This is a genomic window from Archangium sp. Cb G35, assembly GCF_001896145.1.
Classification (GTDB): Bacteria; Myxococcota; Myxococcia; order Myxococcales; family Myxococcaceae; genus Archangium; species Archangium violaceum.
Window position 1 is genome coordinate 1 of the sequence record NZ_MPOI01000022.1, and the last position, 172,493, is coordinate 172,493.

156 protein-coding genes and 1 pseudogene are annotated in these 172,493 nt (G+C 69.4%); 61 read left to right on the forward strand and 96 right to left on the reverse strand.

Annotated features, from left to right (window positions below; genetic code table 11):
- Nucleotides 1-184 precede the first annotated feature (184 nt).
- The 5 genes from BO221_RS47725 to BO221_RS47745 form a co-directional block, all read right to left on the reverse strand.
- On the reverse strand, nt 185-478 hold the full coding sequence (locus BO221_RS47725; RefSeq protein WP_073567620.1) for a transposase DNA-binding-containing protein: 294 nt from the start codon (nt 476-478) through the stop codon (nt 185-187).
- Nucleotides 479-596: 118 nt separating this feature from the next.
- Entirely contained in the window at nt 597-2,375 is a 1,779-nt protein-coding gene (locus BO221_RS47730) for a hypothetical protein (protein ID WP_073567621.1), read from the reverse strand.
- 69 nt (nt 2,376-2,444) lie between these two features.
- A complete protein-coding gene (locus BO221_RS47735) occupies nt 2,445-4,514 on the reverse strand; it encodes a cation:proton antiporter (protein ID WP_073567622.1) in 2,070 nt (689 codons plus the stop codon).
- A gap of 39 nt (nt 4,515-4,553) precedes the next feature.
- Nucleotides 4,554-5,888 carry a hypothetical protein gene (locus tag BO221_RS47740; RefSeq protein ID WP_073567623.1) on the reverse strand — a complete coding sequence of 445 codons (1,335 nt, stop codon included), beginning with the start codon at nt 5,886-5,888 and terminating at the stop codon, nt 4,554-4,556.
- A gap of 216 nt (nt 5,889-6,104) precedes the next feature.
- A complete protein-coding gene (locus BO221_RS47745) occupies nt 6,105-6,344 on the reverse strand; it encodes a hypothetical protein (RefSeq protein ID WP_073567624.1) in 240 nt (79 codons plus the stop codon).
- 394 nt (nt 6,345-6,738) lie between these two features.
- Between BO221_RS47745 and BO221_RS47750 the strand changes: the two genes are divergently transcribed.
- Nucleotides 6,739-7,281 carry a hypothetical protein gene (locus BO221_RS47750; protein ID WP_073567625.1) on the forward strand — a complete coding sequence of 181 codons (543 nt, stop codon included), beginning with the start codon at nt 6,739-6,741 and terminating at the stop codon, nt 7,279-7,281.
- 6 nt (nt 7,282-7,287) lie between these two features.
- Here BO221_RS47750 and BO221_RS47755 read toward each other — a convergent pair whose 3' ends face one another.
- The 3 genes from BO221_RS47755 to BO221_RS47765 all read right to left on the reverse strand — a co-directional run bounded on the left by BO221_RS47755 (nt 7,288) and on the right by BO221_RS47765 (nt 9,074).
- Nucleotides 7,288-7,746 carry a hypothetical protein gene (locus BO221_RS47755; RefSeq protein ID WP_073567626.1) on the reverse strand — a complete coding sequence of 153 codons (459 nt, stop codon included), beginning with the start codon at nt 7,744-7,746 and terminating at the stop codon, nt 7,288-7,290.
- The gene (locus tag BO221_RS47760; protein WP_073567627.1) at nt 7,743-8,387 is read right to left on the reverse strand and encodes an anti-sigma factor; all 645 of its coding nucleotides are present in this window, start codon (nt 8,385-8,387) and stop codon (nt 7,743-7,745) included. The genes BO221_RS47755 and BO221_RS47760 overlap by 4 nt, the downstream gene beginning before the upstream one ends.
- A 69-nt stretch (nt 8,388-8,456) precedes the next feature.
- On the reverse strand, nt 8,457-9,074 hold the full coding sequence (locus BO221_RS47765; RefSeq protein WP_073567628.1) for an RNA polymerase sigma factor: 618 nt from the start codon (nt 9,072-9,074) through the stop codon (nt 8,457-8,459).
- Between the two features lie 264 nt (nt 9,075-9,338).
- Here BO221_RS47765 and BO221_RS47770 point away from each other — a divergent pair, with 264 nt between their 5' ends.
- Nucleotides 9,339-9,671 carry a multidrug efflux SMR transporter gene (locus BO221_RS47770; protein ID WP_043412745.1) on the forward strand — a complete coding sequence of 111 codons (333 nt, stop codon included), beginning with the start codon at nt 9,339-9,341 and terminating at the stop codon, nt 9,669-9,671.
- Nucleotides 9,672-9,706: 35 nt separating this feature from the next.
- Here the strand turns inward: BO221_RS47770 and BO221_RS47775 are convergent, their stop codons facing one another.
- The 4 genes from BO221_RS47775 to BO221_RS47790 all read right to left on the reverse strand — a co-directional run bounded on the left by BO221_RS47775 (nt 9,707) and on the right by BO221_RS47790 (nt 12,379).
- Nucleotides 9,707-10,210 carry a hypothetical protein gene (locus tag BO221_RS47775; protein ID WP_073567629.1) on the reverse strand — a complete coding sequence of 168 codons (504 nt, stop codon included), beginning with the start codon at nt 10,208-10,210 and terminating at the stop codon, nt 9,707-9,709.
- 14 nt (nt 10,211-10,224) lie between these two features.
- Nucleotides 10,225-11,127, reverse strand: a complete 903-nt coding sequence (gene hemF / locus BO221_RS47780) for an oxygen-dependent coproporphyrinogen oxidase (protein ID WP_073567630.1) — start codon at nt 11,125-11,127, stop codon at nt 10,225-10,227.
- On the reverse strand, nt 11,124-11,879 hold the full coding sequence (locus BO221_RS47785) for a hypothetical protein (RefSeq protein WP_233166590.1): 756 nt from the start codon (nt 11,877-11,879) through the stop codon (nt 11,124-11,126). Before BO221_RS47785 ends, hemF begins: the two co-directional genes overlap by 4 nt.
- Nucleotides 11,880-12,094: 215 nt before the next feature.
- Nucleotides 12,095-12,379 (reverse strand): DUF3467 domain-containing protein, encoded by a 285-nt coding sequence (locus BO221_RS47790; RefSeq protein ID WP_073567631.1) that lies wholly within the window; start codon nt 12,377-12,379, stop codon nt 12,095-12,097.
- A 64-nt stretch (nt 12,380-12,443) separates the two neighbouring features.
- Here BO221_RS47790 and BO221_RS47795 point away from each other — a divergent pair, with 64 nt between their 5' ends.
- On the forward strand, nt 12,444-13,244 hold the full coding sequence (locus BO221_RS47795; RefSeq protein WP_073567632.1) for a carboxylesterase: 801 nt from the start codon (nt 12,444-12,446) through the stop codon (nt 13,242-13,244).
- On the opposite strand, the gene BO221_RS47800 is transcribed toward BO221_RS47795, so the two are convergent.
- The 3 genes from BO221_RS47800 to BO221_RS47810 form a co-directional block, all read right to left on the reverse strand.
- Nucleotides 13,210-14,580: an MEDS domain-containing protein gene (locus BO221_RS47800; RefSeq protein WP_073567633.1), complete on the reverse strand. Its 1,371-nt coding sequence runs from the start codon at nt 14,578-14,580 to the stop codon at nt 13,210-13,212. The two genes, BO221_RS47795 and BO221_RS47800, sit on opposite strands and share 35 nt — an antisense overlap.
- Nucleotides 14,581-14,779: 199 nt before the next feature.
- Nucleotides 14,780-15,112 (reverse strand): type II toxin-antitoxin system RelE/ParE family toxin, encoded by a 333-nt coding sequence (locus BO221_RS47805; RefSeq protein WP_073567634.1) that lies wholly within the window; start codon nt 15,110-15,112, stop codon nt 14,780-14,782.
- 2 nt (nt 15,113-15,114) lie between these two features.
- Nucleotides 15,115-15,393 carry a type II toxin-antitoxin system Phd/YefM family antitoxin gene (locus tag BO221_RS47810; protein ID WP_073567635.1) on the reverse strand — a complete coding sequence of 93 codons (279 nt, stop codon included), beginning with the start codon at nt 15,391-15,393 and terminating at the stop codon, nt 15,115-15,117.
- A gap of 140 nt (nt 15,394-15,533) precedes the next feature.
- On the opposite strand from BO221_RS47810, the gene BO221_RS47815 reads away from it, so the two are divergent.
- From BO221_RS47815 to BO221_RS47835, 5 genes are read left to right on the forward strand one after another with little or no spacing between them, the layout of a single operon-like run.
- Entirely contained in the window at nt 15,534-16,232 is a 699-nt protein-coding gene (locus BO221_RS47815) for an ABC transporter ATP-binding protein (RefSeq protein ID WP_073567636.1), read from the forward strand.
- The gene (locus tag BO221_RS47820) at nt 16,229-18,781 is read left to right on the forward strand and encodes an FtsX-like permease family protein (RefSeq protein ID WP_073567637.1); all 2,553 of its coding nucleotides are present in this window, start codon (nt 16,229-16,231) and stop codon (nt 18,779-18,781) included. The genes BO221_RS47815 and BO221_RS47820 overlap by 4 nt, the downstream gene beginning before the upstream one ends.
- Before the next feature lie 4 nt (nt 18,782-18,785).
- Nucleotides 18,786-19,964: a lipocalin-like domain-containing protein gene (locus tag BO221_RS47825; protein WP_073567638.1), complete on the forward strand. Its 1,179-nt coding sequence runs from the start codon at nt 18,786-18,788 to the stop codon at nt 19,962-19,964.
- Between the two features lie 44 nt (nt 19,965-20,008).
- Nucleotides 20,009-20,464 carry a hypothetical protein gene (locus tag BO221_RS47830; protein ID WP_073567639.1) on the forward strand — a complete coding sequence of 152 codons (456 nt, stop codon included), beginning with the start codon at nt 20,009-20,011 and terminating at the stop codon, nt 20,462-20,464.
- A gap of 29 nt (nt 20,465-20,493) precedes the next feature.
- The gene (locus BO221_RS47835; RefSeq protein ID WP_073567640.1) at nt 20,494-20,910 is read left to right on the forward strand and encodes a hypothetical protein; all 417 of its coding nucleotides are present in this window, start codon (nt 20,494-20,496) and stop codon (nt 20,908-20,910) included.
- Here the strand turns inward: BO221_RS47835 and BO221_RS47840 are convergent.
- A complete protein-coding gene (locus BO221_RS47840) occupies nt 20,907-21,614 on the reverse strand; it encodes an MBL fold metallo-hydrolase (RefSeq protein ID WP_073567641.1) in 708 nt (235 codons plus the stop codon). The two genes, BO221_RS47835 and BO221_RS47840, sit on opposite strands and share 4 nt — an antisense overlap.
- 277 nt (nt 21,615-21,891) lie before the next feature.
- On the opposite strand from BO221_RS47840, the gene BO221_RS47845 reads away from it, so the two are divergent.
- Nucleotides 21,892-22,101 carry a hypothetical protein gene (locus BO221_RS47845; RefSeq protein ID WP_073567642.1) on the forward strand — a complete coding sequence of 70 codons (210 nt, stop codon included), beginning with the start codon at nt 21,892-21,894 and terminating at the stop codon, nt 22,099-22,101.
- Nucleotides 22,102-22,108: 7 nt separating this feature from the next.
- On the opposite strand, the gene BO221_RS47850 is transcribed toward BO221_RS47845, so the two are convergent.
- Complete coding sequence (locus tag BO221_RS47850; RefSeq protein WP_073567643.1) at nt 22,109-22,639, reverse strand: FHA domain-containing protein; 531 nt, start codon at nt 22,637-22,639, stop codon at nt 22,109-22,111.
- 98 nt (nt 22,640-22,737) lie between these two features.
- Here BO221_RS47850 and glpK point away from each other — a divergent pair, with 98 nt between their 5' ends.
- The 4 genes from glpK to BO221_RS47870 all read left to right on the forward strand — a co-directional run bounded on the left by glpK (nt 22,738) and on the right by BO221_RS47870 (nt 26,791).
- On the forward strand, nt 22,738-24,222 hold the full coding sequence (gene glpK / locus BO221_RS47855; protein ID WP_073567644.1) for a glycerol kinase GlpK: 1,485 nt from the start codon (nt 22,738-22,740) through the stop codon (nt 24,220-24,222).
- A gap of 36 nt (nt 24,223-24,258) precedes the next feature.
- Nucleotides 24,259-24,570, forward strand: coding sequence for a 4a-hydroxytetrahydrobiopterin dehydratase (locus BO221_RS47860; protein ID WP_073567645.1), 312 nt, complete (start codon nt 24,259-24,261; stop codon nt 24,568-24,570).
- Nucleotides 24,570-25,805 (forward strand): hypothetical protein, encoded by a 1,236-nt coding sequence (locus BO221_RS47865; protein WP_073567646.1) that lies wholly within the window; start codon nt 24,570-24,572, stop codon nt 25,803-25,805. Before BO221_RS47860 ends, BO221_RS47865 begins: the two co-directional genes overlap by 1 nt.
- 113 nt (nt 25,806-25,918) lie before the next feature.
- On the forward strand, nt 25,919-26,791 hold the full coding sequence (locus tag BO221_RS47870; RefSeq protein ID WP_073567647.1) for a DMT family transporter: 873 nt from the start codon (nt 25,919-25,921) through the stop codon (nt 26,789-26,791).
- Nucleotides 26,792-26,806: 15 nt separating this feature from the next.
- On the opposite strand, the gene BO221_RS47875 is transcribed toward BO221_RS47870, so the two are convergent.
- The 8 genes and pseudogenes from BO221_RS47875 to BO221_RS55725 all read right to left on the reverse strand — a co-directional run.
- Nucleotides 26,807-27,085, reverse strand: coding sequence for a hypothetical protein (locus tag BO221_RS47875; protein WP_143196119.1), 279 nt, complete (start codon nt 27,083-27,085; stop codon nt 26,807-26,809).
- 73 nt (nt 27,086-27,158) lie between these two features.
- A complete protein-coding gene (locus tag BO221_RS47880) occupies nt 27,159-27,764 on the reverse strand; it encodes a type II toxin-antitoxin system VapC family toxin (RefSeq protein WP_073567649.1) in 606 nt (201 codons plus the stop codon).
- Nucleotides 27,751-28,980, reverse strand: a complete 1,230-nt coding sequence (locus BO221_RS53215) for an ATP-binding protein (RefSeq protein ID WP_158080048.1) — start codon at nt 28,978-28,980, stop codon at nt 27,751-27,753. Before BO221_RS53215 ends, BO221_RS47880 begins: the two co-directional genes overlap by 14 nt.
- 192 nt (nt 28,981-29,172) lie before the next feature.
- Nucleotides 29,173-30,249 (reverse strand): succinyl-diaminopimelate desuccinylase, encoded by a 1,077-nt coding sequence (gene dapE, locus BO221_RS47890; protein WP_073567651.1) that lies wholly within the window; start codon nt 30,247-30,249, stop codon nt 29,173-29,175.
- The gene (locus tag BO221_RS47895) at nt 30,246-31,337 is read right to left on the reverse strand and encodes a class I SAM-dependent methyltransferase (protein WP_073567652.1); all 1,092 of its coding nucleotides are present in this window, start codon (nt 31,335-31,337) and stop codon (nt 30,246-30,248) included. The genes dapE and BO221_RS47895 overlap by 4 nt, the downstream gene beginning before the upstream one ends.
- A 9-nt stretch (nt 31,338-31,346) precedes the next feature.
- Nucleotides 31,347-32,171 (reverse strand): 2,3,4,5-tetrahydropyridine-2,6-dicarboxylate N-succinyltransferase, encoded by an 825-nt coding sequence (locus tag BO221_RS47900; protein WP_073567653.1) that lies wholly within the window; start codon nt 32,169-32,171, stop codon nt 31,347-31,349.
- Nucleotides 32,172-32,213: 42 nt separating this feature from the next.
- Entirely contained in the window at nt 32,214-32,546 is a 333-nt protein-coding gene (locus BO221_RS55215) for a hypothetical protein (protein WP_073567654.1), read from the reverse strand.
- Nucleotides 32,547-32,637: 91 nt separating this feature from the next.
- Nucleotides 32,638-32,835 (reverse strand): annotated as a pseudogene (locus BO221_RS55725) (selenocysteine-containing); the annotation flags it as partial.
- Between the two features lie 155 nt (nt 32,836-32,990).
- Between BO221_RS55725 and BO221_RS47910 the strand changes: the two are divergent.
- From BO221_RS47910 to BO221_RS47945, 8 genes are all read left to right on the forward strand, one after another.
- Nucleotides 32,991-34,427 (forward strand): aminotransferase class V-fold PLP-dependent enzyme, encoded by a 1,437-nt coding sequence (locus BO221_RS47910; RefSeq protein ID WP_073567655.1) that lies wholly within the window; start codon nt 32,991-32,993, stop codon nt 34,425-34,427.
- Between the two features lie 134 nt (nt 34,428-34,561).
- Nucleotides 34,562-35,338 carry a hypothetical protein gene (locus BO221_RS47915; RefSeq protein WP_073567656.1) on the forward strand — a complete coding sequence of 259 codons (777 nt, stop codon included), beginning with the start codon at nt 34,562-34,564 and terminating at the stop codon, nt 35,336-35,338.
- 110 nt (nt 35,339-35,448) lie between these two features.
- Nucleotides 35,449-36,168: a glycosyltransferase family 2 protein gene (locus BO221_RS47920; protein WP_073567657.1), complete on the forward strand. Its 720-nt coding sequence runs from the start codon at nt 35,449-35,451 to the stop codon at nt 36,166-36,168.
- 142 nt (nt 36,169-36,310) lie between these two features.
- On the forward strand, nt 36,311-36,874 hold the full coding sequence (locus tag BO221_RS47925; RefSeq protein ID WP_073567658.1) for a hypothetical protein: 564 nt from the start codon (nt 36,311-36,313) through the stop codon (nt 36,872-36,874).
- Between the two features lie 242 nt (nt 36,875-37,116).
- Nucleotides 37,117-38,151, forward strand: a complete 1,035-nt coding sequence (locus BO221_RS47930) for a rod shape-determining protein (protein ID WP_043412497.1) — start codon at nt 37,117-37,119, stop codon at nt 38,149-38,151.
- Nucleotides 38,152-38,451: 300 nt separating this feature from the next.
- Nucleotides 38,452-39,273: a hypothetical protein gene (locus tag BO221_RS47935; protein WP_143196120.1), complete on the forward strand. Its 822-nt coding sequence runs from the start codon at nt 38,452-38,454 to the stop codon at nt 39,271-39,273.
- 8 nt (nt 39,274-39,281) lie between these two features.
- Nucleotides 39,282-40,799, forward strand: coding sequence for an RCC1 domain-containing protein (locus tag BO221_RS47940; protein ID WP_083682631.1), 1,518 nt, complete (start codon nt 39,282-39,284; stop codon nt 40,797-40,799).
- Between the two features lie 132 nt (nt 40,800-40,931).
- Entirely contained in the window at nt 40,932-42,713 is a 1,782-nt protein-coding gene (locus BO221_RS47945) for a hypothetical protein (protein WP_073567661.1), read from the forward strand.
- Between the two features lie 14 nt (nt 42,714-42,727).
- Here BO221_RS47945 and BO221_RS47950 read toward each other — a convergent pair whose 3' ends face one another.
- The 4 genes from BO221_RS47950 to BO221_RS47965 are packed head-to-tail and all read right to left on the reverse strand — an operon-like array spanning nt 42,728 to nt 46,946.
- Nucleotides 42,728-43,885 (reverse strand): ABC transporter permease, encoded by a 1,158-nt coding sequence (locus BO221_RS47950; protein WP_073567662.1) that lies wholly within the window; start codon nt 43,883-43,885, stop codon nt 42,728-42,730.
- A gap of 3 nt (nt 43,886-43,888) precedes the next feature.
- On the reverse strand, nt 43,889-45,049 hold the full coding sequence (locus BO221_RS47955) for an ABC transporter permease (protein WP_073567663.1): 1,161 nt from the start codon (nt 45,047-45,049) through the stop codon (nt 43,889-43,891).
- A complete protein-coding gene (locus tag BO221_RS47960; RefSeq protein ID WP_073567664.1) occupies nt 45,046-45,720 on the reverse strand; it encodes an ABC transporter ATP-binding protein in 675 nt (224 codons plus the stop codon). Before BO221_RS47960 ends, BO221_RS47955 begins: the two co-directional genes overlap by 4 nt.
- Entirely contained in the window at nt 45,717-46,946 is a 1,230-nt protein-coding gene (locus tag BO221_RS47965) for an efflux RND transporter periplasmic adaptor subunit (RefSeq protein ID WP_073567665.1), read from the reverse strand. The genes BO221_RS47960 and BO221_RS47965 overlap by 4 nt, the downstream gene beginning before the upstream one ends.
- Before the next feature lie 212 nt (nt 46,947-47,158).
- On the opposite strand from BO221_RS47965, the gene BO221_RS47970 reads away from it, so the two are divergent.
- The gene (locus BO221_RS47970) at nt 47,159-47,377 is read left to right on the forward strand and encodes a DUF2171 domain-containing protein (protein WP_073567666.1); all 219 of its coding nucleotides are present in this window, start codon (nt 47,159-47,161) and stop codon (nt 47,375-47,377) included.
- A gap of 24 nt (nt 47,378-47,401) precedes the next feature.
- Here BO221_RS47970 and BO221_RS47975 read toward each other — a convergent pair whose 3' ends face one another.
- The 3 genes from BO221_RS47975 to BO221_RS47985 are packed head-to-tail and all read right to left on the reverse strand — an operon-like array spanning nt 47,402 to nt 51,181.
- The gene (locus BO221_RS47975) at nt 47,402-48,754 is read right to left on the reverse strand and encodes a DUF2156 domain-containing protein (RefSeq protein ID WP_233166591.1); all 1,353 of its coding nucleotides are present in this window, start codon (nt 48,752-48,754) and stop codon (nt 47,402-47,404) included.
- Between the two features lie 8 nt (nt 48,755-48,762).
- A complete protein-coding gene (locus BO221_RS47980) occupies nt 48,763-50,646 on the reverse strand; it encodes a chloride channel protein (protein ID WP_073567668.1) in 1,884 nt (627 codons plus the stop codon).
- Nucleotides 50,633-51,181 (reverse strand): MarR family winged helix-turn-helix transcriptional regulator, encoded by a 549-nt coding sequence (locus BO221_RS47985; protein ID WP_233166592.1) that lies wholly within the window; start codon nt 51,179-51,181, stop codon nt 50,633-50,635. The genes BO221_RS47980 and BO221_RS47985 overlap by 14 nt, the downstream gene beginning before the upstream one ends.
- 177 nt (nt 51,182-51,358) lie before the next feature.
- On the opposite strand from BO221_RS47985, the gene BO221_RS47990 reads away from it, so the two are divergent.
- From BO221_RS47990 to BO221_RS48000, 3 genes are all read left to right on the forward strand, one after another.
- The gene (locus BO221_RS47990) at nt 51,359-52,081 is read left to right on the forward strand and encodes a hypothetical protein (RefSeq protein ID WP_369866233.1); all 723 of its coding nucleotides are present in this window, start codon (nt 51,359-51,361) and stop codon (nt 52,079-52,081) included.
- A complete protein-coding gene (locus BO221_RS47995) occupies nt 52,078-52,659 on the forward strand; it encodes a hypothetical protein (protein WP_073567670.1) in 582 nt (193 codons plus the stop codon). The genes BO221_RS47990 and BO221_RS47995 overlap by 4 nt, the downstream gene beginning before the upstream one ends.
- Nucleotides 52,660-52,811: 152 nt before the next feature.
- Nucleotides 52,812-53,576 carry a hypothetical protein gene (locus BO221_RS48000; protein ID WP_073567671.1) on the forward strand — a complete coding sequence of 255 codons (765 nt, stop codon included), beginning with the start codon at nt 52,812-52,814 and terminating at the stop codon, nt 53,574-53,576.
- On the opposite strand, the gene BO221_RS48005 is transcribed toward BO221_RS48000, so the two are convergent.
- The 9 genes from BO221_RS48005 to cglB all read right to left on the reverse strand — a co-directional run bounded on the left by BO221_RS48005 (nt 53,551) and on the right by cglB (nt 62,263).
- The gene (locus BO221_RS48005; protein ID WP_073567672.1) at nt 53,551-54,234 is read right to left on the reverse strand and encodes a hypothetical protein; all 684 of its coding nucleotides are present in this window, start codon (nt 54,232-54,234) and stop codon (nt 53,551-53,553) included. The two genes, BO221_RS48000 and BO221_RS48005, sit on opposite strands and share 26 nt — an antisense overlap.
- A gap of 29 nt (nt 54,235-54,263) precedes the next feature.
- Nucleotides 54,264-54,623, reverse strand: a complete 360-nt coding sequence (locus BO221_RS48010; protein WP_073567673.1) for a hypothetical protein — start codon at nt 54,621-54,623, stop codon at nt 54,264-54,266.
- A gap of 240 nt (nt 54,624-54,863) precedes the next feature.
- Nucleotides 54,864-56,147 (reverse strand): MFS transporter, encoded by a 1,284-nt coding sequence (locus BO221_RS48015; RefSeq protein WP_073567674.1) that lies wholly within the window; start codon nt 56,145-56,147, stop codon nt 54,864-54,866.
- A gap of 81 nt (nt 56,148-56,228) precedes the next feature.
- Nucleotides 56,229-56,810, reverse strand: a complete 582-nt coding sequence (locus BO221_RS48020; RefSeq protein WP_073567675.1) for a HutD family protein — start codon at nt 56,808-56,810, stop codon at nt 56,229-56,231.
- 76 nt (nt 56,811-56,886) lie between these two features.
- The gene (locus BO221_RS48025) at nt 56,887-57,669 is read right to left on the reverse strand and encodes a hypothetical protein (RefSeq protein ID WP_073567676.1); all 783 of its coding nucleotides are present in this window, start codon (nt 57,667-57,669) and stop codon (nt 56,887-56,889) included.
- A gap of 314 nt (nt 57,670-57,983) precedes the next feature.
- A complete protein-coding gene (locus tag BO221_RS54545) occupies nt 57,984-58,814 on the reverse strand; it encodes a hypothetical protein (RefSeq protein ID WP_143196121.1) in 831 nt (276 codons plus the stop codon).
- A complete protein-coding gene (gene dgt / locus BO221_RS48030; protein ID WP_198956332.1) occupies nt 58,795-60,198 on the reverse strand; it encodes a dGTP triphosphohydrolase in 1,404 nt (467 codons plus the stop codon). Before dgt ends, BO221_RS54545 begins: the two co-directional genes overlap by 20 nt.
- Nucleotides 60,199-60,670: 472 nt before the next feature.
- Nucleotides 60,671-60,943 (reverse strand): HutD family protein, encoded by a 273-nt coding sequence (locus BO221_RS48035; protein ID WP_083682599.1) that lies wholly within the window; start codon nt 60,941-60,943, stop codon nt 60,671-60,673.
- Between the two features lie 18 nt (nt 60,944-60,961).
- Nucleotides 60,962-62,263 carry an adventurous gliding motility lipoprotein CglB gene (cglB, locus tag BO221_RS48040; RefSeq protein ID WP_073567679.1) on the reverse strand — a complete coding sequence of 434 codons (1,302 nt, stop codon included), beginning with the start codon at nt 62,261-62,263 and terminating at the stop codon, nt 60,962-60,964.
- Between the two features lie 302 nt (nt 62,264-62,565).
- On the opposite strand from cglB, the gene BO221_RS48045 reads away from it, so the two are divergent.
- Complete coding sequence (locus BO221_RS48045) at nt 62,566-65,121, forward strand: M1 family metallopeptidase (RefSeq protein ID WP_073567680.1); 2,556 nt, start codon at nt 62,566-62,568, stop codon at nt 65,119-65,121.
- 104 nt (nt 65,122-65,225) lie between these two features.
- Here BO221_RS48045 and BO221_RS48050 read toward each other — a convergent pair whose 3' ends face one another.
- The 3 genes from BO221_RS48050 to BO221_RS48060 all read right to left on the reverse strand — a co-directional run bounded on the left by BO221_RS48050 (nt 65,226) and on the right by BO221_RS48060 (nt 69,196).
- Complete coding sequence (locus BO221_RS48050) at nt 65,226-66,335, reverse strand: hypothetical protein (RefSeq protein ID WP_073567681.1); 1,110 nt, start codon at nt 66,333-66,335, stop codon at nt 65,226-65,228.
- A gap of 137 nt (nt 66,336-66,472) precedes the next feature.
- Nucleotides 66,473-68,113, reverse strand: coding sequence for a serine/threonine-protein kinase (locus tag BO221_RS57530; protein ID WP_073567682.1), 1,641 nt, complete (start codon nt 68,111-68,113; stop codon nt 66,473-66,475).
- A gap of 15 nt (nt 68,114-68,128) precedes the next feature.
- Nucleotides 68,129-69,196 (reverse strand): DUF2804 domain-containing protein, encoded by a 1,068-nt coding sequence (locus BO221_RS48060; RefSeq protein WP_073567683.1) that lies wholly within the window; start codon nt 69,194-69,196, stop codon nt 68,129-68,131.
- Between the two features lie 355 nt (nt 69,197-69,551).
- Here BO221_RS48060 and BO221_RS48065 point away from each other — a divergent pair, with 355 nt between their 5' ends.
- Nucleotides 69,552-71,126: an SDR family NAD(P)-dependent oxidoreductase gene (locus BO221_RS48065; RefSeq protein WP_073567684.1), complete on the forward strand. Its 1,575-nt coding sequence runs from the start codon at nt 69,552-69,554 to the stop codon at nt 71,124-71,126.
- A 34-nt stretch (nt 71,127-71,160) separates the two neighbouring features.
- Here BO221_RS48065 and BO221_RS48070 read toward each other — a convergent pair whose 3' ends face one another.
- Nucleotides 71,161-71,985 (reverse strand): helix-turn-helix domain-containing protein, encoded by an 825-nt coding sequence (locus BO221_RS48070; RefSeq protein WP_073567685.1) that lies wholly within the window; start codon nt 71,983-71,985, stop codon nt 71,161-71,163.
- A gap of 119 nt (nt 71,986-72,104) precedes the next feature.
- Between BO221_RS48070 and BO221_RS48075 the strand changes: the two genes are divergently transcribed.
- Nucleotides 72,105-72,509, forward strand: a complete 405-nt coding sequence (locus tag BO221_RS48075; RefSeq protein ID WP_073567686.1) for a hypothetical protein — start codon at nt 72,105-72,107, stop codon at nt 72,507-72,509.
- 3 nt (nt 72,510-72,512) lie between these two features.
- Here the strand turns inward: BO221_RS48075 and BO221_RS48080 are convergent, their stop codons facing one another.
- From BO221_RS48080 to BO221_RS48095, 4 genes are all read right to left on the reverse strand, one after another.
- A complete protein-coding gene (locus BO221_RS48080) occupies nt 72,513-74,333 on the reverse strand; it encodes a long-chain fatty acid--CoA ligase (RefSeq protein WP_073567687.1) in 1,821 nt (606 codons plus the stop codon).
- 74 nt (nt 74,334-74,407) lie between these two features.
- Complete coding sequence (locus tag BO221_RS48085; RefSeq protein WP_073567688.1) at nt 74,408-76,534, reverse strand: ABC transporter ATP-binding protein; 2,127 nt, start codon at nt 76,532-76,534, stop codon at nt 74,408-74,410.
- Complete coding sequence (locus tag BO221_RS48090) at nt 76,524-79,220, reverse strand: ATP-binding cassette domain-containing protein (RefSeq protein ID WP_073567689.1); 2,697 nt, start codon at nt 79,218-79,220, stop codon at nt 76,524-76,526. Before BO221_RS48090 ends, BO221_RS48085 begins: the two co-directional genes overlap by 11 nt.
- 3 nt (nt 79,221-79,223) lie before the next feature.
- Nucleotides 79,224-80,402 carry an HlyD family secretion protein gene (locus BO221_RS48095; protein ID WP_158080049.1) on the reverse strand — a complete coding sequence of 393 codons (1,179 nt, stop codon included), beginning with the start codon at nt 80,400-80,402 and terminating at the stop codon, nt 79,224-79,226.
- Nucleotides 80,403-80,635: 233 nt separating this feature from the next.
- Here BO221_RS48095 and BO221_RS48100 point away from each other — a divergent pair, with 233 nt between their 5' ends.
- Nucleotides 80,636-82,468, forward strand: a complete 1,833-nt coding sequence (locus BO221_RS48100; protein ID WP_073567691.1) for a hypothetical protein — start codon at nt 80,636-80,638, stop codon at nt 82,466-82,468.
- 61 nt (nt 82,469-82,529) lie between these two features.
- Nucleotides 82,530-82,658 carry a hypothetical protein gene (locus BO221_RS57195; RefSeq protein WP_255408549.1) on the forward strand — a complete coding sequence of 43 codons (129 nt, stop codon included), beginning with the start codon at nt 82,530-82,532 and terminating at the stop codon, nt 82,656-82,658.
- 86 nt (nt 82,659-82,744) lie between these two features.
- Here the strand turns inward: BO221_RS57195 and BO221_RS48105 are convergent, their stop codons facing one another.
- The 3 genes from BO221_RS48105 to BO221_RS48115 are packed head-to-tail and all read right to left on the reverse strand — an operon-like array spanning nt 82,745 to nt 86,128.
- On the reverse strand, nt 82,745-83,917 hold the full coding sequence (locus BO221_RS48105; RefSeq protein WP_073567692.1) for an ABC transporter permease: 1,173 nt from the start codon (nt 83,915-83,917) through the stop codon (nt 82,745-82,747).
- A complete protein-coding gene (locus BO221_RS48110) occupies nt 83,914-84,648 on the reverse strand; it encodes an ATP-binding cassette domain-containing protein (protein ID WP_073567693.1) in 735 nt (244 codons plus the stop codon). The genes BO221_RS48105 and BO221_RS48110 overlap by 4 nt, the downstream gene beginning before the upstream one ends.
- Nucleotide 84,649: 1 nt before the next feature.
- Nucleotides 84,650-86,128 (reverse strand): alpha/beta hydrolase, encoded by a 1,479-nt coding sequence (locus BO221_RS48115; protein ID WP_198956333.1) that lies wholly within the window; start codon nt 86,126-86,128, stop codon nt 84,650-84,652.
- 125 nt (nt 86,129-86,253) lie between these two features.
- Here BO221_RS48115 and BO221_RS48120 point away from each other — a divergent pair, with 125 nt between their 5' ends.
- The 5 genes from BO221_RS48120 to BO221_RS48140 all read left to right on the forward strand — a co-directional run bounded on the left by BO221_RS48120 (nt 86,254) and on the right by BO221_RS48140 (nt 89,285).
- Entirely contained in the window at nt 86,254-87,096 is an 843-nt protein-coding gene (locus BO221_RS48120) for an LEA type 2 family protein (RefSeq protein ID WP_073567753.1), read from the forward strand.
- Between the two features lie 98 nt (nt 87,097-87,194).
- A complete protein-coding gene (panD, locus tag BO221_RS48125) occupies nt 87,195-87,587 on the forward strand; it encodes an aspartate 1-decarboxylase (protein ID WP_073567754.1) in 393 nt (130 codons plus the stop codon).
- 107 nt (nt 87,588-87,694) lie between these two features.
- The gene (locus BO221_RS48130) at nt 87,695-88,138 is read left to right on the forward strand and encodes a hypothetical protein (protein ID WP_073567695.1); all 444 of its coding nucleotides are present in this window, start codon (nt 87,695-87,697) and stop codon (nt 88,136-88,138) included.
- A 16-nt stretch (nt 88,139-88,154) separates the two neighbouring features.
- Entirely contained in the window at nt 88,155-88,772 is a 618-nt protein-coding gene (locus BO221_RS48135) for an EcsC family protein (RefSeq protein WP_073567696.1), read from the forward strand.
- Between the two features lie 12 nt (nt 88,773-88,784).
- Nucleotides 88,785-89,285, forward strand: a complete 501-nt coding sequence (locus tag BO221_RS48140; protein WP_073567697.1) for a GGDEF domain-containing protein — start codon at nt 88,785-88,787, stop codon at nt 89,283-89,285.
- 186 nt (nt 89,286-89,471) lie between these two features.
- On the opposite strand, the gene BO221_RS48145 is transcribed toward BO221_RS48140, so the two are convergent.
- Nucleotides 89,472-91,064, reverse strand: a complete 1,593-nt coding sequence (locus tag BO221_RS48145) for a sigma 54-interacting transcriptional regulator (protein ID WP_083682603.1) — start codon at nt 91,062-91,064, stop codon at nt 89,472-89,474.
- 183 nt (nt 91,065-91,247) lie between these two features.
- Between BO221_RS48145 and BO221_RS48150 the strand changes: the two genes are divergently transcribed.
- Nucleotides 91,248-91,712: an FHA domain-containing protein gene (locus tag BO221_RS48150; RefSeq protein WP_073567698.1), complete on the forward strand. Its 465-nt coding sequence runs from the start codon at nt 91,248-91,250 to the stop codon at nt 91,710-91,712.
- Here the strand turns inward: BO221_RS48150 and BO221_RS48155 are convergent.
- The gene (locus BO221_RS48155; RefSeq protein WP_233166593.1) at nt 91,669-93,249 is read right to left on the reverse strand and encodes a sigma 54-interacting transcriptional regulator; all 1,581 of its coding nucleotides are present in this window, start codon (nt 93,247-93,249) and stop codon (nt 91,669-91,671) included. The genes BO221_RS48150 and BO221_RS48155 overlap by 44 nt on opposite strands.
- Nucleotides 93,250-93,467: 218 nt before the next feature.
- On the opposite strand from BO221_RS48155, the gene BO221_RS48160 reads away from it, so the two are divergent.
- Nucleotides 93,468-94,865, forward strand: a complete 1,398-nt coding sequence (locus BO221_RS48160; protein ID WP_073567699.1) for an FHA domain-containing protein — start codon at nt 93,468-93,470, stop codon at nt 94,863-94,865.
- A 7-nt stretch (nt 94,866-94,872) separates the two neighbouring features.
- Here the strand turns inward: BO221_RS48160 and BO221_RS48165 are convergent, their stop codons facing one another.
- From BO221_RS48165 to BO221_RS55220, 3 genes are all read right to left on the reverse strand, one after another.
- A complete protein-coding gene (locus BO221_RS48165; RefSeq protein ID WP_143196124.1) occupies nt 94,873-97,068 on the reverse strand; it encodes a patatin-like phospholipase family protein in 2,196 nt (731 codons plus the stop codon).
- Nucleotides 97,069-97,125: 57 nt separating this feature from the next.
- Nucleotides 97,126-97,707: a Uma2 family endonuclease gene (locus tag BO221_RS48170; RefSeq protein WP_073567701.1), complete on the reverse strand. Its 582-nt coding sequence runs from the start codon at nt 97,705-97,707 to the stop codon at nt 97,126-97,128.
- Between the two features lie 121 nt (nt 97,708-97,828).
- The gene (locus BO221_RS55220; protein ID WP_073567702.1) at nt 97,829-99,478 is read right to left on the reverse strand and encodes a glycosyltransferase family 39 protein; all 1,650 of its coding nucleotides are present in this window, start codon (nt 99,476-99,478) and stop codon (nt 97,829-97,831) included.
- Between the two features lie 60 nt (nt 99,479-99,538).
- Here BO221_RS55220 and BO221_RS48180 point away from each other — a divergent pair, with 60 nt between their 5' ends.
- From BO221_RS48180 to BO221_RS48190, 3 genes are all read left to right on the forward strand, one after another.
- A complete protein-coding gene (locus tag BO221_RS48180; RefSeq protein WP_073567703.1) occupies nt 99,539-101,950 on the forward strand; it encodes a YfhO family protein in 2,412 nt (803 codons plus the stop codon).
- 253 nt (nt 101,951-102,203) lie between these two features.
- The gene (locus tag BO221_RS48185) at nt 102,204-103,688 is read left to right on the forward strand and encodes a sorbosone dehydrogenase family protein (RefSeq protein WP_143196126.1); all 1,485 of its coding nucleotides are present in this window, start codon (nt 102,204-102,206) and stop codon (nt 103,686-103,688) included.
- Entirely contained in the window at nt 103,685-104,038 is a 354-nt protein-coding gene (locus BO221_RS48190) for a cytochrome c (protein WP_073567704.1), read from the forward strand. The genes BO221_RS48185 and BO221_RS48190 overlap by 4 nt, the downstream gene beginning before the upstream one ends.
- Here BO221_RS48190 and BO221_RS48195 read toward each other — a convergent pair.
- The 6 genes from BO221_RS48195 to BO221_RS48220 all read right to left on the reverse strand — a co-directional run bounded on the left by BO221_RS48195 (nt 104,004) and on the right by BO221_RS48220 (nt 109,345).
- Complete coding sequence (locus BO221_RS48195; RefSeq protein WP_233166594.1) at nt 104,004-104,639, reverse strand: HAD family hydrolase; 636 nt, start codon at nt 104,637-104,639, stop codon at nt 104,004-104,006. The genes BO221_RS48190 and BO221_RS48195 overlap by 35 nt on opposite strands.
- Nucleotide 104,640: 1 nt before the next feature.
- Nucleotides 104,641-105,021: a thioredoxin gene (gene trxA, locus BO221_RS48200; RefSeq protein ID WP_043412418.1), complete on the reverse strand. Its 381-nt coding sequence runs from the start codon at nt 105,019-105,021 to the stop codon at nt 104,641-104,643.
- A gap of 9 nt (nt 105,022-105,030) precedes the next feature.
- Nucleotides 105,031-105,354, reverse strand: a complete 324-nt coding sequence (locus BO221_RS48205) for an FKBP-type peptidyl-prolyl cis-trans isomerase (protein ID WP_043412416.1) — start codon at nt 105,352-105,354, stop codon at nt 105,031-105,033.
- Nucleotides 105,355-105,493: 139 nt separating this feature from the next.
- Nucleotides 105,494-106,552 carry a hypothetical protein gene (locus BO221_RS56865; RefSeq protein WP_233166595.1) on the reverse strand — a complete coding sequence of 353 codons (1,059 nt, stop codon included), beginning with the start codon at nt 106,550-106,552 and terminating at the stop codon, nt 105,494-105,496.
- A 171-nt stretch (nt 106,553-106,723) separates the two neighbouring features.
- Nucleotides 106,724-108,613: an NAD(+) synthase gene (gene nadE / locus BO221_RS48215; RefSeq protein ID WP_073567705.1), complete on the reverse strand. Its 1,890-nt coding sequence runs from the start codon at nt 108,611-108,613 to the stop codon at nt 106,724-106,726.
- 69 nt (nt 108,614-108,682) lie between these two features.
- Nucleotides 108,683-109,345 (reverse strand): LON peptidase substrate-binding domain-containing protein, encoded by a 663-nt coding sequence (locus BO221_RS48220; protein WP_073567706.1) that lies wholly within the window; start codon nt 109,343-109,345, stop codon nt 108,683-108,685.
- 128 nt (nt 109,346-109,473) lie between these two features.
- Between BO221_RS48220 and BO221_RS48225 the strand changes: the two genes are divergently transcribed.
- Nucleotides 109,474-110,043 (forward strand): YqaA family protein, encoded by a 570-nt coding sequence (locus BO221_RS48225; RefSeq protein ID WP_073567707.1) that lies wholly within the window; start codon nt 109,474-109,476, stop codon nt 110,041-110,043.
- Nucleotide 110,044: 1 nt separating this feature from the next.
- On the opposite strand, the gene BO221_RS48230 is transcribed toward BO221_RS48225, so the two are convergent.
- Nucleotides 110,045-112,423, reverse strand: a complete 2,379-nt coding sequence (locus tag BO221_RS48230) for an MASE1 domain-containing protein (protein ID WP_073567708.1) — start codon at nt 112,421-112,423, stop codon at nt 110,045-110,047.
- Between the two features lie 272 nt (nt 112,424-112,695).
- Here BO221_RS48230 and BO221_RS48235 point away from each other — a divergent pair, with 272 nt between their 5' ends.
- Entirely contained in the window at nt 112,696-112,941 is a 246-nt protein-coding gene (locus tag BO221_RS48235; protein ID WP_073567709.1) for a hypothetical protein, read from the forward strand.
- Here BO221_RS48235 and BO221_RS48240 read toward each other — a convergent pair.
- The 4 genes from BO221_RS48240 to BO221_RS48255 form a co-directional block, all read right to left on the reverse strand.
- Nucleotides 112,928-113,602 carry an HAD family hydrolase gene (locus tag BO221_RS48240; RefSeq protein WP_073567710.1) on the reverse strand — a complete coding sequence of 225 codons (675 nt, stop codon included), beginning with the start codon at nt 113,600-113,602 and terminating at the stop codon, nt 112,928-112,930. The genes BO221_RS48235 and BO221_RS48240 overlap by 14 nt on opposite strands.
- A gap of 89 nt (nt 113,603-113,691) precedes the next feature.
- The gene (locus BO221_RS48245; protein ID WP_073567711.1) at nt 113,692-114,273 is read right to left on the reverse strand and encodes a biopolymer transporter ExbD; all 582 of its coding nucleotides are present in this window, start codon (nt 114,271-114,273) and stop codon (nt 113,692-113,694) included.
- A gap of 14 nt (nt 114,274-114,287) precedes the next feature.
- On the reverse strand, nt 114,288-114,773 hold the full coding sequence (locus tag BO221_RS48250) for a biopolymer transporter ExbD (protein ID WP_073567712.1): 486 nt from the start codon (nt 114,771-114,773) through the stop codon (nt 114,288-114,290).
- A 100-nt stretch (nt 114,774-114,873) separates the two neighbouring features.
- Entirely contained in the window at nt 114,874-115,620 is a 747-nt protein-coding gene (locus BO221_RS48255; protein WP_083682613.1) for a MotA/TolQ/ExbB proton channel family protein, read from the reverse strand.
- Between the two features lie 296 nt (nt 115,621-115,916).
- On the opposite strand from BO221_RS48255, the gene BO221_RS48260 reads away from it, so the two are divergent.
- Nucleotides 115,917-116,741: a general secretion pathway protein GspE gene (locus tag BO221_RS48260; protein ID WP_073567713.1), complete on the forward strand. Its 825-nt coding sequence runs from the start codon at nt 115,917-115,919 to the stop codon at nt 116,739-116,741.
- Between the two features lie 12 nt (nt 116,742-116,753).
- On the opposite strand, the gene BO221_RS48265 is transcribed toward BO221_RS48260, so the two are convergent.
- From BO221_RS48265 to BO221_RS48290, 6 genes are all read right to left on the reverse strand, one after another.
- Complete coding sequence (locus BO221_RS48265) at nt 116,754-118,673, reverse strand: ATP-binding protein (RefSeq protein WP_073567714.1); 1,920 nt, start codon at nt 118,671-118,673, stop codon at nt 116,754-116,756.
- Nucleotides 118,663-120,645: a PAS domain S-box protein gene (locus tag BO221_RS48270; protein ID WP_083682615.1), complete on the reverse strand. Its 1,983-nt coding sequence runs from the start codon at nt 120,643-120,645 to the stop codon at nt 118,663-118,665. Before BO221_RS48270 ends, BO221_RS48265 begins: the two co-directional genes overlap by 11 nt.
- A gap of 118 nt (nt 120,646-120,763) precedes the next feature.
- The gene (locus BO221_RS48275) at nt 120,764-121,174 is read right to left on the reverse strand and encodes a hypothetical protein (RefSeq protein WP_073567715.1); all 411 of its coding nucleotides are present in this window, start codon (nt 121,172-121,174) and stop codon (nt 120,764-120,766) included.
- Nucleotides 121,175-121,275: 101 nt separating this feature from the next.
- Complete coding sequence (locus BO221_RS48280; RefSeq protein WP_073567716.1) at nt 121,276-122,217, reverse strand: MBL fold metallo-hydrolase; 942 nt, start codon at nt 122,215-122,217, stop codon at nt 121,276-121,278.
- Between the two features lie 84 nt (nt 122,218-122,301).
- A complete protein-coding gene (locus BO221_RS48285) occupies nt 122,302-124,839 on the reverse strand; it encodes a putative metal-binding motif-containing protein (protein WP_073567717.1) in 2,538 nt (845 codons plus the stop codon).
- Between the two features lie 16 nt (nt 124,840-124,855).
- On the reverse strand, nt 124,856-125,272 hold the full coding sequence (locus BO221_RS48290; RefSeq protein WP_073567718.1) for a hypothetical protein: 417 nt from the start codon (nt 125,270-125,272) through the stop codon (nt 124,856-124,858).
- Between the two features lie 200 nt (nt 125,273-125,472).
- On the opposite strand from BO221_RS48290, the gene BO221_RS48295 reads away from it, so the two are divergent.
- From BO221_RS48295 to BO221_RS48310, 4 genes are all read left to right on the forward strand, one after another.
- Nucleotides 125,473-126,021 carry a hypothetical protein gene (locus tag BO221_RS48295; RefSeq protein WP_073567719.1) on the forward strand — a complete coding sequence of 183 codons (549 nt, stop codon included), beginning with the start codon at nt 125,473-125,475 and terminating at the stop codon, nt 126,019-126,021.
- Between the two features lie 210 nt (nt 126,022-126,231).
- The gene (locus BO221_RS48300) at nt 126,232-127,323 is read left to right on the forward strand and encodes a helix-turn-helix transcriptional regulator (protein WP_233166596.1); all 1,092 of its coding nucleotides are present in this window, start codon (nt 126,232-126,234) and stop codon (nt 127,321-127,323) included.
- Nucleotides 127,324-127,373: 50 nt separating this feature from the next.
- Nucleotides 127,374-128,552: a metallophosphoesterase gene (locus BO221_RS48305; protein ID WP_073567721.1), complete on the forward strand. Its 1,179-nt coding sequence runs from the start codon at nt 127,374-127,376 to the stop codon at nt 128,550-128,552.
- Entirely contained in the window at nt 128,549-129,925 is a 1,377-nt protein-coding gene (locus BO221_RS48310; protein ID WP_143196127.1) for a DUF1444 family protein, read from the forward strand. Before BO221_RS48305 ends, BO221_RS48310 begins: the two co-directional genes overlap by 4 nt.
- Before the next feature lie 16 nt (nt 129,926-129,941).
- Here BO221_RS48310 and BO221_RS48315 read toward each other — a convergent pair whose 3' ends face one another.
- Nucleotides 129,942-131,078 carry a tetratricopeptide repeat protein gene (locus BO221_RS48315; RefSeq protein WP_083682617.1) on the reverse strand — a complete coding sequence of 379 codons (1,137 nt, stop codon included), beginning with the start codon at nt 131,076-131,078 and terminating at the stop codon, nt 129,942-129,944.
- 15 nt (nt 131,079-131,093) lie between these two features.
- Complete coding sequence (locus BO221_RS56870; protein ID WP_083682619.1) at nt 131,094-131,291, reverse strand: hypothetical protein; 198 nt, start codon at nt 131,289-131,291, stop codon at nt 131,094-131,096.
- An 82-nt stretch (nt 131,292-131,373) separates the two neighbouring features.
- Between BO221_RS56870 and BO221_RS48320 the strand changes: the two genes are divergently transcribed.
- From BO221_RS48320 to BO221_RS48350, 7 genes are all read left to right on the forward strand, one after another.
- Nucleotides 131,374-132,738 carry a sigma-54 dependent transcriptional regulator gene (locus BO221_RS48320; RefSeq protein WP_073567723.1) on the forward strand — a complete coding sequence of 455 codons (1,365 nt, stop codon included), beginning with the start codon at nt 131,374-131,376 and terminating at the stop codon, nt 132,736-132,738.
- Nucleotides 132,739-132,741: 3 nt separating this feature from the next.
- Nucleotides 132,742-134,043 (forward strand): serine/threonine-protein kinase, encoded by a 1,302-nt coding sequence (locus BO221_RS48325; RefSeq protein WP_073567724.1) that lies wholly within the window; start codon nt 132,742-132,744, stop codon nt 134,041-134,043.
- A 147-nt stretch (nt 134,044-134,190) separates the two neighbouring features.
- On the forward strand, nt 134,191-134,403 hold the full coding sequence (locus tag BO221_RS48330; RefSeq protein WP_073567725.1) for a hypothetical protein: 213 nt from the start codon (nt 134,191-134,193) through the stop codon (nt 134,401-134,403).
- A 97-nt stretch (nt 134,404-134,500) separates the two neighbouring features.
- Nucleotides 134,501-136,243: a GTPase gene (locus BO221_RS48335; RefSeq protein ID WP_073567726.1), complete on the forward strand. Its 1,743-nt coding sequence runs from the start codon at nt 134,501-134,503 to the stop codon at nt 136,241-136,243.
- 272 nt (nt 136,244-136,515) lie between these two features.
- The gene (locus tag BO221_RS48340; RefSeq protein ID WP_043412376.1) at nt 136,516-136,878 is read left to right on the forward strand and encodes a helix-turn-helix domain-containing protein; all 363 of its coding nucleotides are present in this window, start codon (nt 136,516-136,518) and stop codon (nt 136,876-136,878) included.
- Nucleotides 136,879-137,018: 140 nt separating this feature from the next.
- Nucleotides 137,019-139,025, forward strand: coding sequence for an outer membrane exchange protein TraA (gene traA / locus BO221_RS48345; protein ID WP_073567727.1), 2,007 nt, complete (start codon nt 137,019-137,021; stop codon nt 139,023-139,025).
- Nucleotides 139,022-140,713 carry an OmpA family protein gene (locus BO221_RS48350; protein ID WP_233166597.1) on the forward strand — a complete coding sequence of 564 codons (1,692 nt, stop codon included), beginning with the start codon at nt 139,022-139,024 and terminating at the stop codon, nt 140,711-140,713. Before traA ends, BO221_RS48350 begins: the two co-directional genes overlap by 4 nt.
- A 52-nt stretch (nt 140,714-140,765) precedes the next feature.
- Here the strand turns inward: BO221_RS48350 and BO221_RS48355 are convergent, their stop codons facing one another.
- Complete coding sequence (locus tag BO221_RS48355) at nt 140,766-141,614, reverse strand: Ig-like domain-containing protein (RefSeq protein WP_073567728.1); 849 nt, start codon at nt 141,612-141,614, stop codon at nt 140,766-140,768.
- 190 nt (nt 141,615-141,804) lie between these two features.
- On the opposite strand from BO221_RS48355, the gene BO221_RS48360 reads away from it, so the two are divergent.
- Nucleotides 141,805-142,575 carry a 1-acyl-sn-glycerol-3-phosphate acyltransferase gene (locus BO221_RS48360; RefSeq protein WP_073567729.1) on the forward strand — a complete coding sequence of 257 codons (771 nt, stop codon included), beginning with the start codon at nt 141,805-141,807 and terminating at the stop codon, nt 142,573-142,575.
- Nucleotides 142,576-142,579: 4 nt separating this feature from the next.
- Here the strand turns inward: BO221_RS48360 and BO221_RS48365 are convergent, their stop codons facing one another.
- Nucleotides 142,580-144,187, reverse strand: coding sequence for a lipase maturation factor family protein (locus BO221_RS48365; RefSeq protein ID WP_073567730.1), 1,608 nt, complete (start codon nt 144,185-144,187; stop codon nt 142,580-142,582).
- A 135-nt stretch (nt 144,188-144,322) separates the two neighbouring features.
- On the opposite strand from BO221_RS48365, the gene BO221_RS48370 reads away from it, so the two are divergent.
- Complete coding sequence (locus BO221_RS48370; protein ID WP_073567731.1) at nt 144,323-144,976, forward strand: MBL fold metallo-hydrolase; 654 nt, start codon at nt 144,323-144,325, stop codon at nt 144,974-144,976.
- Between the two features lie 7 nt (nt 144,977-144,983).
- Here the strand turns inward: BO221_RS48370 and BO221_RS48375 are convergent, their stop codons facing one another.
- Nucleotides 144,984-145,709 (reverse strand): hypothetical protein, encoded by a 726-nt coding sequence (locus BO221_RS48375; RefSeq protein ID WP_073567732.1) that lies wholly within the window; start codon nt 145,707-145,709, stop codon nt 144,984-144,986.
- A gap of 61 nt (nt 145,710-145,770) precedes the next feature.
- Here BO221_RS48375 and BO221_RS48380 point away from each other — a divergent pair, with 61 nt between their 5' ends.
- Nucleotides 145,771-146,433 (forward strand): hypothetical protein, encoded by a 663-nt coding sequence (locus tag BO221_RS48380; RefSeq protein ID WP_073567733.1) that lies wholly within the window; start codon nt 145,771-145,773, stop codon nt 146,431-146,433.
- Here BO221_RS48380 and BO221_RS48385 read toward each other — a convergent pair.
- From BO221_RS48385 to BO221_RS48430, 10 genes are all read right to left on the reverse strand, one after another.
- Complete coding sequence (locus tag BO221_RS48385; RefSeq protein WP_073567734.1) at nt 146,427-147,260, reverse strand: hypothetical protein; 834 nt, start codon at nt 147,258-147,260, stop codon at nt 146,427-146,429. The two genes, BO221_RS48380 and BO221_RS48385, sit on opposite strands and share 7 nt — an antisense overlap.
- A 99-nt stretch (nt 147,261-147,359) precedes the next feature.
- Entirely contained in the window at nt 147,360-150,182 is a 2,823-nt protein-coding gene (locus BO221_RS48390; protein ID WP_073567735.1) for a serine/threonine-protein kinase, read from the reverse strand.
- A gap of 147 nt (nt 150,183-150,329) precedes the next feature.
- Nucleotides 150,330-151,733 carry a sensor histidine kinase KdpD gene (locus tag BO221_RS48395; RefSeq protein ID WP_073567736.1) on the reverse strand — a complete coding sequence of 468 codons (1,404 nt, stop codon included), beginning with the start codon at nt 151,731-151,733 and terminating at the stop codon, nt 150,330-150,332.
- Nucleotides 151,730-152,413: a response regulator transcription factor gene (locus tag BO221_RS48400; protein WP_073567737.1), complete on the reverse strand. Its 684-nt coding sequence runs from the start codon at nt 152,411-152,413 to the stop codon at nt 151,730-151,732. The genes BO221_RS48395 and BO221_RS48400 overlap by 4 nt, the downstream gene beginning before the upstream one ends.
- 102 nt (nt 152,414-152,515) lie before the next feature.
- A complete protein-coding gene (locus BO221_RS48405) occupies nt 152,516-153,364 on the reverse strand; it encodes a hypothetical protein (protein WP_073567738.1) in 849 nt (282 codons plus the stop codon).
- Nucleotides 153,365-153,474: 110 nt separating this feature from the next.
- Nucleotides 153,475-156,282, reverse strand: coding sequence for a serine/threonine-protein kinase (locus BO221_RS48410; RefSeq protein WP_073567739.1), 2,808 nt, complete (start codon nt 156,280-156,282; stop codon nt 153,475-153,477).
- Nucleotides 156,283-156,478: 196 nt separating this feature from the next.
- A complete protein-coding gene (locus BO221_RS48415; RefSeq protein WP_073567740.1) occupies nt 156,479-159,604 on the reverse strand; it encodes an efflux RND transporter permease subunit in 3,126 nt (1,041 codons plus the stop codon).
- A complete protein-coding gene (locus BO221_RS48420; protein ID WP_073567741.1) occupies nt 159,604-160,674 on the reverse strand; it encodes an efflux RND transporter periplasmic adaptor subunit in 1,071 nt (356 codons plus the stop codon). Before BO221_RS48420 ends, BO221_RS48415 begins: the two co-directional genes overlap by 1 nt.
- A complete protein-coding gene (locus BO221_RS48425) occupies nt 160,671-161,894 on the reverse strand; it encodes a TolC family protein (RefSeq protein ID WP_073567742.1) in 1,224 nt (407 codons plus the stop codon). Before BO221_RS48425 ends, BO221_RS48420 begins: the two co-directional genes overlap by 4 nt.
- A gap of 147 nt (nt 161,895-162,041) precedes the next feature.
- The gene (locus tag BO221_RS48430) at nt 162,042-163,316 is read right to left on the reverse strand and encodes a hypothetical protein (protein WP_143196128.1); all 1,275 of its coding nucleotides are present in this window, start codon (nt 163,314-163,316) and stop codon (nt 162,042-162,044) included.
- Nucleotides 163,317-163,583: 267 nt separating this feature from the next.
- Between BO221_RS48430 and BO221_RS48435 the strand changes: the two genes are divergently transcribed.
- From BO221_RS48435 to BO221_RS48450, 4 genes are read left to right on the forward strand one after another with little or no spacing between them, the layout of a single operon-like run.
- Nucleotides 163,584-164,678, forward strand: a complete 1,095-nt coding sequence (locus tag BO221_RS48435; RefSeq protein WP_073567744.1) for a PAS domain-containing sensor histidine kinase — start codon at nt 163,584-163,586, stop codon at nt 164,676-164,678.
- Nucleotides 164,675-165,091 carry a response regulator transcription factor gene (locus tag BO221_RS48440; RefSeq protein ID WP_073567745.1) on the forward strand — a complete coding sequence of 139 codons (417 nt, stop codon included), beginning with the start codon at nt 164,675-164,677 and terminating at the stop codon, nt 165,089-165,091. The genes BO221_RS48435 and BO221_RS48440 overlap by 4 nt, the downstream gene beginning before the upstream one ends.
- Nucleotides 165,092-165,137: 46 nt before the next feature.
- Complete coding sequence (locus tag BO221_RS48445; protein ID WP_073567746.1) at nt 165,138-165,380, forward strand: peroxidase; 243 nt, start codon at nt 165,138-165,140, stop codon at nt 165,378-165,380.
- A 30-nt stretch (nt 165,381-165,410) separates the two neighbouring features.
- The gene (locus BO221_RS48450; protein WP_073567747.1) at nt 165,411-165,755 is read left to right on the forward strand and encodes a carboxymuconolactone decarboxylase family protein; all 345 of its coding nucleotides are present in this window, start codon (nt 165,411-165,413) and stop codon (nt 165,753-165,755) included.
- 202 nt (nt 165,756-165,957) lie between these two features.
- Here the strand turns inward: BO221_RS48450 and BO221_RS48455 are convergent, their stop codons facing one another.
- From BO221_RS48455 to BO221_RS48480, 7 genes are all read right to left on the reverse strand, one after another.
- Nucleotides 165,958-167,037: a chemotaxis response regulator protein-glutamate methylesterase gene (locus tag BO221_RS48455; RefSeq protein ID WP_073567748.1), complete on the reverse strand. Its 1,080-nt coding sequence runs from the start codon at nt 167,035-167,037 to the stop codon at nt 165,958-165,960.
- A gap of 3 nt (nt 167,038-167,040) precedes the next feature.
- The gene (locus tag BO221_RS55730; protein ID WP_083682627.1) at nt 167,041-167,946 is read right to left on the reverse strand and encodes a protein-glutamate O-methyltransferase CheR; all 906 of its coding nucleotides are present in this window, start codon (nt 167,944-167,946) and stop codon (nt 167,041-167,043) included.
- The gene (locus tag BO221_RS48465; RefSeq protein WP_083682629.1) at nt 167,943-169,526 is read right to left on the reverse strand and encodes a methyl-accepting chemotaxis protein; all 1,584 of its coding nucleotides are present in this window, start codon (nt 169,524-169,526) and stop codon (nt 167,943-167,945) included. Before BO221_RS48465 ends, BO221_RS55730 begins: the two co-directional genes overlap by 4 nt.
- Nucleotides 169,523-170,029 carry a chemotaxis protein CheW gene (locus BO221_RS48470; RefSeq protein WP_073567749.1) on the reverse strand — a complete coding sequence of 169 codons (507 nt, stop codon included), beginning with the start codon at nt 170,027-170,029 and terminating at the stop codon, nt 169,523-169,525. The genes BO221_RS48465 and BO221_RS48470 overlap by 4 nt, the downstream gene beginning before the upstream one ends.
- Nucleotides 170,030-170,041: 12 nt before the next feature.
- On the reverse strand, nt 170,042-170,164 hold the full coding sequence (locus BO221_RS57200) for a hypothetical protein (protein WP_255408555.1): 123 nt from the start codon (nt 170,162-170,164) through the stop codon (nt 170,042-170,044).
- Nucleotides 170,165-170,188: 24 nt separating this feature from the next.
- Nucleotides 170,189-171,841, reverse strand: coding sequence for a chemotaxis protein CheA (locus tag BO221_RS48475; protein ID WP_073567750.1), 1,653 nt, complete (start codon nt 171,839-171,841; stop codon nt 170,189-170,191).
- A gap of 246 nt (nt 171,842-172,087) precedes the next feature.
- A partial coding sequence (locus BO221_RS48480; RefSeq protein ID WP_083682639.1) for a chemotaxis protein CheW occupies nt 172,088-172,493 on the reverse strand: 406 nt, incomplete at its 5' end.

A 172,493-nucleotide genomic window follows, 5' to 3' on the forward strand; every position in this document is an offset into this window, starting at 1 on the left:
GGGCGGGGTGGACCCCAAGCGCTACCTGCGAGAGGCCGCGCTGGCGGCCCTGCGCGGGGAAGCGATTCCCCTGCCCAACCAGCTCGCGCAGTCCGCTGCGGGCTGACTCGCCACGGCACTCATTCCCACCTGTCTTGAGCTGACCGGGCGCCGCGCTGGCTGTCGCACCGCGGTGAGCGCTCCCTCATGCCCCGCGCTCGTCGTCAAGCTCCTCGACCACGGGGCTCGGCGAGCATTTACGGTGCGCCGCGCTCGCCATGTCCCTCGCCACTACCGCCTCATTCTCCACCAGCCGATACGCCCCCTCCCTCTCGGCTCCCTCCTCCCATACCTGCGTCAGCTTGCCTGCTGGCCTCAGCGCCACATGCGCCGCCATCTCCACCAGCCGCTGCGTGCGCCTGTCATCCCCTATCTGCGCCCTACCGAACTCCTGCTGGGCCCATACCCGGGCTACTGCCGCCGTCACTTCCGTTTCCATTACTTCTCAAGTCATGGAATGCGGCGCCACATTCCTCCAGTTGGAGAAATGTGGCTAATGATCAGCTCCCAGAGGGAGAGGGGATGGAGGGTCCATTGCACACTCCAGGAGCCGGGGTTCACGCCGAGGGAGCGCGTCTGCCTGTGAAGGCCAGGAGCCAGGAGCTCCACCGGCGTGAGGCGAGAAGGAGCACCCCGCCCAGCGCCGCCATGCCCAGCGCCGCGCCCCACCATCCGGCGGGCGTCGTCCCGGGCTCCACCGTGAAGGAGTACTGACCGGGTTGCAGCCGCACCCCGAGCAGGCCCTGCTCGGAGAAGGTCTCCAGGGTCCGCTCGCCGTCCCCCGTGGCGCGATAGAAGTCATAGGCCACCACGGGCAGCACGAGCGGACCGCCCTGGGGCGCATCGACCCGCACACTCCACCGCGAACCGTCCCGCTCCGCCCCGAGCACCTGGATGCCCCCGCCAGGCACTGGTGAAGCGGACACACGCTCCACCCACTGCTCCACGGGGTGGAGGCGTGGCAGGTACTCGCCGTTCGGCGTGTACCCGCTGAAGCCATTGCGCCGCAGCGTCCACGAGTTGATCGCCGCGTCATCCCAATCCGACACCAGGCTGTTGGTGCGCTGGAAGGGCGGCGTGGACAGGGCGAGCACCACCGTCGCACCGGCGATGACGGCGCCCAGGCGGGGGCTGATGGGGGCGCGGGCCAGGAAGAGCCCGGCGGCGGCGAGAGAGAGGAACGCCGTCACGCCCAGCAGGCGCCAGGGGAACTGGATGGCGCTGAACGCCGTGGGCAGCACGCTCACGAAGGGCAGCGGGGCCACCATGAAGAGGAGACAGCCGGCCCACAGCACGGCCAGGCCCTTCGCGAGCACGCTCAGCCGCGCGTCTCCCACCGCCAGGCCGCGCCTCGCCACCACGGCATAGGCCCCGGCCGCCAGCGCGAGCACCACCCACTGGCCCGCCCCCAGGGAGAAACACATGCTGTCGAATTGGAAGGCGGAGATGCCGTTCCACCGGTTGGGGTGCTCGTCGAACCACTGCCACGGCTCGACGCGGTGGCCGTGGACGAAGTCGGGCAGGCTCCGCATCACCTCCGGCACGCCCGCCCACACGTCCACCAGGGCGAGCCGCGCGGGGAGGAAATGCCAGAGCGTCAGGGCCACGCCCAGGAGCCCTCCCGCGGCCACGCGCCCCACTTCTCGCCAGCCGAGCCGGAAGCCGGCGGCGCCCAGCCCGAGCGCGCACAAGGCGAGGAAGTACAGGCCCATCACCGCGTGGGTGAGCAGCAGCGCCGCCACCGAGAAGGGAAGGAGCCAGGACAACCGCTGGCGCGTCAGCGTCCACCACGCCCCGGTGAGCACGAGCGGGTACCAGACGAACGTCCAGGACTCCTCGAGCGCCCCGATGACGAACACGCTCACGAAGCGGTACGGCAGGGAGATGTAGAGGAGCGCTCCCATGAGGGCGAGCCACCTTCTGCCGGAGAGGGCCATGCCCATGCCGTACATGGCCCACGCGGAGAGCAGCACCGACAGCACGAACGACACGTTGACGCCCACCACCATGTCGCCGAGGGACAGGCCCAGGACGGCGGACAGCCAGTACGCGAGCGGTGGGTGGAAGAACGGGAAGGCCGAGCCTCCACCCGCCACGGCGTCCGGGAACACCCGGGGAGGGAAGTGCCCGGCGGCGAGCTCCACGGCGTATTGCTGAACGCGCAGATACAGCCAGAAGGTCTCCCAGCTCTGGAAGGCCAGGTCCGAGAGCACCTCGAAGAAGAGGTAGAGCACCACCAGGAGGATCAACGCGGCGGCGCCCCCATGCGCGGCGAGGACCCGCCAGCGCGTGTGCGGAGTGGGGGCCGCCGGAGGGGTCGTCGTCGGAATGCTCATCCAGCGTCCATCTTTTCAATGGAGCCGGGCCCGGGTCCAGCAGGCGGGCAAGCGCCCACGGTCCGTCCATCAGGACGCGTGGACCGACGGCCGCGGGGGCTCCACCGGAGGCGGCGGCCTGGGATCGATCTCCAGGGCGTCCACGTAGCACCAGCCCCAGTGCTCGCCGGGCTCGAGGGAGCGCATGAGCGGGTGCCCCGTGGCCTCGTAGTGCTTCATGGCGTGCCGGCCGAAGGACGCATCGCAACAGCCCACGTGGCCGCACGTCAGGCACATCCGCAGGTTGTGCCAGCGCAGGTGCAGCGCCAGGCAGGCCTCGCAGCCCGACGTCCGGGGCCGCGCGTCGTGGTGGATCTGCTCCAGGTGCGAACACGAGGTGGCCGTGCCCCGCCGCAGTCCTCCCATCGTCCCCAGCATGCGCCGCGGCCCGGAGACGGGGCCGTGCTCGGGGACGCCCTCGTGGCGCAGCCCGGCCAGCAGCGTGTTCATGGACTCCTCCGCCACGCCGCCCGCGTGCAGCACCCGCGTCACCGCCTCCAGGGCCGTCTCGAACTCGCCGGCCACGATGTCGTTCGCCCCTCGCTCGTGCAGGTCTCCGATGTCCCTCAGCCGGGGCACCTTCACCAGGATGGGCACGTCCGGGGACAGCCTCCGCGCCGCCGACACCGCCCGCTGCGAGCCCTCGGGGTCGCTGATGAGCAGCACCAGCGCCCGCGCCCGGTGGATGCCCGCGCGCTCCAATATCTCCGGGCTGGTGATGTCGCCGTAGTACATGACCTCGCCACGCCGCCGCGCCTCGGCCACCACGTGCGGGTCCAACTCGATGATCACATGGGGCAGGTTGCTGGCGCGCAGGGCCCGCACCACCATGCGTCCGGCGGTGCCCAGCCCCGCGACGATGAAGTGCGCGGAGAGCTCCTCGTGCTCGGGCTCCAGCCGGTGCGGCCCATGCGCGCCGAAGAGCACCTCCAGGGGCCGGAGGTGCGCCACGCCCGCCGCCAACCGGGGCGCGAAGCTCAGCGCCACCGGTGTCACCGCCATGGTGAGGACGCTCATGCACACGAAGAGGCTCCGCTCCTCCGCGCTGAGCAGCCCCACCTGGAGCCCCGCGTTGGCCAGCACGAAGGAGAACTCGCCAATCTGCGCCAGCCCCACGCCCGCCAGCACCGCCACCCGCGGGGGAAAGCGCATCACCAGGGCTCCCACTCCGGCGAGCACCGACTTGCCCACCACCACGCCCACCAGCAGCGCCGCCACCAGCAGCGGGTGCTCCACCACGACGCGCACGTCGAAGAGCATGCCGATGGAGATGAAGAAGAGGCTGGCGAACGTCTCGCGCAGCGGCAGCATGTCCGCCAGCGCCTGGTAGCCGTAGTCGCTGTCCGCCAGCGCCACCCCGGCCATGAAGGCCCCCAGCGCCAGCGACAGGCCCGCCAGCGACGACAGCCAGGCGACGCCCGCCCCCAGCCCCAGCACCGCCAGCAGGAAGAGCTCGCGCCGGCGCGTCCCCGCCACCGCCTTCAGCAGCGGCGGCACCACCACCCGTCCGAGCACCAGCGTGGCCACCACCAGCAGCGCCGCCCTGGCCAGCACCCAGGCGATGGACGCCACGCCCACCTCCCGCCCCGCCAGCAGCGGAATGGCGAGCATCATCGGCACCACGCACAAATCCTGGAAGATGAGCGCGCCGACGATGAGCCGTCCGTGGGGCGCGTCCGTCTCCTGCCGCTCACCGAGCGCCCGCAGCACGATGGCCGTGCTGGAGAGCGCCACCAAAAAGCCGAGGAAGACACCCTTGCGCGGCGAGAAGCCCAGCGCGGCGGCCACCGCCACCACGGCCAGCAGGGTGAGCACCACCTGGAGGCCGCCTCCCAGGGTGAGCACCTTCCACAGCCGTCTCAGCCGCTCGAGCGAGAATTCCAGCCCGATGCCGAAGAGCAGCAACGCCACACCGAGTTCGGCCAGGGCCTCCAGCCGCCAGGTGTCCCGCACCCAGCCGAGCCCTCCCGGGCCGATGAGCGCACCCGCGGCGATGAGGCCGGCGATGGTGGGCAGGCGCAACCGGCTGAGCGCCAGGACCACCACCACCGCCACCCCGAAGACGACCACCAGTTCCTGAAGCAGCTCGGGAGCCTGCATGGGACGCGCCTCCCCACGCCTCAGACTCCCGTAACGGCCTCAGCGCTGGAAGTCCACGCCCACGCCCACGCCCGCCGTGAAGCCGTGGCGCAGGTTGCCCTCGGCTTGCGGGAAGTGCTCCCGGCCCGCCGTGACGAGCCCGTACACCGCGGGCAGGAAGCGGTGACTCACCGCGACGGCCGCCGAGTAGCGCGGGTGCACGGTGAGGTCCGTGAGGATGACGCGCAGCTCGGCCACCGTCTTGCCGCCCGGCAGGTGCGCCTGGAGCACCGCATCCGCGTCCACCCGGCCCGTGCTCACGAAGTATTCCCCGGACGCGCTGGCCGTCAGCTCCAGGTCCTCCGGCCCGCCGAACGGAATCACCGAGGCCGCGAACTCGCCGTAGCCGGAGAACGTCCCCGGCAGCAACTCCTCGGCGAGCGGCTGCTCGCTCAGGCCCACGCCGGAGAAACGCGAGAACTCGTAGCCCGCGCCGAAGAAGCCGAAGCGGAAGCGGCCTCCCTGGCGCCGCGCCTCCAGCCGGCCGGTGAGATCCACCGTCTCGTTGGGCTGGCCGCGCACCACCATGCCGAAGGCCGCGCCGTAGTCCGGAATCGACTCGATGAGCGTATCGGCCCGCGCGCCCGCCGCCGCCTGCAGCCACAGCTGCACCTTCTCGTTCTTCACCACGCCCGCCTGGAAGCCGACGCTCGCCGCGGACAGTGCCGGCGTCGTGCCGCCTCCCTTGCCGAAGTCATGCGCCGCGTCCACCGACAGCAGGAAGCGATCGAAGGCCGTGTCCTGGTCGCTCAGCAGACGGCCCAGGTCCAACCGCACCTCGGCGGCGAAGAGGCGCATCGCCAGCACGTCGCTCGCGAAGAGCTCCACCCGCGCGGGCCCGAGGTACGCCACGAGGTTGCCGCCCGCCGGGTGGTAGTCCGGCGAAATGCGGTTGTGGTAGCGGTTCACCAGCCAGCCCGCGCCGAGCGAGTACGTGGAGAAGCCGCCCGCGCGCAGCTGCACGTGCCCATCGTCCCGGCCGATGCGCAGGTTCCTCAGGATCTGCCCGAAGTCGCTGCGCTCGTCCCAGTCCTGGCGCCGCAGCCGGCCGCCGTAGTCCTGCTCCAGCTGCTGGGGCTCTTGATCCAACACGCGCAGGCGCAGGGGCGCGCCCAGCTCGAATTCGAACTCATCGCCGCCCTTCACGCTCAGACGCGGGAAGACGACACCGAAGCCGTCCATCTGGTTGGCGCCCGTGCCCGAGGGCAGGGCCTGTCCGCCCGCCTCGAGGGCCGCTTGGAAATGAATGCCTTCTTCCGCGGGCGCGGGGGGATTTTCGACGAAGGCCTTGGGGGCCTGATGGAGCACGGAGGCAAGAACGAGGGCACCAATCATGGCGCGCCACTCTACCCCGCTTCACGCCCCGTGCCGGTGACAGCATGTCGAACATGCGGACGGCTCGCCCTCTCGGAATTCGAGCAGGCGAGCCGTTTGCCGTCATGTTGTGTGAATGGGCCCCGGCCCGCGTCCAGAGGGGGTTTGCCCCACCTTCCCCACTCCCCGACCCGCCCCGGCCCTCCCCTGGACGCGGGCCGCTGCCCGAACCCGCGATCAACCCACGAAGACGATCTGCTTGCCCGTCGCCTCGGTCATGGCCCGCGACGACACCAGCTTCACGGCGGCCGTCGTCTCGCCCGCCACATCGAAGGCCGCGGCGATCAAATCCCCCAGCGTCACCTGCACCTTGCGCACCGGCCGGCTCGCCTTCGCCTTCGCCACCGCACGCCCCGCCGTCCCCTTCACCCGACGCGCCACCTTCATCACCTGTCCACCACGCTGGGTCTTCGCCATGGATCGCCCTTCCCTCAAGTCTGGGTTGCCTGTCTCGTTGCCGACGCCCCACGCCGCCGCCCGACGTGAAACCCATAGAGCAACCCGCGTGCCTGCGCATAACCCCCTGGAAACACTGGGCTCCCACAAGGTGAGAGGGCCCCGAGCCCCCCATCCGGGACTGACATTTCTACAGAAGGGGGGGTGAAGCACCCCGGAACGAATGACCGGAACCGGGACCGGCGGAGCCACGGGCACCTCTTTCACGCGGTGCACACCGCCTCTATCGACAAGACGACGGGCGCGCGGCGCCGGGAGCACAACCCCCTGCCCTGGCCGCCTGGAATGGCGTCTACTCGGGGTCCCAGTCGTCTCGAGTCGTCTCTGACGCAGTCCTCCCCGGGAGCCAGCCAGCATGAACAACCGCGTCATCCCCCCCGAAATCCAGGTGTTGGGCCAGTCCATCATGGCAATGGTCGGAGGAATGGAGCTGCTCAAGTCCAGGGCGATGAAGATCCTGGCGGAGAACGGCATTCCGCAGCTGGAGCCGCAGGGGTGGTACCCCATGCGCAACGCGCTGACGGCCATTGGGAGCATCGAGCAGAAGATTGGCCCGGTGACGATGCGGGCGGTGGGCCGGAAGGTGCCGGAGCACGCGAAGTTCCCGCCGGAGATCCGCACCCTGGAGGAGGCGCTGGGCGCGCTGAACGTGGCCTACCAGATGAACCACCGGGGCCAGCAGAACGGCAACATCGGCGGCTACCGCTTCGAGACGGCGCCACACGGGGGCCGGATGATTTGCGACAACCCCTACCCGTGCAACTTCGACCACGGAATCATCGAGGCGCTGTGCGAGCGCTTCCGGCCGAAGGACGCGATGTGGGTGCGCGTGGAGCACGCGCCGCTGGGGTGCCGCCAGAAGGGCGGCATGGACTGCACCTACCTCATCAGCTGGTGAGGGGGACTACTTCGCGGGCACGTTGAGGACGAGGACGAGATCTCCTCCCACGTGCTTGCCGGCGCGCTGGTAGACGGCGCCCTGGCGGCCCAGCTGCACTTCCACGGCGGACTGATTGGGAACGGTGACGCGCAGGGTGGCGGAGCCGTCCTTCATTCCCAGCAGCAGGAACGAGGCGTTGACGCCGTTGGGAAGCTTCACCTCGGTGGGCTCCTTGCCGCCCACCTCGATGGACTGCTGGGACATGCGCTTGAAGGAGGTGTAGCTGAAGTTCTGACGCTGGAACGTCTCCTTCATCTTCTGCAGCTCGGGAGGATTCACCTCGTCGCCCTTGTTGGAGACGAGCACCACCTCGACCTCCACCTTGAGCTTCAGCTCCTGGGCGAGTGCGGCCCCAGGCAGGAGGAACAGCCCCAGCAGGGCCAGCACCCCCAGCACTCCCGGCATGCGCGTCGTCGTCCTCATAGCTCTCCTCCCTTGGGTGGCACTGTCTTGGCCGGGCCCTTCTTCAGCGGCTCGCCGTCCAGCTCGTCGCTCTCGTCCGGCGGGGTGCCGGCCTTGGGCCTGGATTCCGAGCCATCGTGCGCCGGAGCCGCGTCCTGGTCCACCACCCAGATGATGGTGTTGCCATCATCGGACTCGAGCACCACCGGGGCCACCTTGGCGCCCTCGGTGGCCCGGACGGCGCTCACCCGCATGCGGTCCGCGCCGTAGCCCATGGGGGCGTCGTTCTGGTTCATCACCATGGGAATCACCACCAGGGCGAGCGCCGCGGCGGTGGCCAGGGAGGAGACCATGGCGGTGCGGTGGTAGAGGAACATCTCGGACAGCGAGATGCGCAGCCGCTCCAGGAGCGGAGGACGCTCGGGCGTCACCCGGGCCATGACGCGCTGGGTGAAGTCCTTGAAGTCCACCTCGTCCACGGCCATCTCCAGGCCCACCCGGAGCAGGGCGGACTCGGCACGCAGGTCGGCGGCGCGGCTGGCGCAGTCGCGGCAAGCGCCCAGGTGGCGCTCGACGTTGATGCGGTCAGTGGGGGACAGCTCCCCGTCGATATAGGGGGACAGCAAGGGGACGAAGCGCTCGCACGCGGGATTTCCGGCCATGTTCCTCACCCAGCGTAATGGGGGACGTGCGGGTTGGACGGGGGTGGCCCACCGATATTCCAGCCCCTTTCACTCACTGCCCACTCCGCTCTTGGCCTCGTCCAACTCCAGGTATTCACTGAGGATTTTCTGTACCTTGGTCCGGGCATGGAAGAGGCGGCTCATCACCGTGCCCTTGGGAATGTCGAGGGTGCGGGAGAGATCCTCGTAGGACATGCCCTCGATTTCTCGCAAAAGGAGGATGGCGCGGTGCTTCTCGGGAACGGCGGCGAGGGCCTCCTGGATTTTCTCGGCCAGCTCCCGGCGCAGGGCGCTCTTCTGGGGGTTGGTGCCCAGACGGCTGCCCAGGGCGCCGATGCGGGCCTCGGAGAGATCATTGACGACGGACTCGTCGAACTCCTCGGTTTCGCCGCCGGAGGCGCCTTTGCGGCGCATCACGTCGATGCAGATGTTGACGGTGATGCGATAGAGCCAGGTGTAGAAGGAGGAGTCGCCCTTGAAGTGGTCGAGGTACTTGTAGACCTTGACGAACGCCTCCTGGGAGACGTCCATCGCCTCTTCCTTGTCCTTCAGCATGCCCAGCGCGACGGCGTAGACCTTGCGTTGGTAACGCTCGACGAGGAGCTTGAAGGCGCGCTGGTCTCCATCGCGGACGCGCTTGACGAGAGTGAGATCGTCGGTAGCCAAGGGTGCGCCACCCTACCATGAGCACTCCACGCCCCAAGCAATACTGCGAGGGGCGGCCGTTCACCGGTGGGCGGCCATCCCAGCGGACGAGCACGGCCGTGGACACGAGGCGCGCGCTTTCGCGGACACCACGAAACCGAGAATCGCCAGCCTTCGTTCCCCGGCCTGGCCTCAGGTGTAGACGTCTACACCTGGGGTGTGGGTTTCTAGATCACATCAAGGTTCGTGAAGGCGATCGAGTGCGGGGAGTAAGAAGCCCGGGACATGCGCGCCTACGCCTATCTCGCCATCGCCATCCTGGCCGAGGTCATCGCCACCTCGTCCCTCAAGGCCACCGCGGAGTTCACCCGCCCCGGGCCCAGCCTCCTCGTCATCGCGGGTTATGCCACCGCCTTCTACTGCCTGACGCTGTCGCTCCGGAGCATCCCCGTCGGCATCGCCTATGCCATCTGGTCGGGGCTGGGCATCGTCCTCGTCGCCGCCGCCAGCTACGTGCTCTACAAACAGAAGCTGGATGCCCCGGCCCTCATCGGCATGGCCATGATTCTCGGTGGCTGCCTCGTCATCAACCTGCTCTCCAAGAGCTCCGCCCACTGAGCTTCACGGGCGGGCCAGCAGCCAAGGCCCCCTGGCTACTCCGTTTCCCGCTCCGCCTTCACGGCGGACGTCATTCCGTTGGCATCCAGGGTCACGCTGAAGACGGACACCTGGCCGTCTCCATCCAGGTCCCCACGCGCGTAGCAGGTGACTTCCGCCTCGCCCAGGGGCGTCTCCTGCACCACCACCTGGTACTGGTAGTGGACGCGCTCGCCAGGGCTGAAGCCGATCTTCTTCAGGTTCTCGTCCGGCTCGAAGGGCAACGCCCTGGCACCGCGCGGCACCTCCCGGGGTACCGGTCCCCCCTGCAGGAACACACCGTGCTCGTCACGATAGGACTGCACGTCGCCACACAGGCGCAGCACGTTGACGCGCGCCTCGTTGGCGAGGGACGGGTCCCCCACGCCCCCTCCACCGCCGAGGGATCTGAAGACGAAGACCGCCGCGCCGGCCCCCACCAGGACGCCCATCACCGCCATCACCAGCACCAGGCTCTTCCGAGGGGCTCGGCGCGGCTCGCCAGGAACGGAGCTCTCCATGATGGACACTCCTCCTACCGAGAACCTGCCCAGTCACGCGGGTTCCGGAGCACCTCCACCAGCCGTGCCTCCTCGGTGCCGGGCTCCGGGTGGTAGTCGTAGCGCCAACGCACCTGCGGCGGCAGCGACATGAGGATGGACTCGGTGCGCCCCTTCGTCTCCAGGCCGAAGGTCGTGCCCCGGTCCCACACGAGGTTGAACTCCACGTAGCGCCCACGCCGCACCTCCTGCCAGAAGCGCTGCGCTTCCGTGTACGGCAGGTCCTTGCGCCGCTCGGCGATGGGCAGGTACGCGGGCAGGAAGGCCCGGCCGGCGTCACGCACCAGCTCGAACTCGCGCTCCAGGTTCCCGCCGAGGTTCTCGAAGAAGATGCCGCCCACGCCCCGCGACTCCTCGCGGTGACGCAGGTAGAAGTACTTGTCGCACGTCTCCTTGAAGCGCGGGTAGTACGCGGGGTCGTGCCGGTCACACGCCTCCTTGTGCACCCGGTGGAAGTGCACCGCGTCCTCGTCATGGAGGTAGTACGGCGTCAGGTCCGCCCCACCGCCGAACCACGCCTTCCCGCCCTGGTGGATGAAACGGTAGTTGGCGTGCACGGTGGGCACATGCGGATTGCGCGGATGGAGCACCAGCGAGATGCCCGCGGCCCAGAAGGTGCGGCCCTCGCCCTGCAGCTTCTTCGCGAAGGCCTCCTCCAGCTCGCCGAACACCACCGAGGTGCTCACCCCGCCCTTCTCCAGCACCGCCCCGTCCTCCAGCACGCGGCTGCGCCCGCCACCACCGCCCGGCCGCTGCCAGGGGTCCTCACGGAACCGCGCCTGCCCATCGAGCTGCTCCAGCGCGCCGCAGATGCCGTCCTGCAGCCCGTGGATGAACTCCACCATCCGCTCCTTCAACGTCTCCACGTCCACCGTCATGGGTTCTCCTGGGTCGCCACCGGCGCCTCGAATTGCAGGTTGGGCACCGCGGGCGCGGTATTACCCGCCGCGTCGAAGACCTCCAACTTCGCGCGATAACTCTTCCCGTCCTCCAGGGCGAAGGCCCCGCCGCAGGCCTGGTGGCCCACCAGCGCCACGCCATGTTGCAGCGAGGTGAAGTAGTGCTGGGGCGCCATGTCCTGGCCCTGGCGCCAGAGCGTCACCACCACATACAAGGGACTGTCCTCGCGCAGGGACATGCGCAGCTTGACGAAGCGCTCGGTGCCCTCACGGGTGCGGCGGAACAGGCCCTCGCTGACGGCGGGGCGCTCGACCCAGCGCGGGCGCGCCACGTCCTGGCCCCGGCCGCTGTGCCACTCGGGCAGCGTGGAGCCGCCCCCGTTGAGCACCTTCGCCCCGGGCAGCACGTCATCCAGGCGCAACGTATAGACATGGCCCGGCTTGAGTGGGCCCGAGGGCCGCAGGACGACGGTGGAGCGCCCGAACGTGCTGCTCCAACCGCGCTGGACACGCACCTCCACCTCGTGGCCGTCCGCCTGCAGCCGCAGGACGCGGCCCGGGAGCTCGGCCACTCGCGAGCTGAAGGAACCCAGGCCCTCCAGCAGGAAACGGCTATTGGTGGGAACCACCGCGCCGGGAATGGGGAACACCTGCACACCATCCGACGGACAGTCGGCGTGTGCGGCCGGAGCGGCCAGCATCAGGACGAGGAGCAGGACGACGGAGCGCACGAGGCCTCCGAGTCTGCGCCGGCCCGGGGCCGGAGGCCAGCATCCCGACGCGAAGTCCGGAGGACTCCGTCCGCCAGGACGCCCGGGCCATGACGCGGCCCGCCGTGGAGGGCCGGCTCGACGAGCCCGGGACACACGTGGCCCACCAGAACGTCACCGGGTCTTCGCTTGGCAGCGGCCCCTTCCCACCCGTGTCCCCAGGGTGGGAGCACCCTTCAGTGACGGCCCTCCTCGGAGAGGACGATGGGGCCGAAACGATCCTCGTACTTGGAGACCCCGTCCTGGAGGACGGCCAGCAGACGCTTGAGGTGCTTGGGATTGAGGATGACGCGCGAGCGCACCTTGGCGCGGGGCTGGTGCGGCTGGACGTAGATGAAGTCCAGGGTGAACTCCGTCTCCGTCTGATTGACGAGCGCCATGTTCACGTACTGACCATTGGCCACATCGTCGTCGATTTGAACCTGAAGGGAGACATCGGGGGGCTTGGGGGTGTCCGACATGGGAGGGGGGCATACCGCCAGAAGCGCGCGGTGACTAGACTGAGTCATGGTGCGAGCACAGCGGATGGACCCGGAGAAGACGGCGCCGTTCGAGCTGGGGCGGGGAGAAGACGCCTGCCTCCTGCTGCACGGCTTCACGGGAAGCCCCTGGGAGATGCGCCCGTTGGGCGAGGCCCTGGCCGCACGAGGCCTGTACGTGCGAGCCCCCCAGCTGCCGGGCCATGGCTCCACCCCCGAGGCCCTGTTGAGCGTGAGCCATCGGGATTGGGAGCAGGCCGCGGCGCAGGCGCTGCTGTCGCTGCGTGGCTACCGGCGCATCTTCGTCGCGGGTCTGTCCATGGGGGCGCTGCTGGCGCTGCGGCTCGCGGCGGACTTCCCGGAGCAGGTGCACGGGCTGGCGCTCGTGGCTCCGGCGCTGCGCTTCAAGGGCCCCCTCATGTGGCTGCTCAAGCGGCTGCGGCGCCACGGACTGCTGGAGCGGGTGAAACCGTGGGTCTTCAAGACGGGCACGGACGTGTCGGACCCGGCGGTGCTGGCCGAGGCGCCCATCCTCCCCGCGTTCCCCTCGGCGCGGCTGAGGGACTTGTGGGAGTTGCAGGACATCGCGATGAGCGTCCTGCACCGGGTGCGCTGCTCCACGCTGGTGGCGGTGGCCGAGCAGGACCACGTGGTGGACCCCACGTGCGGCCCGGTGCTGGTCCGCGGCCTCACCGCCTCGCCCCAGGTGCGCTTCATCTCGCTGAGCACCGGCTTCCACATCATCCCCCGGGACAGGGGCGGGCCGCTGCTCGCCTCGGAGGTGGGGAGCTTCTTCCACAGGCTCCGGGAGGCTACGCCCGCGCGCCCAGTGGCAGCGACACCGTGAAGGTGGAACCCTCGCCCAGGCGGCTCTCCACGGAGATGTCTCCCCCGTGGGCCTGGACGATCTCCCGCGCGATGTAGAGCCCCAGCCCCAGCCCACTGGCCTCACTGGCGCTGATGGCCCGCTCGAAGCGCTCGAAGATGCGCGCGCGGTCCTCCTCGCGCAGCCCGACGCCCTGGTCCTTCACGGACAGGGACACCCGCGTCCCATCGGCCGCCACCTCGACGCGCACCGGCTTGCCCGCACCGTATTTGAGCGCATTGGTCAGCAGGTTGATGAGCACCTGCTCCAGCCGGCTCCGGTCCCAGAACCCCACCACGTGGGCTCCTGGGGCGACGTCGAGCCGCACGCCCATGTGCGTGAACTCTCCCGAGACGCGGTCCACCACGTCGTCGACGAGCTCACGCAAGTCCATGTGCTCCCGCTCGAGCGTCATCTTGTGCGCGTGGATGCGCGAGACGTCGAGCAGGTCGGACACCAGCCGTGACAGCCGGCGCAGCTGCCGGTCCGTGCGATCGATGATGCTGGTCACCTTCTCGCGCGAGAGGGACGCCCCGTCTCCCCGGGCCAGGGTGCGCGTGAGGGACTGGACCTGGAGCTTGAGCGACGTCAGCGGCGTGTTGAGCTCGTGGCTGGCCACCGAGAGGAACTCGTCACGGGCCTGGACGGCCCGCTCCAGCTTGCGCTCGGCGCCGCGGAAGCGCTGGAGCTGTTGAATCATCCAGTCCACGCGCTGCTCGGTGGAGCCCTGGCCCAGCACCATGGCGGGCGTCTCGTAGTAGAGGTTGGGGCACACCTGGTTGCCGAGGATGGCGACCGGATGGGTGCGCAGCACGTCGCGGATCATGTCCGCGCTGAAGCGCTTGCGGTTGTACTGGCAGATGGCCGAGGCCCGGCTGCCGGGGAAGAAGTTGTTCAGGAGGGCTTCGTACTCGATGAGCTGGTGACACCCACACCCCTCGCCCAGGGCCCACGTCATTTCGCCTGTCACCCGGAAGCCCGTGCGGCCCGCGGCGGCCGCCTCCTGCACGGTCTTCTCCAGGAAGGAGATCATCCCCCGCGGCTCGAAGCTGCCGGAGGCCAGATAGGCCTCGCGCTTGGTGGCGAAGACGAACTGGCCCGAGCGCACCGCGGCATCGATGTCCACCCCACGGGCGATGAAGGCCTGCCGGACCTCATCGAGGGCACGGTCGTCGATGACGTACAGGCACGCCTCGTTACGCGCCAGGCCCTCGGCCATGTACGGAATCACCGCGCCCCACTGCTCCTCGGGGTTCTCGTAGACGAGGCACAGGTGGTCACCCTGGCCCATGCGCTGAAGCTCCCGCTGAATCTCCATCCGCTCTGGTTTCCCTTCGATTGCCCTGCTGCACGAGGAGCAGGTGTGGGTCGTTCGAGGACATAGGAGACAAACCCTGGACGCAGGGCATTCCAGCCTGACCGGCACACGGCCACGGCACCACGAAGATGCCTTCCCGCCTGCTCAGCAGCGGAGCATGCATCTGGCTGCGGCGAAAGCCCTTTCGGGCCTCCATGCCCTACGTCCGACGAAGCAACCGCGACAGGAGCAATCCCTCGAGGTCCCTTCTTCCATCCAGGACCGCCAGCACCAGGACGCGGTCCGTCCCCACGCGGTAGATGATGCGCCAGGGGCGGACGATGAGCTCGCGGTAGAGCCGGATGTTGCGTTGAGCCAGTTCTGGAACCACCCGTCCCCGAAGGGGCATGGATTCCAGCCGTTTCGCGGCCTGCTCCAGCCGCCCCAGGACGGCGAGGGCCGCTCCCGAGTCTTCTTGCTCGATGTAGTCGAGCAACTCATCGAGATCGATGCGGGCGACTTCCGCCCAGTCGACCGCGAAGCGCCGCCCCATGCCTACTTCTCCCGGGCGAGCCGCCGCCGAGCACGCGCGAAAACTTCCGGCTGAGGTGTCGTACGTCCCGCCTGCACATCCGCCTCGCCCTGGGAGGCGAGCTGGAGAAGCAGCGAGGCATCACGGAGGGCCTCGTAGGTGGCCACATCCAGGACGACCGCCTGGGCCTCTCCATTCTGCGTGATGACGACGGGCCTGCGCGATCGCTTCACCTCCCGCAGCAGTTCCGCGGCACGGGTCTTCATGTAGGTCACCGGCTTGATGTCCTCGGTCAGCTTCATGCGCCCGCCTCCAGTTCCGGGAACAGTACCAACTCCCGCCTCGGACCGCACGGCATCCCCCAGGCCGGGCGGGCTGACGAGGACCTGTTTTCACTCAGAACGTGCGTGAACCCCGCGCATCCGTTAGGGACTTCCCCCGCATGTCCCCCGCCCAGCCCGTTGTCGAGCTCCACGACGTCTCCAAGTCCTACGCCGAGGGCGATGCCGTCCGCGAGGTGCTCGCCAACGTGCGAATCACCCTCCACGCGGGCGAGTTCATCGTGCTGCTCGGCCGCAGCGGCTCGGGTAAATCCACGCTTCTCAATCTCATCAGCGGCATCGATCTGCCCTCGCGGGGCACGGTGCGCGTCGATGGCCGGGAGCTCGTCACCCTGAGCGAGCACGAGCGCACCCTGCTGCGACGCGAGCGCATCGGCTTCATCTTCCAGGCCTTCAACCTGCTGCCCACCCTCACCGTGGAGGAGAACATCCTCCTGCCCCTGGAGCTCACCGGCCGCGACGGCCTCGGCTCACGCAACCGCGTGCGCGAGCTGCTCGACACCGTGGGGCTCGGCAACCGGGCCGCGAGCTTCCCCGACCGGCTCTCCGGTGGCGAGCAGCAGCGGGTGGCCGTGGCCCGCGCGCTCGCCCATACCCCTCCCCTGCTCCTCGCCGATGAGCCCACCGGCAACCTCGATGAGCAGACGGGACGCAAGGTGTTGGACCTGCTCGAGGGCCTCACACGCCGCGAGAAGGCCTGCGCGCTCATCGTCACCCACGACCCCGGCCTCGTCGCACGCGCGGACCGGGTGCTGTCGTTGGAAGCGGGCCGGCTCGTCGAGCGGGAGGCCCGCGCGTGAAACAGCGTCTCCTGGTCCGCTCCAGCCTGCGTCACCTGGGCAGCCACCCGTGGCTCACCGCCCTGTCCCTGCTCGGCATCGCGCTCGGCGTGGCGGTGGTGGTGTCCATCGACCTCGCCAACGCGAGCGCCATGCGCGCCTTCGAGCGCTCCACGGATACGGTGGCGGGCCGTGCCACCCACCAGCTCGTCGGTGGGCCCTCGGGGCTGCCCGAATCCGTGTACCGCGCCCTGCGTCTCCAGCCCGGCGCCCCCGTCTCCGCTCCGGTGGTGGAAGGCTACGTGCGCGCGAGGAGCGGAGATCAGCGCATCCTCACCATCCTGGGAGTAGACCCCTTCGCCGAGGCGCCCTTCCGCTCCTTCGTTCCCCGAGGCGGTGGCAAGGTGGACATGGGCGCCTTCCTCACCGAGCCCGGTGCCGCCCTCATGACCGAGCGCACGGCCCGGGCGCTGAACGTGAAGGCCGGAGACCCGCTCCGGGTGGCCGTGGAGGGCGTTGTGAAGCAGTTGCGCGTGGTGGCGCTGCTCCACTCCGGGGACGAGAACCGCGCCCAGGCGATGGAGGGCCTCGTTCTCACCGACGTCTCCACGGCGCAGGAGGTGCTCGGACAGATGGGGCACCTCTCGCGCATCGACCTGAAGCTGCCGGAAGGCGAGGCCGGTGAGGCCCGGTTGGCGAGCCTGCGCCCATTGCTGCCCGAGGGCGTCGAGGTGGTCCGGCCCCACGCCCGGGGCAACGCGGTGGAGCAGATGACGCGAGCGTTCCGCACCAACCTCACCGCCCTGTCGCTGCTGGCGCTCGTGGTGGGGACGTTCCTCATCTACAACACGATGACCTTCTCGGTGGTGCAGCGGCGCGAGCAGCTCGGCCGGCTGCGCGCGGTGGGCATCACCCGGCGCGAGCTCTTCGCCCTGGTGCTCGGCGAGGCGGCGGTCCTGGGCGTGGTGGGCACGGTGGCGGGACTGCTGCTGGGCATCGTGCTCGGGCGCGGGTTGATGGAACTCGTCACCCGGACGCTCAACGACCTGTACCTCGTGGTGAGCGTGCGAAGCCTCTCGCTGGAGTCCTTCACGCTGGTGAAGGGCGTGCTGCTGGGACTGGGCGCGACGCTGGCCGCCGCGATGCTGCCCGCGTGGGAGGCTGCGCGCTCGGCGCCCGCGGTGACGTTGCGCCGCTCCACGCTGGAGGACGTGTCGCGCAACCGGGCGCCCCGGCTCGCGCTGCTGGGACTGGTCATCCTCGCGCTGGGCGTGGGGCTGCTGTCCCTGCCCACGCCCGAGCTGCTGCCGGCCTACGCGGGCCTCTTCTCGGTGCTGCTCGGCGCGTCGCTGCTGGTGCCCTGGTTGACGGCGAAGCTGGCGGGACTGGCGGCGGGTCCACTGGGGCGTCCCTTCGGACTGCTCGGGCGCATGGCGGCGCGAGGCGTGACGTCGAACCTCAGCCGCACCGCCGTGGCGCTGGCGGCGCTGATGGTGGCGGTGGCCACCACGGTGGGCGTGGGCCTCATGGTGACGAGCTTCCGCGGAACGGTGGCGGACTGGCTGGAGTCCTCGCTGGAGGCGGACGTCTATGTTTCCCCGCCCGCGCTCGTCACCCGGCGGGGTGGCGCCACCTTCGCGCCGGGGCTCGCCGAGCAGGTGCGCGCCACGCCCGGAGTGGCCAGCAGCAGCACCATCCGCACGGTGCAGGTGCGCGTGGACGGGGTGCCCACGGACGTGCGCGCGGTGGACTTCGGTGCCACCCCGGTGCGTCCCTACCGCTTCAAGGAGGGAGACCCGGCGCGCGTGTGGAAGGAGCTGGAGGCACCGGACGCCGTCCTCGTCTCCGAGCCCTTCGCCTTCCACCGCAGGCTGGGCGTGGGCGGCACGGTGGAGCTGGCCACGGACCAGGGTCCGCGCCGCTTCCGTGTGGTGGGCGTGTACTTCGACTACGGCTCGGACACGGGCACGGTGCTGATGCTCCGGAGCACGTACCTGCTCCACTTCCAGGACGCACGCGTGAGTGGCGTGGCCCTCTACGCCGAGCCCGGCCAGGACGTGGACGCACTCGTGGCCCGGGTGCGCGAGCGCGCCGGCACCGTACAGGCGCTCGGCATCCAGTCCAACCGTGCGCTGCGCCAGCTGTCCCTGGAGGTGTTCGACCGCACCTTCACCATCACCCACGTGCTGCGGCTGCTCGCGGTGGGCGTGGCCTTCATCGGCGTGTTGAGCGCGCTCATGGCGCTGCAACTGGAGCGGGCGCGCGAGCTGGCGGTGCTGCGCGCCACCGGCCTCACCCCGCGCCAGCTCTGGGGCCTCGTGTCCCTCCAGACGGGGCTGCTGGGCCTGCTCGCGGGACTCTTCTCGCTGCCGCTCGGCGTGGCGCTCGCGTACGTGCTCGTCCACGTCATCAACCAGCGCTCCTTCGGGTGGACGCTGCAACTGCTCGTCTCCGGGGACGTGCTCACCCAGGCGATGATGCTGGCCCTGGCGGCGGCGGCGCTCGCCGGCCTGTACCCGTCCTGGAAGATGTCGCGCGCCAACCCCGCCCTGGCGCTGAGGGAGGAGTGAGGCGATGCGCGGACGCGGACTCATCATTGGTGTGATGGTGGTACTCGTGGGGCTCGCGGCCGGCGCGGCCTACGTCACGCGCGACACGTCGCCGCCCCTGGAGAACGCCCCGACGATGAAGGTGTCGGAGGCGCTCGGCGGGGCCAGCGGCGCGGAGGGCTACACGCAAGCGCTCGAGCCCCGGGAGTTCCACTTCCCCGAGGACCATGGCCCCCACCCCGGCTTCCACACCGAGTGGTGGTATTGGACAGGCAACCTCACCACGGCGGACGGGCACGAGTTCGGCTACCAGTTCACCCTCTTCCGCAGCGCCCTGGCCCCCGGGGAGGCGGAGCGCGCGTCCGCGTGGGGCACCCGGCACGTCCACATGGGGCACCTCGCGCTCTCGGACATCAGCGGCGGGCGCTTCCACGCCACCGAGCGCTTCAGCCGCGAGGCGATGGACCTGGCGGGTGCGCGGACAACGCCCCTCCGCGTCTGGCTCGAGGACTGGAACGCGGAGGCCATCGGAGACGGCGCTCTGCCCCTGCGGCTCACCGCCCGGAGCGCGGACGTGTCGCTGTCACTGGAGCTGGAGGCTGGCAAGCCGCCGGTGCTCCAGGGGGACCGGGGCCTCAGCCGGAAGGGGCCGCAGAAGGGCAATGCCTCCTATTATTACTCGCTCACCCGCATGCCCACGCGCGGACAGGTAACGGTGGACGGCCGCGCGTACGAGGTGACGGGGCAGAGCTGGATGGACCGCGAGTGGGGCACCAGCGCGCTCGGCCAGGAGCTGGTGGGCTGGGACTGGTTCGCGCTCCAGCTCTCGGATGGCGGCGAGCTCATGTACTACCAACTGCGCCGGCACGACGGCACGGCGGACGCATTCAGCGCGGGCACGCTCGTCCCCGCCGAGGGAGCACCGGTGCACCTGTCGCGCGAGGACATCCGGTTGGAGGTGGCGGACACCTGGACGAGCCCCCACAGTGGCGTGGCGTACCCGGCGCGCTGGAAGCTCTCGGTACCGTCGAGAGGTCTGACACTGGACATCACGCCCGCGCTCGCGGACCAGGAGTTGCCGGTGAGTGTTCGCTACTGGGAAGGCGCGGTGCGCTTCTCGGGCACCCACGCGGGCCAGCCGGTCCAGGGACGTGGGTATGTCGAGTTGACGGGTTATGGCGACACTCCCGTACGAGGGCGTTGAGCGAGGACCGGCGTGTAGAATCGCGTCCAACGGGGGGTAGCACCATGTCGCAGCCTCACGAGTGGAGCTTCGGGACACACCGGGCCTGGTTCGAACCGCCCGACGTGCTGTGGATGGAGATTCACGGAGAGACGTCGCTGGAGGACGCCATCACCATCCTCGAGGTCTACCGCGAGGTAGGCAGCCAGCAGCGCTTCTTCCTGGTGACGGACCTCACGGACGCCACCACCGTGGACCTGAAGGCCCGGGACCACGTCTCCTGGAACTTCCACGCGGACTGGTTCCACAGCGCCACCTACATCGGAGCGGGACTGATGCAGCGGGCGGTGGCCACCAGCATGAGCTTCTTCCACTCCCTCACGGGTCAGCAGACGCGGCCGCAGCACTTCGTTCCAACAGAGAACGATGCACGCGCACTCATCGCCGAGGAACGCTCCCTGCTAGACAAATACAGCGGGTCCGCACGTGCCACCGCTCGCCCTCTCCACCCTGACGGGTAGGATGCCGCGCAACCGTTCTCGGGGGAGACATGACCATCCAGCGCGAGTGGAAGTTCGGGACGCACACCGCCCATTTCGAGCAGCCGGACATCCTGTGGGTGAAGATCCACGGAGAGACCACGCTGCAGGACGCCATCGCGTTGTCGGAACTCTACGGAGAGCTGGGTAACAAACACCCCTATTTCGTGGTGACGGACCTCACGGACGCCACCTCCGTCGAGACGGAGGCCCGGGAGCACGTTTCCAAGAGCATCAACCCCGGCTGGTTCCTCGGCTCCGTCTACATTGGCGCGGGCTTCGTGCAGAAGGCGGTGGCCAAGAGCCTGGCCTTCGTGCACGCCATGACGGGCAAGCTCACCTTCGACATGCACTTCGTCGCCACGGAGCCGGAGGCCCGCGAGCTCATCGCCCGCGAGCGCGCCCAGCTCAGCACGCGCGTGGCCTAGAAGACGGCCATCTGCTCGGCCGGCTCGTCACGCGCCTCCAGCGGGCGCGTGTTGTAGGCCAGTGCCTCCTCCAGGCGCGCGGGCTTCTCGGCGCGCGGAGTCGTCATCAGCCGGATGAAGGCCTCGTGGTCCAACCGCAAGCGCGGGTTGGTGAGGCGCTCGTGGGCGATGGTGCTGAACGTCCGGCCGCCATAGTCGTGCGCGGGGAAGACGAGCGTGTCCTCGGGCAGCGACAACAACCGCTGGAGGCTGAGGTACTCGGCCTCGGCATCGCCCGTGGGCAGGTCCGTCCGGCCCGTGGCGCCGATGAGCAGCGTGTCCCCGGTCAGTACCCGGTCCTCCATCACCAGCACCAGCGCGTCCGAGGTGTGCCCCGGGCTGTCCCAGACGGTGAGGTGCACGTCGCCCACCGCGAGCACCTCGCCATCGCGCAGCAATCGCCGCACCGAGCCCTCCGGAGCTCCCGCGTGCACCGCGCCCGTCATCCGGGACAGCTCGCGTCCTCCGGACAGGTGGTCCGCGTGCGTATGGGTGTCCACCACCATCATCAGCCGGAGCTGGTCCTTCGCCAGCCGCTGCATGTAGCCGGGCACCAGCTCCAGCACCGGGTCCACGATGAGCGCCTGACGCGTTCGCGGGCTGGCGATGAGGTACGTGCGGCAGCTCGCCCCGCCGTTCAGCTCCTCGAAGATGAAGCCCTTCATCCACTCCCTCCCTCTCCCGGGTGGCCCACCCCCACCGGGACAGGGACAAGGTAGGCACTGCCCGCCCATCGCACGGCCGGTCGGACCTCCGCGGGCCCGGAGACGCCGTCTGGTGGACAGGGGTTGTCCGGAAGGGTGCTTTCGTCCGAAGGGCGAGCAGGCGGGCAGCCAGGCCCCGGCCCGTCCGCGGGCTGTCCCCGGCCACCACGGCCCCCAGCTTGAAGGACACCGCACCACGGGAATGGACCCGTGGGCGATTCCACACAGGAGCGACAGCATGGCCCTCGCCAAGAAGGCACTCGGCGCCTGGATTCTCGCGAAGTTCTTTCAGCGGCCCCGCGTTCCCTGGTACCGGCGCAACACCCTCGCCCGGCGCCCCGCCGCGAACTTCCTCCTCGGCCTGACCCCGTTGGGCCGCTTCAGCCTCGGGGGGCTCGCGTTGCTCAGCGCGCGCCGCCTCATGGCCCGCCGGCAGATTCCCGCCTGACGCAGGCTCAGCGGGTCACGGGGGCGGCCATGGCCAGGTGCGCGTGGAGCGTGTCGGTACGCACGTAGAGGAACTGCGCGTCGCCAAAGGACAGGCCGTCCCCATCCACCAACTGCTGCTCCTGTTCCCCCAGGGCGATGGCGTTGACGAAGGTGCCGTTCATCGAGCCCGCGTCGCGCACGAAACAGTTGCCGTCCGCCGCGCTCCAGCGCACGAGCGCGTGGAACTTGGAGACGGACGGGTCATGGATGACCAGGGAGCTCGTCTCCAGCCGGCCCACGGCGAACACCTCGCCATCCGTCTTCGGCTTGAGGAAGAGGACCTGCAGGTGCTCGAAGCCCTGCAGCATCGCCATCAACCGGTCCGCCAGGCGCGAGCGGTGGGCCATGAACACCGTGCGCGCCCCGCCCATCTGCTGGGCCACCCGCTGGAAGACGGGCGCGGGAGGCTGCTGGATGAGCGCCACCGGTCCGTGCACGGACTGGAACGTCCTCACATCCACCTGGGGCAGCGCCCGTAATTCCTTCACCGAAGGCATGGCGCGCAGGCTAGGCGCCCACGCCGCGCGTGCCAAGAGCCCAGGCTCGGGTATGTTGCGCCCGCACACCACCCAGGCAGCCTCAGGAGGCTTCATCCATGGCGAAGGCGAAGTACGTGCTGGCAGTGGACCAGGGCACCACCGGGACGCACGTCTCCATCCTCGACGACAAGCTGCGCGTGGTCGGGAGCTCGTACCGCGAGTTCACCCAGTACTTCCCCAAGCCCGGCTGGGTGGAGCACGACCTGGAGGAAATCTGGTCCAGTGTCGAGCAGTGCATCCGTCTGGCGCTGAAGGACGCGGGGCTGGCGGGCAAGGACCTCTCCGCGGTGGGCATCACCAACCAGCGCGAGACGTCCGGCCTGTGGCTGCGCGACGGGGGCAAGCCCCTGAGCCATGCGATCGTCTGGCAGGACCGGCGCACCTCGGAGCACTGCGCGAAGCTGCGTGAGCAGGGCGAGGAGTCCCGGGTGCGGCAGACGACGGGCCTGGTGTTGGACCCGTACTTCTCGGGCACGAAGCTGACGTGGATGCTGGAGCACGTGAAGGGGGCCCGCAAGCGTGCCGAGAAGGGGGATGCGTGCTTCGGCACCGTGGACACGTGGCTCGTCTACAAGATGACGGGGGGCCAGTCGCACGTCACGGACGTGTCCAACGCCAGCCGCACGCTGCTGATGGACGTGAACCGGCTCGAGTGGGACGAGGGCATGCGGACGCTCTTCGGCGTGCCGGCGGCGTGCCTGCCGGGGATTCGCGGCTCGGCGGAGAGCTACGGCACCACGCGGGGCATGAAGAGCCTGCCGGATGGCATCCCCATCAGCGGCATGGCGGGAGACCAGCAGGCGGCGCTCTTCGGGCAGGCGTGCTTCAACCCGGGCGAGTCCAAGTGCACCTACGGCACCGGGGCCTTCCTGCTGATGAACACGGGCGAGACGCCGGTGGCGTCGAAGGCGGGGCTGCTCACCACGGTGGCGTGGAAGATCAACGGCAAGACGGCGTACGCGCTGGAGGGCAGCTCGTTCATCGCCGGGGCCGCGGTGCAGTGGCTGCGGGATGGGCTGAAGGTCATCAAGAAGGCGGTGGACGTGGAGCCGCTGGCGGCCAGCGTGAAGGAGAGCGGGGACGTGGTGTTCGTCCCGGCGCTGGCGGGCCTGGGAGCGCCGCACTGGAGGCCGGAGGCGCGCGGCCTTTTCGCGGGCATCGACCGCTCCACCACGGTGGCGCACCTGGCGCGCGCGGCGCTCGAGGGCGTGGCGATGCAGATCCACGACCTGGCCGAGGCGATGCGGCGTGACAGCGGGCGGGAGATTCCGTCCTTCAAGGTGGACGGAGGGGCGTCGGCCAACAACCTGATGATGCAGTTCCAGGCGGACATGCTGGGGACGGAGGTGGTGCGTCCCCAGAACCTGCAGACGACGAGCCTGGGGGCGGCCTTCCTGGCGGGCCTGGGAGCGGGCGTGTGGAGCGGCCCGGACGCCATCCGCCGCGCCTGGAAGGTGGGCAAGGTCTTCAAGCCGAAGATGAAGCCCGAGGTGCGTGAACGGTACCTGACCAAGTGGCGGCGCGCGGTGGAGCGTGCCTGAGACAGCGGCCCCCGGTTGCGATAGAGGAGATGAGCGATGGCCTATGACCGCACGCAGTTGACCCCCGAGGCGCTGAAGCAGTTCCTCACGGAGCACCCCGAGTGGAAGCACGAGGGTGGGATGATCCGCCGCACGTACGAGGCGCCGAGCTTCCTGGCGGGCATCGAGTTCGTGAGCCGGGTGGCGAAGGCCGCCGAGGCGGCGGACCACCACCCGGACATCGACATCCGTTGGCGCAAGGTGACGCTGGCGCTGGTGACGCACGACGCGGGAGGGCTGACGTGGCGTGACACGAAGCTGGCGGCCGAGGCGGACACGCACTTCACCCAGGTCGTGAAGCAGGGCTGATGAGGGCAGCACTCATTGTCGCCGGGGTGCTGCTGGCGGGACCGGTGGCACGGGCACAGGAAGAGGTGCCCGAGGCCACCCGGCCGGAGCGGCTGTACCTGAACTCGGGCGTGCTGATGGGCTCGTCGCGGGTGGTGGGGCTGGGCGGGGCGTACGTGGGCATCGCCGAGGGCGTGGCGGGCTTCACGCACAACCAGGCGGCGCTGGCGCACCGCGCGCCGGGGCTGGACCGGGACTGGGACGTGGGCTTCACGCTGTCCTGGATGAACCTGCCGCTGGCGAAGGTGAAAGGCGAGGACCTGGACAACGACGGCCTGGCGGACGACGCGCCGGAGACGTTGCAACTCCAGGGCGCGGTGATGCTGCAGTACCGCAACTTCGGGCTGGGCTTCTCGCTGCGCAACTACCAGGTGGCCTACTGCAACACGGTGCTCTGCGACTCGAGCGACCGCATCCGCGTGTCGCTGGTGCAGTCCTCGCTGGCGGGAGCGGTGGCGCTGGGGCGGGACGACTTCATCATCGGCTTCGGCATCTACAGCGCACAGGCGGTCTTCAGTCACAAGCCGGAGGGCGACTGGCGTTACGGAGACACGGGGCTGGCGCTGGACATGCTGTACCGGCCGCATGGCCGCTCGTACCGGGTGGGGGTGTCGGTGAGACCGGAGGTGGTGGGCGCGTGGAGGCGGGGTGAGGGACAGGTGCCCTTCCTGGCGGGCCGGCAGTTGTACTCGGCGGTGGTGTCACCGGCGGTGATGTCAGTGGGAGCGAGCTGGAGACTGGGAGAGGGCGCCCAGCGTTACAACCAGCTCTCGCCCGCGGCGCGCCGGCAGATGCTGGAGGGAGACCATTTCTCGGAGGTACCGGCCGAGAATGGAGCACAAGGGCCGGCGGGCCGATGGCTCATCAGCGCGCAGGCGGACTTCATCTCGCCAGCGGAGAACGCGGTGCCGGTGCGCTCGTTCACGGTGCTCTCGGCGCCGGAGAGGGTGGGCGTGTCGGGGATGCTGCAACCGAGGGTGGGAGTGGAACACGAAACCTGGCCGGGCCGGCTCCGAACGAGACTGGGAGCCTTCATCGAGCCCTCACCGTTCAAGGACCACCTGCCAAGGGCCCACGTGACGGGGGGCTTCGAGCTCTTCCTGTTCCGGTACCTGGACGACTGGGCGCTGACGGCGTCGTTCGACGTCTCGAGACGCTACTCGGACTTCGGAATCTCAGTGGGTTTCTGGAGATGAACACCCCTCTCCCCTCGGGAGAGGGACGGGGTGAGGGTGCCCGTCCCCCGGGTTCGCCACCGCGTCAATCCCCTCTCCCTCTGGGAGAGGGTCAGGGTGAGGGTCATCGAGCCATGTGGAAGACGGGAGTGCTCACGGTCCTCGCGCTGATCGGCTTCGCTGCCAATTCCCTGCTGTGCCGAGCCGCCCTCGAGAACGGAGCGTGGAGGATCGACGCGGCGAGCTTCACGAGCATCCGCCTGGCATCAGGAGCCATCGTCCTATGGCTCCTATTAAGGATGCGCGGCAACAAGAACGCAGCACGAAAAGGCTCCTGGGGTTCAGGGCTGGCACTGTTCGCCTACGCGGCGGGCTTCTCGCTGGCGTACGTGCGAATCCCGGCGGGAGTGGGCGCGCTCATCCTCTTCGGCTGCGTGCAGGCGACGATGCTGGGGATAGGACTCTTCCGGGGCGAGCGCCCACGGGCACTCGAGTGGCTGGGGCTGGCGATGGCACTCGGAGGGCTCATCGTGCTGCGGCTGCCGGGAGCCACGGCACCGGACGCGCTCGGAGCCACACTGATGGCGGGAGCGGGGGTGGCGTGGGGCATCTACTCCCTGCGAGGACGAGGCAACGCGGACCCGCTGGCGGCGACGGCGGACAACTTCCTGCGCGGTGTGCCCATGACGCTCGCGCTGTCCCTGCTGGCGCCCCTGGCCCTCGGAGCACCGCGAGCGACGGTGGAAGGCGTAGGGCTCGCGGTGGCGTCGGGGGCGCTGGCGTCGGGGGTGGGCTACAGCCTGTGGTACGCGGCGCTGCCGCACCTGACGGCGATGAGGGCGGCGGTGGTGCAGCTCGCGGTGCCGGTGGTGGCGGCGGTGGGCGGAGTGCTGCTGCTCGGCGAGACGCTGACGGCGCGGCTGGTGGGAGCGGGCTCGGCGCTGCTGTGCGGCGTGTTCCTGGCCCTGCTCGCGCGACAGCAGAAGGCCCCGGCGCCCTCGCGGTAAGCCATCTACCGGGACTCAGCCATGTCGCCCGGGGCGCCGCCGTGCCGCCTGCCGCACGCCGGGCAGGGGTCGGGGCGGGGACTCCAGGTGTGCGGCGCGGGGGGTCCTCGCGGCGGGGGTGCCCAGCTCACTCCCATCCTCGGGGAGGGGGCGCTCCTCCTCGCGCCGCTGCGCTGGCGCGCTGAGCAGGCGGGAGCCCGGCTGCCAGTCAAAGAGCAGGATGGAGATCAGCACCATCAGCACCACCGTGCGCCGGAACGAGGGGGACTCCTGGAGGAGCAGCTGCGGGTTCATCTGCATCTCGAACAGTCGAACCTCGCATTTTCATGCAGCAACAAGAATTCCAGGAACTGGAGTCCACAGAGACTCACAAGTCCATGACATCAAGCGCTTTGGTCGCCAGTAGTGCACGAAGGAGCTCCTCAAGCTCCCCAAGGCGCATCTTCATTTCCACCGCTTTGAACTCGACTCCTTGGTCATCCGTTACCAGAACCCATCCTTCCTGGCTCGCCTGTGCAGCAATGAGCCAGTCGATGGTCGCGCTGCATCGCTTACCGACCTTTCTCAGTTCCTCCGAGTCATGCAGCCCAAGAGTCCTGACGTAACGTAGCCTCTTCGCCTCGCGCCATGCCGATGCATCAGGGAACATTCCAGCAATCAATTCGGCGGCACGCTCGGCATGGTGCTTCTCGAAAGCCACGACCTGAAGCCCCTTATCCCGAAGACCCTGGTCCACCACGGACGCATCGTAGGGCGAGCCCATTTGGAGCAGCCTCTGCCGGATGTCGAGCAGCATTTCCATGTGCACCACAGCGGGCACGCACAGACGGAGGTTGAGCGCATTCGGCCCTGCATTCAGCCTATTCACCGAATTACACAGGTCGAGTAACCGCTTCCTTGCCAAGTACATCGCATTCGTATCGAGCGCCAGCGTGGCGTTACCAGCGCGGACCCGCTCCTCAGGCCTGTTCATCGCCCTTGTCGTCCTGGTGCACATCGAGCATCGCAGCGAACCGCTCATCCGACATCATTTCGACGTGACCGTCCCTCTTAAGGAACATTACGCCTCCACCATTTAGCAACCCCAGTTCTCGACGGATGTTCTCTGGCACCCGCACAACTCCTTCCGTTGAGAGATAGCACCGGGCCGCATCGACGCCAGGAGGTACGACATCCTCCGGAAAACCAACAGCGGCGCGGGCCAGTTCGACATTACGCGCCTCAATCATAGGCCCTGTTGGAGTGGGCTCCATCAAATAGAAATGTGGACCAGACTCGAATGCTGGCGAATGGCTCGTAAGGAAGAGTTGACTTGGTCCACCAAGCGCCCCCACTAGTTTTTGACTAAAAACGTCGCGCAGACGCTCCTGAAGCGTATAGCGAAGGTTCAGTTCGGGCTCTTCTATAGCAACCAGTGTGGCGTTGGTTATGAGCAGATGGCCAATCAATGAAACGATCTGCTGGACACCAGAGCCCAAGAGTCGCAAAGGAATTCGCGCAAATGAGGTCTGATAGAAGAGGCTCGCCTTCTGCGCCTTTCGATCATACGTGGCAACAAACACACCATCGCCAAGTATATCCTTGAACGACGACATAGCCTCACGGAAGCGTTCCCAACGCCTAGCCTGCTCAAGATCCGCAGATTCCTTCGCATCATAAAGCGCGAGCGCGAGATCTGATGTCGAAAGACGCTCGATACCAATCATCGCAAAGCGATCAACTGTCCGGGTCCGAAACAAAGGATCCTGCGATAGGAAGCTGACGAATTGGCGTACGAAATTCCTTCTTTCACCATCTACAGCCATCGACGCAGCATCGCTTCCGTCGGAAAAAGCAAAACGCCGCACTTGATACCAAACGGTGTCTTCAGCCCTGTAAAGCTCCATACTCACGCCTACTTGACCATCCGGCAATAAAGATGGCTCAAGCCCAGCACGAACAAGTTCCTGTTCTTCTATCTCGATCTGCGCGGCCATACGGATAGGCGCAGGCTTCTCAAGATTAAATATCTCAGCTGGCTCATGACCGTATTCACGGAGAACATCACCCACTTCTACCGCGCCCGTTGCTTCAACGGGAAGCCAATCGCCAAGTCGAAGTCGCACGAGAGCAAAAAAGAGCTGTATCGACTGCAGCAAATTCGACTTTCCGACGTTGTTAGGACCGTGAATGACATTGATGGCTCCCATGCCCTCAAGCCTCACGGGGTGCGTGAGGTTCTTGAATCCACTGACCTCAAATGAGCGGAGTCTCATATTCGTCGCGATCAAACGGGCACTCACGTGCCAGAAGCCATCGGGTTCTCACTAAAGATGCTTGAATACTACCCCCACCTCACCCCTCGACCAGTGGGATAAGGGGACATTACTGTTCCTGAACGACTATCTTGCGTCTCGCAGGAACGTGGCCAGCTTCTCGTAGGCCACGGCCAGCGCGGGAATCGGGGCGCACTCGTTGGCCTGGTGCGCCTGCGCCGTCTCTCCCGGCCCGAAGTTCACCGCGTCCACGCCGAACTCGGAGAAGCGCGCCACGTCCGTCCACGCCTGCTTCGACGCCGCCGGCAGTCCCGTCAGCTTCAGGAGCTGCTGGAACAGCGGGTTGTCCGCGCACACCCGGCCGCTCGGCGCCAGGTCCGTGAACTCCACCTCCGCCGCGTCCCCCACCAGCTCCCGCACGTCCTGCTGCGCCCGCTCCACCGTCTTCCCCGGCGCGAAGCGGTAGTTCAGGTTCAGCTCGAACGCCTCCGGAATCACGTTGCGCGCCCGCCCTCCCGAGGCCTTCGTGATGTTCATCACCTCGTAGAAGGCGAACTCGCCGTACATCACCTCGCGCCTCGGCAGCTCCAGCAGCCGCGCCAGCAGCGGCCCCGCCTTGTGGATGGCGTTCTCCCCCTGCCACGGCCTCGCCGAGTGCGCGCTGCGCCCCTTGAACCGCAGCGTCACGTGCAGGCTCCCCACGCACCCCACCTGCACCACCCCGTCCGTCGGCTCCATCGCGATGCCGAACTTCACCCGCTTCAGCTCCGGACGCGTCTCGAACAGCGGCCCCAGTCCGCTCTCCAGGTACGGGCCCTCCTCCCGCTCGTAGAGCACCACCACCATGTTCACCGGCAGCTCGGCGCGCGGCAGGTCCTCCGCCAGCGCCATCATCACCGCCAGCCCGCCCTTCATGTCCGAGGAGCCCAGGCCGAAAACACGCTCGCCCTCGATTCGCGGCTCGCGGTCGTTCGGATGCGCGGGCACCGTGTCCAGGTGCCCCACGAGCGCCACCGTGGGCCTCGGGTCCTGGAGGCTCCCCAGCACCAGCGAGTGCCCCAGCCGGAACACCTCGCGCTGCGGGAAGTGCGCATGGGCCCAGCGCTCCACGTGGTCGGCGAGGGCTCGCTCCTCGCCAATGGGACTCGGGATGCGGCACAGGGCCAGGGTGGATTGCGCGAGGCGCGTGGCGAGATCGCTCATGGCATGGCTTTCGGAGCGGGAACCAGGCAGTAGAGGGTGGTGACTTCGCGGGAGCGCGCCGCGTGGAGCGGGTCGGACTTGTCCTTCGCCTTCGAGTGGCGCGCCGGGGCCGAGCGCTTCCACTTCACGGCGAGCCCGCACCGCGCGAGCTCCTGCTCGAGCCAGTCCGCGGCGCGCAGCTCGAGCAGCACCGCGAGGTCGGAGAGCAGCAGCAGTCCCTCGCCCCCGGGGTTGAGGTGTGCGGCCAGTCCTTCGAGGAAGCCGCGCAGGAAGCGGTTCTCCTCGTCGAACACGGCGCGGTCCACGCGGTTCTTCGGCGGCTCGGGGAGCCACGGCGGATTGCTCACGATGAGGTCCGCCTTGCCGGGAGGGAAGAGGTCTCCCTCCATCACCTCGAAGCGCTTGGACAGACCCAGCCGCTCGGCGTTCTCCCGGGCGCAGGCCACCGCGCGCGAGTCGATATCGGTCGCGGTCGCGGAAGCCGCGCCGCGCTGGAGCAGCAGGAACGAGAGCACGCCGGTGCCCGTGCCCACGTCGAACACCTTCTTGCCGCGCACCTCCGTGACGGAGTTGAGCAGCTCGACGTAGTCGGTGCGCGTGGGCAGGTAGACGCCGTAGTGGGGATGGAGCTTGCCCTGGAGCCCGGGCACGTCCAGGCCCTTGCGCCGCCACTCCGCGGCCCCGAGCATGCCGAGCAGCGTCTTGAGGGAGACCACGGTCCTGTCCGCGTCGGGCTCGCCCCACACCTGGCGGCAGGCCTCGGCGACGTCGGGCGCGCGCTTCAGCTCCAGCCCGTAGGCGCGGTCCAGCGCCACGACGATGCGCGAGAGCGTCTCGTGCTCCAACTGACGCGCGCGGCGCTCGGCGCGGAAGGACTCCACGGGCGAGCGCGCCGCACGCGGCGGGGGAAGACGGCGGCCCATGGCGCCGAGCAACTGCTTCGCGTTGTGGAAGTCCCCGGTGTACAGAAGGTGCTCGCCCCGCCGGACCCGCTTCAGGGCGGTATCCGCGGTGAGCCGGTCATCCACGGGGGAGAGCCGCGACGGTGCGGGCTCTCCGCTCTCCGAGCGCCAGGTGAAGGAGTCCATGCGCGCGGCCTACACCGGCACGGCGAAGTCGCGCAGCGCCGCGTTGAGACTCGTCTTCTTGTCGGTGCTCTCCTTGCGCTGCCCGATGATGAGCGCGCACGGCACCATGTAGCGGCCGGCGGGGAACTGCTTCTCCTTCATGCCCGGAATCACCACGCTGCGCGCGGGCACGCGGCCCTTGTAGACCTTCTCCTCGGGGCCGGTGACGTCGATGATGGGCGTGGAGGCCGTCAGCACCACGTTGGCGCCGAGCACCGCCTCCTCCTCCACCACCACGCCCTCCACCACGATGCAGCGGCTGCCGATGAAGGCCCTGTCCTCGATGATGACCGGCGAGGCGGTGGGCGGCTCGAGCACCCCGCCGAGTCCCACGCCACCGGACAGGTGCACGTCGCGGCCCACCTGGGCGCAGCTGCCCACCGTGGCCCACGTGTCCACCATCGTCCCCGAGCCCACCCGCGCCCCGATGTTCACGTAGCCGGGCATCACCACCGCGCCGCGCTCCACGAAGGCCCCGTAGCGCACCACGCCCGGCGGCACCACCCGCACGCCCGCCGCCTCCAGCCCCTTCTTCAACGGAATCTTGTCGAAGAACTCGAAGGGCTCCACCTCCATCACCTTCATCTCGGAGAGGGCGAAGAACAGGAGGATGGCCTCCTTCACCCAGGCATTCACCTTCCAGCCCTCGGGTCCCTTCTCCGCGACCCGCAGCTCACCCGCGTCCAGCAGCGCCAGCGTCTCGCGCACCGCCGCGGCATGGCCGGCTTCCTTCAGCTTCGCCCGGTCCGCGAACGCCGCGGACACCTTCTGCGACAGATTCTCGATGGAGGACATGGCCGCCCCTTCAAGCACGAAACGCCACGCGGTGCATCATCCTCATGCGCCCACGTGCCGCGCCGCCTCCAGCTTCGTGTACGGAGGCTCCGCCAGGGGATAGGTGGCCGTGACGAGCTCCATGCGCTTCCGGCCCGCCTCGGGCTCCAGGACCTCGCGCTCCCGTCCCGCCACGTGCACGCCCCGGCCCGACACCCGCTCCACCCGCGCCAGGGGCACCGCCCACAGCTTGCGCGAGAAGCGCTTGCGCACGAACAACACCGTCTCCCCGACGCAGTCCACCCGCCCCAGCACCTTCCCGTTCAGGTCCAGGACCTTCATCCAGTGCTGGATGGACTTGCGCTGGAAAGGGGACTCCAACCACTCCGCGGCCATGGCCTCACCTCCACGCGATGAAGGTGAGGCCCGGTTCACCCTCCGGGGAGCATGGCGCCGGGAGCCAGGCCCCCGGCCGCCTGCCCGGGGCTCACGAGCCCGCTGGGGGCCCGCCCACCACCTTGGAGACCGCCTCGACGATCTGCTGCTCGGTGGGGAATTCGAAGGACTCCTTCTTCACCACGGGGGTGCCATCCACTTCCACGATGAAGCTGCCGGAGGGGCCTACCTTCAACTCGGCGTCCAGGTTCAGCTCCTTCTTCAATGCGGCCGCCGCACGGGCGGCCCGAGGCCTGTAGCCTCAAGCGCTGCAATACGTGATGGTGATGCGGGACGCCATGATGGGCCTCCAGTTCAGGGGGTATCTCCATTGAGATAATGGCTCCCGAGGGGCGTGCAAGCAGCCTCCATGGTCCCTGTCCGCTCCCCTGCATAATGCCGCCCATGGCTCCCCACCGCCCGAACCTCGCCGCCGCCTACGATTCCGAGCACTTCCGCCGCCTCGGGCACCAACTGGTGGACCAGCTCGCCGACCACCTCGCCCGCACCACCCGCCGCGAGGGCCCCGTGCTCCCCTGGGCGCCACCCGCCACCCACATCGAGCGCTTCCCCGCGGACTTCCCCGAGGAGCCTGGCGGAGACGCATCCGCCCTCCTCGCCCGCGTCATCGAGGACTCGCACCACCTGCACCACCCACACTACGTGGGCCACCAGGTGTCCGTGCCCCTGCCCCTCGCCGCCCTGTGTGACCTCACCTCCTCGCTGCTCAACAACGGCATGGCCGTCTACGAGATGGGGCCCGTCTCCACCGCCATGGAGCACAACGTGCTGCGCTGGATGGCCGGGGTGCTCGGCCTGCCCGAGAGCTCCGGCGGCGTGCTCACCTCGGGCGGCTCCGCTGGCAACCTCACCGCCCTGCTCGCCGCGCGCCAGGCCAGGGCCGGCTTCGATGCGTGGAATGGAGGCCCCACCGCCGGGCCGCCCCTCACCGTGCTCGTCCCCGAGTCCACCCACTACTGCGTCACCCGCTCCGTGCGGATGATGGGCTGGGGCTCCGAGGGCGTCACCCCCATCCCCGTGGACGCGCATTACCGGCTGCGCCCCGAGGCCCTGGAGGAGACGCTCGCCGCGGCGAAGCGCGCCGGCCGCCGTCCCATCGCCGTCGTGGCCAGCGCCGGCTCCACCGCCACGGGCGCCTTTGATCCACTCGAGGCCGTGGCCGACTTCTGCGCGAAGCACGGCCTGTGGTTCCACGTGGATGGGGCCCACGGTGCCTCGGCCGCGCTCAGCCCCCGCTACCGCCACCAGGTGAAGGGGATTGAGCGCGCCGACTCGGTGGTGTGGGACGCGCACAAGATGCTGATGATGCCGGCGCTCATCACCGCCGTGCTCTTCCGCGAGGGCCACCGCTCCTTCGAGGCCTTCGCCCAGGAGGCCTCCTACCTCTTCACCGGCCAGGACACGCGGCGCTGGAGCGACGTGGCGCTGCGCACCCTCGAGTGCACCAAGGAGATGATGGCCCTCAAGCTGTACACCTGCCTCCACACCCTGGGCACGAAGCTCTTCGCGGACGCCGTCACCGACACCTTCGACCTGTCCCGCCGCTTCGCCCAGCGCCTCCAGGCCTCCGGCGACTTCGAGCTCGCCGTCCCCCCGGACTGCAACATCGTCTGCTTCCGCCACACGCCGAAGGGGCTCCCCGATCCGGAGCTCGACGCGCTCCAGGTGCGCCTGCGCGAGTCGCTCATCACCCGCGGCGATTTCTACCTGGTGCAGACGACGCTCCGCGGACGCGTGTGGCTGCGCACCACCCTCATCAATCCGCTCACCACCGACGCGGACCTGGACGCCCTCCTCGAAGCCCTGCGCCGGGCCGTTTGAGCCCGAGGTCACGAAACCGTGAATAACAGGCAAACTGGATTTTTGCGCTGGACCTGACTTCGCAGAAAATAGTAGGAGCCTCGACGAAGTTCCTTCCCCACGGGCCCCCCCGGCCCGATTCGCGAGGTCCCCCCATGAAGTCCAGCTCCTCTCTCAAGTTCCTCCTCGGCGGTCTGATGCTGCTGGCCGCTCCGTCCGCGCTGGCGGACAGCGCCGCGAACATCGCCCTCTTCGACTCGAAGATCGCGGCCGCGCGCACCAGCACCAGCCCCAGTGGCGCAACGGTCACCCGTGCGGAGATGGCGGGTGCGCTCGATGCCTTCGACCGGGACTACTGGGTGGACACCACGGAGCGCGCGCACCTGTCCACCAAGGTGGGCAATGCCACCTTCCTCACCGGAGTGGCGGCGGATGCGAAGAAGTACCTCAACGACTTCTACGAGCTGAACGACGCGGAGACCTACGCGGCGCCGCTGGGGATGAACGCGGTGTCGGGCACGCCGGCCCAGCTCTACGGCGCGAGCGGAGCGCTCGCCAGCGCCTCGCGCATCAAGGAGGGCTACATCCCCTACGGCCAGGGCGTGGCCAACCAGGTGACGCTGACGGATACGTACGGGTGGACCTTTGGCAGCTCCTACGACTACCCGTACTTCTTCGAGCCCATCACCCCGGCCGAGCTCACCGCCAGACTGCAGGCGCGCACGGCCTACGGCACGCCGAGCGCGGCCGAGGTGAACGGAGCGGTGGCGTACATCACCCAGATTTCGCAGAACAGCCAGCGGCTCTACGTGTCGAGCTGGCGCAGCATGGGCCGGGGCGGCCCGGGCGAGTCGGCCGGCTTCGTGGTGGCCGCCGTCAGCACGGACCGGCGCTTCGTGCGCATGGTGGAAGTGCTCACCTGGGCGGAGTAACGCCCCCCGGGTGACCCGAGGGCCTGCCTGGAGCGCCTCCACCTGGGCTCCCAGGCCCCCGTACCGAAGAGTCGCGCGGGGCGCGGAAATCGGATAGAGCCCGCTTCGCCATGCTCGTCTCGGTCGTCATCCCTGTCTACAACGAGATTTCCACCCTCGCTGAGATCCTCCGCCGCGTCACCGCGGTGGACTTCCCCAAGGAGCTCGTCATCGTGGACGACTGCTCCCGCGACGGCAGCCGCGAGCTGCTCCAGCGTCTGGCCAGCGAGGGCCTGTCCGTCATCGGCGGCACCCCGAAGAACCGCAACGACGTGCGCGTCCTCCTCCAGGAGAAGAACCAGGGCAAGGGCGCCGCCCTGCGCCGCGGCTTCGCCGAGTCCGCCGGGGACATCGTCATCGTCCAGGACGCCGACCTCGAGTACGACCCGCGCGAGATTCCCCGCGTCCTCCAGCCCATCCTCGATGGTGACGCGGACGTCGTCTTCGGCAGCCGCTTCACCGGCACGCCCCGGCGCGTCCTCTACTTCTGGCACTCGGTGATGAACCAGTTCCTCACCATGCTCTCCAACATGACGAGCAACCTGAACCTCACCGACATGGAGACCTGCTACAAGGCCTTCCGGGCCGAGGTCATCCGCTCGGTGAACATCGAGGAGGACCGCTTCGGCATCGAGCCGGAAATCACCGCCAAGGTGGCCCGCGGCGGCTGGCGCGTCTTCGAGGTGCCCATCAGCTACCACGGGCGCACCTACGAGGAGGGCAAGAAGATTGGCTGGAAGGATGGCGTCCGCGCCCTCTACGCCATCGGCAAGTACGCCCTCAAGCGCTGACGTCCCCGCCCCCCGCCGTCCCCGGGTGTCCGGCGGCCAACACCGTGCACCCTCCCCGGGGATGGCCCGGCCCTTCCTCGGCCGCTCCCCCGCCCTCCTGCCGCCAGGTGCCCTTTGGGAGGCCGGTTCCTAGCTTCGGGGGGTGCTGCCGCGATTCCTCCTCTACGGTTGTGCGGGCTGGGTGATGGAGGTCTGCTTCACCGGCATGGGCGCGGCCCTGGTGGAACGGGACGCACACGGGACGGCGAAGACGTACCTGTGGATGCACCCCATCTACGGAGCCACCGCGTTGGGGATGGAGTTCCTCCATGACCGGCTGCGCTTCCTTCCCCGGCCGGTGCGCGCGCTCGCCTACACCGCCGTCATCTTCGGCGCCGAGTTCACCACGGGCTGGCTGTTGCGCAAGGCGCTCGGCCGCTGCCCCTGGGACTACGAGGACAAGGGCTGGAGCGTGAAGGGGCTCATCCGCCTGGACTACGCGCCCTTCTGGTACGTGGCCGGCCTGCTTTTCGAGCCCGTGCGCGAGGCCTTCCTGCGTGTCACCAGCGAGGCCCTGCGCCAGACGCCCGAATACCGCCACGCCGTGGAAAATGGCACCGTGGCCGAGCCCCAGCACCTGGGCCCCGTCTCCACCGAGCAGGAGGCCGGGGAAGCGGCGGACACCTTCCTCCTCGCGGAGGAGAGCGAGCTTCAGCCCGCCCATTGAAAGGAGGCAGGGAAGCGGGCCACCTGTAGGGAAAACCCCTCATCCCCGGACCCGCTCTCAGAGGGAAGACGGGGTGACGGAGGGGGAAGGACAGGGGGCCCCGTGGGCCGGACGCTCTCCGGCCGGGCCCTCCACTTGACAGTTGGCTTTTCTTCCGGCTGCGGGCCCTGCGTAGTAGGTTGCCGCGCACTCACTGTCGGTGTTGGAAATGACGCCGCACCTTTGAAAGTTTCCGCCCCCGTATGTTCGACTGGCTCCACACTCTCTTTTCGCGTGACCTCGCCATCGACCTGGGCACGGCCAACACGCTCATCTACATCCGCGGCCAGGGCATCGTGTCCAACGAGCCCTCCGTGGTGGCCGTCCAGCAGGACGCGCGCGGCGGCAAGAAGGTGCTCGCCGTGGGCAAGGAGGCCAAGGAGATGCTCGGCCGCACGCCGGGCAACATCGTGGCCATCCGCCCGATGAAGGACGGCGTCATCGCCGACTTCGAAATCACCGCGGCGATGCTCCGCTACTTCATCCAGACGGCGCACAATCGCAAGTCGCTCGTCAGCCCGCGCATCGTCATCGGAATCCCCTCGGGCATCACCGAGGTGGAGCGCCGCGCGGTGCGCGAGGCCGCCGCCAACGCCGGTGCCCGCGAGGTGTACCTCATCGAGCAGCCGATGGCCGCGGCCATCGGCGCGGGACTGCCCGTCACGGAGCCCAGCGGCAACATGATCGTCGACATCGGCGGTGGCACGTCCGACGTGGCGGTCATCAGCCTGGCCGGCATCGTGTTCGCCAAGAGCGTGCGCATCGGCGGCGACAAGCTGGACGAGGCGATCATCCAGTACGTGAAGCGCAAGTACAACCTGCTCATTGGCGAGCGCACGGCCGAGCTCATCAAGATGGGCATCGGCACGGCGTACCCCACCGAGGAGGTCATGACCATGGAGATCAAGGGTCGCGACCTGGTGGCCGGCGTGCCGCGCACGTTGACGGTGAGCAGCGACGAGGTGCGCGACGCGCTGAGCGAGCCGGTGAACGGCATCGTGGAGGCGGTGAAGCTGACGCTGGAGCGCACGCCGCCGGAGCTGGCCGGTGACATCGCCGACCGCGGCATCGTGCTGGCCGGTGGTGGAGCGCTGTTGAAGAACCTGGACACGCTGCTGCGCGAGGAGACGGGTCTGCCGGTGTTCCTCGCGGAGGATCCGCTGTCCGCGGTGGTGATGGGCGCGGGCAAGGCGCTGGAGTCGCTCGACATCCTGCGCCAGGTCTGCCAGCCGGGCTGAGCAATCGCCGCTCGCCCCCGGTCCCCACTCTCCCCAATACCCCTCTCCCCCCGGGAGAGGGACGGGGTGAGGGTGCCGGAGGTCCCGGGTTGGCTCTCTAGACGCTGGCCAACACCGGGGCACACGGAGAGCCGTGTTTCCGACACTTCGGAAGACGGACTGACCAGTGCCGCGAGGAAGTCCGCTTTCCGTGAATGCTTTTGCGTGACGCTGGAATGAACGTAGGGCCCCCATTCGCCAGGGAAGCCCATGCGTCCTGCGAGCCTTTGTTCTGAAGCCGCCAGAGTGGTGACGGGCCTCATGGCCGTGCTCTTCCTCCTCCCGTGGGGTGCACGCGCCCAGGTGTCCCCGGAGGTTCGGACCTATCTCACCTCCGTCAGCAGTCTCTACGAGAGCCTCGAGTACGAGCGGGCGTTGGAGCAGATCTCCAGCGCCCGGCGCCTGACACGCGGAGCGGAGGATGACGTGGCGCTCTCGCTGTACGAGGGCCTCATCCTCGCCGACATGAGCCAGAGCGACGCGGCCAGCGCGGCCTTCAAGGCGGCCCTGTTCCTGAACCCGGAGGCGAAGCTGCCGGTGCGGGTGTCACCCAAGGTGGCGCGGCAGTTCAAGGGCCTGCGCAAACAGGTGAATCAGGCGCTGGCCGCGGGCCGCACGGAAAACCAGCCGGAGCCCCAGCGGCCCGAAACACCGCCGCCCCCGCTCGAGGTGAAGCCGCTGCCGGCAACCCTCGCGCAGGCGACGCCTCCGCCCGCCGAGCAGGCCCAGCACGCCCCCACGGTGAACACCTCCGGACCCCGGGGCCTCCGCTCCCACGCCCTCATCCCGGCGGTGGCGGGCGGCGTACTGCTCGCGGTGGGCGGAGTGTCGTACGGGCTCGCCCGGAACGAGCAGTCGCGGCTGCGCAACGGAGACCCGGGCATCACCTCCCAGGAGGAAGCACGGCGAAGCATGTCGCGAGGGAAGACATTCCAGAACGTGGGGGCGGGGCTCATCGGCGCGGGCGTGGTGGGGTTGGGGCTCGCGGCGGGCTTCTACGTGTTCGGAGCGCCCGAGGCGCCCATGGCGCTGAGGGTGGGCACGGACGGGACGTCGGCCTTCGTGTCCGGGAGGTGGCCGTGAAGGCGTGGATGGCGAGATTCGCGGTGTCCGCGGCCGTGCTGCTCGGCGGAGCTTCCGGCTGCATCGACTTCGAGCAGGAGGGCGCCTTCTTCTGCAAGCAGTACCCGGAGCGCTGCGACCCGGGCCCGAGCGACGAGCAGAACCCGCCCACGGGCAGCGACGGACCCACGGGCGAAGGCGAAGCGGGAGCTCCGGAGATCATCGAGGCCCATCAATCCGCCACGTTGGTCCTGAGCCGGGGCACCATCCGCCTGCGCATTTCCACGAGGAACGCGGACAATGGCCCGCTCGAGTTCGCCTGGAGCGCCCCCACCGGAACACTGGGAGCACCGGTCAACGGCGCGACCACGAGCGAAGTCATCTGGACGGCTCCCCCCTGCATGCCGCAGGGAGGCATGCCCGAGGTGACGGTGGCCGTCACCAATGCCCTCCGCCGCTCCGCTTCGAAGAAGTTCATCGTCGTGACCACGCCGTGCGTAACCCTCTCCGCGGGAAACGCCCATTCGATGAACCTGCGCTCGACCGGCATTCCCTGGGCCTGGGGGAACAATGAGTTCGGGCAACTGGGGGATGGAACGAACACCTACAGCGCCACGCCCGTGCAGGTGAGCGGCTTGAGCGGCGTGCTGACCTTCTCGGCGGGAAACAACGCACAGCATGTCCTGGCGTTGGGCACCGACGGCTCCGTGTGGAGCTGGGGCGCCAACTGGTACGGACAGCTGGGGGATGGAACAGCCACCCACCGCTCCGCGCCCATGCAGGTGAGTGACTCGAGCGATGTGGTGGCCATGTCGGCGGGCGGTAACTTCTCGCTGGCGGTGCTCAGTGACGGCACCGTGCGTGCCTGGGGATACAACGCCGACGGAGAGTTGGGGGATGGGACGACCACCCACCGTTCCACTCCCGTGCCGGTGAGTGCCTTGAGCGAGGTGGTGATGGCCTCGGCCGGAGATCAGCATGCACTGGCGATGAGAAGCGATGGCACCGTCTGGGCCTGGGGGTACAACACCTCGGGGCAGGTGGGGAATGGAACGATCACCAACCGCCTCGCCCCGGTAAAGGTGAACGAATTGAGTGGCGTGGTGGCGGTCTCAGCCGGTGGCCAGCACTCGCTGGCGCTGAGCAGCGACGGCACCGTCTGGGCCTGGGGGTACAACGAAAACGGAGCGTTGGGCGATGGGAGCACCACCCAACGCCCCACGCCCGTCCGGGTGAGCGGGTTGAGGGATGTGGTGGCCATCTCGGCGGGCTATCTCCACTCGCTGGCGCTGCACAAGAACGGCACCGTCTCGGCCTGGGGCAGCAATACGTTCAATCAACTGGGGGATGGGAGCACCACGCCCCACAGTCCCACGCCCGTGCAGGTGCGGGGGTTGAGCAACGTGGTGGCCATCTCGGCCGGAAGAAACCACTCACTGGCAGTGCGTGAGGACGGCACCCTGTGGGCCTGGGGAAGCAATGCGGCAGGGCGATTGGGGGATGGAACGACCATCCAGCGTGCCACTCCCGTCCAGGTGAGCCCCTGAAGCGGCGTGGGGCCATTCCCACTGGCCAACGCCAGGCTCCAGGCACGTGGCATCCGTGATATTCCGCCGACCTCCATGAACATATCGGCCCCCTTGCACCCGGGGACTCCATACGTCCTGAGAGGAAAGCCCATGCGTTCCGCGAGCCCCTGGTCCGCCCGAGTGGTGGGCCTCCTGGCCACCATTCTCTTCTTGCCGTGGGAGGCATACGCCCAGTGCTCCACGGACGTGGGGACCTACCTCTCCTCCATCAGCCGCCTCTACGAAGGCCTCGACTACGAGCGGGCGCTGGAACAGATCGCCAGCGCCAAACGCCTGACACGCGGCATCGAGGACGACGTCGTCCTCACTCTCTACGAGGGGATCGTCCTCGCCGACATGGGCAAGAGCGATAAGGCCACCGCCGCATTCAAAGCGGCCCTCTACCTGAAGCCCGATGCGAAGCTGCCCGTGCAGGTGGCTCCCAAAGTGGTGGAGCTGTTCGAGAAGGTGCGCGAGCAGGTGAACCCGAAGCCTGCGCCGCCCCTCGCGAAGAAGGAACCCGAACCGGTACGGCCTGCTCCGAGCGAGCCAGTCGCTCCGCGCCCACCGGAGATCGTGGGGGCCCACAAGCAGAAACCTTTCGACATGAACCAGGGAGCGATGTCCCTGCGCATCTCGGCGCAGGATGCACAGGACAGCGCGCTTCGCTTTTCCTGGGAAGCCAACACCGGAACGCTGGAGACACCTGCAAGTAGCGCGACCACGAGCGAGGTCAGATGGAAGGTTCGCGGCTGTGTGCCCGAAGGGCTCACGCCAACTGTAAAGGCGACGGTGACCAACTCCCAGGGTCTTTCCGTCTCGACGAACTTCACCGTTTACGCCACCCCGTGCATCATCCAAGAGGCGGGTGACCAGCACTCCCTGAGAGTGCAACCAGACGGTACGGTGTGGGCCTGGGGGAACAACACTTACGGGCAATTGGGGGATGGGACAACCGCCCACGGCGCCGCAAGGGTGCAGGTAAGAAACTTGCGCGGCGTGACCACGGTCTCGGCGGGTGGTAGCCACTCGCTGGCCGTGACAAACGACGGCACGGTGTGGGCCTGGGGAAACAACGGGTTCAAGCAATTGGGGATTGGGTCGACCACAAACCACTCCATGCCCGTGCGTGTACGCAACTTGAGTAACGTAGTCGCTGTCTCGGCGGGTGGTGGCCATTCGCTAGCGGTGACAGATGACGGCACGGTGTGGGCCTGGGGAAGCAACAGGTCCGGGCAACTGGGGGATGGGACGACCATCCATCGCTCCATGCCCGTGCAGGTGAATGGGTTGAGTGGCGTCGTCGCGGTCTCGGCCGGCGTGCACCACTCGCTCGCGATTAGCAATGACGGCACGGTATGGGCCTGGGGAAACAACGATTCCGGCCAACTGGGAGATGGGACGACCACGAATCGCTCCACGCCCGTGCAGGTGAGTGGGTTGAGCGGCGTGGTCACCATCTCAGCTGGCCACCTCCACTCACTGGCGAGGCTCCATGACGGCACTGTATGGGCCTGGGGGAAAAACGGGACCGGGCAATTGGGGGATGGGACCACCGACACCCGCCTCTCCCCCGTTCAGGTAAGTGGTTTGAGCGAAGTCGCCACTATCTCTGCCGGCGGCGGCCACTCATTGGCGGTGCGAAATGACGGTACGGTGTGGGCATGGGGGAGCAACAGCCAAGGACAACTGGGCGATGGAACCACCATCAATCGCTCCTCGCCCGTGCACTTGACCGTATTGAACAAGGTGTCCACGCTGGCGGCCGGCATGCACCACTCCGTGGCGTTGCAAAAGGATGGCATGGCCTGGGCCTGGGGGAGCAACAAGTCCGGGCAACGGGGAGACGGGACGAACATCGACCTCTTCACTCCAGTTCCCGTCATTCGTTGAGTGGTGACGCTCACTCACGCTCTCAACGCATCGAGAATCGACAGCCGTGAGGCGCGCAGGGCGGGCAGCAGTCCGCCCAGTGTCCCCATCAGCGTCCCGAAGACGAGCGCCGCCACCACGATTCCCGGTGTCGGCGTGAAGCCGAAGCGAATCTCGGCGAACGTCTGGAAATTGAGCGTCCGGATCTCCATCCACCGCGTGGCCAGCGCCCCCAGCGCGCCCAGCACCCCTCCCGCCGCTCCCAGCACCGCGGACTCGATGAGGATGCTCGCCAGCACACTCCGGCGCCGGTAGCCCACCGCCCGCAACATCCCCAGCTCACCAATGCGCGCCGCCACCTGCGCGTACATGGTGATCATCGCCCCCAGCACCGCGCCCACGCTGAAGATGAAGGACACGAACAGGCCCAGCACCCGGATGAACGTGGCCAGCCACGTGGCCTGCTCCGCCCAATACTCGGGCTCCGATTTCGCCTCGAGCGTGAAGCGCGGATCCTCCTCCACTCCCTTGATGAACGCATCGCGCGCCTGCTCCGAGCCCGTGCGCACCACCACCGCGCTCAGCCCCGGCCGGTCGAACGCCGGCCCCAACCGGTTCACGTCCACCCACAGCTCGGACTCGTAGGCCCCACCCTCGGCGGTGAACACCCCCACCACCGGCCAGCGCTCCTCGGCGAACGCCAACTCCCCACCCAGGTTCGCCCCAGGAGAGCGCCCCACCAGCGCTTCGCCCAGGGCCACCTCGTTGGTGCCCATCCGCGGCTCCCGGCCGGCGATGAGCCGCACCGTGGGCCGGATGGCGAAGCTCTCCGGGCCAATGCCCCGCGCGTTGATGTTCGACTCCTTGCCATCCCCTCGCGGCAGCAGCACCGGCACCACCAGCTCGCCCGCCACCAGCGGCTCTCCCTCCACCGACGAGGCCACCTGCGGGGCGCTCCCCAGGGCGCGCAGCACGTCCCGCTCCACGTTGCTCATCAGCTCGCTGGTGGAGCCCTCGGCCAGGAGGATGACGTTGCGCGGGTCTCCCCCCGAGGCGAGCGCGGACTCGATTCCGTTGGCCAGCATCAGCACCGCCGAGAAGACGAAGACGACGAGCCCCAGGCCCAGCACGGTGAGCCCCGTGGACAGCCGCCGCGCCCAGAGGCTGCGCGTGTTGTAGTAGAGGGGAATCATCGCTCAGGCCACCTTCCTCAGCCCCTCGGCCACGGGGATGCGCACCGCGCGCCACGCGGGGATGATTCCGGCCAGCAGCGACACCCCCACCGCCGCCAGCACCCCGAGCACCAGCGTGCTCTCCCGCATGAAGTCAGTGGGAAGTCCGCCCATCTGCGAGCCCACCACCGCGACGAAGCCCCGCACGAGCGGCGGCGCGATGAGCACCCCCAATCCCCCCGAGGCCAGTCCAATGGCCAGGGACTCGAAGAGCACGAGCATCACCACCCGCCCGCTCTTGAAGCCCATGGCCCGCAGCGTGGACAGGTCCCTCGTGCGCTCGCGCACGCTCATGGCCAGCGTGTTGCCGATGACGAGCAGGATGATGAGCAGGATGACGGTGGCCACCACCTGCACCGCGGTGATGATGGCCGACAGCATGGAGATGAAACCCAGCGTGGCCGCGCGCTCGCTCTCCGTGCGTGTCGGGTAGGGGCTGTTGGCGAACATGGCGTCCACCGCCGAGGACACCGCCGCCGAGCGCGACGGGTCCTCCACTCGAATCATGAAGGCCCCCACCCGGTCCTTGCGCTCGTCCGGCAGCTTCTCGTTGAGGCAGCGGAAGGGAAAGAAGAGCGAGTTCTTGTCCAGCGACCCCGTGCGCACGTCGTAGATGCCGCGCACGTTGAAGGTCCACTCGCCCGGGTAGATGGTGCCTTTCAGTGTCACCCGGTCTCCCGGCTTCCACCCGTAGCGCTTCGCCAGGTCCATCCCGATGAGCGCGCCACACGGATCCGCCTGGAAGGCTGTCACCTGCTGCGGGGCCACGACGAGCTCGTCGAAGACGCGCATGAAGGAGGGCGGGTCCACGAAGGCCGAGCCGAAGAAGTCGCGCTGGGACTCGCCGTACCGCCCGCCGAAGAAGCCATAGAAGGTGATGTCGTCCACCCCCGGCACGGTGGAGATGCGCGGCAGGTACGACAGCGGCAGGTCCGCCGTGATGGAGGCCTTGGCGCGCGTGAAGAGCCGGTCCGCCTGCGCCGACTCCGCGCTCGAATAGAAGAGGTCCACCACCGTGCGCAGGAAGATGAAGGACATCACCCCCACCGCCCCGGCCAGCACCGTGAGCGCCAGCCGCAGCGGGTTGCGCAACAGGTCCTTCCACACGAGCCGCCCGAACGTCATTGCAGCAGCCCCTTCTCCAGGTGCCGCACCAGATCCGCGCGCTCGGCCGCATGCGGGTCGTGCGTCACCATGACGAGCGTCTTGTGCAGCTCGTGGTGCAGCACCGTGAAGAGATCCAACACCTGCTCGGCCGACTTGCGGTCCAGGTCTCCCGTGGGCTCGTCCGCGATGAGCAGGTCTGGATCCGTGACGATGGCCCGGGCGATCGCCACCCGTTGCTGCTCGCCTCCCGACATCTGCGGCGGCCGGTGCCCCATGCGGTGCCCCAGTCCCACCACCTCCAGCGCGGCCGCCACGTGCTCACGGCGCTCGGCACGCGAGAGCGGGGTGAGCAGCAGCGGCAGCTCCACGTTCTCCGCCGCCGTGAGCACCGGCAGCAGGTTGTACATCTGGAAGACGAAGCCCACGTGTCCCGCGCGCCAGTCCGACAGCTCCTTGTCGTTCATGCGCGCCAGGTCCTTGCCGCCCACCTCCACCACCCCCGTGGTGGGCCGGTCCAACCCCGACAGCAGGTTGAGCAGCGTGGACTTCCCCGAGCCCGACGGGCCCATGAAGGCCTCGAAGGTCCCGGCCTCGATGTCCAGGTTCACCTCCTCCAGCACCGGCACGATGATGTCGCCCCGCCGGTAGGACTTGGAGACGCCCCGGAGCCGGATGAAGGGAGTGCTCATCCGCCCTCCGTCCGCACCTTCACCTTGCGCCCCGGACGCAGCGAGCCATCCGGCGACACCACCACCTGGGTCCCCGGCTCCGGTCCCTGGGCCAACGCCACCTCGTCCCCCACCTTCTCCGCCACCTGTACCGGCTGCCGCTTCACCTTCCCGTCCTGCACCACCCACACCACGGACTCCCCACCGTTCCGCACCACCGCCGACGCCGGCACCCGCAGCGCCGCGTCCTGTTTCGTGAGCGCCTCCTCCGGCACCGCCTCCTTCAGGAAGGCCACCCGCGCCCCCATGTCCGGCAGCACGCCCGGGGGAATCTCCTCGAACGCCACGTTCACGTCCGCCGTCGCCTTGGAGCGGTCGATGGCGGGGCGCACCGAGCGCACCTTCGCGACGAACGCCTGGTCCGGGTACGCATCGAGGAAGACGAGCGCCGGCTGCCCCAGCTCGATGCGCGGCAACTGCTCCTCGCTGACCTCGGCCTCCACCTCGAGCGCCCCCAGGTCCACCAGCTCGACGATGCCGCCGATGTTCTCCTGCTCGAGCGCGGCGGGCGCGAGCACCGCTCCCTCATCCGCCAGCTTGCGCACCACCGTTCCCGCGAAGGGCGCCCGCACCACCGTATGGGACAGTTGCAGGTCCGTGGCCCGCGCCGCCTCCCTCGCGGCCTCCAACTGGGCCACCGCCGCCAGTTCCTCCGCGGACGAGGCCCTCGCCAGCGCCTGCGCCTCCTCCAGGCTCGCCCGGGTGATGACCTGGGCCCTGGCCAGCTGCTCCGCCCGTGTCAGGTCATTGCGCGCCCGCATTGCCGTGGCCCTCGCGGCGGCGAGCCTCTGACTGGCGGCCTGCAGCTCCGCCCTGCTCCGGGCCGCCATCACCCGCGCATCCCGGTCATCCAGGCGGGCGAGCACCTGCCCCTTCTCCACCGCGTCGCCCTCGTCCACCGCCACCTCCACCAACCGCCCCGCCACCTGGGGCGCGATGACGGAGCGGCGCCGCGAGGACACATAGCCGGCCGCGGACAGCTCGGTCTGCTGCTCGCCGGGGCGTGCCTCGCGGACCTCGGCCACCCGCACGCTGGGCGCCCGGCCCACCACCGCCATCCCCACCACGAGGGCGAGCACGACGGCCAGCCCCACCCATAGCGGCCATCGGCGCAGGAGCTTCCGCCGCGGGTGGGCCGCGCGGTCGATCTTGAGTACAGCCAATTTCTGGGCCTGGGCCTCCGCCATGCGCGTCTCTCCCGTGCGTCATGAGCCCTCGGGAGAGAAGGTAGGGGGCTGGCCCGGACGTGACCCCGCTCCGCGCCGCTCCGCTGGCCGCCCGTCCCCTCCCCCACCAGGGGGCACTGCGCTTCCTCCAGAAGAGGGCCAGGGCCACGGGCCAGGAGCGCCCGGAGTGTTCATCTCAAGGGACCACGCGCACACGCGGACAGAGGACCACGATGATCGATCCCGGCGACATCCACGAGGGAATGACGGTGAAGGACGGGTATGGGCGGAAACTCGGGACGGTGTCGAACGTCGGGGACACCCACTTCGAGCTGGGGCAGGGCTCGCCCGCCCGGCGGGACTACATGGTGCACTTCCACCGTGTGGAGCGCGTCCAGGGCCGGGAGGTCGTCCTCACGTCCGCGCCCACCACCGTGCCTCCCGAGGACTGACGCCTCCCGGCGCGTGCGAACCCTTCAAGCGGGCTCGAGCGACGGATGCTTCCGGGCCCAGAAGAGCAGCACCGCCGCCGTGGCGGGCGCGAGCACGGCCACTCCCATGACGAGCCAGTCGCCGAGCCCTCGCGCGCGAGGGAGGTTGTAGAGAAGCGCCTCCAGCAAGGTGAGGCAGGCATCTCCGGTGATGAGCGAGGCCAGCAGCGTGGCGAGCCCCGAGCGCCAGCGGCGGACGAGGGAGAAAAGCCCCACCGTCAGCCCCACGTCGAAGAGCACCCAGCCCCACTGCACGAGCGGCGAGGGGAAGCGGTGGGCGTTGGCCGGCAGCGCGAGCAGCACCGTCCAGGGCACCAGCAGCACCGCGAGCAGCCACACGAGCGGCAGGGGCCGGCGCAGGAGCGTGGCCAGGCCGAAGCGTGTGAGGCTCCCCCGGGCGAAGGCCCTCAGCACGTCATACAGCAGCAGGGGCGAGCCGTGCCGCGCGGGCCAGGCCAGGTGGATGCGGTGCCACGCATGCGGGCGCAGCCGGGCCTTGAAGGCGCGCAGCCCCTCGAAGTCATAGAGGGGCATGCCCACCACCCGCGCCGCGCGCAGCCAGCCGTCCACCTCGCCCGCCAGCGGCGCGAGCCCCAGCGTCAGGTAGCCGCGCCCCTCCGCCGCCGCCGCGCGCATCACCGCGTCCACCAGCAATTCCGCGGTGCCGTTGGGCGCTCGCGCGTCGCGCAGCAGGTGCTGCACCAGCCAGCCATTGCGCGCGTACACCGGCACCGCCGACAGGAAGGCCACCACCTCCCCATCCCTCTCCGCCACGAAGGAGCGCCGCTCCTCGGCCCAGGCGAACGGGGAGAGCTGCACCAGGAAGCCCATGGGCGCCATCCGCCGGGAGCTCAGCCAGCGCTCCATCAGTCCGTCCACCCCCGCCCGCACCGGGTGCGCCGCGTCCTTCAGCTCGGAGGGCATCACCTCGCGCACCCGCACGCCCTTGGCCCGCGCCCGGCGCAACTGCTCGCGCAGGCTCCGGCTCTCACGCACGCTCAGTTCCCACAGCCTCGGGTCCCACACCGGCTGCTCGCCAATGGCCAGCCTCTTCAACGGGGCCGCGTCCAACATGCGCTGCTCGGTGGCGAAGAAGCACAGCCGCCGGCCCGACTCGGCCGCATGCGCCTCGAAGCGCCGCGCCACCTCGCCCAGGCGCTCGTGTGGGGCGATGGGGGCGCCGGCCACCACCCACGCCCGGCCCGTGTCCACGTACGCCACGCACGCGTCCTCCCCGTCGAACCAGTACGAATACCCCGGCTCCAGCACCTGGAAGGACGTGGCGTTCCACCCGTGGCGCTTGAGCAGCTCCAATACCCGCGAGTGCTCCGTGTCCATGCCATCCCTCATGCCGGAGTGGGCATCCCGGGCCGCGGGCCGCCTCCGATGCCCCGCTCGTGCTGGTGCGCCTCCTCCAGCCGGCGGCGGTGCGCGGCCAGCAGATCGCTCCGCGTGAGGATGCCCACCACCTTCCACGGCTCCCCACGCTTCACCACCGGCAGCCGTCCCACGTCCTCGCGCACCATGTGGTCCGCCGCCTCGCGCAGGGTGCTGTCCTCGAAGACGACCGCCGGGGGCTTGCGGATGAGCTCCCCCACACGCCTGCCCGGCACCGCCTCCCCGTCCATCAGCTCCCGCCGGGTGATGACGCCCACCAGCCGCCCCACGCCATCCACCACCGGGAAGCCCTGGTGCCGGGTGCCCGCGCCGCCACCGGCGAGCCACGCCCGCGCCTGCTCCACGGTGTCCTCCGCCGCGAGCGTCACCACCGGCCGCAGCCCATGCGCCGCCACCAGCGTGTTGGCGAGCACGTCCGCCGCGTACTCCATGGGCACCCGCGCCCCGCGCCGCGCCAGCTTCTCCGTCATGATGGAGTGGCGCATGAGCAGCGACGAAACGAGGTACGCCGCCGCGCAGCCGCCCAGCAGCGGCAGCAGGCCCATGGGCTGGCGCGTCGTCTCGAAGGCGAACACCACCGAGGCCAGCAGCGCGCGCGAGGCCCCCGCGAAGATGGCCGCCATGCCCACCAGCGCCGCGATGCGCACGTCCACGCCCAGCCCCGGCACCAGCCATACCGCCAGCGCGCCCAGCGCCGAGCCCAGCCCGCCGCCGATGGTGAAGAGCGGCGCCAGCGTCCCGCCCGAGGTGCCGCTGCCCAGCGCGATGGACCAGGAGGTGAACTTCAGCAGGCAGAAGACGAGCGCCGCCGTGCCCACGAAGCGGCCGGAGATGATGTCCTCGATGTTGGAGTACCCCACGCCCAGGGTGCGCGGCTCGAACCAGCCCACCACCCCCACGGCGATGGCCCCGAGCGCCGGCCACCACATCCAGTGCACGGGCAGCTTCTCGAAGGCGTCCTCGATGCGGTAGACGGCCCGCGTCACCCCCACCGACGCCACGCCGATGAGCGCCCCCATGCCGATGTAGAAGGCCAGCGCGCTCCCACCCGGCGCCGACACGTCCGGCATGGCGAAGGCCGGCGCGCCCCCCACGAAGGCCATGCGCACCGCCGTGGCCGTACAGGTGGCCAGCGCCACCGGGATGACCGAGCGCGGGCGGAACTCGAAGAGCAGCAGCTCGATGGCCAGCAGCACCGCGGACACGGGCGCGCCGAAGGTGGCCGCCATGCCCGCTCCCGCGCCCGCCGCCAGCAGCACCTTGCGCTCGTCCGCCGTCACCTTCAGCACCTGCCCCAGGAGCGAGCCCAGCGCCCCTCCCGTGGCGATGATGGGACCCTCGGCGCCGAACGGCCCTCCCGTGCCGATGGACACCGCCGCCGACACCGGCTTGAGGAAGGTGATGCGCGGCGGAATCCGGCTGCGGTTGAGCAGCACCTGCTCCATGGCCTCGGGGATGCCGTGGCCCCGGATGGCCTTGGAGCCGTAGCGCGCCATCACCCCCACCACCAGCGCCCCCAGCACCGGGATGACGAGCACCCAGGGCCCCAGGGTGTTGTCCGCCGGCGACACCTCCTGGAGGGACAGCCGCCCGAAGAAGGCCAGGTTCGTGATGAACGCGATGAGCCTCCCGAGCACCTGCGCCACCAGCCCCGCGGCCACGGCCAGCAGGATGCACAGGCCGCTGATGAGCACCAGGCGCCCATCCACCGGCTGCTCGGACAGCGGCGCACGCGGCTCGTTCTCCAGCGTGGGCCCCATGGAGGGCGCCACCGGGAGGGCCTCCCTGTCACCGGTACCCTCGGACACCGAGATGAGCTCAGGCTTCTTCATGTTGTCGTTTCCCCTGGCGCCGCTTCGCGGGCGCCTCGTCCTCGAAGAAGAACGGCGCGGCCTCCGCGTCCAGCCCGAGCTCCCGCACCAGCGCGGTGAGTCCCCCGGCGAGCGCGGCCCGTTGGGCGGGCTCCATCCGGCGCAGCCCGGAAATGAGGTGCACCTGGGCCATGGGTGGCGCCGTGCGCAGCAGCTCCCGGCCCCCGGGCGTGAGCGACACCTCCACCCGCCGCCCGTCCTGCTCCGAGGGGCGGCGCGACACCAGCTCCCGTTCGATGAGCCGGCTCACCACCACCGACACCGAGCTCTGGTGCGTGAGGGTGCGCTCGGCCAGCTCGTTGATGGAGCAGGGCCCCGCCTCGGCGAGTTGTTGGAGCACGAAGAGCTGCGCGCCACTGATGCCCACCAGCCCCTCCGAGGCCCGGGCCGACACGCGCAACATGCGCACGATGCGCCGGATGGCGTCCATGCTCGTCCGGATGTCCTCCGTCTCCACCGGGGGAGTCACCGCGCGCCGATTTGTATGGGAGCCCATATATCCATCCGAATACGCCTCGCCGGGGCCGCTCGCAACTCCTTCCCGCGCCGTGGCCGCCCGCGGGGGGGACGAGCGGTCTCCCCGGGACGCACCTCCACACACGGAGTGCGTGTGACAGGGCGGGCGAGGGCGCGGTACACCAGGGCCTCCCTTTCCTCTTCAGGAGTGAGTGGGTTGACACCTCGAAACACCTTTTCCCGCCCGGGTCTGCTCGGGCTCGCCCTCGGGGCACTGGGCACCCTGCTGGGTTCCTCCCAGGCCCATGCCTTCAACCATGCCGGCAACGCGCGGCTCCTCTCCTCCGACGAGGCCGCCGCCATCAAGAAGCCCGTGCTCGGCCTGCAGCGCTCGGCGGTGCCACTGGTGTGGGGCTTCGCGCTGGACACCTCCGTCCTCGCCGACGCCGCGCTCGCCCCCAACCTCGGCCTGCGCTGGGGCGTGGAAGCCGGGCCCCACCGCTTCGTCATCGGCGCGCGCTACACCAAGTTCCTGGGCAGTCAGTTCATCTCGGACTTCGTCTCCACGCAGCAGGAGGCGGTGAAGAACCTCGAAATCAACTTCGAGGGGCCCAGCGCCTACGCGCTCTACGGCCTGCAACTGGGCCGGGTGCTGGTGCAGGGCGAGGTACGTCACTGGCGCTACCAGACGGCCACCACCACGGCCACGGCCGCGCTGGTGGTCAACTTCGCGGGCAACTGGTCCGTGGTGGGTGAGTTCGGCGTGCGCCTCCAGGAGGGCTACCCCCTGCGCGGCGCGGCCGGCATCCGCTACGCCGGAGAGAACTTCGGCTTCTCGCTCGGCGCCGCCTACGTGGACGTGAACGAGCCCCTGGTGCCCTTCAACGAGGGCCGCTTCCCCATCCTCCCCGCCTTCGACCTGTCCTGGACCTTCCAATGAAACGCGCCCTGCTCGCCCTGCTCTGCCCGTTGATGCTCTCCGCGTGCTCCGCCGAGCTCGCCGTGGACACGCCGCCCCAGGAGGTCACCATCCCCGTCACCTCCGTGGCCAGGGCCATCCACGTCGAGGTGGCCGTCGACATGCCCGAGGAGACGCAGAACCTCGACGTCGCCGTGAAGGAGATTTCCGCCGACCTCACGGTCATCAACCCCTCCAAGACGTTCACGCTGAGGTCCACCGCGCGGCTGTCCCTCACCGGCACCGCCACGCCGGAGGAGCCCCGGTTCTACAGCGACAGCAACCTGCCCGCGTACTACCACACGGCCGAGGAGCTGATTCCCCAGAAGGACTTCGCGCCGAACTCGAGCACGCCGGTGCACGCGGACTCGCCCACGCTGCGCAATGCCATCGGCAAGGCGCGCATCTGGGTCATCGTCAGCAACACGGTGACGGACGCGGGCCTCGGCAACCCGCTGGAGCTGCCGCTGGAGCTGCAGCTCAAGGACATCGTCCTGCACGCCACCGTCTCCAAGCCCTTCGAGGGGCTGGAGGGCATGCTGGGGCCCAGCGGTCTGTAGGAGAAGTGCGAGAGCCGGGCCCGAGACCCGCCCGGACCCGGCCCTCCGCTGTGACGACACCTGCCGCGGGCCACCAACACCCGGCCCGCGCAGAGACGTTTCCTAGCGCACCGGTCTGACAACTCCCGGCGGCGCGGGTAGGCTCGGGGGCGGTGCTTCCGCTCACGTTTCCCGTCCTCGCCGCCGCCTCGTCCCTCGTCGTCGCCCAGGCCCCCGCTCCGGGAGCGGCCCAGGCGGACCTCGCCCGCGCCCGCGAGCTCGCCGGCGCCCTGCGCTACGAGGAAGCCGTCGTCGAATACCAGCGCTACCTCGGCCACCCGGACCGGCCCGCCGCCGAGCGCGCCCAGGCCCTGCTGGAGCTCGGCTTCATCCACCTGCTGCTGGAGGACACGGTGAACGCCGAGCAGCGCACCACCGAGGCGCTGGAGCTGGACGCCTGGGTGCGGCCTCCTCCAGATGCGCCGCAGAAGCAGAAGGACTTGCTGGAGCGGGTGCGCGCGATGCTCGCCGCCCGGCCGAAGCTGGAGGTGCTGCCGCGCGAGGACGCGGGCCGGCCCCAGCGGGTGCGCGCCAGCCTGAAGGACCCGCAGACCCGGGCCAGCGAGGTGCTCCTGCGCCACGCTCCCGTCCCGGGAGGCCCCTACCGCGCCACGGCCATGGTGTGCCAGCAGGACACCTGCGAGGGCGAGCTGCCCGTGCCACCCCGCGCGGCGTCCTTCACGGCCTGGTACTTCGTCGAGGCGCTCGACAGCCAGGGCAACACGGTGGCACGGGCGGCCAACCCGCTGGCGCCGTTGCAGCTCTCGGTCATCGAGCAGAAAGCCTGGTACGAGAGCCCGTGGGTCTACGCGGGCGGCGCGGCGCTGGTGGTGGGCGCGGCGACGGTCTTCTTCATCGCGTCCGACCCGCGGAAGTAGGCCGCCGGGGCGCGGGGAGCGCGAGCGAGCGGTACACCTTGGACTCGGAGAAGGTGGGGATGTCGGTGGGACGCTGGCTCCACCAGTTCATCACCAGCGTCACGCGCAGGCGCGAGGTGCCCGGCAGCTTCCCGGTGGGAATCTGGTTGTGGGCATCCAGTACGCCGTGGGTGAGGTCCCCCCGGAAGTAGACGAAGCGGTTGGGCCGGGGCGCCGCCAGATCGAAGGCGTCCGTGTTGGGAGCGAGGGACGGGTTGTCCTCACAGGGCAGGGCCTTCGTCACCGCGAGCGCGCCGCCGCGGACACTGTTCATGAAGAGCAGGGAGGTGAAGCGGGGGTGCACGAGCGGGCCGCCGCGCAGGGCGAGCTTCTCGTCCCGGTCCTGGTGGAAGTCCACCTGCACGTTGGTGGTGCGCATGCGCGAGAACCACCACTCGACGCCCGCGAGGCCCCGGCGCAGGGGAACGCGCGGACGCAGCGCGAGGATGATCTGCTCGACGATGTTGGTGGGCTCGCCGAGCTCGAACCAGAAGGTGGTCTGGTAGGTCTGACGAAGGCGCTCGGTGCCGAGGGCGCGGACCTTGCGCCACAGGCGGGAGAAGTCCGCGTCGGGCAGGGCGTGGTCCTGGATGTGAACGAGGGGGGCGCGGGGCGGCATGGCGCGACTCTACGCCAGCCCGGGCCGCCTCATCCCATGGTCCGATACAGCCCCAGCTCTCTCATGAAGAGTGCATGGTGGGCCCGATCGATCCGCTCATACGCCTGATGGAGCCCCAGTTGGAGTTCCGTGCGAATAGCATGGAGGTCCATGGACCACTCCCTCCAGGTGGTCTGCCGCAGTTCCGTCCGAACGCCCAGGATCTCCGCTCGCAGTTCCCTGCGAGCCTGGTTGATCTCATTGCGCGCTGCCACCTCATCAAGGCTCAGGCGCTGCATCGACATTTCCAGCTTGTCCATCCGGCTGTTCAGGACCTTCACCTGCTCGCTCAGGCCCTGGACGGCCTGCAGCACCTGACCCAACACGTCACCACCCATCGACTCGGCCATTGAGACGACCTCCTCGCCCTCCGGGCGTTTCGTGAGCCCGAACCTCTCGCGCCCACGACTCGAAAGGTAACATCACCTTCTGACAGTGCCCAGTCTTTTTCTAACCTCTCAAGTAGGGCCGCCTGCCCTACCTTTCAGGAGATTCGCGGGTCCCCGTGCTCGGGTCAGCAGGCCCAGACGCCCATCACGAAGCCGTGCGTCACCCGGTGCTCGAGCCACACGGGGCGGTCATGCGCGGGCCTACGATGTCGTGCCGACAGCCTCGGGCTCGGCATCCTCCGGCAGGGGCTGGCGAGCCGCTTCCTCCAGCTGGTCCACCCGCCGCAACTCGGGGAAGACCCAGGCCCACAGCGCCACCACCACCAGCGTCCCCACCGCGCCCGCCACCACCGCGGGCACCACGCCCACGTGCTCGGCGAAGGCTCCGGCGCGGAACTCGCCCAGCTCGTTGGAGGCGCCCACGCACATCATGTTCACCGCGCCCACGCGGCCCCGCATCTCATCCGGCGTGGCCATCAATTCCAGCGTGTGGCGCACCACCACGCTCACCATGTCCGCCGCCCCTGCCACCGCCAGGGCCAGCACGGACAACGGCAGCGAACGGCTCACCCCGAAGACGAGCGTGGCCGCGCCGAAGATGGCCACCGAGACGAACATCTTCCACCCGGCCCGGCCTCCCAGCGGACGCATGGCGAGCACCACCGCCACGAGCGCCGCGCCCGCGGCTGGTGCACCGCGCAACAGCCCCAGACCCCACGGCCCGGTGTGCAGCACATCCCGCGCGTAGATGGGCAGCAGCGCCACCGCTCCGCCCAGCAGCACCGCGAACAGATCCAACGTGATGCTGCCCAGCAACAGCCGCTGCCGGCGCACGAAGCGGAACCCCGCCAGCAGCGTGGACATGGAGAACGCCTCGCTGGAGGCCTGACCCGTCCTCACCTTCAGGGAGAGGATCCACACCACGGTGAGCGCACACAGCGAGGCCGAGGCGACATAGGAGCCGGTAGCGCCCACCCACTGATAGAGAAAACCGCCCACGGCGGGGCCGGCGATGGTGGCCACCTGCCAGGTGGTGGAGTTGATGGCGATGGCGCGCGAGAGGTCCTCGGTGGGCACCAGGTGGGCGGTGATGGCGGAACCCGCGGGCGAGTAGAAGGCGCGCGCGGTGCCGAAGAGCACCAGCACCCCGTAGACGAACCGCACATCCCGGATGTGGCCCAGGGAGAAGCTGAGCAGCAGCAGGCTGCACAGCAGCATGACGCCCTGGCACACCGCGAGGATGATGCGCCGGTCCACGCGGTCCGCCACCTGTCCGCCAATGAGGCTGAAGGCGAGGAAGGGCAGGAACTGCGCCAGCCCCGTGTACCCCAGGGCCAGGGCGCTGCCCGTCAGCTCGTACACCTGCCAGCCGATGGCCACCGACTCGATCTGCACGGCGAGCACCGCACACAGGCGAGCCAGCTGGTAGAGGCGGAAGTCACGGTGGCGGAAGACGGACGGGGCGGCGCTGGCTGAAGAAGACATGCTGGAGGGCGGCTCTAACGCACACCCCACGCTCCCGCCAGCAACACCGTGAGCAGGAGGACTGAGGAGCGGTAGGTACGCTCATGGAGCGAGCGGGCGCCGTTCCAGCTGGATGGCCACCACGGTGGCCCCCTCGTCGCTCCGCAGCATCAGGAGCCCGGGCTCCTCCAGCCAGAGCGTCTCGTCCCGGGTCAGCGGCTCCCCGGGCAGCGTCGCCCGGCCCTCCAGGACATGGAGCAACACGGTCCCGGCACCCGCGAGCGTACGGGTTTCCCCCGGGGCCAGTTGCATCACCTCGAGCGACGCCTGGGCCAGGGCCCGGTCCACCATGAGGTTGAAGTCCCGCACCGAACCGCCGAGCAGCCGGCACTGGATGTCCGCCTCGCCCGGAAACGCGAACGGCCGCAGACGCTGGTCGAGCACCACCTCGCGCGTCCCATCCAGGGTCAGCGCTACCCCCGCGCCCTCGAGGATCATCAAGGTCCGATCCACGCCCGGGAACACGGAGAAGGGCCCGGAGGCCCCCACGGTGGCGATCGACACGCGCGCCAGGAAACGGGCCGGGTCGGACGGATGGGGCAGCTTCCACAGCTCGCGCGTCACCCCACCCCCGTTCTTCCAGGGCATGTCACGGTAGTCGTCAGGTCCGAGTCGTCTCATCATCCGCTTGCGTCTCCCAAGGGCCAGTCACGGCATAGGCCAACATGCTGGAGGGTGACAGGTGCACTCTTGCTAGGAACTACTCTTGGATGGATTGCGACGGGCGCGGAGACCGCTCCCCCACCACCGCGTAGCACTTGCCCTTGTATTCGACCGTGTCCTCACAGGGCGGACGCTTCGACAACTCCACCCAGCAGCCGCCGTTGATCTCCACCTCGCCCCTCCGGGGCCTGCACGGCGGCTTTGCTTGGTTGGAGTAGGGCTTGTCGGGCATAGGGAAGGCAACAGCATCCGGAACGAAACCACCGCCGTTGACCAGACCCATTTCTGGAGGCGTGGTGTGAGCCGTACCATCCCCGGCAAGGGTCATTTGGTCGTCGCGCTGGAAAGCCGGAGGATGCCACCAGAAGGCCACGGCCAGAGCCACCATGGTGAGCCCCGTGGCGACCAGCAGCCACCTTGAGAGCAGCAATCGGCGCACGCGCCCAGTCCACCTGCGCCAAGGCCCGATCGGTCCATGAGTCAGATGGGCACGAACCTCATCCTTCTTCTCCAAGCGCTCCACCGCCGAGGTCAGCAAGTCAAGCATGGCCGACAGTTCCGGCACTCTGCCCGTGGAGGGCGCGTGCTCCACCGCCAGCGCGACATGGGAGGGCTCCACGTGGGAGGAAACGCGGATCTGCCATACTTCGGTGGGTTCCCAGTCCGCACCCTGACCCGGCATCACCACCACGGCGGAAGCACCCGTATGAACATCGTGGGCTTCGTAGACGCGGCCCAAGCCCGCCCCGATGTCCTTGTACCGCCGGCCAAGATGGAACGCCCCCAGCCTTCCACCCTTCCAGGATGCACTGTCTGCCATGTGTGGACACCTCCTGCCCATGCATCTACCACTTCTCACGGCGGCAGGCAGTGCATGACGCGTCGAGTCACTTCCAAGGCATCTGGATAAGAGCAGTGCAGGAGACCTCTCCTGGCACGGTTTCACCAAACATGTCCAACAACTGGACAAACTCAAGAGGAGCACAGCCAGAAGGTGCTCCTGTCATGGGTTTCTGACTCAAAACACTGGTCCAAACCATCTCATTATTCATTCGTGGGTTCCAGGGCAGGATACATCTCCAGGGCCCTACGTTCCGAGCAAAACCACAGCAGCCCAGAAACTCGAACAAATATCTAAAGAGAGGACGTATCAGACGGCTGTGCCGCAGCTTCGGAGAGCGCAATGTAACGAACGAATGGGAAAGAGAGTTGCTCCCCTAAAGCCTTAAAGGAAGCAGAGTCGTTGGATGTCTCTACAAACTGCTTCAATCTCCAACAAAGCTGCCGAATCAATTCCTCATTGAGGAAGGAGACCCGATAGCCTCGACGTTCTGCAGAAAGAATGTCTCTAGGAGCGTAATTCTCCAACAACACAAAGGTGTGACACGCCAATTTTCTACCCAGCCCCGCACGGCCTGATGCTAGCAACCGAAGCGTGCGCACGAGGGCTCCAAGCGGATTTGGATTTTCCGCAAGCTCCAACTCAACAATGCGTTCCTGTATATCTTTCAAATACGTATCACGACAGTAGAGCCTCTGCGTGCTCCACGAGTAGACAATGGAGTCCCACGAAAAGTAGGTCGTTCCGAGCAGGTCCCGCAGCGATGCGCCACGGAGAATCCCCGTCCGGAATGCCCATGTCCGATGGAGCGGCCAAGCGTCCACACTGCCCAGGGACAAGTTCAACCGATAGCCACCAAAGCGATTAAGCTTGGCGTTTCTCGCCCGGAAGAACCGGTCGAACTGCTTCTCATCTTGAACATCGATCACTAAGTCGACATCGCTCCTAAACCTTCGAGGCTGATCGAGCGCCGAATCCCGAAGAAGCCCCCCAAATACACCGATCTCCCCCAGTGACTGCATCTCCTTGAAAATTGCCTGCAGTTCACCATGCGAATACTGCGTCAATATCCGACGGGCGCGGCGACGCAGAAGCACCAAGCTATTAGCTACGGCTAGGTCCAACGCGGAACCCCTCCAACTCTTTGCAGAGTTCGATAGCGTAGCCATCAGTCATGCCCGAGACCATGTCGGTCAGCAGTTGCGCTTCCCGATAACGAATCGGCAAATCTTGTGCGCTCGGTACCTTGCCTTCAAAAATCCTCCGGTAGTTTTCGGAGATTCGGCTGTACGCGAACTCAGCAAATGGGGTTATGCGCTTCGAAGCCGGGTCGTCGTAACTCTGCCGCTTCGTAATCCCTTCCCAGAGCATGTCCATCAACGTGTAGATGGTGTTATATCCGCGTAACTCCAGGGCGAGCACAGATGGGTGACGGTACGCGTGTACCTTGTCGAACTTCTTCAATGCAGTGGCAAGAGGGCCCGCCTCACTCTTAGCAAGAAGGTCCTTATCGAGTGTGCCTCCCATAATCTGCTCGTAGTTTTCTTCGAAGGCCTTCTGCACAGCCCCAACCATCAGCCCAATCGCATTCACCCGAAACCGTTGGATAGTGCTGTCATTCAACTCCGCCGGAGACAACCCATATTTCCGCGTTTCTTGATGATTCTTGCGCCCGAAATCGATCAAATCTTTAACCAACTTGTCGTTTGGCGCTTCCGCCTCAAGATACGCAAACAAATCCGACACGGAGACCAAGCTCTTTTTGATGGAGTCTTCCGCATCCAGCACCGAGTAGGCGATGTCATCGCAGGCCTCCATCAACCAAGCCAAAGGATGGCGCACTCCCGAATCAAGACCAGTGTGCTCGAAGACAGTTTTGATGACATCAACTTCACTTTGAAAGTACCCATGCTTTTTGGTAGCAGCACTACCATCTTTGGTTTGATCCGAGGCAATTGGGTACTTCATAACCGCAGCTAGTGTCGCAAGGGTGAGATTGATACCCCTATCATTCGTGACCGTCTGCAGGCGGGTAAGGAGACGGAAGGTCTGCGCATTACCTTCGAACTTCAGGAAATCGTTTCTCATCGCAAGAGTGAGCTTGCCAATGTCCTGACGCATGAGATCAGAGATGTTGCCCACTGGCTCGAATATGGACGCAGCGTTGCGTTCGAACCATTGCTGAATAGCTCGCTCGCCCTGGTGCCCGAACGGTGGATTGCCGAGATCATGGGCAAGACCGATGGCCGCCAAAATTGGCGGGAAGGTCCGTGCACACTTCTCGATATCTCGCGTCTCCTTGAAATCATACGAGAGGAAAATCCCCATACCTCGCGCAAGATTCGAGACTTCGTGACTATGGGTCAAACGAGTGCGGACACTGTCATGTTTCTCAAGAGGAAAGACCTGAGTCTTGTCCGCCAGTCGCCGTACTGGGGTTGAGAACAAAACTCGGTCGTAATCCCTCTCCCATGGCGTCCGACGCTCGACCGCATCGGCAGCCTCCATAAGCGGGCTCTTGGCCTGATTCAAGTGAGAGCGACGAATCGGTGTCAAGAGCTTCTGCCACGCAAGTCCCATAATCACCCTCACTCAATAAAAAAGAATAATTACCAACTAATGCCACGGTTAAGAACAGCGTTGCTCCGACTGCGTCCAATGCAAAGAGGACCTAGCACTGTTCGCCTGCGGATGCTCCTGCGAATGCTCCCATTGATGGAGAGCATGTAACATTTGGTCGATTGACCACTCCACTACTCATCTCACCAAAAACCACAGTCACCCACCCCTGTTCCTTCCCGGCAATACTAGAAGTTGCGCGCTCGGCATGCGTTTAGCATCACTGACCAACCACAGCACGGTCGGCACGCCGAGGCGAACAAGCAACACCGTGAGCCCGTGTGGAACAAGCCCTGGTGATAGCGAAGTTCCACCCGCCGCGTCTCCCCTCCCAGGGGAATTGCGCGCAGCCCCCTCTGTCTCACGCAGTGGAACCGACCACCCATCCGTCTCTGCCTCCCACCCGAAGAACCACACATCCCGTACCGTGACCCGCGCCCTCGAGGATCATCAAGGTCCGATCCACGCCCGGAAACACGGAGAAGGGCCCGGAGGCCCCCACGGTGGCGATAGACACGCGCGCCAGGAAGCGGGCCGGGTCGAACGGATGGGGCAACTTCCACAGCTCGCGCGTCACCCCTCCCCCGTTCTTCCAGGGCATGTCACGGTAGTCATCGGGTCCGAGTCGTCTCATCCTCTGGGCTCCCCTCTCTCAGCGCAACCGCACCTCGATGCGCACCGGCTCCGTCCGCGAGGCCTCCTGGAGCTGCTGACACGCGGTGCCCGTGAAGCGCAAACCCTCGCTCGTCAGGCTCCACGTGGACTCGCCCGGCACCAGCTCCATCCCATTCAAGAAGACCATGAGCGACTCCTGAGTGTAGGAGCCCGCGTCACTGAGAGGGAGGAAGCAGGACACATCACGCACCCTGTCGACGATGCCCTGGAGCACCGCGCTCAGCTCGCTCTGGTTGGACGCCAGGTGGAAGCGGCGATTGCACAGGCCCTTGACCATGTCGCACGTGTCACCCGTGCCGCAGTCCGCGTTCTGCGTGCAGGTGCGAGAGAAGCCGCCCTGCTCGGCCATGGCGTTGAGCACGTCCGTGCCCGCCCCCGTGACGAACTCCGAGCCAAAGCCGACGACGATGGTCTGGATGCTCTTGCTCTTCAGCGCCATCACCGCCGACACCGAGCCATCCTTGTCGAGACAGCCCAGCTTGTCGTACGGCTCGTACGCGCACAGGGAACTACCGCTCAAGGAGCCCAGTGTGCATTGACACCTCGAGTCCGGATAGGGGGACGGGTAGTTCGCATTGCAGTTGGGAAGGCCGTCCGTCAGCAGCAGCACGAAGCTGGAGCGGGCAGTCGTCTGCAGTTCCGGAAGCGTGAGCATGGCTCGGAGGCTCTCGTTGGTGGGCGTACCGCCCTTCGGCGTCTGAACCCCCGAGGTGGTCGAGGAGTTCTTGATGGCCTGGATCCTGCTGTTCACTTCCGCGGCCTTGGCCACGAGCGTGTCCTTATCGTCCGCGTCCGTGGTGGGTAGACCGACGGTGACTCCGGTCGTGCCACCGCACAGGTAGACACGGTCCGCATTCAGGTCCGGGAAGGTGGCGAGTCCAGTACGTGCAATGGCGCCGCTGCTCCCGAGGAAGGACGCCATCGCCCCCTGCAGCGACGACCAGCGCGTGGGGCACTTGAGCGTGTCGCACGGGAAGGAATCGCCCACCCCGCAGAACTCGCCACTGGCCGTGCCACCGCGCCGGCATACGTAAGCCCCGGACGCGGGATCCCGCAGATCCACGTTCACCGGGAGCGTCATCGAACCCGAGGTGTCCACCAACAACATCAGGTTCGGTTTGGGGTCGCGCACCTCCACCTGTGCCAACACCGTGCCCGCGTCCGGCTCCATCGTTCCCGCGTCCGGGTCGCTCATGCCCGCGTCCGGATCTGTCGTTCCCTCGTCCGGCTCCTTCGTGCCCGCATCCGGCTCCGTTGTCCCCGCATCCGGTCCGGTCATGCCCGCGTCTGGCTTCTCCTCCGGGGGCTCACTCGGACGGCAGCCGGTGGCGAGCAACCCTCCGAGAAGGCACAGGAAGAGACCACGTCCGAGGCTTCGACCGAGACGCGAGACGTTCATGGCATTCATGGCCAACAGCATATCCGGGAAACACCCGCCCCCTTCACCCCTCCCTCGTCACGAGGCCAACGAATCCCCGCCGGCCCCCCCGGGCCGAGCCGTCGCCCGGTGGACGCCCGTTCCACGGAAACACCACTCTCCAGCGGGCACAGGCTTGCACTCCCGCTAGAGTCGGCTCCCCTATGGCGCACGCAACCGACGACAAGAACTTCCGGCTTCCCCTGTCCATCCGTCCCCGGCGGTACGCGGCGACGGTGACGCTCGACATGGAGGCCAAGAGCTTCACGGGCCAGCAGACCATCGAGCTGGAGCTCGAGAAGCCCTCCAATGAAATCATCCTCCACGCCAACGCGCTGCAGCTCGGCGAGGTGACCTTCCGGGGCGGCAATGGCAAGAGCCTCGCGCCCACCGCCATCCAGCCCGTGCAGGTCAGCGAGACGGTGGTGCTGCGCTTCGGCGAGCAACTGCCCGCGGGCGCGGCGTCGCTAGACGTGGCGTGGACGGGCCGCTTCACCGAGGGCCTGCGGGGCCTGTACGCGGCGGGCAAGGTGGCGGCCACGCAGTTCGAGGCGGCGGACGCGCGGCGGCTCTTCCCGTGCTTCGACGAGCCGGCCTTCAAGGCGCGCTGGGCACTCACGGTGCGGGTCCCCCCGGGGCTGACGACGCTGGCCAACGGCGCGCTGCTCAAGGACGAGGAGGACGGCAAGCTGCGCAAGCTGACCTTCGCGGAGACGGAGGTGCTCAGCTCGTACCTGGTGGCGCTGGTGTGCGGCCCGCTGGTGGGCACGCCCGAGGAGAAGGTGGAGGGCATTCCGGTGCGCACGTGGGCGCTGCCGGAGAAGGCGCACCTGACGCGCTTCGGGCAGGACGCGGCGCTGGCGGCGCTGCCCCGGCTGCAGGAGTACTTCGGACTGCCCTACGCCTTCGGCAAGGTGGACCAGGTGGGCATCCCCGACTTCGAGGCCGGCGCCATGGAGAACGCGGGCCTCATCACCTACCGGGAGATCGCCCTGCTGCTGGACCCGGCCACCGCGCCGCTCTCCGTGCAGAAGCGCGTGGCCGAGGTGGTGACGCACGAGCTGGCGCACCAGTGGTTCGGCAACTGGGTGACGATGGTGTGGTGGGACGACCTCTGGCTCAACGAGGCCTTCGCCACGTGGATGGCGTACAAGATCGTCGACGCCTGGAAGCCGGACTGGCGCGTGTGGCTGGACTTCGACACGGGCAAGGCGGCGGCGATGCACCTGGACGCACTGCGCTCCACGCACCCCGTGCGCGGCGAGGTGCGCAACGCCAACGAGGCCGGTGAGAGCTTCGACCTCATCACCTACGAGAAGGGCGGCGCGGTGCTGCGGATGATTGAAGGCTTCCTCGGCGAGGTGCCCTTCCGCGAGGGCATGCGCCAGTACATGCGCACGCACGCGCGAGGCAACGCGGTGGCGGATGACCTGTGGCGGGCGCTGGCCAAGGCCTCGTCGCAGCCGGTGCTGGAGCTGGCCAACGCGTGGATCGGCCAGGGCGGCTACCCGTTGGTGTCGGTGGCGCTGGACGGCCGCACGGTGACGCTGTCGCAGCAGCGCTACTACTCGGAGCCGGGGGTGAAGAGCGGCGAGCGCTGGCCGGTGCCGATGGTGCTGCGCTTCTCGGACGCGGGCGGGGTGCGCGAGCAGCGGGTGCTGCTGCGGGATGCGCAGACGAAGGTGACACTGGAGGGCTCGGGCGAGGTGAAGTGGCTGTGCGCCAACGCGGGCTCCACGGGCTTCTACCGGGTGCAGTACGACGCCGCGGCGCTGGAGCGGCTGTCGGCGAACGTCACGACGCTGGCGCCGGCGGAGCGCATCTCGCTGCTGGCGGACCAGTGGGCGCTGGCGCGCAGCGGGCAGGCGACGGTGGCGGCCTTCCTGGAGCTGGCGAGCCGCTTCGGCAACGAGGAGGACGACGCCGTCCTGGACGATCTGGTGGGCCGGCTGGCGTACGTGGAGAGCCGGCTGGTGGAGGGCGAGGACCAGAAGCGCTTCCAGCAGTGGGTGGAGAAGCTGCTGGGGGCGGGGCTGAAGAAGCTCGGCTGGAACGCGGCGCCGGAGGAGTCGGACCGGGTGAAGCTGCGGCGCGCGGCGCTGGTGAGGGCGGTGGGCGGCGTGGCGCGCAGCGCGGAGGCACTGGGCGAGGCGCGGCCCCGGGTGGTGCGGATGCTGGACGGGGACAAGGGGGTGCTGGAGCCGAACCTGCTGGACGTGGCGGTGGCGATGGTGGCGCGCTCGGGAGACCGGGCGCTCTACGAGAAGCTGCTGGAGAAGATGCCGGGGGAGCCGGATCCGGCGACGCAGCGGCGCTACCTCATGGCGTTGACGTCCTTCGAGGATCCGGCGCTGGCGGACGAAGCGCGGAAGCTCTTCTTCACGGACAAGGTGAAGATGCAGGACGTGGCGAGCTTCGTGACGGGGCTGATGGGCAACCGGACAGGGCGCGAGGCGTGGTGGGGAGAGATGCAGAAGCGCTGGCAGGACGTGCTGGGGAGGACGGGCCGGGCGCCGATGCTGTTGAGGCGGGTGGTGGAGTCGATGGGGGCCTTGCGCGAGCGCAAGCAGCTCGACGAGGTGCGCAAGCTGCTGACGGCGAGCCCGGTGGAGGAGGCGAAGCAGGCCACGGAGCAGACGCTGGAGAAGCTGGCGCAGGACGTGGCGTTCCGGGAGCGCGCCATGCCCGAGGTGAGCACCTGGCTGAAGCGTCAGCCGTAGCCCTGGTCCAGAGCCAGAGCCACATCAACCCGAGGCCCCACCTGAGTCACAACCCCTCTCCCCCCGGGAGAGGGACGGGGTGAGGGTGCCCGGGCCCCGGCTTCCTACCCCTGGAGATCCAGATCGGAAGCCGCGTCCTGCTGCTCCACGGTGCCCCCGCCGCCGCGCAGGAGCATGAGGTGGCGCACGATGGCGGCCTCGACGGCGAGCAGGCCCAGGAGGAAGAACCAGGGCCCCGGGGCGTAGACGCTCATGTTCAGCACGAGCCACATCATGAGCCAGACGGCCGCGAGGATGAGCAGGAGGGGGTGGAAGGCGGACAGGCCGCGGTGGCGCACGCCGGAGCACGCGAGCAGCAACAGCGTGAACAGGGAGTGCGTCGACAGCCACATGTCTCCGCCGGACAGCGCCGGGACCTGCATGGTGCCCCGCGTCCACGGGAGCAGGAGCGCGAAGGTGCACAGGACGGTGCCCGCCACCACCCAGCGGTGCAGGCGGGGACCGGAGTTCCCCTCCATGCCGTCCGTCTCCTCGCCCCCGGCCGCGAAGTAGCGCCAACCCTGGTCATATCCGAGCACCGTGCCGGCCAGCACCCACACCAGCGAGATGGGCCCCAGGCCCAGCATCAGCACGGCGTACGTGCAGGTGAGCAGGGCGAAGGTCTGGGCGATGCCCGGGTGGCGCAAGTCCCTCGGAAGGCTCGCGAGCGCCGGAGGCAGGGGCCGGAGGGGTGGGGAGCCCGGCTCCTGGGCCTCGGGCGCGCTGATGAGGCGCCACTCGTTCACGGCGACGAGCAGGGCCCACGGCAGCACCACCATCGAGCCCAGGAACCCGATTCCCTGCACGAACGGAATCACCGAGAGCAGCAGGGCCAGCGCCACGAGCCCCAGGCCGAGCAGCGTCAGGGAGCCGCCCGGCAGGTGCGAGCGCAGGCGCGGGTCGTCCAACACGTTCCGGAAGGCGGCGCCGACCTGTCCCACCACGGCGAGCACGGGGACGGACACCTTGGAGAGCAGTTCCTCCATCCGCGCGAGGGGCGAAGGAGGCGGTGGCTCCCACGAGGCGCCGTCCGCGCTGTAGTCGTACTCCCCCCCGCCATACTCGCCGCCGCCGTCACCGTAGGACTGGCTGCCCGGGACTTCCTGGCCACACTCGGGACAGAAGTACTGCACTTCATTGCCAAAGGGGTGGCCGCAGCTGGGGCAGGAGTTCATGGGGGGGGTCCGAAACGGGGCCCCCAGTCTAGGCCAGGGGCGGCCCGCGGCGGTACAGCCCCCCTCCTCGTAGGCGGCGGCGTGGACGAGGTTGCTGGAGAAGCCCCCGCCGTTGTCCCACACGGGCCGTGTGGATCTCAGTCGCGGTAGCTCACCGTGCAGCCCTTGCCGTCGAAGACGACGAGCGTGCGGCGCTCGGGGCGAACCACCACCTCGCAGCTCGACGGGCGCCCGGAGGAGGTGAACTGCAACGTATAGCGGCCCGCCTTCACGCGCCCCAGGACGCGCGGCAGCTCATCGAGCTCGTACCCGGGCACCTTCACCTGCCCCTGGATTCCAGGGGTCGCACCGATGCGCAGGGACCCCTCGCCAGACAGAACCTCCTCGGCGGGTGCTGACGCGGAAGCGGGTGCCGCCACGTGGGCCTGCTCCCGCGAACGCTTGGACCCCCGCTTCGGGCCCGTCGGCTCCGGCCGGATCGCGGAGGCGGACACCCCCTTGGCGGGCGCGGCGGGTTCCGGGGCTGGAGCAGGTTCGGCGGCGGGCGTGGACGCGGGGGCCGGAGTGGGCGCGGGTGCCTCGGCCACGGCCGTGGCCGGTGCGGGCTCGGGAGCGGGCGTGGCCACCGGAGGAGACACGGGCGCGGGCGGAGTCACCGGCGCGGACGACTGGCGCGAGAAGACGAAGGCACCTCCCACGAGCGAGAGCGCCAGTCCCACCACCACCCCCGCCACGGGCGCCCACACCTTGCGGCCTCCTGGAACGCCACGAGCCGCCGGAGCACGCGAGGCCGTCACGGCCTGGGGCGCTCCGATCCCGGTCACACCGGGCCGGGTCCGGCGTGGGCTCGACTTCGCGACGGAGACGTCCTCCCCCTCGGCGCGCACGTAACCCGTGAGCGAGCCGGGGCCCACCGGCAGGCCGGCCGCGAAGGCCACCGACTCCAGCTCCTCGCGCATGGTGCACGCGTCGGGGTAGCGCTCCTCGGGCTTCACACGCATGGCGCGCTCCACCACGGAGATGAAGCCGCGAGGCAGCTCCGGGCACACGCGCGAGAGCGGCTCCCACTCCCCCCGCACCAGCGCGGTGTTGCGCGAGATGAGGGTGGGGTACGCATCCAGCGGGCCCACGCCCGCGGCGAGCTGGTACAGGGTAACGCCCAGCGAGAAGAGATCGCTCCGCCCGTCGAGCGACTTGCCCTTGGCCTGCTCCGGCGAGAAGTAACCCGCCTTGCCCTTGGTGGTGCCGGCGCGGGTGAGGTTGCGGTTGGTTGCCGCCTTGGCGATGCCGAAGTCGATGAGCTTGAGCGTGCCGCCGGCCGAGAGCATCAGGTTCTGCGGGGACACGTCCCGGTGCACCAGATTGGGCCGCTCGTGCACGGCCTCGAGCGCGGCACAGGTGGCGATGCCCACGGCCAGCAGCGCCTCGTCGGTGAAGCGCTCGCCGCGCTGACGCAGCGTGCGCTCCACCTCGGTGAGCGATACGCCGGGCACCAGCTCCATGGCCATGTAGAGCAGCCCGTCCTCATCGCCCACCTCGTAGATGTGGGCGATGTTGGGGTGGCTGAGGGTGCAGGCGGTGCGCGCCTCGTCGAGGAACATCTCGCGGAAGTCCTCGGACTCGGAGTACTCGGGGCGGATGACCTTCAGCGCGACGGGGCGGAGGATGCCCCCGGTGAGGGCCTGCTCGGCACGATAGACCTCGGCCATGCCGCCCTGGGCGAGAAGGCGGATGACGCGGTAACGGCCAACAGTGGTCCCAGGCTCGATGGAGGACAAGGCCCCCCGAGCCTATCACCACAGCATGTCTTGATCCTCGGTGACGCCGGGTACCCCGGACAGCCGGTGCGTCTGGCCGTTCACCCGGACGGTGCCCTCGAAGAGGCCGAGCGGCTGGGCGAAGTGGCTCACCACCACCTTGAAGTCATGATCCTCCCGGTGGACGTAGAGGGGCTGGAAGCGGAGATCCACCGCCCCGTCGCCGGTCCGGATGCGCCAGGGGCTCATCAGCTCGCGCCGGTCGTACTCGAAGTGCGCGCGGCCGAGCGAGTAGAGCCGGGAGCCCAGCCAGAGGGCGTTCTCGTTGGAGCCGGAGCTCTCATTGAAGCCCTCGACGAGGTTGATGCCGACGGGCGTGCCATCCGCCAGCCTGCCCGCCAGGAAGGCCCACCGCCAGGCGGTATGCCGGGCGAGGTAACCCTGGGTGTAGTCGGTGCCACCCACGCCGCCATCCAGCCGGAAGCGCTTGCCGCCGGCCTCGAGGCTGCCGAAGGCGAGCATGCCGCAGCGCTTCTGGGTGACGTTGACGAAGCCATCGCCCTCCACGGGGGCGATGACCGTGAGGGCGGGAGGGCCGCCGGCGACGAGAAGGTCGCCATTCCACTGGAAGGACTGGAGGCTGCCGGTGCGCAACCGGCTCACGTCGACCTGGAGGTGGTAGCGCTCGTCGTCCTCGCCGCGGCGCGCCGTGAGCCTGCCGCCGAGGGTACGGAACGAGGCGGTGAGCCCGGCGCCGGGCTTGTCGCCGACCTCGGCGAGGGGGCCGGGGGCGCCGAGGAAGCTCACGTCACAGAGGGGACGCTGCTCCTTGAGGTCCAGGGCGACGGCGAAGGCGTTGGCGGAGTAGCCCACGTCCACGACGGCGAAGAGGGCGAGCACCTCGGGGGTGGCGGCGAGGGTGTAGTGCCAGCGCTTGCGCTTGAGCAACCGGGCGGGAGCGGCGGCGGGAGCCCACCGGCCCTTGAGCCGGGAGAGATCCACCTCGGGCAGTTCGCCCTGGTAGGTACCAAACCGAGGTTCACCCGACGCAGTGGCCACGGAGGCGGGCGCGGGAAGGAGATCCAATTCTCGCTCTGGTGTCATTTCATGCCCACGGTGGGCCTTCTCCTTCCCATCTGCCACCCGGCCCCAGGGTACGACGGATCACTCGCGCACAGAACGCTGTTCCGAGTGTGCGGGGGTGGACCCTTCCTGGCGCCGGGTATACTCCCGCGGATGCGCGGAGCCTGGAGAAGGCACGGTTCGTTCCGCATGACACGCTCATCCGGCTGGACCCGGATGCCCGGTGCGGACCCACGCTCCATGCCCCCCTGAAGCCGGAGTCCTCCACCCGAATGTGGTGAGCGGCGCCCGTCCGCACGGCCCCCCACCTACCCGTCTGGCCCGAACCCGCCATGGCCCTTCCCTCCCATCGTCCCGGCGGGTATGCACCGGTGCGATGAAGAACGCCGAGCCAGCCCAGTTGCCCCCGTCCACGGAGCCGCGGTCCACCTTGTCGCTGGAAGAGGTGCACGAGTGCACGCGCCTCCTCGAGGCGCTCGCCGAGAACCGCATCCTGCTCAACCGCGTCCCCGAGTCGGACCGGAAGGCACTCCTGGCCGCGGCCGGCCGCCTGGTGCACCCGGATCGCGACGCGAAGTCCCGGCTCCAGAAGGCGCTGAGGCGCGAGCGCAAGGAGACGAAGCGCGAGCACGACCGCAACGTCCGCGCGACCTCGGAGATCCGCTCCCTGCGCCGCTCTCCCGTCTTCAACGTGCCGCAGCTGCCTCCGCCCCCGCCCTCGGAGGAGGGTCCGGAGCGCATCCTGGAGAATCCGCGCCGGTGCTACGTCTGCAAGGCCGAGTACCGCAAGCTGCACTTCTTCTACGACACGATGTGCCGCGAGTGCGGTGACTTCAACTACGCCAAGCGGACCCAGCGCGCCCCGCTGTCCGGCAAGGTCGCGCTCATCACCGGCGCACGCGTGAAGATCGGCTATCAGGCTTCGCTGATGCTGCTGCGCTCGGGGGCGCGTGTCATCGCCACCACCCGCTTCCCCAACGACTCGGCGGAGCGCTACGCGCGCGAGCCTGACTTCGCGGACTGGTCGCACCGGCTGCACATCCACGGGCTCGACCTGCGGCACGCTCCCAGCGTCGAGCTCTTCGCCCGTCACATCGAGCAGACGCACCACCGGCTGGACATCCTCATCAACAACGCGGCGCAGACGGTGCGCCGGCCTCCCGGCTTCTACGAGCACCTGCTGGAGGGCGAGCTGCGCCGTGTCGAGCAGCTCCCCGCCGAGCTGCGCCCCCTGCTCGCCGGGCACCAGGAGTGTGTCGCGGCGCTACAGCCCACGCTCGGCGCGGGGGGCTCGGACGCCTCGGCGCTCATGCCCACGTGGCGCAGCAGCGACCCGGCCATCGGCATCCACTCGTCCGCCGCGCTGTCGCTGCTGCCCTATGCTCTCGAGCAGGAGGGTGACACGAGCGCCCTCTTCCCCAAGGGCCGGCTGGACGCGGACCTGCAGCAGGTGGACCTGCGGGAGATGAACTCCTGGCGGATGAAGCTCGCGGACGTGACGACGGCCGAGATGCTGGAGGTCCACCTGGTCAACGCGGTGGCGCCCTTCATCCTCTGCGGCAAGCTCAAGCCGCTGATGCTGCGTGACCGCTCGTCGCCGGGCCACATCGTGAACGTCTCCGCGATGGAGGGCAGCTTCTCGCGCGGGACGAAGACGGACAAACATCCCCACACGAACATGGCCAAGGCCGCGCTGAACATGATGACGCTGACCTCCGCGCCCGACTACGCGAAGGACAACATCTTCATGAACGCGGCGGACACCGGCTGGGTCACCGACGAGGACCCGGCGCAGCACTCCGAGCGCAAGCAGAACGAGCTCGATTTCCACCCGCCGCTGGACATCGTCGACGGCGCGGCCCGCGTGGTGGACCCCGTCATGACCTCGGAGAACACCCGCCAGTTCGTGTGGGGCAACTTCTTCAAGGACTACCGCCACCACCCGTGGTGACGGCCCTCGGCAGGCCGGCCCTGACGCCTCACACTCACGCGTCGGTGCGCGCACCGTTCTCGGCAATCCGCCGCAGCAGCTCTGCGGTGGGCCGATCCGCGGGGAAGAAGGACTCGATCGCCAGCTCCGAGAGCGTGATGTCGAGGGGTGTGCCAAAAACCGTCGTGGTGCTGAAGAACGACAACACCCCGAACCGGGTCTTCAACCGCATCGGGACGACCACGCCCGCGAAGTCCGGCTCTCGCGCATTCCCACCGGGCCGGGCCGCGCCCCCGTGAGCGGCATCACCGCGGAGCTCCTCGTGAAGCGCTGTGAGCGTCTCATCGGCGGAGGCATCGATCTGCCGCTGGAGCCGCGCGAGCACATGGGCCCGCCACTGCTCCAGATTGAGGATGTTCCGGCCCAGTCCGTCCGGATGCAGGCTGAGCCGGAGGACGTTGACGGGAGGCTGGAGGAGCGCGGGTGAGACATCGGCGAGGAGCATGCCGACGGCGCGGTTGGCGGTAATCAGAGTCCAGTGCCGGTCCACGGCGAGTGCCGGGTAGGGCTCGTGTCCGGTGAGGACGAGGTCGACGGCTTCCCGTGCGGCCCGGAGAGCCGGAGCGTCGAGGCTCTCCTCGGAATAGACGGGGGCGAACCCGGCGGCCGTCAGCAGCGCGTTGCGCTCACGCAGGGGAATGTCGAGCTCCTCGGCAAGGTGGAGCAGCATCTCCCGGCTCGGTTTCGAGCGGCCGGTCTCGAGGAAGCTGACATGCCGGGCGGAGACATCCGCGCGGCAGGCCAGGTCGAGCTGGCTGAGCGAGCGTCGCTGGCGCCAGGTGCGCAGCAGTTCTCCAACGGGGCGGCTCGAGAGCGTCATGTCCCGAAGATAGGACCGGGGCGTAAGGCCACCAATTACCTCGCACGTAATCGACACCGGACACGGCGAAGCGCACCTTGGGTCTTGAAGCGAATCAAACCCGAACGGAGCACACGACCATGAGCGCAACGACCGTTTCCCCGACCCTGCTGAGCCGTGCACTGCTGGCCGATGGCGTCGTCAGTGGTGCCACCGGCGCCCTGATGTTCGCCGCCGCCGGCCCCCTCAGCCAGCTGCTCGGGCTGCAGACCACCCTGCTGCGGACGGCGGGCTTCAGCCTGCTCCCCTTCGCCGCCCTGCTGGTGTTCCTCTCCGGGCGGGCCCACGTCCCGCGTCCGCTCGTCTGGGGAATCGTGGGCTACAACCTCCTGTGGGCGATCGACAGCCTCGTGCTGCTGACGACCGGGTGGGTCGCCCCGACACCCTGGGGCTACCTCTTCACCGTGGTGCAGGCGCTGGCGGTCGCCCTCTTCGCCGGGTTGCAGTACGCCGGACTGCGGCACTCGCGCGCGGTGATGGCCTGAGGCTCACCCCACCGCGATGCCACCGCCCGCGTAGAGCTGCTCGATGACTCCGGCGTACCGGATGTTGATGCCGCGCCGCTTGAGCTTCATGGTCGGCGTGAGCACGTCGGAGTCGGGCAGCCACTCGTCACCCACCAGGGCGAAGCGCTTGATCTGCTCGACGCCGGAGACGCGCTGGTTCAGCGCGGCCAGTCCCCGGGAGAGCTCCTGCTGCACGGCCGGGTCCTCCGCCAGCGCCCGCAGGTCGGTGGCGGAGATGCCACGCGCCTTCGCCCACCCGGGAGCCACCTCGGGGTTGAGCTGGAGCACCGCCACCAGGTACGGCCGCCGGTCTCCGATGGCCGCCGCCTGCCCCACCAGCGGCAGCGTCTTCAACATCGCCTCCAGGTTCGCCGGCGAGACGTTCTTGCCACCCGCGGTGATGAGCAGTTCCTTCTTGCGGTCCACGATCTTCAGGTAGCCCTCGGCGTCGATCTCCCCGATGTCGCCGGTATGCAACCAGCCATCCGCGTCGATCGCCTCGGCGGTGCGCTCCGGATCGTTCAGATAGCCGGAGAAGATGATCCCCCCGCGGAAGACGATCTCCCCGTCCTCGAGCCTGCGCATCTCCACACCGGGAATGGGACGGCCCACCGTTCCCACCTTCACGCGGTGCGGGTCCCAGGTCATGGCGCCGGTGCCCTCGCTCATGCCGAACAGCTCGGACATGGGCACACCGATGTCGCGGAAGAACTGGATGACCTCCGGCGGAATGGGAGCCGCGCCGCTGAAGGCGAACTCCAGCGCGTCCAGGCCAAGCTTGTTGCGCAACGGCGTGAACGCCGCCGCGTCCACCGCATCCCAGGCCTGCTTCAGCTCGGCCGGAAGCGCCGCGCCGAGCGCCTTCGTGTCGCTCACCTTGCGGCCGACCGTGAGGGCCTTCTCGAAGCGCTCCGCCCGGGAGGGGTCCGCGGCCACCGAGGCACGGATGCCCGCGTGGAGCTTCTCCCAGACGCGCGGGGGCCCGAACATGAACGTGGGCCGCACGCTCGCCAGGTAGGTGGAGAGCTGCGCGACGTCCGGACAACAGGTGGCCTCGCTGCCCCAGGCGGTGTGCAGGTAGTGCGTGACGATGCGCTCGGCGATGTGCGCCATGGGCAGGAACGAGACGACGCGCTTGCCCGCGCCGTCACGGCCCAGATAGTGGAACAGCGAATCGAGCTCGGCGGAGATGTTCCGGTGCGTGAGCATCACGCCCTTGGGCTGGCCGGTGGTGCCCGAGGTGTAGATGAGCGTGGCCAGGTCCTCCGGCTGGACCGCCAGGGCCGCTTGCTCGAAGTCGAGCGGCGGGGCCGAGAGCAACTCGGACAACTCGCGCACGCCCTGCGGCGCCGCGCCCGTGCCGCCCACCCGGAGCACATGGCGCAGCCGGGGCAGCGACGCGCGAGCCTCCAGCACTCGCGAGAGGAAGGGGCCGTCCTCGACCACCGCCAGCACCGCGTCACAGTGCCCGGCGAGGTAGGAAATCTGCTCGGGAGAGGAGGAGTTGTAGATGGACACCGGGGTGGCGCCCGCGAGCAACGCGCCCACGTCTGCGATGTGGAACTCGGGGCGGTTGCGCATCAGCAGGATGATGCGGTCCCCGCGCTTCACGCCGAGCTCGCGCAGGCCCGCGGCGATCCGGGCGGCCTTGTCCGCGTACTCACGCCAGGACCATGAGCCGAAGCCCTCGCCATCGCGCCAGCGCAAGGCGGTGGCATCGGGCTGGCGCCGGACCGTGTCGAGAAGCGCGACGGGGACGGTGCGAACGGACGTCTCGGAAGAAGCAGGACTCGGCAGGTTCATGGCGGCTCCCAGGTCGAGGGCGAGACGGAAAGTCTCGCAGATCCACAACGGTATGTGACACCCCCGCCCCCCCATCAGGGGTGGGCGATGACGATGAGCGTGGACGTCCGGGCTTCGACGCACGCCATCACCTTGCGCATGGTCACGGGATCCAACGCCCCAAAGGCTTCGTCGAGCACCACGACCCGGGCCCGCTGCAGCAGCGCCCGCGCCACGAAGACCCGGCTCTGCTCTCCGTGCGAGAGCTGCCAGCCGCGCTCGCCCACCAGCTCCATCAATCCAGAGGGCATGCGTGCGAGCAGCTTCCCCAATCCGAGCTCCTCACAGAGTTCCTTCGCGGTGTTCAAGTCGTCGGGAGTGGGAGGCCACGTGCGTCCCAGCAACAGGTTCATCGCCAGCGTGCCGGACACCACATGGTTCTCGTGGAACTGGGGGGCCCCCGCGATCTGCGCGCCCCACCCGTCCCGCGTCCAGGTGGCCATGTCCAGGCCGCCCAGCAGCAGCAGCCCCGAGCCCTGGCCTCGCAGTCCCGTCAGGATGGAAGCGAACGTGGACTTGCCCGAACCCGAGGGCCCTTCGAGCAACACGCGCTCACCGGCGCGCACGGCCAGCGAGGCCCGTTCGATCACCGCCCGGGGAGCCCCCGTGTGCTTGAAGACCAGGTCACGCACCTCGAGCAGCGCCTGGGACTCCGGGGGAGCCGCCTCGGGAGGAAGGGGAGCGGCCGCGCCACCGGTGGCGTTGGAGTTGGAGCGCCGGGCGGCCTCCAGGATGGGACGCACGCTGCGGAACAGCACGCGCGCACCGGAGACGGCCAGGACGCCCACGGACAAGGAGCCCACGGCCCGGGCAGCCAGCAGCGCGGCGCCCACGCCCACGGCGATCCTCGCCGTCGAGGCCCCCGAGAGCACGGCGGGGAGCGTCGCGATGATCGCCACCGGGAGCAATCCCCGTCTGGCGAGCGCCGACACCCGGGCCGTGGCCCCGTCCAGGTACTCGGAGGCCTCGGCGTAGTGGGCCAGTTCCTGGTCCTCCGCCTCGTGCCACCGCTCCGGCCGCTCCTGAGCGAGCCGTGTCCGGTGCCCGAGCATGCGCTCGATGAGGGCATGCGTCATGGAGATCCGCGCATCCGTCCACGCGCGGAAGCGCACCGCCTGGCGCACGACGAGCACCGCCAGCACGCCACAGAAGCCACCCAGCGCCACCAGCCCGTACCCACCCGCGGGGCCCGTCACCATCACGCTCGCCGCCAACACCAGGTCGACCACCGCCAGCAGGCTGGCGAAGCCGCCCGTCAGCACCAGCTGCTCCAACCCCGCGCTCTCGAAGGTCCTCCCGACGAACTCGCCGATACCACCGCGGCGGGACTCGTCCACGGGCAGCGCGAGCGCTCCCGCCAGCAACTGCTTGCGCATCAGCGCGGAGAGTTGCATCGCCAGGGAGCCCTGCACCCAGGCCATCGCCGCCTGGAGCGGTACCAGCGTCAGCCCCATGAGGGCCCAGGCCCAGAGCCACCCCGGGTCCAACTGCCCCTCGAACGCGCCCCGGCCGATCAACCACCAACTGGAGAGCACACACACCTGGACGAGCGCCGCCACCACGAAGAGCAACAGCAGCCGCCGTCCGGCCTTCAACTCCCGCAGGTGATGGCGCATGCGGGCGCCCGGGGGTAACCGGAGCGTGCGCGCGGCGAAGAGGTAGATGTTTGCGAGCTGCGCTCCCAGCAGCGCCTTCCGGGCCAGGGTCCGATGGGGCTCCTCCAGTCCGGTCTGCTTCAGGACATGATCGACCACGGGGCCGTGGATGTGCTCGACGCGAGCCTGCGCGGCGGCGGTCAGTGAGGAGAGCGGAACCTCGTGCACCGTCTCATCCGGGGCGATGACCCGAGCGGTCTGACCCGAGGACGACACGCGGAGCAGCGCGACCACGCGAGCCCCCGTCATCTCCACGAGCGCCGGGGCCGCGCGGCCCAGGGCCTTCTCGACCTCTCCGTGGCGCGTGTAGTGCGGCTGAAGCTCGAGCCCCAACGCCTGGGCCACTCCGTCCATCCACTCGCCGATGCGGCTCTGCTCCGCGGGCACCGCGCGCGAGAGGGTCGGCAACGGGTTGGGCAGGGGCATCCGCGCCGCTCTCGCCAACGCCTCCATGGCCTCGCCCGCGCGCTCCAACGGCCAGGCCGCCCTTTCCAGCTCATTCGCCATGTACCCGCTCCTCCCCACGCCGCTCGGTGAGCACGCCCTGCGCCAGGACGAGCCGCCGCCATCCATCCCGGCTGGACAGCTCGCGTTGGATCGACGCCTCCTCGTCCAGCAGGGCGCGGTAGTGCGAGTCCTCGCGCGCCGCGAGCGTCCGGGGCGCGTCGTCCTCCACGAGCTGTCCGTCCTTGATGACCAGCACGCGGTCGAACGAGAGCGTCTCGGCGATGTCGTGCATGATGCACAGCACCGTGGCCCCCTCGAACGAACGCCGTGCCCGCTCCAGCAGCGCCGTGCGACGGTCCCGCTCCAGCCCGCGGAAGGGCTCGTCGAAGATGACCAGCCGCACCCCGGGCCGGAGCAGCGCCCGGGCCAGGCGCACCCGCTGCCCCTCCCCTCCCGACAGCAGGCCGCCGCCCTCGCCCAGCCGCGTCTGGAGCCCATCGGGCAGCTTGTCGAGCAGCTCGACGAGGTCCGCCTGGTGCAGTGCCTGCCCCACGCGGGGCAGCACCTCGGCCGAGTCGGCGCCATAGGTGAGGTTGTCCACGAGCGGCTTGTTCCAGAGCGACACATCCGGCTCCAACCACGCCGTCTCCCGCCGCAGCCGCCACAGGGCCTCGCCCTCCAGTGGCTCGCCATCCACCTCCACATGTCCTCCGGACGGCCGGTGCCAGCCCAGGAGGAGGCCCACCAGCGAGGACTTTCCCGCGCCCGAGGGCCCCACGATGGCGATGTGCTCACCGGGCCGGACCGAGAGGTTGATGCCGTGCAGGAGCGTGTGGCCCGCGGCCCGCACGTCCACCTGACGCAGGGAGAAGGCCACGCCCCGAGCCGCCTCCGCCGGCCGCTCCGTCCGGGGCCGCGTGGCCAGCGCGACGGACTTGTCCACCTCGTCCGGGGCGAGCAGCGGCTCCATGAGGCGGGCGGTGAGCGACGACGCGGCGGGGTACTGGCGCAGACCCTCGGCGATCTGCCGGCCCAGCGACACCAGGGCGAGCGCCCAGTAGACGAGCAGCAGCACCGCGCCGGGAGGCAGCCCTCGCGAGAGCGCGTGCATGACGATGCCCACCGAGCCTCCGGTCGCGGCGAACGAGGCGAGCGTCTCGGCGGTGATGCCCCGGCGCAGCAGGGTACGGGCGGCGGAGATGAACTCGTGAAGCGGCTCCTCCTGGGCGCGGCGGAGCGTGGGCCCGGCCCGGTGGGCCCGCAGCGCCACGGACCCACGCAAGGCGTCGAGGTAGTAGCCCGAGAGCACCCCGTCGAAGTCGCGCATCCGGCGGTCGGCATCGAGCAACGAGCGCTGCGCGAGCAGGGGGACGGCGACCGCCATGCCTCCCGCGAGGACGATCAATGGAGAGGTTCGCGGAGCCAGCCACATCAACCCCGCGAGCGTCACGAGCAGCTCGGCGCTGGCGCGAAGCAGCGTGACGGCGAGGGCTGGCACGGAGCGTACCTGGTGGATGCCATGACAGCGCTGCGCCATGTCCGAGACGAGCCGGCTGCGGAAGTAGCGGTCTCCCAGGCGCGGAATCTTGTCGAGGAAGGCGAGCCGGAGACGCAGCTCCAGCCGCCGGCCCAGGTGGAGCGTCCCGAGTGACAGCGGCAGCTCGAGCATGAGCAGCACGCCCAGCAAGGCGATCAGCGTCACGACTCCAGCGAGGCGCTGCTCCGAGTTGGTGAGATACCGCCCCGCGTCGATGACCCCGCGCAGCAGGAGGGCCTCCAGGAAGCCGCCCACCGCGGCGGAGACGCCGATGGCGGCGAGCACCGCGGGCGTGAGCATTCCATCCCGGCGCAGCAGGCCCACCAGCTCGCGCAACGGATGGGTGGGAGCCTCGCGCAAGGCGGCATCGAGCTCGGGAGGCAGCGGCGGGTCATCCGTGCCGCGCTTTCCGCGCAGCCCACTGACCTTGACGCACACGGCGCCACGCATGGTGAGCTGCTCGGCATCCGGCCGTCCCAGGGCCGTCCAGTAGGTGAAGGGGATGAGTTCCTGGGCACGGTTCTCGTCCAGGGCGATACGCACCTCGCGCAGGAGGTGTTCGAGGAACGCCACCGCGGTCTCGCCCCGCTGCACGCCGCCGCCCTCCACGAGCGTCCGCACCAGGCGTGCCGTCGCATCCAGGCAGGCGATGCTCTTCCAGGTGGGGTCCGCGAGGGCCTCGGCGATCAACCGCTCCGAGCGGGGCCCGCCGACGATCGACGACAACCCCCGGCGCAATCCACCGAGAAGCTCATCCGTGGCGGCCCACTCGCGGAACCCCTCGGCGGACACGGGCATCGCGTGGATGAAGAGCTGGTCCATCAGCTCGGTCACGGACATCCACCGCCGTCCCCGGGCCGGATCCATGACCTGGACGAAGGGGCCCCACTTCTTCCAGACCACCAGGAAGTGCAGGCTGCCATTCGGGAGGCTCACCACCACGATGGCCGGCAGGGCCCGGGTCTCGTCGAGGAACAGATGGTCCCGGGGGAGCATGGATTGCTCCGCCGCCAGCCCCAGCGTGACGGCCAGCTCCTCGATGACGTCGATGGAGGTGCCGTCGACATCGGTCTGGCAGGCCTCGCGGAGCCGGCCGTAGCTGACGGGCACGCCGAAGCCATCGAGCAGGGACTTGAGGGCCGCGGGGCCGCAGTCCATGGCCGAGGTCTGGATGACTTCCGGAATGAGGAGACGTGGTGTACCCGCCATGGCTCAGCTCCCGCCCTTCGGCTGCTGGGCTCTCGGCTGCCCGGCCCTGGCCGGCCCATCGAGCCCCTGCCCCATGGTGCGGAGCACGAGCTGCATGGGCGTGGCCTCGCCCACCTCGACCTCGATGGTGCCCGGCAGGCCGTGCTCGAGTGGGATGCCCCTCGGCAGCTCATCCACCGACAGTTCGGCTCGTACCAGGCCGTCGCGCGCCTCACTGGCCACCGCCACCACCGAGGCCTCGATCATTCCGAACTCCGTCCAGGAGAATCCCTCCAGCCGCATGCGTGCCCGTTGGCCCGCGCGGATGCGCCCCATCGCCTCCGGGGAGAACTGCGCGACGATGCGCACGGGCCCGCCCGCGACGACCGTGGCGATGGGGTCCCCCTCCTCGAGCTGCGCACCCACTCGCACGGAGCTCGTCTCGCCGAGGATGCCCTCCGCTGGCGCTCGAATCACCCGGCGCTCCAGCTCATCGCGCAGGCGCTCCAGGGTGGCGCGCGCGACACGCTCCTCCGACTCGAGCCGGGCAATCTCCCCGCGCAGCGAGGCGAGGCGGGTGCGCCGGTCGGTGGACTGCATGGAGCCTTCGGACCGCACCCGCGTCAGGGTGGCCCGGGCGGCCTGCTCAGCGGCCTGGGAGCGCTCCATCTCCGTGCGGACCCGGATCCACTCCATCTCGCTCACCACGCCCCGCTCGAAGAGTTGCTGAAAGCTGGCCGCTTCCTTCTGGGCCCGGCGCGTCACCACCTCGGCATCGGTGAGCCGGGCCCGAGCCTCCTCCACCCCCGCGACCCCCTGCCCCTTCTGCTCCACCAGCGCCAGTTGCTCGGCCTCCAGCTCCGCGCGAGAGGCCTCCAGTTGCGGCCCCAATCCTTCGAGCACGGCCTCCGCCTCCGCCACCTGGCGCGCCTGCTCGTCATGCTCCAGCTCGACGAGGACATCTCCCGCATGCACGGAGCGGTGGAGCTCCACCTGCGTCCCCACCACCCGCCCATCCACGGGGGCGTCGATCGCATACACCTCGCGATGGAGCTCCAGCCGCGCCTGAACGCTGCGCTCGTACACGGTGACTCGCGCATGGAAGAACCAGATGCCCCAGACCGCGATCAACCCCACCGGCAGCAACCAGAGCGCCGGCTTGCCTCGCTGTCGCAGCAGCGTCCGCCATGTGCGTGGGAACAAGCCTTCAACCTTCATGGAGAACCCCGCGGAGGACTCTCATGAGCACCCCCCCACCCTCGTGCGTGATTGAGCAGTCCGATCGGCACCGCGGGGATGGAGCCCCCACCGCCGGGTTCGTGAGAAACGCTCCCGCTCGTGACGGGCAGCCCGCTCGGACTCCAGGCGGGCCGGACGGCGGAAACGGGCATCACAAGGGTGAGGCCCCGGGCTCATTCCTCACGAGGAGCACCCGCATGAATCAGGAAGCCATGTCGCTGGAGCCCCCACTGGAGCAGGCGCCAGACCGGGAAGCCGTGCCGTTGGATCCTCACGAGACGTTGTACGTGCCCCTGCGGCGCCGCTTCACGAGCGAGTACGTGACCAACGCGGAGGGCAAGAAGGAGCTGCTCATCCACTTCGGCTACAACGAGGTGTCCTTCGATGAGCCGGACCTGTTCGCCTTCGGGGAGACGCTGATCCAACAGGACCAGTTCATGGCGGGCAGCGCCACGGCGTGGAGCACGGGGGAGCCCTACGCCTGGGAGCGCGTGAAGCGGCTGCTCGAGGCCCTGTTGACCGAGGAGTTCCTCACGCGCGAGCCCCTGGGGAAACCGCCCACCGAGAGTGAGTTCCATCGGAGTTTGATGGAGGCCGAGGCACAGCGGGACGCGCCCACCGAGCCGCTGTGGTGGAACCCGGATTGCCCCCAGGTCATGGAGCGGCTGACGGGAAGGCCGCTGGAGCTGGGCTACCTGGAGACGGTGCTGGCGGTGCATCGCATCGCCCACCCCGCGTTGGACGCGGAGGGACGCCACGTGGGGGAGATGAACGTCTTCCCCGACGCCATGCGGATGAAGATTCCGACGGAGTGGCGCATGTGCCAGTACCCGGGCAGCCGCTATCGCAACGAGGCGCAGATGAACATGACGGCGCTCAAGGCGATGACGCGGTACTGGAAGCCAATGATGCAGGGGTTGCTCGGGGTCCGCGAGGAATTCCTGCGGCGCTACCCGCTGCTCCCGGACGGGCGTTGGCGGATGGGAGACCTCCACGCCCTGGCCTGCGACGTGCTGGCGCTGCCCACCCTGTTGCTGATGCGAGGGAACGCGCCCGTGCCCAACGGCACGCTGGAGCCGGTGCTGTCCTCCATCTTCCGGGTAACGGACGGCGTGCGGATGGTGCTGGCCTATCTGCTGTTCCTCCCGGAGCGGCCGATGCCGTACGACACCCCCATCACCCCGGCCGAGCTGTACCGCTTCGTCGAGTACGGGAATTTCTTCGTCTCGGGCCGGGGTGTCTGCGCGGGTCCCCAGCCCATGGTGGAGGAGCTCTTCGCGACGCTGATGGAGGGCAAGCCCGTGACGGGTGCGCCTCCCGCGGTGCCGGAGTGGAACGCGGACATCCCCGCGGCGGTGGACTACGGGCAGCTCGGGCTCCAGCTCTATGCGCTCCAGTTCAATCTCTGGAGCTACATGTGCCGCGCCTACGAGGTGATTCGCGAGGCCCTGCTCCCGGTGGAGGACGAGCCGGGGAGCGTCCTGAGCCGGCTGCGGGAGCGTATCGAGCGGGACTGGGACAACATCCTGCCCACCCGGCTGGAGCAGGCGGCGCAGCGGGACTGGGCCGAGGCCCGTTACATCGAGATGTTCGACCAGGCCCAGCGCGGCATGCGGGGATTCCGGGAGGACACGCTGGTCCGATTGCCGGATGTGTTCACGCCCGCGAGGGACGGGATGGATGCGAGGACCCGCACGCTGCTCCGGGAGCTGCTCCACGCGCGTGCGGGCTCCCTGTCAGGGACCCGGAGAAACGCCCTCAACACCGTGGCGGACGCCATCGCCGATTTCCTGGCCATCGAGCGGCCGGTGCTCCGGGCACTGGACGGTGTCCAGCGCCAGGTCAATGCGTTGCTCCAGCGGCCCCACCCGGAGCGGAAGCTCACCAGCGAGGACCTCGCGCTCCAGCACCGCCTGCGCGTGGGCACCTTCGGCGTGCTGCCCTCTCTGATGGACGTGCTCCGGGATGAGCTGGGCATCGCCGTCGAGACCACGGAGGCCACCACGCACTGCGCACTCGTGGGGAATTGAAGTCACAAACGCCATTTCGCCCCTCCATCCATGTGAAGGTCTCACCACACGGAGCGAACACATGAAGATCAAGACGACGATTCGCGGCGGTTTGGTACCCCTCCAGCCGCGTCCCATCATCGGCCGCGGCTGCGGTGGTGGCGGTATCTTCCCCGTCCTCCAGCTCGCGAAGACCATCGTGGTGGAGTAGGCCCCGGACAGCCACGCTCGAGCCCAGTCGCCACCAGGCGGAACCCCGTCTGGTGGCGACTGTGTCTTTCGAGTTGGAGCAACGGCTCAGGAGCGGCCGAAGACGATCTTCTCGTCGCTCAACAGCCGGGAGATGGCCGCGAGGCACGCCGCCGCCAGCGCCACGCAACCCACCGTGCTCAGCACGAAGGGCAGCACGCCCAGCGGCTCGCCGCGCATCAGCTCCGAGACCAGCAGCTCCTGGCCCAGCACCGGCACCATGAACATCCACGTCTGGCTCTCGATGGGAGACAGCGCCAGCATCATGCCCGGAATCATGGGCAGCATCATGAGCAGCTGGAGGTACGTCTGCGCCTCCTTGAACGAGCGGGCGAACGTCGCCACCAGCATCTGCATCGCCGACGCGAGCAGGGACAGGGGCAGCACCGCGCCCACCATGCCCACCGCGGCCACCGCATCCAGGCTCACCTTCACGCCCAGGTCCTGCAACGGCACCCGCTTGGCCACCAGCACGAACGCCACCGCCACCACCACCACCATGGTGCAGGAGAACACCGTGGTGGCCAGCCACTTGCCCACCACCAGCGTCCCGCGCTGCACCGGGTTGAGCAGCAGCGGCTCCAGCGAGCCACGCTCCCGTTCACCCGCCATGGTGTCGATGGCCACGTTCAACCCGCCCATGAAGCAGGAGATGACCAGGAAGAGCGGAATCATGTTGAGGATGCTCGCCGCCAGCCGCTCCGGCGTGGCCAGGTCCACCTCCTCCACCCGCACCGGCGAGGCCAGCTCCGGCGCCACGCCTCGTGCCATCAGCCGCTGGGTGCCCAGCACTCCCGCGTACTGGCTCAGCAGCGACTGCGCCCGCCGGATGGTGAAGCGCGCCTTGTTGCGCGAGTTGTCCATCACCAGCTGCACCTTCGCCGAGCGTCCCGCCGAGAAGTCCTTCCCGTAGTCCTCGGGGATGATGAGCACCGCGTCCAGTGTGCCCGCCTGGATGCGTGACTCGTAGTCGGCCGGAGCGTCGGACAGCTGCACGCCGTAGCGCTCCAGGAACGCCATCAGGCTCGGCGCGTGGGCCCGCCCCACCACGGGCAGCTCCAGCGGCTTGTCCTGCCGGTTCCACGAGGCCAGCACCGTGAACATCACCGCGAAGAGGACGGGCCCCATCAGCGAGCCGCCCAGCACGCTCGACACCGAGCGCCGGTCGCGCAGATGGTCCTTCATTTCCTTGCGGAAGACCGCCGTCAGGAGCGTCTTCACTGCATCAACCCCTGGTCACTGCCGATGACCGTCACGAAAGCCTCCTCCAGGCTGTCCTTCCCCGTGCGCGTGCGCAGCTCGTCCGGGGTGCCGTCCGCCACCACTCGTCCCTTCGCCACCACCACGATGCGGTCACACAGCGCCGCCACTTCCTGCATCACGTGGCTGGAGAACACCACGCAGTGCCCCTGCTCCTTCAGCCGGCGGATGAGCGTGCGCACCGCGCGCGTGCTCATCACGTCCAGGCCGTTGGTGGGCTCGTCCAGCAGCACGTTGCGAGGCCCGTGCACCAGCGCCCTCGCCAGCGCCACCTTCATGCGCTCGCCCTGGCTGAAGCCCTCGGTGCGCCGGTTGGCGATCTCCTTCATGTCCAGCAGCTCCACCAGCTCGCCGATGCGCTTGTCCAGCGTGGCGCCCGACAGGCCGTGCAGCGAGCCCGCGTATTCGATGTGCTCGCGGGCCGTCAGGCGCGGGTAGAGGCCTCGCGCGTCCGGCAGCACCCCGATGGACCGGCGCACCTCCAGCGGCTGGTCCGCCACCTCCAGCCCATCCACCTTCGCGCTGCCCCTGTCCGGGCGGATGAGCGTGTAGAGCATCCGCAGCGTGGTCGTCTTGCCCGCGCCGTTGGGCCCGAGCAGTCCCGTCACCACGCCGTCCTCGGCGCGGAAGCTCACGTCCTCCACCGCCGTCACCGCGCCGAAGCGCTTGTGCAGGTTCGTCACTTCGATCATGTCAGGGCACCGGGCCAGCGAAGGAGGTGAAGAAGGGGGGACGCTTGAGGCCCTCGCCGCACTTCGACTCGAGCCCCTCCACGCTTCCGCGGTTCACGAAGTCCGCCATCAGCGTGCGTGCGCACCCGATGGAGCTCGTCCCGTGTCCCACGCCGGGCAGCGTCACGTGCAGGCTGTGCGTCAGCGTCTTCTTCGCGTCGTCACCCCACGAGGGCGGCGTCACCGGATCCAACTCTCCGGAGAGCAGCAGCACCGGCGTGTCCGACTTCACCGGCTCGCGGTAGTCCTTGGGCAGCTCGCCCTTCGGCCAGAAGGCGCAGGGCTTCAGCATGGTGCTCACCCCCACCTCGCCCAGCCACGTGTCCTTCGACTCGCGGGAGATGGCCTCGGCGGTGATGTGGGGCGCATCCTCCGCGCACACCACCGAGAGGAACATGCCCTGGCTCATGTTGCCGGAGATGCCGCTGCTCATGCTGTGGTGGATGGCGATGAGCGGCCGCCAGTCCCCCTGCGTGGCCCGGTCCAGCACCAGCGGCACCAGCGACGCCGCCTCGGGCATGTAGAGCAGCCCGCGCAGTATCCCGGTGAAGCCTTCCCGGGTGAGGGTGAGTTCCTCGGGCACGCCGGTGAGCGGGTGCTCCACCTTCGTGTGCACCGGGGCCTGTTGCAGTTGCGCCAGCAGCGCCTCGAAGCGGCCCCGCAGGTCCGGGTAGCGCTTCTTGCACTCGGCGTCCTGCTCGCAGTGGGTGAAGAGGAGCTCCAGGGCACGCTGGCTGTCCCGCGCGACGTAGAGGGGCAGCAGCAGCGACATGGGCGCCACGCCCTCGAGGATGGCCGTGCGCACGTGCTCCGGGTGCTGGCGCATGTACACCAGCGCGGCTCGCGTGCCGTAGGAGACGCCGTACAGGTTCAGCTTCTGGTAGCCGAGCGCCTCGCGCACCTCGTCCAGGTCGTCCATGGCGACGGGCGTGGTGTAGTGCCGCACGTCCGCGTCGTAGCCCGCCAGGCACTTGCGGAAGTCCTCCTCGCGGTAGGTGCTGTCGAACTGTTGGGCCAGCGGCGCATCGGGAGGCACCGGGTCGCACGCGAGCGGCCGCGAGTCTCCGGTTCCGCGCTGGTCCACGAAGAGCAGGTCCCGGTTGCGCTGGATGCGCTCCAGCACGGGCACCATGTGTCCGGCCAGCTTCGCGGCGCCCTGTCCGGGGCCTCCGGCCAGCAGCACCAGCGGGTCCGGCTCCGGCGAGGCCGCGAGCGCCGGCACCACCACCACCTTCAGCGGCACCTTCCGCCCCTTCTTCGCGGCGCGGTCCTCCCACACCTCGTAGGTGCCACACAGGGCCTGCCGTCCCACGCCCTCCAGCCTGCAGGGCTCGAGGACCACCTTGCGCGAGGTCTCCGCACCCGCACTCCGGGTACAGGCGGGGAGGGACAACAAGGCACACAGGACGGCGGGTAGGAGCCGGGAACCAGGTTCTCGCATTCTCACGGCGCCAGACTTACCACTCCTCTCGGGCCCCATGCATGTCGCACGGAGAGTGGCGGCCCGCTCCACGAGCCGGTTTGAATGGCTCGGCAGCTCATCCGTCCGCTGACATGCTCATGACCATGAACCTGAAGAACCGACCCCTCCTCCTCGTCGCCACCCTCGGCCTCGTCCTGCTCGCTGGCTGCGCCTCGATGCAGAAGATGCTGAAGAACGCCTTCCAGAAGCCCCGCCTCACCTTCAAGACGGCGCGTCTGTCACAGGCCTCGCTCTCCGACGCCACCGTCGACCTCGTCTATCAGATCGACAATCCCAACCCGCTGGGGCTGTCCCTGGCCTCCATCGACTACGCCTTCTTCGTCGAGGACAAGCAGGTGGTGGCGGGCACTCCGCCCAAGGGCCTCAACATCGCGGCCAAGGGCAAGTCCGAGCTCACCTTCCCCGCCAACGTGAAGTTCGCGGACATCGCCCCCGTGGTGACCACGTTCCTCAACAAGGACAGCGCCCGCTACAAGGCCCAGGGCACCCTCGGCATCCAGACGCCCATCGGCGTGCTGAAGTTCCCCCTGGCGCACGAGGGCGTCTTCGAGGTCCCCAAGATTCCCCAGGTGCAGTTCGAGGCCCCGCGCATCTCCAACGTCACGATGCAGGGCGCCACGGTGCAGTTCCCCCTCACGGTGAAGAACCGCAACACCTTCCCGCTCCCGGTGGCCGGCATCAGCGGTGGCCTGAAGGTAGCCGGCGCCAGTGTGGGCAACCTCAACACGGGTGACCTGGGCATGCTGGAACCCGGCGCCACGAAGCAGATCACCCTGCCCCTCACCATCAACTTCCTGAGCGCGGCCAGCGCGGCCAACGCGCTGCGCTCGGGAGGCAACGCGCAGGTGAAGTGGGATGGCAAGCTGGTGTCGGGTGGCCAGAACGTGCCCCTGGACGTCTCCCAACTCCTGAATTTCCGGCGTTAGCGGGGTGGGCGAGGGGGCGGACGGGCGGACGAGCCATTGAAGGTTGTCCCCCGGCACGTCAGCCGTTACGGTTGCGCGGCATTCTTCCGGACCCCCTCATGCGCCGAATCCTCTTCAAGTCGAAGATCCACCGTGCGACCGTCACCCAGGCCGACCTGGATTACGAGGGCTCGGTCACCATCGACAGCCACCTGCTGCGTGCCGCCGACATCCTGCCTTTCGAGAAGGTGGCGGTGTGGAACGTGACGCAGGGCACGCGGCTGGAGACGTATGCCCTGGAGGGTGAGCCGGGCAGCGGCGTCATCTGCATCAATGGCGCCGCGGCGCACCTCAACAAGCCGGGGGACCTGGTCATCCTGGCCACCTTCGCCGAGGTGGAGGAGCACGAGGCGCTCCACTGGAAGCCCACGGTCGTCTTCGTGGACGAGAAGAACCGCATCGTGCCCGGGCGGACGGAGGAGATTCCGGGCCCGGCGCGCCGCATCGCCTGAACGGCGCTGGACGCTCGGCGTCTCCCACCGCTTTACGCTCCGGCGCGGGCTTGCCATGCTCGTGCGTCCATGACGGGCGGTATGGCCGCCCCGGAGGCGAGCAAGCGATGAAGTGGACCTGGGCATGCGGAGGCCTGCTGTGGGTGCTGGCGGGCTGTATCAGCGACAAGGAAGCCTTCCGGCCCAACCCCAACGACGAGGATCCGCTCGTGGGAGCGATCCCGCTGGTGCGCTCGCCGGTGAAGGACCGGTGCGAGCAGCACGGGCGCTCGTCGGTGCGGGGCAACTGTGACGAGGCCAAGTACCTGGCCACCGAGTACACGCGCCGGCTGTCGGTGGGTGACGAGATCTGCCTGGAAGGTGGCTATGGTGACGAGCCGGGCGGAGGGTGCAAGGCGCGGGCGGCGATCATCGACACGGCGCCCAACCGGGTGAAGCTCGAGGTGCGGACGGCGAAGCCGGACTCGCGCTGGTTCAACGCGGAGATGCGTCACGCCTGGTACGAAGAGGGCGCATTGGTGGACCTTTACCTCGCCGAGCGGGGTTACTGAGGGGAGGAGAGACGGAATGGCCTTCTATGACCCCATCGCGGACAAGGTGAAGCAGCTGACGCCGGCGGAGTTGAAGAAGCTGGCGGACACGAAGCTGTCGGACCTGGTGCAGCAGGAGGTGCCCCGGTCGCGCAAGCGGGTGTTGGAGCTGGAGCAGCGTTATCCCTCGGCGGGGGTGCGCGAGCGGGCGCAGCGCCTCATCGACGAGAAGAAGCACGTGGCGAGCATGACAGGCGGGGTGTTCGGGGCGTTCGGGCTGCTGGGGCTGCCGGCGGACCTGACGGTGATGGCGTGGTTGCAGCTGGTGCTGCTGGTGGACCTGGCCACGCTGTACAAGGTGAACCTGAAGAGCGAGCGGGCGCGCAACGAGCTGTTGGACCTGTACGGGTACACGACGGGCGTGGGGCCGGTTCAGCGTTCAGGGCCGAGGGTGCTGGGGAAGGTGGCGGAGGTGTTGCTGACGAAGGGAGGCCTGCAGACGTTGGGGCGGGCGATGCCGTTCGTTGCGGCGCCGGTGACGGCGTACCTGAACAACCAGCACATCCAGAAGGTGGGAGACCACGCGGTGCGCTTCTACGAGGGATTCGACAAGGCGCACGCGAAGACGAAGGCGGCCTCGCGCAAGGCGGGCTGAGTCCACTCGCCGATGAGCGACCGCGCCCCACAAATCTGTCCGAGCACCGGGGCATACCTGCGCCCCTACTTCGAGTCGTTGCTCGCGAAGGCGGTGTCGGACGCGAACCTGGCGCGGATGCCGCTGACGTTGCTCTGGGTGGACGTGGACGAGACGCAGGAGGGCAACGACGCGCACGGCCGTGAGGCGATGGACGCGGCGCTGAGCGGGTTGGTGGACGAGCTCGGGGCGGAGTTGGACGGACGGGGGCCGATTGGCCGGATGGAGGGGGATGCCTTCGCGGCGAGCCTCTACGCGGTTGCGCCGTACGTGGGAGAGAGGCTGGCGGAGGGATTGCGCCGGCGGCTCACGGACAAGGGGTTCCGCTCGCAGACAGGCGGCTTCCACATCACGGTGTCGGTGGGAGTCGCGGGGCTGAGGCCTGGAGAACCCTACGGCAACCTGTTGGACGCAGCGGAGGCGGCGTGCGTCCAGGCGAAGCAAGCGGGACGGGACCGGGTGGTGGTGCGCTAATACTCCCTCTCCCCTCGGGAGAGGGTGGGGGTGAGGGTGCCTGGGCCCGTTCTTCAACCCGTGACCCACGGCGTGGACAGTGGGTTCAACCCGGGTTCATCCGATACCCTCACCCCGTCCCTCTCCCGGAGGGCGAGGGGAAATGGGCGCGAGTCAGCCCATGTGCCCAGCGGCCCACTGCGTCCCTCACTCGATACCGAACGCCTTCATCCGCGCCTTGAGCGTGTTGACCGCGATGCCCAGTTCCTGGGCGGCTCGGGTCTTGTTGCCCTGGTGCTTCGCCAATGCCTCCCGGAGCTCCTCCGCGGTCAGATCCGCGGGCCTCTTGCGCAACGCGGTCGCTGGCACCTCCATGGTCACCCGGGGCATGGGAGCCGCCCCCTCGCCCTCGAAGCCCACCTGCCGTTGCACCAGATAGGTCTTCACCGCCTCCAGCGTGATGACGGTCCGCCGGTGTTCAATCCCCTCCAGTGACTGGAGCGCCACCTCGCGGGCCACCACCGTCCTCACCGTCGACTCCAGCTCGCGGATCTGCCCTGGCCAGCTCGCCTTCTGCAGATAGGCGATGGCATCGCTGGTGAGCTCGGCATCGTACTGCTGCTCCACCTTCAGCCGGTGCAGGAAGGTCTCCACCAGGCTCGGGATGTCCTCGCGCCGTTCCTCGAGCGTGGGGAGGATGATGACATCCCCCGTGGCGAGCCGCTGCGTGAGATCCGGCCGCAGCCCGGTCTGCTGGAGCGCCACCTTGGAGGCGGAGATCAGCCGGAAGCGCGGCGGGGGCTCGCGGAAGTCCGCGGGAGCCCCCAGCGGCGCGAAGTTGCCCGTGCCCTCCAGCACGTCCACCAGGAAGTCCTGCGCGAGGCGCGGCAGGAACTCCACCTCGTCCAGGAAGAGCGTGCCCCGATTGGCGCTGTAGAGCTTGCCCACTCGCGCGTAGGACGCATCCGTGAACGCGCCCTTCACGTGTCCCAACAGCTCGCTGGTGAGCGCGTTGATGTCCTGGGGCAGCCGTCCGCAGTTGAGGATGACGAAGTTGCCCTCGAGCCGGCTGCGGCTGTGGATCTCCCGCGCGATATAGGTCTTCCCCGTGCCCGACTTCCCCAGCAGGAACACCGGGAGCTGGTGCCGGGCACAGACGTTGATGGCGCGCTCGAGCCGGACCGTCTCGGGTGATTGCCCCTGTTGCGAGCGCGAGCCCGCCACCAGTCCGTGCGGCACCTCCTCCAGGAGGGTGATGCGGCTCCTGCCATTGCCCAGCAGCACCACGTCCCCGGCCTCCAGCACCTGGTCCCTCGAGGCGCGGATCTCCTGGAAGTGCCTGCGCTCGTCGCCCTCCACCTGGACGTCGCTGCGGCCCAGGAAGCTGTGGTTGCGCGAGTTGAGATCCCGGTACACCCAGCGGTGGTCCTCGCGGAACGACAGCCGCCCGTGCTGCCGCGACACCGCGTCGTGCGGAAAGACGACCGTGGACTCGGGCGCCCGCCCGAAGACGTACGAGCGATCCGGGTACAGCGGGACGATCAGATCCTCGGTGCCCTCGCGCTGGACCCGCAGGGCCCGCGGCTCGCGGTAGGGCGACTGATCCACCTCCTGCTCGGGAGCCGATGGCCCCAACGTCCTCAACCGGCCATCACTCGTGCTGGACAGCTCTGACGCGGAGTCCGGGATCGCCCGGATGGAGACGCTGGTCTTCTCCAGCGAGGGGCCGTTCGGCGCGCCACCCTGCGCCTCCTCCTGTTCCCCACCCTGCCCCTCTCCACGCCTCTCCCGGGTCGTCATTCGGCCCCCCTTCGGCTGATTGCCATCAGAATTGATAGCAGCTTTGACGACCCCATGCCGGCAGGTCCCCCCATCCCCCGCGGCGACAGGGCGCAAGTCCTTGAAACAACTCGGAATCCGTCCTCGGGCGAGGCCCGGCACGAGCCGTGCTCCGGAAGGGTCCATCCACCCGGAGGGCACACCATGTTCGTCATCACTGTCGGGCGCGTCGGAACGAATGACAGGCACACGGGCACCCTGGCCTCACGCGAGGTCAGCATCGGCCGCGCGGCGGAGAACGACCTGGTGCTCGAGGACGAGCTCGTCTCACGCGTGCATTGCCGGCTGGTGGCCGTCGAGGGCGGGGCCGTGGTGATGGACGAGGGCTCGAGCAATGGCACCTGGCTCAATGGTGAGCCCCTCACCCATCCCACGTTCATCTCCTTCCACGACGAGCTCGTCGTGGGCCACTGCGTGCTGCGCGTCCAGTCCCTCGTGGGCCGCTGCACCACCGGGCGGACACACCTCCACGCGGAGCCCCTCCCGCCGGCCCGGCCCGCGCACCGGGAGCCCTTCCTCGATTGGGCCCACCTCCAGCGGCTGCCGGTACTGTTGCCCCGCTTCGTCACTCGATGCCGAGCGCCTTCATCCGCGCCTTCAGGGTGTTGAGCGCCACCCGCAACTCCACGGAGGCCCGCGTCTTGTTGCCCTCGTGCTTCTCCAGGGCACGCCGGATGTCCTCGCCCGTCAGATCGCTCGGGCGCTTGCGCACGGAGGCGAGCCCTTCCTTCGAGGGCCGTTTTTCCTCCTGCGCGGGCTCGGAGACCGGGCCTCCGAAACCCAGCTCCCGCTGCTGCAGGTAGCTCCTCACCGACTCCAGCGTGACGAGCGTCCGGTGGCGCGCGAGTCCCTCCAGCTCCTGCTGCGCCGCCTCGCGGGCCACCACCGTGCGCACCGTCGACTCCAGCTCGCGAATCTGTCCCGGCCAGCGCGCCTTCTGCAGGAAGGCGATGGCCTCGCGGGTGAGCTCGGCGTCGTACTGCTGCTCCACCCTCAGCCGGTGCAGGAAGATCTCCACCAGGTGGGGAATGTCCTCGTGCCGCTCCTCGAGCGTGGGGAGGATGATGAAGTCCCCCGTGGCGAGCCGCTGCGTGAGGTCCGGCCGTAGCGCCGTCTGCCGCAGCGGCACCTTGGAGGCGGAGATGAGCCGGAAGCGCGGCGGGGGCTCGCGGAAGTCCGCGGGAGCGCCCAGCGGCGCGAGGCTGCCCGTGCCCTCCAGCACGTCCACCAGGAAGTCCTGCGCGACGCTGGAGAGGAACTCCACCTCGTCCAGGAAGAGCGTGCCCCCGTTGGCGCTGTAGAGCTTGCCCACGCGCGAGAGCGACGCACCGGTGTACGCGCCCTTCACGTGCCCGAGCAGCTCGCTGGTGAGCGCGTTGGTGTCCTGCGGCAGCCGGCCACAGTTGAGGATGACGAAGTTGCCCTCCACCCCGCTGCGGCTGTGGATCTCCCGCGCGATGAACGTCTTGCCCGTGCCCGACTTGCCCAGCAGGAACACCGGCAGGTGGTGGCGGGCACAGCGCTCGATGGAGCGCTCCAGTTGCATCGTGACGGAGGACACCTGCTTCCTCGGACGGGGACCGGCCTCCACCTCTGGCGGCACCTCCGCCAGCAGGGTGATGCGGCTCTTGCCATTGCCCAGCAGCACCACGTCCCCGGCCTCCAGCACCTGGTCTCGCGAGGGGCCCACCCGCTGGAAGTGCAGGCGGGGATCCACCACGCCCTGCTCCTCCTGGCGCCCGAGAAAACTCCCATTCTTCGAGTTGAGCTCCCGGTACACCCAGCGCTGATCCTCGCGGAACGACAGCCGCCCGTGCTGCCGCGACACCGCGTCATTCGGAAAGACGACGGTGGACTCGGGCGCCCGCCCGAAGACGTACGAGCGATCCGGGTACAGCGGCACCGTCAGGTCCTCGACCCCCTCGCGCTGAACGAGCAGCACCCGGGGCTCCCGATAGGGCACCTCCCAATTCCGGGGCTCCTCCGCGCCGTCCTCCTGGACCTGGGGCTCGCGCATCAACCGCTCGTTGCGGGTGTCGGCGTCGGACTCCTCGTCCTGTCGACGCGTCGACGGAATCGCCTGCCAGGTCCTGCTGCGCGAGGGCCGGCCCGGGGTGGGGGGCGACTCGCCATCACCACTCGTCATCAGCCCTCCCGTGCGACATCACTGTCACGATTGATAGCAGTTTTGACAGGCACTGGGGGACGACTCGGGGTATAGGGGGCGCCGCCGGGCCCCGAAAGGTCCGGATGTACGGGGTAGTCCGTAAAAGCCCTACCGTTGGCACACATCGTGCTTGGAGATTCGGAGGCAGCCGGAGTTGGACCGGCCTTCCCCCCCACCCTCCACCCAGAGGAGCACGCGTGTTCACCATCACTGTCGGGCTCATCGGAGAGAGCAGCATGAAGACGGGCACCCTGGCATCGCGCGAAATCGCCATCGGGAGGGACCCGGCGAACGATCTCGTGCTCGACAATGGGAGCGTCTCCCGCACCCACTGCAGACTGGTCGCCATCGAGGGAGCCACCATCGTGTTGGACGAAGGCTCGAAGAACGGAACCTGGCTCAACGGGAGGCCCGTGGCCCACCCCTGCGTGCTGAAATTCGAGGACGAGCTGGTCATCGGCCCGTACGTACTCCGGGTGCAATCCCTGGTGGGCCGGGGGCTGTCCACCGCGCCCCAGGAGCTGGGGGTCCGTCCATACCCAGGGCCCACCCCGGAGTCCGGCGAAGCCCGGGAAAACACGGTCGTGTCCCGGGGTCTTTCCACGCTCGAGGAGCGCCGGCAGGCACTGCGCTGGCTGATGCTGGAGCAGGGCCCCAACCCCCGTTTCGACGAGGTGCTGCGCGCCGCTCTGAAGGATTCCGACCTGGAAGTGCGCATGACGGCAGTGCTGGCGACCGCCCGGTTGCGGGCCCGTGACGTGCTGCCCGCCCTCCAGTCCTCGGACCTGCCCACCCTGTTGCAGGAGGTGGACGAGCCGCGCGAGCGCCGTTTCCTCGAGGCGCTCTGGCAGGGGGTCATCCGATACCTCCAGGAGCGCCGTCACCCAGGGGACAGCGTGCCGGGGAGGGATCCCCTCAAGCCGCTGTGGAAGCTGCTGGCCGGGGAGCTGGAGGTGTCGGACCCGGCTTCCATGCTGCTGTACTCGCTCACCACCGCCCTGAGCATGGGCAAGATGCCCCGGCAGCTACCGCCCGGCGTGGTGCAGCAGGAGGGCCGCTTCTACCTGGAGCGCTCGGGGCTGCCGCTGCGGTGGATTGCCCCCGTGGAGCACCTGCTGGGCGCCAACCCCGTGCGCCGGGTGACGTCCCCCGGCTTCTTCGTGGCTCAAATCCCCGTGGACAGACGTCTGGCCAAGTGGGTGGGTAACCCACAACCCACCCGTGTCGAGCTTGACCACGAGCAGGTGTGGCTTGGCTCCTTCAAGGAGGCCGAGCGGCTGTGCGAGGAGCTCTCGAAGATCGAGAATGCGCACATCCGCCTCCCAAGTGCGGATGAGTGGGAGATGGCGGCACGTGGGACGGACGGGCGGCGCTACCCGTGGGGCAACCTTCCCCAGGAGGACTGGGAAGAGTGCGCCTCACCGTGGGGCGTGGAGTACCTGGTGGGAGACGTGCCGGAGTGGACGCTGGAGCACGAGACGGGCGCGCAGCTGCTGCGCGGCGGAGTGGAGGCGCGCACGTGGGTGCGGCACCCCGTCTACGAGGGCGAGGAGGAGTTCGCCGCGGCGCTGCGTCCCGTCATCCCCGGCGTCTGAGGGGCGCTCACAGCTCGCGTCCGCCAGGACACAGACCGCGTTCGCGGGCCCGCTGCTGTGCTTCCGGGCCCGCGGTGAGCCACTCGCGCACCGCTACCACCCGCTCGCGCAACGCGGGGCTGCCCGCCGCGAGATCCAGCCTCGCCACGTCGTGATCCGTCAGGGCCCAGCTCAACGGGGCCGTCTCGCCGAGCTCGAAGATGGCGGTGGTGAAGAAGCACGGCTCGCTCACGTTGAGCTCGTCCTGCACCAGGCTCAGCAGGGCGTCGTTGCGGAAGGACATGCTGGACTCACGCGCCCGCAGCACCGCCTCCAGGGGTGACGTCAGCCCACCCAGCAGCCCGTCCGCCGGGGCCACCTGCAGCTTCGTGCGCCGGCCGTTGCCCAGGTGATCGCGAATCTGGATGAGCACCACCCCCGATGTGCACTCGCGTACCCACTCGCGATGGGTGTGCAGCCACTGCACCGCCAGATCCACCCCGTAGTTGTCGTAGTAGCCCGCGTCCACCACGCGAACGCGCGGCGAGGTGGGCAGGGCGCTCGCCGGGCTGACGTAGGGGAAGGACGCGCTCATCCGCGCCGCGGCCGCCACCGGGAAGGCCCGCTGCTTGAGGGGGAAGAGCTGGAAGAGCTGCACCCCCGAGAGGGACAGCCGGGACAGCGCCTTCTCGCGGGGCTCGTCGCCGTTGCGCTCCACCACCAGCGAGCTCGCCTCCGAGGACGTCAGCGCCGACAGGTCCAGGTTGCTCACCAGCAACCGCCGCCCGTCCTCCACCAGCATCGGCGAGTACACCAGCGAGGGCAGCCAGCCCTCCGCCTCGCCCTGGCGCAGGTCTCCGAAGGTGCGGCTCAGCAGGCCGTCCGTGTGCCGTCCCCAGGCGTTCTCCAGCGCCCGGCCCCGGCCCTCGCCGAAGGGCAGCATCAGCGCGATGGCCGCCGATGACAGGCTGTCCTTCTGCATCATCGTGGGCAGCACGCTCGGGTCCGCCATGCCTCCGGGGTAGAGCCCCGCCACCCAGGTGCCCGCTCCCACCATGCCGCCCGAGGCTCCGGTGACGAGGCGCACGTAGCGGTGGAAGCCCGGCACGCCCTCCGGCCCTTGCAACTTGGAAAGCACATGCGCCGTCCACGCCGCGGCGCGGATGCCGCCTCCGCTCGTCGACACCAGGGCCAGCCGAGGCCTCGGCCCCGGCTCACAACGAGGCACCGCCTGCCCCGAGGCGAGCTGCACCTCGCCCTGGGCGGGCCACACCGCGCCGGGAGGGGGCTCCGCCCGCATGCGCGCCAGCCACGCGTCCAGCACCGCCTCGTCGCCCAGCAGCCCCGCGTCCCGGGGAGACGCGAGGCTCGTTCCCGCGTATGCGGGCGGCTGGGGCAGGGACAGCTCGTCGTAGTAGGAGACGTCCGCGCAACCCCTTCCGGCGAACACCACCAGGACGCCCGAGACGAGCAACGCGCCCATGTGCCGCTCGGGGAAGAAGAAGCGGACGGCGCCGTAGAGGGCACCGACCAGGCCGATCGCCACGCAGATGACCACGGCCGGCGACACCCATCCGTGGTTGCCCGTGAAGGCCACGTGCGCGGCCACCAGCAAGTAGGCCAGCAGGAAGACGGCGAGCAGCCCTGCCTGGAGCACGTGCAGCACCACGATGAGCGTCGAGCGCCTGCGGAAGAACGTCGCCTCGATCCACCGCAGCCACGCATGGCGTTGCCGGTCCGACTCGCACCAGCGCTGCAACCACTCGGCGCCGCGCGTGAGCAGCAGCGTGACGCCCAGCGCGGACAGGACGCCGAAGAGGAAGGCGAATTGCCGGTCGATGAGGCACGGGATGCTGAGCATCACGAGCCAGGCGGGATAGGTCCCGGTGCGGAAGAAGTACCAGCGGACGGAAGGCGGAACTCCACCCGGCTTGCCCCGCCGGGGCGCCAGGGCCCACTTCTCGTCCGCGTCCAGCAGGAAGCCGACGAAGCACAACTGCCCCAACAACATCGCCGCCATGAAACCCGCGACGAACGTCACCCGGGGCACGTCATGGAGGAAGAGGCGCGGCAGCCCCATCGACTCGAACCCGCCCCAGACGATGCAGACGGGCAGCAACTGGAGCACCACCAGCAGCGGGTAGCGGCCCAGCCACTCCACCACGGGACGCAGGGGCTGTGCCGTCTCGCCCCGCCACCAGGACCGGACCCGTTCCAACGCCATGGACACAAGCCTGCCCCAGAACGGCACCCGCATGGAACGCGGGGAGGCTTCGACTGTTCACCGCCCGGCCGGTCCCTCGGGGAGCCAGAGCAGCTCCAGTCCGAGCTCCACCGCCTCGAAGGGCTCGGCGCGTACTCGCTCATCCCCCGTGTGCGTCGCCACGAGCAGCCACCCCCTGGCCTCGCGGCGAAGCACCTCCAGAGTCCGTGCGAGCGGATCCACCAGCCACACGTGGCTCACTCCCTCACGGTGATAGAGCGGCAGCTTGCGCGCGCGATCCATGGACTCGGTGGACGGAGAGAGCACCTCGCACAGCCAATCCGGCGCCACCGTCATGAAGGGCTCGTTGGGAGCAGGCGGCTTCGGCAAGCGCTCACGCCGCCAGCCCGCCAGGTCCGGCACCAGCACATTGCGGCCGAGGTGGACCTCGGGCTCGTCGAAGATCCACCACCCACCGGGCCCGCCCCGCCCCAGGTCGAACGGGCCGCCCAGCTCCGTACCCAACACAGAAGAGACCCGCGCATGACCCATCGCGGGCCTCGGCGAGGCCACCAGCTCATCCTCGATGATCTCCCCCACCCACCCCACCGGCAGCGCCTCGATGTCCTCATAGGTCGCTGGCTTCTTCCCCTTCCCCATCTCCGCTCCTCCCGCTCCGGGCAACGCCGCCCCACTCGACTCCAGCGGTATCCTTTCAACCGGTGACCGCTCAAGTCAAGTCAGGGTCCCCTCGTCCCGGCACGACTCGAGGGCGGAGGACTCAGAAGCAGCGCGTGGCGCCCTGGGCATCGGGACTGGGACGCCGGGCGAGCGGGAGTCCCTTCCGGACGAAGACGTTGTAGTGCCAGATCCACCCCTCGGTGCTGGGGTCCGAGGGCTGGCCGCAGAGGAACTCGTACTCGTCGGCGAAGTTCGGGGCCTCGAAGAGGGCCCGGTCCTGCTGATAGGCCGCGCGCAGGGGCAGGGGCCTGCCGTCCTCGCCCCGCAGCCGCTCCTCGAGAATCCAGGGCAGCTCGCCATTGAGGCGCAGCACCACGAACGAGGGCTTGTCGCCGAGTACCACCCGGGCGATCTCCCGGGAGCCCGCGTTGTCCGGGAAGAAGAGGTGGCCCTGGTAGGTCCCCCGGCTGGCGTTGATCACCCGGGCAATCCGCGTATCCGTCAGGCCACCCGTGTCGATGACACGCAGCTCGTTGCCATAGGCCACGGCCCCCACATCGAGCATCGCCACCGAGGCGCCCGGCCCGCCCACGGACGAGAGCCATGTGCCGAGCGGCTCGCGCGCCAGGACCGAGGCGCCGGTGTCGATCCGCGCCTGCGTGAACACCTCCTGCACCTGGAGCACCGCGGGAGGCAGCAGGGCCGCGGCCACGAGCAGCACGAGACCCGCCCGGGCCGGAGTCCGCGAGCCCTCACGCATCCGCTCGCCGAGCAACCGCCAGAGCAGCACGAGGGCGGTGGCGGTCGCCACGGCGGCGATGGGCACCAGCGGGACGAGGAAGCGGAAGTGGGGAATCCAGTCCCCGCCCACGGAGGCGATGTACGCGGCCCACACGGTGAAGAGCACAGCGAGCAACCGGAAGCGCGGGTCCCCCTTGAAGGCGAGCACCCACGAGCCGAGCAGCGCGAGGTACCCGTAATGCGCCACGCCGTAGTCCGCGAGGTAGTCCAGGCCGGAGGCGAGGCGGCCCGTCGGGTCGCGCGGCACCTTGGCCAGCAACGTGTTGGGGGTGAGCGAGCCGAACCAGGCGGCCTTGTAGGCGGTGGCGGGCACCACGAGCACCAGGGTGGGCAGGGCGAGGGCCACCCAGCGGCGCCAGCGGTCGGGCTCGCGGCGCCAGCGCCACAGCGCGCTCACGCCGATGAACGCGAGCGGCAGTCCTCCCTCGGGACGGAAGAGGATGGCCAAGGCGAGTGCCAGACCGGCCAGCCCCTCGTCACGGGGCGAACGGGCCCTCACGTGGAAGAACAGCCCGAGCGCGACGAAAGCGGCGAAGGGAGCGGTCTCGAGTCCATTGACGCACGCCACCGCGACGCCCGTGTGCAGCGCCACCAGCAGCCCCGCGAGCACCCCGGCCGCCCGCGAGCCGCTCAGCTCCCGGGCGAGGGCCATGCTGACACCCACCAGCACGAGCCCGCACACGACCCCGAGCACCTTCACCGCCAGGAGCGGCTCCACGCCCAGGCGAAGCAAGGCCGCCTCGAGCACCACCATGGCGGGGCTGGTGAAACCCTCCACGCGCTCGCCCACGTTGAAGACGGGGCCGTGGCCCGCCGCGAGGTTCTCCGCGTAGCGCAGCAGGATGAAGGCATCATCCACGCGCATCGGGAAGAAGGGCAGCGTGTGGAGGACGAGCAGGAGCCCGAGAGCGGAGAAGGCGAGGGCTGTGGCCCGGGTGTCGCGTGACATGGGGGGCCGGACGATACCAGCCCGCTGGCGAAGGGGAGTGTAAGGTGCGTCCCCGAGCACATGCCCCTCTCCCAGCAGGCCAGAATCCGTCTCGCGGTGGTGGCGGCCATCGTCGTCCTGCCGCTGCTCTACTTCCACCGGGCGAGCCTCACCGACGAGGTCTTCATCGCGCGAGACATCCTCCGGGTCTACTACCCGCTGAAGCAGTACTGGGCCGAGCGTGTCTCCCAGCTCCAGTTCCCGGGCTGGTACCCGTACGACGGGATGGGGCAGCCCTACACGGGCATGCTCATCTCCGGGGCCTTCCACCCGGCCAACCTGCTCTACCTGCTGCTGCCGTTGGGGCCGGCGCTCAAGCTCACCACCCTGCTGTCCTACGTGGCGGCCCTGGGAGGCACGTACCTGTTCGCCCGGCTGTGGGGCATGGGACGAGGCGCCGCGCTGCTCTCGGGGCTCACCTACGCGCTGTGCGGCTACATGGTGGGCATCAGCAACAACCTGCTCTACCTCATGGCGGCCGCCACGTTCCCCTGGGCCCTCTGGGGTGCCGAGCGCTTCCTGCGCCAGCCCTCCGCGGGCCGCGCCTGCGCCACCGCCCTTCCGCTGTGCCTGGTGCTCCTCGGGGGCGACCCGCAGAGCTTCGCCCTGTGCAACGGCATGCTGCTGGGGCTCGTGCTGCTGCGCCCGGGCCGCGCGGACGTGCTGCGAATGGCGCCCCGGGCCGGACTGCTCATCGTGCTCGGCGCGCTGTTGTCCGCGGTGCAGATCCTCCCGGTACTCGGCATCCTGAAGGACGCCCAGCCCACGGCGGGTACCTTCACCCAGGCCACCCTCTTCTCCTTCCATCCCCTTCGGCTGCTCGAGCTGGCCTTCGGGCCGCTCTTCATCGATCCGGAGCTGGCCCGGGCCGCCTCCTCTCCGCTGGCGGATGAGCTGTTCCAGTCGGGCATGGGCACCTTCTGGGTCCCCTCAGTGCACCTGGGGCTTCCGGCGCTGCTGCTGCTCGCGAGCGCGCTGTGGACCTGGCGGCGCCACCCGCTGACGTGGAAGGTGGCCGGACTCGCGCTGTTCGTCCTGGCGCTGTCGTTGGCGCTGCACCTGCCGCTCTATGGCTGGTTCTACCGGTGGGTGCCCTTCTGGAGCTCCTTCCGCTACCCGGAGAAGCTGCTCCCCTACTTCCTGTTCGCCTGCGCGCTGGGCGCCGGAGCCGGACTGGAGGGCGTCCTCCGCGAGCCCGCCCTGGCCCGTCGTCTCGCCCTGGCCGGCTTCGGGCTCGCGCTGGTGTGCGGCCTGCTCGCGCTGGGCGAGTGGCGGTGGCACGTCTTCTCGAACGGGGTGGTGGGCGCCCTCTGGAAGAACGGCGACGCGCGCACCCTGGGGATCCTCCACGGCAACTTCCTCCAGGCCTCCCTGCTCGCCGCGGGCTCGCTCGGGTTGATGGGCCTGATGCTGCTCCAGGAACACCGGCTCACGCTGCGCACGGGAGCCCTGCTCACGCTCCAGTTCGCCGTCCTCTATCTGGCCAACGAGGGCACGTACCAGGTGACCTACACGGACCTGCTGGAGCAGCCATCGGGACTGGTGGACGTCGTCCTGCAACGGGAGCGGGACGCGGGCGCGGTCCGGCCCCGGGTCTTCAGCGCGGTGGACAATCCGCTGCCGAGCCGGCTCCCTCCCGGGCTCAGCCTCCTGGATGTCACCGCCCTCGGCCTCGTGTCGACGCTCGCGCCGAACACGACCGCGCTCTGGAAGCTGGAGAGCGGCAACAGCTATCTGCCCGCGCACTCCCGGCGGCTCGGAGGGCTGATCACCACGTTCGACTCGTTCGCCACCTGGATGGGACGCCTCTTCGGCCTCTACAACGTGCGCTACATCTCCCTGGAGGCGCGAGACTTCGCGCGCATGCGCGGCAATCCGGACGTCGTCGTCGCCGAGGATCCCCGGATGGAGGCGCTGCTCATCGGCAATCCCCGGGTGTTGCCGCGCGCCTACCTGGCCATGCCCGTGTGCGTGGCGGACGAGAACGCCGCGCGTACGCAGCTCGGCTCACGCTCCTTCCAGCCCGGCCAGCAGGCCATCCTCGAGTGTGCACCCGAAACGCCACGGCCCGCCGAGGCGGCTCCCGGGGCCGAGGGGCTCGGCCAGGTGCGCTTCCTTCACTACGCGCCGGAGTCCGTGGAGCTCGAGGTGGACGCGCGCATGCCAGCGGCGCTGGTGCTCAATGACGCCTGGTACAGCGGGTGGAGCGCGATGATGGATGGACAACCCACGCCCATCCTTCCGGCCAATGTGCTGGTGCGCGGGGTGCTCGTCCCGGCGGGTGTCCACCGGGTCACCTTCACGTACCGCACGCCCGGCCAGCGGCTCGGGGCCATCCTCTCCCTGGGGACGCTGGGCCTGCTCGCGCTCGCGGTGCTCATCGAGCGCCGTAGGGCCATGAGGCAGGCCACCCCACCGACGCACCCCGCCTGAGCCATCCAGAGAAAGTCCGTGCAGGGGTTTGTCCGCAGCTGGCGAGCAGGAGGGACCCCTCCGGGCACGGTGTCGCCAAACTTGTCCAACAGTTGGACAAGTTCGAGAAGAGCGCGCCCGGGAGGCGTCTCCCCGCGGGAACTGACTTCCGCTGGCTTGCGCCCGCCGCACCCCGTCAATGTTCCGCACGCGACCCTGGCCCCGGAATGCGCTGTCCGGGCCGGACGGGGTTCCCTACCGTCGAGAGCCGCTCATGCGCTCCGACCTCCTCCGACGTTCGGCCCTCGTGACCTGTGCGCTGCTGCTCGGCGGCTGCTTCCACCTCACCGCGGGAGACAAGACGCGGGAGGAATTCAAGCCGCCCCGGCGCATCGATCCGGCCGCCATCGCGGTGCCCGAGGGCTACCGCATCGACCCCATCGCCACCGGCCTCACCTACCCCACCGGGGTCACCTTCGATGATCAGGGCACGCCCTACGTCATCGAGGCGGGCTACTCCTACGGAGAGGACTTCACCGCGCCGCGCCTGTTGCGCATCCACCCGGACGGCGGCCACACGGTAGTGGCCACCGGCGGCCACCCGCCGTGGACGGGCGTGACCTTCCACCAGGGCGCCTTCTACGTCGCCGAGGGCGGCACCGAGGGAGGCGGCCGCATCGTCCGCATCACGCCGGACGGGACACTCACGCCCATCGTCTCCGGCCTGCCCAGCCTGGGAGATCACCACACCAATGGGCCAGCGGCCGGGCCGGATGGAGCGCTCTACTTCTCCGTGGGTACCGCGACGAACGCGGGCGTGGTGGGACCGGACAGCGCGAACACGGAGAGCATCAACTGGATGGCGCGGGCCTCCGAGTTCCACGACATCCCCTGCCGCGACGTCATCCTGAGCGGCCTCAACTTCACCAGCGCCGACCCGCGCACGCCCGACCCGGACGACACGGTCACCACGGGTGCCTTCGTCCCCTTCGGCACGGCCACGACACCGGACCAGGTCATCCGCGGCCGGGTGCCCTGCTCGGGCGCCGTCTTCCGGCTCGCGCCGGGTGCCACCGCGCCGGAGCTGGTGGCGTGGGGCTTCCGCAACCCGTACGGCCTCGCCTTCTCTCCGGAGGGCCAGCTCTACGTCACGGAGAACGGCCACGACGAGCGCGGCAGCCGCCCCATCTTCGGCGCCGGGGACTACCTGTGGGCGGTGGAGCCCGGACGCTGGTACGGCTTCCCCGACTTCGTGGGAGGGCGCCCCGTCAACCAGGAGTGGTTCAAGCCCTCCGGCGCGGAGCACGCGCCCCAGTTCCTCCTGGCCCAGCACCCCGCCCCGCCACCCAAGCCGGTGGCCTTCTTCGGCGTGCACTCGTCCTCGAACGGGGTGGACTTCTCGCGGGGCGGCGCCTTCGGTCACCGGGGGCAGGCCTTCGTCGCGCAGTTCGGCGACCAGGCACCCGACACGGGCAAGGTGATGTCGCCGGTGGGCTACAAGGTGGTGCGGGTGGACGTCACCCACGGCGTCATCCAGGACTTCGCGGCCAACAAGGACAAGGGCAATGGCGGCCCGGGCTCGCACCTGGGCACTGGCGGGCTCGAGCGCCCCATCGCCGTGCGCTTCGACGCGGACAACGGCGCGCTCTACGTCGTCGACTTCGGGGTGATGACGGTGCTCGGCAAGGACATCAAGCCCTACCGGGAGACGGGCGTGCTCTGGCGCATCACTCCCACGGGGAAGAAGGAGGGCCCATGAAGGCCACCGGCTGGCTGCTCGCGCTCACCACCCTGGCGGCCCTGGCCTCCGGCGGCTGCGGCCCCGCGCGCCGGGGAGTCCCCTTCGGTCCGCCCCTGCACCTCACCGAGCGCCAGAAGCAGGGACAGGTGCTCTTCATGCGCGAGTGCAACGGCTGCCACCCGGGAGGAGCGGGCGGCCTGGGTCCGGGCATCGCCAACAAGCCGCTGCCGGGCTTCGCCATGCGCACGCAGATTCGCAAGGGCGTGGGCGCCATGCCCGCCTTCACCGAGCAGATGCTCGGCGACGCGGAGGTGGACGCCATCGTCGACTACCTCAACGCGCTCCAGGAGACGCCGGGCCCCTTGTGAGCGGCAGGAGGGGCAGCAGGTCGCCCAGCCGCTCGATGCGGGCATCGCCGTCCAGGCCGAGTCCCACGAAGCGCACGCCCGCGGCCCCGGCGGCGCCGCGATCGAAGCGCGAGTCACCCACCATCACCGCCGCCTCGGGGGGCAGACCCAGTCGGCCGAGCGCGTACAGCACCAGGTCCGGCGCCGGCTTCGCGTGGGCCACGAGGTCCGCGCACGCCAGCACCTCGAAGAAGTCGAGCAGGCGCGCGGCACCGAGCAGCGCCTGGGCGAGCGGGGTCACGGTATTGGTCACCAGCGCCCGGCGCAGACCGCGGGCGGCCAGGGACTCCAGCAGCGCGTGCGCGTCCGGGTTGATCCAGACGCCGCTGGCGTGGGCCGGCAGGTGCTCCAGGTAGAAGGCATCCAGCTCGGCGGGGGTGCAGCGCAGACCGAAGACGCGCACGTCCTCGGCCGTGCCCTGCCCGAAGGTGGGCGCGAACTCCTCGCGCGTCACCGGACTGCCCCGGAAGCGCCGTCCCGCGTCCTCCAGCACCCGCAGCCAGGCCTCCTCGCTGCGGATGAGGACTCCATCCATGTCGAACAACACGGCGCTCGGAACCATCTCAGGCCCGCGGCTCCTTCTCCTGCTTGCGCTTCTCGATCTCCCGGCGCACCTCGTCCATGTCCAGCTCGCGCACCTTGGAGAGCAACTCCTCGAGCGCGGGCGCGGGCAGGGCTCCGGCCTGCTCGAAGAGCAGGATGCCGTCGCGGAAGATCATCAGCGTGGGGATGGAGCGGATCTGGAACATGCCGGAGAGCTCCGGCTGCGCGTCCGTGTCGATCTTCCCGAAGGTGATGTCCTGGTGCTTCTCGGAGGCCTTCTCGTAGATGGGAGCGAAGGCGCGGCAGGGACCGCACCACGCCGCCCACCAGTCGAGCATGACGATGCCCTGCTTGGACACCGTGGCCTCGAAGTTCTCCTTACCCACTTCCAATGTGGCCATGGTGGCCTCCTAGCGGACGTCCAGCAGTTCCACTTCGAAAAGAAGGGTCGAGTTGGGCGGGATGACGGGCGGGAAGCCGCGGGCGCCGTAACCCATGTCGGGGGGGATGGTGAGCTTGCGCACGCCGCCGACCTTCATGCCGGCCACGCCCTTGTCCCAACCCTGGATGACCTGGCCCGCGCCGAGCCGGAAGGTGAAGCCCTGACCGCGATCCCGGCTGCTGTCGAACTTCGAGCCATTGGTGAGGGTCCCCACGTAGTGGACCGTCACCGTCTTGCCAGAAACCGCCTCGGCGCCCGTGCCGACCTTCACGTCATCCACCTGCAAGCTCATGCACAATCTCCCGTGAAAGCCGCCACCATAACGCGGGGGTGACGCCTTCGCTGCTCTCTCGGAAGAAAAACGCGGCGCGGTGCCCATTCGTCGAGGCACCGCGCCGCTGGACTGTCATGCCGCCATCACACGATCAGGCTCAGAAGGTGCCGCCGAGGTTGATGGTGCCCTGGTAGCTACCAGTGGAGAAGGCGTCATCCACGGCCGGGGCGAAGTCCTCGCTGAGGAGGATGTTGTAGTTGACGCGGGCATCGGCGGTGAAGTCACCGATGTGGGTGCGCAGACCGACGCCCACCGGGACGCGCGAGCTGGTGTCATCCACGAAGCCGGCGCCCGCGCCATTGCGGATGTTGTACCAGTTCATGCCGAAGCCACCGAGCAGGTAGGGCTGGATGGGAGCGGCGGTGAGGCCGAGGGTGAGGTTGGCCACGGCGCCGTTGCGCACGATGTCCGGGCCGCTGCCGCCCACGTCGGTATCCAGGTTGTTCACCGCGCCGCTGTAGCCGAGCTCGATACCGAGCACCTTGGAGGGCCGCAGGCCGGCCATCACGCCCACGGTGGGGCCGGGGTTGATTGCCGGAGCGAGACCACCGGTGTAGCCCTCGACGCCGGCGCCGACGAGCACGGACAGACCGCGCATGTCGCCCTTCTTCTGGCCCTGATCCTCCTCCTTCACCTCGTAGCCGGAGCCGCCGAAGGCATCCTCCTGCGGCTTCACGATGTTCTCATCGACCTGGCCGGTCTGGACGTCGTAGTCCCGCTGCAGCGAGGACTGCTCGTTGCCCGGGAGGGTGGTGCCGCTACCGCCGGTGGACTGGCCCTGCTGCACGGGGGTGCAGAAGAGGGTCATGCCGCCCTGGCCCTGCATGGGGATGCCACTCTTGGGCTGTACGGGCTGTGCGGGAGGCGTCATGGGCTGACCGGCCTGGCCCGAACCGCCGAAGGCGTCCTGGTCCTCGAGTCCGGAGCCGCCCACGCCTTCATCCTGCTGGGTGGTATCGGGCACCGGAGCCACATCCTCCTGGTCGAGGATGAGGATGTCCTGCTGGTTGGGGTCATCCAGGCCCGACCCCCCGATGTTGTCCGGGGACGTCTGTCCCTGGTCCTTGCTGGTATCGGTGTCACTCACGTCCTGGGCCATGGCAGCGTTGCCGTAGAGAAGCGCCGTCACGAGCCCAGCCAGAATCTTCAGTTTCATCCGAACCTCCGTCCGTCGGGTGGCTGACGGAAACTTCGGTACCGGGAAGATTCGAGGCAAGGCTTGGATCCACCGCCGGGAGTGAGCCGGGACCTCGACCGGGAAGCATCCAGCCGGGCGAGGCGGGGATGGCGGGGGCACGAAGCGTGAGCAGATTAGACGGTGGTGCGCCTACCCCTTCGTCCAGTCGCTGCTGGTGACGACGGGCAGTTGCAGAGCGCGCTCGCGGTCCAGGTCCAGGTTGCCGATGTGCAGCGACAGCGGCGCCTGCACCCACTTGTAGATGGACTGGAGGAAGAGCCGGATGAACTTCTCCACGTAGCCGCGCAGCCGCGCGCTCTCCACCTCGGGAAACATGGCCTCCAGCGCGGGCTGCATCTCCGAGGGCACCAGCTTCTCTCCCGCGAAGAGATAGAAGCAGGCATCGAGGATGGGGAAGGGCATCAGCTCCTCCTCGCCCACCTGGTTGTGCGCCAGCTCCGGCCCGGCCGGCTTGGCCAGCACCTTGCGGATGCCCTCGTGGCCCGTCTGCTCCAGCAGGTAGTCCAGCAGGTACATGACGACCGTCTTCGGCACGTTGGCGATGACGGCCAGTGCCCCCATCAGGTCTCCACCCGTGGTGGTGTAGCCCACGGCGCGCTCGCTCATGTTGCCCGTCTGCAGGAACAGGCCGCCACTGGAGTTGGACCAGTTCCACATGCGCTGGGCGCGCAGACGGGCCTGGATGTTCTGCTCGGTGATGGGCGTCACCTCGCCGCCCGCGAGCATGGTGCGCGCGATGTTCAGCTCACGCTCGAAGGCCTCCTCGATGGGGACCACCAGGAAGGGCACACCCAGCTCCCGGGCGATCGTCTCCGCGGCCTCGCGGGTGGCGTCGCTGGAGTAGCGGCTGGGCATGTAGAAGGCACGCAGCAGGCTGCCGGGATTGTCCGGCCGCACGCGCTTCGCGTAGCGGTGGGCGATGAGCAGGGTGAGCAGCGAGTCACGTCCGCCCGAGAGCGCGATGCCGATGACCTTGAAGGCGCGCGTCTTCTCGAAGTAGTCGCCAATGCCCAGGGCGAGCGCGTCGAGGATGTCCTCGCACAGGGCCTCGCGGGGCGAGCGGCGCGTGTCCGGAGCGGGGAGGAAGAAGCTGCGGTGCGAGGGCACCGGGTAGCGCAGCTTCTCACGCCGGCTGGTGAAGGCCGGGGTGCAGTCGATGGTGGGCACCAGCTTGCCGCCCTCGCGCAGCCACGCCTCCCGGTCACTGCGCCAGGTGGTGTTCTCCGCGCGCAGGCGCAGCGTGCGATCCAGGTCCACCACGGCCGAGGCGAACCCCTCCTGGAAGCGCGGCGCCTCCAGCACGGGCTTGCCGTTCTGGTTGATGAAGCCACCGCCGTCGAAAATGATGCCGTCGTTGCTGCCCAGCGCGTTGGAGTAGGCGACGGTGCACTGGTGGTCCGACGCGCGGGTGGCGAGCAGCTCACGCCGGGTGTCCCCGTGCCCCACGCGGAAGGGCGAGGCGGACACGTTCACCACCAGCTCCGCGCCCGAGTAGGTGCGCCGGCGCATGGGCGCCTCGGGGCTCCAGATGTCCTCGCAGACCTCGGGGGCAATCAGTCCGAAGTCGAAGCGGAAGAGGAAGTCACCGAAGGGGATGCCGCGGAACTCCTCGCGCATGCCGGGGTAGCCGCGGGAGAAGGTGCGCCCCTCGTAGAAGATGTTGTAGGTGGGCAGCTTCTCCTTGGGCACCAGCCCGAGAATCTTCCCGCCGGCCACGAGCGCGGCGCAGTTGTAGCGCAGGCCCTGGTGGTTGATGGCGACGCCCACGAGGAACACGGTGGACAGCGCGCCCGTCTCGCGGGCGAAGCGCTCGAGCTGCGGCCATTGGTTCTCGACGAAGCCCTGCCACTGGACCAGGTCCTCGGGCGGGTAGCCGCCGATGAGCTGCTCCTGGAAGACGCCCACGGTGACGTCCTCGGCGGCCATCCGGCGTGCCAGGTCGAGCGCCCTGTCCACGTTGCGCCCGAAGGCACCCACGGTGGTGTTGACGCTGGCGAGCCCAATCTTCACGAGCCGCATGGAACGTGCTCCTCCCTCACGAGTTGGTGGAGCACTAGCAGACGCCCGCGAGGCGCGGCACGCAAGGACTCAGTTCAACGGCCCCACCGGCTTCACCGGACTGAGGCGGGCGATGAGCTCGCCCACGTCGTCCAGCACCGCGCTCAGCCGGGTGCGCACATCCAGCTCGCACAGCAGCTCCTGGCGCCGCTCCGGCTCCGGGACGACGGCGGCGGCCACCACGTCCGCCAGGGCGCCTCCATGCGAGCGGGCCACCACCGGCAGCAGGTTCTCCGCGAACGAGTTGGGGACCCGCCCGGCCAGCTCGAAGACGGCCTGGCGGAGCCTCTCCTCCTCGGGCCCCTGGTATTCACCATCCGGCAGCAGCTGCACCCGGACCTGCCGGTAGAGCTGCTCTCCCGCTGGCAGCTCCTCGAGCAGGCGGGCGCGGCTGACGCCCTGCAGGAGGATGTTGTAGCGCCCGTCCTGCAGCTCCTCGTGCCAGATGATGAGTCCGGCACACATCATGGGCTGCATGGGAGGCCGCTCGCCGTACTGGCCTTCCCAGCCGGGTTGCAGCTGGGCGAGCGCCATCACCTTGTCTCCGGCGAGCGCGTCGCGCACCAGGGCGCGGTAGCGGGGCTCGAAGATGTGGAGGGGCAGGGCCGCGTGCGGAAAGAGAACCGCCGAGGGGAGCGGGAAGACCTTCACCGCGTGGGTGGTGAGCGCGAGGCGTTCGAGAGCCGTGGTCATGGCAGGGGCACCGTACCCTGGTCATAGCGTCCGGGAGAACGCGGCGCAGCCCCAGCCGCCAGGCAGGCGTCAGCCCTGGGACGGAAGGCTGGTAAAGTCACCCCATTCCGCTAGGGTGCGCGGCCGCGATGTCCGATTCGACCCCCTCCGTGGCCACCACTCCCGAGAAGCTGTCCTGGTACCGTCGTCTCTACCTGCGCGTGGAGGCGCTGTCCTCCACGAAGCACGCCGTGGCCGCCATGCTGCTGGTGTCCGTGGTGGACGGCTCGGTGTTCCCCATCCCGCCCTTCGCGCTGCTGGTGCCCATGGTGCTCGCCCAGCCCCAGAAGTGGCTGCGCTACGCGGTGCTGGGGACGGTGGCCAGCCTCTTCGGCGGCTTCATCGGGTACTACCTCGGAGACCTGCTCCGCCAGGGCGCCATCAGCTTCCTGGAAATCGACATGAACATGCGCATCCAGCGTTTCGGCATCGACGCGACGCTGGGTGAGCTGCTGGGGCAGAACTTCTGGGCGCTCGCGCTGCTGTGCTCCATCCTGCCCACCCCCTTCAAGGTGGTGGCCATCGGCAGCGGCATGGTGGGCGTGCCGCTGGACCGCTTCTTCCTGGCGGCGGTGCTGGGCCGCTCGGTGCGCTTCTTCCTGGTGTCCGGCGTGATGCGCTTCTTCGGGCCCACCGCCCGCAAGTGGCTGCGCGTCTGAGTCAGGCCGCCGAGGTGGTGGCCAACGCCTCGTCGATGGTGGCCAGCAGCTCGTCGGGCCGTACCGGCTTCTCCAATATCCGGTTGCGCACCGAGCGCACGAAGTCGCGCGTGGCCTGGGTATAGGCCCCGCCGGAGATGAAGACGAGCCGCTCGGCCAGCTCCGGCACGTGCGCGCGCAGGTGCGAGTAGACGTCCATGCCCGTCGTCCCCGGCATCTGCAAATCACACAGCACCAGGTCGAAGCGCTGACCCTCGTTCACCCACGCGAGGGCCTCGGCGCCGCGCGTGGTGACGAACACGTCGTGCGAGGGCTCGATGAGCATGCGCATGGACTGGGCCAGGCGCGGCTCGTCGTCGATGATGAGGATGCGCCGGCGCGGCGGGAGCGCGGACACGGGCGTGGGCGCCGCGGGCAGGGGCGTCTTCGCGGGCCTGCTCTCGGCCGAGGGCAGCAGGACGGTGAAGCGCGAGCCCTTGCCCTCCTCGCTGCTCACGCGCAGCTCGCCGCCGTGGGCCTGGACAATCTGCTGACAAATGGCGAGTCCCAATCCGGTACCCTCCCCCCAGGGTTTGGTGGTGAAAAACGGGTCGAAGATGCGGGCCAGCACGGGCTGAGGCATGCCACAGCCGGTGTCGGACACCTCCACCAGGGCGCGGCCCGTGTCGTCGCGGCCGGTGCGCACGCGCACCTCGTGGTGGTCCGGGTTCCCCTCGGGGATGGCCTGCAGCGCGTTGACGAGCAGGTTGAGCATCACCTGCCCGAGCCGTGCCTCGCTGCCCAGCACCTTGGGAGGCTGACCGAAGTCCTCCACCAGCCGGGCCCGGGGCCGCACCGCGTGGGCCGCCATGCGCAGCGCCGGCACCACCACCTCGTTGACGTCCAGCATCGCCCGCTCCTCCCCCTGCTGCCGGCTGAACACCTTCAAATCGCGCACGATGACGCGGATGCGCTCGGCGCCCTCGCGGGCACTCTCCAGGCTCGCCCGCGCCTCGTCGAACCCCTCGGGCCCCCGGGCAAGACTCTGCCCCACTCCCTCCAGGTTCAGCATCAGGTAGGCGAGCGGATTGTTGATCTCATGACCCACACCGGCGGCCAGCGTGCCCACGGCGGCGATGCGCTCGGCGGACACCAGCTTCGCCTGGAGCTGCTTCTGCGTCGTCATGTCGCGGTAGGTGGCCACGAAGTAGAGCACCTGGCCATCCACGTTGCGCACCGGGGACAGCTGCACCTCGCTGTACACCCGCGAGCCGTCCTTGTGCGCCAGCACCACCTCGCCGCGGAAGAAGTCACGCATGCGCAGTGCCTCCTCCAGCCGCTGCTGCACCTCCGGCTCCACACCGGTTCCACACAGCTCCCGGGGGGCGCGGCCCGCCAGCTCCTGGTGGGAGCAGCCCACCATGGCGCGGAAGGACTCGTTGGCGTACACCAGCTGGAGTTCCTCGCCCGGACGCAGCTCGCAGATGAGCACGCCCTCCTGCACGCTGCGCACGGCGGTGGCCAGGAGCTCCAGCTGGGCCCTGGCGCTCTTGCGCTCGGCCCGGGACGCCGCCAGCAGCAGCCCGGTGAAGGCGATGATGGCCAGGAAGAGCTGCAGCTCCAGCAGGTCCACCTTCCGGCCGTCCGCGCGCGAGAACGCGCCATGGCCCAGGAGAGTGCCCCAGATGGACGCCGCCGCGATGAAGAGCGTGGAGAGCGCCGCCCCCTGCGAGCCGAAGCGGAGCGCCGCCCACACCCCCAGGGGGAAGAGGAGGAACACCTGGGCATAGGCCAGCGGAGTGCCGCGATGATCGCCGCTGAAGGACCACAGGGCCACCACCAGGGTGAGTCCCGCCAGCACCAGCGCCTCGCGCCGGCGCGGCTCCGGGCGCAGACGGGAGAGCAGCAGCAGCACCGGTGCCACCACCAGGGCGCCCATGACGTTGCCCAGCCACCACACCCACGCGGTGAGGAAGAAGCCCTCCCAGGGCACCCCGCCCGTCAACCCCAAGCTCAGCGCCCCCACCAGCGCGCTGGCCAGCGGGCACGAGACCACCGTGGCGGTGAACGCCAGCACGTCCTGCGTCCGCGAGAGCGAGGGAGAGAAACCCAGGCGCCTGAGCAGCAACACGCCCAGCACCGCCTCCAACGTGTTGCCCACGGCCATGGCCAGCGTCGCCGCGAGAGGAGCCCCGGAGCCGAACCCCAGGATGGAGACGAGAGCGCCCACGAAGATGGCCGGCCAACGGGACACCCCGAGGAGCAGCAGGCCCGCGAGCGACACGCCGGTGGCGGGCCACACCGGGCTCGCGGCGTTGGCGATGGTGGCCTGCGTCAGCCCCAGCCAGCAGGCGGCTAGGTACACGCCCCCCAGCGCGAGCATCTCCGTGATACCCCGCATGCCGGATGGCGCTGAGCGGTCGAGGCGCTGTGGATGCGGCTGGATGGCGATTCCCCCCGTACACGCGCTGGCTCGCCAGCGGTGTTGACGCGGCATGCTACCCCGAGCGGCACGTGGGGAAAATGGTCCCCCCGCTCGCTCTCTTGCCTACCCGACAGATGAACGGGCGGATTTCACTGTCTGTCCTTGTGGCCGTCCTTGGAGGAGCAAGGGGTGCGGTGCAATGGACCGGCGCGGCCTGCGTAGAGAAGGACAAGGAGGCAACGCGCCACATGTCCCGCCCTGGTATCGCCGCCGTGCTGTCGTTCTTCATCCCCGGACTGGGTCAGCTCTACAACGGGGACATCTTCCGGGGTCTCTTCTGGCTCATCATCACGCCGGGCTTCTGGCTGGGCACCGGTGGATTGCTCGGCTGGGTGTGCCACTTCATCTCCGCGGCCACGGCTCACGGCCGGGCCGAGGAGAAGCAGCGGGCCGAGCTCGCCAGCGGCTTCCCCCACCGCGTCAAGGTCGTGTAGCGGCGCGGGGCGCGCTCGCGAGGGCCTGGAGCAGCTCGTCCGCCGAGTGGGCGAGCGCCCGGGCCCCATGCGCCTGGAGCTCCTCCACGCCCCGGAAGCCCCAGGTGACCCCCACGCCGTACATGCCGGCGGCGTGCGCGGTATCCATGTCCACCGCCGTGTCGCCGATGAAGGCGCAGTCCCCGGGCGCCACGCCCAGCTCGGCGGCAATCCCGAGCGCCGCCATGGGGTCCGGCTTCCGAGGCACCCCGCTCCGCTCGCCGTAGACGGCGCCAAAGCGCACGTCCGGCAGCAGGGCCTCCACCAACCGGCGGGTGGCCGCGTCGGGCTTGTTGCTCAACACCGCCAGCTTCACCCCCTCGCCCTGCAGCCGGGCGAGCACCTCGCGCACCCCGGGGTAGGGCCGGGTGTGGTCCAGGAAGTGCTCGTCGTAGAAGGCCTTGTAGGAGGCCATCACCGCCTCGTGGAGTTCCTCGCGGCCCGTGGGGACGGCGCGGGCCACCAGCACCCGGACGCCCTCGCCCACGAAGCGGCGGTAGTCGGCCAGGGGGTGGACGGGCAGGCCATGGGTGGTGAGCGCGTGGTTCATCGCCGCGCCAATGTCGTGCAGCGAGTCCAGCAGGGTGCCATCCAGGTCGAAGAGCGCGGCGCGCGGGTACATGGGCATATCCCCTGGAAACACCAACGCCCCGGCCCGGACAAGTCCGGAGCGCGGGGCGCGGTCACTTCGGGCTCGAGGGCCCGGAGGGTTTACGGGGTGGCGGCGGCCGTGGGCGGCTCGGCGCCCGCCTCGCCCTTCTGCAGGGTGGCGAAGTTGATGTTGTTGTAGCCCGCGCTGGCGCAGCTGAACATCACCCGCTTGATGATGGAGAACTCCACGTCCTTGTGGGCCTGGATGTTCACGTCACCCTTGAAGGCGTTGGTGTTGCCCTCGGCCATGGCGTGGAGGTCCTCGAACTGCTTCTTCATGTCCCGCAGCTTCTCCTCGAGCGCGGGAATGTTGAGGTACTCCTCCTTGACCAGGTCCTGCACCTGGCCCACGACGTTGCCGGAGATGGAGACCTGATCTCCGGACACCATCACCACCGGGTGCATCTCCACTTCCTTGACGTTGACCGCCTCGGGCAGCTGGATGTCCTTGGTCATCATCAGCACCTCGCCCGTCGCCGAGAAGTTGGCGATGAGGAAGAGCACGATGATCACGAACATGTCGACCAGCGGCGTAATCAGCACGTCCGCGTTGCCGCCGTGCTTGCCGTGCACGCCGTGGCCGAACACCTTGGAGTGTTGCAGCCGCTTGCCGTAGCGCTTACCGGGAACCTTGATGGCCATGGTGGATGCCTTCCCTAACCCATGATGGCGGACACCGAGACCTGGGGCAGGCCGGCGCCGATGCATTGGTCGATGATGCGCACCAGGTCCTCGTAACGGACCTTGTCCTCGGTCTGCAGCGTGATGGCCGACTGATCCGGGAACTGCGCCTTGAGCTCCTTGAAGCGGGCGATCAACGGCGCCAGGTCCAGCTTGCCGTTGGAGCCACGCTTGGCCTCGATGGCCGGGAACTCGCTCTGGTCCGCCGCGAGCCGCAGCTCGGTGGGCGTGACGAACAGCGTGAGCTGGACCGTCTTGGTCTGCTCTTCCTGTTTCTGCTCTTCCTCGGTGGCGGGGCCTCCGGCCTGCGCCACCTGGAGCCGGCCGATCTGCGTCCACACGGCCGTCATGATGAGGAAGCTGATGGTCACCGCCATCAGGTCGATGAAGGGGGTGAGGTTGATGGCAACGTCGAGTGACTTCTTGCCTTTACCTCCCCCGAGATCCATTCCACCGGCCATGACACTCTCCTTCCGCCCGCGCTACGACGTTCTACGATGAAGGGCGCGCGCCGTACCCACCGACAACGCGCCCTGATTCCAGGTTCCCTGCAGGAGTGAACTACTCCTCGGAATCCCGGGCGGAGGCGGAGACGGTGGCGTTCTTGAACTTGTCGCGGTTGTTCACGATCAGGTTCAGCACGGCCACGCTCGTCTCGTTGATGTCGTTGACGATGGCGGTGGCGCGGCCCGACAGGATGGAGAAGGCCACGACGGCGGGGATGGCCGTGAGCAGACCGAAGCCGGTGCAGTTCATGGCTTCGGAAATACCGTTGGCGAGAATGGTCGCCTTGTCGGCCGGGTTCACGTTGGCCACGGCCTCGAAGCAGGAGATCAGACCGGACACCGTTCCGAGCAGACCGGCGAGCATCGCCGCGTTGCCGAGCATGGCGAGGTAACCGGTGCGGGCCTCGATCTTCGGGGTCTCGCGCAGGCTGGCCTCGTCGAGGGCGGCCTGGACCTCCTCCTCGCCCTTGGGAACGTTCATCAGGCCGGCCTTGATGACCTGGGTGAGCGGCGTCTGCTTCTGGCCGGCCACGTAGTTGATGGCCTTGTCCAGGTCACCGGCGTAGATGTGCTTCTTGAGTCCGCGCAGGAAGGCATCCTTGTTGATGGAGGCCTTACCGAACAACACGATGCCGCGCTCGATCATGATGGCCAGCGCGAACACCAGGCAGACGGCGATGGGGTACATACCCCACTGACCCGCCTCCCAGCGCATGGCGACCTCCTCGAAAAACGAGCGCTGGGCGCCGTGACCGCCGGCGTTCGCGAGGATGGTCAGATTCGTCAAAAACCCCAGGTTCATCGCTTATGGCCTCCAGAGAGGGGCGTGCCCGACATGGCGGGCCGTGCCAGCCGGTTGGTTCCCGTACGGATACCCACACGGGTCCCTTACCGGGAATGGCAGAATTGGAGCCGGACTTTAGGAATGGCGGTCCGGCAGTGTCAAGGCACGCTCCGTGCTCTTAGTTGCTGAAATCCCACGGGAATTTTGCGATCGGACACCGACTGGACGGCTGGTCTGGTGGCGAACGGACGGTGTTTGTCGCGCTGCGTCGCCTGCTTGACGCCCCCCGGGAGCGAGGCTAAGGGCCGCCGATCATGGCCCGAAAGCGGATCGGCGAGTTGCTCCTGGAGAGGGGGGCGATCACCGCGGCCCAATTGGAAGCGGCGCTCCAGGCGCAACAGCGGACCCGGCAACGGCTGGGGGCGGCACTCGTGTCCCTGGGCGCCATCACCGAGAAGACCCTGGCCCACGCCTTGAGCGAGGCCCTGGGCGTGCCCGTCATCGACCTGGGCACCCGGCCCCCGGATTGGAGCGCCATCCACCTGCTGCGCTCGCGCTTCTGCGAGCAGCATGACCTGTTCCCCGTGGCCCTGGAGAACGTGGGCGGGCGCCGGCTGCTGGTCGTGGCCATGGCCGATCCGCTCGACACCGCCGGCCTCCAGGAGATGGAGTTCACCACCGGCCTGAAGGTGAGCCCCCGCGTGGCGTCGCTGTCCGCCGTGCGCACCGCCATCCAGCGCTACTACCACCGGCCTCCCCCCGCCACGACCCCGGCCCCCATCCAGGCCCCGGAGCCCCTCCCCGACGCCCAGGAGGACGATGTCGAGGAGATCATCGTCGGCGAGGAGCTCCCTCCGGGGGAGACGACGCGCCGTGTCTCGCTCGAGCAGCTCATCCAGGAGCGCGAGCAGCAACGGCGGCTCAAGCGCGGACAGGGCAAGTCCAGTGCCAGGCCTTCGACCGGTGACGTCAGCGCCGAGCTGGACTCGCTCTTCGGCGAGTCGGCCTCCGCCGAGCCCGTGGACCGGGTCGAGGAGCTGGAGCGCAAGTTCTGGGCCCTCATGCGCATCATGGCCCGCAAGGGACTCCTGACGAACGAGGAGTTCACCCGCGAACTGGATGACGAAGAGGGGAACTGAGCGGAAGTTGGCTCAGTCCGCGAGCGGCAGGCGCACGGTGAAGGTGGTGCCCTGGCCCAGCTCGCTCTCCACGCTCAGCTTGCCCCCGTGCTTCTCCACGATGCGCTGAACGATGGACAGCCCCAGCCCCGTCCCGTTCCCCTCCGTCTTCGTCGTGAAGAAGGGCTCGAAGATGCGCGACAGGTTCGCCGGCTCGATGCCGCTGCCCGTGTCCTTCACCCCCACCACCGCCTCGCGCCCCTCCCGCCTCGTCCGCAGCCGCACCTGACCGCCCGGCTTCATCGCGTGGCACGCGTTCGTGATGAGGTTCACGAACACCTGCTCCAGGTTCGCCGGCACCGCGTGCAACGGCGGCAGCTCCCCGTAGTCGCGCTCCACCTTCACCTTCGCCTGCGTCACCACGTGCTCGCAGTAGCCCACCGCCTTGTCCAACAGGGCGTTGAGCTGCACCCGCTCCACCTTGTCCTTCGCCGGCCTCGCGTAGGACGTCAGATCCTTGGTGAAGCGGAGAATCCGCTGCCCGCTCTCCAATATCTTCCGCAGCTTCTCCGAGTCCGCCGCCCCCGCGCTCCCCAGCATCATCGCCCGCTGCAGCAGCGACTCCGAGTACGCCACCACCGCCGTCATCGGGTTGTTGATTTCGTGCGCCACGCTCGCGGCCAGCTGCCCCATGGACGCCAGCTTCTCCGCGTGGATGACCCGCTGCTCCAGCTGCGCCACCACCGTCACGTCCTGGCCAATGGCCATCACCCCCTCCACCTCCCCCTGCGAGGCGAGCGCCGAGGATGTCGCGAACGAGGCCCGCGCCTCCCCCATGCGCGTGCGCAACCGCAGCTCGAAGTTGGGCACCGCCTCGCCTCGCATCGCCGCCGCCAGCACCGAGGCCAGCCGCATGTGCTCGTCCTCGGGCACCAGCGAGAAGACGTCCTGCCCCAGCACCTCTTCCTTGCTGAAGCCCGTGAGGCGGCTGATGGCCTGGTTGAAGACGACCACCTTCTTGTCCCGGTTGGCCACCAGGATGAGCGCGTTCGCCTTCTCCAGCAGCTCCTCCAGGTACTTGCGCACGAACGTCAGCTCGTCGATGAGCTTGGCGTTCTTCACCGCCACCGCCACCTGGTTGGCCAGCTGCACCAGCACCCGCTCGTCCTGCATCGGATCCGGCTCCTCGCGCAGCGAGGACGGGTACTCCAGGTTGATGGCGCCGTAGAGCTGCCCGCTGGCCACCAGCGGCGCGCTCACCCCACCCGTGCTGCTCTCGAAGAGCAACGGCACCAGCGCGGCCACCACCACCTTGCCCGCAGGAATGCTCTCCGCCGTCAGGTGCATCTTCTCCACCGCCGTGCGCTTGAGCACCAGCGGCTCGCGGGAGCCCTCCTTCAACCGGCCCTCGGCGTACAGGCTCGTCAGCCCGCCGGTGCGCGCGTCGATGATGCGGATGCAGAAGGAGCGCCCGGGGAACAGCTCCTTCACCCCGCGCGCCACCGACGCCACCAGCTCCTCCTCGCTGCCCGCCTCGGCCACGCTGCGCCCCAGGTCCAGCAGCACCCCCTCCGTGCGCGCCTGCTCCAGCAGCGCCTGCTCCACCACCACCAGCTGGCCCCGCATCAGCTCCGACTCGCGCCGCCCCACCACCGACACGGACTCGCCCCGCCGCGCCAGCTCCATCACCACCACGCCCCCCTGCGGCAGCGGCACCTCCACCACACACGCCGCCCCGTCCTCGGGCACCCGCGCATCCGCGAGCCCCTCCATCATCTGCTCCACCGTCAGCCCATGGTCGAAGCAGAAGCGCGCGAACGCGTTGTTGCACAGCTTCAGGTGCAACTGCGTATCGCAGAGCGCCGCGGGCAGCTCCACCGTCTCGAAGAAAATACGGAAGGCCTCGGCGGAGGGGACCTCCGGCAGGGGCAGGCGACGTGACTCAGTCGTCATGGGAGCTGGCTTTGTCGAGGTCCACTATCTGCTGGGACCCCATGTAGGCTTTCGTCTCGTAACGGGTGATGCGGCCAATCTTCCGGACAATCTCCGCCATGCGCTCGGCCTCGCGGTAGATGATGTCCACCGGCTTGTAGGAGCTGTCCTCCTCCTTCAACCGGCGCTTGAGCAGCTCCGCGTAGCCCATCACCGAGGTGAGGGGCTGGTTGAGCTCGTGGGCGGCGGTGCCGGCCAGGGCGACGATGACCGCGTTCTTCTCGCTCTCCTCCAGGCGCGTCTCCACGTCCGACAGCTTGCGCTCCAGCTCCATCCGGTCGCGCAGGTCCGTGAAGATGCCCACGCTGGCCACCTCGCGGCCGCCCTCGTAGACGATGGAGGCCGTCATGTTCACCGGCACCAACTGCCCGGTGCGGTTGACGACGTCCTGGCGGCACACCGACAGCCGGCCCCGCCCGCCGTACTCCGGGCTGCGCAGCTGCTTCATGATGCGATGGGCCACCCCCTCCGGGTAGAGCTGGTAGACGTGCATGCCGCTCAACGCCTGCGGAGCCCCATAACCGAAGAGGGCCTCGGCGCCCTTGTTGAACAGGATGATGCGGCCCTGCATGTCCGCGGCGACGATGGCGTCCACCGAGGAGTCGATGAGCCGCTCCAGGAAGTCCTTGGTGTGGCGCAGCTCGTCCGCCAGATGGCGCGCCTGCGTCACGTCCCGGAAGGAGAGGATGATGGCCCGGCGGCCGTCCTCCAGCGGTGCCGCCGAGAAGCTCAACGTGAGGCGCCGTCCATCGGGCGCGCGCACCATCAGGTCCACGTCCGAGCGCGACTCGCCACGCCGGGCCGCCGTCACCAGCTCCATCAACACCGACTCGTCCAACGGCTGCGTCACGTCCACCAGGTGGCGGCCGTACGAGCTCTCGGAGGGCGCCGCCAGGATGGCCTCGCCCGCGGGGTTGAGGCTGAGCACACACGCCTTGTCGTCGAGGATGGCCACGCCCTCGCGCACGTTGGCGAAGAAGAGGTGGTACGTCTCGAGCGAGGCGGCCTTGGCCTCCGCGGCGATGCGCGCCGACATCTCGCGCTCGGTCTGCCCGCGCACCGTCAACAGCAGCGAGGCGTTGCGCAGGGCCACCGCCGTGGCGTGCGCCACCGTGTTGAGGAAGTCGATCTCGTCCGGCGCGAAGGTGCGCCGGTCCCCGCCCGAGGCCCGCAGCAACAGCACCCCGCGCACCTCGCCCCGGATGTGCAGGGGCAGCGCCGCGAGCGCCTGGATGCCCCGCGCGGCTACCTCGTTCTGCACGCCCTCCAGCAGCGGGTGGTGCGAGGCGTCCTCCACGACGACGGGCTTGCCCGTGCGCGCCGCCTCGCGCACCTCCGGGTAGCGGTCCAGGTCGATGCGGACGTCCTCCAGGTTGGGAGCGTCGCTGGCGGCCACCACGCGCGCGCCCTCCCCGTTCCTGTCCAGCATCACCAGCGCCGCGCGGCTGACACCGAGCCGCTCGGCGAGCCGGCGGGTGACGTCATGGAGCAGCGCCTCCACGTCGAAGCTCTCGGCGTAGTCCGCGGTGAGCTCGACCAGGAGCGACAGGTCCTGCTGCCGCCGCATGAGCTCCTGGCGCTCGCGGTGGCGCTCGGCCACGCGCCGCAACCTCCAGGCGAGCTCGTAGGGCTGGCCTCCCGCGGTCATCACCTCCGCGGGCTTGAGCGACTCCAGGACGGTGAAGGAGGCCTCGTCCGGCTTCACCAGGGCCACCAGCGAGAGCCGGGCTCCCGCGGGCGTGGTGAGCAGCGTGGAGAGGGCGGAGGAACCCTCCGGCGTGGTGAGGTCCACCAGACCGAGGGTGGCCTGCTCCGGCGTCTCCACCACCCGCAGGCCGGCCTGCGCCGCGGCGCGAGCGAGAGGCTCGCGTGCGGCCGAGGCCGCGGGCACCAGGACGACGCCGAGGGATGACTCGTGGGAAGACACGTTCATGACTCTACCCCGGCTCCCGCCTCAGGGGCAGTCCGTGACCCGGACTCCCCTGTCCGGTGCCGAACCGCGGGTCCACCGCGTCTTCGCAACCGGGTGGCTTTTCCACCGGGCGTGCGGCTCAGCCGCGGCCGTAGGGACCCCGGTGCGAGGGAACCCAGACCCACTCCTGCACGGACTGGTAGTAGCCCTCCACCCAGCGCTGCGCGTAGTGGCCGCCCTCGCACTTCGTCACGTTGCGGCGGGGACGGTGCTTGCAGTTCTGCTCGACCCAGACCCGCTCGTAGTGGCCCGGCACGAACTTCCGGACCGTTTGGAGCTCATAGCGGCCCGCCTGGTGCGGCCGGTTCGAGCGCGGGGGACGGGCCGGAGGAGGCGGCGCCGGGCGATAGCTCCCCCCGGGGAGAATCTGCTGAGACGGCTGACCCACCGGCGAGGCGTCGTGCCGGCCCCAGTCATCGGCCCGAGCGGCCACCGGAGCCAGGAACAGTGCGGAGAGAGCCAGGGTGAAGAGTCCGTTCCGGAGCATCATCGTCTTATCCTCCCAATCGTTCTTGCTCCTTCAGACGAGGCCTCCCCGGATTGATTCAATCCGGGCCCTCCCGAGGCTCCAGGGACTCGGAGCGGAGCGCCCTACTTCTTCGGCTCCTCCGGCTTCTTCGCCGGCTCCGGCTTCTGTCCGCTCAGGCTCTGGTACGCGACCGTGAGCCACTGCTCCGGCTTGAGGAAGCCGTCACCCCAGCTCTTGTACTTCTCGGGCATGCCCTCGGCCTTCACCTGCTCGAGCGTCTTGCCCGCGGCCTGCTTCCCCTTCACCAGTTCCACCGTGTCGCGCAGCATCTGCGCGAAGGTCTCGAGCTCCTGGCGCCCCGACACCGCACCGTGCCCCGGGATGATCTTCACCCCGGCCGGAAGCGTCTGCAGCACCCGCTCCACGTTGCGCAGGTAGCCCTCCAACGAGCCACCACTCTCCAGGTCGATGAACGGGTACTTGTCCCCGGTGAACTGGTCTCCCAGGTGCAGCACGTTGGACTGGGTGAAGTACACCATGCTGTCGCCATCCGTGTGGCCCGACGGCAGGTGCGTCACCTGGATCTCCTCGCCGTTGAAGAAGATGGAGATGCCCTGGTCATAGGTGATGACCGGCAGCGCCTCCTTGGGCGCGGGCGGAATCTTGATGCCCATCGCCGCGCTCTCCAGACCGTTCATCAGCCGCGTGCGCACGTGCTTGTGGGCCACGATGGTGCCCTCGCGGCCGAAGATGGCGTTGCCGCCCGTGTGGTCGAAGTGCCAGTGCGTGTTCAGCACGTACTCGGGCGTCTTGTCCTTGCCCTTGGTCAGTTTCCCGAGCGCCGCGCGAATCTTCGGCACCAGCGGGGCGAACTGGTCATCCACGATGAGGATGCCGTCCGGACCCGCCGAGACGCCGATGTTGCCTCCAGCGCCCTCGAAGATGTGCACGTTGCCCGCCACCGGTGAGGACTTCACCGGGGTCTTCGCGAGCGTGGCCTCGTCGAACTGCGCGGACGCCACGCCGGGCACCACCCACAACGCGGCGATGAGAAGTTTCTTCATGTGGAGCGCTCCGTTCCTTGGGGAGACGCTCCACACCATATGCCCGGTGGACGGGCCGCTCCAGGATTGGCGGCGGCCCGCCCCTCAAGGGCAGGTGGGTGGTGTCATCGGGCTGATGACGGCTCCCGTGGGAATGGAGGGGCAGCTCGACACGCCTCGCAGGAGCATGCGGCCGGCGGCACCACCTCCTCCTCCTCCGGCGCCATGCGTGCCGCCAGAGCCCGTCCCCGCGATACCATCGCCAGGACCAAACATTCCCGCCGCACCGAAGCCTCCCCCACCTCCGTCGGCCGCGCCGCCGTCACCGCCCGCCACCGTAGCGGCAGTCACGAGACTTCCATCCACTCCGGCGACGCCCGGAGACCGCGACGAGCCCTGGGCGTCGGAGCCTTCACCACCCGATCCGCCATTCGCGGTGACCCGCGCGGCGTCCTCGACCACGAGAGTCCCGGCCTCGAGCACCAGCATTCCTCCGCTACCGCCACCACCACCGCCCACCGCGTTGGGGACGGTATTGGAATCGCCACCGCCTCCTCCAGCGCCACTCACGCTCACCACGCTCTTCAGCGTCAGCGTGCCTGCCACGGAAATCTGCAACGCCCCACCGCCCTGACCTCCCACGCCCGGGGTCGTGTCCGCGATACCGCCGCCCGTTCCACCCTGGCAGCCTCCCACCAGCGGAACGAAACCACTCGTCGACAGAGCGCTCCCCCTCGGGCCCGGCACGGCGTTATCGTCGTTGGCACCGCCCAGCCCCCCCGCCGTCGCGAGGCCGCCTCCGCCTCCGCCTCCGCCATCATTACCGCTGAGGCCTCCCGCGCCCCCCATCCGTCCCGTGCACTCCACCCCACTCCCCGCCCCTCGCCGCGACTCGGCGCGCGCCGAGTGGGCCAGGACATCGGCATTCAGCGTGGCATCGCCATACACCGCCAGAACGACCGGCCTCGCGCCCACCACGCGCAGGGGTTGATTCACGGTGAGGTTCCGGACCGGAATCACCACGACGTCGGCACCCGTCACCACATGCGTGGGCGGCGTGAAGCTGCAGCCCGGAGCGAACGTCCACGTCGGCGTCCCCGAGGAGTCGAAGGTGGCACCACACGTGATGTCCAGGTCGGCAATGGCCGCGGACGAGATGGCCACCGGGTCGAAGTTGTTCGTGACGGCGTAGCTGAACTGGAGCAGCTGGCATTCCCCATCCGCCACGCACGTTCCCGCCCTTCCTCCCTCGCTGCAGATCTTCCCCACCTGCGTGGAGTCCACCTCGAACTGGCACTTGCCATCAGCGGTACACATTTCGATGGCCTTCTTGCAGATGGTCGGTGGATCGCAGTCGAGCGTGCTGACACAGTTCCCCATGCCATCGCACGCGTCCGACGTGCATTCCTTGCCATCCTCACAGGCCGTAGCCGGAGGCTTGGGCGAGTAGTTGCACGAACCGGAGGAGGGCTCGCACGTGCCCATGTGGCACTGACTCGGCGGCATGTCACACGTCTTCGGCGTGCCCGCCACGCATGTCCCGCTGACATCGCACTTGTCGACGAGGGTGCACAGGTTCCCATCCTCGCAGTCCGAATTCGCGGGCTTGAGCGCGTAGTTGCAGTCGCCCGTCGGCTCCTCGCAGGTGCCGGTCCCCTCGCGGCACTGGCCCGGTGGCGTGTTGCACGTCTTCCTCGGGCCCGCCGTGCACGACCCGCTGCCATCGCACTTGTCATCGAGGGTGCACTGCAGCCCATCATCGCAGGACGCCGTGGCGGGGAGAGGCGCGTACTCGCACGCGCCCGTCGAGGGCACACAGGTACCCGCCGCCGCGTGGCACTGACCCGGCGGCGTGTTGCACGTCACCGCTGGCGTGCCCGTGCACGTCCCGCTGGCATTGCACGTATCGCCGCTGGTGCACTTGCTCCCGTCATCACAGGAAGCGCCAGGGTTGACCTGATACACACAGGTGCCCGTGCCGCACGTCCCCACTCCCTGACACTGCGACGGCGGCGCATCACAGGCGTTGTCGCAGCAGACGCCCCCCACGCAGAAGCCCGAGCCGCACATCTCATCGCTCGTGCAGCCTCCGCCGTTGCAGTCCAGCTTGTCGTCACAGTTCCAGTCCGTGGCGAGGTTGGCCGGCCCGTCGCACACCGCCGCGGCGCCGGGGTGCACGGTGGCATTGCCGTCGTTGCAGTCCGAGCCCCGGATGGCACTGTCCCCCGGCTCGCGGGCGGGATGGCCGTCCTTGTCCACATCCTGCGCCAGAAGTTCGAGCGCCGCCGGCACGGAGCCCTTGGCGGGCAGCGTCACCGCCGAGGCCAGCTGGCGCGTCTCGATGGCCAGGCCCGAGCAGTCCGCCGTGTCGTAGGAGGCCACCTCGGCCTGCAGCTGCTGACTCCAGCTCTTCTCCCGGTACACGGCGAAGACGAGCGTCCGGTCCTCCTCCGTGGCCAGCTTGGATTGGAGGATGAGCTCGTCGCTCCGGCGCTCCGGGGCCGCCGCATCCAGGGCGGTTACCCGAAGGCACAGGGGGGTGTAGCCCGGGTACTTGACCGTGAGGGCCACCGCGCTGTCCGTTACCTTGTTCGAACAGGCGGTGAGCAGCAGCAGGAATCCGGCAATCCACGCATGACGCATGGACGCGGAGCCTACATCAATCCTGGGCCGGCTGCGGCACCGACTCGCCCGCGGGTGCGGCCTCGGGCTCCTGCTTCACCGGCCGGAGCGCGTAGCCTTGCACTCCCGCGGGCAGCACCACCTCCACCAGCGGATTCTCCGCGAGCAGCTCCGGCGTCACCGGCATCCGCACCAGCCCCTCGTGGTCGCTCACCAGCGACACGCGTGTTCCCCGGTTCGTGGTCAGGATGACGCGCGAGCCCGGAATGGGCCGCTCCGTCCCCAGCTCCACCACCCGCAACAGCACCGCCTCGCCCTGACCCTCGGCCGCCGCGGGCTTCATCGCGGACATGTCGGGCGGCAGGACCTGCCGGTAGTACGGGCGCAGCGCGCAGGCCGACAGAGGACCGAAGGACACCAGGGCAACGCACAGCAGGGAACGCATCGAACGCATGAAGACTCCATCCGGCCAGACAGGGGCACGAGGGAGGCGCAGCATACCGGCCAACCTCCCGCCGCCAAGTCCCGTCACGCCCGCCCGCCCGGCTGCCCTCCCATGGGGCGGCCTCCCCTGTCTCCCGCCCCGGGATGCCGCATCTTCAACGGCAGCACCATCGGCGGAGCCTTCCGCCTCCACCCACCGGGAGAGCACGCATGTCCGAGTTCATCGATCCCCAGAATCCCAAACCCAGGACGCGCCGCGAGATCCTCGAGGACGGCCAGTGCGAGCGGGGTCTGCTGGGAGGCCGTGAGATCCGCACCACCGCCGCCGAGCCCCTGCCCGACATCCAGGACAGCGGCTACCGCGAGGTCCTGGTGCGCGAGACGCCCACCGAGGGCCTCGTCCTCAAGAACCGGGGCCAGGTCATCGGCACCTTCACCATGGTGTTCGTGAGCCTCATCACCTTCTGGATGCCCTTCCTCAACGGCATGCTGGGCGGCGTCTTCGGAGGCTTCTTCGCCAGGACGTGGAAGCGCGCGTTCGTGGCGGCGGCCCTGACATCGGTGGCGGTGCCAGCCACCATTGCCTTCTTCTACGGCTTCGACACGCCGGACCTTCTCTATTTCATGTATGGCCTTGGCTTCTGGCGGTGGACCGCGCTCCACGTGCTCGGCACGTTCATCGGCGCGGCGGCGGGCGTGTACTCGCGCCCCGAGGCGGACCGGCGGCGTTTCATCCGGCGTGAAATCACCGCGGGCTAGCCGTATGAGCCACGTGACCCGGCCTGGTTCTTCCTCGGAACCGGGTCACGTGGCCCTGCGACTGCATGTCCCAATTCCATGCGGGAAATCCCTTAGAAACTCCCACCGCGAGTGCAACTCTTCGCGTCATTGAAAGGTGTCCTTGGCATTCCAGCCGAGCCGCCTATAGTCCGTTTTAGCTTGGAACCATTGGATTCGCAGGATCAGCGATTGTTAGAGGACCTGCGGGCCCGTCTCGACCTTGTCGAGCCGGGGGTGGACGTCCTGCCCGCCCTGGTGGAGGCCCTGCGGGAAGCGCTGCGCGCGGAGCGCAGCCTCGCGTATGGCGTGGACATCGGGCCCGAGCGCTACCAGTTGAGCTTCCTGAATTACTCCGGCTTCTCCCTGGAGCCTCAGGTAGCCCACGCAACACTGGATGGCTTCGTCGGAGCGCGGAGAGATCCCTGGGGGTATTTCAACCCCGCCAACCCCCAACCCTCCCAGCGCAACCGGGAGCTGCATTTCCACGCGCCCGGGATGGAGGAGCCCTCCCCTGCTCCACCGCGGGACGACCGGTTCACCCTCTGGAAGACGCTCGGAGTCCCCATGGAGGAGCAGGCGCGGCTCCAGGCCCATGTGCGCGCCTCCGTGGGTGGATTCCTCCAGGAGTACGGACTGGCACGGATGATGTTCCTGCGCGTCCTCGTCTGTGAAGGACCGGCCCTGCTGGGGTGGGTGGGCGCGATGCGCTCGGAGCCCTTCAATCCGCGGGAGCTGAACCTGCTGCGCGAGCTCATTCCCTCGCTGCAGCGCAGGCTGGCGCTGGACGCGCGGCTGCGCGAGGGGGGGATGCTCCACGCGGCGCTCGAGGCGGCACTGGAGGCGCTGGGCCAGGCGGCGTACGTGGTGACGTCCATCGGCCGCGTGGCGTTCGCCAACAGCCTGGGGCGGGCCCGGCTCGAGCAGGACTCCGGACTGGTGGCGGAGGCACTGAAGCGGCACCTGCGGGGCGAGCCGATAGGAACGGAGCTGACCTTCTCCCCGTTGCGCATCACCGGCGCCCCCGCGCACTACCTGGCCATCGTCCAGGGCGAGCCCCAGAAGGCCCTCGCCCGCGTGCACACGCTCAGCTCCGGCTGGGGACTCACGGCCCGGGAGATGGAGGTGCTCGGCCGGCTCGTGCGCGGTGAGTCCAACAAGGCCATCGCCTTGCACCTGGGCTGCGCGGAGCGCACCGTAGAGGTGCACGTCACCCGAATCCTCGCCAAGGCCCAGGTGGAGAGCCGCTCGGCGCTCATCGCCAAGTGCTTCCTGGCCTCCTGAGCGGGGCGGGCAACCGGGCACCGGCTCGCGGGCGGGACTAGGATGGGGCCGTGAGCACGCCCCTCGTCCAGTCCGCCCTCGCCCGCGCCGCCGAGGCCGTCCGCCGTGGTCCCCACTCCACACCGCCCGATGGCCAGCGCCGCACCCGGCGTTTCGCTATCGGGGACCCGCAGGCGGACTTCACCCGCTTCCTCGCCATCCTCGACCGTCATGGCCTGCTCGGCCCGGAGGGGAAGCTGCTGCCCGAGGTACAGCTCCTCTCGGTGGGGGACCACTTCGACTGGGGCAGGCCCGCCGAGCGAGAGGAGGTGGCCACGAGCGCGCTGCAACTGGTGGCGTGGATGGCCACGCACCCGGCGGACCAGGCGGTGCTGCTGCTGGGCAACCACGACCTGGGGCGCGTGGGCGAGCTCTCCGGCTTCACCGACGCGCGCTTCGCCGCCGCCCAGGCGGAGGCGGACGGCATCTATAAAGGTGAGGACACCGACGAGGCCCGCGAGCGCGACTTCCTCACCCGCTACCCGGAGCTGCCCAACGTGGAGCTGGCGGCACGCGACTTCGGCAACTTCCGCGAGGTGCAACGCGACTGGGTGGCGTACCTGCTGCGCGCCGGGCGCTTCCGGGTGGCCCACGCCGGGGCGGAACACCTGCTCGTGCTGCACGCGGGCGTCACGCGCGAGGACCTGCGCGTGGTGGGGCTGCCCGAGTCCCAATGGGCCCACGCGCCCACGGTGGCGGACGCGCTGAACCGGGCGCTCGATACCGCGGTGGCGGCCTGGAAGGAGGGGCCCTTCTCCATGCCCGGGCTGTACCAACCCGGCAGCGCCACGTACGGCGAGGGACGCGGCATCTTCTACCACCGCCCCAGCCTGCTCCCCCAGGACGCCGCCCACCGTGCCGCCACGCCCCGGCGCCGGTTCGACCCGCACCAGCTCCCGCCCGGCCTCACCCAGGTGGTGGGCCACACGCGCGACAAGCGCACCCGCGAGCTGCTCGCACAGCCCCGCGAGGGCGCCCGGGACGGTGTGCTGCGCCACCTCGTCACCGACGGCACCTCGCTCCGGTACAGCCTCGGCACCCCGCCGCCCACCGGTCCCGGCGAGGCGGTGCTCATCTTCACCGACGGCGGCATGCGCGAGTCGCCCCTGGAGTCCTTCGAGCTCCTCGATCTCGATGCCCGCGCACCGGCACGGCCGCTCGGCCACGAGCACCAGGAAGGACAGGGATGATGAGGACGACACGGAGACTCGTGGGGCTGGCGCTCGTGGGCAGCGTGGCACTGGGCGGGTGCGCGGCGCCCCAGCGCGCGTCCACTCCAGAGGCACGGGCCACCGAGGCGCGGCTCTCGGAGCACGCCGAGGGGCAGGAGGAGACCTCCCCCGAGCAGGAGCAGGCGGAGCGGGATGCCTTCGCCCAGCGGGCCATGGAGGCACTGCGCGCCTCCGGCGAGACACGCCCCATCCACTACGACGCCGAAGGCTTCCTGCTGCGGCTGGGGGACAAGGACGGGACCACGGTGTTCCTGGCCAACTTCTTCGACGAGTACCACGCCGTGCCTCCAGAGAGGCGGGACGAGGTCTTCACTCGAATCACCCGCGTGCGGAGCATGCCGGGCCTGCCGGCGACGCTCGCCGAGGCCCGGCCGAACCTGCTGCCGGTGGTGCGCAGCCGCACCTTCTTCGAGCAGCTCCGGCTGGTGATGCAGGGCCCACCGGGCAAGCCGCTGCCCATCGTGTGGAAGCCGTTGGGAGGTTTTCTCGGCGTGGGGCTGGCCTTCGACGGACCGGACACCCTGCGCTACCTCGGGCCCGACGAGCTGACGCGCTGGGGCGTCTCCTTCGAGCAGGCGCTCGGGATGGCCATGGAGAACCTGCGCTCGCGCAGCACCGAGCCCCTCGAGCAGCTCGCTCCCGGCACCTGCAAGGCCCCTTGGGAGGACAGCTACGCGGCCTCGCGCATGCTGCTCGACGAGGTGGTGCGCCGCTGCCAGGTGAGGGGGTCGCCGGTGGTGCTCGTGCCCCATCGCGACCTGCTCTTCATCACCGGCTCCGAGGACGAGGACGGACTGAACCAGGTGGCCGCCCTGACCCTGAAGGCGGTGATGGCCCCGCGCGCGCTGGATGGCCGGGCCATGCGCCTCACGCCCGCGGGCTGGGTGCCCTTCATGCCGGAGCGGCTCAGCAACGCCTGGGGGGACTTCCGCAAGCTGGAGCTCTTCACCCGGGCCCGCGACTACGACGAGCAGACGCAGCAACTGGAGAAGTTCTACGAGGAGAAGGGCGTGGACCTCTTCGTGGCCGCCTTCACCCCTTACCAGGACGAGCGCGGGCGCAGCCTCAGCTACGCCGTCTGGCTCAAGGGCGTGGACGCCGTCCTTCCGCGCGCCGAGGTCATCTTCTTCATGGACCCGGCGCTCGGCCCGGAGGCCCCGCCGGTGGGCATCGCGCGGTGGGAGGAGGTATCGCGGGTGGCCGGGCAGTTGCTCGCGCCGGTGGAGGGGCTGTACCCCGAGCGCTACCGGGTGACGGGCTTCCCCACCCTGGAACAGCTCGCCCGGTGGCAGAACGACCCGGGCGACCTGTTCGACGAAGACGGGCCCTGAGCACGGGCCCGTCTCCTCACTTCGCCTTCGTGGCCGCCAGCTTCTTCTCCAGGGCGTCCACCATGCGCGGCGAGGCCTGCGCCCCGGAGAGCGTCTTCGCGTAGGCGAGCGCCTCCTCCAGGGTACGCACGGCCGCGTCCTTCTCACCCCGGGCGACGTAGATGTCCGCCCGCTCCGAGAGGACGCGCAACCGCCGGCCGCCCTGCACCTTCGACAGCGCCCGGGTGCTCGCGGCCAGTGCATCATCCAGCCGGCCCAGCCGCCGGTAGAGGTTGGCCAGGCGCGCGGGCGGGTTGTAGTCGTCCGGCAGGTCCTTCTCGCTCTGCTCGATGGCTGGCACCACCCGCATCGGGTCCCCCAGCAACAACGCGGCGCCGATGCGGTGCGAGTCGAACACCGTGCGTTGCTCGGGCGTCGGGGCCTTGGCCGCTTCGCCCTCGAGGAAGGTGAGCCACTGCTCGGCGAGCGCCTTCCCGCCGGCCTCGTCCTTCGCCTTCATGCGGGCCTGCACCAGCACGTCGTACACGCCCGAGCGGTCATCCCCCGGCATGACGATGTCCGGCGAGAGCGCCTCACGGGCCTTCGCCTCCAACGAGTCCCTCAGCGACGGAGCGTCCGCGGTGCCCTCCGGCAGTTGCAGCGCGCAGGAGAGCCCGAGCGCCGCCGCATTCGCCCACGAGGCCGAGTGCTGCAGCTTGGGGAGCTCCGCCAGTGCCGTCCGGGCACACGCCGCGTACCGGCTGGCGCCGTACTGGGCCACGAGGGTGGACTCCAGCGCACGGCCACGGCGGGACCAGTCCGCCGGAGCCTCGGCCAGCGCCTGGGCGAGCACGTCCGCCGCCTCGGCGGCCTTGCCCTCACCATAGAGGGCATCGCCGCGAGCCAGCAGCGCCTCGGGACCCTGGGCGACGCCTCGGTACGCCCGCTCGCCGTCCTCGAAGAGCTTCTCGAGCTGCGGGACGGTGGCACTGCCCGCGAAGCGCACGAGGGCCTTCTCCTCCCTCGGATCGATGATGAAGAGGGTGGGCCAGTTCTCTACCGGGTATTTCTCCTGGAACAGCGCGTTACCGGGAACATCCGTGTTGATCTCGAGCCAGACGAACCGTCCGGCGTGCCGCGAGAGCGCTTCATCCGTGAAGACGAAGGCGCGCATCGAGCGGCACGTGTGTCACCACGGGGCCCAGGTATCGACGAAGAGGGGCAATCCCCTCGACTTCGCCTCCGACAGGGCGCGCGGGTAGTCATCCTCGATGAACGGCAGGGGGGCCCGGGCATGCGACGCCGCGGGCTCGGACACGGCCGAGGTGCGTGCAGCGGAGCAGGCCAGCAGGCCCACCACGAGCAGGCTGGAGAGGTGCGTTCTCATGAGCCCGGTACCCTACTCCGGGGGCGGGCAGGGGAGAAAGCAAGGCGCCTCGGCGGTGTCGGGAGTGGGATATGGTGCCCCGATGAGCGGCCGAGTCCTTCTCATCGACGATGACCCGAGCATGCTGGAGATGCTCCAGAACCGCCTCACCCGGCGCGGCTTCACCGTCACCCCGCTGAGCGATCCCCACGCGGCCCTGCCGCTGTTGATGGAGCAGCCCTTCGACGTGGTCCTCACGGACCTGAACATGCAGGGGCTGAGCGGCACGGAGTTGTGCGAGCGCGTGGTGGCCAATCTGCCGGAGTTGCCGGTGGTGGTGTTGACGGCCTTTGGCAGCATGGAAACGGCCGTGGCCGCCATCCGGGCGGGTGCCTACGACTTCATCACCAAGCCGGTGGACCTGGAGGCGCTGGCGCTGACGCTCGCCCGCGCCGTGCAGCACCACCACCTCAAGGGCGAGGTGGTGCGCCTGAAGAAGGTCGTCACCGAGTCGCAGCGGCTGGGCGGACTGCTCGGCTCCAGCCCGCCGATGCGCAAGGTGTATGAGCTGCTCACCCGCGTGGCGGACTCGGACGCCACGGTGCTCATCAACGGCGAGAGCGGCACGGGCAAGGAGCTGGTGGCCCGGGCGCTCCACGAGAAGAGCCGGCGTGCCTCGGGGCCCTTCGTGGCCGTCAACTGCGCGGCCATGCCCGAGGCCCTGCTGGAGAGCGAGCTGTTCGGCCACGCCAAGGGGGCCTTCACGGACGCCAAGGCGGCGCGCTCGGGCCTCTTCGTGCAGGCCAACGGCGGCACGCTCTTCCTGGACGAGGTGGGGGAGATGCCCCTGGGCCTGCAGCCCAAGCTGCTGCGCGCCCTGCAGGAGCGGGTGATGCGCCCGGTGGGCGGGGACCACGAGGTGTCCTTCGACGTGCGCCTGGTGGCCGCCACCAACCGCGACCTGGAGGGCATGGTGGAGGAGACCCGCTTCCGCGAGGACCTCTACTACCGCCTCAACGTGGTGCAGATGGAGCTGCCGCAACTGCGCGCGCGCGGAGGGGACATCCTGCTGCTGGCCCAGCACTTCATCGAGCACTTCGCCGCCCGGGCCAACAAGCGGGTGACGGGTCTCAACGAGGCCGTGGCCGAGCGGTTGATGAGCTACAGCTGGCCCGGCAACGTGCGCGAGCTGCGCAACTGCATCGAGCGCGCGGTGGCCGTCACCGTCACCGAGCGGCTCACGGTGGAGGATCTGCCGGAGAAGATTCGCGCCTACCGCGCCTCGCACGTGGTGGTGGCCAGCGGAGACCCCTCGGAGCTCACCACGCTGGAAGAGGTCGAGCGCCGCTACATCCTCCGCGTCATGGAGGAGGTGAAGGGCAACAAGTCGCTCGCCGCGCAGATTCTGGGGCTGGACCGCAAGACGCTCTACCGCAAGCTGGACCGCATCAAGGGCTCGGGGGAGTAGCCCATGGCGGGGACGGGGGACGCCTGGCGGGGCCGGGTGGTGGCCGGGCGCTACCAGGTGACGGGGACGCTCGGCCACGGCGCCATGGGCACGGTATACGAGGCCGAGCAGCTGGGCCTCGAGCGCTATGTGGCCCTGAAGGTGCTGCACCCGCATGTGGCGAAGACCCCCGGCGCCGTTGCCCGCTTCCAGCGCGAGGCGCAGCTCATGGCCCGGCTGAAACACCCGGGCGCGGTGCACCTCTTCGACCACGGCGCCGACGGGGAGGTGCTCTACCTCGCCATGGAGCGGGTGTTCGGCATCCCGCTCGACGAGGTGCTGGAGGCCCACGGCCAGCTGGAGGTGAAGACCGCGGTGGAGCTCGCCGCGCAGATGCTGGAGGTGCTGGAGGCCGCGCACGGCCTGGGCATGGTGCACCGCGACCTCAAGCCCTCCAACGTGATGCTGGTGGGCGAGCTGTCCGCCCCGGCGGTGAAGGTGCTCGATTTCGGGCTGGCCGCGCTCGTGCACGAGGAGCCTGGAGCCCGGCTGACCGGGAGCGGACAGGTGCTCGGTACGCCCGCGTACATGTCTCCCGAGCACTGCCGTGGGGAGCTGCCCGATGGGCGCGCGGACCTGTACTCCGTGGGATGCCTGCTGCACGAGCTGCTCGTGGGCCAGCCTCCCTTCGGAGAGTCGCCCGCCGTGGAGGTGATGAGCGGCCACCTCTACCGCCCGCCGCCTCCCGTGCGCCAGCTGCGGCCGGAGCGAGACGTTCCCGAGGCGCTGGAGACGCTGGTGCTCGCGTGCCTCTCCAAGTCGAAGGCCCAGCGCCCGGCGAGCGCGCGGGAGCTGGCCGCCCGGCTTCGCGAGTCCCTGGCTCCCCCTCCCCCGCGCGGCGAGGGCAAGAAGCAGGAGCGCATGCAGCCTCCGCCTTCCCCACCGCCCACACCGGCGCCCGAGGTCCTCGCGCGGCCCGTGGGTGTCATCGAGCCGGACGGCCCCGGCCACTCCCTCGGCATCGGCACCGCGCTGGCGGTGGCCGGTTACCGGGTGGTGCCCTGCCGCGAGGGAGACTCCCTCGAGGGCCTCCACGCCGTGGTGGTGGTGCCCCGGAGCGGCCAGGCCCAGGAGGAGGCCCTGGCACTGGCGAGCACCCTCTCCACACGGCCCCACGCGCCGCCCGTGCTGCTCTGCGGGAGCGGAGAGGACTTCTCGTTGATGTCCCGCGCCGTCGCGAGCGGCGTATACGACTACGTGCCGCTCCCCCTGGACCCCACGGACCTCGCCCGGAAGGTGGGCCGGGCACTGCGCTCGCGCCGTTGAGCCCTGTGGCGGATCGCCACAGTCCCCAAATGCCGCACCCCCCCTCCGTGGGCCCGCACCGCGGCGGAACGCCACAACGTCTCCCCCTCCGTTGAGCTCCCTTCCGAGGGGAGGAGACCTGGCACGCGCGTCGCAATACCGCTCCCCATGAATCGCATCGTCCTGGCCGTGCTCATGTCCCTCACCTTCGCCCCGAGCGCCCACGCCGCGCGGGAGGACGAGGCGGCCCGGGAGATCCGCCTGCTCCGGGCCCAGTCCGCGCGCATCCAGAAGCAGCTCGAGCGCGATGTGCGGCACATGGCGAAGACGACGCCACGGCTGGACGCGGTGGGCACGCCCCCTGCCACCAAGAACCCCTGACCTTCGGGTGACTCGGGTCACATTCGTCCAGGGCCGACAGACCCGGCACGTCTTCCGTGGGCATCCGGCCCGCCACGTGCTGTCTTCCGGCCCCTGGATGAACGACCTCGCCCACCTGCGCACCGCCCTCGAGTCCGCCCGCGACGCCCTCCCGCCCCCCGAGCGCTTCCCCGAGGCCGCCGACGCGGACACCGCCCGCCGTCTCCTCGAGCGGCTGCGGCGCGACCTGCTGCCCCGCCTGGGCGGCGCGGATGCGCCCCTGCTGCTGGTGGCCATCGCCGGGCCCAACAACGTGGGCAAGTCCACCCTCTTCAACTCGCTGGTGGGCACGCATCTGTCCCCGGCCCGCCCCGAGGGAGGCCTCACCAAGCAGTGCCTCGCCGCCGCGCACCCGGACACCTGGACGGGCTCGCTCAAGGACTTCCTCACGAGCCGCTACGACATCATCCCCGTGGCCTCGGGCGAAGCCGCGCCGGTGGACCAGGCGGGACCCGCCGGGCGCCTCTACCTCGTGCTCGCCGAGGCCGTGCCCCGGGGCCTGGTGGTGATGGACACGCCGGACTTCGACAGCGTCTACCGCGACAACCGCGAGCGCGCCGAGGCCCTGCTCGTCACCGTGGACGTGCTCGTCTTCGTCGTGAGCCGGCAGACGTACCAGAACGCCGCGCTGGTGGACTTCCTGCGCGCCGCCGTGGGCCACGGGCGCCCCTACCTCCTCGTCTACAACGAGGCCACGCGCGAGGAGGTGGCGCGCGGACACCTGGAGAAGCTGGCCTCGGACGTGGGCCACCCGCCGCTGGCGCGCTACCTCGCCCCTCACCAACCGGAGGTGGAGGCCGGGGAGAAGCCGCTCGCCACGAACCCGCTGGACGCGGCCCCCGCGCTCACCGCGCTGCTGGGCGAGGCCGAGCACGCCCACGCCCTCAAGGCCCGGGCCCTGGCCGCCTCGCTGCGGGACGCGCGCGCGGAGATGGAGCAACTGGCCCGGGCCGCCACTACCGCCGCCCATGAACCGGAGCGGCTGCGCCAGCGGCTGCGCCACGAGCTGCTCGGAGTGGGCCGTCACGCGGCCCTCAAGGCGGTGCCCGCGGACGTGCTGGTGGAGGCCTTCCGCGACGAGCTGGACGCGCGCAGCGCCTTCCACCGCTACGTGCGCCTGCCCTTCCGGGGACTGGCCACCGCCCTCACCTTCCTCTCGCGCCAGGTGCGCCGTTCCTTCACGGGCCCCGAGCCCACCCCGGCCCCCGCGGGCCAGCTCACCGAGGACACCTTGCGCGATGGGGTGCGGCGGCTGGTGGAGCTCTTCGCCCCCGAGGTGGCCGCCTGGCACGGAGACGCCCGGACGCGCGAGCTGCTCTCCGAGTCCTTCGGTCCGCCCACCCTGGCCCGCCTGGAGGAGCCCCTGGGCTTCGAGGCGATTCAGGCCCATACCGCCGACCGCGAGAGCCTCTACGCCTTCTGCCGGGGACTGGTGGGCACCGAGTTGCAGGGCGGCCTGCGCGAGGAGGTGCTGCAGACGCTCACCACGCTCGTCTACTCGGTGCCCTCGGGGGCCGCCGCGGTGGTGACGGTGGCCACCGGCGGCCTCGGCCATGACGCCGTCATCTGGGCCGGAACGCTCCTGTCCACGCCCCTGCTGGAGCGCTTCGTGGACGCGCTGGGCGCGGACATCCGCGAGCGCCTCACCCAGAAGTGGGCCGACGCCCATGGCGCCACCCTCGCCCAGGCCCTGGAACGGCGCTTCTTCTCCGGGCTCCTCGAGCACCTGGACACCCAGGTTTCCGACTGGGCGCGCACCACCGCCACCTTGTCCGAGACGACCTGCCGGATCTCCTCTTGAGGACCCGTCGTGTCAGACCCCTCCGTCATTCTGTGTCCAACCGCGACACGCGGACCACAAGAGGTGGGTGGGAGCACTTCGCACATGGGTTTTCCCGAGTGAAGACGGGGTTGGTCACAGGAGCGGAAGGCGGCATGTTCCAGCCTTCGCGGGAAGCAGGACAGAACAGGGTGACTTCAAAAATAGGGTTGAAGAAGTGACCTTTACAGTCCTGTTCCGACAACCTGATGCGTCGTATTCCGCCTTGCCTACACTGTAGGGTGGGTTCAGGTATGGACAAGAAACTAGCGAAGACGATTGGGGAGGCCGCCCGTACGGCCCGGCTGCGTGCGCAGCTCACCCAGGCGGATGTAGCGGAGATGGTCGACCTGGTGACCGAGGTGTACGGCCGTATCGAGCGCGGCGGCATGGTGCCGAGCGTTCCGACGCTGTTGCGGCTGTGCCGCGCGTTGAGAATTTCGGCGGACGAGTTGTTGGGACTGGCCGGGCCGGATGGTTCGTTGCGGCTCGCCGACCCGCCGAGCGAGCAGGGAGAGAAGCCCGAGGTGAGGGCGGTGCTGCGCGTGCTGCGTCAGCTCGACTCCGGGCAGATCAAGCTGCTGGGGCGGCTCGCGGTGGCGCTCAAGAAGGAGTAGGCCACCCGCCGCTGGAGGCCTACCGGGAGCCGGGGTAGAGTCGAGTCCCCCCCTTTACAGTGAACCCCGGCCTTAACTTGACCGTAGAAGTAGGCCGGGGGATCCTTCTGGCCCCCGTGTACGCGCATCCCTTCCGAAGAATGGCCTCCCTGGTGGCGGCACTGCTGGTGACGCTCGCTGGGGTGGCACATGCCCAGAGCCGTAAACCGCAGCCGCTGCCCGCCGTGGTGATTGACGGAGACCCGGTAGCGGCCTCGCCAAGGGAGCCAGGAACGGGGCTCTGCACCGCATCGAAGGTGTCCTCGAATCCGGACGTCGACTTTCCCAGCGATGGTTCGAGCTTCGGCTACTACTTCAACACCTTCATGGAGAGCCCGAGCGGCACGCGTGTCTCCACCGTGCTGCGAACTCCGTTCGACCTGTCGAACAACAACCTCGGCAGTCTGCAGAAGCTGAGCTTCGGCGACTTCGTCAATGCCGTGACCAGCTGCCCCGAGGGCGGGTGTGGCTTCTACATCAACGACACCACCACCGCGTTCGGCACGCGTCTGCGCGGATACCTGAACGTCACGCCCGAGATGGTGGGACAGCCGGTGCACTTCGGCTTCTTCGCGGATGATGGGGTGACGCTCGTCATCTATGACCAGACCGCCAGTTACCGAGTCATCGAGCGGGCTCCCAAACGGGGCTTCGCGACCTGGCGCACCACCAATCGGGTCGAGTTCAAGAAGTCCGGCCTCTATCCCGTCGAGCTCCTCTACGCGGCGCTGGGGGGTGATTCCGCCCTCGAGATGTCCATGTTCGTCGGCACCTACACGGACATCGAGCACGAGGCGACCCAGGTGCCGCCCATCAGCCTGAAGGATGACGGCTTCACCCTGGTGAGCCACGGCTCCTTCTACCAGACGGAGAGTGGACGTCAGCCGTACGCGGACCCGGCACGGTGCGAGCAGTGCAATCGCCAGTACGCGAACACGGCCGGCAACAACGGGTGCGGCCCGGGCTACTACTGCAACGGAGCGGCGCTGTGCGCTCCCTGTGACTCCTCCGTCTTCTGCGGCCCGAGCTGCTCTCCGTGCGGTGCGTCCACCCCGCTCTGCCTCAACCGCAACGGCACGTTCACCTGCGCCCAGTGCGAGAATGACTCGCAGTGCCCCAACGGCCGCTGCGACCTGACCACCAACCAGTGCCGGGGCTGCAAGACCGACGCGCACTGCCCCAAGGGCGAGTTCTGCGGCGCCGACAACGAGTGCCACGAGTGCGTCACCAACGACCACTGCCCTCGCGGAGAAACCTGCGCCGACAACACCTGCCAGCCCTGCTCCACCAACGACAGCTGCGCGGGCACCTCCTGCAACTGCTGCCCCGGCGGTCTCAAGTGCGCCGCTTCCGCCCCTGGCGCCTCGCCCAGCTGCGTGGAGTGCACCACCGACTCGGACTGCTCCGACGGCAAGAAGTGCGACATCGCCAACGGCCGCTGCGTGGAGCAGATCGCCGAGTGCAACACCTCGGAGCGCTGCGGTTCCCAGTGCGCCAAGTGCCCCTCGGACCGGCCCTACTGCATGGACGGCCAGGTGTGCGTCGAGTGCCGCTCGGACCTCGAGTGCGGTGAGGGCAGGTTCTGCGTCAGTGGCGAGTGCGCCTCGTGCACCACGGACAAGCGCTGCGGTGAGCGCTGCGAGTCCTGCCCCGGCGAGCAGCCCTTCTGCCTCACGGACGGCACCAGCCGGGGCAGCTCCTGCGTGGGCTGCCGGGAGAACGCCGACTGCGGCCCGGGCGGCACGTGCGATCCCACCACGCACACCTGCTCCGCCTCCACCTGCTCGGTGAGCTGCAGCGAGGACACCGTGTGCTACGGCGACGCCTGCGTCCAGTGCTTCGCCGACGCCCACTGCCCCTGCGGCGGTACCTGCGACACCGCCCTCAACGTCTGCACCACCTCCTGCAACGACAGCGACGACTGCCTCGGCGTCCAGCACTGCTCGGCCAACACCCAGCAGTGTGAGCGCGGCCGGCGCATGCCCGGCACCGAGCCCCAGGGTGGCGGCTTCTGCTGCGGCACCACCGCCGACAGCACCCCCGGTGGCCTCGCCCTGCTGTTCCTCCTGGCCGCCTTCCTCGCCCTCCGCCCGCGAGGCTCCGCGTGAAGCGCTTCACCCCCATCGCCTTCGGACTCGCCCTGGGGCTCGCCGCCTCCGGGCCCGCATCCGCCCAGGACTCCCGCTTCGACGTGCAGGCCTTCCGCCCCGTCGGCGCGCCCCGGGACCTGGTCATCGTCACCCAGTCCCGCCCGATGGGGGATACGGAGTTGGACAAGAGCATCGCCGTCTCCGGCGGCGCCTTCTTCAACCTCGCGTTGGATCCGCTGACGCTGGTCACCGCGGGCACCCACTCCAAGGCCGTGAGCGTGGTGGGCAACCGCCTCCAGCTCGATGTCATGGCCACCGTGGGACTCTTCGGCTGGGCCGAGATCGGCGTGGACATGCCCCTCGTGCTCGCCCAGGCCGGAGACAACCTGGAGGCCATCGGCACCGAGGGCTTCATCCAGTCCTTCACGCCCGGAGACCTGCGCTTCAATGGCAAGGTGGCCGTCCCCGGTCTGCGCCGCAACAAGCCCGAGGACGCGGGGTTCGGTGCGGCGCTCACCTTCGGCGTGGGCTTCCCCACCGGTCTCCAGGAGGCCTTCGCCGGTGACGGTGATTTCTCCGGCAACCTCGGCGTCGTCCTGGACTACCGCTTCGAATCGGGCGCCCTGGTGGCCCTCAACGCCGGTACGTGGCTGCGCCCGGACTACGAGTTCGCCGGCGTGCAGTGGGGCAGCTCCGCCACCTTTGGAATCGGCGCCGAGCTCCCCCTCATCCGCGGCTGGGGCATCAACGCCGTGGGCATGTTCTCCGGCAGCACACCCCTGCAGAAGCTCCCGGAGGACCCCCGGCAGATTCCCGCCGAGCTGCTCGTCGGTCTGCGCTGGTACAACACCGCGCTCGGACTCCACCTCACCGTGGGCGGTGGCGGCGGCTGCGGCTGCTCGCTGACGGCGCCCACCATGCGCGTCTTCACCTCCCTCCTCTGGGCTCCCGGCCCGGAGACGGCGGCGATCAAGCGCTACATGGATCCTCCCGAGCCGCCCGTGGACCCCGACGAAGACACCGTCATCGGCGAGGGAGATCGCTGCCCGACCATCGCCGGCCCCGTGGCGAACGGGGGCTGCCCCGATACGGACCAGGACAAGGACGGTGTGGTGGACCGGCTCGACCGCTGCCCTGCCTCCGCCGGTCTCGAGGACAACGGGGGCTGTCCCGACCCGGACCAGGACCAGGATGGCGTGGCGGACCGGCTCGACCGTTGCCCCGCCTACCCGCAGGGGCCGAAGGGCCGCGAGGGCTGCCCGCTCACGCGCATCGACGGGAACAAGATCGTCATCCTCGACCAGGTGCACTTCGCCACGGACCAGGACGTCATCCTCCCCGAGTCCTTCCCCATCCTCGAGGAGGTGGCAGATCAGCTGCTCAAGCGCCTGGAAATCCAGCGCGTGCTCGTCGAGGCCCACACGGACGCGCGAGCCACGGACGCGTACAATTACGATCTGTCGCGCCGCCGCGCCGCCAGCGTGATGAACTTCCTGCTCGACAGCGGCATCGCCGTGGAGCGCCTGTGCTCGGCGGGCTTCGGCCGCAGCCGCCCGATGGCCGCCAACGACTCCGAGTCGAACATGGCGCTCAACCGCCGGGTCGAGTTCACCATCATGCCCCCCTCCGAAGGGAAGGTGATGCCGCCCTGCCCCGCGGACCCCGCTGCCGAGCAGACCCTGCCTCCGGCCAAGGGCAAGCGGTAGCAGGAAGGCCCCCTCTCCCAGAGGGAGAGGGGACAACTACGGGGGCAGAGGCTCAGCGATGAGCCGTCTTGACCTCGAAGACGACCTCGGCGGCGGCCTTGCGCCTGCCAGCCGTGGCCGTCACCACCGTGCGCCCCGGCCCCACCGCCGTCACCTGCCCGGTGGACGACACCGTCGCCACCGACCAGTCCGAGCTGAACCAGGTGACGGGCACGTCGCTGAGCGACACGCCCCGGTTGTTGAACGTCTTGGCGCGCAACTGCTGCTTCTGTCCCACCTTCGCGAAGATCAGGTGCGTGGGCTCCACCTCCACCCGCGCGAAGTCCGAGCGCACCACCTGCACCTGCAGGTTGCGGCTCAGCGGAGGCACCGTCGCCGTGATGGTGGCCCGCCCGGGCGCCACGCCCATCAGCCGCCCCTTCTCCACCCGCGCCACCGTGGGATCGCTGGTCGTCCACTGCGGCGGCACGTCCACCAGCGGCTTGCCCAGCTCGTTCTTCACCACCGCGGAGATGGCGATGGAGTTGCCCGCCAGCAGGAAGTCCGCCCCATCCACCCGGATGTCCACCAGGCTCGGGATGGACACCTGCACCTCCACCGAGGCCCGGGCCTTTCCAGCCGCGGCGGAGATCTTCGCCTTGCCGGACTTGCGCGCCACCACCACCCCGTTCTCCACCGAGGCCACCTCCGGCGCCGAGCTCACCCACCTGAGCTTCGGGTCCTCCACGGGTTGGCCATTCCCATCGAGCGCGACCGCCTGCAGCACCACGGATTCCCCATGGGCATGCAGCGGCCGGTCCTCCGGCATGGCGAGGGTGAGCGACTCGGGCGCGGAACGGCAGGCGCCGAGCAGCAGGGCCGACGACAAGAGCAGCGAGCGGGCGAACGTCGAGGTCTTCAAGGCAGTAAGGGGGGCCTGCGGGCGTACGAGCGTGCCACTCGAACAACGGCGCGCATGACTGTATTTCGATACGGCCAGTCCGCAATGATTTGCAAGTGCGCCCGTCCGCTCGGCTGCCCTTTTCGCCGGGTAGCCGACGCTGGAATGCACATCATGCACGAGGAGGTTCGAGCCAGGGGGGACACCGGCCTTGATCCACAACGTCTTCGCGCTGCTTTCCGTCCTGCCGGCACGCCCTCGCCGGGCCGCCGTGCGCGCACTGATGGACACCGTCTGGCACCTCCGCACCACCGAGGAGGTCCTCGGACGGGAGAACCTCCCCTCCCAGCCCAGCCTTTTCATCTGCAACCATCTGTCCAACGCGGATGGCTTCACGCTCGACCGGGCCCTGCGGCCCCGGAAGGTGTACTTCCTGGCCGGTATCAAACTGCAGGGCACCGTGATGACCCGGCTCGGCACCGAGGCCGTGGACACCATCTTCATCCGCCCCAACTCCTCGGACATCGAGCCCATCAAGCGCGCCGTGGAGACGCTCAAGGAGGGCCACTCCGTCCTCATCTTCCCCGAGGGCGGCCGCAGCCGGACGGGCGCCCTCACCCAGGCCAAGAAGGGCGCCTCCCTCATCGCCCGCCGGGCCGGTGTCCCCATCGTCCCCGTCGCCCTCACCGGGACGGAAAAGTTCATGCCCATCGATGACCGGGACATGGGCCGGGAGCAGGTGCGCCGCGCCCACCTCACCGTCCACTTCGGCAGGCCCTTCCTCCTGGACGAGCTCGAGGCCGAGGCCACCGGCGCCGAGGACCCGCGCCAGGCCCTCACCGACGCGATGATGCGGCGCGTGGCCGGATTGCTTCCCCCGGAGTACCGCGGCGTCTACGCCGGCTCCGCCCCCGAGGCCAAGGACGCGGCCCCCGTGGCGAGGCCCCCGGCGACGCACGTTCCCTCCGAGCCCGGCCGCTGAGCCCTCACTCCCCGGCGTGCCATTGCAGCCGGCTCGACGTCCCCCCCGGCGCCAGGCTCAGGGGCGGCAGGTAGAGCCCCAACCGCTCACGGTTCCACCACGTCCCCGTGCGCCGGTGCGTCTCCGGGTCCGTCATCCGGTAGTCGTACAGGGTGGCGCGGATGTAACGCGGCGGGCGCTCGGGGAAGGGATTGATGGCGAGCAGCTTCGGCACGTCCGGAGCGCCCTCGAGCAGGCGCAGCATGAAGGCGAGCAGCCAGATGGGCGGCGAGCCCAGCGCCGCGAACCACATCTGCCAGTCCAACCGGGGCTGATGGGGGGCCACCTGCCTCGGGGGCCGGTCCGGGTCGCCCACCTTGTAGCGGAAGGTGTACTCGTGCCACGTCTCGCCGTCGTCGGAGCCCTCGATGGCGATCTCCGGCCGGCTCACCGTCATCACCGTGAAGAGTCCATAGGGGTTCACCGCACGCAGCGGACGCGCCCGCCGCTCCAACCACTCCAGCCACGGCGGCGCCTCGCGCGGACGGTTGAAGCGGGCCAGGATTTCATTCGCCCCCAGGACGAGGAAGGGCGCCGCGGGGAGCCATGCCCCCAGGGTGCGCCACCAGGGCCTCGGCCTCGCGGGCGGCGGGGCCGGCAGGAAGCGCCGCAGGGACGCATCGTCCAGCAGCCACAGGCCGAGCACCAACGACTGCACGTTGAAGAACCCATAGTTCCCGGTGGCGATGATGACGCCCTGCAGCGCGGAGAAGAGCCAGAAGCCCAGGAGCCGCAACCGCCTCGGCGCGAAAACGAGGAAGGGCGCCATCGTCTCCAGCACCAGCACCGCCGCCGTGGAGAAGTGCCGCACCGGGGGCGGCAGGTGGTGCGCATACCAACCACCGCGCGTGGGGAGGGGCGCCGTCTCGTAGTAGTAGTCGCACGCGGTGAGCTTGCGCCACGTCTCGTCGCCGGACTTCAGCTTGGACACCCCGGAGCCGAAGTAGAGGCGGAAGACGAGCGCCCGCCACAGCGCCACCTGCGCCGCGGTGGGCTCGTACCGGCCCGGCCCGGGTCGCAGACCCACCGGTGCCGTGAGAAGGCCGAGCAACCCCATCTCCAGCAGCAGCGCGTCCCACTGGAACGAGAGGAAGTCCCGTCCCAGCGAGACGTAGGAGAGGTAGAGGGCCCACAGCGCCGTCAACGAAGCCTGGGGCGCCACACCCGCCATCACCGCCAGCGACAACACCTGGCCGGCGCGCAGGCCGCGCACCAGCGTCTTGTCGGACGCATCCAGCCACAACAACGAGGGGTACCAGAGGTACCGCTCGTACCCCATCGACACCATCCGGGGCGAGGAGGTCAAATCCTTCACGGGCAGGATGCCGCGCGAGCCATAGAGCCCCCGCACCTGCCTCGCCAACGAGGAGAAGGCGATGAGGTAGATGCCGCCCAGCGCCCGGAAGAACACCTGGCGCACGAGCCGGTGATGCGGTGGCGCCACCGAGCGCTCGACGAGCCCGCCGAGGAAACCACCCATCCCTCTCCGCACACGCCTGCCCGGCCGCCGGGCGGGTAGAGCACGGAGCATCCGGAAGAACGCCTTGGCTCCCTGGGGGCGGACAGCACGCATGGGGCTCCCCTCCTGCTTTCGTCAAAGCTGGGAGCACCGGAAGGTCCATGCTCGGAAGGCCCAACCCCTCGCCCCGGAAGGGCCCGAGCGGCCGGGCCTCCACGCGCCGTGTCCGCGGGTGCCTAGCTTTGCCGCATGAGCGAGCCCAAGGAACGAGCCCACCGGACGGTGCAGGTGCTTCCCGGCATCCACCGCTGGAGCGTCAAGGATGACCGCATTGGCGGCATGGAGAGCGAGGCCTACGCCGTGGTGGCCGAGGACGGCGCCGTCACCCTCATCGACCCGTTGCCCATCGACGACAAGGCGCTGCGCAAGCTGGGCCGGGTGGAGGCCATCGTCCTCACCGCCGGCAACCACCAACGCGCCGCCTGGTATTTCCGCAAGCTCTTCGGCGCTCCCGTGTGGGCTCCCCAGGATGCCTACGGCCTGGAGGACGCTCCGGATGCCACCTACGGCGCTGGTGACAACCTCCCCGGCGGCCTCGTGGCCTACCACACCCCCGGCCCCGTCGAGTCCATGTACGCCCTGTGGATGGAGCGGCCCCGGAGCGTCATCTTCCTCTCGGACCTCCTCACCCACTTCGACAACGGCACGCCGCGCTTCGTGGAGAGCCAATACCAGGACGAGCCCGGCCGCACCCGGCTGAGCATCCGGCGCATCCTCGACCACCTGCCCGTCGAGGTGCTCTGTTTCGCCCACGGACGCCCCATCCTCCAGAACGGCGCGGCCGCGCTCCGGCGCGCCCTGGACGAGGACACCGAGGCCCCCGCCCCACCCGAGCCCCGCTGAGCTGGCGCTACTTCGTCACCGAGTCCAGCCGGCAGCTCATCGCCAGCGAGAGCACCACCTCGTCCACCGACACCGGCTCCTGCTTCACCGCGCCCGGGGGCTCGCAGCCGACGAGTTGCAGCGGGGCGCGCTCGGACTGCGCCTGGGAGATGAAGCCCCGGGCGCGGTCCACCCAGCGCTTCACCAGCTCGTCCCGGCGCGCTTCCGGCTCCCGCACCTGCGCCACCGGAAAGCCGAACGACGCCCGCAGGCCCGTGTTCGCCTTCTCCGCCGCGGACGACTCCTGACTCCCCACCTTCACCAGCGTGGCCACCAGCGCCGTGCGGCCCCAGAAGTCCTGCGCCTCGGGCAGCGCCACCTCCAGCACGCCGTGCGCCATCGCGTCGTTTCCGTTTCCAGCCATCCGCTTGCTGCCCGACTCCAAGCGCACGTCCTTCATCTTCACCGCCACCTCCACCTTCGAGGCCTCGGCCGCCGCGCGCACGTACCGCTCCACCGCCGCCTTCAGCTTCGGCACCGCCTGCTCCAGCGACTCCGACTCCTGCCGGAAGGCGAAGGACACGCGCAGCACGTCCGGCCGCACCTTCAGGCCCTCCTCCACCACCGGGACGGCGTGAACCGGGTCGGAGTCGTACGAGCTGGCCACGGCACTCGAGACCGACGAGCGGCCACACGAGGTCCAGAGACAGACGAGCACCACGCAGCCAGGGAAGACGAGGGGACGCCATTTCATGAGCGGACTCTCCAAGGGAATGTGCCGCGCAGCTTGCCAGCAGGTAGGCTCGCCGTCCGCTATGTCCCTCTCCTATAAAACCCCCGCCCTGCATGAGCCCGCTCCCATCCGCGCCGAGCTCGTCGTGCGGCCGGATCTGCTGCGCGTATCCTTCTCCGTCTCGCTCGACACCGAGGGCATCGATCAGGCCTTGCCCCTCCTGCAGCGCGCGTGCGAGCAGCTCCAGCGCCGCGCCCGCGAGGCCACCGGCGCCGAGGTGACACTCCGGCCGAGGGACACGCGCTTCAACCGCTCGGCCCCGAAGAAGCTGTCGCTTCCCGAGGACGATGACCGGACCTTCGTCGCCGTGGATGGGCTCCTGGTGGTTCCCTTCCCCGTCGAGCTGGATTTCTGGGCGCGCAGTTCCCGCGTGGGCTCGCTGGTGCGCGTGTGCCACGAGGTGGAGCGCGACAGCCGCGAGATGAAGAAACAGCCCCGCTTCGGCTTCGGCTCCGTGGAGGCCTTCTTCTCACAGCCCGAGGCCCACCGCGCCGAGCTACTCCGCCGCTTCGTCGAGCGCGCCCGGGAGCTGGCCTCGGCCCTGGGCTCGGCCGAGGCGCCCCTTCAGGTGGTGGACTGCGCTCCCGTCGGCGCCGTGGAGCAGACGCCCGTGTCCCTCGAGGAGGTGGGCCTATCGCTCCAGGTGCACTGCCGGTTGGATGTGGTGCGCGAGCGGGCTCACTGACAGGTGGCCTTCTCGAGCTTCACCCGGACGGTCTCCGTCCACGGCTCGGCGAGCAGGTGCGGCCGGCACTTCCAATAGGGGCCATCCTGCACGCACGACAAGGCGCACGGCCCCACCGGAATCAGTCCGCACAGCGGCACGTCGTCGCAGATGCGCTTCGAGAGCAACGGCAGCCCCAGCAGGCCACACGACTGGGGCAGCAGCGACTCCCAGCAGACGAACACGTTGAACGCGGGAAGGATGCCCAGCAGCGGCGTGGGGGACGAGAACAGGTCACCGAAGACGGTCGACTCCTTGACGGAGTACTGCTCGTCGAAGGCCGGCTCCCTCGCGATGGTGGAGGCAGCTCCCTCCAGGAGGATGGGAACGGACGTCCCGTAGTAGTTCAGCCGCTGGACCATGCACGCCGTCACGTAGCGGCGTCCCGGGGTATTCAGCACGCCGCTGGTCCACGTGGGCGCGAGCCCCCACCAGCCCTTGTAGACCTCACCCGTTACGGGATCGATCACCGACTGGTCCGGGGAGAGGGCACACTCGACGGCGGAGCGGAGCACGTGCCGGCACTGCGCGGAGACCTGGCTCAGGGGGATGTCCGGCAGGAACCCACCGCCATCGACGAGCGCCGAACGGCCCAGGTCCCTCAGCGCCTGCTGGGTGCCGTGGGCCCAGAAACAGGAGGGAACCGTGCCGTTGAACCCCTTGGGGGGAGCGCGCACACCGCTCATCTCCTGCTCGACGGTCGCGAGCTCGAAGTCCTCCTCGGTTCCCCCACAGCCCACGAGTGTGACAATCAGGATGGTGGTGAACAACAGCCGTGCGTTCCGCATGGGGCCCTCTGGGGAGATGGGGTAGCACCCTCCAGGTATTCATGGCCCGCGTGATTTTAAAGCTGCACTGAATTACAGAAGTAATTGGATGTTATTGATTCATCGAACGGAACCGCGGGCCTCGCGCAGGAGACGCCGGCAGTCTCGGGCCAGGAGCGGGCTCATCTCGATCGCCATCGTGCAACTCATGTCCGCACGCGCCGCGTTCACCTGGCTCGCCCTGCGCAACACGGCCCACGCCTTCTCCACGGCTGGCGCCGGATCCCTCCCCTCACGCTGCTCGTGCTCGGCCTCGAGGAAGCGATCCAGGAGCAGCTCATCAAGCAACCAGGGGTCCTCTGGCGAGTCTCCAGCGACGGCACGAATCACCTCGATAGAGGACAACAACGACGGACGGGGATCCCAGCCGAGCACCAGGTCGTGATGGGCGCGAAGCCGGTACGCGCGCGCCTTCCATAGCGCCAGAACCGAGGGGTTGGAACCCGTCTGCTCGAGCCGGGCCACCGCGTGGAAGAGCGTCTGAAGAGCCTCCGGCGCCTCGCTTCTCCGGGCGATCTCCACTTCGAGCCGGACCATCGTCGCCTCCAACAGCCCCCCCAGCGGTAACGCGAATGCCGGGTCGATCCTCAGAGCCCGTTCGTATTGGAGGACCGCCTTCTCCAGCAGCGGTACCGCGTCCCCTCGGCGCGCACGGACCCTCCTGGCCTCCTCGAGATACGCCTCCCCCAGTTCGTTGTGCGCCCAGGTGAAGCCCGGCTCCAGCGAGAGAACCTGCTGGTAGGCTGCGATGGCCTGGTCCATGGAAGCCTCGCGGCCCAGTTCGTGCTGCACCCATGCCTGGAGATAGAGGGCCTGCGCCACCGCGTAGTGGGCCATGACACTCCTGGGGAGCGCCCGCCTTCCCGCCTCGGCATTCTCGAGCGCCTCCTCCACCACATGGACCGTGTCCTCCGACACATGGCCACTCAGCACATGAACTCGAGCCATGAGCATGAGGGCCCTCTGCAACAGGGCCTCTTCATCCCTCGAACTCGCTCGCACCGCTCGGTCACACGCCGCCTGGGCCGCATCGAAGGAGGGTCCGGATGGCAGGTCCCGCGAGAAGTCCGCCCACCCCATCTTCTCCCACAGCTCGCACTGCGCCCGGTGGACGGCCGGATCGCTGCTGCCCATCTCCGCCGCCTCCCGGTAGGCCTCCGCCGCCCGCTCGAAGTACCCCTTCATCTTCTCGTAGTCGAACGCCGCGTCGTGCCGGTACTTGCTGCCCTCGGCGAACAACGCGTCCCCCTCCAGCTTCTTCGGCTCGTACATCCACGGCGCCTTGGTGAAGGCTGCCCTCGCCTTGGCGATCGCCTCCTCATGACGGCCCTCGTACAGGGCGATCAACCCCTCCGCGTACTCCGGCACCTCGAGCCTCGCCCCCATCGCCGCCCGCAGGTGCAGGAGCGCGGGCGCTCGCAACTCCTTGTCGAGCAGCGCCACCTTCTTCTGCCGCTCCGCGGGCTGGGTGATGCGCCGGGTGTCCTCCATCGCTCGCCGGTAGAGCTCGCCAAGCGCCCCTCCCAGCGCGTACTGGAGGCTCGCCGACGAGTACCCGGCCGCCAGCGCCTGCTCCAGGTGCTCCCGCGCCTGCTGCGGCTCACCGAGCGCGAGCTGCCCCAACCCGAGCGCATAATGTCCGGGCCCCCGTCCCGCCGCGCCCGAGGCACTCATGGACCGCGCGATCTCCGCGAGCCGGGCGCGCACCACGTCCCGCTCCCGCTCCACGTCATGCAATGGCAACCCGTACGCCGCGCGGAGGAACAGCTCCATCTCCTTCACGCTCTCGCCCAGCTCCCGGGCCAGCCGTGCCTGCTCCGCCGCGTACCGCTGACCGCTCACCCAGACGGCGCCCAGTGCGAGCACACCCACCACGAGCGCTCCCAGGCTCACCGTGAGCAGCTTGTGCTTCAGCGCGCTCTTCCAGAGGCGGTACCCCCAGGAGGCCCGCTTCGCCTGGATGCGCTCGCCGTCCAGGACACGTCCCAACTCCTCCGCGAGCGCCCTCGCCGAGTCGTAGCGGCGCGCCGGGTCCCGCTCCAGGCACTTCATCACGACGAGCTCGAGATCCTTCGGGACGCCCGGCTTCACCGCCCTCAGCTGCGGCGGGTCATCCATCGCCGACATCAGGAGCAGCTTCCACGGATGCTCCGAGACGAAGGGCGGCCGCCCGGCGATCACGTCGTACAGCGTCGCCCCCAGTGAGTACACGTCCGAGCGGCGGTCCAACTGGTGCACGTCCCCATTGGCCTGCTCCGGTGACATGTAGGCCGGCGTCCCCAGCACCTCTCCCGTCTGCGTCTGTCCCCGCTCCGCCACCTCTCGCGCCAGGCCGAAGTCCACCACATACGGCTTCCACGTGCCGTCCTCTCGCTGCTCCACGAGGATGTTCCCAGGCTTCAGGTCCCGGTGGATCAACCCCTCCCGGTGCGCCTCGTGCACCGCCGTGGAGACCTGCTGAATCAGCTTCACCTGCTGCTCGAGCGTCATGCGCTCGCGCATGCGCGACAGCGGAGCCCCATCGATGTACTGCATCACGATGTACGGCTCGCCATCCGCCATCCCCGCCTCGAACACACCGCACACGTGCTCGTGCTGGATGCGCGCCTGGGCCCGGGCCTCCACGATGAACCTCCGGCACAGCGACGGCTCGCCGCTCTTGAGCAGCTTGAGCGCGATGGTCCGTCCGAGCCGCGGATCCACCGCCCGGTAGACCGTTCCCATCGCGCCTTCGCCCGCGAAGCGGATGTCCTCGAACCTCGCCGCGAGGGACGGAGGAATCCTCCTGCGCTCGGGAGATGGCTCGGCCTCCTCCTCCTTCTTTCTCACGAAGGTCGGCTCGAGCTCGGGCGGGGGGGCGCCCTGGCTATCATTGGTCCTCATGGGGCTCCTGAGCACACATTCCCCACGCGTCAGGGATATGCACACCGGCCGGGCAGGCCCCTGGGAGGGACCTGCTTCGGATAACCCCATTGGCGATCCGGTGGAGGGATGGGATTGCGCAACTTCCACCAGGTTACAGAAAACACGTCATGGCGCGAGCACACGTGCCCGGGCAATGTCCTCCGCAGGAACACCCAGTTCCAACACCACCTCCGCCCCAGGCCCCCGCACGTCCGCGACCCAGGCCCGGCCTCCGTGGCGCTTCGCCACCTCCTGAACCACCGCCAGCCCCAACCCCGTCCCCGCTCCCTTCGGCTCCACCCGGTGGAAGGGTTGAAAGACGGACTCCCGGTGCTCGGCTGGAATGCCAGGGCCCTGGTCCCTGACCGACAATCTCCACCGCTCGCCCTCGCGCTCCAGCCGCACGGAGATTTCCGTCCCCTTCGGCGCGTACCGCAGCGCGTTCGCCAGGAGGTTGTCCACCGCCTGCCTCACCGAGGACGCATGGAAGGTGCAGGGTGCTGGCTCGGGCCCCTCCACCGTCACCCAGACGCCCCGCCCCTCGGCCTCGGCGCGCGCCGCCGCCGTCGCGTCCTCCACCACCTCGCGCAAGTCTCCCGCCCGCACCTCCCAGCCCCCTCGTCCGAACGAGGCCAGATCCAACAGGCTGCCCGCCAGCGCGCTCAGCCGCTCCACCTCGCGCCGCGTTTCCTCCAGTGCCTCGCGCAGCGACCGCGCATCCCGCTCCTTCCACAACGCCAGGTCCAGGCTCGTGCGCATCAGCGCCAAGGGCGTGCGCAGCTCGTGCGCTGCCCGGGCGATGAGCTGCTCCTGCGCCTCCCGCGCCTCGTTGAGCCGCGCCGAGGCCTCGTGCAGCGCCCCCTCCACCTCCGACACCTCGTCTCCCCGCCGCCCCTTCGCCGGCCTCCCTGGAAGCACGCCCTCGCGCAGCCGGCCGATGAGCCCCCGGAGCTGATCCAACCGCCCGGCCAGCCACCGCGCCTGCCACGTCTGCAGGCCGAAGAGCACCACGCCCAGCAACACCGCCACCGCCAGCGTCACCACGTGGAAGGCCCGCACCGCCGAGTCCTGCTGCGCCAACGACGCCGACAGCCGCAGCGTGTACACCCCGCCCGCGGGAGCCCGGACCCCCAGGGTGAGCTGCCGCAGCCGCGCTCCATCCACGCCCTTCACCGTCTCGAAGCGCGGCGGCTCTCCCGGCGGATGCGGTGCGGGGGCCGGCCCATGCACCCCCTCGGCCGAGGACGGATAGGACACCAGCCGCTGGCCTTCCGGCGCGAACAGCTCGGCCGCCGGCGCGAAGGGGCGCACCTCCTTTTCCAGCGGTGAGCTCAACATGTGCAGGTGCGGCTGGCCTCCCGGCCCGTCGAAGAGACTCACCGACTCCACCGCCGCCTGCGCGAGCAACGCCCGGTCCACCGAGCGCGCCAGCCACGCCTCGAAGAACTCCGCCGCGAGCGTCAGCGTCAGCAGGATGCCCGCCATGGGCACCAGCGCGCCCACGAGCCACAGCCGTGTCGCCAGCCTCACCCGTGCCCCTCCACCACCAGCCGGAAGCCCACCCCGCGCACCACCTGGATGGACACCCCCGGCTCCACCTCCAGCTTCTTCAACTTCCCCCGCAGGTAGCCCACGTACACGTCCACGATGTTCGGCGGCCCGTCGAAGCTGTCACCCCAGACATGGCTGAGCAGCGTGGAGCGCGCCAGCACCTCGCCCGCGTGGCTCGCCAGCTCGGCGAAGAGCGCGAACTCCCGCCCCGTGAGCACCTGCTCCCGCTCCCCATGCCGCAGCACCCGCCGCCGCGAGTCCAGCACCAGCGGGCCCACCTGCTGCGCCGGCCCCTGTGCGTCACCCCGGCGGTGCAGCGCCTCCAGCCGCGCCAGCAACTCCTCGAAGGCGAAGGGCTTCACCAGGTAGTCGTCCGCTCCCGCGCGCAGCCCCACCACCTTCTCGCCCACCGTGCCGCGCGCCGTGAGCATCAACACCGGCGTGCGCAGCCCCTGCTCGCGCCAACGCCTCAGCACCGCCACCCCATCGAGGTCCGGCAGGTTCCAGTCCAGCAGCACGGTGTCGTAGGCAATCTGCAGCGCCTGTTCCAGCGCGTCCTCGCCCCGCTGACACACGTCCACCTGGTGCCCCGCCTCCGTCAGGCCCCGTTGCAGCAGCCGGGCCATCTTCTCCTCGTCCTCGACGAGCAGCAGCTTCATGCGCGAGCCCTCTTCACACGGCCCGTCAGCGTCCCCTACCGCCCTCGCCATTCCAAGCGGTAACCGTGCTGGCGGCCTGCACCTCGGGCAAGCGAGCCGGACTCACTGGCAGGTGTCCGTCTCGAGCTTCACCCGGACGGTCTCCGTCCACGGCGCGGCGAACAGGTTCGGCCGGCACTTCCAGTAGGGGCCATCCTTCACGCACGACAAGGCGCACGGTCCCAGCGGCACGAGGCCGCACAGTGGCAGGTTGTCGCAGAGCCGCGCCTCGAACAGCGGCAGTCCCAACAGGCCACACGACTGGGGCAGCAGGGACTCCCAGCAGACGAACACGTTGAAGGCGGGCAGGATGCCCAGCAGGGGCGTGGTGGACGAGAACAGGTCGCCGAAGACGGTCGACTCCTCGATGGAGTACTGCGCGTCGAAGGATGCGTTCCGCGCGATGGCGGGAGCGGGCCCCTCGAGGAGGATGGGCACGGGAGCCCCGTAGTAGTTCAGCCGCTGGACCATGCACGCCGTCACGTACCGGCGGCCCTCGGTGTTCAGCACGCTGCCGGACCACGAGGGGGCCAGTCCCCACCAGCCCGTGTAGAGCTCGCCCGTCACGGGATCGATCACCGATTGCTGCCGGGTGAGGGCACACTCGACGGCGGAGCGGAGCACGTGCCGGCACTGCGCGGAGACCTGGCTCAGGGGGATATCCGGCAGGAACCCCGCTCCCTGATCCAGGGCGCCACGGCCCAGGTTCCGGAGCGCCTGCTGCGTGCCATGGGCCCAGAAACAGGCGGGAATCGTGCCGTTCAGCCCCTTGGGCGGGTCACGCTCTTCATTCGTTGTACCCACCGCCTGTCCGATGGCCGCGAACTGGGAGTCCTCCTCGACTCCTCCGCATCCAGCCAGACCTGTCAGCAAGACAAGGGTGAACAGCAGACGTGCGAAATGGAGCTGCATGGGACCCCCCCGGTTCCGCTCGGACCTCGAGCGTTTACATCATAGGTACCCGTATCCAGCAGGATTTCAAAGATGAATGGAGTTACATCAGTAACCCAGATGTCTTGAATTCATCGAACGGAGCGGCTGGCCTCGTTCGAGAGGCGTTGGCACTCCCGGGACAGGAGCGGGCTCAGCTCGACCGCGGCCTCGCAGGCCTGCCTGGCGCGCTTCACGTCCACCCCGGCCACCTTTCGCAGCACGTCCCGCGCCTTCTCCAGGGCGGGCTCCGGCTCCCGTCCCAGGCGCCGCTCGTTCTCGGCTTCGAGGAGATGGCACAGGAGCAACTCCTTGAGCAGCCGGAAGTCCTTCGGTGCTTCGCCAGCGAGGACGCGGCTCACCTCGACCGCGGCCAGCAACGACGGATGAGGATCCCGTCCGAGTACGAAATCGTGGTGGGCGTGGAGCCGATGCGCACGCACCTTCCACAGAGCCACGACCGACGGGCTGGAGTGCAGGTGCTCGAGCCGGGTCACCGCGTAGGAGAGCGCGAGGAGCGCCCGCGGTGCCTCGCGCCTCCGAGCGATCTCCGCTTCGAGCCGGACCTTCGCGGCCTCCAGCAGGCCACCCACCGGTAACGCGAATCCCGGGTCGAGCGCCAGGGCCTCTTCGTACTGCCAGGCCGCCTTGTCCAACAGCGGCGCCGCCTCGCGTCCCAGCGCGATGGCCCTCCTGGCCTCCTCGAGATACGCCTCTCCCAGCTCGTTGTGTGCCCAGGTGAAGCCCGGCTCCAGGGAGAGGACGTCCTGATAAGCCGCGATGGCCGGCTCCATGGAGGCCTCGTGGCCCGACATATAAAGGAGCGAGGTCCGAAGGAAGAGGGCCTGGGCCACCGCGTAGTGGGCCAGGACCTCCCGGGGGCGCGCCCGCCGCCCCGCCTCGGCGGCCTCGAGCGCGTTCTCCACCAGCGGGAGCATCTCCTCCGAGTCCCTGATACTCCGCACATGCAACCGCGCCAGGAGCACGAGCGACCGCCGCACCAGCGGCTCTCCCTCCCGCGAGCTCGCTCGCACCGCGCGGTCACACGCCGCCAGGGCGGCCTCGAAGGAGGGGCCGGGCGGCAGGTCTATCGAGGAGTCCGCCCACCCCATCTTCTCCCAGAGCTCGCAGTGCGCCAGGTGGATGGAGGGATCGCTGCGGCCCATTTCCGCCGCTTCCCGGTAGGCCTCCGCCGCCCGCTCGAAGTAGCCCTTCATCTTCTCGTAATCGAACGCCGCGTCATGCCGGTACTTGCTGCCCTCGGCATACAGCGCATCCCCCTCCAGCTTCTTCGGCTCGTACATCCAGGGGGCCTTGGTGAAGGCCACCTTCGCCTTGGCGATCGCCTCCTCATGACGGCCCTCGTACAGGGCGATCAACCCCTCCGCGTACTCGGGCACCTCGAGCCTCGCTCCCATCGCCGCCCGCAGGTGCAGGAGCGCGGGCTCTCGCAGCTCCTGGTCGAGCTGCGCCACCTTCTTCTGCCGCTCCTCCGGGTGGGTGATGCGCCGGGTGTCCTCCAGGGCTCTCCGGTAGAGCTCTCCGAGCGCCCGCCCCAGCTCGTACTGGAGACTCGCCGACGAGTACCCGGCCGCCAGCGCCTGCTCCAGATGCTCCCGGGCCCGCGCGGGCTCACCGAGCGCGAGCTGCCCCAACCCGAGCGCGTAGTGCCGGGGGCCCGTTCCCGCCTCGCCCGACACACCCAGGCTCCGGGAGATCTCCTCGAGCCGGGCGCGCACCACATCCCGCTCCCGCTCCACGTCATGCAATGGCAACCCATACGCCGAGCGGAGGAACAGCTCCATCTCCTTCACGCTCTCGCCCATCTCCTGGGCGATCCGCGCCTGCTCCGCCGCCTGCCGCTGGCCACCCACCCAGACAACGCCCACCCCAAGCGCCCCCGCCAAGAGCGCCCCCAGCACCCCCGTGAGCAGCTTGTGCCTGCGGGCCTTCTTCTGGAGACGCTGACTCCAGGAGGCCTGCTTCGCCTGGATGCGCTCGCCGTCCAGGACACGCCCCAGCTCCTCCGCGAGCGCCCTCGCCGAGTCGTAGCGGCGCGCCGGATTCCGCTCCAGGCACTTCATCACGACGGTCTCGATATCCTTCGGGACACCCGGCTTCACCTGCCCCAGCGGCGGCGGATCCTCCATCGCCGATATCATGAGCAACTTCCACGGCTGCTCCGATACGAAGGGAGGCCTCCCGGCGATCACGTCGTAGAGCGTCGCTCCCAACGAGTACACGTCCGAGCGGCGGTCCAACTGGTGCACGTCTCCATTGGCCTGCTCCGGGGACATGTAGGCCGGCGTCCCCAGCACCTCTCCCGTCTGCGTCTGTCCCCGCTCCGCCACCTCTCTCGCCAGTCCGAAGTCCACCACGTACGGCTTCCACGTGCCGTCCTCTCGCTGCTCCACGAGGATGTTTCCCGGCTTGAGGTCCCGGTGGATCAATCCCTCCCGGTGCGCCTCGTGCACCGCCGTGGCCACCTGCTGAATCAGCGTCACCTGCTGCTCGAGCGTCAAGCGCCCGCGCATGCGCGACAGCGGCACCCCATTGATGTACTGCATGACGATGTACGGCTCGCCATCCGCCATCCCCGCCTCGAACACGCCGCACACGTGCTCGTGCTGGATACGCGCCTGGACCCGGGCTTCCGAGATGAGCCTCTTGCACAGCGACGGCTCGCCGTTCTTGAGCAGCTTGAGCGCGATGGGCCGGCCGAGCCGCGGATCCACCGCCCGGTAGACAGTCCCCATCGCGCCTTCGCCGGCGAGCTGGATGTCCTCGAACCGCTCGGCGAGGGACGGAGGGATCCTCCTCCGCGCCGGAGATGACTCCGCCTCCCCTTTCATCGGAACCGCATCGACTCCGGGAGCGGCCTGACTGTTCTTGGGCTGCATGGCACTTCCCCCCACGGACATTCTCCGTCCGCCTCCGTCCGTCAGGAGGGCACCCCTGCAAGGGACCGCGCTCGATGGCGATCAGGTCAACAATCGCCCCCCGGAAATCCCTTGGACTCCCCACTGATTTTACAATCAAGCTGTACTTTCATGTAGGCCACCGTCCCCTAAACGGGTTTTCCAGGCCCGCGGCGCTTCACGCGGTGGCTTCCCGAGGGCCCTCCTCCGGGTGGATCTCCGCGCTCCCGGGCGTCCCCGTGCGCGCTCCCGCGAACCACGGGTAGAGCGACGGGAGGATGACGAGCGTCAGCAGCGTGGACGTCACCAGGCCCCCCACCACCACGGTGGCCAGCGGGCGCTGCACCTCGGCACCCACGCCGGTGGCCAGCATCATCGGCACGAAGCCCAGCGCCGCCACCAGCGCCGTCATCAGCACCGGCCGCGAGCGCTCCTGGGCCGCCAGCAGCACCGCCTCCTTCACCGGCAGGCCGCTCGCCTCGTGGTGCAGCAGCCTCGACATCAGCACCACTCCGTTGAGCACCGCGATGCCCGACAGGGCGATGAAGCCGATGGCCGCCGAGATGGACACCGGCATTCCCCGCAGCATGAGCGCCACCACCCCTCCCACGCACGCGAAGGGCACGTTGGTGAAGATGATGAGCGCCGGACGCAGGCGCTGGAAGGTCAGCCAGAGCACGGCCACGATGAGCACCAGCACCGCGGGGATGACGAGCGAGAGCCGCCGCGCCGCCTCCCTCAGCGTCTCGTACTGGCCGCCCCATTCCAGGCGGTAACCGTCCGGCAGGCGGACCGTGGAGGCCACCCTCGCCCGCGCATGCTCCACCACCGTGCCCAGGTCCGCTCCCCGCACGTTGAAGCCCACCACCAGCCGGCGTTGCCCGTCCTGCCTGCTCACCAGGCCGGGCGTCGAGACGAGCTTCACGTCCGCCACCCGCGACAGCGGCACCGTGCCTCCGGAAGCCACCGGCAGCGGCAACTCCGCCAGCGAGAAGGCTCCCTCGGCGCCCGACAGCCGCAGCAGGATGGGAATCCGCACCGCCCCGTCATACGTGGCCCCCACCTCCAACCCGGTGCGCACCGCCTGCACCGCCTCCAGCACCTCGCGCACGCTGAAGCCCACGCGGGCCGCCTCCAACGGGCGCGGCACCACCTCCAGCATCGACACCTCCGGCGGCGCCAGCACCCGCACGTCCGCCGCTCCGGGCTCCCGGCCCACCTCCGCCGCCACCTGCTCGGCCAGCCGCCGCAGCGCGCCCAGGTCCTCCCCGTACACGCTCACCGCCACGTCCGTCACCGAGCCCCCCAGCAGCTCGTTGAAGCGCATTTGAATGGGCTGCGTGAAGGACGGCTCACTCCCCGGAGCCCGCGCCTCCAGCACGGCCGCCATCTCCTCGATGAGCGCCTCGCGGGTGAGGCCCGGCCGCCACTGCGCATGCGGCTTCAACTGGATGAAGACGTCCGCCTGCTCCAGGCCCATGATGTCGGTGGCCACCGCCGGGCTGCCCACGCGCGACACCACCTGCGTCACCTCGGGGACGTGTTCGAGCAGCACCGCCTCCAGGTGCTCCGCCTCGCGCGCCGCCGCCTCCAGGCTGATGTCCGCCGCGCGCGTCGTCTGCACCACCATGTCCCCCTCGTCCAGCTGCGGGGCGAACTCGCTGCCCGCGCGCAGGAAGAGGCCCACGCCCAGCGCGAGCAGCACCACCGCCACGAGCGCCACCCGGCGCGGGTGGTGCACCATGTGGTTCAGCACCGGCCGGTACACCGTGTCGAAGAAGCGCACCAGCAGGGGCGGGTGCTCGGGCACGTCCTCGGGGCGCAGCACCAGGCTGACCATCGCCGGAATGAAGGTGAGCGACAACACCAGCGAGGTGGCCAGTGCCAGCATCACCGTCACCGCCATGGGGCGGAACATCTTCCCGTCCACCCCACTGAGCGCCAGGATGGGCACGTAGACGAGCAGGATGATGAGCACCGAGAAGAACACCGGCCGCGCCACCGAGCCCGTCACCTGAGACACCTTCTCGCGCCACTCGCCCCGGCCCGTCCGCTCGTGCCCCATGTGGTGGAAGACGGCCTCCACCATCACCACCGCGCCATCGACCAGCAGGCCGAAGTCGATGGCCCCCAGGCTCATCAGGTTGCCCGGAATCCCCAGCAGCACCATGCCCACCGCCGCCCCCAGCATGGACAGCGGAATCGCCGAGGCCACCACCAGCCCCGCCCGGAAGCTGCCCAGCAGCAGGAAGAGCACCGCCATCACCAGCAGGCCTCCCTCCAGCAGGTTCTTCGCCACCGTGCGCAGCGTGCCGCGCACCAGCGTGCTCCGGTCATACACCTCGTCCACCCGCGCGTCCCCGGGCAGCGCCTCGCGCACCTGCTCCATCCGCGCGTGCAGGCCCTCCATCACGTCCAGCGCGTTGGCCCCGCGCAGCATCTGCACCATCACGTACACCGTCTCGCCCCGGCCGTTGGACGTCGCCGTGCCGATGCGCGGCAGGGCACCCGGCACCACCTCGGCCACGTCCGCGAGCCGCACCGTCCGGCCGTCCGCGCCCCGCACCACCGCGCCACCCAGCTCGCTCGGGCCAGGAGGCCGCGCCACCGCGCGCACCAGCACCTGCCGGTCTCCCGTCGCGAGGCTCGCCCCGGGCGCGCTGCCCGACACGTCCTCCAGCGCCCGTTGCAGCGCCTCCAGCGTCAGCCCGCGCTGCGCCAGCTTCACCGGATCCGCGCGCACCTCCAGCGTGCGCTGCTGCCCTCCCCAGTTGTTCACCTCCACCACGCCCGGCACTCCGCGCAACAGCGGCGCCACCCGCAGCTCCGCCAGCTCCAGCAACTCCGCCGCCGTGCGATGGGGCGAGCTGACGGTGAAGTGGAAGATTTCGCCCAGGCCTCCCGTGAGAGGCCCCAGCTCCGGCGCCTCCACGCCCGGGGGCAGCTCGCCCGCCAGCGCGTTCAACCGCTCCTGCACCAACTGGCGCGCGCGGTACGGGTCCACGCCGTCCCCGAAGACGGCCGTCACCGAGGAGATGCCGTAGCGCGACAGGCTGCGGTGCTCCTCCAGCCCCGGCACGCCGCCGAGCCCCGTCTCCACCGGCCGCGTCACCAGCCGCTCCACTTCCTCGGGCGTCATGCCCGGAGCGCGGGTGAGCACCAACACCTGGTTGGTGGTGATGTCCGGCAGCGCGTCCAGCTCCATCCTCACCGCCACCACCGAGGCCAGCACGGCGAACAGCGCCGTGAGCCCCAACGTCCAGCCCCGGTGCTTCACCGAGCCGCGTACCAGCCGCTCCATCATCACCCCTGCCCTCCCGCCACCGGCACGCGCGCCGCGTCGGCCGCCACCGAGTCCGACTCCTTCAACGGCCCGTGCACCAACGCATCCGCGCCGGACTGCCCCACCACCTTCACCGGCTGGCGGCGATGGCCCTCGCCCTCGCGCACCAGCACCGCCACCTCGCTGCCCTCCAGCAGCAGCGCCCGCGCGGGCACCACCTTCACCTCCGGCAGCCCGTCCGCCCTCACCCGCAGCGTGCCCTGCAGGCCCGCGGGCAGGGAACGTGCCGGCTCCGGCTCGAACCACGCGGCCAGGGTGCCATCCCTCACGTCCACCGAGGGCGCACGCCCCACCAACCGCACCGGCACGGCCCCGAGGCCCGGCGCGGAGAACTCGAAGGCGGTGTCCTCTGGCAGCGCCAGCGAGAGCCGGGCCTCCAGGCGCGCGGGGCCCTCGCCCGCCACGCGAACCAGCGGCTCCGAGCCGCCCTCGTGCGTCTGACCCAGGACCGCGTCCACCGCGGTGACGATGCCGTCCACCGGGCTGCGCAGCGCCACCGTGCCCCGCAGCGCCACCCCGGCCGCCGCCGAGCCCTCCAGCCCCGCCACCTTTAATAAGGCCCGCGCACTCTGCTGCGCCGCGCGGGCCTCGGCCAGATTCGCCTCGGCCTCGGCCAGCTCGAAGACGCGGGCCATGCCCTGCTCCTGGAGCGCCTTGAGCTGTGCGGTGCGGCGCTCATAGGCCTCGCGGCGCAAGGAAGCGGCCTCGTGCTCACCCGCGGCCCGCACCACCTCGGGCATGAGCACCTCGACGAGCACCTCGCCCCTGCTCACCTTCTGGCCAGGCCTCACGGCGATGCGGGTGACACTGCCTCGAAAGGGCAGGCCGAGCGCCGCGGCGCCCTCGGGGTGGGGGAGCACATGGGCGGGGGCCTCCGTGAGGGGAACGCCCCGGGGAGGACGCGGGTGCACCCAGGCAGTGCGCGCGCTGGACTGCGCGGGCGGAGGCGCCACGGCTGGAGCGGGGGGCGAGGAGCAGCCGAGGGCCGCGCCCAGCAGGAGGACGGAGGAGAGCAGCGCGGAACGGCTCATGGCGTGGAGACTCCGGAGAGAGCGTCGATGAAGAAGCGGGCCTTCACCCGCGCCCAGGCCTCCCCGGCGCGGGCGTGGCCCAGACGGATGCGGGCGGCGGCCAGTGCGCGGCGAGCCAGCACCACCTCGGGGACGGTGGAGTCCCCGGACTGGAAGAGGAGCTCGCGCAGCCGGGCGGCCTCCTCGGCGGAGGGCAGCAGCTCACCCCGCAGCGCCGCCAGCACCTGGCGCGAGTGCTCCACCTCATGGAGGGTGAGGGCCAATCCGGCGGCGGCGCGGTGGCCGACGTCACGGGCCTCGCCCTCGAGCCGCTCGGCGGAGGCCAGCAGCGCCCCCTGGTCCCGCTCCCCGCGCTCGAAGAGGGACGGCGTGAGCGTCAGCGTGAGGGCCCCACCGGCCGCCCCGTCATACTCGCGCAGCCCGGCGACGCCCACCTGCAACAGGGTGCCTCGGGAGGCGTGGGCCTCGGCCGCGCGTGCCCGCTCCAGTTGTGCCCCGAGCGTCCGCGCCGCCGCCTCTGGCATCCGGGAGGCCCGCGCCACCAGCGGTGCCCACTCCGCGTCCGGGGGCAACTCCACCTCGGGCAGCGCACCGGTGGCCTGGAGGGGGCGCGAAGGGTCCTTGCCGAGCAACATCGCCAGTGCGACCCGGCGCTCGGCCACCTGTCCCTCCGCGTCCAGTTCCGCGAGCCGGGCCTCCGCGAGGTACGCGCCGGCCTCGGCCAGCTCCAGCTTCGTGGAGGCGCCCAGCTTCGCGGCCCCCTGCACCGCGTCGCGGAAGGAGGTGGCGAGCTTCAGCTCATGCCCGCTCTGGATGATGGCCTGCTCGGCGGCCCAGAGCCGCAACCACGCCTCGGCGATGGCGAGTTGGCGCGAGAGCAGGACGGCGCGGGCCTCGGCGTCGAGCACGGCCTCCTCGGCGCGGATGGCGGTGTTCCGCGCGCCCGTCTGGCCCGAGAGGCTGAAGGTCTGGCTCACGCCCACGCGCAGGTCCGCGCCGCGCTCGTCCGCGCGCTGGCGGTAGCCGGGCTCGACGGTGAGCTGGGGGTTGAAGACGAAGGGAGAGAGACGCGCGCCTTCGGCGCGGCGGACCTCGGCGGCGCGGGCGGCGCTCTCGGGACCAGGGGTGCGCCCGGCGAGCGCGAGCGCCTCCTCGAAGGTCAGGGGAGTGACCTCCGGGGGCGAAGCGGCCAGCACGAGCGCGGCGAGGACGGCAACCATGACGCGCACCGTAAAGGCCGCGCGCCCAGGCCGCTTGAGAGGACTCTGAGAGGTTTCTCAGAGTCCCGGCATGCTCCCTCTCCCCCTGGGAGAGGGCTGGGGCGAGGGTCTACGGTCCACGCGTGCGGGAGCCGGAGTACGGCCGCGCTACTCCATGCGCAGGACGGCGACGTCGGGCTCCAGCTTCTTCACCGGCCCAGGCACCACGGCGAGCTCCCCGTTCTTCACCCCGCACGTGGCCTCCGCCGGAGGCACCACGCGCACGGGGTTGAGTATCTCGGGCCGGCCGAACTTCACCGCGCTGGTGGCGAGCATCCGCTCCTGCTTCTTCCCGCTGTCGCTGTCGCTGTAGACGACGCTGATGGCCTGGAAGGGCGTGGGCAGCTTCAGCTTCATCCGGTAGCCCTGCTTGCCGGGCAGCTCGGCGCGCTCCACCTGGAGCGTCTGCTTGGGCGAGCCGAAGGCCGGGAACACCTTGCCATCGGCGACGCGGATGCCCCACTGCGAGGGCAACTGCGCGGCCGCGGGCTTGCCACAGCCGGTGAGCTCCTGGGGCGGCTGAGGCGCCAGCCAGAGCTCCACGTGGTCATCGTTGAGCCACTTCGCGCTCGGGCCCGTCCACTTGTTGTCCCGCACCTCGACGAGCAGGGTGTCCGGCGCCACCAGCAGCGCCTTCAGCCCCGCGTCCTTCGGGTCGTCCTGGGTGCCCAGCAGGAAGTTGCCCGCCTCGAAGCCACACGCGCCGAGCCCCGCCTGCTTCCACCCACCCTCCAGGTACGCCTTGTCCACCTGGACCTGGGGCAGGAACGGCAGCGTCCGCTCGCCCAGGGAGGCCTGGCCCGGCTCGCACTCAGGGGCGGCCCGGACGACCTCGCCGCGCAGCTGCTCGGCGTCCCAGTAGTCACCGCTCTCCTTCTGCTCCGCGTCCATGCCGTCGGTGCTCCGGTGGCCCTCGATGACGAGGCGCAGCGGGGAGAGCTGCAACGTGCGCGAGACGGACCAGCGCTGGCGGCTGCCACCGCTCTGCTCGTGCGTGAAGCGGTTGTCGGCCACCGTCACCAGGTCCTCGCCCACGCCCGCGGAGCCATAGCCGTCATTGCACACGGACAGCAGGAGCTGGGCGGGCTGGGAGGGGCGCACCAGCCACCACTCGAGGGCCTCGCACTGGCCTTCCTCGCGGGAGCCTTCCTGCTTGCGGTTGCCCGGGCCGAACTTGCGCCCAATGAGCTCGGCCGCCGTGTCCACGTCCGCCCAGCCGAGAGACAGGTGCTTCACCTGCAGCGAGCGGCCCTGTGCGTCCTTGCCCGCGTCGAGTGTCTCCACGACGCGGCAGGGCTCACGCTTCGCGCAGAGCGGGTCCTGGGAAGAAGCGGGCGGAGCACCCAGCAACGACAACACCAATACCGAGGCAGTAGGGTTCATGGCGGCGCAGCTTGCACCAGCATGCGGGGCGGATTGAACCCCGGTCACGAGGGCGGCCTTCTCCCGCCTTGCAAGACACCCGGCAGCGGCAGCGGACAGGACCATGGCATGGTTTCCGGACCGTCCTGCCCCTGTCCGCCCCCAGGGACGACGAGCGGACACGCCCGGGTCCCTGAAGAACAACGGACCCATCGACAGGTTCAAGCCAAGGGAACACAGGCGTTCGAGCATCGAGAACGCGCGAGCACCCACCAGGAGAGTCACCGCTTGGAGACCCAACTCCCGCTCGAGCAATACCGGCTGCTGGTCGAGCATGCCCCGACGATGGTGTGGCGCTCTGGGCTGGATGGCCTGTGCAACTACTTCAACGCCACCTGGCTGAGCTTCACCGGGCGTCTCCTGGAGCAGGAGTTGGGTAACGGCTGGGTCTCCGGTGTCCACCCGGACGACATGAAGCACTGCCTGGAAATCTACGGCGCCCATTTCGAGCGGCGGCGGCCCTTCGAGATGGAGTACCGGCTGCGGCGCCACGACGGCCTCTACCGCTACATCTTCGACCGGGGCGTGCCCCTCACGGATGACGCGGGCCGCTTCGCGGGATTCATCGGCAGCTGTGTGGACGTGCATGAGCGCCGTGGGGCGGAACGGACCAAGGCGACCTTCCTGTCCCTCGCCGCCCATGAACTGCGCACCCCCCTCACCTCGATGCAGATGTACCTGGAGGCGGTGCGCCGACAGCTCGCCCAGGGAGAGCCAGTGGCAACTGGCGCGCTGACACGGCTGGGTGCTCAGCTCGAGCGCGTCTCCTCCCTGGTGCAGAATCTGGAGGACACCGTACGGCTGGACGCGGACATGCCGCTCGTCCTGCGCAAGGAGGAGTTGGACCTGGCCGTGCTCGTCGAGACCGTGGTGGCCCATCACCGCGGCACCGGCACGCCCCGGGCCCGCGGACGGCAGCGCTACGCCTTCGAGCTCTCCCTCGGCCCGGGCCCCTGGCGTGTCCTGGTGGATCGCCAGCGCATGGCGCAGGTGGTGAACAACCTGCTCACCAACGCCATCAAGTACTCGCCCCAGGGAGGCACCCTCCGCATCACCCTCACCCGTGTGGGAGACACGTTCGAGCTGACCATCTCGGACCCAGGCATCGGCATTCCCGCCGAAGACATCGCCCTTCTGTGCCAGCGCTACTTCCGCGCGAGCAACGTCTCCGCGGAGAACTTCCCTGGGCTCGGGCTCGGCCTGTCACTCGTCAAGGACATCCTGGAGGCGCACCAGGGCGGGCTTCGCATCCAGAGCGAGCAGGGACGGGGAACGGCCGTCACCGTCTTCCTTCCGGGAACGCCCGCCGGAGGCCAGACATGAAGCGACTCCTCGTCGTAGACGATGACCCGGACATCCTCGAATCCCTCACGATGCTGCTCGAGTCCCGCTACGCGGTCACCCCCGCGGAGGACGGCAACGCCGCGCTGGAGCTGCTGGGCGAGCAGACGTTCGATGCCGTGGTGCTCGACCTGATGCTGCCCGTGCTCAACGGCACGCGCGTCCTCCAGGAACTGCGCCAGCGGGGCCACACGGTTCCCGTCATCCTCATCTCCGCGCACCAGGAGCTCGACCGGCAGGAGGGGCGGCATCGCGAGCTGGGCGCCTTCTCATCCCTGCGCAAGCCCTTCAACATCCAGGAATTGGAGAAGCAGCTCGAGCAGGCCCTGGGTCCATCAGGCGGCCCACCCGAGCCCGCGGTTCCATCCGGAAATGACATCTGGCCGCCCTGGTGAACGGGCCCGGCTCGGGCACTCCGGGCCCCTCTGGTACACTGGGCGCATGTTCCTCAAGGACGTCGAGAAGCACGAAGGCACGGGTTCCTATTCGGAGCTCATCCGGCGCGCACGGAGCAGCGGAGCGCCGCCCTCCGGCCTCTGGCACCTGTTCGCGTTCAAGCCGGAGATGACGGAGGCGCTGGCGCAGTTCACCCAGGCGGCGATGCGCGGGCCCTCGCCGCTGCCCGCGGGCATGCGCGAGCTGATCGCCGCCTTCACCTCGCGGCGCAACCAGTGTGTATTTTGAACGAACTCCCACGCCGCGGTCGCGGCGCGAATGCTGGGCGATGAGCAGAAGGTCCAGGCCGTCCTGGAGAACCCCGACACGGCTCCCATTCCGGAGGCCGAGCGGGTGTTGTTCCGTTTCCTGGAGAAGGTGAATCGAGAGGCGGAGAACATCCGCGAGGAGGACGTGGAGGCCGTGAAGGCGGCGGGCTGGACGGACGAGGCCGTCTACGACGCCATCACCGTCTGCGCGCTCTTCAACTTCTACAACCGGTGGGCGGATGCCACGGGTGTGCGCGAGCACCCCGTCGAGGTCTACGAGCGCAGCGCCGAGCGGCTCTCCAAGGGAGGCTATGCCGCGCCCCCCCCAGCGGGAGGAGAGAAGAAGACGCCCTGAGTTCCTTATGCTCCCTCTCCCCCCGGGAGAGGGTTGGGGTGAGGGTGCCCGGGCCCGTTCTCCAACCCGTGGCCCAGCGTGGGGACAGGGGGTTCAACCCGGGAGCCGTGGCACCCTCACCCCGTCCCTCTCCCGAGGGGAGAGGGGAAATACTCGAGGGGAAATACTCGCAGGGAAATACTCGCAGGGAAATACTCGAGGATCAGTGCACGCGGACGCGACGGGCGCGGCGCAGCACCGCGTCCGTCATGCCCCTGATGGAGACGACCTCGTCCACCGCGCCACGTTGGATGGCCGCCCGCGGCATCCCGAAGACCACGCAGCTCGCCTCGTCCTGCGCGAGCGTCTCCGCTCCGGCCTGTTTCATCGCCAGCAGGCCGTCCGCGCCGTCCTCGCCCATCCCCGTCAGCAGCACGCCGACGGCGTTCTCCCCCGCCGCCCGCGCCACCGACTGGAACAGCACGTCCACGCTCGGCTTGTGGCCGGACACCCGCCCTCCGTCCATCAACTCCACCTGGTAGTGGCCGCCGGTGCGCCGCACCCGCAGGTGCCGGTTGCCCGGCGCGATGAGCGCCCTGCCCTGCTGCACCCGGTCTCCCTGCTCCGCCTCCTTCACCTCGATGCGGCACAACTCGTGCAGCCGCTTCGCGAAGGCCGACGTGAACTGCTCCGGCATGTGCTGCACGATGACGATGCCCGGGCAGTCCGGAGGCATCCGCTCCAGCAACTGCCGCAGCGCTTCCGTGCCTCCCGTGGAGGCGCCCACCGCCACCACGATGTCCGTCGTCACCGTGAGCATCGAGGGCGGCGGCCGCTCGGTGCGCTCGAGGCGTTCCGGCTCCTCCTTCACGGGAGTCCCCCGCCGCACCAGCCGGGAACGGGCCCGGGCCGCGTTGCGCAACGCCTGCACCAGCCGCGCCCGGGACTCGCGCAGGAACTCCCCCACCCCGAGCTGCGGCTTGGCGATGATCTCCAACGCGCCCTCCTGCAGCGCGCGCACCGCCGTCTCCGAGCCCGGCCCCGCCAGCCCCGAGCACACCACCACCGGCACGGGCTCGTCCTCCCGCATCAGCTCGCGCAGGAACGTCAGCCCATCCATGCGCGGCATCTCCAAATCCAGCAGGATGACGTCCGGCCGATGGCTCTTCATCTTCTGCTTCGCGATGAGGGGATCCGACGCCACCTCCACCACCATGCCCGGAACGTTCTGCAGGAGCGCGAGCACTCCCTGACGCACCACCGCCGAGTCATCCACCACGAGCACTCGCAACAAGGAAGCCATGCCTCACCCTCGCCGGGTGGCCTCCCGGGTCAAGGGCCTCGGCGCGTAGACGGTGGGAATCACCGTGCGCACGCCCCATCCGGGGCCCGTGAGGCTCTCGGAGTGTCCGAGGAACAACAGCCCATGGGGGGACAGGTGGCTCAACAGCCGCTCCACCGCCCGCGTCTTCGAGGCCGTGTCGAAGTAGATGAGCACGTTGCGGCAGAAGATGAGATCGAAACGCCCCACCACGCCCTGCCCGTCATTCAGGTTCACCCGCTGGAAGCGCACCAGCGAGCGCAGCTCCGGGCCCGCCTTCATCTTCCCTTCCTGGCTGCCCACCCCGCGCAGCATGTACGACCGGAGGTAGCTCTTCGGAATCTCCTCCGCCTTGTCCACCGGCCAGAGCGCCTGGCGCGCCCGCTCCAGCACGCGCGTGGACAGGTCCGTCGCCAGGATGTGGATGTCCCAGCCCTCCTCTTCCGGCAGGTGGTGGCGCAGCACCATGGCCAGGGAGAAGGGCTCCTCGCCCGAGGAGCACCCCGCGCTCCACACCCGCACCCGGCGCCCCTCGCCCGTGCCGGTGTCTCCATTCTCCCGCCACCGGGGCAGCACCTCGCGCTCCAGCAGCTCGAAGTGCCGGGGCTCGCGGAAGAAGTGCGTCTCGTGCGTGCAGATGGCGTCCAGCAACCGCACCCGCTCCGGCTCGTCCTCCTCCACGCGCCGCAGGTAGGCGCCGAACGACAGCCCTCCCAGCTCGCGCAGCCGCCGCGACACCCGCCCCACCAGCAGCGCCTTCTTCGCGTCGGACAGCCAGATGCCCGCCTCACGGTAGACGAGCCGCTGGTACCCGGCGAACTCCCGCTCCGTGGGCGGCGCGGACTCTCGAGACAGCACGGTGGTGTCCACTTCCCTCTGGGTCTCGCTCACGCCGCGCTCTCCCTCATGTCTCGGGTGCCGGTGACGGGAGCACGCGGGGGCAGATGCGCCAGCCGCCCGGTACCCTCCCGCAGGTGGAAGAAGGACACCAGCCGCAGCAGCGCCGCCGCCTGCGCCGACAACTCCTCGGCCGTGGACGCCAGCTCCTCGGATGCCGAGGCGTTGCGCTGCGTCACCTCGTCCACATACCCCATTGCCTTGCCCATCTGCGCTACCCCCGTGGCCTGCTCCGCCGACGCCACCACCACCTCCTGCACCAGGTCCGCCGTCTTGCGGATGGAGGGCACCAGCGCCCCCAGCAGCTTCCCCGAGCGCGTCGCTACCTCCACGCTGCTCGTCGCCAGCCCGGAAATCTCCCTGGCCGCCGTCCGGCTCCGCTCCGCCAACTTGCGCACTTCCGTGGCCACCACCGCGAATCCCTTTCCGTTCTCTCCGGCTCTCGCCGATTCAATCGCCGCGTTGAGCGCCAGCAGGTTCGTCTGGTAGGCGATCTCCTCGATGATGGAGACCTTCTCCACGATGGAGCTCATGGCCTCCACCGTCTCCTTCACCGCCCGCCCGCTCTCCTCGGCGTCCTGGGCGCCCTGCACGGCCATCCGCTCCATCTGCCGGCCGTGTTCCTGGTTCTGGGTGATGCTGGCCGTCATCTGCGTCAGGCTGGAAGTGCCCTCCTCCACGCTGCTGGCCTGCTCGCTGGTGCTCTGCGCCAGGCTCTGCGAGGAGACCGCGAGCTGGGAGGACGCCGAGGCCAGGGCGTCGGCGCCCTCGCGGACCTCACCGATGACCTCGGCCAGCCGGTGCATCATGTCGCGCAGGGACGCCAGCAGCCGTCCCGTCTCGTCCCGGGCCGTCTCCCCGATTCGCACGTCCAGGTCTCCCCTGGCGATGCGGTCCGCCACCACCACCGCGCGGGCCAGCGGCCCGGAGATGGACCGGGCGACGAAGAAGCAGAACAGCACGCTCACGGCGAGGCAGAGCCCCAGCACCCCGAAGATCCACCGGCGTGCGCGCTCGTGCGTGGCATTGGAGTGCGCCACCGCCTGCATGCTGGCCTTGTAGTGGGTGTCCCGGAGCTTGCGCAGCTGGGTGTTCGCCGCGAAGAAGTCGTGATGCGAGCCGTTGGCGATGAGCTCCTGCGCCTGCTCGATCTGCCCCGCCCGCGAGAGCTCGATGATGCGGTCATGCGAGGCCGAGTAGGTCTTCCAGAGGCCCTTGAACACCTCGAAGTCGCGGCGCTCCTCCTTGGAGACGGCGTGTGGTGCGAACTGCTCGAGGCCGTGCTCGAGCCTGGCGAAGTCATCGCGCATCCGCCGCTCGTAGTCATCCCGGCCCCTGACATCCCGGGTGATGGTGTGCAGCAGCTCGGCGCGGCGGAAGCTCGCGAGCCGATCCGTCGCGTCCGCGAGGAGGATGATGCTCGGCAGCCTGTCCGCGGACACCTCATCGGACGCGCCGCGCATGCCGTCCATGCACGTGATGGCGAAGAGGCCCAGGAAGGTGGTGAAGCCCAGCAGGACGCCAAAGGCGACGAGCAGCTTCGAGGAGATCCTCAGGTTGCGGAACCAGGTCATGGAGTCTCCACCGGGGCCTTGAGCGCGCTGGCCGCCAGGAGCTCCTGGCCGCTGAGCACCTTGTCGATGTCCAGCAGCAGCACGAACTTCTTCCCCGTGCCCACCCGTCCCATGCCCAGCAGGTAGTCCCCGTGGATGGGCGTTCCGAATGACGGCGGCGGCATCACCGCCCCGGGCTCCAGCTCCATCACCTGCCCGATGGCATCCGCCAGCAGCCCCAGCACGAGCCGCTCCTGTCCCAGCTTCACCTCCACCACCACGATGCAGCTCCACCGGCTGAGCACCGACGGCACCATCCCCAGCTTCACCGCCAGGTCCACCACCGGCACCACGCTGCCCCTCAGGTTGAACACACCCCTCACCCACGGCGGCGTTCCCGGCACGCGTGTCACCGTGTCGTATTCGATGATCTCCTTCACCTGCAGGATTCCGAGCGCGTACTCCTCCCCGGCGAGGATGAAGCTGAGGTACTGCGAGGAGGCGGCGGGCGTCTGTGTATTCATCGCGGCGGGCACCTAGAAACGCTTGAACTCGCGGTCCTCGTCCGGGAGCGCGGCGGAAACAGGGGCGGAGGCGCGAGGCGCCGGGGCTCCAGGGTGGGCGAGCGCACCCGCCTTCAGGTTGTTGAACCAGTTCATGACGGCGTGAGCGGGGAACGGCGGTCAGGCCACGGCGGCCGCGGGGGGGACGGCCTTCAAAGCCTGTTGGAGGAGCGCGGGCACGTCCAGGATGAGGGCCACGCGGCCATCTCCGAGCAGGGTGGAGCCGGCCAGTCCGGGCAGGCCCTGGCACGGCTTGCCCAGGGGCTTGATGACCGTCTGGCCCTGGCCGAGCAGCGTGTCCACGGCGAGACCCGCCAGGCCCCTGCCGTGGCCGATGACGACGATGCTCTCGCGCGGTGGCGACTCTCCTCCGAGCGAGAAGTGCTCGCGCAGGCGCAGGTAGGGCAGCGGCTCGCCCCGCAGGTTGAAGACGCCGGTGCGTCCGGGGCGGCTCTCGCCGGGCGGCAGCTCCACGCACTCCACCACATGCTCCAGCGGAATGACGTACGTCTCCTCCCCCGTCCCCACCGAGAAGCCCTCGATGATGGAGAGGGTGAGCGGCAGACGCAGGCTGAACGTGGTGCCCTTGCCGGGCGTCGTGTCCACGGAGATGGTGCCGCGCAGCGTTTCCACGTTGCGCTTCACCACGTCCATGCCCACGCCCCGTCCCGACAGCTCCGTGACGCGCTCGGCGGTGGAGAAGCCCGGCTCGAAGATGACCTGGAAGAGCGCGTCGTCCTCCGGCACCTCCTCGGGGCCCACCAGCCCGCGCTCGCGCGCCCGCGCCAGGATGCGCGCCCGGTCCAGCCCGGCCCCGTCCTCGGACACCTGGATGACGATGCTGCCCGCCTCGTGGAAGGCGCGCAGCGCGAGCGTGCCGGTGGGCTCCTTGCCCTGCGCCTCGCGGACCTCGGGCGTCTCCATCCCGTGGTCCATCGCGTTGCGGACGAGGTGGGTGAGCGGGTCGCGGATGAGCTCGGTGACGGTGGTGTCCACCTCCACCTCCTGGCCGCTCATCTCCAGACGCACCCGCTTGCCGGTAGCCAGGCACAGGTCCCTCACCGTGCGCGTGAAGGGCTGGAAGGTGCGGCCCACGGGCACCATCCGCACCTTCATCACCAGCTCCTGCAGGTCCAGGTAGAGCCCGTCCGCCTCGCGGTGCGCCTCCAGCAGTTGCTCGGGCGTGTAGCGGTGCGCCTGGGCCAGCATGGTGGTGAGCCGCCCACGGGCGATGGCGATCTCCCCCGTCAGGTCCAGCATCCGGTCCAGCCGGTCCAGTCCCACGCGCAGCGTGCGCTCCCGGGACGGGGCCGGCTCGGCGGGCTCGGCGCAGACGGGCCCGTGCCACTCCGCGCCTGGCTGCGCCGGGCCCGAGGAAACGGGCCGGGACGCCGCGACCGTGGAGGCCAGCAGACTGTGCACGTCGCTGGCCGGCAGGCGCAGGTCCGGCTCGGTCACGGGCCGCAGGCCCACCAGCTCACGCAGCGCGTCCACCGATTGCAGCAGCAACGTCCCCAGCCCCGAGTGCAGCACCAGCACCCCGGCTTCCAGCCGGGTGAGCAGCTCCTCCAGCGTATGGGCCAGCTCCACCGCCGCGGAGTAGCCCATGACGGCGGTGCCGCCCTTCAGGGTGTGGACGGTGCGGAAGACCGCTCGCAAGGTCTCCGGTCCGGGAGACGCCTCCAGAGCCAACAGCTCCTGCTCCAGGCTGACGAGCTGCTCTTCCGTCTCGGTGAGAAAGACGGCGTGAACCTTCTCCAACTCGGGATTCATCTGCCGGAGTCAACAGCAATCCCCACGCCATTGTTCAGCGGGTGACAACTCCCTGGAATTGCGTCCCGGCACCTCGGCCTGGCGCGCCATGTCCAGCATCCGGATTCTGGATTCCAGAATCCAGACACGAGCCCTGTCTCCCCGTGTTGCCTTCACGGAGAGCGAGCGGTGAAGCGACTGCCAGGGAACCCGCCCGCCCTGAACGGGACGTGGGGAGCCGGCTCCCGCCTTCCTCGGCGGACAGGCCTACGTGGGCGCGCTGGAAGAGGCCGTGACGCTCGTCTCGGGAGCCACCGCGGGCGGCTCGGCCGCCTCCACCGGGGCCTTGAGCGCGCTGGCCGCCAACACCTCCTGGGTGCTGAGCACGTGGTCGATGTCCAGCAGCAGGACGAACTTCTTGCTCGTCCCCACCCGCCCCATGCCCAGCAGGTAGTCCCCGTGGATGGGCGTTCCGAATGACGGCGGCGGCATCACCGCCCCGGGCTCCAGCTCCATCACCTGCCCGATGGCATCCGCCAGCAGCCCCAGCACGAGCCGCTCCTGTCCCAGCTTCACCTCCACCACCACGATGCAGCTCCACCGGCTGAGCACCGACGGCACCATCCCCAGCTTCACCGCCAGGTCCACCACCGGCACCACGCTGCCCCTCAGG

Bases quoted from the DNA above. Each gene is read 5' to 3' on its own strand.
- BO221_RS48290 (WP_073567718.1), bottom strand. From the start codon at position 125,272: ATGCGTTCGATGCGTTCCCTGCTGTGCGTTGCCCTGGTGTCCTTCGGT.
- BO221_RS48415 (WP_073567740.1), bottom strand. From the start codon at position 159,604: ATGATGGAGCGGCTGGTACGCGGCTCGGTGAAGCACCGGGGCTGGACG.
- BO221_RS47760 (WP_073567627.1), bottom strand. From the start codon at position 8,387: ATGGCCGGAAATCCCGCGTGCGAGCGCTTCGTCCCCTTGCTGTCCCCC.
- BO221_RS47840 (WP_073567641.1), bottom strand. From the start codon at position 21,614: ATGAAGGGCTTCATCTTCGAGGAGCTGAACGGCGGGGCGAGCTGCCGC.
- BO221_RS48245 (WP_073567711.1), bottom strand. From the start codon at position 114,273: ATGGCCATCAAGGTTCCCGGTAAGCGCTACGGCAAGCGGCTGCAACAC.
- BO221_RS48110 (WP_073567693.1), bottom strand. From the start codon at position 84,648: ATGATCGAAGTGACGAACCTGCACAAGCGCTTCGGCGCGGTGACGGCG.
- BO221_RS48185 (WP_143196126.1), top strand. From the start codon at position 102,204: ATGCGCTCCGACCTCCTCCGACGTTCGGCCCTCGTGACCTGTGCGCTG.
- BO221_RS48390 (WP_073567735.1), bottom strand. From the start codon at position 150,182: ATGAGGACCAATGATAGCCAGGGCGCCCCCCCGCCCGAGCTCGAGCCG.
- BO221_RS48405 (WP_073567738.1), bottom strand. From the start codon at position 153,364: ATGCAGCTCCATTTCGCACGTCTGCTGTTCACCCTTGTCTTGCTGACA.
- BO221_RS47745 (WP_073567624.1), bottom strand. From the start codon at position 6,344: ATGGCGAAGACCCAGCGTGGTGGACAGGTGATGAAGGTGGCGCGTCGG.
- BO221_RS47965 (WP_073567665.1), bottom strand. From the start codon at position 46,946: ATGGCGGAGGCCCAGGCCCAGAAATTGGCTGTACTCAAGATCGACCGC.
- BO221_RS47810 (WP_073567635.1), bottom strand. From the start codon at position 15,393: ATGAAGCTGACCGAGGACATCAAGCCGGTGACCTACATGAAGACCCGT.
- BO221_RS48265 (WP_073567714.1), bottom strand. From the start codon at position 118,673: ATGACGACTGAGTCACGTCGCCTGCCCCTGCCGGAGGTCCCCTCCGCC.
- BO221_RS47900 (WP_073567653.1), bottom strand. From the start codon at position 32,171: ATGTCCTCCATCGAGAATCTGTCGCAGAAGGTGTCCGCGGCGTTCGCG.
- BO221_RS48285 (WP_073567717.1), bottom strand. From the start codon at position 124,839: ATGCGTCATGCGTGGATTGCCGGATTCCTGCTGCTGCTCACCGCCTGT.
- BO221_RS48240 (WP_073567710.1), bottom strand. From the start codon at position 113,602: ATGTACCCGCGCGCCGCGCTCTTCGACCTGGATGGCACCCTGCTGGAC.
- BO221_RS48205 (WP_043412416.1), bottom strand. From the start codon at position 105,354: ATGAGCTTGCAGGTGGATGACGTGAAGGTCGGCACGGGCGCCGAGGCG.
- BO221_RS48375 (WP_073567732.1), bottom strand. From the start codon at position 145,709: ATGAAATGGCGTCCCCTCGTCTTCCCTGGCTGCGTGGTGCTCGTCTGT.
- BO221_RS48400 (WP_073567737.1), bottom strand. From the start codon at position 152,413: ATGAAGCTGCTGCTCGTCGAGGACGAGGAGAAGATGGCCCGGCTGCTG.
- BO221_RS56865 (WP_233166595.1), bottom strand. From the start codon at position 106,552: ATGAAACTGAAGATTCTGGCTGGGCTCGTGACGGCGCTTCTCTACGGC.
- BO221_RS48140 (WP_073567697.1), top strand. From the start codon at position 88,785: ATGAGCGACCGCGCCCCACAAATCTGTCCGAGCACCGGGGCATACCTG.
- BO221_RS48250 (WP_073567712.1), bottom strand. From the start codon at position 114,773: ATGGCCGGTGGAATGGATCTCGGGGGAGGTAAAGGCAAGAAGTCACTC.
- BO221_RS48465 (WP_083682629.1), bottom strand. From the start codon at position 169,526: ATGACCTGGTTCCGCAACCTGAGGATCTCCTCGAAGCTGCTCGTCGCC.
- BO221_RS48060 (WP_073567683.1), bottom strand. From the start codon at position 69,196: ATGACACCAGAGCGAGAATTGGATCTCCTTCCCGCGCCCGCCTCCGTG.
- BO221_RS48420 (WP_073567741.1), bottom strand. From the start codon at position 160,674: ATGAGCCGTTCCGCGCTGCTCTCCTCCGTCCTCCTGCTGGGCGCGGCC.
- BO221_RS48020 (WP_073567675.1), bottom strand. From the start codon at position 56,810: ATGATGAGACGACTCGGACCTGACGACTACCGTGACATGCCCTGGAAG.
- BO221_RS47800 (WP_073567633.1), bottom strand. From the start codon at position 14,580: ATGGAGATTCAGCGGGAGCTTCAGCGCATGGGCCAGGGTGACCACCTG.
- BO221_RS47725 (WP_073567620.1), bottom strand. From the start codon at position 478: ATGGAAACGGAAGTGACGGCGGCAGTAGCCCGGGTATGGGCCCAGCAG.
- BO221_RS48195 (WP_233166594.1), bottom strand. From the start codon at position 104,639: ATGGTTCCGAGCGCCGTGTTGTTCGACATGGATGGAGTCCTCATCCGC.
- BO221_RS47960 (WP_073567664.1), bottom strand. From the start codon at position 45,720: ATGAGCACTCCCTTCATCCGGCTCCGGGGCGTCTCCAAGTCCTACCGG.
- BO221_RS48315 (WP_083682617.1), bottom strand. From the start codon at position 131,078: ATGCGCGCCTTCGTCTTCACGGATGAAGCGCTCTCGCGGCACGCCGGA.
- BO221_RS47950 (WP_073567662.1), bottom strand. From the start codon at position 43,885: ATGATTCCCCTCTACTACAACACGCGCAGCCTCTGGGCGCGGCGGCTG.
- BO221_RS48475 (WP_073567750.1), bottom strand. From the start codon at position 171,841: ATGAATCCCGAGTTGGAGAAGGTTCACGCCGTCTTTCTCACCGAGACG.
- BO221_RS48340 (WP_043412376.1), top strand. From the start codon at position 136,516: ATGGACAAGAAACTAGCGAAGACGATTGGGGAGGCCGCCCGTACGGCC.
- BO221_RS48050 (WP_073567681.1), bottom strand. From the start codon at position 66,335: ATGAACTCCTGCCCCAGCTGCGGCCACCCCTTTGGCAATGAAGTGCAG.
- BO221_RS48190 (WP_073567704.1), top strand. From the start codon at position 103,685: ATGAAGGCCACCGGCTGGCTGCTCGCGCTCACCACCCTGGCGGCCCTG.
- BO221_RS48295 (WP_073567719.1), top strand. From the start codon at position 125,473: ATGTCCGAGTTCATCGATCCCCAGAATCCCAAACCCAGGACGCGCCGC.
- BO221_RS47930 (WP_043412497.1), top strand. From the start codon at position 37,117: ATGTTCGACTGGCTCCACACTCTCTTTTCGCGTGACCTCGCCATCGAC.
- BO221_RS48310 (WP_143196127.1), top strand. From the start codon at position 128,549: ATGATGAGGACGACACGGAGACTCGTGGGGCTGGCGCTCGTGGGCAGC.
- BO221_RS48115 (WP_198956333.1), bottom strand. From the start codon at position 86,128: ATGCGAGAACCTGGTTCCCGGCTCCTACCCGCCGTCCTGTGTGCCTTG.
- BO221_RS57200 (WP_255408555.1), bottom strand. From the start codon at position 170,164: ATGAACTGGTTCAACAACCTGAAGGCGGGTGCGCTCGCCCACCCTGGA.
- BO221_RS48135 (WP_073567696.1), top strand. From the start codon at position 88,155: ATGGCCTTCTATGACCCCATCGCGGACAAGGTGAAGCAGCTGACGCCG.
- BO221_RS48025 (WP_073567676.1), bottom strand. From the start codon at position 57,669: ATGGCAGACAGTGCATCCTGGAAGGGTGGAAGGCTGGGGGCGTTCCAT.
- BO221_RS47795 (WP_073567632.1), top strand. From the start codon at position 12,444: ATGGACCCGGAGAAGACGGCGCCGTTCGAGCTGGGGCGGGGAGAAGAC.
- BO221_RS48005 (WP_073567672.1), bottom strand. From the start codon at position 54,234: ATGCCGCCCCGCGCCCCCCTCGTTCACATCCAGGACCACGCCCTGCCC.
- BO221_RS48150 (WP_073567698.1), top strand. From the start codon at position 91,248: ATGTTCGTCATCACTGTCGGGCGCGTCGGAACGAATGACAGGCACACG.
- BO221_RS47980 (WP_073567668.1), bottom strand. From the start codon at position 50,646: ATGAAGAAGCCTGAGCTCATCTCGGTGTCCGAGGGTACCGGTGACAGG.
- BO221_RS48120 (WP_073567753.1), top strand. From the start codon at position 86,254: ATGAACCTGAAGAACCGACCCCTCCTCCTCGTCGCCACCCTCGGCCTC.
- panD (WP_073567754.1), top strand. From the start codon at position 87,195: ATGCGCCGAATCCTCTTCAAGTCGAAGATCCACCGTGCGACCGTCACC.
- BO221_RS48235 (WP_073567709.1), top strand. From the start codon at position 112,696: ATGTCCCGCCCTGGTATCGCCGCCGTGCTGTCGTTCTTCATCCCCGGA.
- BO221_RS48280 (WP_073567716.1), bottom strand. From the start codon at position 122,217: ATGAAGAAACTTCTCATCGCCGCGTTGTGGGTGGTGCCCGGCGTGGCG.
- BO221_RS47735 (WP_073567622.1), bottom strand. From the start codon at position 4,514: ATGCAGGCTCCCGAGCTGCTTCAGGAACTGGTGGTCGTCTTCGGGGTG.
- BO221_RS47940 (WP_083682631.1), top strand. From the start codon at position 39,282: ATGGCGAGATTCGCGGTGTCCGCGGCCGTGCTGCTCGGCGGAGCTTCC.
- cglB (WP_073567679.1), bottom strand. From the start codon at position 62,263: ATGACCGGACCGGATGCGGGGACAACGGAGCCGGATGCGGGCACGAAG.
- BO221_RS47755 (WP_073567626.1), bottom strand. From the start codon at position 7,746: ATGAGGACGACGACGCGCATGCCGGGAGTGCTGGGGGTGCTGGCCCTG.
- BO221_RS48270 (WP_083682615.1), bottom strand. From the start codon at position 120,645: ATGAACGTGTCTTCCCACGAGTCATCCCTCGGCGTCGTCCTGGTGCCC.
- trxA (WP_043412418.1), bottom strand. From the start codon at position 105,021: ATGGCCACATTGGAAGTGGGTAAGGAGAACTTCGAGGCCACGGTGTCC.
- BO221_RS47915 (WP_073567656.1), top strand. From the start codon at position 34,562: ATGAAGTCCAGCTCCTCTCTCAAGTTCCTCCTCGGCGGTCTGATGCTG.
- BO221_RS47805 (WP_073567634.1), bottom strand. From the start codon at position 15,112: ATGGGGCGGCGCTTCGCGGTCGACTGGGCGGAAGTCGCCCGCATCGAT.
- BO221_RS48145 (WP_083682603.1), bottom strand. From the start codon at position 91,064: ATGACGACCCGGGAGAGGCGTGGAGAGGGGCAGGGTGGGGAACAGGAG.
- dapE (WP_073567651.1), bottom strand. From the start codon at position 30,249: ATGAGCGATCTCGCCACGCGCCTCGCGCAATCCACCCTGGCCCTGTGC.
- BO221_RS48330 (WP_073567725.1), top strand. From the start codon at position 134,191: ATGAATCGCATCGTCCTGGCCGTGCTCATGTCCCTCACCTTCGCCCCG.
- BO221_RS47920 (WP_073567657.1), top strand. From the start codon at position 35,449: ATGCTCGTCTCGGTCGTCATCCCTGTCTACAACGAGATTTCCACCCTC.
- BO221_RS48325 (WP_073567724.1), top strand. From the start codon at position 132,742: ATGGCGGGGACGGGGGACGCCTGGCGGGGCCGGGTGGTGGCCGGGCGC.
- BO221_RS47750 (WP_073567625.1), top strand. From the start codon at position 6,739: ATGAACAACCGCGTCATCCCCCCCGAAATCCAGGTGTTGGGCCAGTCC.
- BO221_RS47880 (WP_073567649.1), bottom strand. From the start codon at position 27,764: ATGAACAGGCCTGAGGAGCGGGTCCGCGCTGGTAACGCCACGCTGGCG.
- dgt (WP_198956332.1), bottom strand. From the start codon at position 60,198: ATGGAGGCTGCCGATGCGGTCGAGCGTCGGACGCCATGGGAGAGGGAT.
- BO221_RS48070 (WP_073567685.1), bottom strand. From the start codon at position 71,985: ATGACGCTCTCGAGCCGCCCCGTTGGAGAACTGCTGCGCACCTGGCGC.
- traA (WP_073567727.1), top strand. From the start codon at position 137,019: ATGGCCTCCCTGGTGGCGGCACTGCTGGTGACGCTCGCTGGGGTGGCA.
- BO221_RS47875 (WP_143196119.1), bottom strand. From the start codon at position 27,085: ATGAACCCGCAGCTGCTCCTCCAGGAGTCCCCCTCGTTCCGGCGCACG.
- BO221_RS47830 (WP_073567639.1), top strand. From the start codon at position 20,009: ATGTCGCAGCCTCACGAGTGGAGCTTCGGGACACACCGGGCCTGGTTC.
- BO221_RS48380 (WP_073567733.1), top strand. From the start codon at position 145,771: ATGTCCCTCTCCTATAAAACCCCCGCCCTGCATGAGCCCGCTCCCATC.
- BO221_RS48015 (WP_073567674.1), bottom strand. From the start codon at position 56,147: ATGTCTTCTTCAGCCAGCGCCGCCCCGTCCGTCTTCCGCCACCGTGAC.
- BO221_RS48010 (WP_073567673.1), bottom strand. From the start codon at position 54,623: ATGGCCGAGTCGATGGGTGGTGACGTGTTGGGTCAGGTGCTGCAGGCC.
- BO221_RS55220 (WP_073567702.1), bottom strand. From the start codon at position 99,478: ATGTCACGCGACACCCGGGCCACAGCCCTCGCCTTCTCCGCTCTCGGG.
- BO221_RS55215 (WP_073567654.1), bottom strand. From the start codon at position 32,546: ATGGCCGCGGAGTGGTTGGAGTCCCCTTTCCAGCGCAAGTCCATCCAG.
- BO221_RS48180 (WP_073567703.1), top strand. From the start codon at position 99,539: ATGCCCCTCTCCCAGCAGGCCAGAATCCGTCTCGCGGTGGTGGCGGCC.
- BO221_RS48035 (WP_083682599.1), bottom strand. From the start codon at position 60,943: ATGAGACGACTCGGACCCGATGACTACCGTGACATGCCCTGGAAGAAC.
- BO221_RS48430 (WP_143196128.1), bottom strand. From the start codon at position 163,316: ATGAACCCTACTGCCTCGGTATTGGTGTTGTCGTTGCTGGGTGCTCCG.
- glpK (WP_073567644.1), top strand. From the start codon at position 22,738: ATGGCGAAGGCGAAGTACGTGCTGGCAGTGGACCAGGGCACCACCGGG.
- BO221_RS53215 (WP_158080048.1), bottom strand. From the start codon at position 28,980: ATGGGAGCCATCAATGTCATTCACGGTCCTAACAACGTCGGAAAGTCG.
- BO221_RS48155 (WP_233166593.1), bottom strand. From the start codon at position 93,249: ATGACGAGTGGTGATGGCGAGTCGCCCCCCACCCCGGGCCGGCCCTCG.
- BO221_RS47975 (WP_233166591.1), bottom strand. From the start codon at position 48,754: ATGGACACGGAGCACTCGCGGGTATTGGAGCTGCTCAAGCGCCACGGG.
- BO221_RS48470 (WP_073567749.1), bottom strand. From the start codon at position 170,029: ATGAATACACAGACGCCCGCCGCCTCCTCGCAGTACCTCAGCTTCATC.
- BO221_RS47970 (WP_073567666.1), top strand. From the start codon at position 47,159: ATGATCGATCCCGGCGACATCCACGAGGGAATGACGGTGAAGGACGGG.
- BO221_RS47835 (WP_073567640.1), top strand. From the start codon at position 20,494: ATGACCATCCAGCGCGAGTGGAAGTTCGGGACGCACACCGCCCATTTC.
- BO221_RS47945 (WP_073567661.1), top strand. From the start codon at position 40,932: ATGCGTTCCGCGAGCCCCTGGTCCGCCCGAGTGGTGGGCCTCCTGGCC.
- BO221_RS57195 (WP_255408549.1), top strand. From the start codon at position 82,530: ATGAAGATCAAGACGACGATTCGCGGCGGTTTGGTACCCCTCCAGCCG.
- BO221_RS48445 (WP_073567746.1), top strand. From the start codon at position 165,138: ATGTTCCTCAAGGACGTCGAGAAGCACGAAGGCACGGGTTCCTATTCG.
- BO221_RS48165 (WP_143196124.1), bottom strand. From the start codon at position 97,068: ATGGCGTTGGAACGGGTCCGGTCCTGGTGGCGGGGCGAGACGGCACAG.
- BO221_RS48220 (WP_073567706.1), bottom strand. From the start codon at position 109,345: ATGACCACGGCTCTCGAACGCCTCGCGCTCACCACCCACGCGGTGAAG.
- BO221_RS47995 (WP_073567670.1), top strand. From the start codon at position 52,078: ATGAAACGCGCCCTGCTCGCCCTGCTCTGCCCGTTGATGCTCTCCGCG.
- BO221_RS48130 (WP_073567695.1), top strand. From the start codon at position 87,695: ATGAAGTGGACCTGGGCATGCGGAGGCCTGCTGTGGGTGCTGGCGGGC.
- BO221_RS48090 (WP_073567689.1), bottom strand. From the start codon at position 79,220: ATGGCGGGTACACCACGTCTCCTCATTCCGGAAGTCATCCAGACCTCG.
- BO221_RS47870 (WP_073567647.1), top strand. From the start codon at position 25,919: ATGTGGAAGACGGGAGTGCTCACGGTCCTCGCGCTGATCGGCTTCGCT.
- BO221_RS48075 (WP_073567686.1), top strand. From the start codon at position 72,105: ATGAGCGCAACGACCGTTTCCCCGACCCTGCTGAGCCGTGCACTGCTG.
- BO221_RS48410 (WP_073567739.1), bottom strand. From the start codon at position 156,282: ATGCAGCCCAAGAACAGTCAGGCCGCTCCCGGAGTCGATGCGGTTCCG.
- BO221_RS48365 (WP_073567730.1), bottom strand. From the start codon at position 144,187: ATGCGTGCTGTCCGCCCCCAGGGAGCCAAGGCGTTCTTCCGGATGCTC.
- BO221_RS48170 (WP_073567701.1), bottom strand. From the start codon at position 97,707: ATGGGGAAGGGGAAGAAGCCAGCGACCTATGAGGACATCGAGGCGCTG.
- BO221_RS47790 (WP_073567631.1), bottom strand. From the start codon at position 12,379: ATGTCGGACACCCCCAAGCCCCCCGATGTCTCCCTTCAGGTTCAAATC.
- BO221_RS48440 (WP_073567745.1), top strand. From the start codon at position 164,675: ATGAAGCGACTCCTCGTCGTAGACGATGACCCGGACATCCTCGAATCC.
- BO221_RS47955 (WP_073567663.1), bottom strand. From the start codon at position 45,049: ATGACGTTCGGGCGGCTCGTGTGGAAGGACCTGTTGCGCAACCCGCTG.
- BO221_RS47910 (WP_073567655.1), top strand. From the start codon at position 32,991: ATGGCTCCCCACCGCCCGAACCTCGCCGCCGCCTACGATTCCGAGCAC.
- BO221_RS47845 (WP_073567642.1), top strand. From the start codon at position 21,892: ATGGCCCTCGCCAAGAAGGCACTCGGCGCCTGGATTCTCGCGAAGTTC.
- BO221_RS47730 (WP_073567621.1), bottom strand. From the start codon at position 2,375: ATGAGCATTCCGACGACGACCCCTCCGGCGGCCCCCACTCCGCACACG.
- BO221_RS47775 (WP_073567629.1), bottom strand. From the start codon at position 10,210: ATGGAGAGCTCCGTTCCTGGCGAGCCGCGCCGAGCCCCTCGGAAGAGC.
- BO221_RS47815 (WP_073567636.1), top strand. From the start codon at position 15,534: ATGTCCCCCGCCCAGCCCGTTGTCGAGCTCCACGACGTCTCCAAGTCC.
- BO221_RS48260 (WP_073567713.1), top strand. From the start codon at position 115,917: ATGGCCCGAAAGCGGATCGGCGAGTTGCTCCTGGAGAGGGGGGCGATC.
- BO221_RS48385 (WP_073567734.1), bottom strand. From the start codon at position 147,260: ATGCGGAACGCACGGCTGTTGTTCACCACCATCCTGATTGTCACACTC.
- BO221_RS48450 (WP_073567747.1), top strand. From the start codon at position 165,411: ATGCTGGGCGATGAGCAGAAGGTCCAGGCCGTCCTGGAGAACCCCGAC.
- BO221_RS47935 (WP_143196120.1), top strand. From the start codon at position 38,452: ATGGCCGTGCTCTTCCTCCTCCCGTGGGGTGCACGCGCCCAGGTGTCC.
- BO221_RS48065 (WP_073567684.1), top strand. From the start codon at position 69,552: ATGAAGAACGCCGAGCCAGCCCAGTTGCCCCCGTCCACGGAGCCGCGG.
- BO221_RS47770 (WP_043412745.1), top strand. From the start codon at position 9,339: ATGCGCGCCTACGCCTATCTCGCCATCGCCATCCTGGCCGAGGTCATC.
- BO221_RS48085 (WP_073567688.1), bottom strand. From the start codon at position 76,534: ATGGCGAATGAGCTGGAAAGGGCGGCCTGGCCGTTGGAGCGCGCGGGC.
- BO221_RS48230 (WP_073567708.1), bottom strand. From the start codon at position 112,423: ATGCGGGGTATCACGGAGATGCTCGCGCTGGGGGGCGTGTACCTAGCC.
- BO221_RS48425 (WP_073567742.1), bottom strand. From the start codon at position 161,894: ATGGTTGCCGTCCTCGCCGCGCTCGTGCTGGCCGCTTCGCCCCCGGAG.
- BO221_RS48320 (WP_073567723.1), top strand. From the start codon at position 131,374: ATGAGCGGCCGAGTCCTTCTCATCGACGATGACCCGAGCATGCTGGAG.
- BO221_RS47895 (WP_073567652.1), bottom strand. From the start codon at position 31,337: ATGGACTCCTTCACCTGGCGCTCGGAGAGCGGAGAGCCCGCACCGTCG.
- BO221_RS48275 (WP_073567715.1), bottom strand. From the start codon at position 121,174: ATGATGCTCCGGAACGGACTCTTCACCCTGGCTCTCTCCGCACTGTTC.
- BO221_RS48100 (WP_073567691.1), top strand. From the start codon at position 80,636: ATGAATCAGGAAGCCATGTCGCTGGAGCCCCCACTGGAGCAGGCGCCA.
- BO221_RS47850 (WP_073567643.1), bottom strand. From the start codon at position 22,639: ATGCCTTCGGTGAAGGAATTACGGGCGCTGCCCCAGGTGGATGTGAGG.
- BO221_RS47865 (WP_073567646.1), top strand. From the start codon at position 24,570: ATGAGGGCAGCACTCATTGTCGCCGGGGTGCTGCTGGCGGGACCGGTG.
- BO221_RS48045 (WP_073567680.1), top strand. From the start codon at position 62,566: ATGGCGCACGCAACCGACGACAAGAACTTCCGGCTTCCCCTGTCCATC.
- BO221_RS48335 (WP_073567726.1), top strand. From the start codon at position 134,501: ATGAACGACCTCGCCCACCTGCGCACCGCCCTCGAGTCCGCCCGCGAC.
- hemF (WP_073567630.1), bottom strand. From the start codon at position 11,127: ATGACGGTGGACGTGGAGACGTTGAAGGAGCGGATGGTGGAGTTCATC.
- BO221_RS47860 (WP_073567645.1), top strand. From the start codon at position 24,259: ATGGCCTATGACCGCACGCAGTTGACCCCCGAGGCGCTGAAGCAGTTC.
- BO221_RS47825 (WP_073567638.1), top strand. From the start codon at position 18,786: ATGCGCGGACGCGGACTCATCATTGGTGTGATGGTGGTACTCGTGGGG.
- BO221_RS48225 (WP_073567707.1), top strand. From the start codon at position 109,474: ATGTCCGATTCGACCCCCTCCGTGGCCACCACTCCCGAGAAGCTGTCC.
- BO221_RS48080 (WP_073567687.1), bottom strand. From the start codon at position 74,333: ATGAACCTGCCGAGTCCTGCTTCTTCCGAGACGTCCGTTCGCACCGTC.
- BO221_RS47740 (WP_073567623.1), bottom strand. From the start codon at position 5,888: ATGATTGGTGCCCTCGTTCTTGCCTCCGTGCTCCATCAGGCCCCCAAG.
- BO221_RS48370 (WP_073567731.1), top strand. From the start codon at position 144,323: ATGAGCGAGCCCAAGGAACGAGCCCACCGGACGGTGCAGGTGCTTCCC.
- BO221_RS48255 (WP_083682613.1), bottom strand. From the start codon at position 115,620: ATGAACCTGGGGTTTTTGACGAATCTGACCATCCTCGCGAACGCCGGC.
- BO221_RS48455 (WP_073567748.1), bottom strand. From the start codon at position 167,037: ATGGCTTCCTTGTTGCGAGTGCTCGTGGTGGATGACTCGGCGGTGGTG.
- BO221_RS47985 (WP_233166592.1), bottom strand. From the start codon at position 51,181: ATGGGCTCCCATACAAATCGGCGCGCGGTGACTCCCCCGGTGGAGACG.
- nadE (WP_073567705.1), bottom strand. From the start codon at position 108,613: ATGCGGCTCGTGAAGATTGGGCTCGCCAGCGTCAACACCACCGTGGGT.
- BO221_RS56870 (WP_083682619.1), bottom strand. From the start codon at position 131,291: ATGAGAACGCACCTCTCCAGCCTGCTCGTGGTGGGCCTGCTGGCCTGC.